Annotated in this window: 171 protein-coding genes and 2 tRNA genes; 97 read left to right on the forward strand and 76 right to left on the reverse strand. The window is 67.5% G+C overall.

Going from position 1 to position 182,353, the window contains the following annotated elements:
- Positions 1-229 precede the first annotated feature (229 nt).
- From NA12_RS24780 to NA12_RS24830, 11 genes are all read right to left on the reverse strand, one after another.
- Positions 230-724 (reverse strand): P-loop NTPase family protein, encoded by a 495-nt coding sequence (locus NA12_RS24780; protein ID WP_067456099.1) that lies wholly within the window; start codon positions 722-724, stop codon positions 230-232.
- 348 nt (positions 725-1,072) lie between these two features.
- Positions 1,073-2,623, reverse strand: a complete 1,551-nt coding sequence (locus NA12_RS24785; protein ID WP_067456102.1) for a hypothetical protein — start codon at positions 2,621-2,623, stop codon at positions 1,073-1,075.
- Complete coding sequence (locus NA12_RS24790) at positions 2,620-2,994, reverse strand: hypothetical protein (RefSeq protein ID WP_067456104.1); 375 nt, start codon at positions 2,992-2,994, stop codon at positions 2,620-2,622. Before NA12_RS24790 ends, NA12_RS24785 begins: the two co-directional genes overlap by 4 nt.
- A gap of 36 nt (positions 2,995-3,030) precedes the next feature.
- On the reverse strand, positions 3,031-3,762 hold the full coding sequence (locus tag NA12_RS24795) for an ESX secretion-associated protein EspG (protein ID WP_067456107.1): 732 nt from the start codon (positions 3,760-3,762) through the stop codon (positions 3,031-3,033).
- A gap of 167 nt (positions 3,763-3,929) precedes the next feature.
- The gene (locus tag NA12_RS24800) at positions 3,930-4,880 is read right to left on the reverse strand and encodes a D-isomer specific 2-hydroxyacid dehydrogenase family protein (protein WP_371856021.1); all 951 of its coding nucleotides are present in this window, start codon (positions 4,878-4,880) and stop codon (positions 3,930-3,932) included.
- Between the two features lie 201 nt (positions 4,881-5,081).
- Positions 5,082-6,038: a non-homologous end-joining DNA ligase gene (ligD, locus tag NA12_RS24805; protein WP_067456113.1), complete on the reverse strand. Its 957-nt coding sequence runs from the start codon at positions 6,036-6,038 to the stop codon at positions 5,082-5,084.
- Positions 6,039-6,174: 136 nt separating this feature from the next.
- Positions 6,175-6,564 (reverse strand): hypothetical protein, encoded by a 390-nt coding sequence (locus NA12_RS24810; RefSeq protein WP_243655082.1) that lies wholly within the window; start codon positions 6,562-6,564, stop codon positions 6,175-6,177.
- 61 nt (positions 6,565-6,625) lie between these two features.
- Entirely contained in the window at positions 6,626-7,726 is a 1,101-nt protein-coding gene (locus NA12_RS24815; protein ID WP_067456119.1) for a methyltransferase, read from the reverse strand.
- Positions 7,727-7,889: 163 nt separating this feature from the next.
- Positions 7,890-10,013, reverse strand: coding sequence for a RecQ family ATP-dependent DNA helicase (locus NA12_RS24820; protein ID WP_067456122.1), 2,124 nt, complete (start codon positions 10,011-10,013; stop codon positions 7,890-7,892).
- Positions 10,014-10,075: 62 nt separating this feature from the next.
- Positions 10,076-11,299: an RtcB family protein gene (locus NA12_RS24825; RefSeq protein ID WP_067456124.1), complete on the reverse strand. Its 1,224-nt coding sequence runs from the start codon at positions 11,297-11,299 to the stop codon at positions 10,076-10,078.
- A gap of 81 nt (positions 11,300-11,380) precedes the next feature.
- Positions 11,381-12,256 carry a ribokinase gene (locus NA12_RS24830; RefSeq protein WP_067456127.1) on the reverse strand — a complete coding sequence of 292 codons (876 nt, stop codon included), beginning with the start codon at positions 12,254-12,256 and terminating at the stop codon, positions 11,381-11,383.
- A 226-nt stretch (positions 12,257-12,482) separates the two neighbouring features.
- On the opposite strand from NA12_RS24830, the gene NA12_RS24835 reads away from it, so the two are divergent.
- The 12 genes from NA12_RS24835 to lexA all read left to right on the forward strand — a co-directional run bounded on the left by NA12_RS24835 (position 12,483) and on the right by lexA (position 23,073).
- Positions 12,483-13,748: a glutamate-5-semialdehyde dehydrogenase gene (locus NA12_RS24835; RefSeq protein ID WP_067456130.1), complete on the forward strand. Its 1,266-nt coding sequence runs from the start codon at positions 12,483-12,485 to the stop codon at positions 13,746-13,748.
- A 2-nt stretch (positions 13,749-13,750) separates the two neighbouring features.
- Positions 13,751-14,623, forward strand: coding sequence for an AAA family ATPase (locus NA12_RS24840; protein WP_067456479.1), 873 nt, complete (start codon positions 13,751-13,753; stop codon positions 14,621-14,623).
- A 2-nt stretch (positions 14,624-14,625) separates the two neighbouring features.
- Positions 14,626-16,017: a vWA domain-containing protein gene (locus NA12_RS24845; RefSeq protein WP_067456133.1), complete on the forward strand. Its 1,392-nt coding sequence runs from the start codon at positions 14,626-14,628 to the stop codon at positions 16,015-16,017.
- Positions 16,018-16,027: 10 nt separating this feature from the next.
- On the forward strand, positions 16,028-16,369 hold the full coding sequence (locus NA12_RS24850; RefSeq protein ID WP_067456136.1) for an MmcQ/YjbR family DNA-binding protein: 342 nt from the start codon (positions 16,028-16,030) through the stop codon (positions 16,367-16,369).
- A 161-nt stretch (positions 16,370-16,530) separates the two neighbouring features.
- Complete coding sequence (locus NA12_RS24855; RefSeq protein ID WP_067456139.1) at positions 16,531-17,529, forward strand: hypothetical protein; 999 nt, start codon at positions 16,531-16,533, stop codon at positions 17,527-17,529.
- Positions 17,530-17,573: 44 nt separating this feature from the next.
- A complete protein-coding gene (gene nadD, locus NA12_RS24860) occupies positions 17,574-18,215 on the forward strand; it encodes a nicotinate-nucleotide adenylyltransferase (protein WP_084473077.1) in 642 nt (213 codons plus the stop codon).
- 46 nt (positions 18,216-18,261) lie between these two features.
- Positions 18,262-18,678 (forward strand): ribosome silencing factor, encoded by a 417-nt coding sequence (rsfS, locus tag NA12_RS24865; protein WP_067456144.1) that lies wholly within the window; start codon positions 18,262-18,264, stop codon positions 18,676-18,678.
- On the forward strand, positions 18,675-19,334 hold the full coding sequence (locus NA12_RS24870) for a histidine phosphatase family protein (protein ID WP_067456147.1): 660 nt from the start codon (positions 18,675-18,677) through the stop codon (positions 19,332-19,334). The genes rsfS and NA12_RS24870 overlap by 4 nt, the downstream gene beginning before the upstream one ends.
- Positions 19,324-20,976: a diglucosylglycerate octanoyltransferase gene (gene octT / locus NA12_RS34730; RefSeq protein ID WP_243655081.1), complete on the forward strand. Its 1,653-nt coding sequence runs from the start codon at positions 19,324-19,326 to the stop codon at positions 20,974-20,976. The genes NA12_RS24870 and octT overlap by 11 nt, the downstream gene beginning before the upstream one ends.
- 3 nt (positions 20,977-20,979) lie before the next feature.
- Entirely contained in the window at positions 20,980-21,822 is an 843-nt protein-coding gene (locus NA12_RS24880; RefSeq protein WP_067456149.1) for a DegV family protein, read from the forward strand.
- A 72-nt stretch (positions 21,823-21,894) separates the two neighbouring features.
- Positions 21,895-22,389 (forward strand): GNAT family N-acetyltransferase, encoded by a 495-nt coding sequence (locus tag NA12_RS24885; RefSeq protein WP_067456485.1) that lies wholly within the window; start codon positions 21,895-21,897, stop codon positions 22,387-22,389.
- A 33-nt stretch (positions 22,390-22,422) separates the two neighbouring features.
- Complete coding sequence (gene lexA, locus NA12_RS24890; RefSeq protein WP_067456152.1) at positions 22,423-23,073, forward strand: transcriptional repressor LexA; 651 nt, start codon at positions 22,423-22,425, stop codon at positions 23,071-23,073.
- Between the two features lie 5 nt (positions 23,074-23,078).
- Here the strand turns inward: lexA and NA12_RS24895 are convergent, their stop codons facing one another.
- Positions 23,079-24,041, reverse strand: coding sequence for a DUF2332 domain-containing protein (locus NA12_RS24895; protein WP_067456154.1), 963 nt, complete (start codon positions 24,039-24,041; stop codon positions 23,079-23,081).
- Between the two features lie 179 nt (positions 24,042-24,220).
- On the opposite strand from NA12_RS24895, the gene NA12_RS24900 reads away from it, so the two are divergent.
- The 4 genes from NA12_RS24900 (at position 24,221) to NA12_RS24915 (ending at position 30,944) form a co-directional block, all read left to right on the forward strand.
- Positions 24,221-25,246, forward strand: coding sequence for a ComEA family DNA-binding protein (locus NA12_RS24900; protein ID WP_084473078.1), 1,026 nt, complete (start codon positions 24,221-24,223; stop codon positions 25,244-25,246).
- Positions 25,247-25,747: 501 nt separating this feature from the next.
- Positions 25,748-28,399, forward strand: coding sequence for a ComEC/Rec2 family competence protein (locus NA12_RS24905; protein ID WP_067456157.1), 2,652 nt, complete (start codon positions 25,748-25,750; stop codon positions 28,397-28,399).
- Positions 28,400-28,443: 44 nt separating this feature from the next.
- Entirely contained in the window at positions 28,444-29,415 is a 972-nt protein-coding gene (holA, locus tag NA12_RS24910; protein WP_067456160.1) for a DNA polymerase III subunit delta, read from the forward strand.
- Between the two features lie 320 nt (positions 29,416-29,735).
- Complete coding sequence (locus NA12_RS24915; RefSeq protein ID WP_243655080.1) at positions 29,736-30,944, forward strand: LCP family protein; 1,209 nt, start codon at positions 29,736-29,738, stop codon at positions 30,942-30,944.
- Here NA12_RS24915 and NA12_RS24920 read toward each other — a convergent pair whose 3' ends face one another.
- A complete protein-coding gene (locus tag NA12_RS24920) occupies positions 30,945-31,205 on the reverse strand; it encodes a hypothetical protein (RefSeq protein ID WP_067456163.1) in 261 nt (86 codons plus the stop codon).
- A 110-nt stretch (positions 31,206-31,315) separates the two neighbouring features.
- Entirely contained in the window at positions 31,316-31,576 is a 261-nt protein-coding gene (gene rpsT / locus NA12_RS24925; protein WP_056821462.1) for a 30S ribosomal protein S20, read from the reverse strand.
- A 311-nt stretch (positions 31,577-31,887) separates the two neighbouring features.
- Here rpsT and NA12_RS24930 point away from each other — a divergent pair, with 311 nt between their 5' ends.
- The 4 genes from NA12_RS24930 to NA12_RS24945 all read left to right on the forward strand — a co-directional run bounded on the left by NA12_RS24930 (position 31,888) and on the right by NA12_RS24945 (position 36,178).
- Positions 31,888-33,513: a circularly permuted type 2 ATP-grasp protein gene (locus NA12_RS24930; RefSeq protein WP_067456166.1), complete on the forward strand. Its 1,626-nt coding sequence runs from the start codon at positions 31,888-31,890 to the stop codon at positions 33,511-33,513.
- 4 nt (positions 33,514-33,517) lie between these two features.
- Positions 33,518-34,495, forward strand: coding sequence for an alpha-E domain-containing protein (locus NA12_RS24935; protein ID WP_067456169.1), 978 nt, complete (start codon positions 33,518-33,520; stop codon positions 34,493-34,495).
- Positions 34,492-35,334 carry a transglutaminase family protein gene (locus NA12_RS24940; protein WP_067456172.1) on the forward strand — a complete coding sequence of 281 codons (843 nt, stop codon included), beginning with the start codon at positions 34,492-34,494 and terminating at the stop codon, positions 35,332-35,334. Before NA12_RS24935 ends, NA12_RS24940 begins: the two co-directional genes overlap by 4 nt.
- A 67-nt stretch (positions 35,335-35,401) precedes the next feature.
- Positions 35,402-36,178, forward strand: coding sequence for an aquaporin (locus NA12_RS24945; RefSeq protein WP_067456174.1), 777 nt, complete (start codon positions 35,402-35,404; stop codon positions 36,176-36,178).
- Between the two features lie 13 nt (positions 36,179-36,191).
- On the opposite strand, the gene NA12_RS24950 is transcribed toward NA12_RS24945, so the two are convergent.
- The gene (locus NA12_RS24950; protein ID WP_067456177.1) at positions 36,192-36,743 is read right to left on the reverse strand and encodes a type II toxin-antitoxin system PemK/MazF family toxin; all 552 of its coding nucleotides are present in this window, start codon (positions 36,741-36,743) and stop codon (positions 36,192-36,194) included.
- Positions 36,744-36,867: 124 nt separating this feature from the next.
- Between NA12_RS24950 and lepA the strand changes: the two genes are divergently transcribed.
- Positions 36,868-38,742, forward strand: a complete 1,875-nt coding sequence (gene lepA, locus NA12_RS24955) for a translation elongation factor 4 (protein WP_067456180.1) — start codon at positions 36,868-36,870, stop codon at positions 38,740-38,742.
- 21 nt (positions 38,743-38,763) lie between these two features.
- Here lepA and NA12_RS24960 read toward each other — a convergent pair whose 3' ends face one another.
- Genes NA12_RS24960 through NA12_RS24970 form a run of 3 tightly spaced genes read right to left on the reverse strand, consistent with a single transcriptional unit; the run spans position 38,764 to position 41,200 of the window.
- Positions 38,764-40,050, reverse strand: a complete 1,287-nt coding sequence (locus NA12_RS24960; protein ID WP_067456183.1) for a HAMP domain-containing sensor histidine kinase — start codon at positions 40,048-40,050, stop codon at positions 38,764-38,766.
- On the reverse strand, positions 40,047-40,739 hold the full coding sequence (locus NA12_RS24965) for a response regulator transcription factor (protein ID WP_067456185.1): 693 nt from the start codon (positions 40,737-40,739) through the stop codon (positions 40,047-40,049). Before NA12_RS24965 ends, NA12_RS24960 begins: the two co-directional genes overlap by 4 nt.
- A gap of 35 nt (positions 40,740-40,774) precedes the next feature.
- A complete protein-coding gene (locus NA12_RS24970) occupies positions 40,775-41,200 on the reverse strand; it encodes a hypothetical protein (RefSeq protein ID WP_067456188.1) in 426 nt (141 codons plus the stop codon).
- Between the two features lie 283 nt (positions 41,201-41,483).
- Between NA12_RS24970 and NA12_RS24975 the strand changes: the two genes are divergently transcribed.
- Positions 41,484-43,475 (forward strand): hypothetical protein, encoded by a 1,992-nt coding sequence (locus NA12_RS24975; protein WP_067456191.1) that lies wholly within the window; start codon positions 41,484-41,486, stop codon positions 43,473-43,475.
- A gap of 44 nt (positions 43,476-43,519) precedes the next feature.
- A complete protein-coding gene (locus tag NA12_RS24980; protein ID WP_165914863.1) occupies positions 43,520-45,322 on the forward strand; it encodes a P-loop NTPase family protein in 1,803 nt (600 codons plus the stop codon).
- Positions 45,323-45,346: 24 nt separating this feature from the next.
- Here NA12_RS24980 and NA12_RS24985 read toward each other — a convergent pair whose 3' ends face one another.
- Complete coding sequence (locus tag NA12_RS24985; protein ID WP_084473080.1) at positions 45,347-47,314, reverse strand: glycoside hydrolase family 15 protein; 1,968 nt, start codon at positions 47,312-47,314, stop codon at positions 45,347-45,349.
- A gap of 139 nt (positions 47,315-47,453) precedes the next feature.
- On the opposite strand from NA12_RS24985, the gene NA12_RS24990 reads away from it, so the two are divergent.
- A complete protein-coding gene (locus NA12_RS24990; protein WP_084473081.1) occupies positions 47,454-47,690 on the forward strand; it encodes a hypothetical protein in 237 nt (78 codons plus the stop codon).
- A gap of 111 nt (positions 47,691-47,801) precedes the next feature.
- Here the strand turns inward: NA12_RS24990 and NA12_RS24995 are convergent, their stop codons facing one another.
- Entirely contained in the window at positions 47,802-48,851 is a 1,050-nt protein-coding gene (locus tag NA12_RS24995; RefSeq protein WP_067456194.1) for a M48 family metallopeptidase, read from the reverse strand.
- 75 nt (positions 48,852-48,926) lie between these two features.
- Here NA12_RS24995 and NA12_RS35070 point away from each other — a divergent pair, with 75 nt between their 5' ends.
- From NA12_RS35070 to NA12_RS25035, 9 genes are all read left to right on the forward strand, one after another.
- Positions 48,927-49,016, forward strand: a complete 90-nt coding sequence (locus NA12_RS35070; protein ID WP_019045829.1) for an Ms4533A family Cys-rich leader peptide — start codon at positions 48,927-48,929, stop codon at positions 49,014-49,016.
- 211 nt (positions 49,017-49,227) lie between these two features.
- Positions 49,228-50,280, forward strand: a complete 1,053-nt coding sequence (locus NA12_RS25000) for a sulfate ABC transporter substrate-binding protein (protein WP_067456197.1) — start codon at positions 49,228-49,230, stop codon at positions 50,278-50,280.
- Between the two features lie 98 nt (positions 50,281-50,378).
- Positions 50,379-51,224, forward strand: coding sequence for a sulfate ABC transporter permease subunit CysT (gene cysT, locus NA12_RS25005; protein ID WP_067456500.1), 846 nt, complete (start codon positions 50,379-50,381; stop codon positions 51,222-51,224).
- Positions 51,221-52,027 carry a sulfate ABC transporter permease subunit CysW gene (gene cysW, locus NA12_RS25010; protein WP_067456200.1) on the forward strand — a complete coding sequence of 269 codons (807 nt, stop codon included), beginning with the start codon at positions 51,221-51,223 and terminating at the stop codon, positions 52,025-52,027. Before cysT ends, cysW begins: the two co-directional genes overlap by 4 nt.
- The gene (locus NA12_RS25015; protein WP_067456203.1) at positions 52,024-53,019 is read left to right on the forward strand and encodes a sulfate/molybdate ABC transporter ATP-binding protein; all 996 of its coding nucleotides are present in this window, start codon (positions 52,024-52,026) and stop codon (positions 53,017-53,019) included. The genes cysW and NA12_RS25015 overlap by 4 nt, the downstream gene beginning before the upstream one ends.
- Positions 53,020-53,377: 358 nt before the next feature.
- A complete protein-coding gene (locus tag NA12_RS25020; protein ID WP_067456503.1) occupies positions 53,378-54,382 on the forward strand; it encodes an AurF N-oxygenase family protein in 1,005 nt (334 codons plus the stop codon).
- A gap of 14 nt (positions 54,383-54,396) precedes the next feature.
- The gene (locus NA12_RS25025) at positions 54,397-55,986 is read left to right on the forward strand and encodes an FAD-dependent oxidoreductase (protein WP_067456206.1); all 1,590 of its coding nucleotides are present in this window, start codon (positions 54,397-54,399) and stop codon (positions 55,984-55,986) included.
- A gap of 452 nt (positions 55,987-56,438) precedes the next feature.
- Positions 56,439-58,685, forward strand: a complete 2,247-nt coding sequence (locus NA12_RS25030) for an Hsp70 family protein (RefSeq protein WP_067456210.1) — start codon at positions 56,439-56,441, stop codon at positions 58,683-58,685.
- 298 nt (positions 58,686-58,983) lie between these two features.
- Positions 58,984-59,781, forward strand: coding sequence for an HAD family hydrolase (locus tag NA12_RS25035; RefSeq protein WP_067456213.1), 798 nt, complete (start codon positions 58,984-58,986; stop codon positions 59,779-59,781).
- Positions 59,782-59,832: 51 nt separating this feature from the next.
- Here NA12_RS25035 and NA12_RS25040 read toward each other — a convergent pair whose 3' ends face one another.
- Positions 59,833-60,243: a VOC family protein gene (locus NA12_RS25040; RefSeq protein WP_067456216.1), complete on the reverse strand. Its 411-nt coding sequence runs from the start codon at positions 60,241-60,243 to the stop codon at positions 59,833-59,835.
- 93 nt (positions 60,244-60,336) lie between these two features.
- Between NA12_RS25040 and NA12_RS25045 the strand changes: the two genes are divergently transcribed.
- Positions 60,337-61,275, forward strand: coding sequence for a helix-turn-helix transcriptional regulator (locus NA12_RS25045; RefSeq protein WP_067456219.1), 939 nt, complete (start codon positions 60,337-60,339; stop codon positions 61,273-61,275).
- A gap of 71 nt (positions 61,276-61,346) precedes the next feature.
- On the opposite strand, the gene NA12_RS25050 is transcribed toward NA12_RS25045, so the two are convergent.
- Entirely contained in the window at positions 61,347-62,042 is a 696-nt protein-coding gene (locus tag NA12_RS25050) for an SGNH/GDSL hydrolase family protein (protein WP_067456222.1), read from the reverse strand.
- A 16-nt stretch (positions 62,043-62,058) separates the two neighbouring features.
- Positions 62,059-63,477: an MFS transporter gene (locus tag NA12_RS25055; protein ID WP_067456225.1), complete on the reverse strand. Its 1,419-nt coding sequence runs from the start codon at positions 63,475-63,477 to the stop codon at positions 62,059-62,061.
- 102 nt (positions 63,478-63,579) lie between these two features.
- Here NA12_RS25055 and NA12_RS25060 point away from each other — a divergent pair, with 102 nt between their 5' ends.
- Positions 63,580-64,203 carry a TetR/AcrR family transcriptional regulator gene (locus NA12_RS25060; RefSeq protein WP_067456505.1) on the forward strand — a complete coding sequence of 208 codons (624 nt, stop codon included), beginning with the start codon at positions 63,580-63,582 and terminating at the stop codon, positions 64,201-64,203.
- Between the two features lie 125 nt (positions 64,204-64,328).
- On the opposite strand, the gene NA12_RS25065 is transcribed toward NA12_RS25060, so the two are convergent.
- The 5 genes from NA12_RS25065 to NA12_RS25085 are packed head-to-tail and all read right to left on the reverse strand — an operon-like array spanning position 64,329 to position 69,958.
- On the reverse strand, positions 64,329-65,183 hold the full coding sequence (locus tag NA12_RS25065) for a sirohydrochlorin chelatase (protein WP_084473083.1): 855 nt from the start codon (positions 65,181-65,183) through the stop codon (positions 64,329-64,331).
- A complete protein-coding gene (locus NA12_RS25070; protein ID WP_067456226.1) occupies positions 65,183-66,478 on the reverse strand; it encodes a sulfate adenylyltransferase subunit 1 in 1,296 nt (431 codons plus the stop codon). The genes NA12_RS25065 and NA12_RS25070 overlap by 1 nt, the downstream gene beginning before the upstream one ends.
- Positions 66,478-67,455 (reverse strand): sulfate adenylyltransferase subunit CysD, encoded by a 978-nt coding sequence (cysD, locus tag NA12_RS25075; RefSeq protein ID WP_243655079.1) that lies wholly within the window; start codon positions 67,453-67,455, stop codon positions 66,478-66,480. The genes NA12_RS25070 and cysD overlap by 1 nt, the downstream gene beginning before the upstream one ends.
- The gene (locus NA12_RS25080) at positions 67,434-68,153 is read right to left on the reverse strand and encodes a phosphoadenylyl-sulfate reductase (protein WP_067456231.1); all 720 of its coding nucleotides are present in this window, start codon (positions 68,151-68,153) and stop codon (positions 67,434-67,436) included. Before NA12_RS25080 ends, cysD begins: the two co-directional genes overlap by 22 nt.
- 20 nt (positions 68,154-68,173) lie before the next feature.
- On the reverse strand, positions 68,174-69,958 hold the full coding sequence (locus NA12_RS25085; protein ID WP_067456234.1) for a nitrite/sulfite reductase: 1,785 nt from the start codon (positions 69,956-69,958) through the stop codon (positions 68,174-68,176).
- 435 nt (positions 69,959-70,393) lie between these two features.
- Here NA12_RS25085 and NA12_RS25090 point away from each other — a divergent pair, with 435 nt between their 5' ends.
- The 3 genes from NA12_RS25090 (at position 70,394) to NA12_RS25100 (ending at position 72,653) form a co-directional block, all read left to right on the forward strand.
- Entirely contained in the window at positions 70,394-70,822 is a 429-nt protein-coding gene (locus NA12_RS25090) for an SgcJ/EcaC family oxidoreductase (RefSeq protein ID WP_067456237.1), read from the forward strand.
- Positions 70,823-70,906: 84 nt separating this feature from the next.
- Positions 70,907-72,094 (forward strand): radical SAM family heme chaperone HemW, encoded by a 1,188-nt coding sequence (gene hemW / locus NA12_RS25095; RefSeq protein ID WP_067456239.1) that lies wholly within the window; start codon positions 70,907-70,909, stop codon positions 72,092-72,094.
- Positions 72,095-72,410: 316 nt separating this feature from the next.
- Positions 72,411-72,653 (forward strand): hypothetical protein, encoded by a 243-nt coding sequence (locus tag NA12_RS25100; RefSeq protein WP_067456243.1) that lies wholly within the window; start codon positions 72,411-72,413, stop codon positions 72,651-72,653.
- A gap of 67 nt (positions 72,654-72,720) precedes the next feature.
- Here NA12_RS25100 and NA12_RS25105 read toward each other — a convergent pair whose 3' ends face one another.
- Both NA12_RS25105 and NA12_RS33860 read right to left on the reverse strand, forming a co-directional pair.
- Positions 72,721-74,010 carry a hypothetical protein gene (locus tag NA12_RS25105; protein ID WP_132370212.1) on the reverse strand — a complete coding sequence of 430 codons (1,290 nt, stop codon included), beginning with the start codon at positions 74,008-74,010 and terminating at the stop codon, positions 72,721-72,723.
- 146 nt (positions 74,011-74,156) lie between these two features.
- The gene (locus NA12_RS33860) at positions 74,157-74,570 is read right to left on the reverse strand and encodes a hypothetical protein (RefSeq protein WP_132370210.1); all 414 of its coding nucleotides are present in this window, start codon (positions 74,568-74,570) and stop codon (positions 74,157-74,159) included.
- A 348-nt stretch (positions 74,571-74,918) separates the two neighbouring features.
- Between NA12_RS33860 and hrcA the strand changes: the two genes are divergently transcribed.
- From hrcA to NA12_RS25155, 9 genes are all read left to right on the forward strand, one after another.
- The gene (gene hrcA / locus NA12_RS25115) at positions 74,919-75,953 is read left to right on the forward strand and encodes a heat-inducible transcriptional repressor HrcA (protein ID WP_067456511.1); all 1,035 of its coding nucleotides are present in this window, start codon (positions 74,919-74,921) and stop codon (positions 75,951-75,953) included.
- A 129-nt stretch (positions 75,954-76,082) separates the two neighbouring features.
- Complete coding sequence (gene dnaJ, locus NA12_RS25120) at positions 76,083-77,237, forward strand: molecular chaperone DnaJ (protein ID WP_067456252.1); 1,155 nt, start codon at positions 76,083-76,085, stop codon at positions 77,235-77,237.
- A gap of 4 nt (positions 77,238-77,241) precedes the next feature.
- Positions 77,242-77,982: a 16S rRNA (uracil(1498)-N(3))-methyltransferase gene (locus NA12_RS25125; protein ID WP_067456255.1), complete on the forward strand. Its 741-nt coding sequence runs from the start codon at positions 77,242-77,244 to the stop codon at positions 77,980-77,982.
- A 153-nt stretch (positions 77,983-78,135) separates the two neighbouring features.
- A complete protein-coding gene (locus NA12_RS25130) occupies positions 78,136-79,200 on the forward strand; it encodes a PhoH family protein (RefSeq protein WP_067456514.1) in 1,065 nt (354 codons plus the stop codon).
- Between the two features lie 80 nt (positions 79,201-79,280).
- The gene (gene ybeY / locus NA12_RS25135; protein WP_067456258.1) at positions 79,281-79,829 is read left to right on the forward strand and encodes an rRNA maturation RNase YbeY; all 549 of its coding nucleotides are present in this window, start codon (positions 79,281-79,283) and stop codon (positions 79,827-79,829) included.
- A complete protein-coding gene (locus NA12_RS25140; protein WP_067456261.1) occupies positions 79,826-81,187 on the forward strand; it encodes a hemolysin family protein in 1,362 nt (453 codons plus the stop codon). Before ybeY ends, NA12_RS25140 begins: the two co-directional genes overlap by 4 nt.
- A complete protein-coding gene (locus NA12_RS25145; protein ID WP_067456264.1) occupies positions 81,180-81,515 on the forward strand; it encodes a cytidine deaminase-like protein in 336 nt (111 codons plus the stop codon). Before NA12_RS25140 ends, NA12_RS25145 begins: the two co-directional genes overlap by 8 nt.
- Positions 81,508-82,419 (forward strand): GTPase Era, encoded by a 912-nt coding sequence (era, locus tag NA12_RS25150; RefSeq protein ID WP_067456267.1) that lies wholly within the window; start codon positions 81,508-81,510, stop codon positions 82,417-82,419. The genes NA12_RS25145 and era overlap by 8 nt, the downstream gene beginning before the upstream one ends.
- A gap of 91 nt (positions 82,420-82,510) precedes the next feature.
- Positions 82,511-85,351 carry an ABC transporter substrate-binding protein gene (locus NA12_RS25155; RefSeq protein WP_067456270.1) on the forward strand — a complete coding sequence of 947 codons (2,841 nt, stop codon included), beginning with the start codon at positions 82,511-82,513 and terminating at the stop codon, positions 85,349-85,351.
- A 7-nt stretch (positions 85,352-85,358) separates the two neighbouring features.
- On the opposite strand, the gene NA12_RS25160 is transcribed toward NA12_RS25155, so the two are convergent.
- Positions 85,359-86,786, reverse strand: a complete 1,428-nt coding sequence (locus tag NA12_RS25160) for an amidase (protein ID WP_067456273.1) — start codon at positions 86,784-86,786, stop codon at positions 85,359-85,361.
- Between the two features lie 140 nt (positions 86,787-86,926).
- Between NA12_RS25160 and NA12_RS25165 the strand changes: the two genes are divergently transcribed.
- The 9 genes from NA12_RS25165 to NA12_RS25205 all read left to right on the forward strand — a co-directional run bounded on the left by NA12_RS25165 (position 86,927) and on the right by NA12_RS25205 (position 94,136).
- Positions 86,927-87,793, forward strand: coding sequence for an alpha/beta fold hydrolase (locus NA12_RS25165; RefSeq protein ID WP_067456276.1), 867 nt, complete (start codon positions 86,927-86,929; stop codon positions 87,791-87,793).
- The gene (locus NA12_RS25170) at positions 87,780-88,379 is read left to right on the forward strand and encodes a TetR/AcrR family transcriptional regulator (protein ID WP_067456279.1); all 600 of its coding nucleotides are present in this window, start codon (positions 87,780-87,782) and stop codon (positions 88,377-88,379) included. Before NA12_RS25165 ends, NA12_RS25170 begins: the two co-directional genes overlap by 14 nt.
- A 47-nt stretch (positions 88,380-88,426) precedes the next feature.
- Positions 88,427-89,209 carry a DNA repair protein RecO gene (gene recO, locus NA12_RS25175; RefSeq protein ID WP_067456281.1) on the forward strand — a complete coding sequence of 261 codons (783 nt, stop codon included), beginning with the start codon at positions 88,427-88,429 and terminating at the stop codon, positions 89,207-89,209.
- Positions 89,210-89,253: 44 nt separating this feature from the next.
- Entirely contained in the window at positions 89,254-90,069 is an 816-nt protein-coding gene (locus NA12_RS25180; RefSeq protein WP_067456284.1) for an isoprenyl transferase, read from the forward strand.
- 80 nt (positions 90,070-90,149) lie between these two features.
- Positions 90,150-90,503: a YbjN domain-containing protein gene (locus NA12_RS25185; RefSeq protein ID WP_243655106.1), complete on the forward strand. Its 354-nt coding sequence runs from the start codon at positions 90,150-90,152 to the stop codon at positions 90,501-90,503.
- A 75-nt stretch (positions 90,504-90,578) separates the two neighbouring features.
- Positions 90,579-91,502: an ABC transporter ATP-binding protein gene (locus tag NA12_RS25190; RefSeq protein ID WP_084473084.1), complete on the forward strand. Its 924-nt coding sequence runs from the start codon at positions 90,579-90,581 to the stop codon at positions 91,500-91,502.
- A 1-nt stretch (position 91,503) separates the two neighbouring features.
- Entirely contained in the window at positions 91,504-92,289 is a 786-nt protein-coding gene (locus NA12_RS25195; protein WP_132370208.1) for an ABC transporter permease, read from the forward strand.
- Between the two features lie 24 nt (positions 92,290-92,313).
- Positions 92,314-93,534 (forward strand): sensor histidine kinase, encoded by a 1,221-nt coding sequence (locus tag NA12_RS25200; protein ID WP_243655078.1) that lies wholly within the window; start codon positions 92,314-92,316, stop codon positions 93,532-93,534.
- Entirely contained in the window at positions 93,531-94,136 is a 606-nt protein-coding gene (locus tag NA12_RS25205; RefSeq protein WP_067456287.1) for a response regulator transcription factor, read from the forward strand. The genes NA12_RS25200 and NA12_RS25205 overlap by 4 nt, the downstream gene beginning before the upstream one ends.
- 1 nt (position 94,137) lies before the next feature.
- Here NA12_RS25205 and NA12_RS25210 read toward each other — a convergent pair whose 3' ends face one another.
- Together NA12_RS25210 and NA12_RS25215 are read right to left on the reverse strand one after the other, a co-directional pair.
- On the reverse strand, positions 94,138-94,890 hold the full coding sequence (locus tag NA12_RS25210) for an LGFP repeat-containing protein (protein WP_243655077.1): 753 nt from the start codon (positions 94,888-94,890) through the stop codon (positions 94,138-94,140).
- 109 nt (positions 94,891-94,999) lie between these two features.
- Positions 95,000-95,608, reverse strand: a complete 609-nt coding sequence (locus NA12_RS25215) for a TetR/AcrR family transcriptional regulator (protein WP_067456291.1) — start codon at positions 95,606-95,608, stop codon at positions 95,000-95,002.
- A 102-nt stretch (positions 95,609-95,710) separates the two neighbouring features.
- On the opposite strand from NA12_RS25215, the gene NA12_RS25220 reads away from it, so the two are divergent.
- Complete coding sequence (locus NA12_RS25220; RefSeq protein WP_067456294.1) at positions 95,711-96,685, forward strand: hypothetical protein; 975 nt, start codon at positions 95,711-95,713, stop codon at positions 96,683-96,685.
- Positions 96,686-96,798: 113 nt separating this feature from the next.
- Here NA12_RS25220 and NA12_RS25225 read toward each other — a convergent pair whose 3' ends face one another.
- The 9 genes from NA12_RS25225 to NA12_RS25260 form a co-directional block, all read right to left on the reverse strand.
- Positions 96,799-97,569 (reverse strand): ESX secretion-associated protein EspG, encoded by a 771-nt coding sequence (locus tag NA12_RS25225; RefSeq protein ID WP_067456298.1) that lies wholly within the window; start codon positions 97,567-97,569, stop codon positions 96,799-96,801.
- Positions 97,556-98,887 (reverse strand): hypothetical protein, encoded by a 1,332-nt coding sequence (locus tag NA12_RS25230; protein WP_067456301.1) that lies wholly within the window; start codon positions 98,885-98,887, stop codon positions 97,556-97,558. Before NA12_RS25230 ends, NA12_RS25225 begins: the two co-directional genes overlap by 14 nt.
- On the reverse strand, positions 98,884-99,264 hold the full coding sequence (locus tag NA12_RS25235; RefSeq protein ID WP_067456304.1) for a hypothetical protein: 381 nt from the start codon (positions 99,262-99,264) through the stop codon (positions 98,884-98,886). The genes NA12_RS25230 and NA12_RS25235 overlap by 4 nt, the downstream gene beginning before the upstream one ends.
- A gap of 10 nt (positions 99,265-99,274) precedes the next feature.
- On the reverse strand, positions 99,275-99,889 hold the full coding sequence (locus NA12_RS33280; RefSeq protein WP_084473085.1) for a DUF3558 domain-containing protein: 615 nt from the start codon (positions 99,887-99,889) through the stop codon (positions 99,275-99,277).
- A 57-nt stretch (positions 99,890-99,946) separates the two neighbouring features.
- Positions 99,947-100,456, reverse strand: coding sequence for a hypothetical protein (locus NA12_RS25240; protein ID WP_067456307.1), 510 nt, complete (start codon positions 100,454-100,456; stop codon positions 99,947-99,949).
- Complete coding sequence (locus NA12_RS25245; RefSeq protein ID WP_067456310.1) at positions 100,453-102,303, reverse strand: hypothetical protein; 1,851 nt, start codon at positions 102,301-102,303, stop codon at positions 100,453-100,455. Before NA12_RS25245 ends, NA12_RS25240 begins: the two co-directional genes overlap by 4 nt.
- On the reverse strand, positions 102,303-102,596 hold the full coding sequence (locus NA12_RS25250; protein WP_243655076.1) for a type VII secretion target: 294 nt from the start codon (positions 102,594-102,596) through the stop codon (positions 102,303-102,305). Before NA12_RS25250 ends, NA12_RS25245 begins: the two co-directional genes overlap by 1 nt.
- A gap of 106 nt (positions 102,597-102,702) precedes the next feature.
- Complete coding sequence (locus tag NA12_RS25255) at positions 102,703-103,152, reverse strand: Fur family transcriptional regulator (RefSeq protein ID WP_067456313.1); 450 nt, start codon at positions 103,150-103,152, stop codon at positions 102,703-102,705.
- A gap of 3 nt (positions 103,153-103,155) precedes the next feature.
- Positions 103,156-103,506, reverse strand: coding sequence for an ArsR/SmtB family transcription factor (locus NA12_RS25260; protein ID WP_067456316.1), 351 nt, complete (start codon positions 103,504-103,506; stop codon positions 103,156-103,158).
- Positions 103,507-103,694: 188 nt separating this feature from the next.
- Between NA12_RS25260 and NA12_RS25265 the strand changes: the two genes are divergently transcribed.
- Together NA12_RS25265 and NA12_RS25270 are read left to right on the forward strand one after the other, a co-directional pair.
- Positions 103,695-105,095 (forward strand): glycine--tRNA ligase, encoded by a 1,401-nt coding sequence (locus tag NA12_RS25265; protein WP_174551130.1) that lies wholly within the window; start codon positions 103,695-103,697, stop codon positions 105,093-105,095.
- Positions 105,096-105,223: 128 nt separating this feature from the next.
- Complete coding sequence (locus NA12_RS25270) at positions 105,224-106,537, forward strand: phthiocerol/phthiodiolone dimycocerosyl transferase family protein (RefSeq protein WP_084473086.1); 1,314 nt, start codon at positions 105,224-105,226, stop codon at positions 106,535-106,537.
- 30 nt (positions 106,538-106,567) lie between these two features.
- Here NA12_RS25270 and NA12_RS25275 read toward each other — a convergent pair whose 3' ends face one another.
- Positions 106,568-107,386, reverse strand: a complete 819-nt coding sequence (locus NA12_RS25275) for a MerR family transcriptional regulator (RefSeq protein WP_067456322.1) — start codon at positions 107,384-107,386, stop codon at positions 106,568-106,570.
- Positions 107,387-107,470: 84 nt separating this feature from the next.
- Positions 107,471-109,507 (reverse strand): TPM domain-containing protein, encoded by a 2,037-nt coding sequence (locus NA12_RS25280; RefSeq protein ID WP_084473087.1) that lies wholly within the window; start codon positions 109,505-109,507, stop codon positions 107,471-107,473.
- 69 nt (positions 109,508-109,576) lie between these two features.
- On the opposite strand from NA12_RS25280, the gene NA12_RS25285 reads away from it, so the two are divergent.
- The gene (locus tag NA12_RS25285) at positions 109,577-110,254 is read left to right on the forward strand and encodes an MBL fold metallo-hydrolase (protein ID WP_067456541.1); all 678 of its coding nucleotides are present in this window, start codon (positions 109,577-109,579) and stop codon (positions 110,252-110,254) included.
- 18 nt (positions 110,255-110,272) lie between these two features.
- Here the strand turns inward: NA12_RS25285 and NA12_RS25290 are convergent, their stop codons facing one another.
- Positions 110,273-110,689, reverse strand: a complete 417-nt coding sequence (locus NA12_RS25290; RefSeq protein ID WP_067456543.1) for a DoxX family protein — start codon at positions 110,687-110,689, stop codon at positions 110,273-110,275.
- 84 nt (positions 110,690-110,773) lie between these two features.
- On the opposite strand from NA12_RS25290, the gene NA12_RS25295 reads away from it, so the two are divergent.
- From NA12_RS25295 to dnaG, 4 genes are all read left to right on the forward strand, one after another.
- Positions 110,774-111,706 (forward strand): LysR family transcriptional regulator, encoded by a 933-nt coding sequence (locus NA12_RS25295; RefSeq protein WP_067456325.1) that lies wholly within the window; start codon positions 110,774-110,776, stop codon positions 111,704-111,706.
- A gap of 119 nt (positions 111,707-111,825) precedes the next feature.
- Positions 111,826-112,404 (forward strand): YdcF family protein, encoded by a 579-nt coding sequence (locus tag NA12_RS25300; RefSeq protein WP_243655105.1) that lies wholly within the window; start codon positions 111,826-111,828, stop codon positions 112,402-112,404.
- 1 nt (position 112,405) lies between these two features.
- Positions 112,406-113,659, forward strand: a complete 1,254-nt coding sequence (locus NA12_RS25305) for a deoxyguanosinetriphosphate triphosphohydrolase (RefSeq protein ID WP_067456328.1) — start codon at positions 112,406-112,408, stop codon at positions 113,657-113,659.
- A 25-nt stretch (positions 113,660-113,684) separates the two neighbouring features.
- Positions 113,685-115,607 (forward strand): DNA primase, encoded by a 1,923-nt coding sequence (dnaG, locus tag NA12_RS25310; RefSeq protein WP_067456330.1) that lies wholly within the window; start codon positions 113,685-113,687, stop codon positions 115,605-115,607.
- Positions 115,608-115,633: 26 nt separating this feature from the next.
- Here the strand turns inward: dnaG and NA12_RS25315 are convergent, their stop codons facing one another.
- Complete coding sequence (locus tag NA12_RS25315) at positions 115,634-116,782, reverse strand: zinc-binding dehydrogenase (RefSeq protein WP_243655075.1); 1,149 nt, start codon at positions 116,780-116,782, stop codon at positions 115,634-115,636.
- 98 nt (positions 116,783-116,880) lie between these two features.
- Complete coding sequence (locus tag NA12_RS25320; protein ID WP_067456333.1) at positions 116,881-117,924, reverse strand: AraC family transcriptional regulator; 1,044 nt, start codon at positions 117,922-117,924, stop codon at positions 116,881-116,883.
- A gap of 97 nt (positions 117,925-118,021) precedes the next feature.
- Between NA12_RS25320 and NA12_RS25325 the strand changes: the two genes are divergently transcribed.
- Both NA12_RS25325 and NA12_RS25330 read left to right on the forward strand, forming a co-directional pair.
- On the forward strand, positions 118,022-118,585 hold the full coding sequence (locus tag NA12_RS25325; protein ID WP_067456336.1) for a 2,4'-dihydroxyacetophenone dioxygenase family protein: 564 nt from the start codon (positions 118,022-118,024) through the stop codon (positions 118,583-118,585).
- Entirely contained in the window at positions 118,582-119,586 is a 1,005-nt protein-coding gene (locus NA12_RS25330) for an NAD-dependent epimerase/dehydratase family protein (protein WP_067456339.1), read from the forward strand. Before NA12_RS25325 ends, NA12_RS25330 begins: the two co-directional genes overlap by 4 nt.
- Positions 119,587-119,591: 5 nt before the next feature.
- On the opposite strand, the gene NA12_RS25335 is transcribed toward NA12_RS25330, so the two are convergent.
- The 3 genes from NA12_RS25335 to NA12_RS25345 all read right to left on the reverse strand — a co-directional run bounded on the left by NA12_RS25335 (position 119,592) and on the right by NA12_RS25345 (position 122,186).
- Entirely contained in the window at positions 119,592-120,830 is a 1,239-nt protein-coding gene (locus NA12_RS25335; protein ID WP_207905656.1) for a DUF1254 domain-containing protein, read from the reverse strand.
- 293 nt (positions 120,831-121,123) lie between these two features.
- The gene (locus tag NA12_RS25340) at positions 121,124-121,522 is read right to left on the reverse strand and encodes a DUF4870 domain-containing protein (protein ID WP_067456342.1); all 399 of its coding nucleotides are present in this window, start codon (positions 121,520-121,522) and stop codon (positions 121,124-121,126) included.
- Between the two features lie 226 nt (positions 121,523-121,748).
- Entirely contained in the window at positions 121,749-122,186 is a 438-nt protein-coding gene (locus tag NA12_RS25345) for a hypothetical protein (RefSeq protein ID WP_067456345.1), read from the reverse strand.
- A 249-nt stretch (positions 122,187-122,435) separates the two neighbouring features.
- On the opposite strand from NA12_RS25345, the gene NA12_RS25350 reads away from it, so the two are divergent.
- A complete protein-coding gene (locus NA12_RS25350) occupies positions 122,436-122,837 on the forward strand; it encodes a helix-turn-helix domain-containing protein (protein WP_084473090.1) in 402 nt (133 codons plus the stop codon).
- Positions 122,838-123,526: 689 nt separating this feature from the next.
- Positions 123,527-123,937 (forward strand): hypothetical protein, encoded by a 411-nt coding sequence (locus NA12_RS25355; RefSeq protein WP_067456348.1) that lies wholly within the window; start codon positions 123,527-123,529, stop codon positions 123,935-123,937.
- A 16-nt stretch (positions 123,938-123,953) separates the two neighbouring features.
- On the opposite strand, the gene NA12_RS25360 is transcribed toward NA12_RS25355, so the two are convergent.
- From NA12_RS25360 to NA12_RS33865, 6 genes are all read right to left on the reverse strand, one after another.
- On the reverse strand, positions 123,954-124,577 hold the full coding sequence (locus tag NA12_RS25360) for a HEAT repeat domain-containing protein (protein ID WP_067456351.1): 624 nt from the start codon (positions 124,575-124,577) through the stop codon (positions 123,954-123,956).
- Complete coding sequence (locus tag NA12_RS25365; RefSeq protein ID WP_067456354.1) at positions 124,574-125,872, reverse strand: putative toxin; 1,299 nt, start codon at positions 125,870-125,872, stop codon at positions 124,574-124,576. The genes NA12_RS25360 and NA12_RS25365 overlap by 4 nt, the downstream gene beginning before the upstream one ends.
- A 6-nt stretch (positions 125,873-125,878) precedes the next feature.
- Positions 125,879-126,166, reverse strand: a complete 288-nt coding sequence (locus NA12_RS25370; protein ID WP_067456357.1) for a WXG100 family type VII secretion target — start codon at positions 126,164-126,166, stop codon at positions 125,879-125,881.
- Positions 126,156-126,488, reverse strand: a complete 333-nt coding sequence (locus NA12_RS25375) for a WXG100 family type VII secretion target (RefSeq protein ID WP_067456552.1) — start codon at positions 126,486-126,488, stop codon at positions 126,156-126,158. The genes NA12_RS25370 and NA12_RS25375 overlap by 11 nt, the downstream gene beginning before the upstream one ends.
- Positions 126,489-126,906: 418 nt before the next feature.
- Complete coding sequence (locus NA12_RS25380) at positions 126,907-129,654, reverse strand: AAA domain-containing protein (RefSeq protein WP_132370206.1); 2,748 nt, start codon at positions 129,652-129,654, stop codon at positions 126,907-126,909.
- Positions 129,655-130,188: 534 nt separating this feature from the next.
- Positions 130,189-130,758, reverse strand: coding sequence for a hypothetical protein (locus NA12_RS33865; protein WP_132370204.1), 570 nt, complete (start codon positions 130,756-130,758; stop codon positions 130,189-130,191).
- Between the two features lie 124 nt (positions 130,759-130,882).
- Here NA12_RS33865 and NA12_RS25390 point away from each other — a divergent pair, with 124 nt between their 5' ends.
- From NA12_RS25390 to NA12_RS33285, 3 genes are read left to right on the forward strand one after another with little or no spacing between them, the layout of a single operon-like run.
- Positions 130,883-131,200 (forward strand): hypothetical protein, encoded by a 318-nt coding sequence (locus tag NA12_RS25390; RefSeq protein WP_132370202.1) that lies wholly within the window; start codon positions 130,883-130,885, stop codon positions 131,198-131,200.
- Positions 131,197-132,966 (forward strand): alpha/beta hydrolase, encoded by a 1,770-nt coding sequence (locus NA12_RS25395; protein ID WP_067456369.1) that lies wholly within the window; start codon positions 131,197-131,199, stop codon positions 132,964-132,966. Before NA12_RS25390 ends, NA12_RS25395 begins: the two co-directional genes overlap by 4 nt.
- The gene (locus NA12_RS33285) at positions 132,963-133,616 is read left to right on the forward strand and encodes an LppA family lipoprotein (RefSeq protein WP_084473091.1); all 654 of its coding nucleotides are present in this window, start codon (positions 132,963-132,965) and stop codon (positions 133,614-133,616) included. The genes NA12_RS25395 and NA12_RS33285 overlap by 4 nt, the downstream gene beginning before the upstream one ends.
- A 725-nt stretch (positions 133,617-134,341) precedes the next feature.
- On the opposite strand, the gene NA12_RS25400 is transcribed toward NA12_RS33285, so the two are convergent.
- Positions 134,342-134,414, reverse strand: a tRNA-Asn gene (locus tag NA12_RS25400).
- 211 nt (positions 134,415-134,625) lie between these two features.
- Between NA12_RS25400 and NA12_RS25405 the strand changes: the two genes are divergently transcribed.
- From NA12_RS25405 to NA12_RS25445, 9 genes are all read left to right on the forward strand, one after another.
- A complete protein-coding gene (locus NA12_RS25405; protein ID WP_067456555.1) occupies positions 134,626-134,871 on the forward strand; it encodes a hypothetical protein in 246 nt (81 codons plus the stop codon).
- Between the two features lie 132 nt (positions 134,872-135,003).
- Positions 135,004-135,159 (forward strand): hypothetical protein, encoded by a 156-nt coding sequence (locus NA12_RS25410; RefSeq protein WP_157106414.1) that lies wholly within the window; start codon positions 135,004-135,006, stop codon positions 135,157-135,159.
- Between the two features lie 178 nt (positions 135,160-135,337).
- Positions 135,338-136,357 carry a trypsin-like serine peptidase gene (locus tag NA12_RS25415; protein ID WP_067456376.1) on the forward strand — a complete coding sequence of 340 codons (1,020 nt, stop codon included), beginning with the start codon at positions 135,338-135,340 and terminating at the stop codon, positions 136,355-136,357.
- 13 nt (positions 136,358-136,370) lie between these two features.
- Positions 136,371-137,525, forward strand: coding sequence for a S8 family peptidase (locus tag NA12_RS25420; protein WP_084473099.1), 1,155 nt, complete (start codon positions 136,371-136,373; stop codon positions 137,523-137,525).
- Between the two features lie 5 nt (positions 137,526-137,530).
- The gene (locus tag NA12_RS25425) at positions 137,531-141,805 is read left to right on the forward strand and encodes an nSTAND1 domain-containing NTPase (protein ID WP_084473092.1); all 4,275 of its coding nucleotides are present in this window, start codon (positions 137,531-137,533) and stop codon (positions 141,803-141,805) included.
- 3 nt (positions 141,806-141,808) lie between these two features.
- A complete protein-coding gene (locus NA12_RS25430) occupies positions 141,809-142,699 on the forward strand; it encodes a DUF4231 domain-containing protein (RefSeq protein WP_067456381.1) in 891 nt (296 codons plus the stop codon).
- 148 nt (positions 142,700-142,847) lie between these two features.
- Positions 142,848-144,476, forward strand: a complete 1,629-nt coding sequence (locus NA12_RS25435) for a serine/threonine-protein kinase (protein WP_067456385.1) — start codon at positions 142,848-142,850, stop codon at positions 144,474-144,476.
- Between the two features lie 118 nt (positions 144,477-144,594).
- Positions 144,595-144,930 (forward strand): amphi-Trp domain-containing protein, encoded by a 336-nt coding sequence (locus tag NA12_RS25440; protein ID WP_067456388.1) that lies wholly within the window; start codon positions 144,595-144,597, stop codon positions 144,928-144,930.
- 9 nt (positions 144,931-144,939) lie between these two features.
- Complete coding sequence (locus NA12_RS25445) at positions 144,940-146,256, forward strand: diacylglycerol/lipid kinase family protein (RefSeq protein ID WP_067456391.1); 1,317 nt, start codon at positions 144,940-144,942, stop codon at positions 146,254-146,256.
- On the opposite strand, the gene NA12_RS25450 is transcribed toward NA12_RS25445, so the two are convergent.
- Entirely contained in the window at positions 146,251-147,396 is a 1,146-nt protein-coding gene (locus tag NA12_RS25450; protein ID WP_067456394.1) for a DUF2254 family protein, read from the reverse strand. The two genes, NA12_RS25445 and NA12_RS25450, sit on opposite strands and share 6 nt — an antisense overlap.
- 44 nt (positions 147,397-147,440) lie before the next feature.
- Here NA12_RS25450 and NA12_RS33290 point away from each other — a divergent pair, with 44 nt between their 5' ends.
- Positions 147,441-147,596, forward strand: a complete 156-nt coding sequence (locus tag NA12_RS33290; protein WP_157106415.1) for a hypothetical protein — start codon at positions 147,441-147,443, stop codon at positions 147,594-147,596.
- 9 nt (positions 147,597-147,605) lie between these two features.
- On the opposite strand, the gene NA12_RS25455 is transcribed toward NA12_RS33290, so the two are convergent.
- From NA12_RS25455 to NA12_RS25500, 10 genes are all read right to left on the reverse strand, one after another.
- A complete protein-coding gene (locus NA12_RS25455; protein WP_067456397.1) occupies positions 147,606-151,913 on the reverse strand; it encodes a type I polyketide synthase in 4,308 nt (1,435 codons plus the stop codon).
- Positions 151,910-152,176, reverse strand: coding sequence for an acyl carrier protein (locus NA12_RS25460; protein ID WP_067456400.1), 267 nt, complete (start codon positions 152,174-152,176; stop codon positions 151,910-151,912). The genes NA12_RS25455 and NA12_RS25460 overlap by 4 nt, the downstream gene beginning before the upstream one ends.
- Before the next feature lie 11 nt (positions 152,177-152,187).
- Complete coding sequence (locus NA12_RS25465) at positions 152,188-153,855, reverse strand: fatty acyl-AMP ligase (RefSeq protein WP_067456403.1); 1,668 nt, start codon at positions 153,853-153,855, stop codon at positions 152,188-152,190.
- Positions 153,856-154,086: 231 nt separating this feature from the next.
- A complete protein-coding gene (locus NA12_RS25470) occupies positions 154,087-155,469 on the reverse strand; it encodes a styrene monooxygenase/indole monooxygenase family protein (protein ID WP_067456407.1) in 1,383 nt (460 codons plus the stop codon).
- A gap of 146 nt (positions 155,470-155,615) precedes the next feature.
- Positions 155,616-156,857: an acyl-CoA dehydrogenase family protein gene (locus NA12_RS25475; RefSeq protein WP_067456561.1), complete on the reverse strand. Its 1,242-nt coding sequence runs from the start codon at positions 156,855-156,857 to the stop codon at positions 155,616-155,618.
- Positions 156,858-156,965: 108 nt separating this feature from the next.
- Positions 156,966-157,589: an MBL fold metallo-hydrolase gene (locus tag NA12_RS25480; RefSeq protein ID WP_067456409.1), complete on the reverse strand. Its 624-nt coding sequence runs from the start codon at positions 157,587-157,589 to the stop codon at positions 156,966-156,968.
- Entirely contained in the window at positions 157,586-158,671 is a 1,086-nt protein-coding gene (locus NA12_RS25485) for an S-(hydroxymethyl)mycothiol dehydrogenase (protein WP_067456412.1), read from the reverse strand. Before NA12_RS25485 ends, NA12_RS25480 begins: the two co-directional genes overlap by 4 nt.
- A 51-nt stretch (positions 158,672-158,722) precedes the next feature.
- Positions 158,723-158,941: a three-helix bundle dimerization domain-containing protein gene (locus NA12_RS25490; RefSeq protein WP_067456415.1), complete on the reverse strand. Its 219-nt coding sequence runs from the start codon at positions 158,939-158,941 to the stop codon at positions 158,723-158,725.
- Between the two features lie 44 nt (positions 158,942-158,985).
- The gene (locus NA12_RS25495) at positions 158,986-159,855 is read right to left on the reverse strand and encodes a nuclease (RefSeq protein ID WP_067456564.1); all 870 of its coding nucleotides are present in this window, start codon (positions 159,853-159,855) and stop codon (positions 158,986-158,988) included.
- 164 nt (positions 159,856-160,019) lie between these two features.
- Positions 160,020-160,673 carry a TetR/AcrR family transcriptional regulator gene (locus tag NA12_RS25500; protein WP_067456418.1) on the reverse strand — a complete coding sequence of 218 codons (654 nt, stop codon included), beginning with the start codon at positions 160,671-160,673 and terminating at the stop codon, positions 160,020-160,022.
- A gap of 155 nt (positions 160,674-160,828) precedes the next feature.
- Between NA12_RS25500 and NA12_RS25505 the strand changes: the two genes are divergently transcribed.
- Positions 160,829-162,862: a CocE/NonD family hydrolase gene (locus tag NA12_RS25505; protein WP_067456422.1), complete on the forward strand. Its 2,034-nt coding sequence runs from the start codon at positions 160,829-160,831 to the stop codon at positions 162,860-162,862.
- A 122-nt stretch (positions 162,863-162,984) separates the two neighbouring features.
- Here NA12_RS25505 and NA12_RS25510 read toward each other — a convergent pair whose 3' ends face one another.
- Positions 162,985-163,257, reverse strand: coding sequence for a plasmid stabilization protein (locus NA12_RS25510; protein WP_067456425.1), 273 nt, complete (start codon positions 163,255-163,257; stop codon positions 162,985-162,987).
- A 20-nt stretch (positions 163,258-163,277) separates the two neighbouring features.
- Between NA12_RS25510 and NA12_RS25515 the strand changes: the two genes are divergently transcribed.
- The 4 genes from NA12_RS25515 (at position 163,278) to NA12_RS25530 (ending at position 167,999) form a co-directional block, all read left to right on the forward strand.
- Positions 163,278-164,036: a rhomboid-like protein gene (locus tag NA12_RS25515; protein WP_243655073.1), complete on the forward strand. Its 759-nt coding sequence runs from the start codon at positions 163,278-163,280 to the stop codon at positions 164,034-164,036.
- Between the two features lie 165 nt (positions 164,037-164,201).
- Complete coding sequence (locus NA12_RS25520; RefSeq protein WP_067456428.1) at positions 164,202-165,104, forward strand: metal-dependent hydrolase; 903 nt, start codon at positions 164,202-164,204, stop codon at positions 165,102-165,104.
- The gene (locus NA12_RS25525) at positions 165,101-166,195 is read left to right on the forward strand and encodes a PDR/VanB family oxidoreductase (RefSeq protein WP_067456431.1); all 1,095 of its coding nucleotides are present in this window, start codon (positions 165,101-165,103) and stop codon (positions 166,193-166,195) included. Before NA12_RS25520 ends, NA12_RS25525 begins: the two co-directional genes overlap by 4 nt.
- Positions 166,196-166,226: 31 nt before the next feature.
- Positions 166,227-167,999 (forward strand): SDR family oxidoreductase, encoded by a 1,773-nt coding sequence (locus NA12_RS25530; RefSeq protein WP_067456434.1) that lies wholly within the window; start codon positions 166,227-166,229, stop codon positions 167,997-167,999.
- A 9-nt stretch (positions 168,000-168,008) separates the two neighbouring features.
- Here NA12_RS25530 and NA12_RS25535 read toward each other — a convergent pair whose 3' ends face one another.
- Entirely contained in the window at positions 168,009-168,521 is a 513-nt protein-coding gene (locus NA12_RS25535) for a UCP032817 domain-containing protein (RefSeq protein ID WP_084473093.1), read from the reverse strand.
- A 64-nt stretch (positions 168,522-168,585) separates the two neighbouring features.
- On the opposite strand from NA12_RS25535, the gene NA12_RS34380 reads away from it, so the two are divergent.
- The 3 genes from NA12_RS34380 (at position 168,586) to NA12_RS25550 (ending at position 170,467) form a co-directional block, all read left to right on the forward strand.
- Positions 168,586-168,921, forward strand: coding sequence for a hypothetical protein (locus NA12_RS34380; RefSeq protein ID WP_084473094.1), 336 nt, complete (start codon positions 168,586-168,588; stop codon positions 168,919-168,921).
- Positions 168,922-169,010: 89 nt separating this feature from the next.
- Entirely contained in the window at positions 169,011-170,015 is a 1,005-nt protein-coding gene (locus NA12_RS25545; RefSeq protein ID WP_067456440.1) for a zinc-binding dehydrogenase, read from the forward strand.
- 378 nt (positions 170,016-170,393) lie between these two features.
- Positions 170,394-170,467 (forward strand) — tRNA-Ile (locus NA12_RS25550).
- Between the two features lie 53 nt (positions 170,468-170,520).
- On the opposite strand, the gene NA12_RS25555 is transcribed toward NA12_RS25550, so the two are convergent.
- From NA12_RS25555 to NA12_RS25570, 4 genes are all read right to left on the reverse strand, one after another.
- Positions 170,521-171,177 (reverse strand): class I SAM-dependent methyltransferase, encoded by a 657-nt coding sequence (locus tag NA12_RS25555; protein WP_067456443.1) that lies wholly within the window; start codon positions 171,175-171,177, stop codon positions 170,521-170,523.
- 14 nt (positions 171,178-171,191) lie between these two features.
- Positions 171,192-171,971 carry an ATP-grasp domain-containing protein gene (locus tag NA12_RS25560; RefSeq protein WP_067456446.1) on the reverse strand — a complete coding sequence of 260 codons (780 nt, stop codon included), beginning with the start codon at positions 171,969-171,971 and terminating at the stop codon, positions 171,192-171,194.
- 118 nt (positions 171,972-172,089) lie between these two features.
- Positions 172,090-172,611 carry a nitroreductase/quinone reductase family protein gene (locus NA12_RS25565; RefSeq protein ID WP_243655072.1) on the reverse strand — a complete coding sequence of 174 codons (522 nt, stop codon included), beginning with the start codon at positions 172,609-172,611 and terminating at the stop codon, positions 172,090-172,092.
- 68 nt (positions 172,612-172,679) lie between these two features.
- Positions 172,680-173,300 (reverse strand): TetR/AcrR family transcriptional regulator, encoded by a 621-nt coding sequence (locus tag NA12_RS25570; RefSeq protein WP_067456449.1) that lies wholly within the window; start codon positions 173,298-173,300, stop codon positions 172,680-172,682.
- A gap of 38 nt (positions 173,301-173,338) precedes the next feature.
- Between NA12_RS25570 and NA12_RS25575 the strand changes: the two genes are divergently transcribed.
- From NA12_RS25575 to NA12_RS25605, 7 genes are all read left to right on the forward strand, one after another.
- Complete coding sequence (locus NA12_RS25575; protein WP_067456452.1) at positions 173,339-174,016, forward strand: hypothetical protein; 678 nt, start codon at positions 173,339-173,341, stop codon at positions 174,014-174,016.
- Positions 174,017-174,107: 91 nt separating this feature from the next.
- Positions 174,108-175,034 carry an ABC transporter ATP-binding protein gene (locus tag NA12_RS25580; RefSeq protein WP_067456455.1) on the forward strand — a complete coding sequence of 309 codons (927 nt, stop codon included), beginning with the start codon at positions 174,108-174,110 and terminating at the stop codon, positions 175,032-175,034.
- Positions 175,031-175,843, forward strand: coding sequence for an ABC transporter permease (locus NA12_RS25585; protein WP_067456458.1), 813 nt, complete (start codon positions 175,031-175,033; stop codon positions 175,841-175,843). Before NA12_RS25580 ends, NA12_RS25585 begins: the two co-directional genes overlap by 4 nt.
- The gene (locus NA12_RS25590) at positions 175,843-177,093 is read left to right on the forward strand and encodes a sensor histidine kinase (protein ID WP_243655071.1); all 1,251 of its coding nucleotides are present in this window, start codon (positions 175,843-175,845) and stop codon (positions 177,091-177,093) included. Before NA12_RS25585 ends, NA12_RS25590 begins: the two co-directional genes overlap by 1 nt.
- Positions 176,981-177,601, forward strand: coding sequence for a response regulator transcription factor (locus tag NA12_RS25595; protein WP_067456461.1), 621 nt, complete (start codon positions 176,981-176,983; stop codon positions 177,599-177,601). Before NA12_RS25590 ends, NA12_RS25595 begins: the two co-directional genes overlap by 113 nt.
- Positions 177,602-177,652: 51 nt before the next feature.
- Positions 177,653-178,876: a vWA domain-containing protein gene (locus NA12_RS25600; protein ID WP_084473102.1), complete on the forward strand. Its 1,224-nt coding sequence runs from the start codon at positions 177,653-177,655 to the stop codon at positions 178,874-178,876.
- Positions 178,877-178,993: 117 nt separating this feature from the next.
- Positions 178,994-179,482, forward strand: a complete 489-nt coding sequence (locus NA12_RS25605; RefSeq protein WP_067456467.1) for an FBP domain-containing protein — start codon at positions 178,994-178,996, stop codon at positions 179,480-179,482.
- Between the two features lie 166 nt (positions 179,483-179,648).
- On the opposite strand, the gene NA12_RS25610 is transcribed toward NA12_RS25605, so the two are convergent.
- Positions 179,649-179,921 (reverse strand): hypothetical protein, encoded by a 273-nt coding sequence (locus NA12_RS25610; protein ID WP_067456470.1) that lies wholly within the window; start codon positions 179,919-179,921, stop codon positions 179,649-179,651.
- A gap of 212 nt (positions 179,922-180,133) precedes the next feature.
- On the opposite strand from NA12_RS25610, the gene NA12_RS25615 reads away from it, so the two are divergent.
- A complete protein-coding gene (locus NA12_RS25615; protein WP_067456473.1) occupies positions 180,134-180,424 on the forward strand; it encodes a hypothetical protein in 291 nt (96 codons plus the stop codon).
- On the opposite strand, the gene NA12_RS25620 is transcribed toward NA12_RS25615, so the two are convergent.
- Positions 180,421-182,271 (reverse strand): TerD family protein, encoded by a 1,851-nt coding sequence (locus NA12_RS25620; protein ID WP_067456476.1) that lies wholly within the window; start codon positions 182,269-182,271, stop codon positions 180,421-180,423. The two genes, NA12_RS25615 and NA12_RS25620, sit on opposite strands and share 4 nt — an antisense overlap.
- Positions 182,272-182,353: the final 82 nt, after the last annotated feature.

A 182,353-nucleotide genomic window follows, 5' to 3' on the forward strand; every position in this document is an offset into this window, starting at 1 on the left:
GGGGGCGGGGTTGGGAGTGCGGTCATGGCGGATTCGTGGTGTTGGGTGGGGTGGGGGGCCCGAGGTGTGGGCGAGTAGTTGGTTGGTTGGTGGGGTGGGCGCTGGTGGGTCGAGGTGTGGGTGTTGGAGATGTCGTGCCCGAGGCTTGTTCGGGGGTGTGGGGTGCTGGGCCTTTGATGTGAGGGCGTGGTTGGTGGTGTAGGTAGGCGTGGTGAGGGCGGGGGTACTGCTATGGGTTTCGTCGGGGGTCTTCGGGTGGGTGGTTGCGGGCTTCGGTGAGGAAGTGCTCGATGTCGCGGGGGTGGCGGAGCAGGTGGACGGTTGCGGTGGGGGCGTGGTCGGCGATGGCGGTGGTGATCAGGGGGAGGCTGTGGCGGCGGTAGCCGATCAGCCAGCGCCAGAAGGTCAGGTTCTCGCGGGAGCGGCGTAGTGCTCGCCATGCGCAGATCCAGAGGGAGAGGTCGAGTACGACGATGGTGTCGGCGGCTCTCAACCGCACCTCTAGCGCGTCGAAGGGGCCGAGGTCGCCGTCGAGGATCCAGCCTTCTCCGTTGATGAGCCGGTGTTGGGTCGCTCTCCATTGATCTGGGGGTAGCGGTGTCAGGTCCGGTGGCCAGAAGTGTTTGTCGAGTTCGGTGACGGGCAGTCCGGTGGCGGTGCCGAGTTGGTGGGCCAGGGTGGATTTGCCTGCGCCGCCGCGGCCGAGGATGACGATTCGTTTCATGCTGCCTCCGTGCCGGGTCTGGTGGCATCGAGTGACATGGCGCCGATCGAAGCGTCAACGTCCGGATGCCCACGTTGAGGAAGGAGATCTCTGTCGCGGCCCTGTCCCCATCAGCGGTCCGTCAACGCGACTGGTGCCCGGCAGTGACACCCCGGGTCATGCCTCCGACCAGGGGAAGGAGGCAGACCGAGTCCGGCGACCGTGGGCCTGCGCTGCCGGGCACAGCGTGGGCGGATGCCGATCGCGGCGATCGGTTTTCAGGCCACGAACCGATTGACGGCGCTGGTGCGGGGCTGGGCGGTCGGCACATTCCGGAGGAGGGCCGGCGGACGTGGCGGTGTTGGTGATCTACCGCTGCGGAACTACTCCTGGCTGATCGGTCTGGGGTGGCGGAGCCTTGGGGGTGGCGGGGTGGGACGGTGAGACGTCGGCCCCGGGAACGGGGCCGGTGACGCCGGGTTGTCCGCCTGGGTCGGACATGTCGGGCATGCCTGGCAGCGGAATCGGTTGTGGCGCTTGGCGGCCGGGTGGTGCCGGGGAGGCCGGTTGTTCCGACGTCGGTGCGGGGGCTTCGGTCGGCCGCGGGGTTTCCACCGGCGGTTTCGGTGCGGGTGGATTCGAATCTTGCTGTGTCGGATAGTGGTTCGGTTGCGTGGGCGGGGGAGTGGGCGAATCGCCGGGCGAACTCGTCGGCGGAACGATGGGGCCCTGGCCCTGCGGCACGGGCCTATCGGTAGTCGGCGCGGGCGCTTCGGTGGTGGGAGCGGGTGCTTCGGTAGTCGCTGCGGGTGGCGCGGTGGTGGGCGCGGGCACTTCGGTTGTGGGCGCAGGCGCCTGGACAGACGGTGCTGGTCGCTCGGTAGGCGGTGCGGGCGCCTCGGTGGGCGGCGCGAGTACTTCGGTGGTGGGTGCGGGTGGCACGGTAGGCGGCGGTGCGGGTGCCTCAGAAGATGGTGCGGGTGGCGCGGTAGTTGGCGCGGGTACTTCAGTAGTCGGCGCGGGCGCATCGGTGGCCGGCGCGGGTGCTTCGGTAGTTGGCGCGGGTGGCGCGGTGGTCGGCGCGGGTACTTCAGTGGTCGGCGCGGGCGCCTGGGTAGTCGGCGCCGGTGCTTCGGTGGTGGTGGCGGGGGGTCTGGAGGTCGGAGACTCCGGCGTCGAGCTTTGGCCCTGGGGCGCAGGGCTTTCCGCTGGTGTGGGGTCCTCGCGGGGAGGCGCGGTCGCGCTGGGCGACGGTGTTTCATCGGGTGCGGCGCCGGACTCGGGGTCCTGCGCAGATTCCGGCGAATTACCCTGTGGCGCTGAGGGGCTCGGAGTCGACCTGTTGCCGGGCGAGGCGGAACCACCTCGGGCCGAGGGTGATTCGGTCTCCGCTGGTGCCGTGGGCAGCGCTGGGACGCCGGTTCCGGCCAGCGAATACGCCGGTTTGTAGATCATGTTCATCGCCAGCACGGCTTCCTGGCGCAGTGCCTCGGCCGCCATCTGCGCGTCGATCACTCGCGCACTCTCCAGCAGGCGGGCGATCGCCCCGATCGGGCCGGAACCGCCCGGTGCGACGACGGCCAGCTTCACGGCCTCGGCGGCCGCGGCGACACCACCGAGGCGGGCGCCGACTTCGGCCATCACCACGGCCAGCTCGTCGATGGAGGCGGCGAAACTGCGGGTGCTCGCGGCGGCTGCATCGGCGGCGGCGCCGGACCAGCCGGTGTCGTCGATCACCCGGTCGGCGCCGGATTTGGTCAGCGGCATCGAGGTGGTGAGGGTGGCGGCGGTCTCCAGCCAGGTCATCGACGCACCGAGAATGGCGCCGGCGTCGATCTGCTGGGCGCGCGTGTAGATCTGCTCGTGCGGCATGGATTCGAAATGCTCCATCGCACTGATGTAGGTGGGGTCGGTGCTCATCCGCGCACCCTCGTATCGACGGCGCGCAGGGCGGCGGCCGCGGCGGCGTCGGCTTCCTCGTAGAGGCCCGCGCTGAGCAGGAACGCCTCTTTCATCCGGTAAGCCGCCTCGATGTAGCGGTCGAGCAGTTCGGCGGCGTCGCGTGCTTTGTGCGCGAAACCGGCCTGTAGCTGCTGGGCGGAGACGAAGCCACCGAATCCCGTTGTCTCGGAAGCGCTCTCGAGTGCCTGCCGTAACTGGGCGAGATGCTCGGCCTGCTGTTCGTAGAGCTCGGCGCACCGACGCGCGGCGTCGGGGTCGAATGTCAGTGTCCCCGCTACGGCGGCGCTGCGGAACCGGGAGATCTCGGCTCTGCTGCTCTCGATCGTCATCGCGTCTCCCCTCCAGATGATGCGGTGGAGTCCAGGTTAGCCGGACCTTCTACTGTGCGAACTGTGCGCTGGCACCAATCTGCGCTGTAATTGCGCCGCTAGTTGCCCAGTGGACGCGGGCACCACGTGTACGGTCTCGCCCGCTCTCAGCAGGTAGCGACCGTCGTTGGCCACGTCGATCCAGCTGTAATGCACCGGCGCGCTCGGCACCGGTCGGTCGAGCCCGGTTTCGATGCGGATGTGGCCCTCAGCCGTGTGCGGCCTGCGCAATAATCGCTGGATGCGGGGCACGGCGGGATGGGTCGCGAGCACGGTTTCCTCGTCGCGCACCGCATCGGTCGTGGCCTCGCGGGCCGGTTCGCGACCGGGCGGAGCATCGGGCAGGCAGGCCGCGACGCGGGCGCCGATCCCCGCGGTGTGCCCGATCGAAACACGCACGCTGCCACCGTAATCGGGTCGGGTGCTCGGATCTTGCACGATCAGCACCGCGTGGTCGTAGACCGCGCACGCCAGGAGCCGGATTTCGCTGCCGGGAGTGTGGGCGCCACCGACCAGTACGACCCTGGCGTGCGGTTCGGCGATGATCCGCAGGCAGGCGGCGAGGTCGGGGTCGCCCCCGGGTAGTCGGTCCCGTATACCGGCGCGCAATCGGTCCGCGTCGTTCTCGGTGCGCGGTGACTCGAGCATGCGCAGCGGGAACGGCATGCGGTCCTGACCCGATTCCCGCCAGACGTGCGCGAATTCGTCAGCGGTGAAGGTCCATGCCATTGCCGATCCCATCCTTACCGAACCAGGACGGGGACAGCGTAACCCGCGCTGTCCGATTCCGGCGTGCCGATCAAGCCTCATACCTCCGAACGGAATCTTTTCCCGCGCTGAGTACCTCGGAGAAGTACTTCGTTCGGCGAACTTTCATGCGACCCTCGCCGGACCCGTCAGTAACCGCGCGCGGTGTCGATGATCGCCTCCAGCGGTTCACCCGCGACGAACCGCGCCACATTCGCGCCGACATGATCGGCGAACGCCGCCAACCGCAGCTGCGGTGGGTTCGAATCGTGCGGGGTGATGATCGCGTTCGGCAATGTCCACAGCGGGTGTCCGTCCGGCAGCGGCTCGGGGTCGGTGACGTCGAGTCCGGCGCCCCCGATCGAATTGCCGGTCAGCGCGTCCACCAGCGCGTCGGTGTCGATCAGGCTGCCACGGGCCACATTGATCACCCACGACGACGGCTTGAGCCGGGACAGTTCGTCGGCGCCGATGAGGTGGCGGGTCTGCGCGGTGGCCGGTGCCGCGACCACCACGTGATCGGTGTGCGACCACACGCGCGCGAGCTGGTCGGTCGGCACCGTCTCGACGCCGGCGGGAATGTTGTCACCGGATACCGGGCGTCCCGAGCGGTTCACCGCGATCACATGCGCGCCGAGCGGCGTCAGCATCGGGATCAACGCGCGGCCGATCCCGCCCGCGCCGACGATCGTGACGGTTTTGCCGCGCAACGACCCGACGTGCGGAAAGAACTCCCGCTGCTGCCACGATGTCGCCCGCAGCTGTTCGGGCAGGTATCGCACACCGGCCAGCAACAGCATCAGCGCGTGTTCGGCGACACTGTGCGAGAACGCACCGGCCGCGGAGGTGAACTGCACAGCCGGGTGGGCGGTGAACACGCCCGCGTCGAAGAAGTCCTCGATGCCCGCGGCGGGCAACTGCGCCCAGCGCACCGACGCGGGCAGGGTGGACGGGAAATCGCGGGGTTTGCCGGTCCAGATCAGCGCGTCGGCCTCCGCCAGCTCACCCACCCGAGCGCCCGCTCCCACCACCGCTTTCTCGAGCAAGCGCGGCGCCGGCTGGTCCGGGGCGATCGCGATCGTGGTCGCGGATTCCTGCACAGAGACCTCCTGGGTCGTGTGCCGCATAGCGGCTCGAGCGCTGTCTCGGGCACCGCACGCGGTCCCCGGACTGTGATTCTTCCTCGTTGCTGTCGACGGCGCCGCCGCACCCTCCCCGTCTTGTCCCGGTGACCGCGTTTTCGCGATTCGGCGCCCGCGTCGGTCGGTAGTCTGCCGTGTCGCCGTTGTCCGGATGGCGCGTCAGTCGTCGAGGTCGACGGGGTCCTGCACGCCGTGCCGGTCGGCCAGTTCCAGCAGGGGCGCGATGTCGAACACGGCGTTGTCCATGTCGGCCTGCGGGTCGCCGAGCTCGGCGTAGCGGGTGGGCACGGTCTGGATGGTGAAGTCGCGCGGCACGATGTCGTCGATCTCGGTCCAGCGCACCGGAGTCGACACGGTGGCCTCCGGCACGCCACGCACGGAATAGGCGGCGGCGATGGTGTGGTCGCGCGCGTTCTGGTTGTAGTCGACGAACAGCTGCGCGGGATCGCGGTCCTTGCGCCACCAGGCCGTCGTGACATCCTCGGGCGCGCGCCGTTCGACCTCCTGCGCGAACGCGAGTGCGGCCCGTCGGACCTGCCCGAACCCGTACTCCGGCGCGATTCGCACGTAGACGTGCAGCCCGGAACCACCGGAGGTCTTCGGCCACCCGACCGCCCCGAGCTCGTCGAGTACCTCGTGCACGACCCCGGCCACCCGTTGTACTCGCGACCACGGGCAGTCCGGCATCGGATCGAGGTCGATGCGCCATTCATCGGGTGACTCGGTATCGGACGCCCGTGAATTCCAGGGGTGGAACTCCACCGTGGACATCTGCACCGCCCAGATCACGTCGGCGAGTTCGTGCACGCAGAGCTCGTCGGCATGCCTGCCGTAGCGCGGAAAGTGCACGCGCACCGTCGAGATCCAGTCCGGCGCGCCCGCGGGCACCCGCTTCTGGTGCACCTTTCCGCCCGGCAGACCCTTGGGGAAACGGTGCAGCATGCAGGGCCGATCCCGCAGCGCGTTGACGATCCCGTCCCCGACGCTCAGGTAGTACTGCGCCAGGTCGAGCTTGGTGACGCCGAGCGCGGGGAAATACACCCGGTCGGGATTGCTGATCCGCACCGTGTGCTCACCCACCGGTAGTTCGACCGCAGGCGCCGCAGACTTGGCCACCCGCCCAACGATAGACGAGCCGGCCGGCCCCCGCGGGCGAGCGAGCCTGCGTCGGAGTGGTTGCTGTCGGATAACGCAAGAGGCAAAAAAGTCCGCACGGATCGACTCCGTGCGGACCGCTGCGTCCGGGTCTTGTCTACAGCTCGTACACGCCGAACGCGCGATTCTGGATGCACATCGGCATCACATGAACACGGTCGGTCCATTCGAATTTCGCTGCCGCCTCGACGGTTCCGCGTTCATCGACACACACGCTCGCGGTACCCGGCATGGTCAGCGGGTTCAGCACGGCCAGCGGGATCCCCGCGTGGATGGGGCTGTAGAGACCGCCGCTGAAGCACAGTGGGGTGATCGCGAGACCGCGGGCCGCGCTCTCGCGGTCGGCGGCGGCCTGGGCGCCCGCCACGCCCGCGCAGTCGAGGGGGTTCTCGTTCGACGCCTGGGCGGGAACGGTCAACAGGGTGAATCCGGCCGCACAGCCCGCGGCGACGGCCATCAGGGTTCGAGCAAATGAGGTCCTGGTCATAGCCGCATTGAAGCACCGGTCACACGGTGCGCGCGCAATCGGCGGCGGCGTGTCGAGCGAGTCAGCGCGCAACCGCCTCGAGGATTCGATCCGGCGCCGCCGTCTGTACTGTGCGCACCAGAGTGAAGCCGCTGCGTGCCAGCAGATCGCGGAACTGAACCTCGGTGCGTTCATGGCCGCCCTCGGTGTTCACCAGCATCTCCAGGTCGATGAACTTCGCCGGGTGCGGTCGACCGTGCTCGGGCAGCACCAGTTCGACTACCAGCAGCGTCGCCGTCGGGCTCATCGCCGCGCGAACAGTGCGCAGGATCTGCTCGGCCGAGGCATCGGACCAGTCGTGCAGGATGTGTTTGAGCAGATAGACATCCCCACCCTGGGGTACCGATTCGAAGAACGAGCCGGCTTGCGCCGCACAGCGGTGTGCGAGCCCGGCCGCGGCGAGGTCGGCCGTGAGATCATCGACCACACTCGGTAGGTCGAACACGACGCCGGTAGCCGTCGGATAGCGGCCGAGGACCTCGATGAGCAGGCTGCCGCGCCCACCGCCCACATCGACGAGCGTGCCGAACTGCCCGAAATCGTAAGCCGCGAGCAGTGGTTCGATCGCGAGCGTGCTGATACTGGTCATCGCGTTGTCGAACAGTTCGCCGATCTCGCGGTGCTCGGCCGCGTACTCGAAGAAGCTCGCGCCGTCCAGGTCTCGGCCCACGGCCTCACCGGTGCGGACCGCGTCGCTGAGGTGGGTCCAGTGGTTGCGATGGAAAGGGGACCCGAAGAACCGGCACAGATCGCGCAGTGTCACCTCGGCGTCGCTGCGTAGCGAATCTCCGATGCGGGTGAGGGCGTAGCGGCCGTCGCGGCGCTGGTCGAAGATGCCGTAGCTCACCAGCAGGACCAGCAGCCTGCGCAGTCCCTCCTCATCGACCTCGAGTGCCGCGGCGAGCTGTTTCGCCGTGCGCGGGCCGTCCGCCAGCGCGTCGGCCACCCCGAGTTCGGCGGCGGCGCTGATGGCCTGGGAGAGGAAACCCGCGACCTGTAGTTCCAGCAGCGCGATGTGGCCGGGGACGAGTACGCGGTGTAGTCCGGCGAGCGTGTCACGCACCCACTCGATCGCGCGGAGCACGGGCAGTGGGGGAAGTTTCTTCGGAGCGGTGGACGTCATGACGACTCCCTATCGGCCGGTTGACCTGCGCGTACGTGGTGAGCGTACGGGATTGTCGATCCGCTGGGGCGGCTGTGAGCCCCGCTGTGAACGCGCGCCGTGCCATCGCCGAACGAAGGATGACACGGCGATCGATGGCAGTCGAACGCCGCCGCTGTCCGGATCAGGTCGGCGTCGCCAGCGCGAACGGCAGCACCGCGTCGGCGCCGCTGGTGCGGAGGGCGTGCGCGGCGACGGTCATGGTCCAGCCGGTGTCGGTGAGGGTGTCGACCAGCAGAATCGGGCCATCGACCCCGGAGAGGTCGGGAACCTCCCAGGAATCGAACAATCCCGCGACTCGATGGGCCGAGTTCGCCGCCGAGACCGGGGGACGGTCCGGTCTGGTGTGCAGGGTGCCGAGATTGTCGAGTCGGCCGATCCCGGCCAGACGGTCGGCGAGACTGGCGGTGAGGTGCGGATAGCGGGGGGATTGCAGAGCCAGCACGGCGGTCGGTCGGGTAGTCCAGGTCCAGTCGCGCAGTACCGCGACGCAGGCGTCGAAGACCGCGTCCGGTACCGGTGCGTCGGGGGCGTCGAGCAGGGTGCGTAAACGCATGCCCCAGCCGAGGTCGGTGAGCCGACCGAGCACGCGTCCGGTCTCGGCGCCACCGGAGATCTTGCCCGACAACGGTATTCCCAACTTGGCCATCCCGCTCGGCCACTGTTTGCGGGGGGCGAGGTCGAGGCCGGGGCGGTCGAGGCGGGCTCGGGTGGCGGCGATCGCGGCGTCGTCGACAGTGGTGTCGGGGCGGGTGCCGGTGCAGTTGTCGCAGCGGCCGCAATCGAGGTCGGCGGTCGCGAGCCCGTCCAGACCGGGGTCGTCGAGTTGGCGGCGCAGGAAGGTCATCCGACACGTGGCCGTCGCCTGGTAGTCGATCATCGCCTGTTGTTCGGCGTCGCGAGCTGCGGCCAAGCCCTCGTAGCGTGCGGTGTCGTAGGTCCAGTCCTGGCCGGTCGCGAGCCACCCGCCGCGCACCCGTCGCACGGCGCCGTCGACATCGAGCACCTTCAGCACCATCTCGAGGCGCGAGCGGTTCAGCTCGACGAGCGGTTCGAGCGCCACGGTCGACATCGCCCGGTCGGTGTCCAGCGCGGCGAGCACCGAGCGCACGATGTGTTCCCGGGGGAAGGCGACCGACGCGAAGTAACTCCAGATCCGCGCGTCCTCGGGGCCGGGCAGCAAGACGACCTCGGCGCGTTCGGTGCCGCGACCCGCCCGACCGACCTGCTGGTAGTACGCGATCGGCGAGGACGGGGCCCCGACGTGCACGACGAATCCGAGATCCGGCTTGTCGAAACCCATCCCGAGCGCCGACGTCGCGATCAGCGCCTTGACCTCGTTGTTCAGCAGCGCGGCCTCGAGCACCTCACGCTCGGCGGGATCGGTTTGGCCGGTGTAGGCGGCGACGGTGTGGCCGTGTGAATTCAGCAGGTCGGACAGATCGTTGGCCGCCGCGACGGTGAGGCAGTAGATGATGCCCGAGCCCGGCAGCCGGTGCAGTTGCTCACCCAGCCAGGCCGTGCGCTGGACCGCGTCGTCGAATCGCACCACCGACAGGTGCAGCGACTCGCGATCCAGCGTGCCGCGCAAGACCAGGGTGTCGGTGCCGATCTGTCCGGCCACATCGGTGACCACCCGATCGTTGGCCGTCGCGGTGGTCGCCAGCACCGGCACCTGCGACCCCAGATCGGCGATCAGTGTTCGGATGCGACGGTAGTCGGGCCGGAAATCATGGCCCCAGTCCGATACGCAGTGCGCTTCATCGATGACGACGAGCCCGGCATCGGCGGCCAGACGCGGCAGCACCTGATCGCGAAAGTCGGGGTTGTTCAACCGTTCCGGGCTCACCAGCAGAACGTCGACCTCGCCGTCGGCCACCCGTTGATGGATCTCGTCCCACTCGGTGACATTGCCCGAGTTGATCGTGGCCGCCACCACCCCGGCCCGTTCCGCGGCCGCCACCTGGTTGCGCATCAACGCCAACAGCGGCGACACGATCACCGTCGGTCCACGTCCCGCCCCGCGCAGCAACTTGGCCGCGATGAAGTACACCGCCGACTTACCCCAGCCGGTCCGCTGCACCACCAGCGCCCGCCTGCGCTGCACCACCAGCGCTTCGATCGCGGTCCACTGGTCCTCCCGCAACCGCGCGTCGGGCCCGGCGAGCTCACCGAGTAGCTGTTCGGCTCGTTCGCGCAGGTCAGGGTCCGTCAGGTCGAGCACATCGTTGCCTGCGGGTGAGGTCATGAGGCCATAGTGCCCTGTACCACCGACAAGGTCGATCGGCGGTACAGAGCGGCCCGGTTCGCTCAGCCCTTCACACACAGCACCTGACGCAGCGTCGCCACCACGTCGACCAGATCGGCTTGCGCCGCGATCACCTGATCGATGTCCTTGTACGCGGCCGGGATCTCATCGACCACGCCCGCGTCCTTGCGCGATTCCACGCCCTCGGTCTGGGCGACCAGGTCCGCGACCGTGTACTGCTTCTTGGCCGCCGACCGGCTCAGCCGCCGCCCCGCACCGTGCGAAGCGGACTGGAAGGAATCCGGATTCCCCTTGCCCCGCACCACATACGACCGCGTGCCCATCGACCCCGGAATCAACGCGAGTTCACCAGCACCCGCGCGCACCGCGCCCTTGCGGGTCACCAGCATCGGCATACCGTCGATGGTCTCCTCGGCGACATAGTTGTGGTGGCAGCTGATCGGCTCGTCGAAGCGCACCGTTCGCCCGGCGAACTCCTCGCGCACCGCCCGGCACACCAGCGAGAGCATCACCGCGCGATTGCGCGCGGCGTACTCCTGAGCCCAGGTGAGGTCGCGCCGGTAGGCGTCCATTTCCGTAGTCCCGGACAGGAACACGGCCAGGTCTCGATCGGGCAGCGACTGGTTGTGCGGCAGCGCGCGTGCGACCGCCATGTGCCGTTCGGCCAGTTCCTTACCGATATTGCGCGAACCGGAGTGCAGCAGAATCCAGACAGCGTCGTCGGTGTCGAGGCAGATCTCGATGAAGTGGTTGCCCGATCCGAGTGATCCGATCTGCTTGTGCGCCTTCGATTCCAGCCCCGACACACCGGGATGCAGCTGCCCGAACGCGCGCCAGAAGCGCTCCCAGCCGTTGGCCTGCCGCGCGGCCCGCCCGTGTGAACCCGCGAATTCGGCGCCGAGCTGTGCGACATTCACAGCGTCCTTGTGCGACTGGTACCCCACCGGGACGGCCGCCTCGATCCGCGACCGCAACGAGCGCAGGTCATCGGGCAGGTCGGCGGCGGTGAGATCAGTCTTCACACTCTCCATTCCGCAGCCGATATCGACACCGACCGCGGCAGGCGCGACCGCGTCACGCATCGCGATGACCGACCCCACCGTCGCCCCTTTGCCCAGGTGCACATCGGGCATCACGCGCAGTCCGTACACCCACTCCAGGTCCGCGATATTGCGGAGCTGGCGCAGCGCTGACTGCTCGATCTCGTGCTCGGTGGCCCACATGAGCGTCTGCGCTCGCGTACCGCGCAGCTCGACGGGAAACATGGTCGGTCCTTTCCTCGGTGAAGGACCAACGGTATGGGCGCGGCGGTGGCGGCGCACTCGAATTTCCTCGGGTACGGCGGGTCAGCCGGTGGTGAGCGCCGCCGCGATCCGCGCGCTCCCGGGGATGGACGAGCTCGCGCCGAGGCTGGTGGTCGCCAGCGCACCGGCGGCGTTCGCCCAGTTCAGCGCGGCCCGCGCACCCTGATTCCAGGTGGCGGCCAAGGCGCCGGTGAACGCGTCGCCCGCGCCGGTCGTATCGAGGACTTCGACGTCGCGGCCGGCGGCGGATATCTCGTTTCCGTCGGTGCCGCGGTACACCGCCCCGTCCCCGCCCAGTGTGGTCACCAGGTGCGCCACCTGTGTCAGCTCGGCGCGATACTGCTCGGCCTCCAGGGAATTCACGACCGCGACGTCGACGGCGGCCCACAACGCGTCGGGCAGCGGCCGCACCGGTGAGGGATTCAGCGCGACGACGGTACCCGAGGCGCGCGCGTGCTGTGCCGCGGCGAGCACCGTCTCGACCGGAATCTCCAACTGGCACAGCAGAATATCGGCGGCCGCGATCGCCGCGAGCTCGGCATCCGTCAGCTCGGTCACCTGTCCGTTGGCTCCCGCCACCACGATGATGCTGTTCTCGCCGGTGGCGTCGACGACGATCGAGGCCACCCCGCTGGCGCCACCGACCCGCCGCAGCAGGGTGATATCGACGCCCGCCGCCGAGAGCGTGTTCGCCAGCACCGTCGCGAACGTGTCGTCGCCGATCGCGCCGAGAAACCGCACCTGCGCCCCGGACCGCGCCGCCGCGATCGCCTGGTTCGCCCCTTTGCCGCCGGGCACGGTCGTGAACTCGGTCCCGAGCACCGTCTCGCCCGGTGCGGGCCTGCGTGCGGTGGTCGTGACCAGATCCATGTTGACGCTGCCGAGCACGACAACGGTCGGCGAGCCAGGGCGATCCATGGTGCTGAATCTAACGGTGATGTCGCCGCTCTACCGGGTTCGCTCGGTTCGCGGTTCTCGGCAGGACTTCGAGCGTGGACGGAAACACCGTGCTCACCGCCTGTGGACAACTGTGTCTACGGCGTCGCCGAGCCTGTGGACAACTCGGTCCCGGTGCCGGTCGGAGGGCTATTCCGGGTCCCGGGCGGCGTCGAGCGCGCGACGTGGACTGCGTAGGCTGATACCCATGACGGTAGAAGTGACCCCCGAGCTGGACATCCGCGCAGCGGTGCACGACGCCGCCCGCAGCGCTCGCGTCGCGTCCCGTGTGCTGGCTCAGCTGACCACGGCGCAGAAGAACGATGCCCTGCACGCGGCGGCCGATGCCCTGCTCGCCGCCGCCGATCGCGTGCTCGCGGCCAACGCCGCCGACATCGCGACCGCGCAGGCCGCCGGTACCGAGGAGAACCTGCTCGACCGGCTGCGACTCACCGAGGCACGCATCGACGGCATCGCCTCGGGTCTGCGGCAGGTCGCCACGCTCCCCGATCCGGTGGGTGTCATCGTGCGCGGTTCCACGCTGCCCAACGGCCTCGAGATCCGCCAGACCCGCGTCCCGCTGGGTGTGGTCGGCATGGTCTACGAGGCGCGACCCAATGTCACCGTCGACGCGTTCGGTCTCGCGCTCAAATCGGGCAACGCGGCGCTGCTGCGCGGGTCGTCCTCGGCCGCGAAGTCCAACGCCGCCCTGGTCGAGGTTCTGCGGGAAGCCCTTGTCGCGCAGGATATTCCGGCCGATGCGGTGCAGCTGCTGCCCAGCAATGATCGGTCCAGCGTCACCCACCTGATCCAGGCCCGCGGCCTCGTCGATGTGGTGATCCCGCGCGGCGGCGCGGGCCTGATCAACGCCGTCGTCCGCGACGCGCAGGTGCCCACCATCGAGACCGGCACCGGCAACTGCCACGTCTACGTGCACTCGGCCGCCGACCTGGCGATGGCCGAGGCCATCGTGCTCAATGCCAAGACCCGCCGCCCCAGCGTCTGCAACGCCGCCGAGACGGTCCTCATAGACGCCGCCGTCGCCGAGACCGCGCTGCCCCGCCTCAGTAAGGCGCTCGAGGACGCGGGCGTCACCATCCACGGCGACCTGCCCGGTCAGGTCCCGGCCACCGACGCCGACTGGGGCGAGGAGTACCTCACCCTGGATATCGCGCTGAAGGTGGTCGACGATCTCGATGCCGCCGTCGACCACATCAACACCTGGGGAACCGGCCACACCGAGGCCATCGTCACCGCCGACCTGGCCGCCGCTCGCGAGTTCACCGCCCGCGTGGACGCCGCCGCGGTGATGGTGAACGCGTCCACCGCGTTCACCGACGGTGAGCAGTTCGGCTTCGGCGCCGAGATCGGCATCTCCACCCAGAAGCTGCACGCTCGCGGCCCGATGGCACTGCCCGAACTCACCTCCACGAAGTGGATCGTGTGGGGCGACGGCCAGACTCGGCCGGTGTGATCATGAACCTCGTACAGGAACCGATCTTCACGTCGGTAGACGATGTCATCGCTCGGCTCGCCACCACCGGCTACCTGGCCGACAAGGCGACAGCCACCTCGGTCTTCCTGGCCGATCGGCTGGGTAAACCGCTGCTCATCGAGGGCCCGGCCGGTGTCGGCAAGACCGAGCTCTCGCGTGCGGTGGCCCAGGTCGCCGACGCCGAACTGGTCCGCCTGCAGTGCTACGAAGGCGTCGACGAGGCGCGTGCGCTCTACGAGTGGAACCACGCCAAGCAGATCCTGCGGATCCAGGCGTCGAGTGAAAACGATTGGGCCGAAACCAAAGCCGACGTCTTCACCGAGGAATTCCTGCTCTCGCGCCCGTTGCTCACCGCGATCCGCCGCACCGAGCCGACGGTGCTGCTGATCGACGAGACCGACAAGGCCGATGTCGAGATCGAGGGTCTGCTACTCGAAGTGCTCAGCGATTTCGCGGTGACCGTGCCCGAGCTGGGCACCATCACCGCCACCCGCAAGCCGTTCGTGGTCCTCACCTCGAACGCCACCAGGGAACTGTCGGAGGCGCTCAAACGTCGCTGCCTGTACCTGCACCTGGACTTCCCCGACGAAGACCTCGAACGCCGCATCCTGGACAGCCGCGTGCCGGAACTCCCCAGCACGGTGGCCGAGCAGCTGGTGCGGGTCGTGCACGTGCTGCGCGGTATGCAGCTCAAGAAGCTGCCTTCGGTCGCCGAGACTATCGACTGGGGCAATACCTTGCTCGCGTTGGGCGCCGCGGACCTCGACGACGCGACGGTGCGCGCCACACTCGGGGTGGTGCTCAAGCACCGCAGCGATCACCAGCGTGCGCTGGCCGAACTGAAACTGGCCTGATCATGACCGCGCCGACACCCCACGGAATCGGCGGCCATGTCGCCGGTTTCGTCGGTGCGCTCCGGGCCCGCGGGGTGCCGGTCGGCCCCTCGGAAACCGTCGACGCGGGCCGAGTGCTGACCGTATTGGATCTGCTCGATCGCGAAGCGGTGCGTGAGGGTCTGGCCTGCGCGCTGCTGCGCAGACCCACCCATCGCGCCACTTTCGACGGCCTGTTCGATCTGTGGTTTCCCGCCGCGGTGGGGGATCGCACCGCCGAGGCCGCGGACCTGCCACGCACTCCGGACGGCCAGATCGACCTCGCCGCCCTGCGTGAGCAGCTCGCCGAGATGCTCGCCGCCGACGACAGCGGCGATCAGCTGCAGGCGTTGGCCGGACAGGTGGTCGAGCAACTCGGGCAGTTCCAGTCCGCTCGTGGACCCTCGTTCTCCACGTATCAGGCACTCAAAGACCTTGCGCCGCAGTCCTTGCTGGCCAAGGTGCTCGCGGGTCTGGCGCTGCCGCCGGATGCGAGCGCGCGCGACACCGAGGTCGCTCGCCGCGTCGCCAGGGAACGCATCGCGGGCTTTCGGGCGCGTGTGGAGGCCGAGACCAATCGGCGCGTGGCCGAACAGATCGGGCGTGAACGCGTCGCGACCTACGGTGTCGCGCGCCAGGCCGAGGATGCCGACTTCCTGCGCGCCTCCGAGCGCGAGCTCACCGAACTGCGCCGCGGTACCCAGCGATTGGCCCGGATCCTGGCCTCTCGCCTGGCGGTGCGGCGCAAACGAGCCAGGCGCGGCGAAATCGATCTGCGCAAAACCCTGCGTGCCTCGATGTCCACCGGCGGGGTGCCGATCGATCTGGTGAGCCGCAAGCCGCGCCCCGGTCGGCCGGAACTGGTTCTGCTGTGCGATATCTCGGGCTCGGTAGCCGGGTTCAGTAACTTCACCCTGTTGCTGGTGAGCGCGCTGCGTGAGCAGTTCTCGCGGGTGCGGATCTTCGCCTTCGTCGACCGCACCGACGAGGTCACCAGCTTCTTCGCGCCGTACGCGGGCCTCGACGACGTGATGACCCGGATCTTCACCGAGTCGCGCATCATCGACGCCGACGGGCACTCCGACTACGGCTACGCGCTCACCAGCTTCGCCGAGAACTTCGGCGAAGCCGTCACCAGTCGCAGTTCCCTGCTGGTTCTGGGCGACGGCCGCACCAACTACCGCAACCCGCAACTGAATACTCTGCGCGAACTGGTCGGCATCGCCCGGCACGCGCACTGGCTGAACCCCGAGCCCAAGAACCTGTGGGGGACCGGCGATTCCGCGGCTCGTGACTACGCCGCGGTGATCGAGATGCACGAATGCCGTTCAGCACGACAGCTGACCGAGGTGGTATCCCGACTGTTGCCTGTCTGAAGGAGCCGAGATGAGTGTCGACGTTGTGGCCTACTGCCGGGCCAAACCGGGTGCCTGGGAAGACGAGCCGTGGGAGGGCGACACCGTTGCCAAGGTCGGCGACAAGGTTTTCGCGTTCCTCGGCGCGGGCACGTCGATCGGTCTCAAGTGTGGGCGCGACCGCACCGAGGCCGATGAACTGATCGACATCTACCCTGACGATGTCACCGCATCGGCCTACATCGGCCGTTACGGCTGGAACAGCATCCGTGTGGGCGGCGCGGTGCCGGACGACGACCTGCGCGAACTGATCGACGCCTCCTACGACGCGGTCGTCGCCAAGCTCCCGAAGTCGAAGCGCCCCACCGCCTGAGCACTTCAGCCGACGTTAAGCGCCTCACATGGCACAGCCACGAAGATCACGCCCATGCTGGCAGGGGCGTCGCGCGACGACGAGCGATCCGATCGACGGATATCGCAGGTAGGGCCCGTTCTATCGGGGTACGCGGTCTTGCGGTCGGCGAGCTCCGGCCGGTGAACGATGCGTTCGCGAACGAGCACGATTCGCCCAGAGAAGAACCGCACCGCCCGCTCGTCGGTGCCCCCGAGACCGGTTCGGCCTATCCGGGCCATGCCACGGCGCTGGCGGCGGATTCCCCCGGCGTCGACGCCCGCCCGCTCGCGCCGGGTGCGGGGGCGCGGGCGGCGCGGCGATTGGCCGAGATCGCCGCCGCTCGACTGGCGGACGCTCCGGCGGCAGCGGAGCAACAATTGCGTCGGGCCTTGGTGGTCGGAGCGGGTGAACTGGCCGGGTCCGAACTCGCGGCTCTGCGCACTCGCCTGGTCACCGCCGTCGCCGCGCAACCGGGCCGCGACCGCGACATGGCTCGCGCCGCCGCCGCAGCCGCCGCGTGCTGGCAGCCGATCTCGTGGGCGGATTCGGTCCACCTCTGGCTGGTCGCTGGTCGCGCCTGGCATCGTGCGGGTCGCCACGGCGAAGCCGTGGTCGCCTTCGACCGCCCCCTGCTGACCGGTCCCGTCGCCTACCCACCCGCCGAGCTCGCGCTGGTGCGCGCCCAGTTCGCCGAGTCGCTGAACCACGTCGGCCGCTATCGTCAGGCCGCCTGGCAGTTCGCCGAAGCGGCACGGCTGATCGCCGGTACGCCCGCGTTGCGCCGCCGCCACGCCGATCTGGTCTGGTCGGCCGCGGTCGCTCGCGAGTGCTGTGGGCAGGAGTCCGAGGCGCTCGGCGGCTATCTGCGCGCCGCGGGCCTCTGGGGCGAGCAGGACAAGATCGTGCCGAGGGCCCGCTGCCTGCGCGCGGCCGCCTGGCTACAACTGCGCGGACCACGGGGGCGCGTACGCGGGCCCTGGTGGGTGACGATCACGGTGTTGTTGACCGAGCTCGATCGCCGCGTGGCCGCCGAGCCTGCCGCACACCTCGTCGAAGAGCTGAAACGCACCCGCGCCCAGTTCGCCCAGATGTGCGCGCAGGCGTCGGGACCGCGCGAGCGCCGCGATGGCGGGGAGTAGTCCGGTCCGCCCCGGTCCGGTAGGCCGGATTAAGCTCAGACCTCATGCACGAAACAGCTCGACCGCGCCGCAAGCTCGGGGTCATGGGCGGCACCTTCGACCCGATCCACCACGGCCACCTGGTCGCGGCGAGCGAGGTCGCGAACCGGTTCGAGCTCGACGAAGTGATCTTCGTGCCGACCGGGCAGCCGTGGCAGAAGGTCAACAAGCAGGTCAGTCCCGCCGAGGACCGCTATCTGATGACCGTGATCGCCACCGCGTCCAATCCGAGGTTCTCCGTCAGCAGGGCCGATATCGAACGCAACAAAGTCACCTACACCGTGGACACGCTGCGCGAGATGCAGAACACCCATCCCGACGCGGAGCTGTACTTCATCACCGGTGCGGACGCGCTGGCCAACATCCTGACATGGCAGGATTGGACCGAACTGTTCGAACTGGCGAAGTTCGTCGGGGTGAGCCGACCGGGTTACGAACTGAACACCGATCATCTCGAGGAGCATCTGCGGGACCTTCCCGCCGACGCCGTGACGATGGTCGAGATCCCCGCGCTGGCCATCTCGTCGAGCGAATGCCGCCGCCGCGCCGCGGAGGGTCGGCCGGTCTGGTACCTCGTCCCCGACGGCGTGGTGCAGTACATATCGAAGCGGCACCTCTACGTGCCCGCAGGAACGGAAGGTAGCTGACGTTGAGCCACATGAGTGAGGGTCCGACCCCGCAGGAGGAGACCGTATGAGTGCCTCTACCGAAGCGATCGAGATGGCCACGGTCGCCGCACTCGCCGCCGACGACAAGCTCGCCACCGATGTCGTTGTCCTCGACGTCTCCGAGCAGCTGGTGATCACCGACTGTTTCGTCATCGCCTCGGCGCCCAACGAGCGCCAGGTCAACGCGATCGTCGACAATATCGAGGACAAGCTGCGCGAAGCCGGCCACAAGCCGGTCCGTCGCGAAGGCACCCGTGAGGGTCGCTGGGCACTGCTCGACTACGTCGATATCGTCGTGCACGTCCAGCACAACGACGAGCGCAACTTCTACGCCCTCGAGCGCCTGTGGCGTGACTGCCCGGCGGTTCCCGTCGAAGGCATCGCCGCACTCCCGACTCCGGCCGCGGACGACGACGCGCAGGTAGAGGGAATAGACGAGTGAGCAAGTACGCCCATGTGCGCAACCTGATCCTGTTGCGGCACGGGCAGACCGAATGGAACGCGGCCGACCGGATGCAAGGTCAGATCGACACCGATCTCACCGAACTCGGTCGCCAGCAGGCGAAAGAGGCCGCGCGAGAACTGGGTTCACGCAACGCTATCGCGATCCACGCCTCCGATCTGCGTCGCGCCAAGGACACCGCGCAGGCGCTCGGTGACATCAGCGATCTGCCCGTCATCACCGATCCACGGCTGCGCGAGACCAACCTGGGCGACTGGGAAGGCCTGACCCATCTCGAAGTCGACGCCGATTACCCCGGCGCGCGGGTGCAATGGCGTCTGGATGCTACCTACACACCGCCCAGCGGCGAGAGCAAGCTCGAGGTCGGTGCCCGCTCCTTGCCCGTGGTGCGCGAACTGTACAACGAGCGGCAGGATTGGCCCGGTCGGACTATCATCCTGGTTGCGCACGGCGGGCTGATCGCTGCTCTGACGGCCGCGTTGCTGGAACTGCCACCGGAGAACTGGCCCGCCCTCGGCGGGCTGGCCAATACCAGCTGGGTGCAGCTCTCCAGTCACGGCCCGGACATCGACCGACCCGGTTGGCGCCTCGATGTGTGGAACGCAGCGGCGAAGGTAGCTCCCGATGTCCAATGAAGAGCCCGATCGATCAGTACCTGATGAGATGTTCCAGCAGGTGACGGCCAAAGCCGGACGGCAATTGCCGGACGCGCTGTTCGGCCCGCCACCCGCTCGGCCCGCGCGCGCGGAGCGCGAGGAGCCGATCCGTTCGGTACCGGACGAACTCTTCAAGCAGGTCACTGCCCGCAGCGCACGGTCGCTGCCCGATGCCCTCTTCGGCCCGGTGCCCCCGCCGGTCGTCGCTGCCCCCGAGCCGGTCGACTCGGCGGCGGACGCCGTCGAATCCGGCTCGGAAACAGCGGATTCCGGGTCTTCGGCCGATGTCTCCCCAGGTGTCGACGTGCCGAGCGCGGAGACTTCGATCGGTGACGATGCCGATGGTGCGCCCAGCGCTGTCGACGTCGCCTCCAGTGCTGCTGCGGGAGAAGCGGATAGCGAGACTTCCGGTGTCACGGCAGCGGTGGAGGGTGTCGCAGCGGCCGAGTCGGGCGACGGAGGCTCTGTCGCCGTACAGACCGGGGCCGGCGAGGACCTCACTGCGACTGATGCGGATGCGGTCTCGGCTGCCGGCGGCGAAAGCTCGGTAGCGCGGTCCGTCGACGACCCGGCCGTCACTGACTCGATCGTTGATGCCGGTGGATCGACCGATCAGGCTGTGCCGCAACCATTGAGGTCTGCACCGGAATCGGCCGAGTCCGACGCCACCAGTTCGTCCGCACCTCCTTCGGCGGAGATAGCGGCCGCGGTGGAGATCGGCGCCTCCGCGGGCTCGGATGTCGACCTCGATATCGCGGACAGCTCGCTGACCTCGGTGACTGCCGCTGAGGCGGGTATCGCCGTCGACGAATCCGCTGAATCCGGTGTTTCGCACGGTGAATCGGTCGCGGCGGCAACGGCCGGTACGCCGCTAGTCGAGCAAGCCGTGTCGCCGAGGCCGGTGGAGTCGGCCGCCCCGCGCCCTGTGCTGCTCGTGATCGCCGACTCGCTCGCCTACTACGGCCCGAAGGGCGGTCTGCCCGCCGACGACCCACGCATTTGGCCGAATATGGTCGCCGCGGAACTGGATTGGGATGTCGAGCTGATCGCTCGGATCGGGTGGACCTGTCGCGATGCCTATTGGGCGCTGATCGGAGATCCCCGGGTGTGGGCGTCCGTGCCGCGCGCCGGTGCGGTCGTGTTCGCCGTCGGCGGCATGGACACGCTGCCCTCTCCGCTGCCGACCGCGCTGCGGGAGATGATTCGCTACATCCGTCCGCCGCGCCTGCGCCGTGGTGTGCGCGCGACCTACAACTGGTTGCAGCCGAAGCTGTCGAAACTCGGTCGCCCGGTTGCCCTTCCGCCGAGGGTGAGCGTCGACTACCTGGAGCAGTCGCGGGTCGCGCTGAACCATCTGCGTCCGGAGTTGCCTGTCGTGGCGGTACTGCCGTCGGTCCACAAGTGCGATGCCTACGGGCGGGTCCACCGGGGTCGGCCGCGGGCGGTGAAGGCATTGCAGGCCTGGTCGGGTCGCACGTCGGTCCCGCTCGTCGACCTCGGTGAGGCGGTGCGCGACGACATCGAGTCGGGCTCGGCGAACCCGGACGGCATCCACTGGGGCTGGGCCGGGCACGCGGCGGTGGCGACGGCGATGACGAAGGCGCTGCAGGAGGTTCGGTAGTCCGTGGCCGTTGTCGTGGTCACCGATTCGGCGGCGGGATTGTCCGCCGATCTCGTCGCCGGGCTCGGTATCGAAGTGGTGCCGTTGCACGTGCTCGTCGGTGAACGAGAGATCCGGGAGGGCGTCGACCCGATCGAGATCGACTACACCGCCGATTCGGTCACCACGTCGGCCGCCTCGCCCGGCGAACTGCGCGAAGCCTACGAACGCGCGCTGAGCCACAGCGACGGCGACGGGGTGGTGGCTGTTCATCTGTCGCGCCGGTTGTCGGCGACCTGGGAGTCGGGCCGCCAAGCGGTGCGCGACATGGGTGCCGAAGATCGTGTGCGCGTTGTCGATTCGCTCGGGGCCGGCCTGGCGACCGGTCTGCCCGTGCTGGCTGCCGCGCGGAGAGCGAGGGCTGGTGAGGCGCTCGACGATGTCTACGAGCGCGCGGTGTCGGCCGCCACGCGTTCGCGCACGTTCATCCTGGTCAACCGCACCGAGCAACTTCGCAAGGGCGGCAGACTGAGTAGTGCCGCCGCGTTCTTCGGCAGCGAACTGGTGACGAAGCCACTGCTGCAGCTGGTGGAGGGCAAGCTCGAAATGCGCGAGAAGGTGCGAACCCGATCGCGTGCCTACGCCAAACTGGTGGCCGCCGCGGTGGACGCGGCGGCGTCCGACGGTGCGGCCCTGGGTATTCAGCATCTCGGCGCCGAGGAGGCCGCCGAGAACATCGCGGCGCAACTGCGTGAGCAGCTGCCGCAGGTGCACGAGCTCTACGTCGCCGAGTTCGGTCCCGCGCTCGGTGTGCACCTCGGTGTCGGCGCACTCGGCGTCGCGGTGTTGCCCGGTGGATGTGTCTGACCGATGCCGGTTCAGAATCTCGCTGAGGGTAAACAGCCCGGTGGCGACGATCCGGTGCCTACCGTAGCCGGCATGGCAGGCAACGCTTCTCCACAGACAGACCTTTCGCCACGCGTACTCGTGGTCGAGTGGGACGACCCCGATGCCGAGACGTTGCGGGCGGAGATGTCGGCGGAGGTCGGTCCCCGTTACGCGCACCTCGAACTCCCCTCGAGCGGACCCTCGCCGCTCGCGGTCGACCACGCGACCGTGCACGAGACGTTCGTCGCGTACGCGGGTGCCGAGCCCGTCGGGCACGCCGCGGTGCGCTGGAATGCCGGTGACCTCGAACTCAAGCGGATGTTCGTGCGCCCCGCCCACCGTGGCACCGGAACCGCGACCGCGCTGTTGCACGCCGCCGAAGCATCCGTGCGCGCGGCCGGTCGGCCCCGAATCATCCTGCAGACCGGACATCTGCAGCCCGAGGCGGTGCGTTTCTACGAGCGCAGTGGCTATCACCGGATACCGCTGTTCGCGCCGTATCACGTCCTGCCGCTGTCGAACTGTTTCGCGAGGAACCTGGACTGAAGCGGTGATCAGCGCGGGATCTACGATTTCCCGATGACCGGATACGACGACTTCGACCAGCTCGACGCCGCGAACCTGCCGCCGCGCAGGCAACACATCCTGGCCGTGATCAGGGACTCGGTGCTCGCTCACGGCTACGCTCCGAGCACTCGGGAGATCGCCGACGCGGTGGGCCTGCGCTCCACATCCACGGTCTCCCACCATCTGAAGGCGTTGGAGGAGGACGGATTCCTGCGCCGAGCCGCCACCATGACCCGACCCATCGACGTGCGGTTGTTCCTGCGTGGCGCGCCCGCGGCCGACGCCGATGCCTCGGTGTCGGTGCCCGTCGTCGGTGATATCGCGGCGGGGACGCCGATCCTGGCCGAGCACAACCCCGACGACGTCATGACCTTGCCGCGTGAACTGGTCGGCCGTGGTGAGGTTTTCGGCTTGCGGGTGCGTGGCGACTCGATGATCGACGCCGCGATCTGTGATGGCGACCTCGTGGTGATCCGTAGTCAGCGCGAGGCCGTCTCCGGCGATATCGTCGCCGCGATGATCGGCGAGGAGGCCACGGTCAAGGTCTACCGCCGCCGTAACGGTCACGTCTATCTCGAGCCGCGCAATCCCGCCTACGCCGTGATCGACGGCGACGAAGCGGTCATCCTAGGCCGCGTCGTCTCGGTGATGCGGCGACTCTGACGGCGCTACGCCGGGCCGAACCAGTCCAGCGATTGGCCGTGCGGCCCGGCGAAAGCCAACGGCTCGTCGTCGAGGGCGAGCACCAGCCGGGCCGGTGAATTCGGGCGTGGCGGCAGCCGGTCGACCAGTGCGCTGAGCACCCCCGTGCCCTCCTGCGAAACCCAGTGGCAGGGTAGTTCCCGAACCGTTGCCCGGAAGTCCGCCCGCGCCTGCGGCGAGAGGTAATTGAGTACAGCACTGTGGAACACCACCACGGTGCTGTCGCGTGGCGCCGCGTGAACCAGCTCGGTGATCTGCTCGTTCAGATCGCCGGTGACGATGGTCGGTGGATCCGCAGCGGCGATCGCGCAGGCCGAACGCAGGCGTGCCAGCCGTTCGCCTTGCCCCGGCCAGACGAGGGCCGACAACCACTGTCGGTCGTCGCTGTCGCCGGCATCGAGCGGGTTCAGATCCACGCCCGCTCGATGGACGACCAGGGGCAGCCGATCCGGGATCGGCACTGCCCCGGTCGTCGCGCAGGTCAACACCACCGATGACGGACCGTCGACCGGGTCCAACGCGGCGGTGTCGTAGCGATAGCTGAAACGGTCCGGGTACAGACACAGTCCGGCCGAGGCCCCGACCTCGATGAGCGCCAAGGGTCCGGGCAGGCGGGCCAGCACCGGCAGCAGGGTGGCCGCCCGGCCCGCCTCGTTCGTCTGTGTACGCCTGCGCAGCGCCGTCGCGGAGATCGCCGACCAGTTCGCGCGCAGCTGCTCGCGGAACTCGCGGTAGGGCACCGCGGTCGCGCCGTTGACTCGCGCGGCAGCCAGGATCAGGTTGGGTTGCTGTTTGTCCGTGGGCAATTGGGCGATCAGTGCCAGCACCGCGGCGTCTGTGCTGATGTCGAGCGCTCGTCGGTGATAGAGCGCGGAATTGTCCCGCGCTTCGAGGAGCGCGAAGTCGCGGAATCGTTGTGCGGGTTCCATGGGTTCCTGAGTACTTCGAATCGGCCATGGGCGCACGGTATCTATTCGGGCAGAGCCGATTCTGGTTGCGCAGGCCGTTGGCGGGCGAGTTGTCCACAGGCTCGGAGTTATCCACAGGTTTCTTCGAAGGCCAGGTCGGCAGCGGCTTGCCAGGTCGGCGACTGCCTAGCGTCGCTGCCATGTCACGACACGAAGAGCACGAGCGAGTACGGCAGCGGCTGGGCGGACTGGCGGTCCGCGAGGGACCACGTCCGGGCAGTCAGGCGCGGCGCGCGTCCGGGATGGAGGCCGACGACAGCGCTGCGCGCCTGGGCCACGGCGAAGGGCATTGGGACGATGACGAACTCGCGCCCGCGGCCGGCCGGGTAGACGCGGTGCAGACGCCCGAGTGGCTCGACGACGGCGGATCGGGCAGGCGGAATCGCATGGTGCCAGAGCGCTTTCGGGGCGCGCGGCTGGATCCGGGTCGTCGCGGCGCGCTGGTGCTCGGGCTGGTCGGGGTCATCGCTGTGGTGCTCACCGGTGTGATGGTGCTGCGAGATCAGCCGGTGGCACGGGCGGTACCGCCCGTGCCGGTCCTACGGGCGGAGAATGTCGCGGTACAGCCCGGCCCGACCGCCGTGGTCGCGGCCGTGTCCGGTCAAGGTCCGTCCCCGAGCGCCGACATCGTCGTCAGTGTGGTCGGCCTGGTCGAACGAGCCGGGCTGCACCGATTGCCGGAGGGATCTCGGATCGCCGATGCCGTGGACAGGGCCGGAGGTATTCGTGCGGGCGCCGACCTGGCAGGCCTGAACCTGGCTCAACGACTCGCGGACGGCGACCAGGTCATCGTCGGAACAACAGATCCGCAATCCGGACAACCACGCCTCGGCAGCATCATGATCGGCGCCGGCCGCGCACCCGCGCCCCTGCCCGGCGCCGCGGGCTCGAACACCGCGGGCTCGAACACCGTGAGTTCGAAGCAATCAGGTGCGAGCGTCGCCAGCGCGGGTGCCGTTGGCTCGCCCGGAAATTCGCCCCTCGATCTGAACACCGCGACCGAAGCAGAGCTGGACGCACTGCCCGGCGTCGGCCCCATCACCGCGAAGGCGATACTCGCGTGGCGCACCACCAATGGACGTTTCACCGATGTGGCCCAACTCGGCGAGGTAGACGGCATCGGTCCGGCCAGGCTGGCTCGGCTGCGCGATCTGGTGACGACGTGATCGAACCGAAGATCTCCTGCGTGGAGGTGAGCGCGTGAGTTGCCCGGTGTGGCCGTGCGCACGACTCGGACCCGTGACAGATCAGCCCACCGGAACACCGGCGAGACGGGAACCGGAATCAGCCGATCCTGTCCGGCTCGCCTGCCCACTCGGACAGGGCGAGAACCCCTGTGCCGTGGGTGGTCTGGTCGACCGGGGTCGTGGCACGTCCAGATATGACGACACGGCAGGCGGATGAGGCACGCGCAGGCAGAGGGAGCGGTTCGGGCGCGGCGTCGTCGGCGAACGAGCGCCGAGCAGCACGTCCAGGCGATGCCGGGAGGTTCGGATCGGCCCGGTCGGTCGGCAGCGGCTGAACGTGATTCGGAGCGGTCGGGTTGGCGCCGATGGACGCGGGCGGCCGTGCGCTGGGAAGCGGAAGGGCAGGAGCCGGGACCAACGGTGGGCGCGGGGCAGCACACAGATGCGGGGGAGGGCGAACCTGAGCAGCAGGTACTGGATATGCGGTTGGTTCCTGCGGCGCTCGGATGCTGGACTGCGACGATCGTGGCGGTGACCGTGGGGTGGGTCGCGGGGTTGGTGCTCGCGGTCGCGTCGGTCATCGTGGCGATCGGGTTGTGGGCGGTGCTGCTGTGGGCGATAGCGCATCGACGGGAGCGGTGGCGGGTCGTCGCGGTGACCGGACTGGCGACGATGCTGCTCGGTGCGGGATTCGGGGTGGCAGGTGCCTGGCAGGAGCACCACGTCCGGTCACACCCGCTGCGCGAGTCGTTCGGCCGGTCGGTGAACGTGCTCGCGGTGATCACCGATGACGCGAAACCCCTGCGCGCCGGTGGTTTCGGTGGCGAGCGGCGATGGATTGTCCGCGCCGGTCTGCGGGAGTTCGGCCATGGCACGGAGTGGACGCTGGCCGGCGGATCGATGGTGGTGCTCGCGCAGGGAAGTGAGTGGGCTGCGCTGTCGCCTGGGCAGTTGGTGCGGTTCCGGGCCGAGGTCAGCGAGCCGAACCGTGCGGACCTGACCATCGCCACCCTGCATGCCACCGACGCGCCGAATCGGGTCGGTGAGCCGCCGTGGTGGCAGCGGCTCGCGGCGAGCGTTCGAACGGATCTGGTCACCGCGTCCGCCGAGGCACTGCCACCTGCCGCGGCGGGGTTGCTGCCCGCGCTCGTTGTCGGCGACACCGTCGCGCTGCTCGACGATGTGCGTGACGCGTTCGAGATCGCTGGTTTGCAACACCTCTGTGTGGTCAGTGGCGCTAATTTCACGATTCTGTTGACGGCTCTGTTGGCGCTCACTCGATTGCTCACGGTCGGCCCGCGGATCAGCGCTGCCGCGGCGGCGGGGGTAATCGTGCTGTTCGTCGTCCTCGCCCGTCCCGACCCGAGTGTGCTGCGCGCGGCAGCGATGGGCTCGGTGACCGTACTCGCCCTGCTCACCGGCAGACGCAAGCAGGCGCTACCGGCGCTGTGTGCGGCGGTGATCGGATTGCTGGCCGTCGCACCACAATTGGCGGTCAGCGCCGGATTCGCGCTGTCGGTGCTCGCCACGGCGGGGCTGATCTTGCTCGCACCCAGCTGGGCGGACTGGCTGCGGGCGCGTGGTTGGTGGCGCGCACCCGCGGAGGTCGTCGCGGTGGCGGCGGCGTTCGTTGTCACGGTGCCGCTGATGGTCGCGCTGTCAGGGCGGGTGAGTCTGGTGGCGATCGTCGCGAACGCGCTCGTCGCACCGGTGGTCGGGCTGATCACGGTGATCGGCGCGGTGGGCACGGTCGCGGCCTGCGTGTGGGGTGAGGCCGCGGTGTGGGTGCTGTGGTGCGCGCGGCCACCGATGTGGTGGTTGCTCGGTGTCGCCGATCATGCGGCCGCGGTGCCGGGTGCGATGATCACGGTGCCGGGTGGCGCGGTCGGAGGAGCGGTCGCGACCGTGATCGTCATCGTGGTCGTGGCGGCACTGCGCTGGTCGCACACCCGCAGACTCCTGGCGGTGGTGGTGCTGAGTGTGGCGATGGTGGTGCTCCCGGTGCGCTTCTTACAGCCGGGGTGGCCACCATCGGGTTGGGCGCTCACCATGTGTGACGTGGGACAGGGTGACGGCCTGGCCCTCTCGGTTGCCCCCGGAGCCGCGATCGTCATCGACGTCGGCCCCGACCCACGCCCGATCCGGGCCTGCCTGGACCGACTGAGAATCACCCATATCCCCTTGCTGGTACTCACGCACCCCCATGCCGATCACATCAACGGTCTCGCCGGCGCTCTGCGCGGCCGCACTGTCGACGCCATAGCCACCGCACCGGGCGAACTCCGCTCAGCTATCGCCACACCGTGTGCCGCTGTCGACCGAACCGCCGGCCTGGCGCCGGTCACAGTGCCGCCATCCTCACATTCACCGGAGCGAGTGTCGACGGTGGGCGCTGATGCTCGGCAGGCCGGAGACGGCCGTGTCGAGTGTCCGAGCGGGACACCAGGGGAGCGGAAGACTAAGGGCGATAGCCGGTCAGCGGCCCACACTGATTCCGCACGAGATGGCCACAGTCACGACAACGGTGGAGGAGTCGAGCAAGTGGCGGAACTGGCTGGTGCGGCCGGTATTCCGTTGATGGAGCTTCACGCGGGCCACGAAATGACGTTCGGCGTAGTCGAATTGCAGGTCCTCGCGCCGGGCCGGGACGTGCCTACATCATTGGCGGTCGATGAGGCCAATGATCGGTCACTGGTGCTGCGCGCCCGCACGCCGGCCGCGACGATCCTGTTCACCGGTGACATCGAGGCGCAGGCGCAGGACCGACTCCTACGCGGCGAGGATATCCGGGCGGACATCCTCAAAGTGCCCCATCACGGATCACGCACCACCACAACAGAGTTCCTCCATGCCGTCCGCCCACGCCTGGCATTGGTCAGTGCCGGGGCGGGCAACACCTTCGGTCATCCGCACCCCACGGTGCTCACGACCCTCGCCGCGCTCGGCGCCTCTGTCGCACGGACCGACCTCGACGGCGACGTGGTGATCGTGGGTACCGCCGCCGATCTGCGGACCGTGACGTCTCGTCGACGCGCACCGCGTGTGCGGCAGTGCCCGCGTCCCGCAGGTACGCGACGAGGTACTCACCGCGATGAACGAAATATCGGTGGGCGGAGGTGTCGGTACCGGTGATGTCGGTGGGCGGTGCTGTCGGTGGGCCTACGTAGGATCGCCTCGTGAGCGAACGCCCTGCCTCGGTACATCTGGTTCTCGGAGATGAGGAACTGCTGGTCGAACGTGCGGTTGCGATGGTGACCGCGCAGGTGCGGGCCGGTGCGCCCGATCCGGATTCGGTGCCGGTCGATCGATTGCGCGCCGGTGACGCGAGCACCGCCGAACTGGCCGAGTTGCTCAGTCCCTCGCTGTTCGCCGAAGACCGGGTGATCGTGCTCGAGTCGGCCGCGGAAGCGGGCAAGGACGCGGTCGCGGTGATCACCGAGGCCGCGGCCGACCCGCCCGACGGTGTGGTGCTCATGGTGCTGCACTCCGGTGGCGGCCGGGCCAAGGCACTGGCACCTGCGCTACAGAAGAAGGGTGCGACCGTCCACGAGTGCGCGAAACTCACCAAGGGTGCCGAGCGGGTGGAGTTCGTGCGGGGCGAGTTCCGGGCGCTCGGAGTGAAGGTTGCGACCGAGGTCGTTCAGGTCCTGCTCGAATCCGTCGGTTCGGAACTGCGCGAATTAGCCGCCGCCTGTTCGCAATTGGTGTCCGATACCGGTGGCAAGGTCGACGCGAACGCGGTCCGTCGGTACTACTCCGGCCGAGCCGAGGTCACCGGCTTCGATGTCGCCGATCTCGCCGTCGCGGGCGATCGCCCCGGCGCGATGGAGGCCTTGCGCTGGGCCACCGACCGCGGTGTCCCGCACGTTCTGCTGGCCGACGCCCTCGCCGACTCGGTCCACACCATCGCCAAAGTCGGCTCGGCAGGCCGCGGCGACCCGTTCGCCCTCGCCCAGAAACTCGGGATGCCCCCCTGGAAGATCAAGAAAGCCCAGGCCCAAGCGCGTGGCTGGAACCCCACCACCATCGGAACCGCCCTCCAGGTAGTCGCCACCCTCAACGCCGACGTCAAGGGCGGCGCTGCCGACGCCACCTACGCCGTGGAACACGCCCTCGCCCGCATCCTCGACCTGCGCGCCACCGGCTGAACCGGTTGCCCCGGCTGATTCCCGAACTCCTCCGCTCGGACCTACACCGCCGGTACCGGCGGGCCACCGACGCGGTCGGGGTGCGCCAGTTCGCGGCACAGGATCCGGACGGCTATCCGCCGCGGATTTCGCAGGGCCTGGGCACCCGGTCCTGAACGAGCGCGCCGCACCTCCATCCAATCGGGATCGAATCGCGATGTCCGGTCGCTGTCGCGGCTGGCACAGTTGATCATGAGATGGTTGAGCCGAGTGGTGGCCGGGATGGACGAGGCGGGCGCGGTCGACGCGGTCGGGGCTCGGCGGGGCGAACAGCACGGCAGGTGGTGAAGGTCCTCGCGGCGGTGTTGTCGGCCGCGGTGGTGGTTGTCACGGCCTATGGATGGTCGACGGCGGGCAGCTTCGACGCGGGATTCCTGCGGTCGCGCGCGCTCGGTGACAACGCACCGCATTCACTCGGGGGTGATCTCAATATCCTGCTGATCGGCTTGGATACCCGACGCGACCAGAACGGTGACGAGCTACCGGCCGAGGTCCTCGAGCAACTGCACGCGGGCGACGGTGACGAAGGCGGATACAACGCCAATACCCTGATCCTGGTACATATTCCGGCCGAACTGGACAAGATCGTCGCGGTCTCGATACCCCGGGACGACTATGTGCCGGTCACCGGCATCCCCGGCTACACCCACGCCAAGATCAAGGAGGCGTACGGGTTGAAGAAGGCGGCCGCGCAGGACCAGTTGATCGCGCGGGGCGTCACCGATCGGCGGAAGTTGGAGCAGGCGGGCCGGGAAGCGGGACGAGCCTCGATCGTGGCAGCGGTCCGGGATCTGACGGGGGTGCCGATCGACAGGTTCGCCGAGGTGACCCTGGCGGGCTTCTACGATCTGGCCGACGCCCTCGGCGGCGTGGAAGTGTGTTTGAACAATCCGGTGCGCGACTCCGAATTCTCCGGCGCCGATTTCCCCGCGGGGCGCCAGCAACTGGATCCGGCGCAGGCGCTGGCCTTCGTCCGGCAGCGGCATGGGCTCGAGAACGGCGACCTGGACCGCACCCACCGTCAGCAGGCGTTCCTGACCTCGGTGGCCCGCCAGCTTCGCAGCGGCGGCACCCTCACCGACCCGGGCAAGCTTTCGGCGCTGATGGATGTGGCGCATCGCAATATCGTGTTGTCGGACGACTGGAACATGACCGAATTCGTGCGCACCCTGGGCGCCGCCGACGATCCGGAGGTCGAATTCCGGACCCTGCCCGTGCTGCGCTACGACGTGATCAACGGCCAGGACGTGAACATCGTCGACCGGCCCGCGATCCGCCGGGAGATCGCCGCGGCCTTCGGGATGCCGGCACCACCTGCCACCACCGCCGAGCGCACCGGGCAACGCACGGAACCGCCTGCCGCCTGGTCGTCGGAGTCGACCGCGGGCGCTCGGCGGACCGGCACGCCCTCATCGAAGACGGAGACTCCCGACGCGGGCGCGCCGGTCCGCGGCGATATCACCTCAGGGCAGGTGCCTTGCGTGAATTGACTAGTCGCCGGCGATGACGAGCGAGACGTCCACATCCTCGTCGTCGGCATCGTCGAGGTCGTCGTAGCGGCCCTCCCACTCGTCGTAGAGCGGAACCTCGTCCTCGCGCGTGACGATCCAGGCGGCGCCGTAGCCGCCGTCCTCATCGGGCACCATCACGTTCTCGACCTTGAGACCGATGCCGAGGATCTCCGCCGCGCGGATCACCTCGGCCAGGTCGTCGCCTCGTACCACCGTCTGATTCGCGTAGACCGTCAACATGGCGCGAATGGTAGCCGGTGGAAGAGAACGACAAAAGCCGCCGTGGTCATCGAGGCCACGGCGGCTGCGTCTTGCGAAGTATTGTCAGCGAGCACCGGGCTCGCCGTCGATCAGATCTTGTTCAGAGCCAGCGCGAGCGCGGACTTCTTGTTGGCCGCCTGGTTGGCGTGGATAACGCCCTTGGACGCGGCCTTGTCGAGCTTGCGGCTCGCGAACTGCAGCTGCTCGGCAGCCTTTTCCTTGTCACCGCTGGAGGCAGCTTCACGGAAGTTGCGGATCGCGGTGCGCAGCGCGGACTTGACCGACTGGTTACGCTTGCGCGCTTCCTCGTTGGTACGGATCCGCTTCATCTGGGACTTGATGTTGGCCACGCCTGTATCCTCTGGTTTCCTGTCGCTGGGTGGTATTCCTTGAAAGCTCGTCGGGCGCGCGCCCACGATGCAGCAGATGGTGCTGAACTACGGGTAACACCGCGCCGAAGGTCGAGGTTACCAGCTCGCCATCCCCCGACGAAATCGGGCCCTCATCCGGTCGACAGGGGAGTCGACGGCGGATTTCCGCGCGGTTGAGGTGATGCAAAGAATTTACCTGTGTCACACACGACCCAGCCGCCGCGTGATGCACAGTTTTTGTCATGACCTCCACCACTGCGCCGAGTACGGCTCGATCTGCATCACCGGCGATGGTGAGAACGAATGGGCACCCGGTATCCACCCACACCGGTTTATTCGAGGGGTACGGCCCCGGCCGCTTCGCTGACGCGTTCGACGAGATGTTCGACGCGTCGGGAAAAGTACGAGCGCCCTACAAGGGCATCCACGCCGCGATGGCCGCCAATGACGTCGACGACCTGGCCAAACGATCGGACGCGCTGGACCGTGCGTTCATCGACCAGGGCATCACCTTCTCCCTGTCGGGCCAGGAACGCCCGTTCCCGCTGGACCTGGTGCCGCGTGTGATCGCCGCCGCGGAGTGGACCAAGCTCGAGCGCGGCATCAAACAGCGGGTCACCGCGATGGAGCTGTTCCTGGCCGACGTCTACGGCGAGCAGAACATCCTGCGTGATCAGGTGATCCCCAAACGCCTGGTCACCTCGTGTGAACATTTCCACCGCGAGGCCGCCGGGCTGGTTCCGCCCAACGGCGTGCGCATCCACGTCTCCGGTATCGACCTGGTCCGCGATGAAAAGGGCGACTTCCGGGTATTGGAGGACAATCTGCGCTCCCCGTCGGGGGTGTCCTACGTGATGGAGAACCGGCGCACGATGGCCCGGGTCTTCCCCGACCTGTTCTCCTCGCACCGGGTGCGCGCCGTGGGTGACTATCCGGGGCATCTGCTGCGCGCGCTGCGGGCCTCGGCGGCGCCCAACGAGGTCGACCCGACCGTGGTGGTGCTCACACCGGGCGTGCACAATGCCGCCTACTTCGAGCATTCGCTGCTGGCCAGGCAGATGGGTGTCGAGCTGGTGGAGGGTCGCGACCTGTTCTGCCGCGACAACGTCGTCTACATGCGCACGACCGCGGGGGAGCGTCAGGTCGACGTGATCTACCGGCGCATCGACGACACCTTCCTCGACCCGATGCACTTCCGCCCCGATTCCGTCCTCGGCGTCGCCGGCGTGCTCAACGCCGCCCGCGCGGGCAATGTGGTGATCTCGAGCGCGGTGGGCAACGGTGTCGGCGACGACAAGCTCATCTACACCTACGTGCCCAAGGTCATCGAGTACTACCTCGGCGAGAAGCCGATCCTGCCCAATGTCGACACCTTCCGCTGCTGGCTCGACGACGAACGCGAGGAGGTGCTCGACCGGGTCGGGGAGCTGGTGGTCAAACCGGTCGAGGGTTCCGGTGGCTACGGCATCGTGATCGGGCCCGACGCGTCCCCGCGCGAGCTCGAGGCGATCAAGCGCAAGATCAAGGCCGACCCGCGTGGCTGGATCGCCCAGCCGGTGGTGCAGCTCTCGACGGTGCCGACCAAGATCGGTGACGATCTCGCGCCCCGCCACGTGGACCTGCGCCCGTTCGCGGTCAACGACGGGGACGACATCTGGGTGCTGCCCGGCGGTCTCACCCGGGTCGCGCTGCCGGAGGGCTCCCTGGTGGTGAACTCGAGTCAGGGTGGCGGCAGCAAGGACACCTGGGTGCTGGCCGGGCGCGCGGGGTCGGTCGACCGGGAGCTGGCCGGACCCGAACTGGTCAGTGAACCGCCGCAGGCGGATTCGTTCGAGCTCGGTCGCGAACTCAGCACGCCGCAGGCCAACCAGCAGCAACAGCAGCAACAGCAGACACAGCGGTTGATCGGGGAATAGGGACATGCTTGCTCGAAATGCCGAATCTCTCTATTGGATCGGCAGATACGTCGAGCGCGCCGACGATACAGCGCGCATCCTGGACGTGGCGGTGCATCAACTGCTGGAGGACGCCACCGTCGACGCGGACCGCACCTCGCGCGTGCTCCTGAAGGTGCTCGGGATCGAGCCGCCCGAAGGTCTTCGCCTCGACGTGTGGTCGGTGACCGATCTCGTCGCCTACAGCCACGACCACGGCGTCTCGATCAGTGACTCCATCACCAAAGCCCGCGAGAACGCCCGCGGCGCACGCGAAGTCACGTCGAGTGAGATGTGGGAGTGCCTCAATGCCACCTACAACGGCATGGCCGCGGCGGAGCGGGCGGCGCGCGGTCTCGGCCCGCACGAGTTCTTCTCCTACATCAAGGGCCGGGCGGCGATGTTCACCGGACTGACCGACTCGACGCTGAGTCGCGACGACGGCTATCGCTTCCTGCTGCTCGGCCGGTCCATCGAACGGGTGGACATGATGGTGCGCCTGCTGCTCTCGCGTGCCGGCGACAAGACCTCCTCGCCCGCCTGGGTGACGGTGCTGCGCTCGGCGGGCGCGCACGACACCTACCTGCGCACCCATCGCGGCGCTCTCGACGCCGCCAGGGTCGCCGAGTTCATCCTGATCGACCGCCTGTTCCCGCGTTCGGTGTTCCACACGCTGCGCGTCGCCGAGGACTGCCTGACCGAGCTCGATCAGCGGCCGGGCAGTCGCGTCGGCGCGCGGCACGAGGCGCAACGAGTGCTCGGACGTGCGCGCAGCGAACTCGAGTTCCTGCCGCCGGGCGTGTTGTTGGAAGATCTGCAGAGTCGCTTGCTCGCGCTGCAGAAATCGTGCCGTGAGCTCAGTGAAGCCGTGTCACGACAGTATTTCCATGCCGCCCCGTGGGTGGCGTGGACCGATGTGCGCAGCAAGCAGGACGGCCGCGTGCAGGTTGAGGGAGAGCTATGAGTTGGCGGATCAGAGTGGTGCACACCACCGGTTATGTCTACGACGCGCCGGTGACGCGCTCGTTCAACGAGGCCAGGCTCACCCCGCGCGCCGACAGCAGACAGAACGTGATCCTCAATCGCGTCGAAACCGTGCCCGCCACAAGGGCCTATCGCTACACCGACTACTGGGGCACCGCGGTCACCGCTTTCGACCTGCACGCACCACACACCGAGCTCGAGGTGACCGGGTCATCGGTGGTCGAGACCGAACCGTTCGCCGAGCCCACCGAGGAACTGAGCTGGGACGAACTGCAGGGCGGGCGCGTCATCGATCGGTTCGACGAAATGCTCAGTCCCACCGCGTATGTGCCGCGTGATCGCAAACTGTCGACGGTGGCGCGCCAGCTCTCACGCGGCGAGGAGCCCGCCAAGGCGGTGGTGCGCGCGGCCGAGTGGGTGCACAAGGAGATGGACTACATCGCGGGCACGACCTCGGTACACACCTCGGCGCTGGAGGCCTTTGCCGAGCGCCGTGGCGTGTGCCAGGACTATGCCCACTTGACGCTGGTGTTGTTGCGCAGCATGGGAATTCCCAGTCGCTACGTGTCCGGCTACCTGCATCCCAAGCCCGGCGCGGCGATCGGTGAGACGGTGGCCGGCCAGTCGCACGCGTGGATCGAGGCGTGGACCGGGCAGTGGTGGGGCTATGACCCGACCAACAATCTCGCCGTCAACGAGCAGCACGTATCGGTCGGCGTCGGTCGTGACTACGCCGATGTGCCGCCGTTGAAAGGCGTGTTCTCCGGCGGCGGCTCGACGGATCTCGAGGTCGTTGTGGAGGTCACCCGGCTCGCGTAGTGTCCGAGAGGCTCGTGCGGACCCCGCTCGCCGCGGGGGTCGATTCCTCCCGGAGAGGTGGCACCGAATGTCTCCCACTGCACAGGAACTCGTCGAAATCGACGTCGTCCCCCGATCGAAGAAGTGGGCGGCCGAGGGACTCGGCACCTTCATCCTCGTGATCTGTGGCGTCGGCACGATGGTGCTGGCGGGCGATCGGGTCGGCCCGCTCGGTGTCGCCTTCGCCTTCGGGCTTTCGCTGATGTTCCTGGTCTACGCGATCGGGCCGATCTCGGGTTGTCATGTCAATCCGGCTGTCACGCTCGGGCACATGCTGCTCGGGCGGATCAGCGCGGTCGGCGCGGTCGGCTATGTGATCGCCCAACTGGTCGGCGCGTTCCTCGCCGGACTCGTGCTGTTCGCGCTGGCGAACAACCTGCCCGCCTACGACCGCCAGGTGGACGGTCTCGGCGCCAACGGCTGGGGCGCGCACAGCCCGTCGGCGGTGACCGGGCCGCTCGGTGAGGTGGTGGTGCAGAACGGGTACGGCTTGGCGGCCACCATCATCATCGAGGTGATGCTCACCGCGCTGCTGGTGTTCGTGGTGTTGGCCTCGACCGATCAGATCTCCGACGTGCCACTGGCCGGACTCTCGATCGGCGTCACGCTCACGGTGATCTACCTGGTCTCGCTGCCGGTGGACAACACCTCGGTGAACCCGGCGCGCAGCCTCGGCGTCGCGCCGTATCAGGACGGGGCGATGGGACAGATCTGGGCGTTCATCGTGTTCCCGCTGATCGGCGGGGCGCTGGGCGCACTGCTCTACAGCCTGATCTTCGGCCGCTCGAAGGACGTGCACTCCTAGCCACGATTCCCGTTCAGCTCCAGCTGTATTCGGCCACCAGCCGGTGCGCGACCAGGTCGAAGGTCTTGCGCTCGACGATCGCGCCCTCGCGCCGGATGCCGTCCTCCGGCACGTCGAGTACCCGGTCCAGCCGCACCCAGCTCGGCCTGCCGTCGTGATCCCACGGACCGGAGCCGATGCCCACCCAGTTGCGGTCGTGCGCACGGTCGGCCTTCGACGACAGCATCAGTCCGAGCAACGTCTTGCGGTCGCGTCCGACGACCAGCACCGGTCGGTCCTTGCCGTTGGTCGGGTCTTCCTCGAACGGGACCCAGGTCCACACGATCTCACCGGGATCGGCGCGCCCGTCCAATTGAGGGCAGTAGACGATCTGGCGGGCGCGATGCGCCGTCGGCACGGGTGTCGAGGCCGTCGGGCGCACCGCGACGGCGGGCCCCGGCTTGTTCGCCAGTGCGTCCGCCAGTTTCCCGAGCAGTCGCGGGCCCTGCTTGCGCACGATTTTGGGCCCCTGCTCCTTGGCGATGACGCCGAGCTGCTTGCCGAGACTGTTCCAACTGCTGGCCATCTGTGAAATATAACGCCGACTCGCACTCCGGTGTACTGGTGCGAGTGGTGTAGCTGGGCGGAATGTGTGGTCTGTGCACTGTCGGGTGCACCGGTGGATGGGGTATGGCTGGGGGCATGGGACGATGGGCGCAGTTCGCCTATACCCCGCGAGGAGTGGAGTGGCTTCCAGTTTTGCCGATACGACGTTCACCGATCCGTCCCGGATCCGGAACTTCTGCATCATCGCCCACATCGACCATGGCAAGTCGACCCTGGCCGATCGGATGTTGCAGCTGACCGGTGTGGTCGAGGAGCGGGCCATGCGCGCCCAGTACCTGGACAGGATGGACATCGAGCGCGAGCGCGGCATCACGATCAAGGCGCAGAACGTGCGGTTGCCCTGGCAGGTCGACGGCACCGATTACGTCCTGCACCTGATCGACACCCCGGGCCACGTCGACTTCACCTACGAGGTCTCGCGCGCGCTCGAGGCCTGTGAGGGCGCGATCCTGCTGGTCGACGCAGCTCAGGGCATCGAGGCGCAGACGCTGGCGAACCTGTATCTGGCGCTGGAGAAGGATCTCACGATCATTCCCGTGCTGAACAAGATCGACCTGCCCGCCGCGGACCCCGATCGCTACGCCGCCGAGCTGGCCCACATCGTCGGCTGCGAGCCGGGCGACGTGCTGCGGGTCTCGGGCAAGACCGGCGTCGGCGTGACCGAACTGCTGGACAAGGTGATCGAGGCCGTCCCCGCTCCGGTGGGCGACGCCGACGCACCGGCCCGCGCGATGATCTTCGACTCGGTCTACGACACCTACCGGGGCGTGGTCACCTACATCCGCGTGGTCGACGGCAAGATCTCCCCGCGCGAGAAGATCAAGATGATGTCGACCGGCGCGACCCACGAACTGCTGGAAGTCGGCATCGTCTCACCCGAGCCGAAGGCCACCCAGGGGCTCGGCGTCGGCGAGGTCGGCTACCTGATCACCGGCGTGAAGGACGTGCGCCAGTCGAAGGTCGGCGATACCGTCACCAGCGCCCGCAACGGCGCCACCGAAGCGCTCACCGGCTACCGCGAGCCGCGCCCGATGGTCTACTCCGGCCTGTACCCGGTGGACGGCTCGGACTACCCGGATCTGCGTGACGCGCTGGACAAACTGCAGCTCAACGATGCCGCGCTCACCTACGAGCCGGAGACCTCGGTGGCACTGGGCTTCGGTTTCCGCTGTGGCTTCCTCGGTCTGCTGCACATGGAGATCACCCGCGAGCGGTTGCAGCGCGAGTTCGGACTCGAGCTCATCTCCACCGCGCCCAACGTGGTGTACCGGGTCGAGATGGAGGACGGCACCGAACACGTCGTCACCAACCCGTCGTACTGGCCGGAGGGCAAGTCGCGACACGTGTACGAACCGATCGTGAAGTGCACCGTCATCTCGCCGAGTGAGTTCATCGGCTCGATCATGGAGCTGTGCCAGCAGCGTCGCGGCGAGCTGGGCGGCATGGACTACCTGTCCGAGACCCGTGTCGAGTTGCGCTACACCATGCCGATGGCCGAGATCATCTTCGACTTCTTCGACCTGCTGAAGTCACGTACTCGCGGCTACGCCAGCCTCGATTACGAGGAGGCGGGCGAGCAGGAAGCAGACCTGGTGAAGGTCGACATCCTGCTGCAGGGCGAGGCGGTCGACGCGTTCAGCGCGATCGTGCACCGCGAGGCCGCGCAGGGCTACGGCCACAAGATGACCACCAAGCTGCGCGAACTGATCCCGCGTCAGCAGTTCGAGGTGCCGATCCAGGCTGCGATCGGCGCGAAGATCATCGCGCGCGAGAACATTCGGGCGATCCGCAAGGACGTGCTGGCCAAGTGCTACGGCGGCGATATCAGCCGTAAGCGCAAGCTCCTCGAGAAGCAGAAGGAGGGCAAGAAGCGCATGAAGACCATCGGTCGCGTCGAGGTCCCTCAGGAAGCTTTCGTGGCGGCGCTGTCCTCGGATTCGGACAAGCCGAAGAAGTAGGCGAGCCGAAACAACGACCGCTCAGGCGCCGGTACTCACCGGCGCCTGAGCTATTTCCACCCGCAGCCGGACGCCGCCGAGCGCGCTGCGGCCGAGTTCGGCAGTGCCGGAATGCAATGCGGCCTGCTGGCGAACCAGCGCGAGGCCGAGACCGGATCCGGGAGAGCCGGGGCGTTTGGCGAAACGGTCGAAAGCGGTGGGGGACAGGTGTTCCGGTATGCCGGCGCCGTTGTCGTCGATGGTGATCTCGGCGCCGTCGCCGGTGGCCCGTGCGGCGACCGTGACCTTGCCTGCCCGGCCGTGCAGCACCGCGTTGGCGACCGCGTTGGTCACGATCAGCATGATCCCGCCGGGCAACCCGTGGATCGGAACCGGGTCGCAGGCGGTGAGGGTGATCTCGACGCCGGGATTTCCCCGGCGTGCGTTCTGCACCGCGCGATCGAGGGTCTCGCACAGCTCGAACGGTTCGAACGTGGCGTGATCGGTGAGCTCGCCGACGGCGAGCCGTTCCAGGTCGGTGAGGGTGCGCGCGATCTGGGCTTGCGCGGCCAGCACATCGGTGAGGACGGCGCCGCGCTGGTCGGCGGGTAACTCGGTGCCCGCGAGCACCTGCAGATCGGTGCGCATGGCGGTGAGCGGCGTGCGGAGTTCGTGGGCGCAGACGGCCGCGAAGTCGCGGGCACCGGCCAGGGCCTGCCTGGTCTCGCTGTGCGCGGTCTCGAGGCGCGCCAACATTCTGTTGATGGCGTCGGAGAGTTCTTCGGCTTCCCTGGCGCCGCGGCCGGACAGCGGCGGCAACTCGTCGAGGGTGTCGATCTCGTGGGTCGCGGTGGCGAGCCTGCGCAACGGGCGAGCGGCGAATCCGGCCAGCACCCAACCCAATACGGCGGCGACGAGCACTCCGGCCACCCCGATACCGAGGCCGATCAGCTGGCTGCGGGTGATGGCGGCGTCCACGAGTTCGCGATCGGGATCGAGCCGGACCAGCATCCCGGGCGCGCCCTGGACCTGGGCGAGCGCGTCATCGGGTGGGGCGCTGGCGATCACGATGCCACGTTCGCGCGGTATCGCGGTGGCGGGCGGCGGGAACGGGGCACCGGGTTCGGGAGGTGCGGGTGGCTGCCCTGGGGTGCCGTCGTATCGTTGCGCGATCTGCACGCGCATGCTGGATACGGTCTGATCGAGCTGGCTGGTGCCTGTCACCTTCAGCAGCGCGCCGTAGGTGAGTCCGAGGGTGACCGCGACCAGCGCGGCCACCGCCGCCGACACCAACGCGACCCGGACCCGCAACGACCACGAGGCCTTCACGGCTGATCCCGCAGCACGAACCCGACGCCGCGCACGGTGTGCACCACCCGCGCGACCCCGTCGGCCTCGAGTTTGCGTCGCAGGTACGAGACGAACACATCGACCACGTTGGTGTCGGTGCTGAAGTCGTAACCCCAGACGCTCGACAGGATCTGCTCGCGCCCGAGCACGATTCCGGCATTGCGCGCCAGCATCGCGAGCAATTCGAATTCCCGCTTGGTGAGGTCGACCGGTGCCGAGCCCGCGTGGACCCGGTGCCCGGTCAGCTCGATCACGACCTCGCCGACCTGGATCGTGTCGGCCGACGGGGCAGCGGTGACCGGTCTGCGTCGCAACAGCGCGCGCAGCCGCGCGACCAGTTCGCCCAGATCGAACGGCTTGGTCAGATAGTCGTCGGCTCCACGCTCTAGTGCGGCGATCCGGTCGGTGACCGCGCTGCGCGCGCTGAGGACACAGATGGGGATGTCGTTGCCCATCGCGCGCAGGGCGGTGACCACCCCGACGCCGTCGAGTTCGGGCATGTTCACGTCGAGCACCATGGCGTCGGGAGCGGCGGATCCCACCAGGGAGAGTGCGCGAGCGCCGTCGGGCGCGGTGATCACCTCGAAGCCGGAGAGCTCGAGGCCGCGCCGCAGTGACGCGAGCACGCGGACCTCGTCGTCGACGACCAAGATCTGCTGTCCCGTCATGCACTCACCCTAGTGTTTTCCGTTGTTCGCGCTGGTCAGAACGGTTGTGCGGGCTGGGTATCGGCGGAGCCGGTCGCCGGTGCCGGGACCACATCGGCGAAGCCGCCGGGCGCGGGGACGACGGTGCGCTCGCCGTCGGAGTGGATCCGCTGGCATTGCGCGGGACCGTCCAGCGGCGGCGCGGGGTTGCCCGGGGCCGCGCGCTCGATGTGGATTCTGCCGGATTCCTGGCCACCGGGAGCGGTGCGTTCGATCCGAACACCGGGCACGGCGGGCAGCGGGGGCAGTTCGGGGAGATTCTCGCCGCCCGGCGCGGTGCAGATGATGGTGGTCGCCCGGCCGTCGTCGGGGCGCTCGCCCGGGTCGGCGGACGCGACGCCCGTCGCCGTGGCGGTGATCACCGCGGCGCCGCCGAGCAGTGCGGCGGCCTTGACACGGTGACGAGTGGAGAGTGCGGTCATGATCTGGCTCCTGACTGTGCGTTTCGCCGACCCTTTCGGTCGACCGCACCGACGCTAGGGCGCCGATCTTCACGCTCCGTTGAGCAATCGTTAGAGTTCTCTGGGGATCGACGGCCCCTGATTCCTCGGGCTCGCCGAAAGGTGTTGCTCGCCATAAGGTGAGCGGGTACCAACCGGCCTGCACGAAATGACAGGCCTACGTCCGGGAAATAGTGTTGGATGGGCCTCACTTCGCCGCTGGTCTGTGGTGGGGAACCACAGCGATGCGAGTGTTGGAGCTTTGATGACGCGTGATCTGCCTTTCGATGACGGTGCCGCGCGCGCAGAGGGGTCGGAGGGGTCGGACACTGCCTACCGGATCGCCAACGGCGTAGCCCGGGTGGCCAGGGCGGGCGCCTACGTCACCGGTGGCGCGTTGGTCGCGGCCAACGGAACCCAGCGCGAACCGGGCACCAGCAACGCCGACAGCCGGTATGCGGGCTGGTCGCAGCAGACTGTCCCCAGCGATCCGAGTCCGGACGCACCGAGTCCGATCGTGACGTTCCCCGACCTGGCCGCTGAGCTTCCGCCGCTCCCGGTAGTACCGCACGCACCCGTTTTCGCGCCGCCGAATCCCGTTGCCTCGATGGTCGCGGCGCCCGATGAATCCGTCGGGCGCCCAGAGACTCCCGACTCCGACGGTGACGAGTCGTCGAGCGGCCTCGGCATTCCCGGCTACGGGTACACGCAGGCCGGATCCGACTACCACGACACTCAGAACCCGCTACCCGGTGCCACCCCGGACCCTGGCTTCGACCTGCCCGGTTTCGACGGTCTGCCCGGCGACGGCGGTTTTCCCGGGTTCGACCTCCCCGGCACTGGCAACGGTCTGCCCGGTTTCGACGGTCTGCCGGGCGGCGGCATCGGCATTCCGGGCTTCGACGGTCTGCCCGGCCACGGCTTCGGCATCCCCGGCTACGACAGTGTCGGTCTGCCCAACGGCAATCTCCCCGGTGCGCACGCCCCCGGCGGCATGTTCGACGGGATCGGCAACCTCGACGGCGCGTTCGACGGTTTCGCCGGCATGTTCGACGGCGTCGGCGCGATGGTGACCACCGACTGGCAGGTCGACGTCCACGTCGGGCTCGACGGGGTGTGGGCCACCTCGCAGATGAAGCTCGATGTGCAGGTCGGCCAGGTCGGCGACCAGCTCGACGACTACGGCCAGTGGCTCGGTGGCGGCCTGAAGGTGCCCGGCGACACACCGTCCGGGTCCGGTCTCGGCACCTCCTCGTCCGCCGGCACCGGCACCTCCTCGTCGGGCGCTCCCGGGCTGCCCGGCTCGTCGTCCTCCGGCCTCGCGCTGCCGGGCACGCCCGCGCCCGCTCCGGCACTCGCTGCCCCCGCCGCTCCCGTGGCGGCGACACCGTTCGCCGCGGCTCCCGCGCAGGCTCCGGCCCCGGTTGCCCCCGTGCCCGCGCCGATCGCCCCGGCGGCGCCCGCGCCGGCCGCGTTCAACCCCGTGGTCAGCACGCCGTTGCAGACCACCATCCAGCCCGATGCGGCCTCCACTCCGATCGCGAATGTGTTCGGAAACCACGCCCCTTCGCCGCTGACCGCGCCCGCGGCCTCGCTGTTCACCCCGCCCGCGCCGACGAAACCCGTTGTGCTGCCCGAGGTCTCCGGTGGCGGTCACACTCCGACGACCGTGCCGGTGCCGGTGCCGTCCAAGATCCCGACGGTCGACCTCGACACCCCGACGACGGTGAAGGTGCCCACGGTCACGGTCCCGACCGTGCCCGAGATCACCAAGGTCCCGATCACCGTGCCGACGACCGGTCAGACCGTGCCGCCGAAGCCGACCACTCCCGACGACGACATCACCACCAAGCCGGGTACCAGCACCGGCGTCACGACCCCCTCGACCGGCGGGAGCACACCGACCGTCGACGTGCCGAGCCCGACCACCCCCCACCCGACCCCTTCGGTGCCGACCCAGCAGCCGACGGCGCCGACGAAGCAGCCGACGGTCGACATCGATCCGCCGACCAAGCAGCCGACCGTCGACATCGATCCGCCGACGGTCCACGTCCCACCGCCGGTCACCGTGGCGCCGACCGTCGTGCCGGTGAAACCCCCGGTCATCGAGACCAAGCCGATCGCCGCCGAGTTCGACCACCACGACAGCGGCTACCATGGCGTTTCGGCTGGATTGTTCGATCCGGGCATGGGTGGCGGCGATGTGCTCGCCGCCGCGTTTCCCATCGAGCACCACGGGTATGACTTCGTGGTCTGACACGACGATTTCGGCCGTGTCGATGTGACGAGAGTGAGGGACAGGTGTCTGCCGCAGCCGGACTGCAGACCGCGACGGTGAAGCATCCGGATGTGATGGCTCCCGTTGTCGCGCTGGTCGACGAACTGCGGGAACTGGTCCGCTCGGGCGGGCGCAACGACCTCGACGCCCGTCTCGGCATGGTGCGGGCCAGGCTCAGCGATCCGCGGGTCAGGATCGTCGTCGTCGGTGAACCGCAGGCGGGGATGAGCACGCTGGTCAACAGCATGGTCGGGTCCCCGGTCAGCGCCACCGAGGGCAAGCCGAGCGTGCCGGTGATCGTCGAATACGGCCAGGCGCCGAAGGCGACACTGGTGAAATCGGCGCCGGGTGGCCGGGTCGAACGGGTGCAGGTCGACCCGCTGAATCCGCTGCCCGCGCTGACCGCGCTCGGGGTGTTGCGTGCGGAGTTCGCCGAGCCGAGTGGGCTGCTGGCCGACGGGCTCGTCGTCATGGACGCGCCCGGCGCGACCGCGCACGAGGCGGCCGCCTGGTCGATGATCGCCGCCGCCGATGTGGTCCTCTACGCCACTGATTGCGCCGCCGAACTCACCGAGGCGCAGCTGGATTACCTGCGCCGGGTCGAGCGGGTGTGTCCGTCGGTGGTCTGTGTGCTCACCAAGATCGACCGCAATCCGCACTGGTCGCTCACCCAGCGACGCAATCGCGCGCTGCTCGACGGTGCCGGGCTGAACTTCGCGGTGGCTCCCGTCTCCGGCCTGCTGCATCGCGAGGCCGCCGAGCGCGGTGATCAGCAGCGCGATGCCGAGTCGGGCGTGCCCCAGCTCATCGATCATCTACGGGAATATGTTGTCGCCCAGGCTGATTCGGTGGCGGTGACGGCCGCGGCGCGCGATATCGCGCTGATCACCGACCAGCTCACCGTGACGCTGCGGGCCGAGGCGGACACGCTGCGCGACCCACGCAGGCGCGCCGAGATCACCCAGCGCCTCGCCGCCGCCCGCACCGCCGCCGACCAACTGCGCCAGCGCACCGCCACCTGGCAGGTCACCCTGGTCGACGGCGGTTCCGAGCTCAGCGCCGACATCGAACACGATCTTCGGCACCGCTTGCGCACGCTGGTTCGCGAGGCGGAGGCCGAGATCACCCGCACCGATCCGGCCCACAAGTGGTCCGATTTCGCCTCTGAACTGGACGCGCGGATCTGTGAGGCGGTCGAGGAGAACTTCGTGATGGCGCACTACCGTGCCGTCGAGCTCACCGAGCAGGTGGCCTCGAAGTTCCCGCCCGACAACCGAACCCCGCCGCTACCCGAACTGCGGCTGACCAATCCCGGTGAGGTGCTCGAGCCGGTGCAGCCGCTGGAGCCACTCGAAAGCGCCAAGGCCGGTGTGGGACAGCAGTTGCTCACCGCGCTGCGCGGTTCCTACGGCGGCATCCTGATGGTCGGTCTGGCCACCAGCCTGCTCGGGATGTCGCTGGTGAACTGGTATTCCGCCGGCGCGGGCGTGCTGCTGGGTGTGAACGCGCTGTGGGACGACCGCAAGAACCGCAAGCATCGCAGGCAGGCCGAGGCCAAGGTGGCCGTCGCGCGGCTGGCCGACGACGTGATCTTCCAGGTGGGCAAGGAATCGCGCAACCGTCTGCGCTCCCTGCAACGGGTGCTGCGCGATCACTACACCGAGATCGCCGCCGAGGTGGGCCGCACCGCCGACGAAGCCCTGCGGGCCGCCGAGGAGACCGGCCTGCGCTACGGCGACCACCGGGAACTGCGCATCACCGAGATCGACGCGGGCCTGCGCACGGTGGCCGAGCTGCGTGAACGCGCCGAACGCCTCGCCCGCTGACCAGGCGAGGCGGCCGCTGGTTCGTCACGGTCGATGCGACGGCGTGTGCGCGGGCTGGAACTGACCCACCTCGCGTTGGTCCTCGGCTCGGATCACGTGGGTCACCGCGTTGATCAGTGCCAGGTGGGTGAAGGCCTGTGGGAAGTTGCCCAGGTGGCGCCCGCTGTGCGAGTCGATCTCCTCGGCGTAGAGGCGCAGCGGGCTGGCCAGTGCCAGCAGTCGCTCGCACAGGTTGGTGGCCCGATCGAGTTCGCCGATCTCCACGAGCGCCGAGACCAGCCAGAACGAACAGATCGTGAACGTTCCCTCTTCGCCCGCCAGTCCGTCGTCGGTGGTATCGGTGCGATAGCGCAGTACCAGTCCGTTGACGGTGAGGTGGTCGGCGATGGCGAGCACCGTCGCGCGAATACGCGGATCATCGGACGGCAGGAAACGGGTCAGCACCACCAGCAGCAGTGAGGCGTCGAGGGTGTCGCCACCATAGGTCTGGGTGAAGACGCCCTGCGCGTTCACACCGAACTCGAGGACATCGGCGCGGATCTCCTCGGCGATCTCGAACCACTCGGCCGCGCGCTCGTGTTGGCCGTGCAACTGCGCCAGCCGGGCGCCGCGGTCCAGTGCCACCCAGCACATCACCTTCGACGAGGTGAAGTTCTGCGGTTCGCCGCGGACCTCCCAGATCCCGCGGTCGGGTTTGCGCCAGTTGGCGATGGCCGCGTGCACGGTGCGTTCGAGTAGCGGCCACAGCGATTCCGGTACCTGTCCGCGCGACTTCACGTGCAGGTACACCGCGTCGAGCATGGTGCCCCAGATGTCGTGCTGGTCCTGGTCGTAGGCGGCGTTGCCGATGCGGACCGGGCGCGCGCCGTCGTAGCCGAACAGGTTCGGCAGCTCGTACTCGGTGATGCGTCGTTCGCCGCCGATTCCGTAGAGCACCTGCAGGGGGACCGCGTCCCCGTTCTCACCGGTGGTCACATCGTTGAGGAAGGCGAAGAAGTCGTTGGCCTCGCGGTCGAGTCCGAGGGTGTACAGGCCCCACAGCGCGAAACTCGCGTCCCGCACCCAGGTGTAGCGGTAGTCCCAATTACGTTCTCCGCCAGGGGTTTCCGGCAGCGAGGTGGTCGAGGCGGCGAGCAGCGCACCGGTCGGCGCGTAGGTGAGACCCTTCAGTGTGAGCGCGCTGCGCTGCAGATAGCTGCGCCACGGATGGTCGGGGAAGTCGCCCTGGGTGATCCAGCGTCGCCAGCATTCGGCGGTCGCCCACATCTTCTGGGCCGCGTCGTCGAAGGTGGCGGGCGCGGGCAGTTCCGACCAGGTCAGCGCGACGAATACCTGGTCGCCCTCCGACATCCTGGTGCGGGCCCGCGCCTCCCTGCCTTCCAGGCCGAGTCGCAGATCGGTGGTGAGGACCAGCGACGGCCCGGCATCGGGATCGTTGGTTGCCCGCGCGGTCGCCTGCTCGTAGACCTTGCCGGTGTACTCCCATTTCGCCCCGCTCTGGTGATAGTCGAACGAGGGCTGGCAACTCATTTCCAGCTCGACAGTGCCGCTCACGCATTTGACCGTGCGCAACAGCATGTGCTCGGCATCCCAGTCCATCGGGGTCCGCCGGTGGGTCTTGGACCGGGCGATGTTGTTGTGCCACGGGCCGAGAACCAGCGCGTCGCGCACGATCAGCCACCCGGTCTCGGTCTGCCAGGTGGTTTCCAGGATCATTCCGCCCGGTAGATACCGCCGCGCCGCCGGCACGTTCTTGCCGTAGGGACCGATCCGGAAATGCCCGGCGCTGCGATCGAGGACCGCGCCGAAAACACTGGGGGAGTCGGGGCGGGGCACGCACATCCACTCCACCGAACCGCTGCTGGCGATCAGGCAGCTGGTTTCACAGTCGGACAGGAACGCGTAGTCGTCGATCGGCGGAAACGCGCCGCGACGACCACTGGAGGAGACCGGACTCAGAATCGGCGGGCTGTCGGCGCTGGAAGACTCCATACCCCATCATCACGGCGTCGCGGGCACGCGTCCACCGCCGTGGGCGGCGATCTCGGCGGATCGGCTGGTCGCGGCCGGGAATTCGCCCGCGCCCAGTGGACGGCGAGGACGTTCACAGCGACCGACTAGGCTGGACGGCGTGCAACGCATCGCAGGTTGGTGGGACGGCTTCGAACTCTGGGTAGCCGGGCTGCCCTTCATTCCGCAGTTTCTCGTGGTGCTGGTCGGCATGGTCCCGATCAGTTTCGCCATCGCCTTCCTGCTCGATCGGAGCCTGCGCGCGGTCTTCCGCGTGCTGCGCCGTGACGATCGCACCGAACCGCCGATGCCGGTCACCCTCGCCGAAACCCCGATCCTCGGCAGCGGTGCCCGCTGATGCCACGTTCTCGCGTCCAGCTCGCCCTCATCGCCCTGCTAGTCCTGGTCGTCATCGCATGGTTCTTCACGCGGTAGCCGACGCGAGCGTGGGCCCGCGCCGGCACAGCGCCTAGTTCTTGCGCCAGTCGTCGAAGCGTTTGCCCAGGTCGGATACGGTACGGCCGACTTCGTGGCCGACGGTGTTCACCGCCGAGCCCACATCGCGACCCAGATCACGCACCGTGCGGACCAGCAGGTCCTCGGACTGGTCGAACGACTCGCGGTAATGGCGGGTCGCGTCCTTGACCTCCTCGCTGATGCGCGCGTTCTTGTCCTGATCGCGGCGCGGATAGCTGCCACCGAGCACTCGCTCGTACTCCCCGGACTGGATCCAGCGGCGCAGCTCGGCCGCGCGCAGCACCGAGAACGGGTGCGACTGCAGTTCCAGGTTGAGCAGTTTGAGCACGCCGTCGCGCAGGTCGCCCGAGCGCAGGTAGTCGTCGGCCTGGTCGAGGAACGCGCCGTGGTTCATCTCGTGCAGCCACGCGCCGCCCGCGGTCTTCATGTGCACGCGCACCGAGGCCTCCACGTCCTGGCAGCACAGCAGCCCCGCCCGGTCGCCGGACAGCTCCGACTTGCGGCTCCACTCCATCAGCGCCGCCACGATGGCGCGCAGCGCCCAGCCGCCCACCGGCATCCAGCCGACCGAGGCCGACAACCGCATCAGGTGCATGAGCATCGTGCGATACACCGCGTGCCCAGATAGTGCGTGGCCGAGTTCATGGCCGACCACGAACCGCAGCTCCTCGGCGTCCATCAGTTCCAGCAGGCCGGTGGTGAGCACGATGAACGGCTTGTCCATCCCGATGGTGAACGCGTTCACCGACGGGTCCTGGAGTACGAACATCTCCGGCGTCGTCTGCGCGTCGAGTACGCCGACGCAGTCGGCGCGCAACTGGTGCAGCGTGCGGAACTGCCGGTCGTCGACCCGCACGGCGGTCGCCAGATACATCAGCCGGTGCTGACGCTCCCGCAGCAATCCCGACAGCGCCCGCAACACCGTGTCGAAGCCGCTCAACGAGCGCAGCGCCACGAGCGCGGTGCGGTCGGCCGGGTGTTCCCAAGCGCGCGTGCTGATCTCTGGCAAACGCGTGCGAACCCGGTCTGGAGCCATGGTCATAGGATGAAATCCCCCCTGGTTAGAGAACTCTCGTTGATTGCGATCATCATGGCGCAATCTGCTAGAGTCTGCCCTGTGTCGTCGAGTGTCGCCCCGCAGATCCGCCATGAGTTGGCGTTGATCGCTGTCGGCAACCTCGCGGTCGCGGACATCCTCTGTCGATGATCGGCCACCGGACACGTCTGCGCGTTCTTGCCCAGTAGACTGGCGCGCGCTTTCCCTTCGCAGTCGTAGTCCGTAACTCCGGGGGCCATCGGGCCCGAGTCGCGCCAACTGCCGTATATCCATGTACGGCAGGTCTACCGATCGACATGAGCGATCCCTGCCCGCACGAAAGCCGTTGCGCCGCAGGTCCTTTCCTGAAAGGTTCACCCCGATGTCTCGCAACACCTGGATCGGCTCCCGCCGCCGCGCCGCCGCCATCGCTCTCACTGCTGTCGCCGCGGTCGCCCTGACCGCCTGCGGTGGTGGCGCCAGCGACTCGACCGACAGCGGCGCGACCGTGGCCGACGGCAGCGGGGGCACCCTCAATCTGTACGCCTACGCGGTCCCGAAGCCGGGCTTCGACAAGGTCGTGCCCGAGTTCAACAAGACCGACGCGGGCAAGGGCGTCCAGGTCCAGGCCTCTTACGGCGCCTCGGGCGACCAGTCGCGCAAGGTCAAGGACGGCGCCGAGGCCGACGTCGTGAACTTCTCCGTCGAACCCGATATCACCCGTCTGGTCGACGCCGGTCTGGTCGAGTCGAGCTGGAACGCCGACGCCACCAAGGGCATCCCCTTCGGCTCGGTCGTCACCCTGGTGGTGCGCAAGGGCAACCCCAAGGGCATCAAGGACTGGGACGACCTGCTGAAGCCGGGTGTCGAGGTCGTCACCCCGAACCCGTTCAGCTCGGGCTCGGCCAAGTGGAACCTGCTCGCGCCCTACGCGGCCAAGAGCGACGGCGGCAAGAACCAGCAGGCCGGTCTGGACTACCTGTCGCAGCTGATCTCGCCCGAGCACGTGAAGGTGCAGCCCAAGTCAGGCCGCGAAGCCACCGAGACCTTCCTGCAGGGCACCGGCGACGTGCTGCTGAGCTACGAGAACGAGGCCCTGTTCTCCGAGCGCAACGGCGACCCGATCGAGCACATCAACCCGCCGACCACCTTCAAGATCGAGAACCCGGTCGCGGTGCTGAAGAACTCCAAGAACCTGGCCAAGGCCACCGCGTTCCGTGACTTCCTGTTCACCCCCGCGGGCCAGAAGGCGTGGGCGCAGGCCGGCTTCCGTCCGGTCGATCCGAAGGTCGCCGCCGAGTTCGCCAAGGACTTCCCGACCCCGGCCAAGCTGTGGACCATCGATGACCTCGGTGGCTGGAAGGCCGTCGACAAGGATCTGTTCGCGCAGGGCACCGGCAAGGTCGCTGTCATCTACGACAAGGCCACCAAGTAGGCCGTGACCCGGATCACACGCGATACTGGACAACTGTGACTGACAGCAGTGGGCTCGCCGGGACCGGGGATACCTCCGGTCCCGGCGGTGCCGTAAAACTGGACAAAAAGCCGCCGACCTCGCGCGGACCTCGCTGGGCCTGGCTGCGCGTCACCGGGTCGGTGGGCCCGTTCGGCATCGGCGTCGCCGTGCTGTGGCTCAGCATCATCGTGCTGCTGCCGCTGGCGGCGCTCACCGTCAGCGCCTTCGAAGACGGCTGGGCGGGCTTCTGGGACGCGGTCACCGCGCCCACGGCGCTCGACTCGCTGCGCATCACGGTCGGCGTCTCGGTGATCGTGGCCGTGATCAATGTCGTGATGGGCACCCTGATCGCCTGGGTGCTGGTGCGCGACGAGTTCCCCGGCAAGAGCATCGTCAACGCGCTGATCGATCTGCCGTTCGCCCTGCCGACGATCGTGGCCTCGATCGTGCTGCTCTCGCTCTACGGCCCGAACAGTCCGATCGACATCCACCTCAATGCCAGTCAGCCCGGCCTGATCGTCGCGCTGGCCTTCGTCACCCTGCCGTTCGTGGTGCGCTCGGTGCAGCCGGTGCTGATCGAGGTCGACCGCGAGGTCGAGCAGGCCTCGCTGTCGCTCGGCGCGAGCAACTGGATCACCTTTCGCCGCATCGTGCTGCCCACCCTGGCTCCGGCGATCATCTCCGGCGGTGGCCTGGCCTTCGCCAGAGCGATCGGCGAATACGGCTCGGTGGTGCTGATCGGTGGCAATATCCCGCGCGAGACCCAGATGACCTCGCAGTACATCCAGCAGCAGATCGAGGTCGACCGGCCGATCAACGCCGCCGCGGTGTCGGTGGTGTTGCTGGTGATCTCGTTCGTCAGCCTGCTCGTGCTGCGGATCCTCGCCGAACGCACGTCTCGCAAGGAAGAGGCGGCTCGATGAAACTGTCCGCGTTCACCAGGATCTCGCTGCGCACGGTCGCGCTGGGCTACCTGCTGATCCTGCTGGTGCTGCCGCTGGTGATCATCCTGCTGCGCACGTTCGAGCGGGGGATCGGCGCGTTCATCGACTCGATCACCACCCCCGCGGCCATCTCGGCGTTCCAGCTGTCGATGATCATCGTGATCATCGTGGTGCCGTTGAACGTGGTCTTCGGTGTGGTGACGGCGCTGGCGCTGGTCCGCAGCAAGTTCCCCGGCCGCAGCCTGATGCAGGGCATCGTCGACCTGCCGTTCGCGGTGTCGCCGGTGGTCGTCGGTGTGTCACTGATCCTGCTGTGGGGTGCCGGTGGCTGGTTCGGTGGGCTGGAATCACTCGGTTTCAAGGTGATCTTCAGCCTGCCCGGCATGGTGATCGCGACCATCTTCGTCACGCTGCCGTTCGTGGTGCGCGAGGTGGAGCCGGTGCTGCACGAGATCGGTGACGATCAGGAGCAGGCCGCGGCCACCCTCGGCGCCTCGCGCTGGCAGACCTTCTGGCGGATCACCCTGCCCGCGATCCGGTGGGGCCTCACCTACGGCGTCGTGCTCACCGTGGCGCGCGCGCTCGGCGAGTTCGGTGCGGTGATCATGGTCTCCACCGCGATGCCGGGCCGGTCGCAGACGCTGACGCTGCTGGTGCACGGCCGCTATATCGACGACCACAACACCTTCGGCGCCTACAGCGCGGCCACGCTGCTGATGGGCATGGCCTTGGTCGTACTCCTCCTGATGACTCTCCTCGAACGCAAGCGGGGTACCGAATGATCACCGTGACCAACGGCCGCAAGAACTACGGTTCCTTCGCCGCCCTCGACGATGTCAGCATCGACATCCCCGCAGGCCAGCTCACCGCCCTGCTCGGCCCGTCGGGCTCGGGCAAGTCGACGCTGCTGCGCTCGATCGCCGGCCTCGAGTCCCTCGACTCGGGCGTGGTGGTGATCGCGGGCAACGACGTCACCCACGTGGCGCCGCAGAAGCGCGATATCGGCTTCGTGTTCCAGCACTACGCCGCGTTCAAGCACATGACCGTGCGCGACAACGTGGCCTTCGGCCTGACCATCCGCAAGCGGCCGAAGAAGGAGATCGACAAGCGCGTCGACGAGTTGCTGGGCATCGTCGGCCTCGACGGTTTCCAGCATCGCTACCCGGCGCAGCTGTCCGGCGGTCAGCGTCAGCGCATGGCGCTGGCTCGCGCGCTGGCTGTCGACCCGCAGGTGCTGCTCCTGGACGAGCCGTTCGGCGCGCTCGACGCCAAGGTGCGCACCGACCTGCGGCAGTGGCTGCGCCGGCTGCACGACGAGGTCCACGTGACCACCGTGCTGGTCACCCACGACCAGGAGGAAGCCCTGGATGTTGCCGACCGGATCGCGGTGATGAACAAGGGCCGCATCGAGCAGGTCGGTTCGCCCGAGGAGGTCTACGACCGGCCTGCCAACGAGTTCGTGATGTCGTTCCTCGGCGCGGTCGCCCGGCTCAACGGCCATCTGGTCCGCCCGCACGACATCCGCGTCGGGCGCGATCCGAGCATGGCGCTGGCCGAACACGAGGGCACCGCGGAATCGGCGGGCGTCACCAGGGCCACGGTCGAGCGGATCGTGCGCCTCGGTTTCGAGGTGCGTGTGGAGCTGCGCAACGCCGCGACCGGCGACCAGTTCGCCGCCCAGGTCACCCGCGGTGACGCCGCGGCGCTGCACCTGACCGAGGGCGAGACGGTATATGCCCGCGCGACCCGGATTCCGGATCTCCCGCTGGCCTGATCCATCCGGTCACGATCGGGGCCCCGCGACACCTGTCGCGGGGCCCCGATGCGTTGTCAGGGTGTTCGCCGACGGCGGTGGGACGCGAATCGGCGCAGGTTAACCGGTACCGGCGGTTCGGAGGCCGGAGTGCCGGGCGCGCCGGATAACTATTTTTCGTGTCTCATCACGCACCGTCGAAGATTGTGCATGACGCAGTGTCACAGGTAGAGACGCTTTTACTGGCGAGTAGCTTCCTCAACAGGGATTTCGCCACGCCGAACACGCGAAATTCGACAGGGGGTGGAGTTGACGTGACCCGGTGTAGGTGTAACCATTGGAAACAGTAAACGTCCCTAGAGGAGAGGCAGTGACGACGATGTCTGCGCCCACCACCCCTGACGTCGATCCTGTAGTCGCCCAGGCTCAGGCGTACGCCGAGAAGTTGCTGATGCTGTCCGAGGCATCGGTCGATCGCCACTTCGACCCGTTCGAGGACATCGACTGGGACGCCCCCGACTTCGATCCGAACTGCAAGCCCGAGCGCTGGGTCCTGGTGACCTCGGCCGACCCCATCGGTCGCCACCCCTGGTACCAGGCGCTGCCGCTGGATCGCAAGATCGAGATCGGCAAGGTCCGTCAGGCCAATGTGGCCAAGGTCGGCCTGCAGTTCGAGGCGATCCTGATCATCGGCATGATGCAGCACATCTTCAATCTGAAGAACAACGACCCGGAATTCCGGTACTGCTCGCACGAGATGATCGAAGAGCACAACCACACCCTGATGTTCCAGGAGATGGTGAACCGCGTCGCCGATGTGCCGGGCATGAACCCGCTGGTGCGTCAGCTGCGCCACCTGGCCGCCCCTGCCGGTGCGCTGTTCCCGAACTTCTTCTTCATGGCCGTGCTCGCCGGCGAAGAGCCGATCGACCACATCCAGAAGGACATCCTGCGCTCGGGTGACGACATCCACCCGATCATGCGCGGCGTGATGGCGATCCACGTGGCCGAGGAAGCTCGCCACATCTCCTTCGCCCACGAGTTCCTGAAGAAGAACGTCCCGGCTCAGCCGACGTTCAACAAGGCCGTGCTCTCGATCGCGATGCCGATCATCATGTTCGTGCTCGGCCGCGCCATCGCGACCCCGCCGAAGTCCTTCTTCAAGCAGTTCGACATGCCCGCCGATGTGCGCAAGGAACTGTTCTACGGCTCCAAGGAGTCCAAGCGGACCTTCGCCGACTACTACGTCGACGTGCGCGCGCTGGCCGAGGAGATCGGCCTGATGAACCCGGTCGCCCGCAAGGTGTGGCAGCTGCTCGGCATCGACGGCCCGTCGAGCCGGTACCGCTCGGAGCCCAAGCGCTCCGCCAAGCACGCCGCCTGAGAGACGACAGCCAGATGCCATACGTCGTCACCCAGTCGTGCTGTAGCGACGCCTCCTGCGTCTACGCGTGCCCGGTCAACTGCATTCATCCCACCCCGGATGAGCCGGATTTCCGTACCGCGGAGATGCTCTACGTCGACCCGGCGGCCTGCGTGGACTGTGGTGCCTGTGCCACCGCGTGCCCGGTCGACGCCATCACCTCGTCGAAGAAGCTCACCGCCGAGCAGAAGCCGTTCATCGAGATCAACGCCGACTTCTACCGCGTGCAGCGGGATCGGCCCACGTTGGCCGCGCCGGTGATGCCGCCCGCGATCGACACGCAGCGCTCGCCGCTGCGGGTCGCGATCGTGGGATCGGGGCCGTCGGCGATGTACGCCGCCGACGAGCTGCTCACCCAGCCGGGCGTCGCGGTCACGATGTTCGACCGGCTGCCGCAGGCCTACGGTCTGGCTCGCCTCGGCGTGGCACCCGATCACCAGCGCACGCGCAAGGTCGCCGAGCTGTTCGACATCATGTCCAAGCAGGACGACTTCGGTACCTACCTCGATGTCGAGATCGGCAAGCACATCAGCCACGCCGAGCTGCTCGAGCACTTCCACGGGGTGATCTACGCCGTCGGCGCGTCCTCGGATCGCAAGCTGGGCATCGCAGGTGAGGGCCTGGCGGGCAATGTGTCGGCCACCGACTTCGTCGCCTGGTACAACGGCCATCCCGACCACGCCGACGACCGGTTCGATCTGAACCAGAAGCGGGTCGTCATCGTGGGCAACGGCAATGTCGCCCTCGACGTCGCCCGCATCCTGACCGTGGATCCGGCGTCGCTCGCCGAGACCGATATCGCGCCGTACGCGCTGAAGGCACTGCGCGAGAGCAAGATCGAAGAGGTCGTGATCCTGGGCCGTCGTGGTCCGGCCGAGTCGGCGTTCACGGTGCCCGAGTTCGTCGGGCTGCTGGCCGCCGACATCGACATCGCGATCGAGGGCGAGTTGCCCGCGGTGACATCGGATCTGCCCTACAAGGTCGAGCAGAAGCTGCGCCTGCTGCACAGTGTCGCGAGCCGCCCGTTCGGTGAGCGCAAGCGCATCGTGTTCCGCTACCTGTCCTCGCCGGTGGAGATCGTCGGCATCGACACGGTGACCGGGGTCCGGGTGGAGCGCAACGAGCTCGTCACCGACGGCGAAGGCCGCGTGGCCGCCGTGCCGACCGGTGATACGACGCTGCTCGAGGCAGGTGTCGTGCTCACCTCGGTCGGCTACCGGGGGATACCGACAGTGGATCTGCCCTTCGACGACGCTCGAGCGGTGATCCCGAACGACGCGGGCCGGGTGCTCACCGCGCCCGGTGGCGAGGTCGTGCGCGGCACGTATGTGACCGGCTGGATCAAGCGCGGCCCGACCGGTTTCATCGGAACCAACAAGTCGTGCGCGCAGGAGACCGTGCAGCAGCTCGCCGAGGATTTCAACGGCGGCGCCCTGCGTGAGCCCACGCGTGACGCGTCCGAATTCGACCGCCTCGTCCGTGCCCGTCGCCCACAGGCGCTGGCCCGTGGTGCCGTGGCGCCGAAGAAGGAGCGTTCGGTGAAGCGGCTGTTCGCGCGCAGCTGATCGACAAGCGAAGGCCCGCAACGTCACTGGGAGACGTTGCGGGCCTTTCGTCGTCTCCGCTGTGCGGTGAAGCCGCAAATGTAATTCGTCATCCGTGAAATCATATCGGCAGTAAAAGAATTGGTTACCGGTCGGTAAGTGTGCCGAATGCCGGATATAACAAACTTGAAGAATGTATTTGCGATGGCATTTGTCCGATTACTCACAGGTAGCTGCTACTTGTGGTCTGTGAGTTATCGAAGTGTGTTCAGGGGGATTGATATTTAACATTCATCTGCCCCACCTGCATCAATGACCTTGTTGCGGAGCATGGTTGCGGATTACGCATCAATCCGGCAGCAATTCGCGGACACGCCAGTTAATCTGGGCGAGCTGTTTGGAAGACGACCGCGGCCACATGGTGCGCTCGCGTGCTGGACGTGGTCACGGTGCGTTGACGGGATAGCAAAAACATGACCAGAGGTCTGGGCTTGAGTATCGGTGCGGTCAATGCGATTTCGGCGGTAGTCGCCGACGATCCGGCCAAACCGAAGGTGCGCACACGCCGCACCGCACTGACATTCGACGACGCGGGCAGGCCTCGCATCGGGGCGATCAACGAATTCGCTTCGGCGATCACGGATTTCGCGGATCTCACCCGCGAGTCCGAGCCGATGGTGATGGGTGGGCGGTTCTACTCGGCGACCAATCTGATCGCCGCGGTGGTCACCGGCCTGATCGAGCTGGCCGAACCGCCGGCCGGGATCGTCCTGACCTACCCGGCGGTCTACACCGACAAACAGGTCTCGTTACTCGGCCAGGCGTTACATCTCGCGGGCGCCGGTGAGGTCCTGCTGGTGCCCGAACCGGTCGCCGCCGCGGAATGGCTGGAGATCGATCACGGCCCGCTGGAATCAGGGTTCGTGCTCGTCTACGACCTGGGTGCCACCAGCCTCGACCTCACTGTGCTGCGCGTCGGGCCCGACTGGTCACATCATCCGATGGTCGGAACCCCCACGCGATCCGCCGATTTCGGAGGCAGGCCGCTCGGCGAGATGGTCGCTCGCTACGCGGGCGCTCCCGGCATCGGCCGCGCGACCCAGACGCTCACCTCCATGGTGAACATCGACGCGCTGCGCGCCGAGCACATCCGCGATACCTTCCCGCTGGTCAGCAACAGTGTGTCCGCGGCGGGCCTGCGGCTGGCGGATCTGTCGCGCATCCTCGTGGTCGGCGGCGCCGCGCGTCCCCCCGAAGTCGCCCGCACGCTGGCTGAACTCGGCGTTCCGCTCGTCACCGTCGCCGACCCCGGCCAGGTGATCGCGTCGGGCGCTGCCGGTTTGGCGGCGCGCACCTTCGCGCCGGAGCAGCAGACCGGTGGCCCGGCGCCGCACGTCGCGGTGTTCTCCAGCGCGGCAGTCGTTTCCGCGCTCGCCATGTCGGCGATGACCGTCTTCGGAAGCCCCTTCGATCCCGGCCTGATGCCGGTCCTCGATCGGTTCCCGGTCTTGGGCTCACCCGTCGACGCGCTGCTCTACGACATGAGCGCCGACCTTCTCGCCGACCGCACCTCGGGCCTGCTCAGTGAGGTCGACCCGGCCACCGGCCGCATCCGGGTAGCGGGCGTGGCCGCGGCCCGCAGCGCCTACGAGAACTTCATCGCTCCCGCGACGGTGCTCGGCGGCGAATCGCGTCCCGGCGCAGGCGCCGACCGCGGCGCCCCCGGTCGCCGGGATGCCCGCGCCGACTGCAAGTCGCCGATCCTCGCCCGCGCCACCTACGGCAACCCCGCCCGTTTCACCAACCCCCTGCCCTTCGGTCGACAGGTTGCGCAAACCAGAAACTCGTCGACCGAACCCGGCGCTCCGGAACTTCCCCACGGCGGCGGAGCGATCCCGGCCGCCGGCACTCCAGAAGCGCCCGGCACTCCGACCTCGCCCGGCACCCTCCCCGCGGTAGATTCCGCCACGACGCACGGCACATCCACACCCGCAAGCGGCACATCCATGCCGAGCAAGGGTGGCGCCACGACCGAAGTCGGGGGATCGGCACCGGCGGGCGGAACCGACTCCGGCACAACACCTTCCAGCCACGGCACTCCGACCGGCGGCGCTACCTCGGGCGGAACGCCGGCTGGCGGCCCGGCTCACGGTGGCACCACAGGTGGTGGAACTTCGGGCGGCACAGACACTTCCGGTGGTGGCGCCTCCGACAACGGTGCATCGAACGGTGGTGGCACCGGCGGTGGTGGTGCGTCCGGTGGTGGTGCGTCGGAGGGTGGCGGTTCGGGTGATGCGTCCGGTGGTGGTGCATCGAACGGCGGCGGTACCGGCGGCGGTGGTGCGTCCGGTGGTGGTGCGCCTGGTGGTGGCGCCTCCGACAACGGTGCATCGAACGGCGGCGGTACCGGCGGTGGTGGTGCGTCGGGTGGTGGTGCGTCGGGTGGCGGCGCCTCGACTGGCGCGCCGAGTGGTGGTGCGTCCGGTGGCGGTGCGTCCGGTGGTGGTGCGTCCGGTGGTGGCGCCTCGGGCGGTGGGGCCTCGAATGGTGGTGCATCAGGAGGTGGTGCGCCGGGCGGTACCTCCTCGCGCGGTAAGTCCTCCAGCGGAGCGTCTTCTGGTGGCACATCCTCCGGTGGCGGGCTCTCGGGCGGCTCCAAAGGCGGTGCATCGTCAGGCGGTTCCGGTGGTGGTGGCGGCGGTGGTGGTTCCCGACGCTGATCATCGACCTCGCCGAGGTTTTGGTGGATAGTGCCGCTGTCGCGTCGACCGGGCCCGGGCGGCGACGACTCGGCGGTGGTTGTTCGGTGGTGCAGCTACTTGCCGATCGCCGGTGAAGTTTCCGCGGGCCCCAATCTCAGAGCAGGCACCGAGCGGAGCCGATGTGCGCGAAGCCCTCGAGGACGGGAAGGTCTGGCCGGTGGTCCGCGGGTACGGCGGTGTTCTCGCGGCGACCGCTCGCTGACAGCGCTGGTGTCGAAACGCGGTAGGTGTCGGTGGGTGCGGGCACAATGGAGCGGTGGGAGTAGCTGGGGGAGCGCCGAAGCTGATCGCGCTCGATGTGGACGGGACCCTGCTGGCGAAGGGGGTCGATATCAGCGCGCGGGTGGGGGCGTCGGTGCGAGCGGCGGTCTCGGCAGGGGCGCATGTGGTGGTGACCACCGGGCGAACGTTGCTCACCACGCGGCCGGTGCTGAGCGAGCTCGGCCTCGCGGAAGGACATGCGTTGTGTTCCAACGGCGCTGTGCACATCGATGTGGCACGCGGCGAGCCCGTCGCGGTGCAAACATTCGATCCGGGCCCGGCCGTGCTGGCGCTACGCGCGCTGTTCCCGGAGATGGTCTTCGCCGCGGAACAGGTGGGCATCGGTACCTGGGCGACCGGGCACGGGCCGGGGGAGTTCTCGATCGGCGACTTCCAACTCGTCGACTACCGCGAGCTGAGCAGCGTGCCGACTCCGCGCCTCAACGGCTGGTGGCCCGACGGCAGCCCTGACGAAATGCTGCGCCTACTGGAAACATTCGATGTACCCGACGCCTCCTGGGTGCACGGCGAGTACGGCCCGTGGCTCACCGTTTCCCGCCGTGGGGTGTCCAAAGGCTGGGCACTGGAACAACTTCGACTCATCCTCGGCGTCGAGGCCGACGCGACCCTGGCTATCGGCGACGGCTTCAACGACCGTGAGATGTTGCGCTGGGCAGCGCATTCGGTAGCGATGGCAGGTTCACCCGCCGAGGTGCTGGCCCTGGCCGACGAGGTGACCGGTGACGTCAGCGAGGACGGTGTGGCCACGGTCCTCGAGCGCTGGTTCGCCTGAGTACCGCTGGTTGGCGCCACCGGTGCTCAGACCCCGATCGTGAGCTCGGCGCTAGCTCGACGCCGCCGCGGTCATCGCCACATAGTGTGGGTTCGCCATGATCCCGAGTACATTGCCGAACGGATCCAGCACCGCCGCGGTCGCGAACCCGGTGCCTTCCCCGCGTTCGGTGATCGGCTCGTACTCGGTGGCGCCGAGCTCGAGCAACCGGTCGAAGGTGGCCGCCAGGTCATCGACCTGCCAGAACACCACTCCGCCCCCGCCCGGTGCGTTGCGCGCGCCCGCCGGGGCATACGCGCGGTTGATGATTCCCAGCTCGGCTTGCAACGGGCCGAGCCGGAACTCGTAGTACCCGCCGGGAACCTCGTAATACGGCGCGATGCCGAGGAACTCGCTGTACCAGTCCTTGGCGGCGCTGAGGTCGTCGGCGTAGTAGGTGGTGGTGGCCATTCCGCGCAGCATGTCTGCTCCATTCGATGTCGCTTCGGTGTGACACCTACATTGCCAGTCAAAGTGCTCACCAAATGAGCACTTTGTTCGGCAGAATCATCGAGTATGCGAGCGGACAGATTGGTAGCGACCCTGTTGTTGATGCAGGCGCGCGGGCGAGTGACGGCCGCCGAGGTCGCGGCCGAACTCGAAGTCTCGGTGGCGACGGCGCGGCGTGATCTGGAGGCCTTGTCGGCCGCGGGCATCCCGGTCTATCCCCAATCGGGTCGTGGGGGCGGTTGGTCGCTGATCGGCGGCGCCCGCACCGACCTGTCCGGATTGACGGCGGGGGAGACCAGAGCGCTGTTCTTGCTCGCGGGACCCGCGGCCAAGGCCGCCCCCGAGGTGAAGTCGGCGCTTCGCAAACTGGTTCGGGCCCTCCCGCACACCTTCCGCGCCGAGGCGGCCGCCGCTGCCGATGCCGTGGTCGTCGATCCGGCCCGGTGGGGTCGGCCTGATCCGCACGCGCCCGCTGTCCTGGACACGGTGCGGCGCGCGGTGGTGGATCGCCGTCGCATGCGCATCGAATATCTGCGCAAGGGCGAGCGCACGGTCCGCACGATCGATCCATGGGGCCTGGTGGAGAAGGAAACGGTCTGGTATTTGGTCGCGGGGACCGACCGTGGGCAGCGAACCTTCCGCTTGGACCGCATCACCGAGGCCGTCACCCTCGATGAAACAGCCGACCGCCCCGCCGATTTCGATCTCCACGCGCAGTGGTCTCAGATCGTCGAGAACATGGAGGGTCGTCGCGCCGCCGTGTCCGCGACGGTTCTCGTCGCTACCGAGCTCGCCCCGATTTTGGCCGACCAGCAGGGCCGCAACTGCACCCTGCTCGGCCCGGCCCCGGACGGTCGGGTGCGAGCGCGGATCACCGCCGACACCACGAAGATGGTCGCGCGGCAGCTGGCGGGCTGGGCCGGCGACCTGGAGGTGGTCGGCCCAGCCGAGGTGCGGGCGGAACTGGCAGCACTGGGCACTCGATTGGTGAGCGACAACGGGTGAGCACCGCCGAGGGACGTGCTGTGGCCCACCGGCCCGCACGGGGCGGTCCCCCTTCGACCGCCCCGCCCGCACTACTCCCTGTCGATGAGCGCGGCCAGCGACGTGACCATCTCACTGGCCACCACCGCGTGCCCACTCGTGGTGAAGTGGATGAGATCCGCGCTCATCAACTCGGGGCGGTTTCGCAGTGGATGGTCCCAGAACTCGGTGAGTACCGCATCGAATTCGGCGGCGACGGCCCGCACCACCTCGTTGAGCGCGATCATCTGCGGCCGCATGGGCCGCATCGGGGCCATGCGCTCGACCGACCACACGTCGGCCACGGTGAAAATCGACAACTGAGCGTCGGTGGCGGCCAGCGCGGTGAGAATCGTCGTCAGATTCTCGTGCAGTCGGTCGATGTCGACGCCCGCGGTGAACAGGTCGTTGCCGCCGCAGCTGAGATGTACGAGATCCGGCGCGAATTCCAGGATGTCGGCGAGCTGGCGATCGATGACCTGCTCGCTGGTCGCTCCGATTCGGCCGGTATTGCGGTAGGCCAGTGCGGGATTCACCGAAGTGAGGTGCGCCGCGACCCGATCTGCCCAGCCGGTGGGAGCGTATCCGGGGCTCGGGTCACCGGTGCCCGCGGCGATCGAATCGCCGAGTACCGCGAAACGCCGCCACGGCGCACCGGCGAGCAGCGCGGTGGCCCGCTCGGGCGCCAGCACCAGTGGATCATCGGCCTCGGCGGTGAACTGTACGGATAGTGGTGTGCTGGAAGACATCTCGAACCTCCTCGGTTCAGTGGGTGGACCGAGCCCGCACCGGCACGGCCAGTAGCAGGGCGACGGCGAGGTTGATGGCCGCGCACACCGCGAACAGCAGGTGGAAGCCGTGCAGCGGGTCCTCGGCTGTCGCGGAGAAGATGGCCGCCAGTACGGCGATGCCGAGTGCTCCGCCCACCTGCCGAGCGGTGACGTTCATCCCGATTCCCGCCGCGAACTGTTGCGGTGGAACAGAACTCGCCGCCGCGGTGCCGAACACGGTGACGACGATGCCGATCCCGCCGCCGCCGAGCAGGCCCGCGGGAATCCACGCGGTCCACAGCGCGGGTTCGAGGCCGAAGGCATCGGTGCTCATCCAGACCAGCGCGGCGGTCGACATCAGCGCGCCGAGCACGCCCACCCACCGCTGGCCTGCCGGTGTCGTGATCCGCCCGGCGACAACGGCGGTCACCATCGACGCCACCGCACCGACGGTGAGCGCCGCCGCCGACTCGAGGACGGAGTAGCCCCAGATCGCATCGAGGAAGAGCGGACCGGCCAGCAACCACGCGAACATCGAGGCGCCGAACAGCATCGATCCCGCGTTGGCCACGGCGAATTGCCGATCACGCCACAGCGCCACGGCGACCGCGGGGTTGGCGTGGCGGCGGGAGCGAACCAGCGCGAATCCTGTCAGCGCGAGACCGCCGAGCAACGCGACGAGCGTGCCGGGTGCGGTCCAGCCCCAGCTCTGACCTTCGGTGACGGCCGCCACGATCGCACCGAGTCCGATCGCGATGGCGAGCGTGCCGAGCGGGTCGGGCAGGGTCGTCTCGCGCGAGTCCCGGTCGCCGCCGGGCAGCCGCAGTCCCGGCACGATCAGCGCCAACGCGATCGGCACATTGATCAGAAAGACCGCACGCCAGCCGAATGACTCGACCAACGCGCCACCCAGTGCCGGACCGACCACCGCCGCGAATCCGCCGGCGGCCGACCAGGCGCCGATGGCGGCGCCGATCTTGGCCCGCGGCGTGGCCTGCAGAACCAGCCCGAGCGCCGCGGGGACCATGAACGCCGCCGCGATGCCCTGCAGGACACGGCCCGCGATGAGCCAGTTCGCACCGGGCGCGAGCCCGCACAGCAGCGAGGTGAGGGCGAATCCGGCCAGTGCCAGGGCGAACAGGCGGCGGCGTCCCCAGGCGTCGGCGATGCTCCCGGCCGGGGTGAGCAGCGCCGCGAACGCGATCGCATAGCCGCTCACGATCCAGGTCAGCGTGCCGGTGGGGGTGCCGGGATAGCTCAGGGCGATCGTCGGGAACGCGATATTGACGACGGAGAGATCGAGGAAGGCGATGAATGCCGCGCCCGAGGCGACCGCGAGGGTGCGGCCCGCGGCGCTGGTGTCGGGAGTGGCTGTGCTGAGCGGATCTTCGGGCCGAGCTGACACGTCGGTCATGCGGAGTCCTTCGCGGAGAGAAATAAGAACGTACGATCGTTCGTAAATAAAAGTACGACCGATCGTTCGCCTTTGCAACCCCGCGGTGGAACAATGGCATCCATGACCCAGTCGATGGAACCGAGCGATCAGCGGTTGGCCAAGGGCGCCCGTGCGCGCGCCACCATCGCCCGTCGCGCCGCCGAACTCGCCTCCGTAGAGGGCCTGGACGGCCTCAGTATCGGCCGACTCGCCACCGACCTCGGCATCAGCAAGAGCGGCATCGCCACCCTCTTCGGCACCAAAGAAGCGCTCCAGCTCGCCGCCGTCCAGGCCGGTCGCGACATCTTCATCGAACGGGTCATCGCGCCCGGCCTGCGCGTGCCACGCGGCGGAACTCGGGTTCGCGCGATGATCGAGGGCTGGTTCGCCCACATCGAGAATCCCCCCTTCCCCGGCGGCTGCTTCCGGGTGGCCACGCTCACCGAATTCAGCAGCAAGCCCGGCCCCGTGCGCGACGCCGTCGTCGCCGACCATGACAACTGGCTGTCCTTCCTCAGCGACGAGGTCCGTAAGGCTCAGGCCGAGGGGGAACTCGCCGACGCCGACCCCGATCTGCTGGTTTTCGAACTGGACGCGATCGTGAGCGCCGCCAATATCGCCTGCCAGACGGGAGATTCGGCCCGCGTCGAAGCCGCGCGCACCATCGCGAACCGCTTGCTGTCGGATGCGGCGAGCGTGGGATAGTGGTGCAGCCGGACCGGCAGCCGGTACGCCTGGGCCCTGCGGGAACCTAGCTCCCGCGCTCCGCTACGATGTCGACCGAAAATGCGGCACGCCGCACCGGAGGTGTCGACCCGCTCCTTGCTGGATCAGGCGGAGAGTACGAGTTCGGTGGCGACGCAGGTGTCGTATCGCGCCCAGATCACGTCGACCAGCGCTGAGTGCGCGCCGATGACATCGGCGTGCACGACCTCGGGCGCGGCGGCGACCAGCCGGTCGGTGAGCAGCCCCGGCGCCAGGAACCACGGTGCTACGACGATGCGTTCGGCACCGCGCCCTCGCAGCTGATCCACCGCCTGCCCGATGCTGGGTTCGACTGTCGCGAAACACATTTCAGCGGGGCAGCCGGTCACGGCAGCCAGCCGTCGAGCCACCACGGCGGTTCGCCGGTTGGCCGCGGCATCACGCGAACCGACAGCGGCGACGGCGATCCCCACCGGAGCATCACGCAACGGACCGGGCGCGGCGGTCGGCGTACCGAGGGACGCCGGGACCACAGGCGTCGCCCGATCGGCGAGCAGCGGAATGCGGCACGAGCGCGCGACGCGGTCGGCGACCGCGGCGATGAGCAGCGGATCGGGGCCGAGTACCGCTGCCTGGGTGAGTCGAAGCCGGGGATGACGGCGGCCCGCCTCGACCAGCAGGGCCGGAAGGTCGACCCGTGCGTGAAAAGCGTTGCCGAGCAGGAGGGGAACGACGATCACGTCGGTGTGGCCCGCAATGGCGAGGTCATCGACAACCTCATCCACCGAGGGCGTGCTGAGATCGAGGAAAGCCAGCCGGACCGGGATGTCGGGTCGGGCCGTGGCAACTTCGGCGACCACGGCGGCCATGGTCGCCGCCGAACGCGGATCACGGCTGCCGTGGGCAACCGCGATCAGCGCGGGCCCGCCGCCGCGCGGTGCCGAAATGGCACCGCGCGCCGGAGCCGGCAGGCGATACATCAGACCGCGGTACCGACCTCGACCGAGGTCAGCACGTCGCCGACCAGGCCTGCCGCGAGCGTGTTGCCGCCCGCGGGATCGATCAGCAGGAACGATCCTGTGTGCCGGTTGGTGCGGTAGTCGTCGGCCGGGATCGGTTCGGCCAAGCGCAGCGAGACACGCCCGATATCGTTGAGCTCCAACGACTCCGGGCTGGGCTGGGCGGTGAGCGTCTGCTCGTCGAACCGCTCCACGAGTGCGCCGACGATGGCCTGGGTGGTCTTGGCGCCGTGCTTGAGCAGCAGCCGGGCACCGGGACGCAGACCCTTGTCGCCGAGCCAGCACACGGTCGCGTCGAAGGCATCGACCGGTTCCGGGGCATCGTGCGCCGAGGCGATGATGTCGCCGCGCGAGATGTCGACCTCGTCGGCCAGGATCAGCGTCACGCTGCGCCCGACCTGGGCGACGGCCAGTTCGCCGTCCGGGGTGTCGATGCGCTCGACGGTGGTCTTCTTGCCCGAGGGCAGCACCACGATCTCGTCACCGGGCGACACCGAACCGGCCGCGATCTGACCCGCGTAACCCCGGTAGTCGGGGTGTTCGGCGGTACGCGGACGGATCACGTACTGCACCGGGAAACGCAGACCCAGCGCGTGCGCTCCGGTCGAATCAGCGTCCACCGGAACGGATTCCAGGTGCTCGATCAGCGAGGGACCGTTGTAGTACGGGGTGTTCTCGGAGCGGCTGGCGATATTGTCGCCGTGCAGCGCCGAGACCGGGATCTCGATGACATCCTCGGTGGCCCAGCCCAGCTTCGAGGTGAGCTCGTTGAACTCGGCGGAGATCTCGGCGAACACCTCGGCGGGATTGTCGACGAGGTCGATCTTGTTCACCGCCAGCACCAGACGCGGCACGCCGAGCAGCGCGAGCACCGCGGCGTGCCGACGGGTCTGCTCGATGACGCCCTTGCGCGCGTCGGTCAGCAGGATCACCAGCTGCGCGGTGGACGCGCCCGACACGGTATTGCGCGTGTACTGGACGTGCCCCGGCGTATCGGCCAGCACGAAAGACCGCTTGGGCGTGGCGAAATAACGGTAGGCCACGTCGATGGTGATGCCCTGCTCACGCTCGGCGCGCAGGCCGTCGACGAGCAGCGACAGGTCCGGGGTGGACAGTCCGCGGTCGACCGAGGCGCGAGTGACCGCGTCGATCTGATCGGCCAGCACGGACTTCGTGTCGTAGAGCAGTCGTCCGACCAGGGTTGACTTACCGTCGTCGACAGAACCGGCGGTAGCCAGCCTCAATAGGTCGGACATCAGAAATAACCCTCTCGCTTGCGGTCTTCCATGGCGGCTTCCGACACACGGTCGTCGCCACGAGTAGCACCGCGTTCGGTCAGTCGGGACGCCGCGACCTCGGCCAGGATGGCCTGGTTGTCGGCGGCGTCGGAGATGATGGCGCCGGTGGTGGAACCGTCGCCGACGGTGCGATAGCGCACCGAACGGGTCTCCAGAACCTCGTTCTCGTTCGGGCCGCCCCACACGCCGGGCGTCATCCACATGCCGTCGCGGGAGTACACCGGACGCTCGTGGGCGTAGTAGATCGACGCCAGGTCGATGTTCTCGCGGGCGATGTAGCGCCAGATGTCCAGTTCGGTCCAGTTGCTCAGCGGGAACACGCGCACATGCTCACCCGGCGCGTGCTTGCCGTTGTAGAGGTTCCACAGCTCGGGGCGCTGACGCTTCGGATCCCACTGGCCGAAGGCGTTGCGCAGCGAGAAGATCCGCTCCTTGGCGCGCGAGCGCTCCTCGTCGCGACGTCCGCCGCCGAAGACCGCGTCGAAGCGGTGCTCGGTGATGGCGTCGAGCAACGGCACGGTCTGCAACGGGTTGCGGATACCGTCGGGGCGCTCGGTCAGCCGGCCGTCGGCCAGGTACTCCTCGACCGAGGCGACGTGCAGGCGAAGGCCGTAGCGCTCGACCACCCGGTCGCGGAATTCGAGCACCTCGTCGAGATTGTGCCCGGTGTCCACGTGCAGCAGCGTGAACGGCAGCGGCGCGGGCCAGAAGGCCTTGAGTGCCAGGTGCAGCAGGACGGTGGAGTCCTTGCCGCCGGAGAACAGGATCACGGGGCGCTCGAATTCGCCCGCGACCTCACGGAAGATGTGGATCGCCTCGGATTCCAGCGCCGCGAGGGTGTCGAACTCGGTCAGGCCGAGTTCGCGTTCGGTGGTGTTGGTACTCACAGGCTCACTCCCAGTGGTGGTGATGGTCATGATTGGTGCAATCCGCATTCGGTCTTGGCGATACCGGCCCAGCGGCCGCTGCGCGGATCGGACCCCGGCTCCGGCTTGCGCGTGCACGGTGCGCAGCCGATGGACGGGTAACCCTCCTCCACCAGGGGATTGACGAGAATGCCGTTGGCCGCGATGTAGGCCTGCATCTCGTCGTCGGACCACGGTGCGATCGGGTTGATCTTCACCAGGCCGAAGGCGTCGTCGAACGAGATCAGCGGCGCGTTGGCGCGGGTGGGCGCCTCGACGCGGCGGATGCCGGTGATCCACGCGTTGTAGCCGCTCAGCGACTGCTTCAGCGGGACCACCTTGCGCAGCCGGCAGCATTCGGCGGCGTCACGGGCGAACAGGTCCTTGCCGAGCAGTTCGTCCTGTTCGGCGACGCTCGCCTCGGGGCGCACGTTCACCACGTTCACCCCGTACACGGCCTCGACCGCGTCGCGGGTGCCGATGGTCTCGGCGAAGTGGTAGCCGGTGTCGAGGAAGAGAACATCCACACCGGGACGGGTCTGCGCGGCCAAGTGGACCAGCGCGCCGTCCTGCATGTTCGACGCGACGATGTAACCGCTGCCGAACACCTTGTCGGTCCACGCGATCAGCTCGGCGGGCGAGGCATCGGGGCCCAGCTCGGCCGCGCCCTGCTCGGCGAGCGCGCGCAGTTCGTCTTCGGACAGCTTTGCCGCGAGATTCGTTGTCACAGTGGGGATCTCCTCATCAACTATCGGAGGTCGGCCTCGTCGGCGCGCACAGCCCACACCGCGAAGCGTTCCCCGGATTCCCGGTTCTTGACGAAGTTGCGGACGACGCGATCGATGTAGTCACCGAGTTCGACGCTGGTCACCTTGTGCTGGCGCAACTTGCGGCCGAACGCGCTGTCCAGACCGAGGCTGCCACCCAGATGAACCTGGAAACCCTCCACCTGATTCCCGGTGCCGTCGTCGACGAGCTGGCCCTTGAACCCGATATCGGCGATCTGGGACCGGCCGCACGAGTTCGGGCAGCCATTGATGTTGATGGTGATCGGCACGTCGAGTTCGGCGTTGATATCGGCCAAGCGCCGCTCTAGTTCGGGTGCCAGCACCTGCGAACGCTTGCGGGTCTCGACGAAGGAGAGCTTGCAGAACTCGATGCCACTGCACGCCAGCAGATTTCGACGCCAGACCGAGGGCCGGGCCTGCAGGCCGAGCGGTTCGAGTTCGTCGATCAGCGCGTCGACCTGGTCGTCGGCGATGTCGAGGATGATCAGCTTCTGGTACGGGGTGAAGCGAATGCGATCCGAGCCGTACTTCTCGGCGGCGTCGGCGACCTTGCTCAGGATGGTGCCCGAGACGCGACCGGCGATGGGGGAGAAGCCGACGGAATTCAGGCCGTTGCGCAGCTTCTGCACACCGACGTGGTCGATCGGCTTGGCCGGCCGCTCCGGCGCGGGACCGTCGACGAGCTTGCGCTTCAGGTACTCGTCCTCGAGTACCTGCCGGAACTTCTCGATGCCCCAGTCCTTGATCAGGAACTTCAGGCGGGCCTTGGTGCGCAGGCGACGGTAGCCGTAGTCGCGGTAGAGCGAGACGACCGCTTCCCACACGTCGGGGACCTCTTCGAGGGGCACGAACGCGCCGACGCGCTGAGCCAGCATCGGGTTGGTGGACAGACCGCCGCCGACCCAGAGATCGAGGCCGGGACCGTGCTCGGGGTGGTTCACCCCGACGAAGGCGATGTCGTTGATCTCGTGCACCACGTCCTGCTGGCCCGAGATCGCGGTCTTGAACTTGCGGGGAAGGTTCGAGTACTCCTTCTTCCCGATGTAGCGCTTGACGATCTCGTCGACCGCCCAGGTGGGGTCGATGATCTCGTCGAGCGACTCACCCGCGAGCGGCGAACCGAGCACCACACGCGGGCAGTCGCCGCACGCCTCGGTGGTGTGCAGGCCCACCGACTCGAGCCGACGCCAGATCTCCGGGACGTTCTCGACCTCGATCCAGTGGTACTGGACGTTCTCGCGGTCCGACAGATCGGCGGTGTCGCGGCCGAACTCGGTGGAGATCTGGCCGACCGTGCGCAGCTGGGCGGCGGAGAGTGCGCCACCATCGCAGCGCACCCGCATCATGAAGTATTTGGCTTCGAGCAGATCGATGTTGTCATCGTCGGTGAAGGTGCCGTCGTAGCCCTCTTCACGCTGGGTGTAGAGACCCCACCAACGGAAACGGCCACGCAGGTCGGCCTTGTCGATCGAGTCGAAGCCGCCCTTGGCGTAGATGTTCTCGATACGCGAACGCACGTTGAGCGGATTGTCGTCCTTCTTGGACTGCTCGTTCGGGTTCAGTGGCTCGCGGTAGCCGAGGGCCCACTGACCTTCGGAGCGGCGGCGGACCGGCTTGCCGGTGCGGGCGCGGGGCGCGACCGGGGCATCGGTGCTCGGGCGGGCCGGGCGCTGGGCAGCTGATCGCTCAGTGCGGGCCTGCGCTGTCGACTGTCCGGTCGAACCGGCGTCGGTGCTCGACGTCATGGTGGGGTCGCTCCTGCGGGGTGGTGGGACATCCGTGCTGAAGGCGCGAGGGGCTGGCTCGCGTCAGGGAGTCAGCGGGCCGATGAAAGTCGAAGGCACCGGGGGATACCCGGGCGTGGACGCCGCTGCGCTACCGGTGGAAACCGGGCCGACAACAGGCGCTACACACACGCTGGAAGTCGACGTGGCGACGGGCCACGAGTCGTACTCCAGTTGCGTGCATGTGCCTATTGTGCCACGTCAGCCCGGTCGTTCCGACAGCAAGGAGATATTTCCCGCACTTTTGGGGGAAATTCCCTGGACGACCGTCCTGTTCTGTGACGGGGGTCATAGCCCACCGTGCGGAACCGGCCCGTGATGCTCCCGTGTCGGCAAGTGTGCGGTACCGCACAGGGCGATTGACCTCGATCGCGCTCGAGGTTGCAGAGTAGTGCGATGAGCAATGACGCCACCGCCGCAGGTCGGATTCCCGCCGATCTCGACGCCGAACTCACGGCGATCCACGCCGTCGTCGACACCATCGCCCACGCCCAGGCCAACGAGCTGGCCGAGGAGTTCATCGCGGTCTTCCGGGAAGACGCGATCTGGACCACCGGCCACGGCAAGCGCCTGTTCGGGCGCCCGGCCATCGCCGAGTTCACGGCACAGGTGCTGCCCGGCGCCACGACGCACGGCCACGCGACCTACGAGGTCGAGCATGTGCTGTTCCTGCGACCCGATGTCGCCGCCGTCAAGATCCGCCAGAGCTACTTCACCCTCGACGGCGAGCCGTCGGGTCAGGGCACGCCGATGTATGTGATGACGAAGGAGGACGGCGCCTGGGTGCTCACCGCGAACCAGAACACGCCCGTGGTGACGGACTGACGTGCGAGGGGCCGGGTGGGGCACGCTCCAACGGCCCGGCAGACTGGAGGGGTGACTACCAGCGCTGCTTCCGGGGCTTCCGGCGTGATACCGGCCGATGCCGATCGGCCGGTGCTGCGCGATTTCGGGAGCGGCGCGTTCGGGGTATACGTGCACGTGCCCTTCTGCGCCACGCGCTGCGGATACTGCGACTTCAACACCTACACGGCGGGGGAACTGGGTACTTCGGCGTCGCCGCAGTCGTGGCTGGAGGCATTGCGCGGCGAACTCGCGACCGCGGCGGCCGAGTTCGGTGCGCTGCCGAGCGCGACCCCCGCGGTGTCGACGATCTTCGTCGGCGGCGGGACGCCGTCGCTGCTCGGCGGAGACGGGCTGGCGTCGGTTCTGGACGCGGTGCGGGCGAACTTCACCCTGGCCGCCGACGCCGAGGTGACGACCGAATCCAATCCGGAATCCACCTCGCCCGAATTCTTCGAGCGGCTTCGCGCGGCCGGCTACACCCGGATCTCGCTGGGCATGCAGTCGGCTGCTCAGCACGTGCTGAAGGTGCTCGACCGCACGCACACTCCGGGCCGCGCGGTCGCCGCGGCGAAAGAAGCGCGCGCGGCCGGGTTCGATCACGTGAATCTGGACCTGATCTATGGCACCCCCGGCGAGACCGATGCCGATCTCGACCTGAGTCTGGACGCGGTGCTGGCCGCCGGTGTCGATCACGTGTCCGCCTACTCCCTGATCGTCGAGGACGGAACCGCGCTGGCACGCAAGGTCCGCCGTGGTGAACTGCCCGCACCCGACGACGATGTCCTCGCCGCCCGCTACGAACGCATCGATGCTCGCCTCGCCGCCGCCGGGCTGACGTGGTACGAGGTGTCCAACTGGGCCGCGAACGATGCCGCTCGCTGCCGACACAACCTGGGCTATTGGGACGGTGGCGACTGGCTCGGCGCCGGCCCCGGCGCGCACAGCCACGTCGGCGGTGTTCGCTGGTGGAACGTCAAACACCCCGCGCGCTACGCCGACCGCGTCGCCCTCGGCGGTCTCCCCGCCGCGGGCTGGGAGGCACTCACCGACGACGAGCGCTATACCGAACACCTCATGCTCACCGTCCGTCTCCGGACCGGACTGCCACTCGCTGATCTAGCCCCCTCGGCACACTCGGCCCTCGACCGCGTGCTGGCCGACGACCTCGCCCGCGTCAGCGGAAGCAACCTGGTCCTCACCGACCGTGGCCGTCTCCTCGCCGACGGCATCGTCCGCGACCTGCTCACCTGACCGCTCGCCGGCGGGTTTTCCCGGTCGATCCGCGGCGGTGTCGTCCGGGCCCGCGTGGACTCGCTGATAGTGGTTGACGCGCTGCCGAACAGGTCGGGGGAATCGCGCGAGCGGTGATGTCATCGTGATCTGAATTTCGAGATTTTCCAGGCTGGGTATAGTCACCGAAGAATGCCCGGTCATCGTGCTGAATTACACCGATGCACACCTGATGAGGGTTCGGAGACAGTGGGGTGCTCTTAGGCTGTGTTCGGTGGGTTCGGGGTGGAAGATAACGATTAGGGGCGTAGGCTTCGGCTCGATCCTAGGGAGTTATATGTCCACCGAACGGCACATCACCCTCGTCCACGAGCAGAGCGAATTCGCTGAAGCGCGCTCCGCTGAGAAGGCGGAGAACGCTCGTCAGTGCGCGGTCGCCGCGCGGACGGTCGCTTCGCACTCGAACGACGCCGAAGATTGCACGTCGCTGCTGGCGATGCTCGGTCTCGACGCCCTCGCGGGCAAGCAGGTCGGCGCCCCCGACTCCGCCGCTCGTTGCGGCGCTGCTGCCCGAGTCTGACCCGGCACCGGCCGCCCGACTCGGGCGGCCACTGCCGGTGCCCGGCGTTGTTTCGCTGACATCGTCGTCAGCCCCCTGTCACCGTTGAGCGCTGCTCGACCGGCGAGATGTCGTCGCCACCACCGATCACCCCGCCTGCTATCGCCGGTCGTGGCACACCGAGTAGTTCCGCGGTGTTCGCGAGCGTGATCAAGTAGTCCGGCACCGCGCGCACGGCATCCACGCCGGGCGTGGGTGCTGTCGGCGGTGGCGCTCCGCAAGCAAAGTAGCGGTCGCCCGATCTGGTAACGGCATGCGCCGATGGTGGGTTGCCGCCGATGGCCGGTCCTGTCGACCCGGGCACGCTGTGCCCGACACCTGGTCGCCACACGTCGTGCTGGGCAGGTGGTCGCTGCCACGCAGCCGCACCCGGTGACCGATCACCGCCTCCGCTCGTGATGGCGCTCGGCCCCATCCGCCCAGCCGATGGGCTGGTATCGGGACTGCGTATCGCCGAAACGACCGTGGGGTCGACGGCAGCTGGGGAAGTTCCCGTTGACGATGTGGACAACCCCGCACCGACAGACGTCGTCATCGCAGTCGGGCGGCTCGACGACGCCGCGCCGGTGACATCCCCCGACGGCGCAGCTGTCACCGTCGGAGCGCTCCGCGAACGCGCCGACAGGTCATCGTCATCGGATTCCGCCGACCGGTTGTCGAGCGGATCCGGTTCCTCGATCTGAACTTCTGATGCGTCACTGTCGGGGCCCGGTTCGTTGGGGTCGTCGATCGCAGCCGGGCGCTCCCCAAACGCGCCCTGCCCGCCATCCTCGAAAACCTCGCCCGGCGACAGCGCGCGTCGCTCGCCTCGCGATTTCCCCGCTGCGCCGATCAGCAACTGTCGGTCGTCCGCCTCGCCGGTGTCGAACGACCGAAGCGGCATGGGCAGCACCGGAATGCGAGCGACCAACTCCGCGAACGGCAACACATATCGCTGTCGCATCGCCGCTCGCGCGTCCTCCTGCGCGGACGACGCCGCACCGTGCGTCGATGCCGAGCCCATGGCGTGTGCCGCCCCGCTCACCGACCACGTCGCGGCACCGGTTCTCTCGACGACCGGTGACCCGACCGCGTACTTGGTCGCCACGATCGCCTCGGCAGCCGCTCGAACCACGCCGGGCAATTCCTCCAGCGCGACAGTCAGGTCGTGCGCTCGCGCGACATAGTCGTCGACCGCGAAACCGGCCGCGGTAGCGGCCGTTCCCGACCACGCCGACGCCAGCGAACCTTTCACCGCGTGCCGGAAAGCGCGCAGACCCTGGTCCCACCACCGTGCGATCTGCTCGAACCTGTCCGCTTGCGCCAATGCGCCGGTCACTTCGAGTGCCTCGAACGCCGCGACGATCTCGCGGTGCCGCCAAGAATGCGTGTTCTCCCCACCGTCGGGGAGACGCGAAGCAATGGTGTCTTTCGAATAGTCCGGGAATATGTTCCCGCCGCGAATACCGCTCGGCTCGCGGCCGGTCACGCTGACACCGGGTAAATATGTTGTCCCGCAGAGGTTTCCGACATTCGAAGTCGATCGGCCCACTGGTCGTCGACAACCGTCATCAGATCGCGCGCAGCACGGAAAGATTGCTGAATGTCGCCCACGATCTCCGCGTGGGTATCCAATACCGCAGCGACGCTGTTCTCGTTCGCCGCTGCCACCGAACGCAATCGCGCGACCAATGTGCAACCGGATATCAATCTTGCGTGTCTCTCGCCCAGCCCCCAATGCTCCTGATCGCCGATTTCTCGCGCGAGTGCCCGGATCCGAGCGATCACCCGCAGGAATTCCGCACACGCACTGTCGATGCGGGCGAACTCCGTCGGCCGCACCACAACCGCGCCCGACCCGACCGGTACCGCTTCGTCGACCCCAACCGTATACACCACAGTTCCCTCCCCGCGTACGCTATCGCTACCTGAAAATTGCTGGTAGACCCCCTGATTCGGTGTCGAACCTACGCCTGCCGCGTGAGCGAAGACAACCCCCCGAACCGCAACTGTGGATAACTCGGGCCTGGGGATAACTCGCAGCCGAGCCGACACCGCCGATCGCCGCCCTCGAAGCCGGATATTCCCCACATGACAGTTCGGCGCCGGACCACCGTGCGATCCAGGGACCGGTGACAAGACAATTAGACTGGACCACAAGACGCCGCGAGCGTCGGCGTGCGAGGCTGTCCGAACGCAGCACCGATACACGTGCGGTATCAGGCACGAGCGAGGAAGGTGGGGTCGATGCCGTCGAGCACCGAGGATCGACGTTTCGAGGTTCTGCGAGCGATCGTCGCGGACTACGTCGCCACCAAGGAACCGATCGGCTCCAAGTCCCTCGTGGAACGGCACAACCTCGGTGTTTCCAGTGCCACCATCCGCAATGACATGGCGGTGCTGGAGGCCGAGGGCTACATCACCCAGCCGCACACGAGCTCGGGCCGCATCCCCACCGACAAGGGCTACCGCGAGTTCGTCGACCGGATCGCCGAGGTGAAGCCGCTCTCGGGCGCCGAACGCCGGGCGATCATGGAGTTCCTCGAATCCGGTGTCGATCTCGACGATGTCCTGCGCCGCGGTGTGCGACTGCTGGCCCAGCTCACCCGCCAGGTCGCCGTCGTGCAGTACCCCACGGTCTCGGCGTCGATCGTGCGTCACATCGAGGTCGTCGCGCTCAACCCGGCCCGGCTGCTACTCGTCGTGATCACCGACACCGGCCGCGTCGACCAGCGCATCGTCGACCTGGGCGCGGTGATCTCCGACGAAGACCTGGCCGCCGTGCGCGGTCTGCTGGGCGGGGCCATGGACGGCAAACTGCTGTCGGTGGCCAGTGCCTCCGTGGCCGGCGTGCCCGAACGCGCACCGGCCAAGATCCGCGATGTGTTGGTCCGGGTCTCGACCGTTCTGGTGGAGACGCTGGTCGAGCATCCCGAAGAGCGACTGGTCCTCGGCGGCACCGCCAATCTCACCCGCAATGTCGCCGATTTCGGCTTCCCCGGCTCGCTGCGCACCGTGCTGGAAGCGTTGGAAGAACAGGTGATCGTGCTCAAGCTGCTCGCCGCCGCGCAGCAGCCGGGCCAGGTGATGGTGCAGATAGGCGAGGAGACCCAGGTGGAGCAGATGCGCGGCACTTCTGTCGTCTCCACCGGCTACGGGGCGGCGGGCGCCGTGCTGGGCGGTATGGGTGTGCTCGGCCCGACCCGCATGGACTATCCCGGCACCATGGCGTCGGTCGCGACGGTCGCCCGCTACATCGGCGAGGTGCTCGCCGAAAGGTGAAGCCAGCTCGGGAACCGCGACAACCGGACTGTTAAGGTCGATGCTTCGGCCGGTAAAGTTGAGTGGATTCGACTGAGGATGCGCCAGGCGCTCGGCCGGCCCACACCGACCAAGGACTAGAGAACTCACGTGGCACGGGATTACTACGGACTGCTCGGCGTCGGCAAGAATGCCACCGACCAGGAGCTCAAGCGCGCTTACCGCAAGCTGGCCCGCGAACTGCACCCCGATGTGAACCCGGACGAGGTCGCACAGGCCCGCTTCAAGGAAGTCTCCACCGCCTACGAGGTGCTGACCGACCCCGAGAAGCGCCGGATCGTCGACCTCGGTGGTGACCCGCTCGAAAACGGCGGCGGCGGAGCGGGATTCAACGGTGCGGGCTTCGGCGGTCTCGGCGACGTCTTCGAGGCGTTCTTCGGCGGGATGAGCGGCCAGGGCGGTGGCCAGCGCAAACCGCGTGGCCGCGTGCAGCCGGGCGCCGACTCGCTGATCCGCACCCGGCTGAGCCTGGCCGAGTGCGCGGTCGGCGTCACCAAGCATCTGACTGTCGACACCGCGATCCTCTGCGATGTCTGTGTCGGCTCCGGCACCAACGGCAACTCCAAGCCGATCCGCTGCGAGACCTGTGACGGTGCGGGCGAGGTGCAGTCGGTGCAGCGCTCGTTCCTCGGCCAAGTGCTCACCTCGCGACCCTGCCCCACCTGCCGTGGCGCGGGCGAGACCATCCCCGACCCCTGCAACAAGTGCGGTGGCGACGGCCGCGTGCGTGCTCGTCGCGAGATCGCCGCCCCCATCCCGGCCGGCGTCGCCAGTGGCATGCGGGTTCGCTTGGCGGCGCAGGGCGAGGTCGGCCCCGGTGGCGGCCATGCCGGTGACCTCTACGTCGAGGTCGTCGAACAGCCCCACGACACCTTCGTACGCGATGGCGATGACCTGCACTGCACCGTTCGGGTGCCGATGGTCGACGCGATCCTCGGAACCACCGTGGTGGTCGACACCATCCTCGACGGCCCCACCGAGCTCAACATCGCGGCGGGTACCCAGCCCGGCGAGGTCATCCAGCTGCGGGCGCACGGCATGCCGCGACTGCGTTCGGGTGCGCGCGGCGACCTGCTCGCCCACCTCGACATCGTGGTGCCGAACAAGCTCGACGGCAGGCAGACCGATCTCCTGCGCAAGTTCAAGGGCATGCGTGACAAGGATCGTGCCGAGGTGATGTCGACCCAGTCCGAGCACAACAGCGGTCTGTTCGCCCGGCTGCGCGCGTCGTTCAGCGGGCGCTGAGGCCGTGGCCGCGACGGTCTTCTATCTCGACGAGGTCCCCGAGCCGGGTGCTGTCGCGGTGCTGGACGGTCCGGAGGGTCGCCATGCCGCGACCGTGCGCCGGATCAAGGTCGGCGAGCCGATCACCCTGTCCGATGGGCACGGTGTGCTGGCCGACTCGGAAGTCGTCGCGGTCCAGAAGGACCGGCTCGAGCTGGCGGTCCGCGACCGGCGGATCGCCGCGTTGCCCACCCCGGCGGTGACCGTGGTGCAGGCGCTGCCCAAGTCGGATCGCTCCGAGCTGGCCGTCGAATTGATGACCGAGGCCGGCGCGGATCTGATCGTCGCGTGGCAGGCCGCGCGCTGTGTCGCGAACTGGGAAGCCAAGGCGGCCAAGGGCATCGAGAAGTGGCGTGCGGCGGCCAAGTCGGCGGCCCGCCAATCCCGGCGCGCCTACATCCCCGAGATCGCCGGCTTGCACCGCACCCGTGACCTGGTGGAACTGGTGCGAACAGCCAAGGCGAACGGCGCGATCGTCGCGGCCCTGCACGAATCCGGCGCGGGCAAGTTCACCGAACTGCCGCTGGCGCGGGCGAGCGAAGTGGTGCTGATCGTGGGCCCCGAGGGCGGTCTCGACGACACCGAACTGGCCGCGCTGGCCGAGGCCGGTGCCGATATCGTGCTCCTCGGTCCGACGGTCCTGCGCACCTCGACCGCCGCGGCCGTCGCGCTCGGCGCGCTGGGGGCGCTGACCCCGCGCTGGTGAGCACCACCATCGGCACATTTTTAACCACTGTGCGGTGTCAGTGCTCGGCGGTAAACTGATCTCATCGAACACCAGGTCGAAACCGGAAGCAGGCTGTAGCCACTTTTGAAGAACTCAGGCGAGATCGGCAACCCCAACAACCCCGTATCAGGCATCGGCGCCGGCGGTAACAATGCTGGTCCCGCGGCGCGAACCGTGCGTTCCAGCATCGAGCTCGCCCCGGAGTCGGTATTCGGTTTCCTCGGCTCGGCCGACCAGAATCTTCGTCAGCTGGAGAAACTCCTCCCGGCCGACATCCATGTTCGCGGCAATACCGTCACCATCACCGGTAAAGCGGGCGATGTGGCGCTGGCCGAGCGAGTGATCGAGCAGCTCGTGGCGCTGACCGGCCGCAATCGGGTGATCACCCCCGAGGCGGTCCGCCACACCATCTCGATGCTCACCGACGAGGGCGTGTCCGAGTCGCCCGCCGAGGTGCTGAGCCTGGATATCCTGTCGCGGCGCGGCAAGATCATCCGCCCCAAGACGCTGAACCAGAAGCGCTATGTCGACGCGATCGACGCCAACACCATCGTGTTCGGCATCGGTCCCGCAGGCACCGGCAAGACCTACCTGGCCATGGCCAAGGCGGTGCAGGCCCTGCAGTCCAAGCAGGTCACCCGCATCATCCTGACCAGGCCCGCGGTCGAGGCGGGCGAGCGGCTCGGCTTCCTGCCCGGCACTCTCAACGACAAGATCGACCCGTACCTGCGTCCGCTCTACGACGCCCTGCACGACATGATGGACCCCGAAGCCATCCCCAAGCTGCTGGCCTCGGGTGTCATCGAGGTCGCGCCGCTGGCGTACATGCGTGGTCGCAGCCTCAACGATTCGTTCATCATTCTCGACGAGGCGCAGAACACCACGGCCGAGCAGATGAAGATGTTCCTCACCCGCCTCGGATTCGGTTCGCGGATGGTGGTCACCGGTGACATCTCGCAGGTCGACCTGCCCAACGGGCAGCGCTCGGGCTTGCGCGCGGCCGCCGAGATCCTCACCGATATCGACGACATCCACTTCTCGGAGCTCACCAGTGCCGACGTGGTCCGGCATCGGCTGGTCTCCGACATCGTCGACGCCTACGACCGCTTCGAATCCGAAACCCGCGCGGTGCCGGGCCCGCACTACCCGGGCAATCGGGCTCAGCGTCGCGCCGCGGACCGAGCGGATCGGCGGTAGAACTCGCGGTTCGGTTACCCGCGCCACGCTGGACCGATGGCGGTTTCGTCGGTGCATCGCCAGTTCCGTACCCTGAACAGGTGAGCATCGAGATCGCCAACGAATCGGGTATGGACGTTCCCGAAGAAGACCTGGTCAACGTCGCACGCTTCGTGATCGGCCGGATGGACGTCCATCCGGCCGCCGAGCTGTCGATGGTGCTCGTCGATCTCGACACCATGGCCGACCTGCATGTGCGCTGGATGGATCTGCCCGGTCCCACCGACGTGATGTCGTTCCCGATGGACGAGCTCGAGCCCGGCGGTCGTCCCGACAGCCCGGAGCCCGGCCCGTCCATGCTCGGTGACATCGTGCTGTGCCCGGAGTTCGCGATGGGTCAGGCACAGAAGGCCGACCATTCGCTCGATCACGAACTGGCGCTGCTCACTGTGCACGGTGTGCTCCACCTGCTCGGCTACGACCACGCCGAGCCGGAGGAGGAGAAGGAGATGTTCGCGCTGCAGGCGCAGCTGCTCGAGGAGTGGTACGTGAGCCTGCGCGAGGAACAGCGCCGCGCCGAACTGGCCGAGCGTGACGACCGGCTACTCGGCAAGGCGGGTTTCACCGCGCCCGGTGAAGGCCCCGCGTGACAGCACTGACCCTGATCACGCTGGCGATCGTGCTGATCGGCATCGGCGGGGTGTTCGCGGGCGTGGATTCGGCGCTGAACACGGTGTCGCGCGCCAGGCTCGACGATATGGTTCGCGAGGAGCGCTCCGGCGCCGCACGGCTGCGCAAGATCGTCGACGATCGGCCACGCTATGTGAATCTTGTTGTCCTGCTGCGTATTCTGTGCGAGATCACCGCCACTGTCCTGCTGGCGGCGGCGACGCTGGACCTGTGGAACGAGAGCACCGCGCTGCTGGTCACCGCCGCGCTGATGGTCGTCGTCTCCTACGTCGTGATCGGCGTCGGCCCCCGTACGCTCGGTCGTCAGCACGCCTACTCGATCGCGTTGGCCGCCGCGGTGCCATTGCAGATCATCGGCGCGGTACTCAGCCCGGTCAGCCGCCTGTTGATTCTGCTCGGCAACGCCATTACTCCCGGTAAGGGATTTCGCAACGGCCCCTTCGCTTCCGAGATCGAACTGCGCGAGGTGGTCGACATGGCCCGCGAGCGCGGCGTGGTGGCCGACGACGAACGCCGGATGATCCAGTCGGTCTTCGAACTCGGCGACACCGCGGCTCGCGCGGTGATGGTGCCGCGCACCGAGATGGTGTGGATCGAGGACGACAAGACCGCCGCCCAGGCGATGTCGCTGGCGGTGCGATCCGGCCATTCCCGGATTCCGGTGATCGGCGAGAACGTCGACGACATCCGCGGCGTGGTCTACCTGAAAGACCTTGTGCCCTATGCCGATCGCGCTCGCAAGGTGTCGGTGGGCGAGGTCATGCGGCCCGCGATCTTCGTCCCCGATTCCAAGCCGCTCGACGAACTGCTCGACGAGATGCAGCGGCGCCGCAATCACATGGCGCTGCTGGTCGACGAGTACGGCGGTATCGCGGGCCTGGTGACCATCGAGGACGTGCTGGAGGAAATCGTCGGTGAGATCGCCGACGAATACGACACCGACGAGACCCCGCCCGTGGAGGACCTCACCGACGGGCGCTACCGCGTCTCGGCGCGGCTGTCGGTGGAGGACCTGGGGGAGCTGTACGGCCTCGATATCGAGGACGACGACGTGGACACGGTGGGCGGGTTGCTCGCGCACGAGCTGGGCCGCGTCCCGCTGCCCGGCTCCAAGGTGACCGTCTACGGGCTGGTGCTGCGCGGCGAGGGCGGCGCCGACGCGCGCGGGCGGATGCGAGTCAACACCGTGCTGGTGCGCCGTGCCGCCGACAAGGCGGAGAAGAAGACCGACAAGCCCCGCAAGGGCGCGACCGACGAGGCAGGCGCCGACACCGATCCGGTGCGCGTGCCCGACGACAACGGAGAACACCATGAGTGAACTGAATGCCGAGGACAACAAACTGCTGGTGCTGGCGCGTGGCGCGCTGGGTCGTACCGGGGGTGCGAGCGGCGCCGCGGTGCGCGACACCGACGGCCGTACCTACGCGGCGGGCGAGGTCACGCTCTCCGCGCTGCGTCTGACCGCGTTGCAGGCCGCCGTGGCCGCCGCGATCTCCAGCGGCGCCGAGGGTTTCGAGGCAGCGGTCGTCGTCGGCGGTGCCGCCGAGGACGCGGGCATCGACGCCGTGCGCGAGGTGTCGCCGTCGGCGTCGGTCATCCGCACCGACCGCACCGGCGCCGTGCTGAGCGAGGTGCGCGGTGGCTGATTCCGGCAAGGAATTCCGTTCCGGCTTCGTCTGTTTCGTCGGCCGCCCCAACACCGGCAAGTCCACGCTCACCAACGCGCTGGTCGGCACTAAGATCGCGATCACCTCCTCGCGGCCGCAGACCACCCGGCACACCATCCGCGGCATCGTGCACCGCGAGGACGCCCAGCTGATCCTGGTCGACACCCCCGGTCTGCACCGTCCGCGCACTCTGCTCGGCCAGCGCCTCAACGACCTGGTCCGTGACACCTATTCCGAGGTCGATCTGATCGCGTTGTGCATCCCGGCCGACGAGAAGATCGGTCCCGGCGATCGCTGGATCGTCGAGCAGATCAAGATGATGGCGCCCAAGACCAAGATCCTCGGCGTGGTCACCAAGATCGACAAGGTGGGCCGCGACGAGATCGCCCACCAGTTGATGGCACTGTCGAAGCTGCTCGGCCCCGAGTCCGAGGTGGTGCCGGTGTCGGCCGTGAAGGGCGAGCAGGTCGAGGTACTCGTCGACGTGATCGCCTCGCAGATGCAGGAGGGTCCGGCGTTCTATCCCGACGGCGAGATCACCGACGAGCCGGAGGAAACCCTCATGGCCGAGCTGATCCGCGAGGCCGCCCTCGAAGGGGTACGCGACGAACTGCCGCACTCGCTGGCCGTGGTCATCGAGGACATCGAGCCCTACGAGGCGAACGAGGACATGCTCGAGGTGCACGCCCTGCTCTACGTCGAACGGCCGAGCCAGAAAGCGATCATCATCGGCAAGAACGGCGCCCGCCTCAAGGAGGTCGGCACCAATGCCCGCAAACAGATCGAGCATATTCTCGGCACCCGCATCTACCTGAACCTGCACGTGAAGGTGGCCAAGGATTGGCAGCGCGACCCGAAACAGCTGGGGAAGCTGGGCTTTTGACCGTTTGACTGTCGGCGGTACGGGGTATCGTTCGGCGAACACGTCGGTTGGTTCGGCGTGTTTCGCTGATCGTCCGGGGGAGGCCGTCGAAGTGCCCGATGCCAATGATGTCGGCAAGCTGCTGGAGCTGCTGCGGGCGCTCGAGATTCCCGATGCCCGCCCGCGCGTGCTGCGCGCCTTGGTCCACGGGCGGCGCACGCTGCCCCGGCCGATCGTCGAAGTCGTCGGCGTCACCGGGTATCCGGGGCTGGTCGGCGAGCTCTACAGCTGGCTCAGCGAATCCGGGGGCAGGCGGGCGACGCCGCGCGCCAAGGTCGACCTGCGCGCGCCCGACCTGCCGCGCATGCTGCTCACCCCCGACCTCAACGCGATCGACGCGGGCCCGCACGCGAATGATCCGGAGATCCCCGGCCACTGCCTGCCGATCGTCCAGCAACTGGTGGCGGGTTTCGCCGCCGACGACACCGCGATGGGCGCGATCAAGTTCCCGCACTACCGCACCGCCGACTGGCTGACCCGCCAGCGGGTGACCGCCGACGAATCCGAGGCGCCCGACGAGTTGCGCCGCAGACTGCCCAAACTGTTGCGCAGCGGTTCCCCGACAAGCCGCTCCGACACCGCCGAAGGCGTTGCGGGCGACACGATTTCGCGAGTGGTCTTCGGTGTCCTCGCGCTGTGGCCGGTGCTGCGGTTGTGGCTGTGGGTGTCGGGGCGCATTCCCGGCATGTCGAAGGTGACGCGATGGTTCCTGCACCAGCGCTACCTGGCGCCCGAATTATCGGGCAGCTTCCTGGGTTTCGCGTCCCGGCTCACCGCGTCGCACCGGGTCGACGAGAACGAGGAGCAGGTCGCCAAGCTGCTCGTGCACGCGTTTCTCGAGGACCTGCGCGACGCCTACCGGCGCCGGATCTGGCGCCCGTCGAGCTGGCGGCGCACCGCGTATCCGGTGGCGTTGCTCGGTGGCCTCACCGAAGGCAGCGACGGCGCGCGCATCCTCACTTGGATCAACGAAATCCGTAATGAGACGGGTCTTTTCGATCCGTTGGTCGTGGTGGCGCTGCGTACCGAGGGGCCGAGCCGCGAGGTCGGCGAGCTCTCCCACATCAGTGATCTGCGCCCGCTGCGCACCCTGGAAAGCATCGTCGATCTTCCCGCTCCGCAACCGCCCGATCCGCTACAGGAGTGGGTGCGCGAGATCGACAACCGGCGTACCCATCGGCAGGCCGATGCCTGGTTCCTGGCCTTGCGCGCGATTCTGCCGCCCGACACCGCACCGCGTGTCGGCGATGCCCGATTCCGTGGTCTCGCGCTGCCGCCCGCGCCGCCGCTGGCCGCGCGCAGCTGGTTCGTCGGTCTGTGTGTGCTGATCCCGATCCTGCTGGCCGTGGCCGCGACACTGGTCTACTTCCCGCCGCTGCGTGGCGCCGAATGTTCGCACTGGCCGTGGACCGATGGCGTCTCGGTGAGTCTGCGCGACGGTGAGTGTGTCGGCTACAGCGACAACCCCCGCCAGATCTTCGCCGACGACCCCGAGCTGTCAGCGACGCAGCGAGAAGTGTTTCGGCTCAACGTCGCCGCGGCCGACGCGCGCGAGAAGAACCCGAATCGGCCCCTGATCTCGCTGGTGTACTTCGCCGGCCTCAGCTATGTCGACACCAATGTGCGCTACCCGCACGCCCAGGTCGAGGAACTGGCCGGTCTGGCGGTGCAGCAGCAGCGCGCGTTGCTGGCGTCGGATGAATCGGAACCGTTGCTGCGCATCATCATCGCCAACGGCGGTTCCGACATGCGCCAGGCCGGGTGGGTGGTCGACAATCCGCTACGCGAGCTCGTAGCCGGCGATCCCAGCGTGCTCGGCGTGGTGGGGATCGATCGCAGCAACGACGAAACCCGCAGGGCCATCACGCGGCTGGGCGAACTCGGGGTTCCCGCGGTGGCCACGACCCTGTCCGCCGACGGTCTCGATCAGGCTTCGCCACTGTATTTCCAAGCGGCGCCGAGCAATGCCGTGCAGGCTCGGCTCGTCGCCGACTATGTCCAGGGCGCCCGTGACCGCAATGGCGCGCCCCGCTACGACAAGGTGGCGATCTATCACCCCGAGGCCGTCGGTGACCTGTATGTGACGACCCTGGTCGAGGATCTGCGTAAGGAACTCACCACCCGTGGGGTGGCGCAGGAGAGCATGAGCTGGCGCGAACAGCAGCAGCTCTACCGTTTCCCCGCGCCGTGCGAGACCGCCGGATTCGACCGTCGCACCCTGCTGTTCTTCGCGGGCCGCAACGACGACTTCCCGACCTTCGCCAAATCGGTGAGCCGCGGCTGCCTCAGCGGCCAGGGCCCGGCGATCCTCGGCAACGACGCGGTGACCAGGCTGATCACCGATCCGAAGGCCACCGCGGCACTGCCCGCCAATCTCACTGTGCGCTATGTGTCGAAGGCGTCGCCGGTGATGCTCGGGGGCGCCGATTGTGTCAGCGGCGTCGGCAAGCTCGGTGACCAGCCGGTGCCGTTCGAACACGAGCAGCTGTGTACCGAACTGGCGAAGTTGATCGAAGCCCTGCGTGGCTATCCTGACCTCGCCGACTACCGGCCCACCTGGGCGGGCGATCGCACCGGTCTGGCCTTCGACGTGAGTGGCCTGTTCATCCAAGCCGTGCGCAACAGCCGCGGCGTGCTGGCCGATCTCCCGCCCAATCGCACCGCCATCGCGGTCCAACTGCGCGAGGGCGACTATCGCGGTGTCACCGGCACGCTCGGCTTCTCGACCAGCCGCGTCGCCGACGGATCGTCGATCGCGGTCCTGGTCACCACCGCGGTCGGCGGGGCGGGCCCGCAACGGTGTCTGATGATGTTTCCCCGGCAGTCCGGCCAGGACGGGTGCCCCTCCGGTACGAAGAGCGACCTCGAGGGATGGGCGGAACCGGGGCGCTAGGGACTTGTCACCACCACTGCGCGGGACGGTGACGTTCCCAGCGCAGTTCCGATTCCAGCTGGGCCGCGAGCGAGATCAGTCGCGGTTCGCTGTCGGCGGTGCCCATCAGTTGCGCACCGATCGGCAGCCCGGAGTCGGTGAATCCGGCCGGCACGTTCACGCTGGGCCAGCCGAGTACGTTCCACGGCCACGTGTACGGGCACGCTGCGGTGATCAGGTTGTTCGTGGCACCGAAGCCGATCCCGTCGATCTCCTCGACCTGCGGCGCCGGGGTCGCGGTGGTGGGTGCCAGCACCACGTCGAAGTCGTCGAAGAACGAGCCGATGCGCTTGCGCAACAAGGGTTCCGCGAGCCGGGCGGCGGTGAGCACAGGCCCGCCGAGCACGCGGCCGATGCGCGAATTGGCGGTGGTTCTCGGGTCGACGACCGCGCCCGGCATGTCCCGGTGTACCCGGCTGATCCCCGCCAGCGAGCGCGGCAGGAAGGACGCGCCGATCATCAGCCCGTAGTGCAGGTCTGTCACGGTGACGGTATGGCCGAGCGTGCGCAGGGTGGCTGCCAGCGCGTGCACGGCCGCCGCGATGCGTGGATCGAGCACGGTCTTGGTCGCGGTGTACGGAATGCTCAGGGAGAGCGCGATTCTGAGCCTACCGGGATCGCGTCCGACGGCCGCGCTCGCCTCGATCGGCGCGGGCGTGTGCCGGTCGCCGTCGTGTGGTCCGGCGGCGATGTCGAGCAGCAGCGCCGCGTCGCGCACCGTGCGCGCGAGGGGCCCGTTGACGGTGAGTCCGTTGAACGCCTCCGCCAGCGGCCAGGTGGAGATGCGCCCGCGCTGCGGCTTGATTCCGACCAGGTTGGTCCACGAGGCCGGGATGCGCACCGATCCCGCGCCATCGGAACCCAGTGCGGCGGGGACCAATCCGGCCGCGACCGCCGCCGCGGACCCACCCGATGACCCGCCCGGCGTGCGCGTGTGATCCCACGGATTGCGGGTGTAACCGAACGCGTCACCGCTGGTGAACGGCAACTGTCCCAGTTCGCAGGTATTGGACTTGCCGACGATCACCGCACCCGCCGCACGCAATCGGCGCACGGATTCGGCGTCCGCGGACTTCGGCGTGAAGTCCCCGCCACAGCCGAACGCGGTGATCTCGCCGCTGATGTCGGTGTCGTCCTTGACCGCGATCGGCACACCGAGCAGCGGCAGCCGCACTCCCGCCGCCCGCCGCGCGTCCGCCTCTGCCGCTTCCCGCAGCGCGGCCTCGCGACGCACGACCCGGAACGCGTTGAGCGTCGGCTGCGACGCCTCGATCCGGTCGAGTGCGTCGGTGACGGCGGCGACCGAGGAAACGCTGCCGTCGGCCAAGGCCGAGGACAGTCCGGTGAGGTCGAGATCGGCCGAGGAATTCGGCGCGATGTGGTCGGGCGCGGACATGTGAACTCCGTCTCTGCGGGTACGTGGCTCGACCGTAACGCGAAGCTGGTCACCCGTCCACATCCCCTAGGGTGGGTATAGACATACATACCGAATGTATGTAACAGTGGAGCGGTCACCATCCGACCAGGGGAGGACCCATGGGAATCAGCTCAGCACTCGGCCCGGCACACGAGATCGCCCTGTCATCCGGCCGCATCCGCTACCACGACACCGGCGCCGGCTCGCCGGTCGTGTTCGTCCACGGACTACTTGTCAACGCCGACATCTGGCGCGACGTCGTGCCCGGTCTCGCCGCCGCGGGCCACCGCTGCCTCACGCCCGACTGGCCGCTCGGATCCCACACCATCCCGATGCCCGACGCGGATCTCAGCCCCACCGGCATCGCGGACCTGATAGCCGAGTTCCTCGACGCGCTCGACCTCACCGACGTCACGATCGTCGCCAACGACACCGGCGGCGCCCTCACCCAGATCCTGATGACCCGGCGACCGGAGCGGATCGGGCGCGTCGTGCTGGCCGCCGTCGACTGCTACGACGTGTTCCCGCCGCAGCCTTTCGCGAGCTTGCTGAAGGTGGCGAGGATTCCCGGCGTGATCCGCCCGCTGCTGGCGCCCATGCGCTTCGGATTCATGCAGCGCCTGCCGCTCGGATTCGGGATGGTCACCAAACACGCGCTGCCGCGCGAGATCGCGCAGTCCTATCTGGGACCCGCTCGCAGCAATGCCGCCATCCGCGACGACCTGCGTCGTTTCGCCACCGGCGTGGACAACCGGTGCACCATCGCCGCGGCCGAGCGCTTCTCTACGGTCGACGTACCGGTGCTGGTCGTCTGGTCCACCGAGGACAAGCTGTTCCCGATGGCGCTGGCGCAACGGCTGGTCGCCGATCTCCCGAAGGCGAGCCTGCGCACCCTCGACAATTCCTACACCTTCATCCCCGAGGACCGGCCGGAGTTGCTCACCGAACTGATCGTGGAGTTCACTCGGCTGCATGCAGCGCCGTAGTCAGGAGGATCGCTCCCGCGTCACCCGAGCCGCACTCGAGCAGGCAGGCCGTCGCCTGTTCGCCGAGTGCGGCTTCGCCGGTACGTCCGCCGAGCAGTTGGTGGCTGCCGCCGGTGTCACCCGCGGCGCCCTGCACCATCATTACGGCGACAAGCGTGGATTGTTCCTCGCCGTGCTCGAACAGGTCGAGACCGAGGCCACCGAGGAGATCGCGAGTGCTATCGCCGCGGTCGATCGCGCCGACATCATCGGTGGGATGACCGCGGGTCTGGCGCGCTTCCTCGACATCTGCGCTCGCCCGGAAATGCTGCGCATCGTGTTGATGGACGCGCCGACCGTCCTCGGCTGGCCCGCTTTCCGCGAATTCGAAGCACGCCACGGACTCGGCCTCATCACCGCCGAACTGCAACGTGCCACCGACGCGGGCCTTATCCCGGTCGCCCCCGTCGCGGTACTCGCGCAGCTGCTGCTCAGCGCCATCACCGAAGCCTCACTCATCGTCGCCCACGCCGCCGACCCGGACCGGGCCCGCCTCGAAACCCAGCAGTCGCTGCTGTTACTCATCGCGGGTCTGCTCCAGTCCTGACCCGTGTCCGTGGTCGCGGTGTCGGGCGCGCGTGAAAGACTGGGCTCGTGCGGTTGTATCGGGATGAGGCGGTGGTGGTTCGCCAGCACAAGCTGGGCGAGGCCGATCGCATTGTCACGCTCCTGACCAGGCAACACGGGCTCGTCCGGGCGGTGGCGAAGGGGGTGCGGCGCACCAAGTCGAAGTTCGGGGCGCGGCTGGAGCCGTTCTCCTACATCGATGTGCAGTTGCACCCGGGGCGCACCCTCGACATCGTCACCCAGGTCATCACCGTGGAGGCGTTCGCCGCCGACATCATCGACGACTACGGCCGCTACACCACCGCATGCGCGATCCTCGAAACCGCCGAACGGCTCGCGGGTGAAGAACGCGCACCCGCCCCGAAACTGCACGTACTCACCGCGGGCGCCCTGCGCGCGATCGCCGCCAAACAGCGCCCCCACGAACTGATCCTCGACGCATTCCTGTTGCGCGCCATGGGTTTCGCCGGCTGGGCGCCCGCGCTCGACGAATGCGCCCGCTGTGCGACTCCCGGCCCGCACCGTGCCTTCCACGTGGCAGCGGGCGGCGCGGTCTGCGTGCACTGTCGTCCGCCGGGCGCGAGCACCCCCATCACCGGCGTACTCGATCTGCTCGTCGCGCTGTTGAAGGGGGAGTGGGCCTACATCGACGGCGTGCCCGACAACGTCCGCCGCCAGGCCAGCGGTCTCGTCGCCGCCCACCTGCAGTGGCACCTGGAACGCCAGCTGCGCACGCTGCCGCTGATCGAGCGATCCCGCATCGATCCCACGGACCGGCCCGACGCCGCGGTCGTGGGCCGGGTCGGCTGAGCAAACCCGGAGCCCGTGCAGCCCGCACCCGGCGATCAGGCAGGATGGACGCCGTGATCCTGCGTCGTGACTCTTCTCCCGCGAGCAAGGACGGCACCCGCACCGTGCGTCCGCCGTCCCAGCATCCCTCCGGCGCGCGTCCGCCCGCGATCCCGCCCGAGCTCGTTCCCAACCACGTCGCGCTGGTGATGGACGGCAACGGCCGCTGGGCCCAGGAGCGTGGCCTGCCGCGCACCGCCGGACACGAACGCGGCGAAGCCGTGCTCATGGACTCCGTCGAAGGCTGTATCGAGATCGGCGTCAAGTGGCTCTCGGCCTACGCCTTCTCCACCGAGAACTGGCGACGCAGCCCCGACGAAGTGCGCTTCCTGATGGGCTTCAACCGCGACGTGATCCGTCGCCGCCGCGACGAGATGCACGACATGGGGGTGCGGGTGCGCTGGGCCGGGCGTCGGCCTCGCCTGTGGCGCAGCGTGATCAAGGAACTCGAGGTGGCCGAAGAGCTCACCAAGGACAACGACGTGATGACGTTGACCATGTGCGTCAATTACGGTGGTCGTGCCGAAATCGCCGATGCGGCAAGGGAAATCGCGCGCCGGGTGGCCGCGGGTGAGATCGACCCGGAGAAGGTCGACGAGGCCACCGTCGCGAAGTATCTCGACGAACCCGATATGCCCGATGTCGATCTGTTCCTGCGGCCCTCCGGCGAGTTCCGCAGCTCCAACTTCCTGATCTGGCAGGCGGCCTACGCCGAATTCGTCTACCAGGACACGCTTTTCCCCGACTTCGACCGGCGTAACCTGTGGGACGCGTGCCTGGAATACGCCAAGCGCGATCGCCGCTTCGGTGGCGCCAAATGAGTGACGACGGAGCCGAGATGGACGCCACCACGGTCTCACCCGAGATCGACCTGCAGGCCCGCACCGGCGCCTGCCTGCAGATGCAGGACGTCGATGTCCGGGTGGACGCGGACGGTTCGCTCGGCTTCGAGTACGACGGCGCCCTGTGCTCGATCCGGGCCGTCACCCTCGCGCCCGGACTCACCGTGCTGTCGCTGACCAGCGTGCTGGCGTGGGATCGCCCGCTCAAGGCGGCATTGCACAAGCGTGTCGCCGAACGTAACAACGAGATCCAGTTCGGGTCGGTCACGCTGATCGCGCGCGGTCAGCTGGGCGATGTCATCCTGCGCTACACCTTCCCCGCCGAAGGCCTGGACGACGGGGCCCTCACCACCATGCTGCTGCTGGCGCTGTCCGGCGCGAGCCGAGCCAGGCAGGGTCTGCTCGCGCCGTAGCCCGTGACATCTGTCATGGGCCGATCGTGACACTCGGCTCAGGTTTCGCGGCTTCGTCCGCGCGAATCTTGAACCATGCCTTCACCACGAACAACCCGCGCGGCCATCGAGCTGCGCGACCTGCGCAAAACCTTTCCCGGCGGCACGGATCCGGTCCGCGCCGTCGACGGTCTCGACCTGACCGTGGAGCCGGGGGAGATCGTCGCCTTTCTCGGCCCCAACGGCGCGGGCAAGTCGACCACGATCGACCTGCTCCTCGGTCTGACCATTCCCGATTCCGGCACGGTCACGGTTTTCGGCGAAGCACCGCAGGATGCCGTGCGGACCGGCCGGGTGGCCGCGGTACTGCAGTCGGGTGGGCTGCTGCCCGACCTCACCGTCGGTGAGACCGTCCGCTTGGTCGCCGCCCTGCACGCCAGGCCGCGGCCGGTGCTCGAAGTCCTCGAGCGGGCAGGCATCGTCGATATCGCCGACCGCCTCGTCGGCAAGTGCTCGGGCGGCCAGCAGCAGCGGCTGCGGTTCGCACTGGCACTGCTGCCCGACCCGGACCTGATCGTGCTGGACGAACCCACCACCGGCATGGACGTGTCGGGCAGGCGGGATTTCTGGGCGGCCATGCGCGAGGATGCGGGCAGCGGCCGCACCGTGCTGTTCGCGACCCACTATCTCGACGAAGCCGACGCCTATGCCGACCGGATCGTGCTGGTGCGCGCCGGTCGCGTCGTCGCCGACGGCAGCGCCGCCCAGATCAGGAACCTGGCCGTCGGCCGGACAGTGGCGGCCACCCTGCCCGGTGCCGACTCGGCGTCTCTGTCGGCGCTGCCCGGTGTCGAACAGGTGGAGTTGCGCGGCGATCGGATTCTGGTGCAGGCCAGAGACTCCGATGACGTCGCTCGTTTCCTGCTCACTCACACCGCCGCTCATGACATCGAAATCACCACCCACAACCTGGAATCGGCGTTCCTCGCGCTGACCTCCGTTCCCGAAGGCGAGCGCTGACATGATCGAGACAATCCAGACCGCGACGAAACCGGTGCGCACACCTCGCCGCGGCGGCTTCAGCACGGCGTTTCTCGCACTCGAACTTCGCCGCATGCTCCGCAACCGGCGCACCATGATCTTCACCCTGATCATGCCGCCGGTGTTCTTCGTGATCTTCGGTCTGCAGGGCGGAAACCGAGACCAGTCCTTCGGGTCGGGCAACATCACCGGCTACATCATGGTGTCGATGGCGCTCTACGGCGCCCTGCTCGCGACCACCAGCGGCGGCGCGATGGTGGCGGTCGAACGTTCGCACGGCTGGACCCGTCAGTTGCGGCTGACGCCGCTGCGGCCGGTGGCCTACGTGGCGACGAAGGTCGCGGTCGCGATGTCGCTGGGATTGGTGGCGGTGACGACGGTGTTCGTCGTCGGCGCGTGCTGCGGTGCGAGCCTGACGCCGGTGGCCTGGGTGGCTTGCTTCCTGCTCGCGTGGGTCTGCTCGCTGGTGTTCGCGGCCTTCGGTCTGCTCATGGGTTACCTGTTGCCCTCGGAGAATGTGATGCAGCTGCTCGGCCCCGGACTGGCGATGCTGTCGTTCGCCGGCGGGTTGTTCTTCCCGATCCACGGGTGGTTCGCCACGGTGTCGAAGGTGCTGCCGACCTACGGGGTCGCCACCCTGGTGCGCACCCCGTTCGGTGATACCGGTGCGGGCACCATCGCGCTGGCCGTGGTGAACGTCGTCGCGTGGACCGTGGTTTTCGTGGTGGGCGCGGCCGCGCTGTTCCGCCGGGACACCGACCGTTGAGGCAACGATCACGCGGGCCGATTCGTGAGTACCGTCAGTACTCGCGGGTCGGCCCGCGAGGGCTGGGAGAAGGGACTGTTCGTGAGTTCGGGTGACTTCGTCGACCGGGTGTTCGGTGCGGGGGCGGCCGATGCCGACGGCACGCGCCGCGGGTGGTTCGGTGCCGCGCTCGCGACAGGATGGTTGCTGTATCTGGTGCCGCAGATCTATGACAGCTGGGTCGAGCACGGCACAGGGCGGGCGGCCGGTGCGGCGGTAGCTGTGCTGGCGTTCGGCGGGCTGATCGTGACGGCGTTCGTTGTCTTCCGCCGACTCGACTGGGACGAACAGGCCGATCCACGGTCGGTCGATCCGCGGATCTGGCCGCTGCTGGCCGGCATGGCCGCGTTGTCGGCGGTGCTGATGGTGCTGCTCGGCGCGGCCGCGCTGCCGACCGTCCTCTACATCGCCGTGGTCGCGATATTCTCGCTGCCCACCCGGCGCTCGGCGGTGGTGGTGGCGGCGGTATCGGCGACGATGGTGGTGATGCCCGTGTTCGCGCCCGGTCGGTGGCTCGGCGGCACGGCGCTGGTGCTCGCGGTGATTCCGCCGGTGATCTGGCTGGCCAGGGAGATCGGCCTGCGCGGCAGGCGGCTACAGGCGATCACCCGCAGTCAGCGTGCCGACCTGGCGATCGAGGCCGAGCGCAACCGGGTCGCCCGCGATGTGCACGACATCCTCGGCCATTCCCTCACGGTCATCACCATCAAAACCGAACTCGCGCAACGCCTTATCGATGTCGACGTGGACCGCGCCAAGACCGAACTCGCCGATGTGGAACGGCTGGCCCGTGAGGCGCTGGCCGGGGTACGCGACACCGTCGGTGGTCTGCGCGAGGTGAGTTTGCGCCGAGAACTCGCCACCGCGCACACCGCGCTGACCGCGGCCGAAATCGTTGCTGTACTGCCTGATTCGACGATGGTGGACACTCGGCACAGTGAGTTGTTCGGCTGGGTACTGCGCGAAGCGGTCACCAACGTCGTGCGCCACAGCGCGGCCGGACACTGCACCGTGGTCGTCACCGAGAACAGCATCGAGATCACCGACGACGGCCACGGCTTCGATGTCACCGCACCGTCCGGCTCGGGTTTGCGTGGGTTGGCCGAGCGACTGCGCGCGGCCGGTGGCACGCTGACCATATCCACGCCATCGGGCGGCGGCGTCGGCCTGCTGGCGACGGTGCCCGCGGAAGGGAGTGTCCGATGATCCGGTTGCTGCTCGCCGACGATCAGGCACTGGTGCGTGGCGCACTCGTCGCCCTGCTCGGCCTGGAATCCGACCTGGAGGTGGTCGCCGAGGTCGGCCGTGGCGACGAAGTGCTGGCCGCGGTGACCCGCACCAGCCCCGACGTGGCACTCCTCGACATCGACATGCCAGGCCTGGACGGCATCGAAGTCGCCGCCCGCCTGCACGCCGCGCACCCGCGCGTGCGAATCCTCATGGTCACCACGTTCGGCCGCCCCGGCTACCTCCGCCGCGCCATCGACGCCGGAGCGAGCGGGTTCGTCGTGAAGGACACTCCCGCACGGGAATTGGCCGACGCGGTGCGCCGGGTGCACTTGGGACTACGCGTCGTGGACCCGGCACTGGCGACCGAGACGCTCACCGCCGGAACATCTCCGCTCACGGCGAGGGAACGTCAGGTGCTGGCCGCGGCCGCCGACGGATCGGCGGCCGGGGTCATCGCCGAGCGTTTGCATCTCTCGGAAGGGACTGTGCGCAACCATCTCTCGGCCGCCATCGGCAAGACCGGCACCCGCAACCGCGCGGAGGCGATCCTGGCCGCGCGGCGTCAGGGCTGGTTGTAGCTCAGCGCTCGGGCTTCCAGGTGATCTTGCCGCCCGTGAAGTCCTGGGCCTTGCCGCCCTGGTAGTCGTATTCGTCGCTGGTGGGGTAGCCGTAGCGACCGTTTTCCCCGCCCGCACGGATCCAGTCGGCCTGGATGTTGCCCCACACCGCGTGCGCGCCGGTCTTCGACGTCCAGTAGATGGCGCCGGTCGGGAACATGGTGAACTGTCCGTCACCCTTGCCGGTCGCGGAGACGTCGGTGAGCGGGAAGCCGAGCGGGCTCGATTCCCAGCCCAACGCCGCCCACTTGTCGCGGATCGGGCCGCTGATCTGGTGCGCGCCGGTGCCGACGGACCAGTAGATCGAGCCCTTCTGGAAGTGGTTGTAGCGACCGCCCCCCGACGGGGTGTTCTGCTCGCGGGTGGTCGGGTAGCCGAGCTTGCCCGACTCATTGCCCGTCTCGGCGAACTTGTCACGGATCTGGCCCGAGACGGTGTTGGCATTGGTATCGGGATGCCAGTAGATGGCCGCGTTGTTGGCGAAGGTCTGGTATTTGCCACCGGCCGCCGCGTCGGATTCCGGGGACGTGGGCTCACCCAGCGCCGCGCCGCCCGCCGAGTCGTATTCGGTCTCGATCGCGCCGCCCACCTCGAATCCGCCGATCATCCTGGCCTGTGCGGTACCTGCCACCGCCGCGGGCAGCGCGGCTGCGACGGTCAGGGCCGCCAGCGCGGTCAGGGCGCGTGAACGGACGGTTCTACGGTGCAAAGTCACAGCAAACTCCCGGGTCGGATCGGTATTCAACGATGTCCGGCGCGCGGGACCCCCTCCGGTGCCGCACCCGAACCTACCCGTTCGGCCGCGTCGGCAACAGTGGGATTACTCACCTGGGGTGATGCGGTGGTCCGGGCAGCATCACCGCGAGGCCGCGGGCGAAATCGTCCGGCTCGACGTCCTCGAGTAGCAGATGCTGCAGGATGAACCCGGGCAGCAACCCGATGATCGTCTTGGCGATCACGTCGGAATCGGTGCCGGGCGGCAGCCAACCGGTTTCGCGCAGCCGGTCCGCGTACTCGAACCACAGCTCGCGCATCGCCGCGATGGCCGTGCGGACCGGGACGGCGGCCTCGGGCGAGACCAAAGCCAGCGCCCATGCCTGCGGGGCGAGCCGCAGTGGCCCGTCCGGTCCACTCCGCTTGACGATCTCGGTGGTCAACAACCTGATGACCTCCGCCGGGGGAGGCAGGTCGTCGCCGCGAATGATCTCGGCGAGCCGCTCGCGCAACGGCCCCATGGTGCGGCTCACGAGCGCGCCGATGATCTCGTTCTTGCTGGTGAAGTACCGATACACCGCACCCGCCGACATCTGCGATTCCGCGAACACGTCCTGCATGGAGGTCTCGTGGAACCCCTTTCTGGCGAAGCACAGCTGCGCGGCGTCGAGGATCTGCTGCCTGCGGCGTTCCAGGTGTTCTTCGCTGACTCGGGGCATGGGTCAAAACTAAAACGAATGTCCGTTCTTGACAAGCGAGGTGAATGGGTGTCACGGTAGGCCCATTAAAAAGAACGAACATTCGCTTTAGGGAGAAATTGCATGACGATCACCCGCCGAGCAGTAGCTCTCGGCCTCGCGGCCACGGCGATGCAGGCCCTGATGCTGATCGCCTTCGCTTGGCCCGCCGTCAATGTCGGCCCGCGTGATCTGCCGATCGCCGTCGCGGGTCCCGCCGCCACGCAGGTCGCCGAGCAGCTGCGACAGCGCGATCCCGATGCCTTCGAGATCACCGCCGTCGCCGACGCGGCGCAGGCGCGAAGCGCGATGGCCGACAATGAGATCTACGGGGCCGTCATCACTGGCAACGGCGCACCCCAGGTCCTGGTCGCCTCAGCCGCCTCGCCCGCCGTCGCCCAGCAGCTCACCGCCCTCGCGCAACAGCTCAGCGGTATCCCCGCTGTTCCCGTCGAGGACGTGATCGCCATCGACCCCGACGACCAGCGCGGCGCGGGCTTCGGCTCGATGGTCCTGCCCCTCGTCATGTCCGGTATGGCCGCCGGAGTCCTGCTCACCCTGCTGATCCCGGCCTTCGGCGCCCGCTTCGCCGGCCTGGCCGCCTTCGGTATCGCGGGTGGACTCCTGAGCACCCTGATCTTCCACACCTGGCTCTCGATCCTGCCCGGCTCCTACCTCGAACTGGCCGCCATCGCGGGCCTGGCGTCCTTCACCGTCGCCGCCGTCATCGTCGGCCTGGCCGCCGCCATCGGCCGCCCCGGCCTCGGCCTCGGCGCCCTCACCATGCTGCTGGTCGGCAATCCCTTCTCCGCCGCCACCTCGGCCCCCGAACTCCTGCCCCAGCCCTGGGGCACCCTCGGCCAGTTGCTTCCCCCCGGCGCCGCGGCCTCGCTCCTGCGCTCGGTCGCCTACTTCGACGGCGCGGGCGCCCTCGCGCCCCTCACCGTCCTACTCGCCTGGGCCGCGGCCGGAGTCGCTCTCCTCGGCCTCGCCGCCCTCCGCTCCCGTCAGGAGGCCATGCTCACCGCAGCGCCCGAACCGGTGGCCGTACCCGCCTGACCATCCCGCCGAAAGCTCCGCACGAAACAACACTCGTGCGGAGCCTTTCCGGCTTCGATGCCGAGCGAGGTTGCCGAGATTCGGCGGGTATTCGCTGCATCGGAAGCTGCCCGCTACCCGGTGCGGTAGTCGTCGGCGCCGAATTCCTGGTGGTAGCGCTGGGCTCGGGTCAGCATGCGGTAGATGCCGGCGATCATGCGGTCGGTGGGGAGGGGTTCGGCGACGATGGGGTCGCCGGTTTTCACGTAGTAGCGGCCGTCGGGGTAGTCCATCCACCAGAAAGTGCGGGCCGGGGTGGGGCGGGAATCGAGGGCGGGGCCGGACAGGGCCGAGATCTCGCCGAAGGCTCGGCGGGGGCGGTGGAACATGCTGTTGAGCTGGTCGGCCGAGCTGAGGCGGCCCGCGCGGTATTCGAAATGGTCTTCTTCGGCGGCCAGTTGGTCTCGGCGGACTTCTACCGGCGGCTTCTTGCCCGGTTTCGTGCGGGGCAGTGCCGCGACGGTCAGCGCGGCGACCTGGCTGGGAGTGCAGTAGGTGAGGGTCACGTCGGCGCCGGTGTCCTCCGCGCTGCCCGGCTCCTGTCGCAGGGTGGCGCCGACCGCGCCGCGGATCGCACCGTGGAAGCGGATGATGTTCGCATTGTCCTGGCCCACATAGCCTTTGGATTCGACCCTGGCTTCTGGGTCGAGCAGCACGGCGAGCGCACGTTCTACCGCCGGGTCGTACTTGCGAAGGAGAGCTTGCACCGCGGCTTCCCGGTGCTGTTCGAGTTCATCGAAATCGACTATGTCGGTGCGATATTGGAGTGGGTAGGGCAGGCGGTCGCGACCGTAGCCGGACCACAGGATCTCGAATTCGGTACCCGTGAATTCAGCGCGCTGCACTGTCGTCGTCTCCGCCGATGACTGGGGGCACGGTCCTGATCTGGTCCGCACCGAGCAGGAGGACACCGTTCTCCTGGGTGATCAGGTAGTCGGGGATGGCCTTGGTTCGTTCGTCGTCGGAAGTGCCGCGACCTGCGCCGGGTGCGCCCATGGCGCCCATGCCCGCCGCGCCGCGAGCGGCTGCGGAGGTGACGCCCGCGCGGCTTTCGGGAGCCGTCGCAGCGGGGGAGGGGGCGCCAGGGGTGCCCCGGCTGGAAGTGCCGGCCGGAGTGCCACTGCCACGCGGGGAGCCCGAACTGCCGACCCCGCTGCCAGTGGGTCGGCCGGAGCCGGGGGCGCCGGCGCCCGGGGTGCCGACACCGGGCGTGGTTGTGGCAGGACTGGTCGGCGCGGTGGTGCTCGCGGCGGCAGTGTTCTGCGCTGTGGTGGTAGGCGTGGTGGATTGCGTTGTGGTGGTGCTGCTCTGGGGCGTCGTCGAGTCGGGGTCGGTCGACGAGGTAGTGGTTTCGGTCGGCTCGGTGCCGGAAACCTCGGGCACCGCGTCGTCGGCGGGCGTTTCCGCGCCCAGGTCTTCGGGTTCGGTGCCGCCGATGGTCGAATCACCCCGGGTGTCAACGGTGTTGGTGGCGCCATCGCTGCTGGGTCCGCCGCTATCGCCGGTGATGGTCGGCGCGGTCGGCAAGAAGGGCACGCCGTTGTCGGTTTGGCCGGCGACCTGGCTGTACACGGTGCGCAGGATCCGCCTGCCCTCCTGGGTGGCCTCGTCGCGGTTGTGATCGTCGACCTTCATCACACCGTCGGCGGGCAGCGCCTTGCCGGTGACGATGGTGCGCTCGGTTAGGCCGGGCATCAGGGCTTGGGTCTGCTCGATCCCGGTGCGCATCTCGGTGAGTTTGAGGCTGATCGCGGTCGCGGCCTGGGACAGTGGAATCGACTGTTGCGCATAGTTGTTCACGGCGGCGACGGCGGCCGAAGCCGCCGCGCCCGTCCATCCGCTGTGGCCGTCGGCACCGGCGATGGTGCGCGCGAACTGCTGGTTGAAGCCGGTGAAGGTGCCCATCAGCGCACCGCCGATATTCGCCCACGCGGTGACCGCGTCATCGACGAGCCGCGGTTTCATGGCCGTGACCGCCGCCTGCATCTGTTCGAGCGTCATGCTGTCGTAGTTGTCGGGGGTGGTGATGTGCGGGGGCTGGAGGTCGCCGCCGAAGATCGTGGCGTAGTCGCCCGCCCGCTGTCGGTCATAGATCCTGGCGCGCTCGCTGTTCCACTGCTCCTGCGCGGCGATCACCTTGCTCTTGTAGTCCTCGTAGGTCACAGGTGTTCTCCCGTCGCGGAGATCGCGGCACCGGTCGCTTCGTCCTGAGCGACGAAGTTCGCAATTGCCTTGGCCACAACCTCTTTCGCGGTCTGCACGGCCTCGATGTGCTTCTTGATGACTTCGTCCAGCGGGCGGTCACCTCCGGACGCGGTCAAGGAGAATTTCCGCTCCAGCGTCTGGCTCGAGTTGAACGAGCCGAAGCCGGAGATATTGCGGATCTGGTCGACCTGGGCGTAGACCTCTTCCAGGCGATCCAGGTGGTCGTCACAGACTTTGTCCAGATCCTTGCCAACTTCGGGGTCGAGTGAGAGTTCACCGGCTTCTGCCTGGATCAAGAGTTGGTTCCACTCGCCGGGGTCGATGCTCAGAAGCATTGGTCACCCACTAGCTCTCAGGAAGGTATCGAGCGAGGCTGTCGGTGAGTCGGCGCACCTCCGGGCATGGCGCGGGCGGCGCGGATGCGCTGACGCGGTTCAGGAGCCTGAAAAGGACTGATCCGTTCGGAACCTCAACGGCAACAGTACAACCCAGGTCATGTGTTGATCCGGTCGTTCGAAGTTGAAGTGCTTTGTGTGACGCCACTGTTGTCTCGGTGAAGTCGGTGAAGTCGGTCCGTGCTCGGGATTCGGCGAGTGTGTGTTCCGAGGACAGAACAGAGAACGTGAACTGCTTCGCGGAGTCCTGCCAACTGCACGTCTTCCATCCTGTGAAGTCGACCCCAGCGACCTCGTTCTTTCGACTGCCGACGTTCAGGCCAGCCCCGCTGACAGCCGAATCCGGCAGCGAACACGGATCCCACACCTTCGCCTCGGCATCCACCGAAGTAGGACTCGCCGCCACACTCACACCGCTCGTCGTCTGCGGAGTGGCCGTCCCCTGCTCCCCGTCCCCGCATCCGACGACAGTCACCCCCGCAACCACGGCAACGCCGAACACCTTCACCACCGCACTTCGAACTGCCATGCCTTCGTCCCTCCCACAGAACCAGCGCTCGTTCATGACGCCCCCGCCCCGATGATCGTAGTCACTGTGGTGCGCTTCGCGACAGCTCACGTTCTACGCCGCCGCGCACGGTGCGGACGCGGTCATCGTGAACCGCACTTGCCGGCTGGTCGCGTAGCGATCCACGCCGACGGTGAATCCGCGCTCGTCCTCGTAGGACCGGTTCACCGGGTCGTCGCCAGGGACGGGGTCGGGCCGGAGGGTGAAACCGTGCGCGGTCATGGCGTCGAGATTGGCCAGTGCGTGGTCAATGAACTCCTGTGAGGGATCGATCTCGGTTCTCGAATGGTGCGGTGTCCACGGTGGACCGACCGCGCGCAACGTATTCGGGTCGGTTCGACAGCCCGCCCCGAGCGCGACGTCGCGCACCGCGGCATCGGTCGGTTCGGGCCAGATCCGATGGAAATTGGCTGTGACGATCGGGGCCGCTTCGGCCACGGTCAGGCCGCTACCCTTCTTGATCTGCTGATCGGTCGGTCCCTCATGGATGAAGCCGGAACACCCAGTGAGGGTGGACGTTCCGACAACTGCCGCGAGGACGAACTTCATCGGGGTCGTGTTCATCCGACGTCGATCATTCGACCCGGTCCGGGGTTGTCGGTGATGCGAGGGTCGCCGTAGGCGTCGATCTCGATTCCCAGTGCGGCCGCGGCCTGCTCGGCAGCGGCAGCCTTCGCGGCGTCGAATCCTTCCTTGGCGCCGTTGCCGTTGTCGCCCAATCCGATATCCACGTAGCGGGTTTCGATCCCACGTTCGACGTAGGCGGTGGCTTGCGACCCCGCGATCACACCGGCGATGTTGCGAAATGCCGTCGAATTCGGGTCATCCCAGTATTTTCCGTGGCCGTCGGTGCCGAAGACGACTTCGCCGCTGCGGTGACCGTCGATGTCAGTGCCGTAGAAGCCGGTATCGAGGCGAGTGACTCCCGGCACCTCGTCGGGATCTCCGCCGAGGATCTCGGAGGCGTGCGGATTGCCGGGTATCGCGACTCCACCCGGAATTCGCAGTCCCGCTTCGGGATAGGACTGCACCACCCCGATCAGATCACCGGGCGCGGTCATCGAATACCGCTCGACATTCGGATCGGGATTGTTCCACCCGGTGTCGAAAACCCCTGTACCGGCGGACGAGGCGTGCAGGATCCGATCGGCGCGCAAACCGAGCTGTTCGGCCGAACCCACGATCGAACCGCCGTACGAATGCCCGACGTAGGAGACCGGTGTCCCCGGTGCGCTCGCCCCGACTTCCCGGTCGATTTCGCGGCCGAAATCGACCAGCCGAGGTGCCATGTCGGCAGCGAACCTCGGACTCGGCGCACCATCGGAAAGACTTGTCAGGCTTTGCGGGAAGTCACCCTCCATGTACAGCAGGATCGGGCCGCCGGTTCGGTCCGCCAGGTTCCAGGCGGCCACCTGGTTCGAACCGGAACCGTTCAGGTTGGTGCCGGTACCGGGCACATAGACCCCCACCCCGGGCACACCCGCCTTCATCTCGCCGACCATCTCGATCATCCGGCCGTTGCCCTCGGTGCTGAACATGACGAACTTGCGGTCGACCATGCCCAGTTGCGGTGTCGCTGTCGCGGCAGCGGTGGTGTCGAGGGTGCCCGCACCGTCGGGATTCGGGATCGGCGCGAGCATCGCCTCCAACTGCGCGATCCGGGACCTGTCCGGATTCGGTGCGGCCTTCGCCGACGTCAGCGCGTTGCGAACATTGATCTCGTTGGCCTCGATCCGCATCACGAACGGCACCCCGTTCAGATTGCCCAGTTTCTCCGGCGCCGCGATCACCAGCTGACGTCGCGCGTCGGGACTCAACCCGGCCAGTAAGCTCGCCCGCTCATCCGGCGACATCGACGCCAACTGGATCGCGACCGCGTCCGGATCCCGCATCGAACCATCGGCGAGGGTGATGTCGGGCTGACCCTCGCGCATCGCGCCGAGGTCGCCCACCGATTCCCGCAGCTTGGCGCCGAACAGGTTGTCGAGGCGTTCGAGCTCGTCCAATCCGCTGAGCAGATTGAGCTGGAAGACTCCCGCTGCGCCTTCCCGCTCCGGATCGGCATGGGTCACCCGGCCGTCGGACGCGACCATGAAACCTTGCGCGACGGCGAGGTTCTTCTGTTCCAGCACATAGGTTTTGGCGTGCTTCAAGCCCTGGTAGGCGTCTTCGGCATCGTCGGCCACGCGCAGCAGTACGGTGCGGACCTCGTAGCCGTGATCGACTTCCTCATCGATTCGTCGCGAGGCCGCATCCCTGGTCTGCCCGTACCAGCCGCCCGCCGCCGAGACCGCGCGCGAGCAGTCGTCGACGGCGCAAGAGAGGAGGTCCGCGTTGGTGCGGGCGGCTTGCGCGGCGCGGTGCAGGCCCTCGAGGTCCCAGGTGTCGAGTTGAGGGATCGCCGGGCGCATCAGCGGGTGCCGAGCTTTCCGATTTCGCCGGCGATCTCGGTGTCTCTGGCCTGGATATCGGCGGAGAACTTGTCGACGAGGTCGGCCAGCGTCGTGTACCGGGCCGCGATCGAGTCCATCGCCTGCGTGGCCGGGTCGGTCAGCCCGCGCACGGCGGCGAGTACGTCGCTGCCGTCGCCGCTCGCCTCGTTCGCGGCCGTCCAGCTCAGCGCGTCGACTTCGGCGGCTTCGCGGCGCCAGGTCGTCGCCATGGTCGTCAACTGATCGGGCTCGACGCCCAGGGTCCCGCTCACGATGCCCCCTCCTTCGCTGCCGAAGGACTACGCGTCCGTGCGGACCGGTCCCTTCGTGAAGGTTGGACGGGGCAGACGAAAAGAAGGTTCCATCATGTGAGGTGAGTCACACCGATGCGGATTCGTCCCTGTCCGCGTCGGTTCGGCTGTGCACGCACTCGCGGCAGGTGCCGAAGATCTCGAGCGTGTGGCTCACCTCGGTGAACCCGTGCTCGCTGGCGATGGTCTCGGCCCATGCCTCGACCGTCGGGCCCTCGACTTCGACGGTGCGCCCGCAGTGGCGACACACCAGATGGTGATGGTGGCCGCTCGAGCACTGGCGATAGACGGATTCGCCGGTGTCGGTGCGCAGCACGTCGACCATGCCGGCGTCGGCCAGGGACTGGAGGGTTCGGTAGACGGTGGTGAGGCCGATGCCCTCGCCGCGTTTGCGAAGCTCATCGTGCAATTCCTGCGCCGAACGGAACTCGTCGATATTGCCGAGCAGGGCCGAGATGGCACTGCGCTGACGGGTGCTGCGCACCCCGACCTGCTTCGCGGAGGTGTTGTCTGCCACGGCTTACCCTTCCTCGGCATGGGCGACGGCATCGACCACGATATGCGCCAGATGGTCGTCGACGAGTTCGTAGAGCACCTCGCGGCCCGAGCGTTCGCCGTGCACGACGCCCGCCGATTTGAGAATGCGCAAATGCTGGCTGACCAGCGGTTGGGTAACGCCGAGGGCGTCGACCAGCTCGTGCACGCAGCGCGGCGACTCACGCAGCTGCAGCACGATGGCGATGCGGACCGGCGCGGCCAGTGCCCGCAGCAGCTCGCCCGCGTCCTCGAGTACCGTGCGCGACGGCACGGCGGCGGGCGCGGGGGAGTGGTACGGGTTGTGCGGATGCGCGGGCGCGGCCTCGGTGGTCATGAACCAACTCCTTAATGGAAACAGATTCCATTTTGATATGCACAATTGCGCATGTCAAATGACGCGCCGCGCGGACACCTCGGGTGCTGCAAACTCACTGGACGGGTGCCGATACGCTCTATCGCAATACGAACGCTACGTCGTAAAGCGCAGTCTGCCGACGTGGCGAATATTCCGACTCGCAGTGGATGGAGAAATCTCGCGTGGCACCCAAGTCGAAGGTGGACACCGTTGCCAACCTCGCCAAGCGCCGGGGTCTGGTCTACCCGTGCGGTGAGATCTACGGAGGCACCAAGTCGGCGTGGGACTACGGTCCGCTCGGCGTCGAGCTGAAGGACAACATCAAGCGGCAGTGGTGGCGGACCATGGTCACCAGCCGCGACGACGTCGTCGGCCTCGACTCCTCGGTGATCCTGCCGCGCCAGGTCTGGGAAGCCTCTGGCCACGTGGCCACCTTCTCCGATCCGCTGGTCGAGTCGTTGCACACGCACAAGCGCTACCGCGCCGACCATCTCATCGAGGCCTACGAGGCCAAGCACGGGCACCCGCCCGCCAACGGCCTGGCCGACATCAACGATCCCGACACCGGCCAGCCCGGCAAGTGGACCGAACCGCGCAACTTCTCCGGTCTGCTCAAGACCTTCCTCGGCCCGGTCGACGACGAAGAGGGCATGCACTACCTGCGTCCCGAAACGGCCCAGGGCATCTTCGTCAACTTCAAGAACGTCCAGGAGACCGCGCGCAAGAAGCCGCCGTTCGGCATCGCCCAGATCGGCAAGAGTTTCCGCAACGAGATCACGCCGGGCAACTTCATCTTCCGCACGCGCGAGTTCGAGCAGATGGAGATGGAGTTCTTCGTCAAGCCCGGCGAGGACGTGGAGTGGCACAAGTACTGGATCGATACCCGCCTGTCCTGGTACACCGACCTCGGCATCGACCCGGAGAACCTGCGCCTGTTCGAGCACCCGAAGGAAAAGCTGTCGCACTACTCGGCGGGCACCACCGACATCGAGTACCGCTTCCGCTTCCAGGGCAGCGAATGGGGCGAGCTCGAGGGCATCGCCAACCGCACCGACTACGACCTCAAGACGCACTCGGAGCACTCGAACGTCGACCTGAGCTACCGCGATCAGGCCTCCGGTGAGCGCTACACGCCCTACGTCATCGAGCCGGCCGCCGGTCTGACCCGTTCGCTGATGGCATTCCTGGTCGACGCCTACACCGTCGACCAGGTGCCCACCGCGAAGGGCACGACCGAAGAGCGGATCAGCCTGCGTCTGGATCCGCGCCTCGCGCCGGTCAAGGCCGCGGTGCTGCCGCTCTCGCGCAACGCCGACCTGACCCCGAAGGCCAAGGATCTCGCCACCCAGCTGCGCCGCAACTGGAATGTCGACTTCGACGACGCGGGCGCCATCGGCCGTCGGTACCGTCGTCAGGACGAGATCGGTACGCCGTTCTGCATCACGGTCGACTTCGACACCATCGACGACCACGCGGTGACGATCCGCGAGCGTGACTCGATGGCCCAGGAGCGCATCGCCCTGGACAAGGTCGAGGCCTACCTGGCGGCACGGCTGATCGGCGCCTGATACCGCAGGTCGAAGGGCCCGCACCGGCACGTCGGTGCGGGCCCTTTCCCGTCCGCGCGATGGGCGGTTGATCACACCGCGTAGCTGACGGTTTGCGTTGGCTGGGCGCTTGCCTCACCATCTTCGTTGTGCTGTGGGAACCGGAAGACGTGGTGCGGGTGCTCGACCCGTCGGAACAACGATTCGTGCGGCACGCGACCTTCACCGGACGGTCGGTCACGGTGCTCGGGGAACTGGACGCGGCCGGGCTCGGCGCGGCTTTCGCGGCGTTGCAGCGACGGTTCCCGATTCTGGTGTGCCGGATCGTCGAGGATGCCGACGAGAACGGAATCCTGTTGCGTCCCGGGCATATCGAGGCCGTCGGCGCGTGGGTGAGCTTCGGTGATCCCGACGAGGTGCGGATTCCGGCCGAGTCCGTGGATCCCGGGGCGCAACTGGCCTATCTGGATGTGGTTCTGGCCGAAGAGGATCGGGCCAGGGTCACGTTGTTCGTGCACCACAGCGTGGCCGACGCGGGGCATTGCGTCGAACTGTTCGCTCGGCTGTGGGGCTACTACGCCGACTATGTGGAGACCGGAAAGATCGCGGTCGGCCCGGATGCGTCGGCCACTGCCGGTGAGGCAGAGCCCGGTGCGGCGCGGGAGTACCCGTCCTCGCTCGAGGCGATGCTGGCGCAGCGGGGAATCCGGCGCGGGCAGCGGTCGGGGCTCGAGGCGGTGGCTCGTTCGCTCGCCGTCGCCGACTCGGCGAGTGGGGTGGAGCGGTCCGAAGCCGCACCCGCCACCTTGGCCCGCCCCGCGCGAATTCAACTCGATACCGTCGCGACCGCGCGGGTGCTCGCTACGGCTCGCGAGCAGGCGGTCAGCGTCAACGGGTTGGTCACCGCCGCGGTGTTGCGGGCCTACAGCGATGTCTCGGGTGCCGACCGCGTCTCCTGCCTGTACCCGGTCGACCTGCGCAGACGCCTCGATCCGCCGGTCGCCGCCGCCGCGGGCACCAACATCTCCGGCCTCGCCGCGTTCGCCACCGATGCCGCGGGCACCGTCGACATCGTCGAGCTGGCTCGCCGAATCGGCACCAGCCTGCACGACGACCTGGCCGACGGGGTGATCGAGCAGTCCGTTCTGCACTTCCCCGATTTGTTCGGTCCCGAGCGAATCCATTCCACCGCAGGGCATATCGCGCTCACCAACACCGGGACGGTGCCCGCGTTCCGCGCACCCGCGGGGCTGATCCTCGACGACTACGAGATCGTCTACCTCTCCGCACACCCCCGCCCGTCGACGGGGGCGTCCGCGGCTGTCACCTTTCTCGTCTACACCTACCTGGGCAGGCTGACCATCGGCCGGTTGGGCGGCGGCGCGCTCGCCGCCCAACTACTCGACGCCGTGGCAGCACAGCTGTCCTGGTCGACCGCTGATCAGCGAGCCGCGACCGCCTGATATCGGCGAACCGGCGCCCACCGCGCGAGATCACCGCGCGGCGAGCGGCTCCTGCAATTCGGTGACCCAGCCATCGGGATCGGGCGTCCACTCCAGGGTGACTTCGCGCACGGGCGCCCCGGTGCGATGCCCGTTGTCCTCCACCCAGCGACCGAGCGACTGCCACGCCGCGCCGATCCCGCTCACATTCCCGCGATAGACGGTGGTCGCGGCGTGTTCGAGCGCGGGCAGGTCGACGATCGAGAAGTCCGGTGCCGCAGTGGGTTCCACGTTCACCGGCACGCACGCGTGCACACCCACGGTCCCGTCGTCGCGCGCCTCGTAATAGGCGATCGCCGGGCCCGCGATCGCGATCCCGGCCTTCGCCAGCCGGTCCGACAGTTCGCGAAACAGCGGTCCGACCACCGGGCTGATCGCCTGGGGTTCGAATCCCGAAGCCCAGCTGGACGATTCGGCCACCCTGACCGCGGGCACCGACTTGATCACCACATCTTGATCGGGCATGACGCCCTCCTTCTCGATGATTCGGAGTCTCGCTTCGACTTCGGTCAGCCGCGAACGGTCGGCCGCGATCCGCTGTTCCAACTCGGCCCGGCGCAGGGTGAGCATGCCGCGCAGTTGCGCCGCGTCGGGCCCTGGTTCGAGCATTCTGCCCACCTGCTCCAGCGTGAAGCCGAGCTCTTTCAGCGCGATGAGCCGGTTGAGCCGAGCCAGCTGCGCTGCCGTATAGAACCGGTACCCGGTGGCCGCATCGACCCTGGCGGGCGGCAACAAGCCCACCGCGTCGTAGTGACGCAGCATGCGGACCGACACCTGACCGTGTCTGGCGAAATCTCCGATACTGAACATGACGCCTTCCGGTGTACGGCCTCACACAGTGAGAGAGTCAAGCGCGACCTGTCGGCTCGGCGCCGCCAGCTCCCGCGGTCGGCATCAGAACCTGCCGCCCCGGCTGACCCGCCGCGATCCCGACGAACCGCCGTACGAGCCGGGCCGGTAGCCGCTCCCTCCGCCGCCGCCTCGTGCACTGCCGCTCATCGCGCCGCGCAGGAGCTCGTTCAGCAGGATTCCCCCCAGCACCGCACCGGTCTGGGAACCGCCGCCCGACATCGGCTGACGCGACTCCCACGCCTGCACGCTGGCCTGCGCCTGCTGCATGGCCCGGCCGCCGAGGTCGGCGGCGGTCTGTGCGCTGACCAGTGCGCCATCGGGGTCGGTGGCCGCGAGTCGGCGCGCGTCGTCGAGATGACGTTGCGCCTCCGAGAGCCTGGTGCGCGCCTCGGCATCGACGCCGCCCCGGCGAGTGCTGATGAACGAGGACGCGGCATCGATGCGCGCGGACGCGTCGGTGAGCGTCCGTTCGAGGCGGCGGCGCAGATCCTCCACGGCCAGTTTGCGATCCGAGGCGCCCGCGATGGCGCGGTCCAGCTCGGCATCGGCGGTGACCGCGCGGTGGAACGCGCCGAGCGGATCGCTGTCGGCGTTCGCGAGATTCAGCGCGGCGGTGGCGGACGAGACCGCTGTCGCCATTTCGGCGCCGCCGAATTCGGTGAGACTCGCGGCCGAGGCGAGATCGGTCCGCAGCTCCTCGAGAGCGGCCGGAAGACCATCGCGCGCCTGCTGGATATTCGTCGCGGCCTGGTCGACGGCATCGAACAGCGTCCTGGCCTGCCCGATCGCGCCCTCGGCGGCACGGATCGCCGCGACCGCACCACCCTGCTGCCCAACGGGCTGGGTGAGCGCGGTGCGGGCGGTGTCGATGTTGTGCTCGGCGAAAGTGATGCGCTCGCGCCCCATCCGCACGTTGTCGTGGATCGGCGCGATGACCGAGGGCGGATAGCTCGCACCCAGGCGGGCGAGTTCGGCTTCGGAGCCCGGCACGCGCGCGGTGAGCTCGACGATGTCGCGGGTGAGGGTGTCCAGCCGGGCGGGCGCGTCGATGAGCAGATCGCGCATGGCGTCGAAATCGGTGACCTGCGCGTCGAGTTCGCGATCGGCCTTGCCCGCCGTGGCGATCAGCTCGATGAGCAGGGCGCGCTGCTGGTCCGGCGTCTCCGGAATCGCGTCGTCGAGTTGCTGACGAATCGTGAACGCCCTCTCGGTGGCGGCGCGGGCGGCATCGAGCGCGGCGCGGAACGGCGTCACCGCGGTGTCGCCGAATTCGCTGGTGGCCAAGGCCAATTCCTCGTCGCTGGTCCGCACCGCGTCATCGATCTCGACCAGTCGCTCGCGCGAGAGCGCGTGCAGGGTCGGCAAGGACAGCTTCGCCAGGGCCGCCGAGTCGGTCGGGTCGACCGTGCGCGCCGTGGTGAGCTCGGCACGATCCCTGTCGCCACGACGCTTGCGCGAGAACAGCATCAGACCGCCGGCCACCACGATCACGGCCACCGCGAGGAGAACCAGCACTCCCCACGGCACACCACCGCCCCGCATCGCCGAACCGATCCCCTCCGCGGTGTCGACCGCGGCCTTCGCCCACTTCTGTTCGCGCAGATCAGGTTCCACCGAACCCGCGAGCAGCGAGTCCAGTTCGGCGTCGCTCACCCCGTCGGGCAGGGTGCCGTCGAGCCAGTAGCCACGGTCCTCGACGGCCACCGCGAGCAGCAGGTCGCGATCGCTGAAACCGGAGAGGGTGGCGGTGCGGGCGGCCCAATCCTGCGGCGCCATCGACGCGAAGTCGCGCACGTAGATGACCCACAGTTTCACCTGGTGATCGCGGTACAACGTGTCGACCGCCTCGAGCACCTGGCTCTCTTCGCCCGAGCTCAGCACCCCGGCGGAGTCGACCACCTGCGGACCCATCCGTGACGGCGGCTCCGCCACAGCGCTGGGCGAGCACAACACGACGAGTACGGCGACCACGGTCCCGATCAGCGCACGCCACCCGGTTCGCCGGTTATCGCCGACCGGCGCGTGGCCGTGTCGCGGGTGGCGCGAGAGCAGGGCCGAACTCTTCCTCGACAGCGGCATGTGTCGAATCTAACGGTCGACACCGACACCGGCACGACAGCGCGGCATATGGCTTCTACGATCGGGTGCATGGTCACAGTCGCTCGCCAGTACACCGGTCACGTCAGCGCGGGCGGGGACGCCCAACAGCGCGATGTCCCCGGCGCCCGCATCGTGAAGATGTCCGTCGGTCCGATGGACAACAACACCTACCTGGTCCAGAGCGCCACCACCGGCACCGCCGTACTGATCGACGCCGCCAACGACGCCGAGCGCATCATCGAACTGACCACGATCGAGACCCCCGGCCAGATCGAACAGCTGGTCACCACCCACCGTCACCCCGATCACTGGCAGGCCCTGACCGAGGTCACCAAGTCCCTCGACGTCCCCACCGCCGCCCACACCCTCGACGCCGACCACCTCCCGGTCCGCCCAGACCGCCTGCTCGAAGACGGCGACACCATCGAAGTCGGCGACCTGGTCCTGCACGTCATCCACCTGCGCGGCCACACCCCCGGCTCGATCGCCCTCGCCCTCACCGACAACGCGGGCCACACCCACCTCTTCACCGGTGACTCCCTTTTTCCTGGTGGAGTAGGAAAAACCCACAGTCCCGCCGACTTCGACACGCTTCTCACCGATGTCAGCACCAAACTCTTCGACCGCTACCCCGACGACACCGTCGTCTACCCGGGCCACGGTGACGACACCACCCTCGGCGCCGACCGCGCGAATCTGCCCGAATGGCGAGCGCGGGGTTGGTGACCGCCGGTCCGGTCGGTATCAGCGCAGCGTGAAGGCCGGTTCGGTGAGGGTCAGGCCCAGGTCGGCGGTGTAGGCGAAGACCGCGAAGAAGACCAGCGCGGCGCCGGCCAGGGCGAGGTCCTTGTTGAAGTGGATCATCTCGTGTTGCTTGGTCTCGGCGTCGGTCTCCTTCCAGAAGGCGTGCATCAGGAAGGCCGTCGGCACCAGGAACACCACCAGCACAAGCGATCCCAGATCGCCCCAGGCTCCGAGTAGCACGCTGGCACCCGCGGCGAGCATCGCGACCCCCGAGGCGTAGACCGCGAGCAGCGGTGACGGCACGGCCCGGCTCGCGGCATAGCGGGCCGTGTCCTTCGCGGCGCTCAGGTGGCCGATGGCGGCGCCGATGAACAACGCGGAGAACAGGATTCGTCCGATCAGGACAAGCAGGCTCATGGGGTCCACCTGATCATCGCGAGACCGGTCGCGTCCAAGACCGATCTTCGCGGACCCGATACCGAGCAGGTATCGTCGCAGCTCATGGACCTCCGTCTGCTGCGATACTTCACGGCGGTGGCCGAGGAACTCCACTTCGGTCGCGCGGCCGCCCGGCTGTACATGACCCAGCCGCCCCTGAGCAGGGCGATCAAACAACTCGAAGACGACCTCGGCTGCGAACTGCTGAGCCGTTCACCGACCGGCGTGACCCTCACACCCGCCGGGTCCGTGCTCTACGCCGAGGCGCGCGACCTGCTGGCAACGGCTGATCGGGTGCGTACCAGGGTCGCGGTCGCCGCCGGGGCGTCCGACCTGACGATCGGCACCTTCGCCGAAGAGGCAGGTAGTCGGCTGGTCGCGGCATACCGAGCCGCGCATCCCGGCGTGCGGGTGCACATCCGCGAGGGTGACTTCGCCGACCCGACGGCCGGGCTGCGCGCCGGGCGCGTCGACCTCGCGCTCACCCGCACGCCCTTCGACGACACCGGCATCTCCACCCGGATCTTGCGCACCGACCCGGTGGGTGTCGTCCTGCGCGTCGACGACCCGCTGGCCGACAGCGCACGGCTGCACCTGCGTGATCTGGCCGATCGACAGTGGTTCCAGTTGCCCGCCGACACCGATCCGACGTGGCGCAACTACTGGTCGCACCCGACCGATCCGAACACCGGCCCGGTGGTGCGCACCGTCCATGAATGTCAGCAAACCGTCCTGTGGAACGGCACCGTCGGGCTCACGCCGCTCGGCCACCCGGTGCCGGACGGTCTCGTGGTGGTCCCGCTCGTCGACAAACCGCCGAGCAGCCTCGTGCTGGCCTGGAACACCACGGCACACAGCCCGCTGGTCCGCTCGTTCATCGACATCGCCGCGACGATCGGCTGGGCTTGTGAAGGATCGGCAGTCGGCCGTTCACCGGAACGGAATCCGGTGGTGACCGCTGACCCCACGGTGCGCCGGACCGACCTGGCAGACTGACGAGGATGAAATCGGGTTTCTCGCGAACGGTCGCGCCCGCCCCGGATGTCAGGCATCCGCGCGGGCTGGTGTCGACGGTCTCGGTGTGGTTCGTCCGGTTGATCGCCGGTGCGGTGCTCATGGGGTTGGTGTTGGTCGCCGGAACGGCGTTCCGGGTCTGGCAGGTCGCGCGGATCGACGATTACACCCCCGCGAACGCGATCGTGGTGCTCGGCGCGGCGCAGTATTCGGGGACGCCGTCCTCGGTCTTCGAGGCGCGGTTGTATCAGGCCTGGCGACTCTACGAAGCCGGCGTCGCGCCGACGGTGATCACGGTCGGCGGTAAGCAGGAAGGCGACCTCTATACCGAAGCGGCCTCGGGCAAAAGGTATCTGGAGGACAAGGGCGTCCCGAGCGAGAACATCCTGGCCGTGGAAACCGGTTCCGACACGCTGCGCAGCATCGAGGCCGTCGCGACAGCGATGGGGAAGCGCGACATGTCATCGGCCGTACTCGTGAGCGATCCGTGGCATTCACTGCGAACCAGGACGATGGCTCGCGACGCGGGTTTGGCGGCGTGGACCGCGCCGACCCGCACCGGACCGGCCGTCTACACGAGGGAGTCGCAATTCCACGGCATCGCCCGCGAAACCGGCGCGCTGCTCTGGTATCAGCTCACTCATTTCTCGGCGGATTTCCCTTACGAGGCGGGACAGTGAGATGACAGGGACCTATATCCCGCACGACCAGGAACGCATGGTCCACGAGCCCGGCAAGACCGCCTGGCCCGGCGCCGCGCGCAAGGGCCATCGCAGTGAGTTCTCCCGCGATCGCGCCCGCGTGCTGCACTCCGCCGCGCTGCGCCGCCTCGCCGACAAGACCCAGGTCATGGGCCCGAGGGAGGGCGACACCCCGCGCACCCGGCTGACTCACTCGCTCGAAGTAGCTCAGATCGGGCGCAGCATCGCCGACGGTGTCGGCGCCGACCCCGACCTCGTCGACCTGGCGGGTCTGGCCCACGACATCGGCCACCCGCCCTACGGTCACAACGGCGAACGCGCGCTCGACGAATTCGCCGACGAGTACGGCGGTTTCGAGGGCAACGCGCAGAACCTGCGCATCCTGACCCGGCTCGAACCCAAGATCCTCGACGCCGACGGCGAGAGCTTCGGGCTCAACCTCACCCGGGCAGCGCTGGACGCGACCCTCAAATACCCGTGGGGCAGAAGCGGTTCCGGCACCAAGTTCGGCGCCTACGACGACGACCTCGAGCGCCTGGCCTGGGTGCGCAAAGACGCGCCCGACCGCAAACAGAGCCTGGAATGCCAGATCATGGACTGGTCCGACGACGTCGCCTACTCGGTGCACGATGTGGAGGACGGCGTGATCGTCGGCCGCATCGACCTGCGCGCCCTCGCCGACCCGGCCGAGCAGGCGGCGCTGGCCGAACAGGGTCACGGCCAGCATCCCGACCAGTCGATCGAAGCGCTCGCCGCCGCCGCGCAACGGCTCTCCGAACTCGACGTCGTGGCCGACGCGGTGCACTACGACGGCAGCTTCGGCGCCTCCGTGGCGCTGAAGCGACTCACCAGCGAACTGGTCGGCCGCTTCGCCACCGCCGCGATCGCGGCCACCCACGAACGCTACGGTCAAGGCCCGCTCATCCGGTACGAGGCCGATCTGATCGTGCCGCCGATCGTGGCCGCCGAGGTCGCCGTCCTCAAGACCATGGCGTTGCGCTACGTGCGCTCCGACCCCGGTCACCTCGCCCGTCAGCAGACCCAGCGCGACCGCGTGCAGGCCGTCGCCGACCGCCTGCTCACCACCGCGCCCGCCCACCTCGACGATCAGATGCTGCCCTGGTTCAACGCCGCCACCACCGAGGCCGCCCGGGTGCGGGTGGTGATCGACCAGATCGCCTCCTACACCGAGAGCCGCTTCGAACGCGTCGCCGCCTCGCTGGACTGCCGCTGAGCGGACCCGACTAGACTCGCTCACCGTGGCCGGACGAATCCCAGATCGCGATATCGCGGCGATCCGTGAACGTGTCCGGATCGAAGATGTAGTCGGTGAGTACGTGGCGCTCAAGCGCGCGGGCGCCGACTCGATCAAAGGTCTGTGCCCGTTCCACGACGAGAAGTCGCCCTCGTTCCATGTGCGTCCCAACCACGGGCTGTTCCACTGCTTCGGCTGTGGTGAGGGCGGCGACGTCTACAAGTTCCTGCAGCAGATGGAACACATCGGGTTCGTCGAGGCCGTCGAGCAGATGGCCGATCGCATCGGCTACCAGATCAACTACGAGGGTGGCGGCACCTCGGTGCAGCGCGATCGCGGCACCCGCTCGCGGCTGGTCGCCGCCAATGCCGCCGCGCACGAGTACTACATGGGCCTGCTGCACGAACCCGAGGCCGAGGCCGCCCGCAAATACCTGACCGACCGCAACTTCGACGCCGCGTCCTGGCAGCAGTTCGGTTGCGGTTACGCCCCCGCGGGGTGGGACGGACTGACCAAGCACCTGCAGCGCCTGGGTTTCGAGTTCAAGGAGCTGGAGGCCGCCGGACTGTCCAAGCAGGGCAAACGCGGTCCGATCGACCGGTTCCATCGGCGCCTGCTGTGGCCGATCCGCAATCTCGGCGGCGAGGTGATCGGTTTCGGCGCGCGCAAGCTGTTCGACGACGACACCATGCCCGGCAAATACGTGAACACACCGGAAACGCTGCTGTACAAGAAGTCTCAGGTGCTGTTCGGTCTCGACCACGCCAAGCGCGACATCTCCAAGGGCCATCAGGCCGTGGTCGTGGAGGGCTACACCGACGTCATGGCGATGCACCTGGCCGGGGTGAAGACCGCGGTCGCGTCCTGCGGCACCGCGTTCGGCGAAGAACACCTGCAGGTGCTGCGCAGGCTGCTGATGGACGACAACTTCTGGCGCGGCGAGATCATCTACACGTTCGACGGTGACGCGGCAGGGCAGGCCGCGGCCTTGAAGGCGTTCAGTGGCGATCAGCGGCTGGCGGGACAGACCTACATCGCCGTCGCGCCCGATGGCCAGGACCCGTGCGACCTACGTCAGCGCTCCGGTGACAGCGCCGTGCGGGATCTGGTAGCACGACGAACCCCGCTGTACGAGTTCGTGATTCGTGGCCTGCTCGCCGAACACAATCTCGACGATGTCGAGGGCCGGGTCGAGGCGTTGCGCCGCACGGTGCCCGTGGTGGCCCAGATCAAGGACAACGCCACCCGCAAGGGGTATGCCACCAAACTGGCAGGCTGGGTGGGCTGGGACGACATCCAGCTCGTCGTGCGCCGGGTCGGTGAAGAGGCGAAGAAGAACCGGATGGGCGCCACCACACCGGATCCGAAGTCCGGCGCCGCGGCGATCCCCGCGCCTCGCGTCGAGGAGAGCTCCTCGGTGCGGCCCGCCCCGAACGACCCGGTGCTGTACGCCCAGCGCCAAACCCTCAGCGCCGCACTGCAATACCCCGGCATCGCGGGCGTGTCCTTCGACGCCATCGACGCCGCCGCCTTCACCCACCCCGCCTACGTGGCCCTGCGCATCATGATCGCCAAAGCGGGCGGCACGGCTGCCGGCCTCAGCGGCGCGGAGTGGGTCGCCGCCGTCGCCGACCACACCGATGACCTGATGATCCGCGCCCTGGTCTCCGAACTGGCCAACGAGCAGCTCCCGGTCCGCACCCAGAACGACACCCCCCGCTTCATCACCGGCATCCTCGCCCGCGTCCAGGAAGCCTGGGTGGGCCGCCAGATCGCCGAGCTCAAATCGAGGCTGCAACGACTGTCGGCCAGCGAAGAGCCCGACACCTACATGACGCTGTTCGGCGACCTGGTGGCGCTGGAGCAATACCGCAAAAGCCTCGCGGCCCAGGCGATGGGCAACGAAGGTTACGCGGCCGGGGCCTGATCACGAGGATCGATGATTCGGCCTGGTCACAGTGTGGGGTCGAGCAGGATCTTGGCTTCGTGGGGATTGGTGCGGAGGCGTTCGAACGCATCGGCTACTTCGTCGAGCGCGACGGTGCTGGTGAGTAGTGGCCGCACGTCGAGGTCGCCTGCGATCAGATGGGCGAAGGTCTGGGCGAAATCCTGTGGTGAGTAGTAGAGCGAGAAACGGATGTCGAGTTCCTTCAGGATCCCCTGTGCCGGCTCGAATTGGTCTGGTGCGAGGTTGATTCCGGCGACGACGATGCGTGATCCCGCGGGCAGACCGTTGATGAGCTGTTGGATCAGCCCGGGTGCGCCGACGCATTCGAATCCGGCGGTGGGGCGCAACGGCAGTTGTCCCAGCACAGCGGTCGGTGGTGCCATCCGGGCGGGATCATCGGTTGCCGCGGCCGCTATCAACGCGTCGAACGGCGATGTCCGCTCGGGATCGACGACGACATCGGCTCCCATGCGCTCGGCGAGTGCGCGCCGCTCGGGTGAGAAGTCGGACGCGACGATGGGCCCGATTCCGCGCATGCGCAGGATCGCGATAACCGCCAAACCGATAGGGCCACAACCGATGACGAGTGGCACGGTATCAGGCAGCAGCTGGGCTCGTTCCACGCTGCGGTAGGCCACCGCGAGGGGTTCGGTCAACGCCGCGACGCCGGTGTCGAGGTGATCGGGCAACTCGATCAGCAGCGGCTCCGACAGCACCATGCGTTCGGCGTATCCGCCGGGGGTCTCGATGCCACCGAAGCCGAGCATGACCGGTCGCGGCCGCAGCAGCATCGGCATCGAGACGACGCGACGGCCGATCGGGATGCGCTGTTCGGTATCGGGGCCGTAGGCGGCGACCCGTCCGACGAACTCGTGCCCGAAGACGACGGGCCGTGCCAGGTCGAGTAGATCGATGCCGGCCGCGCCTCGGGTCGCGGCATTGAATTGCGGGCCGTGCTGAGCGCAGTGCAGGTCGGACCCGCAGATTCCGCAAGCGAGGACATCGACGAGGACCTCGCCAGGACCCGGAACCGGCTCGGCCACTTCGGCGACACTCAATGAACTGTTCTGCATCAGCACCGCTCGCATCCGGCCGGTGCCGGGAGGGGGCGATTGCTGTCCGATGGCGGTGGTGGGGCCGGGAGAAACCGACATGTGCGGATCCTTTCGATCGACGATGCGCTCAGCGTTCCCGAAGGACCTCGTCGATGTCTTGACCTGAAAGGACAATCCTTTGACTCTGCGGGACAGTGTTATGACCCGGACCACGTCTGCATCGGCATCGCGCTCGCGGGTTCGGACTGCCATCTGTTCCTGAGCGCGGCGGGGCTCGCGCCGAACCACCGTCGACACGATCGGGTCAGCACGCTCTGTTCGGCGTATCCGAGCTCGCGGGCGAGATGGGCCAGAGTGACCTCGGTGTCGCGGAGGTAGCGCTCGGTCATTTCTCGGCGGACGTCATCGACCAGCGCCGCGAACGAGGTCCCCTCGGCGGCGAGGCGGCGTTGCAGGCTTTTCGGATGCAGTCGAAATTGCGCCGCGATCACCGGTAGGGTCGCGGCGCCCGTGGGTAGCAGCTGTCGCACGAGTTTCCTGATCGAGGTGCGCAGCGTGCGATCGGTACGGTCGATGACGGTGTCGAGGTAGGTGAGCACTGCCCGGTGGGCCTGATCGTCTTGGATCAGGGGGCGTTCTAGATCGGCTGCCGGAAGGGTGAAACCCGCGCGCGGTTCGTCGAAACGGGTGGTGCAGGAGAAATACCGCAGATATTCAGCTCTGCTGATCAGCGGTCCGTGGGGAAGGTGTACGACGGTGGGTGCGTAGTGCGAGCCGAGCATGAACCTGAACACCTGTAGTGCGACCCCGAGGGACAGATCGATCGTCTGCGGATGAGCCGGAGGGTGAGCGATCAACACCGCGAACTCGAAGAACGCCAGTTGGTCACCCGGCAGCGGCTCGACATGGACACCGATGGCAGGGCTGTAGGCGGCCAGGTAGTGCTCGAAGGTGCGCAACGCATCGGCGACGGTCGGGGCGGTTCGTGCCGCGACGCCGACCGGGCCGAGGATGTCGATGCCCTGCCGAGTACCCAGCCGAAGCCCGAAGTCGGGGGTGGCGGTGGCCGCGGCCGCCGATTCCATCGCGTACATCATCGCCGGATAGGTGAAGAACGCGTCGAACCGGCCGACATCCTCCGGCCGGATTCCGGCGCCGCGCAGCAGAGCGTCGGGGTCGCCACCACACTCGGTGACGAGCTCACGAAATCCGGTCAAGGACGTGCCACGGATCACAGACATGTCCCTTACTGTCAAATATTTGTCTTCTGCAGTCAAGACCTGGGTGGGCCTGGCCGGGCAGGGTGGAGTTCCGAGTGATCCACGGAAGGAAACCCCTATGACGAGCCCGACCGTCCCAGCCCCCGCGACCACCAGTACCGGGGCACTGCTGCCTCTGGTCGCACTCCCGCAGGGCGAGCTGCTGACAGTGAACGAGAAGGACATCCCCCTGGTGCGTGACGCTCTCGGACCGGGAGTTCATTTCAAGCCGCTGCGAGTGGACATCGAGAACGGTGAATGGGTGGTACTCGCGACGTTCGCGCCCGGCGCGCGGATCCCCCTGCACTACCACACGGGAGTCGTCGACTCCTGGACCATCAGCGGCTGCTGGTACTACGAGGAATACCGCGATCAGCCGCAGACCGCCGGTTCCTACCTGTTCGAGCCGGGGGCTTCGGTGCACACGCTGACCTGTCCGGAATCCAACACCGAGGACACCACTGTGCTGTTCCGGATCAGCGGAGCCAACGTCAATTTCACCGACGACGGCGCTTTCCACTCGATCCTCGATGCTGCCCTGGTCGCACACCTGACCCGGACCCTGTCCGAGGAGCGGGATCTGGGCCCGGTCGCCTACATCACCGGCGGCACGGCCGCAGTCGCCGGGATGGACGCCCTATGACCGGCGGCACCGCCCGGCCGACGCCGGACATGGTGGGAACCACCGTGTTCATCACGGGGGCGAACGGATTCATCGGCCGTGCCGTCGCACGGCGATTCCGGGAGCTCGGTGCCCGGGTCCGCGGCGTCGACTTGATCGCGAACCCCACCGATGATGTCGTCGCGGGGGACATCACCGAACCCCACGCGTGGGCTACCGCGCTGGCGGGCAGCGATCTCGTCGTCCACACCGCGGCGCTGCTGGGAGCGGCGTATCCGTTGCGGGATTCCTGGCGGGTGAACGTGCTCGGCACCAGCCGCGTCCTCGACGCGGCCGTGGCGGCGGGCGTGCCTCGGTTCGTGCACTTCTCCTCGGTCGCCGCCTATGGCTTCGCCTTCCCCGACAACGTCGACGAAACCTATCCGGTCCGGGTCAACGGCGACGTCTACACCGACACCAAGGTCAACTCCGAGGCTGTCGTGCTGGCCGCGCACGCCGCGGGCCGAATCGAGGCGCGGATCGTCCGCCCCGGCGATGTGTGGGGACCGGGTTCGGTGTGGGTCCGCTCGCCCATCGCCGAGATGCGCAAGCCGACCGGATTCCCACTGCCCGACGGTGGGACCGGAATCTTCTCACCGGTATACATCGACAACTTCGTCGACGGTCTCACCCTGGTCGCCACTTCCGACCGCTCCGCCGGCCAGATCTACAACATCACCGACGGAATCGCGGTTCCCTGCTCCGAATTCTTCGGCCATCTCGCGCGGATGAGCAACGGCCGTGTGCGTACCCTGCCGATGCGACTGGCCGCGCCGCTGGCCGATCTCGTCGGCGCGGTACTGCGCCGCACCGGCAACCCCACCGACCTCAGTGCCGGCACGATGGGTCTGCTCAATCGCAACGCCGGTTACTCCATCGACAAGATCAGGACCGAACTGGGCTATCAGCCACAGGTTTCGATAGACGAAGGCATGGCATCGGTCGAGACCTGGGCACGCGGCGAAGGTCTGATCCCGAGCTGATCGGCCTAGGTCTCGAAGGCAGGCATCGTGTACTGGCCATCCTGGACTGCCTGGCTGGGTCCGTACATCCGCAGAATCAGGTAGGCGTCCTTGTCCGGGATGGGCAGGAAGTTCGGGTCGTCCGCGTGTGCGTCGACATCGGCGCTGAGCAGGAGTGTGTAGTAGCCGTCGGCGTCGGGCGTGAGGGTGCGGTCGCCGCGGCTGTGGCGGTTGATCGCGTTGTGGGCCATCAGGCGGTCATCGCTGCCGTACACCGTGAACGACCAGAACTCGCTCGCCGCGGGAGGCTGAAAACGGGCGTGGTACGTCTGGCCGGCGGATCCGTTGATCGGGCGGCCGTCCGCGCCGGTCTCGACCTTCATATACACCGACTCGACCGGCGGCAGGCCCCATTGCCCGAGGAAGGTGCCGATGGCGAACAGGTCGCGCGGCCCGTCCTGGAGGTCGGCACGGGTGCCGAGCAGCCGTGCGGCGCTGGTCTGTTGCGGTGCGAGCGCACGGATGTGGGCCATACCCAGACGCTGTCCTCGTTCGGCGGCGTCGAGCTGTTCTGGGGTGAAATCGGTTCTGCCGGGCGCCAATCCGACCTCGGCGTAGTCGGCGAGCCATGTCGCGTCGGCCTGTGCCATCGAACCCGCGGCCAGGGCGAAGTTCACCCGTCGCAGCCAGTTCGTCGATGCCGGGTCGGGATAGTCGCGCGTCGGCGCCGCCGGGCTCGGGGCGCCCAGGAATGCCGATAGTGGCTCGATCCGCCACTCATCCTGCAAGTGGCGGGCGATCTCGAGGTCGTCACCGCCGATCGTCATGATGCGGCCCATGACCTTGACCAGGTCCGACTCCGAGCGCACCACCGCGTCCATGCCGTCAGGGACGGTCCCCTGCCACGACCGTGCGGCGAAAAGGAAACGACCTCCGCGGGTTCCGCGGGTACGCGACCCGATCATGGCGTTGGTGTAATGCCCGAGGTCCATGGTGTGCAGGATCCAGTACCGGCCCTCGTCGAAATCCGGGATCGTCACCACCACGGGCTCGGCCCCGACATCGAACCAGCCCTGCAGATGCAGCGTGTCGTTGTTGATCGTGGGGTGCGCGGTGTAGCTGTCATCGGCCAGGTCTCGCAGCAACTGGAATTCGTTGAGTGCGATGCCCGGTTCGATCGTCGTCTCGTACAGGAACTTGTACGCCTCGTCGATCGAGTACCCGTACAGGTACGCGTCCCGGGCAAGTCCGTCGGAAATCGCCACACGATCACCTTCCGATTCATCGAGCGCTGCCACAGTCCGGGGCTCGTCGGCCCGGGTATCGGCCACGCTACGTAGGCGGACGCCGAAAAAACTCACCCGAACAAGGTGAAACGGGCCGATCATCGACCGAGCTCCAAGGCATAAGAGCCTCGCGGCCCAGGCGGTGGGCAACGAGGGCTACGCGGCCGGCGCCTGACACGGTGCCCCCGCAGCACGAAAGTCAACGGCCCGAGATAGCCTCGGGCCGTTGACATCCGGATATTCGAGTGTGGTGCCGATCTTCGAGCCTGCTGCTACTTGACCGAATCGGCCAGTTGATCGGCGAACGGGGCGACGAACTTCCCGACAAGGGGAAGCTCCGTGCGGACACCACCGCTGTTGTTCGCCCCGACCATGGCCATGATGCAGACGACGAGTGCGAAGACGCCGAGCACCAGTCCCGCGAGGCTGAAGATGATCCCCAGTGCTCCGAGGAGCGAGCCGACGATGCTCAACACGACATTGAGCACCGAGACGGCCGCGAAGAAGATGATCGATTGCGCGGCGTGGAATTTCACATCCGGATCGTTCTTCGCCGCGAAGAGGAAGATGATGCCGGTGAGCCAGCCCAGCGCATACGACAGGATCGCGCCGGTCTTCTTGTTCAGGCCTGCGGGCAGTGAGTTGTTCGAGGGAACTTGAGAAGATGTCATGGCGTAAGTAGACGCCGCGCCCGCCACCTACCGATCCCAACTTTCCGAACGAAACCAGCGTCGGGACTACCGATCCGGACTCGCGGCGCCCGTCGTTGTTCCAGCGGCGGGCGAAATCTTCCGCCACCGGCAGCGGTGGCGGAAGTCGGTCGACAGGCATCTGCTGCGGGAGGGGACTGCCTACACGAGGTGACGGTCGCGAACATTGCCCGCTTCGCCATGCGGATCAGTCCACGTGGAACTCGATCGAGCCCGGCTCTGGCAGGTGCGCGGTGCCCACGGTCAGTGTCGCGGTGAAATTGCCGACGCCGCCCGGACGGAACAGCGCAGAGCGGCCGACACCCCAGGAGCCAGGGCCCGGCACGGCGACGGTTCGCGTTCCGGTTTCACCGGTATCGAGATTGCGCCAGCTGAGCGTGATCGGCACCGAGCAGGCGCCGACCCCATAAGTGTTCGACCGAACCAGGAAACTGGCCAGGCCCTGGCTTTCCGGACCGACACCCGCGTCGATCTGGGCGAGGCAGAGACCGCCCTCGGCGACGGCGTAGACAGTCGGGAAGTTGCGCACGTCGTAGACCGCGGAGGCGGGTGCGGCAGTCGCGCAGAGACCCGCCGTGGCGGCGGAGGCGATTCCGACCATCACTGTCGACCTTGCTGAATTCATCGAGTGTCCTTTCGGAACGACTGGATCGGGGTATCGATGACTGGACTACCCGTGTATCGCCCTGGAGAACAATGCGGTACACCAATGGAATTGGGGTCATGCGGGCGAGGATGCGGCGTGGTAACTGTCCATCGAGAACTCGCTGGCCGAGGGGTCCCTCCCTGTGGATGGCGCCGCGATCCGCAGTCGAACACGAACCCGCCCATCAAGAATTTGTGCGCACGATCGAGAGAGAGGAGAACTGGACCGATGAGCCACACCAGCTGGAAGACCCACCGAGAATGCCAACTCACCGAGGGCTACACCGAACCCTCCGAGGTCACCGAGGCTCGCCGCGGGATCCGACTTTCCATGGCCCTTGCCCAAACTGTCTACGATCGCCGCACCGAACTCGGCCTTACCCAAGCCGAACTCGGCGAACGGGCAGGTCTGACCCAAGCCGAAATCTCCCGCATCGAAGGCTCCGACACCGTCCCCGCCGTGCCCTTGCTCGCGAAACTCGCCGCAGCTCTCGACGCCACCCTCAACATCGCCCTCGATGCCGATGACATCCAGGTGAGCTTCACCAGTCGCCACACCGACGCCGCCTGGGTTAGACACGGCTGCAGCGATCTATCGCGCCTCGCCCAAAACCGTCCCTACAGCCCTTGAAGGAACACCCTGGCTCGTGGACCCTGCGGTCAGTCAACCTGCTCGACCGAGGCAAGGGCCTGGTCCGCGTGGTTCGCGACAGGGACCCAAGGGACCCCAAGTGCCCCCCAGGACACCATTGCCCTTCCCGGCTACGCGGTGGATATGCTCGACCGGCGTCGCGAGCGGATGGAGCAGCGCAAGCGAGATTGCCCTCCGCCGATCGGCTACGACGTGGATCTGATCGGTGCACTGTCGGCCCCGACGCAAGAAAGGCTCTCGACCAGTTCGTGGAGGGGAAAGTAGTTCCGCGTTTGTAGTCGGAAAGTAGTCGATCCGGGCGAAATTGCCCGGACAACCAAAAAGCCCTCCACCTGCTTGCGCTGGTAGCGGGCTTTTTATGCTCCCCCATCTGGACTCGAACCAGAACCTGCCGCTCTAAATGCTTTGCTTCCCGACGGTTTTCAACTTTCTCAAAGCAGCCCCTCACCTGTAGATTTGGTGTTCGAGGTGTTCCCGCTGGATCCCGCTCGGTCTCATTGATTCCCGATGATTCCGTGTTGTTTCGTGTTGCGATTCGAGTCCTGACAGGCCAGGGCAATCGCATACGGCTACACGTTCAACAGTCCCTCCGTCGGCTTTGCGTACGATCGTGACTGACTTCGTCGCCAGCTCGGCGTCGCGACCGACCAACCGAGGAGAGATTGCCGATGTCCTGGCGGGAGACCACACCCCAACCGGTCCAAGACGACATGGACGACCTGCTCGACGCCGTGCTGACCCTGGCCGAAGAGCAGCTGACCCAGCGTGGCGAGTTCTACCCCTTCAGCATGGCGATCGATGCCTCCGGCGATAGGAAACTCTTCGGGGCGGGGACCGGGGACGCTCGGCGTGCCAAGGAGATGAGTTTCGGCGCGCTCAAAGCGATGCGAACCGACATCCGAGCCGCTGCGGTCGTGGTCGACGTCTCCTTGCCGGAAACCGGCACGAGCGGGATCGAGGTGCACATCGAACATTCCAACGGGCCGGCGATCGGCGTGCTCAAGCCCTACACGATCTCCAGCGGTACGGTCACCGCCGAGCCGTTGGAAGGCTTCGCTGCCCAACACCTGATCTGGTGAACGGTGAAGGGGAAGCTCAGCCCTGGTCGTAGCGGATGATCCGCTCCGCATTGCGCCGATACCAAGGAAACTTCGAGGTCAGGAACGGCTCAACCAGGTTACGCACGCCTTGAGCTCGCAGCTTCGACAGCGCATCGAGAGCGTGCCCCTGCACGGTCTCATCGTCGAGTTGGGCGGCAGCGACCGCGGCAGCATCGGGATGCTTCGATTTGCCGAGCCAGTCAACCACCATCTGCCGATCAGCCCCGAATCGGTGGTCCGCAGCGATGTCGGCGAGTTGCTCGAAGTACTCCTTGCCGGCCGGAATCTTGTAGAGGGCGTTGCCCGCCGCCCACCGCACGCGCGCGCTTGCCGCCTTGGCATGGTCGAACTGGCTGATCAGCGCCGGGATCGCCGTGGTCTTGCGCGATTCCTTGCGGTTCAGGGCATTCGTCAAGCTCAGCCGCGCCAGGTCGCGGCCTTCAGTTTCAAGACCCGGCCACCGGTCTTCGAGTTCGGTGAGCCATTGAGCGATCACCACGATGACCGCTGGTGAGTTCTGCAGGCGGCTGCCGATTTCCGGGATCGTGTCGGCATACCCGCCTGCCCGGTGATACTCGTCGAGCAAGCGGGTCGCAGCGTCGTCGTCCGTGGGGGTCAACTTCGGAAGTCCATCGTGGTGTGTTTGATCTTGCCCTGGTTCACGAGATCTTGTAACTCCTGGGTGAGGCGGGTGTTGTGGTCGGTGATCAGGACGAACTGATACCCATTGGCCTGGCAATACGCCATGTCATCTTTGAGCTGGTTATCGTAGCTCTGGTACTGAACATTCTTGACCTCGGTGAGGCGTTTGGTGGTGTGATCGAGGTCGTCCGGTACGGCATTGCGCCTGCCGGTCACCGAAGGGATCGATTCCTTCGTCTTGTTGGTGTCGATGCCGGCCCGCGCTTCGGCTTTCGCCCCTTCGAGCTTGTTCCGGCGCGCGGTCGCTGGTTTCGTCGGAGGTGGGGGGTTCTTCAACTGCTTGTTGAGAATAGGTGTGAAATTGGTGTTCACCGCGCTGACTACCGTCGCAGACACCGCGGTGAACGTTCCGCACGACACGCGTTGTGCATCGGCGAGGCCATCGAGCATTCGCTGAATCTTGTTGCGAGAGTGCTCAATCTCAGCCTCGGCCGCATCCAGGATCAGTTTCTTGATAGGTCGTCCGATAGTGGCGGCGTTGACTGTATTGATTGCCTGAGTCACAGTTTGCAGTTGCATCTCCCACTCCGCGCCCTCCTGTGCGGCCCGTAGAACGACGGCGTACCCATCGACTGCACCGGCCTGCTGACGGAGCGCATCGCCGAGGATCTCCAACCCGCCAACCACGGACTTGTGGGCTTCGTCGATGTCGGGAATTTCCTCACTGGTCGAGCAGGCGAGGGTCTTCATCTTGGGGTTCAGATCGGTGTCGAGCGTGCTATAGACCGAGGCAACGGTCTGCCAACTGGTCGCTACCGATTGCATCCGATCGGCGTTGCCATCGATCCACTTCGTGGTGAGGCCCATGACGATTTCCCATCCGACCGGTTTCGGCCGGGTGCCGCCCGACGGGGACTTCAGTGGGCGATGCACAAAGGTCTTCGCCCCTGGATCGGAGGAGGGTAGCTGCTTTCCGGTGTTGTAGTCCTCCGCGTTTTCGGATTGGTCGTGGTTGACACCGCTCTGGCGGATCAGCGCTGCCATCTTCGCGAGGACGTCGGTAGCCTTGCCCGCGGTGACGACGGCTTCGATGCCTGAGGTCCAGTAGCCTTGCGCCCACAACGCACCGCTGTTGTCGTTTCCACTGATATGCGTCGCGTCACGGAGTTCCTGGTCCATGTTCGTCAACGCGGTTGTCGCCGACCGGCTCGCGAGACTGTATGCGCCGGACAGTTCGTAGAACGCCTCCGGATTGACGTCGAGTTCCGCCACAACCGGTCAGCTCCGCCACATCGCCACATTGGCAGCGATCGCCTCGGTGTAGTTGCTATGCGCGGCCTGCACTGACTGCCGCATGTCCTCGATTCCGTCACGAATTTCCTTCGCAGCGGCCATGAGTCGACTATGCGCGGCCTGTTGGGCGGAGGCGGCGTCGCCTTCCCACCCGGTCTGCAGTTTGCTGATCGCGGTATCGAAGGCTGTGATCTGCTCGTCGAAGAACCCCCCGAAGCCCGTCATCCTCGCCACGATGGAGTCCAGTAGTTCGAGGTTGACGCTATGAGACATCCGGCAGATCCAATGACGAGGCTACCGATTCGATCGCTGCGGCGTTGACGCCATCCTGGCCGAGGTAGGCCTCTGAACTGGCATCTAACGCAACGGTAGTGTCGCGGATGGCATCGAGCAGCTCCGACAGCCCCTCCCGTACGTCAGAGAATCCGGCAGCGAAAAGTTCGCCTTGGCTGCCCTTCCATGTATCTGTCAGCTGAGTGACGTCTCGGTCCAGTGACCCGAACCCACCAGAAAGGCCGTCGAGCAAATCTCGTATCGCCTTGGCTGCAGCGACGAGCTCGGCAGGCGCAGCTACGAACGTCTCGGGTGTTGTCATTCGATCCCCCTCGATGATACCGGCCAAACATAGCGCATCCTTCGAAGCGGGGTGACAATGGCAATCGACTTCCAATGGGCATGTGGACCTCTGAACTGGCCCTTCACCTGGTCAAATGCGATTCGTCGCTCCCGTGTTGACGGAGCGCGGCGACTGAATCAATCACAACATCGCTGGCTCATGCCATCCCGGTAGACAGGCGGCAGCCGAGGTGAGATTTCCGACTCACAGCAGTGAACCGCCATGGGTTCGGTTGTCACCGCCCTTCTCGAGGAAGACGAGCAGACCATGCCAGCGAAGTACGACGAATCGACCAAGGCTAAGGCTGTCCGGCATCGTGACGATTACGACAGCGAGTAGAAACGCAAGATCGCCGAGTCGGAGCAGGCGATCGAAATCCACAATGCTCCAACAACTTTCATCGCGCGGGAGGGCGATAGTTTGTAAGTTCGTCGTCGAGCATCGGGCTCGGTTCTGGGGTGCTCCGATCTGCCGCGTGTCGAGCGCGCACGGCGCCCAGATGTCGCACACCGAAAGGCCTGAAGAATATGACATCCGACACGAATCTGTGCGCGAGGGGAACGCAACCTGAACTACCCCTTATTGGGCAGCGCCAAGGCAGCAGGCCGAGGAACCGCCGGACTTTCGTTTTCTCTTGGCTTCCGGTAGTCGACAGGCGCAGCAGCTGGAAATTGTAGCGGCGGCAGATCTCGTCTTTCAATGCGTCGCGGGCTAGTTGGTCAGGGTTCGCCTCATGAGTGCTGAAGCCGTCCACTTCGATGGCACCCACGTTCTGGTTGGTGATCCGGTTGTAGAGAACGAAGTCGAAAGACGCTCGGCGGCGGATGAATTTGCGATGTTCGATGTCCAGGCGCTCCCACCCATGCGAGAACACGTTTCCGAGGAAGACCTGTGGGTGGACGGCGAGGTGATCGTGTCCGGGTTCGGCGAGAACGCCGTTGAGCATCGTGAGTGTGATGTCCTCGGAATCCCACTGGGTCCGCCCCCACCCGATCTGTGGATTGCGGCGCCGCCGTTGGTTGTATTCGGTGTAGAGCAGATCGAAGATCGACACCACGTCGCTGTCGATGACCGCGTTGGCGGGGTCCCGGTATCGGATATATCCGATCAGATCGCGCAGATGCCTGCTCGCGGGCAGTTCGGAAGGGTGCGTGACCAGGACGAACAAGCGCTTCGCGCGGGACACGGCGACGTTGATCAGGTTCGGGTCGTCGGCGAATTGCAGAGCCTTCTCGCCGCTGTGCGTGTCGTCGAGGACCGTCGTCATCACGATCGCGTCCTTCTCCCTGCCTTGGAATTTGTGCACGGTGTCGGATTCGATGGACTCGATCAACGCGTCGGCCACCTTGTTGGCCTGACGGCGGTATGGCGTGGTGACCCCAACGCGATGTGGCGGGAAATCGGCGGACACCCAGGACAGGACTTCGTGTCGGATCACATCGATCTCACGTTGGTTGCTGAGCCCTCGCGACATCGGGTCGTCATCGCGGTAGCTGCGGCGCATGTGGTTGCCGGGTTCGGTACGGACGATGCGCATCGGAGCCACGCCCGGTGTACTGCTGGTATAGGGAATCAGCCTGTTGCGGTAGAACTTTCGGTTGCAGTACCCGATGATGTCGGGATCGCACCGGTAGTGCTCCCGCAGCATCTCCCGGGGCACATGCTCGGGATACAGGTCGAGAATCGTGGCCAGAATGCTGCGCCGATAGTCGAAGACCGGCTCGGGTGGTTGGGGTAGGTCGGTGCGGTTGGTCGTCACCGGGGGCAGTTGCGCCAGATCACCGACCACGACGACATTGCGCGCGCAGGCCAAGGCCGGAACGACAGTCACCAAGTCGACTTGTGACGCTTCGTCGATGATCAGATAATCCAGCAGTGTGCCACGCCCGATGCTGTTCTGCAGCGAATGGCAGGTGCTCAGGATCAGCGGATAGTCCTGTGCGAAGCGCCCGAACTGTTGTCGATAGCGGTTGGTGTGGATAGTCCGCGACTGTGCACCGTAGCGGGCACGCAACGCGTCCTCGAGCAATTGCTGGGACAGTCGCGTCTGGTCGGCCTGCAGCTCAGCGAAGTTCCTACCCGCCAGCGCCGTGGTCAACTTCTCGACCTGCCGTTCGAGTTCGGCGATCTTCTTCTCGTAATACAGTCGCTGAATACGCAAAACGACCTCGGTGTCGTCCGCGTCGACCTTACGTAGCGCCCGGTATTTGAAGTACCGGTTCATCGTGTCGACCAATCGCGCCCATCCACTGTCGCCGACCCAGTTCGGATCGGTGTCCGCGATGAAGTCGAGTAGCTTGTTAGCGCTGTAGCGACGCAACAGGGGCAGAGCATCGGCATCCGGGACAGCGTTGCGGTCGAAGAACGACTGGAAGTGCCGTTGCTCGAGCTGGTAGGCGTGCAGTTGCTGGCGCAGCCGGGCGCGCTCACGGTCCTGCTCCTGCAATGCCACCAGACGTCGGTTCACCGCGCCGAGTTCAGCGGCGGCATCGGTGGCACCGCCCGCGACCGCGTTTACCAGCGCGTCGACGGCAACATTGCGGGTGACCTGACTCTGGAAGAACTCCTCGCGCTTCTCCTTCTTCCCGAGATTCGCCGCCACCAGTCCGAAGCCCTCCTTGGTCAGCTTCTCGAAGACGTTGTCGACCGCGGAGTTGCTGAACGCCACCACTCCCGCTGTCGCGCCCGGTCGGCAGATGACCGAGGCGATGATGTTGAGGATGGTTTGCGTTTTTCCTGTGCCTGGTGGGCCGTCGATCACCGAGATCGGGGCGCGCAACGCATTGCGCACGGCCGTGCTTTGGCTGATGTTGGTGTGGAACGGATATACCGGCAGTGTCATCTGGTCATCGGGCAGCCCGTCGATTGGTGCCCGCGCGAGAATCCTGGCCAACGCGCTGTCCGGATGGATGAACTCCAGGCTCTGGTGGTTCCGAAGTAGAACCCCGGAATCGTCCTTCAGCTGCTCCGCCACCGCGCACCAGTAGGCGAGCACATCGCGTGCGCGGGGGAGACTCGCGGCATTCGGCACCACCTGCACCCGAGTGACGGGGTAAGCATCCCAGCCTCCGTTGCTGTGTGCCACGTGCCACCACGAGCCGAACTCGGACGGACCGGCGAACAGGTAGGCGTCGACGGCATCCACCGGCGAACCATCGACGAGAACCCGCACATCAGTCCCCAGTGAGAGGTGTGTAGGTCGTTCGAGAATCGCTACTCGATCCCATCCATACGAGTAGTCCGTCGAACCGCCGAAACGCACCCGGATTCGTTGTGGCCCAGGTTCATACCCTTGGATCTCCAAAGTCTTGTCCTCGGGGACCCAGTTATCCTTCCGTCGAACGACCACCGCGACAACCCGTGGATCGACCACCGAACCCCCTCGCCCGAACTCCCCAGCGGACCGTACTAGTTCTACGCGCCCGCAGCCACAGTGGCAGCTCGATGCCCGCGCGGTTCAAAGGCTACCGCCCGCTGCCGAAAGTGTCGGCTCAGCAATAGAATTCGACAATCTCGCATGGATCACCGGTCAGCCGGCGCTGCGAGCTGGCTGTGCTTTCTGCCGAACTCGTCGACGATCTCCCCGCGCCGCGCAGGAACTCGAATGATGCATCGGGCGCTTGCCCGAGCGGCCACGCCATCGAACCACTTCATCGGAACCGCTGGCGGCATTCCTGGTTCAGTACTCGAGCCATGTCTTGCGGCCGTAGTACCTATCCATCTCTTCTTCCTCCTCTGGAGTCGGCTGGCGGCTTTGAGGCCGAGGCTGTTCCGCCGCACGTGGAGGGGGCGGGGGAGCGCTGTCGAAATCGGCGGCTGGTGCGGACGGCCTCGCAGTAGCGGGGCGGGAGTATGGCGATGGTGGCTGCGACGCAGCCGGACGTGGTGGTGCCGGGGCGCGCTGCGGTGCGGTCGGCACTGACCGGACTTCGGGAAGCGGTTGGTTGAGAGCGTCGGCCCTGCGTTCGGTGAGCGCGGCGAGACGTGGGTCGGCCTCCAGGGCCGCGATGGCGGCCGATATCGCCTTGTGGGATTCGGCGATGGCCACAGTGTGAACCCGGACGAGCTCGGTGACGAGAGCGTCGGGCGTCAGGGCCCTGGCGGCGGCCGACAGTTGGACATCGAGGATGGTCCCGTCCTGGCCCACCTCGAGTCGGACGAGGTCGCTGTCGGGCCGGGCGGCGGATAGCGCGACGAGCGAATTCTGCAGGTGGTTGACGTTTTTGGACAGTGGGTCGATGTCTTCCACGATGTGTCTCCCCTCGACGTCGCGTTGACCCAGAGTATAAGGTGACCGCGGAATGATCACGTTTGAGTGACGGCACCCCGGGGGGCGCTTTCCAGGGGTTTTGCCAACAAGGCGGGGGAGTGCAGTGGGCGCTTACGATGATCTTGATCTCGATCCGGCTGCCGCGCGGGTGCTGGCTGACGGTTTGGGGACTGCTGGCCAGGACGTTCAGGTGATCGGCAAGGGCGGCTCCCTCCCGGACGGGATGCTCGACGCGTTCCCTGGCGGCGACATCTCCGAGGAGTGCAAGAACGCGGCCCGCGCTGCCGATAAGTCGATGCAGTCCGCCGGAACCGCGTTGGCGGAGTTGGGTGGTTTGACGGTCGCCGCGATCATCGCCTTTCAGCAACGCGATCAAGCCAACGCCGACGGCATCACCAAGGTGGGCGGCGGGATCAAATGAGCAAGGCATTGACCGTTGCGCAGGTGTTGAGCTGGCGGCCTGAGTCGCTGACGGCGCTGGCGAACGAGTGGAACCGGCAAGCCACCGAGCTCCGCACCGAGATGGACGAACAGTGGCGAACGGTCGACAGTTCGCGCGAGTCCTGGAAGGGCGCTGCCAGCGAAGCGATGCGCACCCGATTCGAGACCGTGCGCACTCAGTCGATGGTCGTGCTGACCTCGCTGGACAAAGGTAAGACGACTGCCACGTTCAGCGCTTCGAACTATCAGGTCGCCAAGACGCTGGTAGCGAATGCGAAGACCAATGCCGAGGCGGTGCCCAAAAACTTTGAGGTCAAGCCTGACGGCACCTGCGAGATCACCGAGATCACCAAGCGTGCGGTCTACTCCGCCGTTGGTGGTGACGCGGACCGGTACAGCACTGCGATTGCGGCGCTGACGACGGATGCGGATGCGTGTACTGCGGTATTGAAGCGGGCATTGGCGAACGCCGCGGATGTGGACACAGTGGCGACTAGCGCGATCAAGGCCGCGTTCACCGGTCTGCCCGATGATGCCGGGTTCGAGAACAGCAGCGCGCCGAAGGCTCCAGTCTCTGTTCCGCAACCGCCGAAAGGTGGAACGGCCGAGGAGAATCGAAAGTACTGGAACTCGCTGACACCCGAGCAGCAGACGGAGGCGGTCAAGACGATGCCCTCGACGATCGGGAGCATGGATGGGCTACCTGCCGATGTGCGGCACCAAGCCAATCTGACCTATCTGGCGTCTGAGAAGGACCGGTTGGATCAGGAGGTCACCCGCCTTGCCTCCGTCGTTCGAAGCAACCCCAAGAACATCGGCGCAGCGCAGGAATTGCAGGACAAGCAAGCACGACTTGCTGATCTGAAGGCAATCGACCAGACATTGGCGGAAGCCCAAACCGGACAGCCGCGGAAACTTCTGATGCTCGACACCACTAACGGCGAGCAGGTTCGTGCTGCGATTGCCGTCGGCGATCCCGACACTGCCGACCACATCTCGGTGACAACGCCGGGGCTGACGTCCAACGTGCGCGAGTCGTTACCGTCGATGGTCAACGAAGCCGGAGCACTGCAGAATCAGGCGCAGTCGCAACTGATCGGTGCGGGTGCTCCTGATAGCAAGGTCTCGACGATCGCGTGGATGGGGTATGACCCGCCGCAGAAGGGCATGACCTATCCGGAAGTTGGACTGCAAAACCGTGCGCAAGAGGCCGCGGTACCGCTGTCGAACTTCTACCAGGGTCTCGAAGTAGCCAACCAGAACACCGATCCGCACATTACCGCCCTCGGACACTCGTACGGGTCATTGGCAACAAGCCTCGCCCTCCAGGAAAAGGGCGGTGCGGTCGACGACGTCGTGTTCTACGGGTCGCCAGGAATCGGCGGTGATCTCCAGATCAACAACGGCCCCAACCCCTTCAACCTGGCGGGATTCAACGATGCCGTGGAGTCCGCGGAGGACCTCGGGGTGAAGCCTGGTCACGTGTACGAGATGACCGAGAAGAAAGAGTGGGTCGGGAACTTCAATTCCTTTGGCCGAAGCCCTAATCAGATGCCCTGGGTGACACATCTCAGCACCGATGAGGTCACGATCGGCGATACCACCTACACCGGCGCTGAAGGGCATTCCGAGTACGGCAGGGTCGACAACTCAACAGGCCAGTTGCATCGCAGCGGCTACAACTTGGCTGCGGTGGTCGCCGGCCTGCCTCAGAACGCAATAGATCCGGGTGGTGGTGGGCGATGACCTCGGAAGGGCAGGTCAAGAGAAACCGGCAGATTCTACTGGCGGTATCGGCTGTCATCGGGTCTTGTGTGCTTGTCGTCGTGTTCGTGGTTGGCATGTGGGCGTGGGCGACCTGGGGTGAAGATCCGTATCGCGACGACCAGACCAGTCCGGAGGAGACCGCTGAAGCTGCCGAAGTTCTGCAGCAGCGCGTCAGTGCGGAGGAAAGATCGGAACAAGTAGTCGAAATTTCGAAGGCGCTCCAAGAGGCGGCGTCCGCAGTATCTCCGGCGACGCAGTGGACCGTTCGCGACATCCATGAACCGCCGCGTCAGTGCGTGGCTCCGTTCGACCGAACTTATGGACATCTCGGTCGGTTGACGTACTCGACTAGTCAATCGCCTATCCCGGAACAGTTGTGGCCCCAGTATTACGATCGCATTCGTGCCTTGATCGCACCGCTCGGTCTCGAAACTGAGTTCAAAGATCACACGGTCCGATCGGCGAAGTATCCAGAAGTTCCGGCAATCACCGTGATCGACCGGGCCGATGGAACCAGAATTTCTGTTTACAATTCCGCCGCAACCGCGTACAAAGCCGCAGGAACCACAATTTCGGCCAACATCGGATGCCACCTGCCTGCCAACAAGTACAGCTCCCCAATTCGGTGAAACCTCGGCGATTGGATGTCGCGGCCTTCAGTTACAAGACCAGGCCACCGGTCTTCGATTTCGGTGAGCCATTAGCGATGACCACGGCGACTGCTGTCTAGTTCTGCGGGCGGCAGCCGATCTCCGGGATCGTGTCGGCGTAGCCGCCTGCCCGGGGATACGCGTCGAGCAACCGGGTCGCGGCGTCGTCGTTAGTGGGGGTCAACTTCGGAAGCCCAGTCAGCTTTACCCAGCCACTACGCCGACGCAGCCTAAGTGGGCAGGCTCGTCTCGTCTGACAGCGTTGTAGGAGGGACGTCCGATCGACCTCTAACCTCGGTTGCCGGGTACCCGAACATCGTTACAAGGCCTACTGCGTCGCACTCATCCGACACAACGATGTCGCACTCGAGCCCGATCGGGCCGTTGCCGAGAACCCACACGCCGCTGACCTAGCACGCAGAATCGTCCCGCCGTATCGAGTACGCCTGGTACGCCGACAAGCGACCTCACACACTGCCGAACCGGCCCAGACCGAGGTTTCTGTGACCAGCTCGCGATGACATCGACGGTCCACCCCGCAAACGCGAGGGCGGATGTACCGTCAGCTAGCGGGTCGTTTCGGCGGTCGGCTTCGACCATATCGGCGCTGATACAGGTAGGCCACCAACAGTCGGTCTGGGCGAATTTGCATGGGCACACGAAAAGCCCTCCACCTGCTTGCGCTGGTAGAGGGCTTTTATATGCTCCCCCATCTGGACTCGAACCAGAAACCTGCCGATTAACAGTCGGCTGCTCTGCCAATTGAGCTATAGGGGATTGCCCTGGGTGGTTAGACTCAGGCGGTCGGCCTTGGCGGGCTGACCGAGATGAAACTTTAGCGCATCGTGTCGTGGGAACCCAAATCGGGGCGCTACCTGCGGACATGCGGCGTATGACGATGTGCTGCCGAATGGTGGCCGGATCGACACGGGTGGGGCGGCTGGGGCAGGATGGAGCCTGCACACAGACGTGGGAGGAGCTCCAGGAGATGCTGCGGTTGATCATCGGCGTGGCGGCCGGTTATGTGCTGGGTACGAAGGCCGGTCGGGCCCGCTACGAACAGATCACCGCGGCCTCGCGGGCGGTCGCGGGTAGTCCGGTGACGAGGAAGCTGGTGTCGGTGGGTCGGCAGAAGCTGTCGGACAAGTTGAGCACGCAGCCGAAGCTGGAGCCGATGAAGCCGATCGATGAGCGCACCACGGTGTTGGTTCCACAAAACCAGTTGCGTCGCTGAACTGGGCCGGTCTCGGGGTAGGGTCCGCTCGTGCCGTCGAGCGCGTGCGGACGAATATCCAACTGTCGAATCATACTGATGCGCAGACTCGGCGAAACTCACCTCAGTCACACCGATTTACGGGGGACCACCATGACCGATCCGCAACTGAATGTTGCCGGCGCCGAACCGGTGTCGTTGTTCAGCGCCCAGCATTTCGGCGATGGGAGCGCGGAGCCCGCCGCGCCGGTCCCCGGAAACCATCTGCCGACCTTTCTGGCCGCTGTCGAAGATCCCGACCAGAGCTAGCAGTGCTCGGCCGCGCCGCTTCCCGGCAGTTCGGCGCGCGTAGTACTCCCCCCAAAGTGGGGTAGCCGGGTACTCGTGTGGGTTCGGACACATCCTCGTACGTTCAGATCAGCCTGAAAATCTGCGGCTGACGTCGGCGTTTGGGACATCGAAGCCGCTCGAGTGTCGAGGAGTACAGATGTCTATCGCCATCACCACGCTGACATCGCCCAAGGGCCAACCACTGACTCTGATCGGCGACGCGAAACTTTCACCGAACGCGGTCTACCCCCGCGTCGAACCGCCGTACGGCGATGAACTCGGGCCTGTGCTCGAGATGCCGGACTATGAACTCGCCGAGGCATTGCGCCCGGTGATCTTCAACGAGGGCAAGGAATACACGGTCGACACCCCGAACACCTCGTTCATCGAGCTGCTGCGGGCGGACGGCGAACGGCGCACCTCGTCCTACACCGCGCTGCCGCGCTCGCAGTCCGAACAGGTCGATTCCTCTTCGCTGCACGCGTTTTCGGGAATCATCGGCGCGGACAACCGGGTCGTGCGTCGCGACAACACGGTGTATCCGATGAGCACGGTCGCCTACCTCGCCCTCGCGAGCGGGGGATATTCCGGGTCGGGGACGATGATCGGGCCGTCTACCGCCCTGACCGCGGCGCACGTCGTGCACAACGGGACGAGCTGGCTTCGGCTGCCCTCCATCGCGCCCGGCACCGACCGCGAAGACCCGACACCGATGCCCTTCGGCAGCCACGGCGGTTACAACGTGACTGTCCCCAACGGCTGGATCAACAACGCCGGCGGCGACGCGCGGTTCGACTACGCCGTCATCGAATTCTCCGGATACGGCGACTTCCCTGGCCGTGCGTCGGGGTGGAAGGGCCTGTGGGTCGCGCCCGACAACGTCGTGAGCGGCAACCGGATGTATCTCTACGGCCATCCGAGCGACAAGGCCCAACCCCAGATCTGGGGCAACGAGGGCAACGGCGTTCTCAATGGTCAGTACATCAACTTCTTCATGGACGCGTGGTACGGCGACAGCGGTTCGGGCCTCTACGTGTACGACACCGACGGATGGCCCTACGTCGTCGGCGTGCTCCGCGGTGCCGCCGGTGCGATCGGCGACAATACCAAACCCAATTTCGGACGGCGGATGACGCGCGACGTCTTCGATTTCGTCATCGCGTACTCGGCGCTCTAGGGAGGTGGTCATCATGTCCGACACCATTTCCGCCGAGCCGGTAACCGGCCTCGCCTACGAATCCGTTGTCCCCGTGGAGAAGCCGTTGCAGAGCGACCTGACGGTGATGCCCGAACTGCTCGAGGTCGATCTGCTGGTGCGCGCGGCGCAGGCGCGCGCCGAGTTCCATGTCGACGGGTCCGGTATGACGGTCGCCGTGCTCGATACCGGGCTGCGCACCACGCACGTCGATTTCGCGGGCCGGGTGCGGGCGAGCCGGAACTTCACCGCCGATAACAATGGGTCGCCCACCGATGCCGGCGACGGCCAGGGGCATGGAACCAACGTCGCGGGGATCATCTGCGCGGGCGGGGTGCACACCGGGATGGCGCCGCGCGCGAATATCGTGCCCGTGAAGGTCCTCGGCAACTCCGGCGGCGGGAGCTTCGCCGCGATCCGGGACGCGTTGCTCTGGGTGCTGGCCAATCGGGCGGCGTTGGGCATCTCCGCGGTGTGTATGTCGCTCGGCGCATCGGACAACAACATCTCGGACGCGGATTTCGCCGGTGACGGCATCGGCGACGCGATCCGGAAACTCACCGACGTCGGTGTCGCCTGTTGTGTCGCGGCAGGCAACGACTACTTCGGCCACAACAGTGGCCAAGGCATGAGTTATCCGGCGATCTTCCGGCAGACGATCAGCGTGGGCGCGGTCTACGACGCCGATGAGGGCGCATTCAGCTACGGCTCCGGCGCGACCGCCCTCTCGACGGCTCCGGACCGGATCACCCCGTTCTCACAGCGTCTGCACTCGAGCGTGGGCGGTGACTGCGCGACCGATATCTTCGCGCCCGGCGCCCCGACGACCTCGTCGGGGATTCGCAACGACAGCGGCGAGTCGATCCAGCACGGCACCAGTCAGGCCACACCCGTGGTGGCCGGCATCGTGCTGCTGGTTCAGCAATTCCATCTGCGGGTGACCGGGACGTTGCCGTCGGTCGCCGAGGTGCGTAGATGGCTGCTGGCGGGTGCGGTGCCGATCGTGGACGGCGACGATGAGAACGACAATGTCGTGCACACCGGACAGACGTTCAGCCGGATCAGCGCGTTCGGCGCGCTCACCGCCTGTGCGAAGGACGTGGCGAGGTCGGCGCTGGTCGAGGCGGGCATCGACCGGTCGCCGATGTAGTCGCCATGGACGCCGATCGTTCGGCCGGGCGCGGGGACGACCCGCGTTCGGCCCGAGCGTGTTTCGGCACGACCGCCCGGCTGTTCCTCAGCCATTCGAGCCGTGACAGCCGCGAAGCGGTCGCGCTACGGGCCTGGCTGATCGAGGCCGAACCCGGTCTGGCCGGCGAGATCTTCCTCGATCTCGACCCGGACACCGGGATACCGGCCGGCGTCCGCTGGAAGGACGCGTTGCGGTGGGCGGGCGATCGCTGCGAGGCGGTCATCTGTCTGCTGTCGGACAACTGGGACAGCTCGCACGAGTGCAAGGTCGAATACCGCCACGCCGAGTCGATGAACAAGCCGATCTTCACGGTCCGCCTCGAACCGCTGACCGGTCGCGATATGACCAGCGAATGGCAGCGGTGCGACCTGTTCGGGGACGGACCGAAGACCGCGATCTCGGTGGACGGGGAAACGGTCGAGTTCCTGACCGAGGGGTTGCGGCGGTTACGTCACGGCCTGCTGGCCGCCGGCATCGGCGCCGATACCTTCGGTTGGCCACCGCCCGGCGACCCGGGACGCGCACCTTATCGAGGATGGGAGCCGCTCGAATCTGTCGATGCCGCAGTGTATTTCGGCCGCGACGCGCAGATCGGGCGAGCGATGGACACGGTGCGCGGGCTGCGCGGTCTCGGCGGCGGCCACCTGTTCGTCGTCCTCGGTCCCTCCGGCGTCGGCAAGTCGTCGTTCGTGCGGGCCGGGTTGCTGCCGCGGCTGGCGCGCGACGACCGCCACTTCCGCACCATGGACATCGTGCGGCCGCACCGCAGAGCGCTCACCGGCGACGCCGGACTCGCGCGGTCGATCCACGCGTTGCGGGTCGGCGTCGGGCTGCGCCGACCCTGTCTCACCGAAATCGAGGACGGCGTGCGCGACATCGAGCGGGTGCGGGACTGGTTGGTCGAAGCCCAGCACGCCGCGCGCGAGCTCGTCCCGGACGCCGGCGCCGACCCGGCACCGACGCTGATCCTGCCGATCGACCAGGCCGAGGAGCTGTTCGGCCCCGAAGCGGGCGAGCAGGCCGGCGAGTTGCTCACCCTCCTCGGCGGACTGCTCGACCGCGAGCGCGGGATCGCGATGATCGCGGTCGCCACCATCCGCTCCGACCGCTACGAACCGCTACAGACCGCACCCATGCTGGCGTCGGTCGCGGTGCGGCCGTTCGACGATCTGAAACCGATGCCGCAGGCCCAGTTCAAGGAGGTCATCGAGGGGCCCGCGCGGCGAGCGGGGGAAGCGGGCACGGAGGTGTCGTTCGCCCCGGACCTGGTGGAACGCCTGCTCGATGACTGGTCGCGCGGCGCCGACACGTTACCGCTGCTCTCCCTCACCCTCGCTCGGCTGTATCGGGACTACGGGGACAACGAGATCAGCCTCGCGCACTATGAAGCCCTCGGCGGATTGCGGCGGGTGGTGCAGCGCGAGATCGACGAACTGCTCGACGACGATCCCGAGATCCGGACCGGGCAGTTGGCGATCCTGCGACGGGCTTTCGTGCCATGGCTGGCGACGATCGACTCCGGCAGCGACCAGCCGATGCGCCGCCCGGCCCGCTGGTTCGATCTGCCGCCGGAGAGTCATCCGCTGCTCGAGGCGTTCATCGCCCGCAGGCTCCTGGTCAAGGATGAACGCGACGGCGCCGTTGTGGTCGAGGTCGCGTTGGAAAGTCTGCTGCGCCAATGGGATACGCTCGCCGGCTGGCTGCGGGCGGAAGCCGTCGAGCTCGAAGCCGCCGACAATATCGAGCGAGCCGCGCAGGCGTGGGAGGAGAACGGGCGGTGCGAGGACTGGTTGCTGTCGGGTTCGCGGCTCACCGATGCCGAATCACTCGCCACCGCACCAGGATTCCGTGAGCGGCTCAATCCCGTCCGGGGGCTGCTGCTGGCCTCGCGACAGGCCGAGGACGAGCGCATCGCCGAGGAGCGCGGGCATCGGGAGGATGAGCTGCGGGCGGCCAGGGAACGTCAACTGGCGGCGGAAACGCTGGCGGCCACCGAGAGCCGGGCGAAGGAAGACGCGCAGCGCGGCGCGCGAGTCTTGCGTCGGCGGACGCGGATTCTGCGGGCGGCGCTCATGGTGACCATGGCCGCCGCGCTGGTGGCGGGTCTGCTCTGGGTGCGCGCCGATCGGGCGCAGGAACGAGCCCTCGCCGAGAGCCGTCGCGCCGCGGTGCTGGCGTTGTCGGCGAATTCCCAGCTGATGCTCTCGGGCCGGTGGCCGGGCAAGAGCGACGACATCCTCGGTATGCAGATGGCCATGGCCGCGTATCGAATCTCCGCTGACAACAAGCGGGAGTTCGCCTTGCTCAACGCTGTTCATCAGCAAGGGAAACTCCGCAAGATCGTCTACATGGACGGGGTGGAGGTCAGCAGTGTCGCCTATAGCCCGGACGGGAAACGGGTCGCGGCTGCTGGGGGTGACGAGATCCAACTCCGCGACGCGGGGACTTGGGAGCCGATCGGTGCGCTGATGGCAGGCCACAAGTCCGAGGTGACACGTATCGCGTTCAGTCCGGACGGCACCCGCCTCGCGTCGGCGGGACTGGATGGAACTGTGCGGGTGTGGGACACCGGGTCACAGCAGCAGATCGGTACCGAAATGCGTGGCCACACCGAGGCAGTGGTGGCTGTGGCATTCGACCCCGACGGCCGCCAGATCGTGACGGCGAGCGCGGACAGAACCGTCCGGCTCTGGGATGCCGACACACATCAGCAGATCCACGAGATGACCGGGCACACCATGCCGGTGACATCGGTGGCCTTCGGCAAAGGTGGGCTGATCGCGTCGGGAGACTTCGGCGGTTCCGTCCGATTCTGGGACGCTCGGTCCGGACTGCCCTCGGGCGAGCCCATGCCGGTGTACACCGGCAGCGCGGTGAACAATCTCGCCTTCAACGGGGACGGTGATCGGCTCGTGGTCGCGGGATTCGATGTCCAGCAGTGGGATACAAGGGCTCGCCGACCTATCGGGGAGCCGCTACGTGGACACACTGCTGCCATCGAATCCGTGACTTACAGCCGTGACGGCACCAAAATCGCCTCGGCAAGCGATGACAAGACGATCCGGCTATGGGACGCCTCGACAGGTATGCCACTCGGGGAGCCGCTGGAAGGACATGAACTCATCGTATCCAGCATCGCATTCCACCCCGAAGCAGATCGAGTACTGTCCGGCAGCCTGGATTCCACTGTCCGTGAGTGGATGGTCGCGGGAGAACGAACAATGCACCACGGCGCCAAGGTGGTGGGCGCGGATGTGAGCCCGGACGGCAGGCATATCGTTTCTGGTGGTACCGACGGCAGCATTCGGCAGTGGGACGCCGCCACCGGTGCACAGATCGGTCCCGTGATTCGCGGTGAGCCCGGCAAGTTCCAGATCGCGGAATATGCGGCCGACGGCGCGCAGGTGGCGTCCGCCGAGTTCAGCACCGAGTCGCTCAGTCTGACCGACCTGCGGTTCTGGGATGCCGCGACGGGCGCGGAGACCGGGCCGCCGATCTCGCTGCCGACCGGAACGAGCGCCTACGCCTACGATCCCGGTCGGCGCAGGATAGTGCTCGAGGTTGGTGGTGTCGTCCAGATCCACGACATGGCGAGTATGCGTGTAATCGGACCGGAACTGCGCCATGACGATGCCACCGTGCGGGCCATATCGATCGACAAGAACGGGCGGCTGGTCGCCACCGGCGCCTTCGACTACTCGGTGCGGTTGTGGGACGCGGACACCGGCGAGCAGGTCGGTGAGTCGATGGCCGGGTTCGCGTGGGTCAAGAGCATCAGTTTCAGTCCGGACGGCCACCTGCTCGCCGTCGGCTATGAAGACAAATCGGCGCGTATCTGGGATACCGATTCCGGGCGGCAGATCGACGAGTCCATGTGGCAGGACGGACCGGTGATCCTGGTCCAATTCTCGCCGGACGGCAACACACTCGTCACCGTCGGCACCGACAACGTGTTGCGGTTGTGGGATGTGGCGACGCACAACCAGATCGGCCCTGCCTTGGTCGGTCACGGTGCCCCCATCACCGCTGTCGACTTCACGCCCGACGGTGCTCGGATCATGTCGGCAAGCGTGGACGAGACCGTCCGGATGTGGCCGGTGCCGACGGCCTCGCCCGAGCAACTCTGCGCCAAGATGACGTACAACATGAGCCGGGAGACGTGGCGGAACTGGGTCTCCCCGGAGATCGACTACATCCCGTTGTGCGAGGGACTGCCGATCGCCGGTGAACAGGAGTAGCCGATGCCTGTCGACGAAGACCTGCTGAACACCCTCTGGCAGAGGCGAACTCGCTGGTCGAACACCGCGACCCGGATGAAGCGCCACCTGGATCGAGTACGCCTCGCCGTCCTGTTCCTCGGCAGCTGGGGTGCGATCGCCACGGCGGCGACCACGACCGTCCTGCGCTCGGCGGGCGCCGCGACCCGCGTCGTGGCGCTGTCGGGCGCGGTGGCGCTGGCGGTGGCGACGTTTCTCACCGCCCAATATCTCACTCCGGAATCGACTCGCCGCTGGACCATCGCGCGGGCGGTCTCCGAAGGAATCAAACACCGGATCGTCACCTATCGCGCCATCGGCGACGCGCGACGAGCCGGGCGATTGCGGGCCGATGTCGAGGGCATCGAGCAGACGGCCGAGGATTTGCTCCCGCTGCTCGCGCCCGGCGACAACACCGTCGAGGCGCCACGATCGATGCGGCCCGACGAGTATGTTCGCGGCCGGGTTCGAGCCCAGATCGACGACTACTACCTGCCGGCGGCCCGCCGCTACCGCGCCCGCGCGTCCAGGATGCGCCGCGCCGCCATCGGACTCGGTCTCGCGGCCACGATCGTCGCCGCGATCAACACCGGCGTCGGCGCGCAAATGTCGGGTCGGATCGCTCCGTGGGTCGCGGTCATGACCACGCTGAGCGGGTCGTTGCTGGCCTACCTCGCGGGCAAGCGATACGACTTCCTGGTGATGACCTATCTCGCCACCGCCGATCGTCTGCGGCGGCGGCTCGAGCGGTGGCGCGCCGACGGATCACCCACCGACCCTCTCCGGTGGGCGGAATTCGTCGCGGACTGCGAGAACACCATCTCGTTGGAGAACGCGAGCTGGATGGCGAAATGGGGTGAGCGCACCGAGATCTGACCTCGGATGGCACTCGCCTACCCCGAATCGCGTGAGTCCGGGCACCGATGGCGCACCCGCGCAGGCGAATCCGACTTCGCGCGGGCGTGGGTCGCGGCGGATAGCCTGATCGCAGTCACGTGGGTGGTCGTGACGCGAAGGAGCGGTGATGGAGTTCGGGCCGGGGGCGATCCTCGCGGGGTACCGCATCGAGCGCAGGGTCGGCGGTGGCGGCATGGGTGCGGTCTATCTCGCCCAGCATCCGCGACTGCCGCGCCGGGACGCGGTGAAGGTGCTCGACGCGCGGCTGGCGGTGGAACCGACGTTCCGGGCGCGGTTCGAGCGTGAGGCCGATCTGGCCGCGCGGCTGCGGCATCCGAATGTCGTGCAGATCTTCGATCGGGGCGTCGACGGTGACCGATTGTGGATCGCGATGCAGTTCGTGGACGGGCTCGACGCGGCGCAATTGTTGCGTCAGGGTCTGTCGGTGCTCACGCCGGAGCGGGCGGTACGCATCGTCGCCGAGGCGGCGAAAGGGCTGGACTACGCGCATCGGCAGGGGCTGCTGCACCGCGATATCAAACCGGCCAATCTGCTGATCGCGCGGGCCGAGGACGGCACCGACGAGGTGTTGGTGACCGATTTCGGGATCGCCAGGAGTATGGGGGAGACGACCAGTCTCACCTCCGCGGGATCGGTGCTCGGCACCCTCGCGTACGCGGCTCCCGAACAGCTGGAAGGTCAGCCGCTCGACGTGCGCACCGATGTGTACGCGCTCGGTGGCACCCTCTACGAGCTGGTCACCGGGTTCGTGCCGTTCCAGCGGGAGAGTCCAGCCGCGTTGATCAGCGCGCACCTGATCGAGCCGCCGCCGCGACCGTCGGCCGCGAATCCGGCGCTGCCGCCCGCGCTGGACCGGGTGATCGCGCGGGCGATGGCGAAGAACCCGGACGACCGGTACGCGAGCTGCGGTGAGCTCGCCGACGCGGCGATCGCCGCCCTCACCGGCGGGCCGGAGGTGGGCGAAACCGCTGTGCTGCGACCATCGCGCTCACGGGCTCCCCGCCTGTCACCGGCGAGGAAGGTCCTGCTCGGGGTTGGTGGGGTGGCAGCCGTGGCCGCGGTGACCGTGCTCGCGGTGTTCACCACGGGGGATCGGGGCGCCTCGGAGGTGCCCGCCACGCCGCAGGCAGCGCGGATCGGCGCGGTCCCCGGCAGTTCGAAGGCGGCGGCGGTCCTGCGGCCCTGGCTCGACGATGTCCTCGCCGGTGATATGAGCGTGCTGATCCGCAAGTGCTGGACCCAGTCGCCCGCCGAGATCCCCCAGATGTATGGCGACGTCTCGCGAATCATCGACGTGGTGCAACGCCCCGGCGTGCTCGGCCAATTCGGTCCCTACTGGAACAACGAGGACATTCTGGTCAGCCTGCGCCCCAGCGAATTGCGATCCGAGTACGGCTGCCCGACCGTGAGCGAGCGATGGACGACCGGCCGCACCGACGAGCAGGCGCGGTACACCGTCGAGCGCTATCTGAGCCGGGTGGTCGGTGACCCGGTGAACCCCGCCGATGTGGAACCGGACTACCCGTTGCTGTGCAACGGCGCGCAGCCGGGCACCGCCCTGTCCGGGGTGCGGCGATTCGAGGACAAGGCACTCACGGTCCACGGCTCGACCGACTCGGTCGTGACCGTCGACGCGCCGGTGAGCACCGCGGACGGCGCGACGTCCACGGTCGAACTCACCCTCGACCACGCCGCGAACGGGTACTGCATCTCCCACATCGACCGGGCGGGCTGAGCTGTCGTTTCGGCATCGCCGGTGACCGGCGCGGCTCATCCGAAAAGGGTGATCCGCCCGGCTCGGCACCGTGGCTACGGTGGACGAACGTCCACGCCGAATCCAGTCAGGAGTTGCCGTGCCGAAGTTGGAGATCAAGCGGAAAACCGAGCTCTCCCGCAAAGAAGCAGGCGAGCGGCTCATCATGATCGGACGGGCTCTCGTCGCCGGCTCCGAAGTGGAATTGAAAACCGGTGACGACTCGATCGAGGTCGTCGTCGCCGACCGCCTCCGCTGGGAACTCGAGATCGAGGTCGACGGCGACGAGACCGAAATCGAAATCGAAATCAGTTGGCACGACGATCCGGTCGCCGAGACGAGTTCCGTCGCGACGCCGAAACCGAAATCGGCGCCCAAACCGGCGCCGGCCAAGACCGCGCGCCGTCCCCGGGCGCGCAAGACCACCGCCAAGTAGACGGCCTCCATGAATTCCGCGGACACCACAGATAGCCGCGCTCGACCCTGGTGGGCGCGGCTGGCATTCGTCTGCGCCACCGCCGCGGTGGTCGTACCCGTGCTCGCCGCCGGGTTGTTCGGCGCCGTGGCGTTGCTGATCATCGGCACCGGTGGTGTCGTGGTCGCCGTGGCGGCGCTCTACACGTTCGTCACCCGATTCGGCATCCTGCGGTGGATCGCGTTGGGCGTGGCGGTGCTCGCGCCGATCGTGGTGGTGGTCTCGTTCGTGCGGGCGAATCTGCTGTGGGCCGTTCTGGTTTCGGGTGCGCTCGCGCTGGTGACCGTCGGCGCCGCCCGCATCGCCCTGCGTGGCAGCGGCGTGGACTCGGCGATGCCCGAATTCTCCGTCGCGCCACCGCAGCGCCCGTTTCTCATCATGAATCCGCGCTCCGGCGGCGGGAAGGTCGCGAAGTTCGACCTCGTGCGCAAAGCCGAGGAACTGGGCGCTCAGGTCGCGCTCCTCGACGGGCCGGAGGAAATCGACGTCACGGCATTGGCCCAGCGGGCGGTCGCGGACGGGGCGGATCTGCTCGGAGTCGCGGGCGGCGACGGGACGCAGGCGCTGGTCGCGGCGGTGGCTGTCGAACACGATCTGCCGTTCCTGGTGATCAGCGCCGGAACACGCAATCACTTCGCGATGGACCTCGGGCTCGATCGCGCCGATCCCACCCGGTCGCTCGACGCACTGCGCGACGGTGTGGAGTTGCGCGTCGACCTCGGCACGGTGAACGGACGGCCCTTCGTCAACAACGCCTCGTTCGGGGTCTACGCGGAGATCGTCCGCAGTCCGGAATACCGCGATGACAAAACCGCGACGGTGTTGGCGTTGCTTCCCGATCTGCTCAACGGAGACAGCGGTCCGAAACTGGTCGCCCGAATCGACGACATCACGGTGGCGGGACCACAGGCGATCCTGGTGAGCAACAACCCGTACGGCAGCAACGACCTCGCGGGTCTGAGCCGTCGGCTTCGCCTCGACCGTGGTGTCCTCGGCGCGGTCACGCTGTCTGTCACCAGCACGAGGGAAGCGGTCGGTCTCCTTCGCCGGACGCGTCTGCGCGGCCTGTCACAGGGAACGGCGATCGAGTTGATCGTGGACGCCGACGCTCCCGAGATCCCGGCGGGTGTCGACGGCGAATCGCTGCTGCTCGACACACCGGTTCGGTGCGCTATCCAACCGGCGGCGCTGCGCGTGCGCGTACCCAGAACCAGACCGGGGGTTCGTCCGGCCCCGGCGGCATTCGACTGGGCACGGCTGTGGCAGACGGCCGGCTCCGGGTCATAGCCGGGTCACCTGGTGGTCGAGCCGAGCCAACCACCTGTCGAGCAGTTCGACATGCTCGGGGGTCGCCCGGTCGCGTACTCGACGCAAGGAATCCCGGAGACCGATGACGACCATCGGTGAGCGGGCGACGAACGCGATGTCGTCGACGCTGGTGCGCAGGAATTCCTCCCACCCCGGCAGGTGGACGACGAGCCTGTCGACACCGGCGTCGTCGGTGACCCGAAGCGGCCCGAGCGGCGCCTCGGCCACCCACCCGAGCAGGTCCGCCAGCTCGTCGAAGGCCTGCACCGCTGTCGCCGGATCGTTCACCGCGGGTGACAACGCGCGCAGCGCGATATCGGCCAGCAATCGAAACGCGAGCAGCGGATCCTGTTCGAAGGTGCGTTCGGCGCCGACGACGAGACTGCCGAGCACCCTCGCCTCGGCCAGTTCGCCGCCGTGGACATCGGCCACGTGACTGCCGTGATGCAGGGTGGCGCCGGGATTCTGACGCAAGACGATGGTCACGTTCGCGGCCGTCGCGGCAACGATCAGCTCGGCCGTTTCGACCCGTTGCAACACCACGGGCGGCTGCCTCCAGACAACTGTCGACCGTACGGGCGGCAGCGGTGGCGAGTCGTGGCGATGTTCGGTGTAGAGGGTGGTGAGCACCGTCCGCCCGTGGTCGGCGATGGTGCCGAGCGCCGGCGCCAGCTGAATGGCGGCGAAGGCGCGCAACTGCAATGCCCGCAGCAGCGCGACCAGCACGAGCAGCTCCAGCATCGCGAGGACCGGCACGGCTGCCGATACCTCGGGACTCCGGCCGACGGCGAAGGCGGCGGCCATACAGAACACGACCAATCCGAGGGCGAACCCGAAGGTCCGCCAGACGAAGGGGTCGTCGCGGAACAGCATCAACCGTGGTGTGAACGTGGACATCACCCACTGCACCACCAGGAAGAGCAGCGAGAAGATCAGGGTCACCGCGCCGAGCAGGCCGATCCCGATCGTGACCAGCGCGTGGGTCACCGGGGCGCTCGGTAGGCGAGGTCCCCAGGAGATCATCGGTACCGCCAGGCCCGCGCAGAGCCCGACGAGCATGAAGACGAGCTGTGCCAGACCTGCTCGCAGGCGGCGTGGGCGGGCTGTCCGGGCGGGCATTCGCCGATGGTCACATATCGACCACGGTGTCCGGCTCACCCGAAATGGATGACTCCTGGCTACAGCGGCCGGGTGCGATCGACGAGCACAACGACTTCCGCGGCCACGTCTACGGCTTGATCTCGTGGGTCGGTGAGACCAGCCCGCACCGCCGCGACAAGCTCCTCGCCATGGCCCAGCGAGTCGACTGGCTGAGCTGACGGGCCGGGCTACTGGTCGGCGCAAACCCGGGAGAGCTCTTCGGCGAGGGCGGCGACCGTGTCACGGATCTGGTCGTCGGTGTGGCAGGCGGTGACAAAGAAGCGCAGGCGGGCCAGGTCTTCCGGGACGGCCGGGTAGATGATCGGGTTGACGTTGATCGCGCGACGCAGCAGTGCGGTGGACAGTTTCAGCGTCTTCATCGAGTCCCCGACGATGCACGGAATGATCGGGGTGTCGTGGCTGTCGCCGGTATCGATGCCCGCCTCGCGGGCGAGGCGCAGGAACAGTTCGGAGTTATGTCGAAGACGCTCGAGCGGCGCGCGGTCGGCTCGTAGCAGCCGCATCGCGGCCAAGGACGCGGCGGCGTTCATCGGTGTCATGCCGACGCTGTAGACGAAGCCGGGGGTGGTGTACTTCAGGAACTGAACCAGCTCCGCGCTGCCGGCCACGTAGCCACCGCAGCCCGCGAGCGCCTTCGACATCGTGCCCGACCACAGTTCGACGTCACGGCGGTCGACGTCGAAGTATTCGCCGATGCCACCGCCGTTCTCGCCGAGCACGCCGATGCTGTGCGCCTCGTCGATCATGAGCAGGGCCTGATGCTTATTCTTGACCGCGATGATCGCGGGCAGGTCCGGGATATCGCCGTCCTGGCTGTAGACGCCTTCGATGAGAATCAGGACCCGGCGGTACCGGTGCCGGATCTCGGTCAGCAACGCGTCGAGGGCGGCGTGGTCGTTGTGCGGGAACGGCCTGCGGGTCGCGCCGGACAGCCTGCAGCCCTGCAGGATGCTGTCGTGCGCCAGGCTGTCGTGGATCACCAGGTCCTCGGGGCCGACCAGGTGGCCGATGATCGTCACGTTCGTCGAGTGGCCGCCCACCAGCGCGATCGCGTCCTCGGTACCGAGCAGGGCGGCCAGTTCGGCCTCGAGCTCACGATGGATCGGCTTCTCGCCGGAGAGCAGGCGGCTGGCCGAGACCGAGCTGCCGTAGCGGGCGACCGCGTCCTGGACGGCGGCGACGACGGCGGGGTGGCCCGACATCCCCAGATAGTTGTAGCTGGAGAAGTTGACCACCTGCCCGCCGCCGATGAACGACGTATCGCGCGTGACGCCATCGTTGATCAGGAAGTAGGGGTTGGCCAGGCCGAGCGCTTCGCCGCCCGCGAGCCGATCGGCGATGGCCCGTACTTCGGCGAAGTCGGAGATCCGGTACTCGGGGGCGACGGTGTTCGGTCCGGTTGCCGCGGAGGCGGTTTCGGGATTCTCGACCGGCGTGGTGGTCTCGGCGGGCGGATCGGCGCGTCGACCGGTGAAGTGGGCGATGACCTCGCCGAGTGTCGTTGTCCCCGTGATCAGCGTCGGGTCGACGGTCACGCCGGGGATCTTGCGGGCCAGGCCGGTGAACAGGTCTGTCAGCATGAGCGAGTCGAATCCCAGACTGTCGCCCAGGGTTCGGCTGTCCGCCAGCCGGTCGGCGGGAAATCCGCTCACCCTGGCCACTTCCGCGCGAACGATCTCGGCGGCGAGGTCGGGGTCGTGATCGCGAGGCCCGGCGCTGGTGTCGGGGAGTGTTTCCCGTACCTCGCCAGGTGTCGCCAGCAGGCTTGCCAGTACCGCGTTCTGTTCGCGGAAGAGCGCGATCAGTGCGTCCATCGTCGTGTCCTCGGTAGTTGCGGAGTGGGATCTGGGTGCTGGTGTATCGACCTCGCCGACCGTCGGTGTCTCCACCCAAAAGCGTTGTGCCACCGCGAATTCGTACACCGGCAGCCGCCGGCGGACGCGCTGTGCCGGTTCGTAGAGCTCGTTCCAGACGGGGTCGAGACCGTCGCGGTAGAGCGCGGCGACGGTGGCGGCGAGTTCGTCGCCGGTCGCGCCGGGTCCGTGGCCCGGCGACAGGCACTGTGCGCCGAGCGCGGGATCGATCCGGCGCACCGCCGTGGCGAGGACGCGGCGGGGCCCGACCTCGATGAGATGCGTGGGGTCGGTGCCGAGGGCGGCGTGCACGGCATCGCCGAAAAGGACTGTGGCACGGACGTGTTCGGTCCAGTATTCGGCGTCCATCACCTCCGCGGGATCGAGCAGTCTGCCGCGCACGGTCGAGTAGATCGGCAGGTCGGCGGCGCGGTAGGCACAGGTCGCGGCGATGGTTTCGAACTCGGCCAGCATCGGCGCCATCAGCGGACTGTGGAACGCGTGCGACACGGTGAGTGGCTTCGTGATCACCGACCGGGTGCGCAGCACCGAGGCGATGCGGTGCAGCGCCTCGGCGTCGCCGGAGAGAACGAGGTCGTCGGGCCCGTTGACGGCGGCCACCACGACAGCGGGCTCGTCGCCGAGCGGATCGGCGATCTGCTCGGCGGTGGCGCGTACGGCCAGCATTGCCCCACCGGTGGGAAGCCGCTGCATGAGCCGCCCCCGCGCGGTGACCAGCTTGCAGGCGTCGTCGAGATCGAAGACGCCTGCCACCGCCGCGGCCGCGAATTCGCCGATGCTGTGCCCGATCAGCCAGGCCGGTCGGATGCCGAGGTCGGCGAGGGTCTTGGCGATGGCGTATTCCATCGCGAAGATCGCCGGTTGCGCGAGGGCGGTGGCGTCGAGATCGGCGTGCGCGTCGAGCAGCAGGTCGCGGATGGATCGGCCGAGGTGGGCGGACATGGCGGCGTCGACCAGTTCGAGTGCGTGCCGGAAACCGGAGCTCGTCGTGTGCAGAGTCCGTCCCATCCCGGAGAATTGCGACCCCTGGCCGGTGAAGATCCAGCCGACGCGGACCGGCTTCGCGAGACCGTGCAGCCGGTCCCCGTCTTCGGATATGCCGTCCTCGCGGCGCAAGTGCGTGATTGCCTCGTCGCGGTGGTGGGCGACGACGGCGAGCCGGTGCCGACCCGACGACTTGACCTGATTACTCGTCCAGCACAACTGGGCGAAGTGGTCTTCGGTGACCGTTCTCAACACCTCGGCCAGTCGAAGTGCATTGCGCCGCAACCCGTTCTCGCTGTCGGAGGACACAGTGAGCACCCCCGCTCCGGGCGCTCCGGGCGTTGCGGATGTTGCGGTAGCACCGGCCAACACCATGTGCACGTTCGTACCGCCGAGCCCGAAGCTGCTGACACCGCAGTGCGCGGGTCGGTCGAGAAGCAGCGGGGCATCGAGCAGGCGTAGGCCGCGTCGCGCCAACTGCAGGCGGGGATTCTCCTGGTCGGCGAACCGCGAGGGCGGGACGACGCCGTGGTGCAGACTGAGGACGGCTTTGATGAGTCCGGCCACACCCGCCGCGCCCTCGGTATGGCCGAGGTTGCCCTTGATCGATCCGATTCCGCAGGGCCGCGCCCGGGTGCCGCTGTGTAGTCCGCCGAGCGCCTTGACCTCGATCATGTCGCCGAGAACAGTTCCGGTGCCGTGCGCCTCGATGAAATCGATATCGTCGGGCCGCACGCCCGCGCGCCGATAGGCCTCGTCGATCACCTGCTGTTGCGCCCACCGGTTCGGCGCGGTGATGCCGTTGCTTCGCCCGTCGGAATTGACCGCGCTGCCTTTGATCACCGCGTAGATCGGCAGCCCCTCGGCCTCGGCATCCGCGAAGCGCCGCAGTACCAGCACCGCCACGCCTTCACCGCGCACGATGCCGTCGGCGTTGCCGCTGAACGGTTTACACCGCGCGTCCGGCGCCGACAGGCCCGCCTGGGTATAGAACACACCGACGGCCGGAGTCAGCACGAGATTGACGCCCCCGGCGACCGCCTGGTCACAGTCGCCCGCCGACAGCGCGGCGCACGCGAGATGGACCGCGACCAGCGACGACGAGCACGCCGTGTCGACCGCGATGCTCGGCCCCGCCAGATCGAATTGGTAGGACAGCCGGTTCGCGGTCATGAAGTACCCGTTGCCCGATCCGTGCTGCGGTGTGATCGCGGCGTAGTCGCTCATCTGCAGATTGGCCCATTCGTTGGCCATCACGCCGATGTACACCCCGGTCCGCGAGCCGGCTTGCGCACGGGGATCGAGCGTGGCGTCCTCGAAGGCTCGCCAGGTGGCCTGCAACAGCATTCGTTGTTGCGGGTCCATCGACTCCGCCTCGTGCGCGGTGATGCCGAAGAACTCGGCGTCGAAGGCGTCGGCGTCATCGATGAAGCCGCCGCTGCGGGTGTTGATGGTGCCCGGCGCGCCTGCCGGATCGTGGAAGTCGTCGGCGTTCCAGCGGCTCGACGGGACTTCGGAGATCGCGTCGCGGCCCTCGATCAGCAACTGCCACAACCGCGCCGGGTCGGGGGCGTGGGGAAACCGGCAGTCGAGGCCGACGACAGCGATATCGGTCATGCCGCGACGGCGATTTCCGCGGTGAGATAGGTGGCGATGGCCGCGATGGTGGGGTATTCGAAGACGAGGGTCGGGTCGATGTCGAGCAGCCAGCGGTCTTCGATCTCGCCGCACAGGGCCACCGCCGACACCGAGTCCATGCCGAGTTCGGCGAGCGGGATAGTCGGGTCCACCTGGTGCGGTGCGCGGTCGGTGTAGTCGGCGACGCGCTCGATGAGCCAGTCCTCGGTGGTCGCGGAATGAGTGGTGATGGTGGCGAACATGTTTCGGCTCCTCAGTGGGTCGCGGTCGCTGTTCGGCTCAGGGCCGGTTCGAGATCTTCGTGCAGGACGGTCGAGAGGTTGTCGGTCAGGAAGGCCTCGCGCATCGAGGCTCGTTGGACCTTGCCGCTGGTGGTGCGGTGCACGGAGCGGCTCTCGACGAGGACGACGCTCGGTGCGGGGACATCGAAACCACGGGCGACCGCGATCTTGATCGTCGAGGTCAGCTCGGCGAGGGTGGTGCCGCGCAGCAGCGCTGTCTTGATGCCCTGCACGACGACGAGTCGTTCCCGGCCACCCGCTTCGACCGAGACGGCCACGCCGGTGGTGAGCGCGGGATGCGATTGCTCCACCAGTTCCTCGACGTCCTGCGGGTAGAGGTTTCGGCCGTTGACGATCAGCAGGTCCTTGAGCCGTCCGGTCACGAACAGCTCGCCGTCGCGCAGCATCCCGAGGTCGCCGGTGCGCAGGAACGGCCCTTCGTCGCCGAGGTAGGCGTCGAAGGTGTGCCTGGTCGCCTCGGGCCGGTTCCAGTAGCCGGCCGCGACGCTGTCGCCGCGAACCCAGATCTCGCCGACGGTGTCGTCGACGGACTGCTGTCCGGTGTGCGGGTCGACGATACGGACGGTGAGACCGCGCGCCGGTTGTCCGCAACCGACCAGCACGCTGTCGGGCCCGTCGGTGACGGCAGGTTGCGCATCGATACGCCCCGCGGTGACGAGCAGTGTCGCCTCGGCCAGACCGTAGGCGGGTAGCAGCGCGCTCGGGCGCCACCCCGCGGGGGCGAGCCGGTCGCGCACCGCGGCGATGGTGCGTGCGCGGACCGGCTCGGCGCCGCACAACGCCACCTCGAGGGTGGACAGATCGAGGGTGGCCACTTGTTCGTCGGTGGCGCGCGCCGCGATCAGCTCGTAGGCGAAGTTCGGGGCGGCGGTGCAGGTCGCGCGGTACTTGTCGATCGCCTGTAGCCAGCGCACCGGCCGCTTGAGGAAGGTGGTGGGCGACATGAACACCAGGTTCGCGCCCGCGTAGATCGAGGCGAGCAGCGATCCGATCAAGCCCATGTCGTGAAATTGTGGAATCCAGGTGACGCCGGTCGAGGTGTCATCGATCCCGATCGACGTGGCGATCGCGGCCTCGTTGTGCAGGAGATTGCCGTGGGTGACGACGACGCCCTTCGGTGTGCCCGTCGAGCCGGACGTGTACTGCAGGAACGCGATGGTGCCGGTGTCGATGTCCGGCAGGCGCCATGCGTCGGGGTCACCGAGTCGCTCGTCGGTGGACACCACGGTCGTGGTCGTCGCCGCGGCGATCATCGGCTGGAAATTGGCGGTGGTGAGAACCAGTCGAGCGCCGGAATCGGCGATGACGCCCGCCACCCGTCGGGTGCTGCGTTCGTCGTGCGGCACGGGCGCGGGCACCGCGATGACGCCCGCGTAGAGGCAGCCGAGAAAGGCTCGCAGGAATGCCAGGCCGTCGTGGTAGAGCAGGACGACGGGCTCTGCCGATTCCGGCCGTTGCGCCAGCCACGCGGCGAGCGCCCTGGCATCGCGATCGAGCTCAGGGTAGGTGACGACCTCCTCGACGAGCTCGCGCCCCGCCTCGCGCAGATAGGTGTAGGAGCGGGTTTCGCCGTAGGCGCGAACCTGCTGCCTGACGTGGTGCACGTAGCTGGGCTGCATGTAGCCGTTCCTTCGCGGGGAGAAAGTCATAGGGGTCGACTATGACTATCCGCTCTCCGCGGCGGTCCGGATAGTGCCCGCGGGTATCGCCCAGCTAACCCGGGGGTGATCGCTGTCCACCCTTGGTGTGGGGACGACCCGCTCGAAGACGGCCCGGCGGCCCATGAGGTCTGTGCACCGGCTCCGACCAGCCGACCGCGCGGGTTGTCGCGGTCGGCCGGTTCGTGGCCGTTACCCGACGGTGGCCGGGGCGAAGGTCGAGCGTTCGAAGCGGCCTGCCGGGGCGAACTTCGCCAGCAACTCGCCCGCGTCCACCCCGGTGACCTCGGTGATATAGGCGGCGGCGTCGGCGGGGGAGTCGATCGGCAGGAACGGCTGTGGGCGGTGCAGCAGCCCGACCAACGCCGAGGCGAACTTCGGGTCGACGGCGGCGGTGGCGAAGAACTGGCCGCCGATGTCGGCGAACGCGGGATCGCTCAGGAACAGGCGGGTCACCTTGGCGGCGGCGTCGCTGCGGGCGGACAGAAACGCGGCGTATTGCTCGGTGATCCACTGCTCGTCGAACGCCCCCTCGTGCACGGCGGCGGCCGCGACAAGGCGCTGGGCCTGGATCAGCCCGCTCTGCGCGCCCTGGCCCGCGACCGGGTCGTAGGCGACCGCGGTGTCACCGAGTGCGGCGACCGGATGACCGCCGGCGGTATGCCCCACCCCGGCCCGCACGACCGGCCGGACCGCGCCCTTGAGCCAGGAGTGCGGGTCCTCGGGGATCACCCGGGTGGCCTGCACTTCCGGCAGGTCCCAGTCGATGTAGTCGCGGTAGAGGTCCTTCACGATGCGCAATGCCGACTCCGCCGAATCGGCTGCGGCGAAACGGGTTTCCCAGTCACTGCCGGGTCGGGCCCAGCCCAGGAACGCCCAGCTCGGGCCCGCGTCCTTGTGCAGGTACGGACCCCACCAGGCCTCACCCTGTTCGGCCAGAATGGAGAACAGGCTGTGCGCGCCGCCCGCCGGGCTCCGGTGCGCGAAGACGCCGGGGTCGAAGTCGAGGCCGGTCACGGTGACCGTGAGCAGCGAGCGCTGCGGCTTGTCGTAGACAGTGCGTTGCTCGTCGATCGGGAACAGGTCGGCCAGCCCGCCGCGGCCGGTGGCGACCAGGGTGAGGTCGTTGGCGGCGGCGATGGCGTCGAGGGATTCGACGGTGACCGGTTCGACGATGAAATCGCCGCCGCGTTCGAGGAAGGCCGTGAGGCGCTCATCGGCTTTGAGCCGGGTGTCGACGGCGACGCCGACATAGCCGTCGAAGGTGCCGTCGAAGGCGATCAGCTCGGCGTTGTCCGGTCCGGCGATGCGCACGCTGAGCCCGGTGTGGCGGGGCGCGCGCCCGGTGTAGCTGTCGAGCCCGAGGGCGGCCTCGGCCTGCTGGGTCTCGCCGAATTCGAGGGCGGTGCCGGTGGCGGGGACGTCGTCGCGCAGTGAACGTTGATCTCGGTCGCTGTAGAGGGTCACGGTGAAACCGGCGTCGAGCAGACCTAGCGCCGCAGTGACGCCGGTCTGGCCGGCGCCGATTACCGCGGCCGAACGAGGGGAACGGGAAACGGGATTCTGCGATGTCATATGGGTATGGTGCGCTCACCCGCACCCGATGATGAGTGTTGCGATCAGCGGGAATCGATCTGAATGCCTTGCGCTACAACGGATATGGACACGCACGCCGATGGCGCCAGGGCGAGTTCGTCCTGGCGCTGAGCGGCGTCGACCCGCTACGGCCGGGCGAGTGCCTCCGCGGACGCTGTGGTGCCGGTGTTCCGCTCGCCCGCGCTCCACCCGAAGGGCAGATCGGTGCCGTTGAGCAGGTAGTCACCTACAGCGCGAGCCTTGAAGAGGGCCGGATTGTGCACGGAGATCGTGCGGGCGTTGCGCCAATGCCGATCCAGCCGCAGCTGTTCGGACACGATCGAGGCGCCGCCGAGTTCGAACAATCGCGTGGTGGCGTCGAGCACGATGTCGATCACCCCGAGTTGTGCTTGCGCAGCGGCCAATTCGGCCGCCACGAGCGCTTCCTCGTCCTTCGCCCCGGCATCGAGTACCTCGTCGAGCACATCCGCTACGGCGAGCACCGCCGCTCGTGCGGTGAACGCCGCCGCCGACAATTTGCCGATCACCTGCTGGACGAGGGGGTCTTCGCGCGGGAGATCGGCGGCGGCGTGGGTGTAGGTGCGGGTGCGCGCGCTCACCCAGTCCCTGGCATCGCGTTCGGCGCGGGCGGCGATTCCCGCGAGCACCGCCAGCTGGACCAGTTGCAGGTAGGCGGTGGCATAGGTGGGGCCCGCGACACCGTAACCGGGGCCGAGGACGCGATCCTCGGCGACGACGACATCGGTGAATTCGGTGGTGCCGCTCGCGGTGAGCCGCTGCCCGAAACCGTCCCAGTCATCGTGTTGCACCACACCGGCGGCGTCCGCGTCGACCAGCACGCCGAGCCGCGCACCGTCGCTATCGGCCGCGACGAGGATGTGATCGGCGAACAGCGATCCGGTGCTGTAGTACTTCACGCCGTTGAGCAGCAGTCGGTCACCGTCGCGGGTCAGCCGAGTGCGGTACCGGTCGACCGCGCCGACCCCCGGTTCGGTGATCGCGTTGCCGACCAGGGTGCCCGCAGCCACCGCCCGCAGCCACCGCTCCCGCTCCGGTCCCACCGGAGCCAGCAGCTGATCCTCGACGAACGACCAGTGCACCCGCAGTGCCTGCGGCAAATTGGACTCCGCCGCCGCCAGGTCGATGAGCAGCCGGAACAGCTGCCGCACACTCACCCCGTAGCCACCGAACTCGATCGGCACCCGCAACGCCCCGAATTTTGCTTCCTTCAGCCAGCCCACCTCGTCGAACGGCAGCCGCCGATCGACTTCTCGCTCGACCGCGCCCACGGCGATCCGGTCGAATATCGGGGCGAAGATGGCGTCCAGCTCGGAATCGGTGGTCGATGGCGCGGCGGTGGAAGTCATCGCTCCACGATCGCGCAGGGGGTTGCCGGATTCACGGGTTGCGCGCACCGCGATCACAACAGCGCGCCCGGCGGTGCGCCCACCGCGGATCAGCGGTGGGCACACGGGTCAGTGTCCGCGGGCGATCCAGTCCGCGAGCGCGGGGCGCTCGGCGCCGATGGTGGTGGTGTCGCCGTGACCGGTGTGGACCGTTGTCTGCTCGGGAAGGGTGAGCAAGCGGTCGCGGATCGAGTCGATGATCGTGTCGAAATCGGAGAACGAGCGGCCGGTGGCGCCGGGGCCGCCCGCGAACAGGGTGTCACCGGTGAACAGGGCCGCGAGCTCGGGCAGGTACAGCGAGACCGAGCCGGGGGAGTGACCGGGGGTGTGCAGGATGTCGATATCGGTGCCCGCCACCGTGATTCGGGTGGTGTCGGCCAGCGAGTGATAGTCCGTGGTCGGGTGGGTCATCCGCCACAGCGGCTCGTCGCCGGGATGCAGCAGGACGGGGGCGTCGAGGCGCTGCGCGAGTTCCGGGGCGACGGTCACGTGGTCGTTGTGGCCGTGGGTGCACAGGATCGCGGTGACGTGCCGGTCGCCGACCGCGGCGGCGATGGTATCGGCATCGTGGGCGGCGTCGATGACGAGCACCTCGGTGTCGTCACCGATGAGCCACACATTGTTGTCGACGTCCCAGGTGCCCCCGTCGAGCGCGAAAGTGCCCGAGGTGACGACTCTTTCGACGCGGGTCATGACACCACCACCGAACGCAGCACCCGGCCGTCGGCCATCGCGGCGAATGCCTGCTCGACCTCGTCGATGCCGATCCGCTCGGTGACGAACCGGTCCAGCGGCAGTCGGCCCTGGCGGTACAGATCGATGAGCATCGGGAAGTCGCGCTCGGGCAGGCAATCGCCGTACCAGGAGGATTTCAGCGAGCCGCCGTGCGAGAAGAAGTCGATGAGCGGCATCTCCAACGTCATGTCGGGGGTCGGGACCCCGACGAGCACGACCGTGCCCGCCAGGTCACGACCGTAGAACGCCTGCTGCCAGGTCTCCGGGCGGCCGACCGCGTCGATCACGACATCGGCGCCGAAACCGTCGGTGAGTTCCTTGATCCGCTCGACCACGTCCTCGCTGGTCGCGTCGATGGTGTGGGTGGCGCCGAAGTCCTTGGCCCAGTCGAGCTTTCGCTGGTCGCGGTCGATCGCGATGATCGTGCCCGCGCCGGCCAGGCGCGCACCGGCGATGGCGGCGTCACCGACGCCGCCGCACCCGATCACCGCGACGCTGTCACCGCGCGAGACGTTGCCGGTGTTCACGGCCGCGCCGATCCCGGCCATCACGCCACAGCCGAGCAGACCGGCGACGGCCGGGTCGGTCTCGGGATCGACCTTGGTGCACTGCTTTTCGTGCACGAGGGTCTTGTCGGCGAATGCGCCGACGCCCAGCGCCGGGGTGAGCGGGGTGCCGTCGGTGAGCGTCATCGCGACGCTGGCGTTGTGGGTGTCGAAGCAGTACCAGGGACGTCCGTGCCGACACGCTCGGCATTCGCCGCAGACCGCCCGCCAGTTGAGGACGACGTAATCGCCCTCGGCCACGTGGGTCACGGCGGCGCCGACGGACTCGACCACACCGGCGGCCTCGTGGCCGAGCAGGAACGGGAACTCGTCGTTGATCCCGCCGTCGCGATAGTGCAGGTCGGTGTGGCACACCCCGCAGGCCTGGACGCGGACGACCACATCGTGCGGTCCCGGATCGGGAATCACGATGTCGACCGTTTCGACCGGCGCGTCCTTCGCGCGGGCGATGACTCCGCGGACAGTGTCTGGCATGCGGACCTCCTCATGGTTGGCGTGGATCTACGCCAACGCTAGCGGGACCGGTCAGTTCGGGATGGGCGGGATCTCACCTGTCGGACTGCCGAGTTCTTCCTTCACGTGGTGCTCTACGAGCAACGGCACGTAATCGCGGATGTGCACCTGCCCGAACGCGTCGTAGACGTTGTGCACGATGTCGGTGAGCTCGGCGGGCGCGATGGTCGGGTACCGGATGATCAATCGCTCGATGACCTCGTCGAGTTGGCGGTTCTCCTGAGTAGTCATAGTCAGGGGGTACCCGCCGATCCCGTCGATCAACGAGTCCTCGCCTACTTCTCGTCGAAAACCAGGTCTGTCGGCGGGTGGGTGAGGCGGACCGTCGTCCCGTCGATCACGGTGATCGCGTCCAGACCGGTGGTGGAGTGACCGGTCGACAGGATGAAGTACTTGTCAGCCGCCTGGGCGAGGAAGGCGGGAAAGCCGGCCAGCGACAGATCGCCGTCGCCGAGTTCGAGATAGTCGGCGAGGCGGCGGAACAGTTTCGGGAGCAGCACGACGTCGTCGGTGAGCGAGGTCGGCGCGTTCAGCGCGGCGCCGGTGGTCGTCGCGTCGTCGGGCCACACGCCGAGTCCGCCCGCGGCGGCGGCGATCGAGACGGCGGCGAACTCCTCGCGCAAGGCGGGGAACAGGCTGCGATAGAACGTGGGGTAGGCGAGGCCGGTCGCGAGCTGATGGTGGTTGAGCGTGAGGCGCAACAGCGCGATGTCGACGAATGTCTCACTGCCCGAGGCCCCGGGTGCCTGTCCACGCCCGGCGAATGCCACGCACCGCCCGTGCAGGTCGGCGCCGCGGGTCAGGATGAAACCGGGAACATCGGCCTGGTCGGTGCTGGTCACCGTCTCGCTCGCGTTGCGGACCACGCCGGTGAAGCCGAGCCACGCCAGCAATTCCTCGGCTGCGCCACGGGCCAGGGCCAGCGGCTGGTGCACGCGGGTGCCGTGGCGTGGCGTGTAGTGGGTTTCGAGCGAATCGATACCGTCGAGGCGCAACTGCGCGGACCCCGAGGCGTTGCGTTTGACCCGATGCGGACCGCCCACCCGGTCCCACAGCGCGGGGTCGTCGGGCCGGAAGCGCACCGAATCACCATCGGGCTGTGCGCCTTTGGCGACGAAGACTCCGGAGATCAGCAGAAACGGCATCGCGCGCCCTTCGGCTCGTCGGTATTCGCCGACCCGCAGCGCGCGGGAAACCGCGTGGGGCGGCGTGGATCTCGACCACACTGTCGATCAGACACCCAGTCTGGGCACAGGTCGCGCGCGGGGCAAGACGCGTCGGGGATGGTTCGGTGCTGTTCACCTCCCCGTCATCGTCGGTCGGTGTCCGGTCCGATCCGCGCCAGTACCGCGCTGACCACCAGGCACGCGCTGTCCACCACATCGGCCGTCGGCTGGCGGTAGGCATCGAGCACCCATTTCTGGGCGATGACCACGATGGCGCCGACCAGCCCGAACAGCACCGTGCGGACACTGACGGCCGGGTGGGTTTCGAGGTCGACATGCGGGGTGATCAGGGCCAGGCAGATATCGACCAACGCGTCCAGCACGTCGTAATAGGCCCGGTCGACGGCGGGGCTCACGCCGAGGATCTCGAAGAACGCGATCCGGGGAATCCTGGGGTCGTCACGGATGAGCTGGAAGTATGCTGTGAGGCCGACGCGCACCTGAGTATCGACCGTGTCGCCCTCGCGCAGACCGGTATGGATCGCCTCGATCATCTTCGCGGCGATCTCGCGGTACACCTCGAGCAGCAGATCCTCGCTGTCGGTGAAGGATTCGTAGAAGTAGCGTTTGCCGACACCGGCCGCCGCGCAGATCGTGGTGACGGTGGTGTTGCGGTAGCCGTCGACGCCGAAGGCCTCCGTCGCGGCTTCGAGCAGGCGGATGCGGCGCTCGTGCTGACGTTGCCCCGGAGCGGCGCCGCGGTACCGGCGGCCATCGTCGAGTTCGGACGCTGTCACAGCCTCGATTCTGTCAGGTGGCCGCTGGGGGATGCGCGGGGGCGCTGACCATGGATCGCGCCGAGTGGGTTCTTGCGATCGGACGTGACCCACGCTACGTTACTTCCCGGTACGGGAACGTCATGGTTCCCGATGGTGGAGGGCTGAACCGAAGCATGAGCACACATCGTGGGCGGCTGGCTGCGCTGGTCGCATCCGTCGTCGTAATGGCAGGGGCTGTCGCATCCGCGCCGGTCGGACAGGCAGCGCCGAATGCCGAAGGGCTCGACGCGCAGTTCCTCGCCACCCATAACGGTCCGCAGCAGTATCCCAACGTCTTCATCGAATGGGACGTGCCGATCACCATGAGTGATGGCACCGTATTGAAAGCCAACGTCTATCACCCGGCCGGCGCGGACGGTCAGCCCGTCGCCGAGCCGACACCCACCATCGTCAACATGACGCCGTACACCAAGCTGGTCACCAACGTCGCCGACTCGGCGCTCGCGGTCCCCGGCCTGTCGGACCTGCTGCTGCCGGTGCTGCAGAACCTGGACTTCACGCCGTTCGGTTACAGCAGTCTCAGCGACATGATGAACGCGCTGCCGGGCGGCGCCGCCCGCACCTTCGGCGTGGACCGGAATCTGATCCGCGGCGGCTACACGCAGGTGGTCGTCGACGTGCGCGGCACCGGCTTCTCGCAGGGCACCTGGCAGGTGTTCGGTGAACGTGAGCAACTCGACGGTGTGGAAATCGTCGACTGGGCCGCGAAACAGGGTTGGTCCGACGGCAAGATCGGGATGAGCGGCATCTCCTATTCGGCGATCAACCAGCTGCATACCGCGCAGCGCCATCCCGCGGCGCTCAAGGCGATCTTCCCGATCGTGCCGGGTAGCGACCTGATCCGCGATGTCGCGGCCCCCGGTGGCGCGCTCGGGATCGGGTTCATCCCGGCCTGGCTGCTCGCCGTCGACGGCGCGAAGCTGCTGCCCGACCTGATGTCGATGCTGAACGGCAAATTCGACTGGGTGTGGCTGCGCGACCGGGTGCGCGACCCGTTCACCTTCTTCAACGTGCTCATCGCCGCGCTCACCACGCCCAACGTGGAGCAGATCCCGCCGGAGATGGCGGCGATTCTCGACGACGAGAGCGCGCTGCGGACCGCCTGGGTGGGCTCGCCGGATCAGGTGCGGGTGCCGACCTTCCTGTACGGCGGCTGGCACGACATCTTCACCTACTCCACTCCGCGTATCTACAACGCGGTGAACGTGCCCGCCGAGCAGAAGAAGCTCGTCATGGACGACATCTACCACGTCACGGTGACCTCGGGCCTCGGTCAGCCGGGTGCTCCGGCGCCCGCGGATTCGTTGCAGCGCGCGTGGTTCGACAAGTGGCTCAAGGGAATCGACAACGGTATCGACCGGTACGACCCGGTGACGTTGTGGCAGCAGGGCAGTGGGCAGTGGACCGCCGACGTCGCCTTCCCCCGCCCGGGCATGCAATACCGGCGGATGTACCTCGACGCCGCCGCCTCCGGCACCGCCCCGGGTGCTCGCCACGACGGCAGCCTGCGCACTGCTCCCGGTGCCGCGCACCGTGTTTCGGTAGATCCGAGCCTGACCACCATCTGCTCGCGCGACGCGTCGCAGGGCACCGCCGGACTGGTTCCGCTGCCCGATGTCTGCGCCAAGGACGCCCGGATCAGCGAGGGCGCCGCGCTCACCTTCACCACGACGCCGGTGAACGTGCCGACGCGGATCTCCGGCCCGATCGCCGCCCACCTGAACACCGTGCTCGACGCCACCGACGGCTACTGGACGGTGACGGTGAATGATGTCGCCCCCGACGGCACCTCGACGGTCTGGTCGCAGGGCCAGCTGACCGCGTCGCTGCGCGCGATCGACGAGGGCAAGGCCACCCGCTCGCCCAACGGTGACTACACGGACCCGTATCCGTACCTCACCCTGGATACCCGTGCGCCGATCGTGCCCGGCGAGCCGACGACGATCGACATCGGCGTCCGCGCCACCGACGGTGTCCTGCTGCCGGGCCACCGCCTGCGCGTCGACGTCTTCGCGGGCAACTTCCCCAGCGGAATCCCGCTGCGGCCGTTGCTGAACGAAAGCGGCCTGCGCACCCAGCACCTCGAGCTGGACCCCGCGCGCCCGAGCTGGATCAACGTCCCCCTGGACACCGATCCCGGCTGGTGAGCACTGGCTGACCCCCCCTCCGAAGTCGCACCGGATCGCTGATCGCGCGACAGCGGAGGCGGGGTTTGCCACTATCGCGACCGAGTGCGACCCGAACCGCCTGTGTCGACCTCGCGCGCAGGTCAGCCGCGGCCGAGGGCGTCGGCCAGTTCCTGCTTGTTCATCTTGGAGCGGCCGTCGATATTGCGGCGGCGGGCCTCGTCGTAGAGCTGATCGCGGGTCTTGCCGCCGCCGGATCGCGATCCCTTGGTCTCACCGTGTTCGGCGCGGGTCTTGTTGACCGTGGCCGCGGCGATCTGCTCGGCACGCTTCTCGCTGCGGCCACGGTCGCGCTCGGATTTCTTGATGTCTTCGTACTGTCGTTCGCGCTTGTCGCTCCATGCTTGCTGAGGCATAGCCGGATCCCTTCTGCTCGGTGAGCGGTCTGGTAGCCGCCTACCCGGCGCTCGACTCGGGAAACACCGTCGGTGGCCGCGATCCGGCGCTCGGTTCCTGGCACACTGTTCTGGTGGGCGCATCGGCCGAAGCTGTGAAACGGGTCTGGCGGTGGGTCCGCAGTGCGCCGGGCACCTACCTCTGGCTGACGGCCCTGGCCGTCACGACCGTGATCATCGAACTGCTTCCGCCCGACGAAGCCGAAGAGTGGCTCGGTAGCCGCTCGACCAACCTGTACCACCTGGGTGAGGACCCGCTGCGGGTGCTGATCACCAGCGCGTTCTGGACCGATGGCAGCGGATGGTTCGCCTACGCGGTGCTCTTCACGATCTTCCACGCCAACGCCGAACGCTGGCTGGGGACGCTGCGCTGGCTGGTGGTGGTGATACTCGCGCATGTGGGCGCCACCTATCTCAGTCAGGGCGTGCTGCTGTGGGCGATTCACAGCGACGATGCGCCCGAGCGGGCGATCTTCGCCCTCGATGTCGGTGTCAGCTACGGACTCGCCGGTGTCGCCGCGGTCCTGGCCTACCGATTCACAACGCCGTGGCGCTGGATCTACGTCCTCGGGGTCCTCGCGGTCGTGGTTCCGCCGGTCGTCATGAACCGCACATTCACCGATATCGGACACGCCAGCGCCGCCGCCCTCGGTTTCGCGTGCTACCCGCTCACCCGAGGGAGCGGACGTCCGTGGGATATCGGAGTCCTGCTGAAGTGGCGGCCCTCGATGCGACGCTGATTGCCGATTATTAGCCGGGGTGGTCGTAGTCGTGGTAAGTAGTGGGGAGACACATTTAGGTGTTACGTACAGTTATGGTTAGTTGTATCATCGGAGCTACCGAGCAGGGCGCAATGTCGCGACCTGGCGCATGGAGGTTCGTGCGCGGTTGATCGAGGAGTACCGATGAAGCTATTTCCTTGGAGAAGCGAAAACCCGGAGATCGATCCGGGCGTCGTGGCGTTGCACGCGCGCAACGTCCGCTTCGACTGGTCCGATGTCGACCTCCAGTGGATGTCGGCCGAACCGATCGCCGGTCACCTGATCAGCGCGCTGAACATGCTGCTGCCCGAGGGCGAGCGCATGTTCATCGAGACCTATCGCGAGGCATTGCCCTACGTCAAGGACGCGAAGCTGCGCGAGGACATGCTCGGTTTCATCGGGCAGGAGGCGATGCACGCGCAGACCCACGGCAAGGTGCTCGACGAGGTCTTCACCGCCCACGGCGTCGATGTGAGCCCGTATCTGGCGCAGATGGAGTACCTGTTCCGCAGCTCGCTCGGCCCGCGCGGCGGTGACGATCGCGCCGGTCGCCAGATGCTGATCGAGCGGCTGGCCTTCATCGCCTGCCTCGAACACTTCTTCGCCTGGCTCGGTGACTGGGTGCTCAACGCCGACCTCGAGAAGTTCGGCGCCGATCCGCGCATGGCCGACCTGTTCCGCTGGCACGGCGCCGAAGAGGTCGAACATCGCAATGTCGCCCACGAGGTCGCGGAATATTTCGGGGTCGGCTACGTCCGGCGCTGCGCGTCGATGACGCTGGTGTTCCCGATCTTCCTCGTCGTGCTGGTGCGTGGTGCGCGGTTCCTCGTCCAGCAGGATCCGCAACTGCCCGATCAGGGCTACGCGCGCGTGCTCGCCGGGGTGTTCGGCGCGATGTGGCGCGGTGCGCTGCCCGGGGTCCCGTCGCTGCTGGCGAGCGCGCTGTCGACCTTCCAGCCCGGCTACCACCCGCAGTCGGTCGGCTCGACGGCGCAGGCGATCGCGTATCTGGCCGCCTCGCCCGGCGCCCGCGCGGCGGCGTCGTGACCACGCGCGAGTTGCCCGCCGATCTCTACGGCAGACACCGCCACGATCCGGCGATGAAGGTCATCGACGCCATCGCGGCCGCTCGGTTGCGCTGGAGCGCGCTGGTCAACCGCGGTGATCTGCGACCGCGCGTCGACGGGCGCCGCCTGTCGGTGGTGGTGACCGAGCGCCGGATCGAAGCCCACGATCAGGACGTGGTGAGTCTTCGCCTCGAAGCCTCCGACGGTCGCGTGGTGCCGCGGTGGCGGCCGGGGGCGCATCTGGACCTGGAACTGCCGTCGGGTCGGCTGCGTCAGTATTCGCTGTGTGGCGATCCCGCCGACGAGCGCGCCTACCGCATCGCCGTGCGCCGCATCCCCGGTGGCGGTGGCGGCTCGGTCGAAGTCCACGACGAACTGCCCGTCGGTAGCCGTTTCGTGGTGCGCGGGCCGCGCAATGCCTTCCCCTTCGCCGTGCCCGGCCACGGATCACCGTCGCGGCGACTGCATTTCGTGGCGGGCGGGATCGGCATCACCCCGATTCTGCCGATGGCCCGGCTCGCGCACCGGCTCGGTGTGCCGTGGACGCTGGTCTACAGCGGACGCAGTCGCGACACCATCCCGTTCCTGGACGAGATCGAGAGCTTCGGCGCGAACGTCATCGTGCGCACCGATGACGAGCACGGCCTGCCCACCGCGGCGGACCTGCTGCCCGATGTCGGACCGGGCACCGCTGTCTACGCGTGTGGCCCGACCCCGATGACCTCCTCGATCGTCGCCGCGGTTCGCGAGATGGCCGAGGTGGAACTGCATTTCGAGCGATTCTCGCCGCCGCCGATCGTGAACGGCACCCCGTTCGAGATCGAATTCGCGTCCAGCGGTGCGGTGGTGACCGTCGATGCCGACCGCACCGTGCTGGACACGATCCTCGATTCCCGACCCGACCAGCCCTACTCGTGCAGGCAGGGTTTCTGTGGCACCTGCGTGGTGCGGGTTCGCTCGGGCGAACCGGACCATCGCGAGACCACGCTGTCCGATGCCGACCATGCCGACGGCGCCCTGCTGGCCTGCGTATCGCGTTCCCGTGGTGCGCGTTTGGTGCTCGACCTGTGATGTCCCCGCTGGACAAGGAGTCCGAAAGATCATGACGAACGACAGCCCGAGACCGGCGAACCAGCGCACCGTCCGCAGCGGTGATTTCGACATCGCCGTCTTCGAATACGGCGACCCGGCTGCCGACACCGTGGTGCTCGTGCACGGCTGGCCCGACACTCATCACCTGTGGGACCGGGTGATTCCGCTGCTCAGCGAACGCTTCCACGTGGTCGCCTACGACACCCGTGGGCACGGCGAATCCACCCGCACCCAGCGCACCGACGACTTCCGCCTCGACGAACTCGCGCGCGACTTCTACGCCGTGATCGACACGGTGAGCCCCGACCGCCCGGTGCATGTGCTCGCCCACGACTGGGGTTCGGTGCAGGTGTGGGAGGCGGTGTGCGAACCGCGGGCCACCGAGCGCGTCGCCTCGTTCACCTCGGTCTCGGGCCCCAACCTCGACCACCTGTCCGCCTGGGTGCGCGACCGGCTCTCCCGCCCCACCTTGCGCAATGTGTGGCAGCCGGTGACCCAGCTGGCCTCCTCGGCCTACACCTTCTTCTTCATGACGCCCGGACTGCCGCGTGCCACATTCAACGCCATCGGCACTGAAAAGCTGTGGCAGCGCGCGGTGTCGATCATGAACGACACCCCCGCCGCCAATGTGAAGCTCGGCTCGACCTTCCGTCGCGACATGGTCGACGGGCTGCTGATCTATCGCGCGAATATCGTGGCGCGCATGCTCTCCCCGCGTGAGCGTCGCACCGAGGTACCGGTGCAGCTGATCGTGGCGGGACGCGATGTCGCCGTGCGGCCCGCCGGCTACGACGATTCGGGCAAGTGGACCGATCGGCTGTGGCGTCGTGACGTGCCCGCCGGGCACTGGATGCCGTTCTCCCATCCGGAGCTGCTCGCGACCGCGACCACCGAGCTGATCGACGCGCTCGACGGCGCCGGTGTCGCTCGTGGGCTGGCCAGGGCCGAAGTAGGCTCCACGCGAAGAGAATTCGAACACAAGCTGGTGGTCATCACGGGTGGCGGCAGCGGTATCGGCCGCGAGACCGCGCTGGCCTTCGCCCGACTCGGCGCCGACGTGGTGGTCTCCGATGTCAACGAAATCGCCGCCAAGGCCACCGCGGAGCTCATCGCGGCCGAAGGTGGTGTGGCGCACTCCTACCCGCTCGATGTGTCGAACGAGGACGCGGTGCGCGCGCACGCCGACACCGTGATCGCCGCACACGGCGTGCCCGACGTCCTCGTCAACAATGCCGGTGTCGGCCAGGCGGGCGGATTCCTCGACACGCCCTCGGAGGAATTCGACCGCGTACTGCGGATCAACCTCGGCGGTGTCGTCAACGGCTGCCGGGCCTTCGGTGCGGCGATGGCCGATCGCGGCCTCGGCGGACACATCGTGAACCTGTCCAGCATGGCCGCCTACAGCCCGCAGCGCGACATGGCGGCTTACGCCACCAGCAAGTCGGCGGTTTTCATGTTCTCCGACTGCCTGCGTGCCGAACTGGCCGACCGCGGCATCTCGGTGTCGACCGTGTGCCCGGGCATCGTGCACACCAACATCGTCGCCACCACCCGCATCTCGGGTGTCTCCGCCGACGAGGAAGCCGCCGCGCAGCAGAAGTTCGACAAGCTGTACGAGCGGCGCGGCTACACCCCCGACCGGGTGGCGGCGCAGATCGTGAAGGCCGTGCGGACCGGGCGCGACATCGTGCCGGTGACGCCGGAGTCGTGGGTGCAGTACCGGCTCAACCGGCTCGCACCCGGCGCGGTGCGGTTCGCCGCGCGCCGGATGAAGCTGGTCTAGCTCGGCTGGTCAGATCGATGACGTCCGGCGCAGTTGCTCCTCCACAGCGGCGACGTGCCGGGCGTCCACGCCCCACGCATTCTCGACACCGACCTTTCGGTCCAGATCCCAGAGCACGCATTCCTCGTCCGGTCGCGCCACCAACGTCCAGGCGACCACGGTGCGGCCCAGCTGTTCGACCATGGTGCCGTGATCTTGCGTGCTCTCCCCGACGCCCTCGGGGAAATGGTGCAGGAAACGTCCGTACGCCTGTGCGCAGAAGGTCGCGTAGAGCTGGGTGCACAGGATGAAACCGTGCCACGCCTCGTCGACCGCGTGCGAGGGCATGCCGATCACCTGGTCATCGCGAATCGCGGCGCCGCAACACCGTAACCATTGGCGCAGACCGGTTTCCACGAGTTCGCGAGGCTGCCACGGCGAGGTCTTGAAGATCGCTTCGGGCAGGACCAGGGCGGCGACGGTGCGGTCGACGGTGCGAAGGTCGACTCGCTGTTTGCCCGGCCGGGTGAAGGAGAACGCCACAATTCACTGTAAGGCCACTGACGATGGGGGTGCCTCGGCCGGGTTATGGCGTTAGCCTGCGGACATGGTGTTGATGATCGTGCTCGGTGTCGTAGCGGTGACGATCGGCGTGGTGGTGACCGTCGTCGTGCTGCTGATCCAGAAGTTGACCCAGTCGCAGGAACAGCGTCCGCCGGTGGATCGCCGCTGGATGGCCGGAGCCGCCGGGGTGACCGGCTACGTCGACGGGACCTCGGGCGAGCCCTGGGATCCGGGCGGTCCGGCCGGCGGTTGCGGCGGCGGAAGCAACAGTAACTGTGGTGGCGGCAGCAGTTGTAGCGGTGGGAGTAGCAGCAGTTGCTCCGGTGGGAGTAGCAGCAGCTGTGGCGGTGGCGGCAGCAGCTGTGGCGGCGGTTCGTGATCGTGTGACCTACGCCCCACCGCCCTTGACCTGAACTCGACTTCAGGTTTCATCCTTGACTCGTTCGGTCAACACACGAAGGAGTCGCTATGCGTGCGGTGCAGGTCAAGGAATTCGGTGGGCCAGAGGTCCTGGAGGTAGTGGAAGTTCCCACGCCGCAGCCGGATTCGGTCGAGGTGGTTGTCGACGTCGAGGTCGCCGACGTGATGTTCCTCGATACCCGGCTGCGCAGTGGCTGGGGTCAGGACTTCTTCCCGCTGAGCCCGCCCTACGTCCCCGGTGGTGCGATCGGTGGCGTGGTGAGCGCGGTCGGCGCCGAGGTCGATCCCCGCTGGTTGGGCAAGCGCGTCGTCACCCAGACCGCCGCCAGCGGCATCGGCGGTGGCCTGCCCATCGGCGGCTACGCCGAGCAGTCGCTCGCCAAGGCCGCCACCCTGACCGAGATCCCCGACGGCCTCACCACCGAGCAGGCCGTCGGCCTCGCGCACGATGGTCGCACCGCGCTCGCTGTCTTCGACAGGGCCGGCGTGCGACCGGATTCATGGGTGTTGATCACCGCTGCCGCGGGCGGTCTCGGCACGTTGCTCATCCAGCTGTCGATCGCGGCGGGCGCGCGGGTTGTCGCCGCGGCCCGTGGGCCGGAAAAACTTTCCCTCGCAACACGATTGGGCGCCACTGCGGTTGTCGATTACTCCGTCGACGGCTGGGAGATTCGCGCCAGGGAGATCACCGGCGGGGGAGCGGCGGTCGTGTTCGACGGGGCGGGCGGCGAGATCGGGGGCGCGGCGTCGACCGTGGCCGCCGACACCGGAACATTTCTCGGATATGGCTCCGCCGCAGGCGATTTCGCGACAGGTGGCACCGATGTCGCTGCCGCCCGTGGTGTCACGGTGCTCGGTCTGTTCGATATCGTCGGCAAGGATGTGGACTGGGTCGGCATCACCGCCCGCGCTCAGGCAGCCGTCGCCGACGGCGGGCTGGAGGTGGTGATCGGACAAACCTTCCCGATCGATCAGGTGCGGCGGGCGCACTCCGCGATCGAAAGCCGCTCCGCCCTCGGTCGTACCTTGTTGACGATCGGCGCGTCATTGTAACTTGTTGTGCGCTGCAACGGAATACACGTTAAGTTATGTTCCGTGCAGGGACTGATAATCATCGTGGCTATCGCCGCGGTTCTGTTGTTGGTAGTTGGAGTCATCAAATTGGCCAGCAACCCAGGGGGCACCCTCGAGCGTCGTGAACACGACGTCCGAGTGCGGGGTGGCCAGCGAGTCGAAAGCTCGTAACCCTTATTCCTGGGTGTAGCACACCACGGCGATCGGTCGCCGCGACTCAGTCCGAGTCGCGCCCCGGTCGCCGTTGCTGTTCCCGCGACCACACCGCCCACTCGCCCGACATGACAGCCGCGTCGAGTGGTCAACCCCGCACTCCGCCGGGTACCATGCGACTCGCCCGCGCAGACCTCGCGGCGCGGGGCGGTAGCTCAGTCGGTTAGAGCCGCGGACTCATAATCCGCTGGTCGTGGGTTCGAGCCCCACCCGCCCCACTTACCCCCTCTGAACTGCGTATTTCTCGATCGACGTCCCTGAGAGGGGGCGATCAGCGTATCCGGCGCGCGATGGTGATTCCGCCGAGTTTGCTCTCGGCTGAGGTGAGCGTGCTGGATGTTTCGACAGCGAAGCCCGCGTTCTCGAGCCAGGCGTTCATTCGGGTGTGCTGACGGCGATGGACGGTGAGGTTCATCGGGTGTCCGCCATAGCCTTGGGTCAACAACTGTGATGTCTCGCCTAGGTGGAAGCCGAGCAGCAGCATTCCGTCGGGTCGGATCACTCGCCGGAAATGGGCTAGGACCGAACCGATTTCGTGGTCGGGGATGTGGATCAGCGAGTACCAGGCGACCAGGCCCGCCATCGAGGCATCCGCTAGCGCGAGGTCGGTCATGGAGCCGAGATCGAACCGGAGCTCGGGGTGGTCGCGACGAGCGATCTCGAGCATTCGCGACGACAGGTCGATGCCGAACACATCCATGCCGAGTCCGGACAGATGGGCGGTGATCCGGCCGGTCCCGCAGCCCACGTCCGCGACCGGCCCACCGCCCTGAGCGGACACCAGTTCGGCGAACAATGCCAGGGCGTCGCGCTCATTCGGGGTCTCGTCCAGCAGATGGCGCGTCAGGTCCGCATAGTCGGCAGCGACCGTGTCGTACGACCTGCGCGTATCTTCTAGCCAGCCAACAGTATTCGGTTCGACGTCCACGAACGCAGGCTATGTCAGAAACTCAGGGGACGTGTCGGCCGTGCCTCGGCGGTGAGTAGTTCTCGCCATCGATTCACCAGGAGGGCGGTGTACTGGTCGGCGGCGATGTTGTACGCGCCGAGGGCATAGCCGTCGTTGGCCTCGACAAGGGTGGTCGCGCCGTTGGCCAGTACGCCGAAATCCATGGCGTAGGCGATGGGGGCGGTTCCGGAACGGTGGTAGGCGGTGACCGCCGACTCGACCGTGGCCATGTTCAAGGGTATGGATTTGTCGCCCTCGTAGTGGTCGACAGCGACGATCTGCTGACCTATGACGTAGACGCGGTATTCCGAAACCCAGCTGACGACCTCGGAACACCAGACGCGCTGGCGTCGACTCGCGTTGCCCCAGGCGGCGAAGTCGTGTTCGGAGTAGCAGACCGAGCCCGTGAAGGCCTTGCGGCGGTCCGCGGGTTTGACGAAAACCGGTGGCGAGGAGCCGCTGTCCATCGAGCGCTCGATCTCACCCAGTGTCGACGCCCATACCTTCCGGCCCAGGAAGCCGCGGAGCACTTCGGGATAGTCGTCGGGCTGCGGTAGCGGGATGCCCAATCGGCGCATCGCGCCGTGCATAGCGGCCATGTCCCCGGCGATGAACATGCCGAGTCCCAAAGCCAACTGCCTGCGTTGAATCCGCTTGAGGCTGTAGTGGCGGACGGGGACGCCGAGTCTGGCGAAGCCCTGCGTGAGGAGCTTCTCCTCGTGACGCATCGGGCCGGATCCGGCGTACTGCAGGTAAGCCACCGTGAAACTCATGTCTTGATTTTGCACGCAGACAGCGTTGCGACTTCGGCAAATCGCTAGGAAATTACTTGTGCGCCAGCCGAAGTCCTCGAAATTCGGCCGTAGGTCGGCGAACCGGCGGTGGGTGAGATCAGGTGCGTGGGGTGAGGATGATGATCGGGATCGTGCGGGTTCCCGCGTTGCGCTGGTAGAAGGCGTAGCTCGGGAAGAGCTCGACGAACTTCGGCCACAGTAGGTTTCGCTCCGTGTCGGTGGCGACGCGGGCCCGGACGGGGTAGGACTCGGCGCCGATTCGGATCGTGGTGTCCGGGTTGGCTTTCAGGTTGTGGAACCAGGCGGGGTGGGTTGGCTGACCGGCTTTCGACGCGGCGAGGGCGAGGATGTCGCCGTCGGCGTGGTACATCAGGGGCGAGGTTCGGCGGGTGCCGGTTTTCGCGCCGACGTGGTCGAGGAGCAGGATTCGGGCGTCGGGCCAGGCGGGCATACGGCCGCCCACACGCCCACCGGTCCGGCGGTACAGGGCCACATGGAGTTTCGTCGATCGGCGGCCAAGGTAGATGCCGCGCTTGTTCAAGAATTGAGAACTCGACGCCACCAGTCGTGCCGTCAACGACCTCGTGGTGTCGGGATCGGCCTTGTTCGGATCGCTCACTGCCCCTCCAGTGTTCGGTCTACTACGAAAAATAGTAGATGAGTTGTCGGTCGGTGGGTGGGAAACCGTCAAGCGAGAAGTTCGCGGGCGAGGGTGGCGGTCCACCAGGATTCGACTCGGTCGGGGGACCAGCCGCGCTCGATGGTGAGGGTGGTGTAGACGTCGATGGTGCACAGGGCGGCGTAGATGTCGACCGAGGTGGGGAGATCTTCACGAAGGGTGCCCGGGGGCCAGGAGGTGAAGACCTCGATGCGGGTCAGGTCGGCGCGGTGGCGGGCGTCGAGGTAGGTGGTGGCCAGGGCCGGTTCGGTGCGGCCGGCCTCGCGGATCAGGGCGATCACATCGGCGGCACGCTCGTAGAGGCGCCGGTCGTAGCCGGCCATGGCGGCCAGTTGGGCCCGGGGGTCGCCTTCGGCGGCTTCCAGGGTGCCGAGCATTCGGGGTGCGTCGGCGGAGAGATCGGCGGCATCGACTATCGCCTGGATCAGGCCGGTTTTGTTGCCGTAGGCGGAGTACACGGTGGGAACGGAGACGCCTGCTTCGCGGGCAACGTCGCGGACCGTCGTGGCGGCCCAGCCCCGCTCCACGAACAGCCGACGGGCGGCCTGGGCGATCTCGGTACTGGTCGCCTGGGCCTGGAGCGTGCGGCGAAGTGAGTCGTAGCGACGCCGGGGCGGGTCGGTGGTCACGGGTTCCCCTTTCGTTTTACGGTACCTATATTAACAATATGAGTGAAAAATTTAATATGCGGGACGGTGTGCGGTTTCAACGGGTCGCGGGGATCGCCGGTATCGGTTTCGCGCTTGTCATCCTGGGAGCCAATCTGATCCTGGCACCCGCCGGGTTGCCGAAACCCGGTACCGACGCGGACACAGCCATCGCGTTCTTCGTTGACCATCGCGACCTGGTGGCGCTGGCGATGGCACCGGTACCGCTGGGTTGGTTGTGCGCTGTCCTGTTCGGGGCGGGTGTGCTCGTGGCACTGCGTCAGGCCGAGCGCACCGCGGGCACGGGGTGGTCGCTGGTCGGCTTCGCCGGATTGCTGTTGCAGAACGCGACTTTCATCGTGATCGTCGGAATCCGTTATGCCCTCGGCACGTCAGGTGGGGATGGTGGCGCGCTGTGGGCGCTGCACGACGCGCTGCTCGCGCTGAACGGCACCTTTCTCGCGACGGCACTGGTCGGCTTGACGATCGCGGGCAGGCTCGGCGGGCTGGTCGCACCATGGCATGCCGCCATCGGATTCCTCGCCGCCGCTCTGCAATTCACCGCGGCGACCCTCGCACCCCTGATCATCGACCACGCCGGACCGCTCGGTCTCCTCGGCCTGTCCGGCTGGCTGCTGTGGTCGGTCTGGTTCATCACCTACGGCGTCGCGCTCGTGCGTACCGCCGAGCGGCGATGACTTCTGTCATGGCCGACCCATGCGAATCCCATCGGCGATCGGTGACTGCGCCTACTACTGGCGCCGCCGCCCGTCGACCACCGTAGAAGGTATGAGAAACACAGATGTCATCAGCGCGCGTGGGCTGCGCCGCACCTACGGTCGCGGCGAGGACGCGTTCGAAGCTGTCACAGGCGTAGACCTCGAAGTGCGCGAGGGCGAGGTGTTCGCCCTGCTCGGAACCAACGGCGCCGGAAAGACTTCCACCCTCGACATGCTGGAGGGGCTCATCGCTCCCTCGGCGGGCGAGGTCGAAGTCTTCGGCCTCGACCCGCTCCGCCACCGTGACCAGGTTCGCCCGAGGGTCGGCATCATGTTGCAGTCGGGTGGGCTACCCGCCGAGCTGACGGTCGCCGAGACGCTGGAAATGTGGCGTGGGACGTGCACCGACCCGACCACCGCCGACGCTGTCCTGGCGCAGGTGGGCCTGACCGACCGTGCCGATGTGCGGGTCGGCTCACTGTCCGGGGGCGAGCAGCGCCGCGTCGATTTGGCCTGCGCCCTACTCGGACAGCCTCGCCTGCTGTTCCTGGACGAACCGACCACCGGCTTGGATCCGGAAAGTCGGCGTGGCACCTGGCAATTGCTCGCCGATCTCAAAGCGGCGGGGGTGACGATGGTTCTCACCACGCATTATCTGGACGAGGCCGAAGCGCTGGCGGATCAGATCGCGATCATGCACAAGGGCGCGATCGCCCGCAGGGGCACACTGCGCGACATCGTCGACGACCATCCGGCGCGGATCGCCTTCGACCACCCCGGCCTGCCCGTGCCGCAGTTCCGCGGCGCGCGCGTCGAATCGCACACTCGAGTCACCATCACCACCAACGATTTACCAGGTCACCTGTTCGAGCTGCTCGGCTGGGCGCGCGAAGCGGGCGTTCGCCTGACCGGGCTCGAAGCGCGCGCCGCGTCGCTGGAATCGGTCTTTCTCGATATCGCCGAGGCAACCACTCCCACCCTGATCGGAGCACGATGACCACCACCCTGCCCGCAAACCGATTTCGCCGCCGACCGCTCGCCGCGCTCGCCAAGGCGGAATGGCTGCAGTTCCGGCGCAACAAGACCCTCGTCTACATGGCGACGATGTTCCCAATCGGAATCCCGTTGGCCACCTTCCTCATCGCCCGTAGAGACGCCGAGCCGACAGCGGCGATGGCGGCGGTGACCTTCGAATTGCTCGCGCTGCTCGCCCTGCTGTTCGTGCAGTACTACTCGGTGCTGTCGATGGTGACCACCCGCCGCAGCGAAGGCGTTCTGAAACGGTTGCGCACCGGCGAGGCCGCCGACTGGCAGATCCAGCTCGCTCCGGCCGTACCGGGCGCCGTCATGACGTCGGCGTGCACCGCTGTCATCGCCGCGGTGGTCTACGGCACCGGCACCCCCGCGCCGGTCAATCCACTGGCGATCGTGGTCGCGCTCGTCGGCGGGACGGTGCTGTTCTCCCTGCTCGCCCTGGCGACCAGCGCGTACACCAAGAACGCCGAGGCCGCGCAGATCACCTCGCTGCCGGTGATGATCATCGCGATGCTCGGTATGTCCTCCATTCGTGGCGTGCTGCCCGACCGGCTGGCGCAGGTGGCCGACTGGACTCCTTTCGCCGCCGTCTCCGACCTGATCTCCCTCGGCACGTCGGGCACGCTGCCGGCGTTCGCCGAATCCGACGCCGCCCTCGGCTTCGCGGACACCGTCACCGAATCCGGCCGCCCGTTTGCGACACTGGCGCTATGGACCGTGCTGGCGCTCGTGCTCACCCGCAAGAGCTTCCGCTGGGACGATCGCGGGTGATGCGCGCGACCGCCTGGTGGCATGAACTGTCGGGGGCCGCCAAGTTCCGGCTCTATTCGCGGGTCACGTTCCAGGCGGCCGTCGCGGTACTGGTGGTCGCGCTGGCGATCGCCGCCGACTCGGTGTGGTCGGTGCTCGCGATCGTCATCGGGGGGATCGCGGCGATGGGCGCGGTGGAGGCCCAACCCGATCTCGGTACCGTCCCCGGCGTGGTCGCGCGGCCGTGGGCGTTGCCGGTCGCCGCCGCCACACTGGTCGCACTGTGGATGACCAGCGGGATCGTCGTCCGCCTGGCGAACGAGGCGGCGACCGTCGACGGCGCGCGGGTGGTGGGCATCTCGGCGGCGTTCTTGGCCCTGTTCTCCGTCATCCCGTTCGCGCGGCGTAAGTGGTGGATTCTGTTCGGCCTCAGCGCCGCCACCCCGCTGGTGGTCGGCGCGGAGTCGCTGGGCGCGGGCCTCCAGGCCGCGGTCAGGCTCCTGCTGGCCGGGGTGTTCGCGATCGTGCTGACGTGGCTCACGGTGTGGGGTCTGGGGGTTGTCGACGAGTTGGAGCGAGCCAAAGGAGTCGAGGCGCGACTACAGGTCGCCGAGGAGCGACTGCGCTTCTCGCGCGACCTGCACGATGTCGTCGGCCGTGGCTTCTCCGCCATCGCGGTGAAAAGCGAACTGGCGGTGGCACTGTCGCGGGCAGGTGACGCCGATCGCGCGGTGGCCGAGATGAACGAGGTCAGAACGCTCGCGGTCGAATCGATGGCACAGATGCGCACCCTGGTGCGCGCCTATCGCAATATCGATCTGCGCGCAGAGGTGGCCGGAGCGCGTTCGTTGCTGTCGGCGGCGGGGTGCGAACTCGTCGTCGAGGGTGACGCGGCCAAGGTGCCGACCGCGTTTCACGAGGTCGCGGCCTGGGTGGTGCGGGAAGGCACCACCAATATCGTCGAACACTCGGCCGCGACGATGGCCACACTCACGCTCGGCGGGGCGGGTATGTCGCTGCGCAACGACCGTCCGCAGGGCGCGATCGGTGAACGATCCGGGCTGCGCGGCCTCGGTGAACGACTCGCCGCCGTCGGCGCGACCTCGACATCGCCACCTCCGGCGACGAGTTCATCCTCGAAATCCATTGGGAGAATCAGTGATTCCCGTATTCCTCGCCGACGACGAAACCCTCATCCGCGCCGCCGTGGCGACGATGCTCGGCCTGGAGCCCGATCTCGAGGTCGTCGCCCACGTCGGCTCCGGCGCTGAACTCGTCGCCGCGTGGCGTCGCAGGGCCGAGGACGGTGAGCCGGCCGCGGTCGCCGTCATCGATCTGCAGATGCCGGGTATCGACGGCATCGACACCGCCGTCGAGCTGTTGCGAATCACCCCTGGCGCAGGCACGTTGATCGTCACCAGCCACGGCAGGCCCGGCTATCTCAAGCGCGCTCTCGCGGCGGGCGTGCGCGGGTTCCTGCCCAAGACGACGTCGGCGGCGACGCTGGCCGAAGTGATCCGGTCGGTGCACAATGGTGGCCGCTACGTCGATCCCGAGCTCGCGGCAGAGGCCATCAGCGCGGGCGACACCGTCCTCACCGCCCGCGAGGCCGATGTGCTCGAATTCGCCGCCGACGGCGCCTCCGTGGAGGACATCGCCAAACGCGCGCACCTGTCCCCGGGCACCACCCGCAACTACCTGTCCTCGGCGATGACCAAACTCGGGGTGTCCAATCGCTACGAAGCCGCCCTCAAAGCACGTGAGAAGGGCTGGATCTAGCCCGTATTCGCCTAGGGTGTGGGGCATTACGGTGCGAGGAGAGGGATGACGATGGCTGCTGCGCTGGTCAAGGGGCAGAACGCGGGCTTGGTCGCGGGGGAGGTCGTGCTGTCGGTTCGGGGTGGGGTGGCCGCGGACCTCTCGGCGCTGTTGGTGACCGAGACCGGGAAGGTTCGTTCGGACGCGGACTTCGTCTTCTTCAATCAGCCGCAGGCGCCGGGGGTTCGGCTCGACGGTGCGGGGCTCGAGGTGTCGTTCGGTGCGGTACCCACAGAGATCGCGCAGATCCGTGCCGTGATCACTGTCGCGGCAGCGGGGGATACGTTCGGCGGTGCCACGTCGCCGGTGGCCTCGGTCGCTGACGGTGCGGGGAATGTGCTGCACGAGTATGTGATCGATGGACTCGATCGCGAGTCGGTGGTGATCGCGCTCGAGCTGTATCGCCGGGGTGAGCAGTGGAAGGTCCGCGCTGTCGGGCAGGGCTACGCGGGTGGCTTCGCCGACCTGGTCACCGACCACGGGGTGAGTGTCGACGACGAGCCGGACGCGGTCGCGGAAGTTCGCACGGTGGCCGGCGAGGCGGCGCTGTCGTTCGAGAAGCGGCAGAAGCTGGACATGCGCAAGCGTGAGGTCGCGAAAGTCCTGATCGACAAGAGCGCTTTCGGCGCCAAGGCGCGGGTGGTGCTGGTGATCGACAAGACCGGCAGCATGGAGAAGATGTATCGCGCCGGGACGGTGCATCGGGTGGTCGAGCGAATGATCCCGGTCGCCACGCAACTCGATGACGACGGCGTGCTCGAGGCCTACCTCTACGCGCTCACCTACGTGAAACTGCCCGACATCACCGTCGCGGGTGGGGAGCAATGGGCGCACACCTATCTCCATCTCAAGGGCACGCACCAGGGCGTCGACTACAACGCCATCGGCGGCCGCAACGACGAACTGCCGATCATGCGCGCGGTGATCGACACCCTGACCGAGCCCACCCTGGTGCTGTTCTTCACCGACGGCGGGTTCGCGAAGAAGCGCGAGATCGCGGCCCTGATGCGCGAGGCCGCCCACCTGCCCGCCTTCTGGCAGTTCATCGGCCTCGGTACAGCCAACTTCGGCGTTCTGCGCACGCTCGACGAACTCGACGGCAGGGTTGTCGACAACGCGGGCTTCTTCGCTCTCGACGACATCGACCAGATCAGCGACGCCGAGCTGTACGGCAGGCTGCTCGGTGAATTCCCGGACTGGCTGCGTGCCGCGCGCAGCGCGGGGATTCTGCGCTGACAGCGCCTGCGTCGGCCGCGGCGTTCGTCACCGGTCGTCGGAAAACAGGTTGTCTTCGCAGGTGGGGGTCGTTAGCGTGGCTACCGTTTGTGATTGACAGACTGGAAGGATCAACGCATGGAACCCATCACCGAACGCGATATCAGGTCGTCGTTCGTCAACTGTTCCAAGGGTGACGCCAAGCGCTTGAATGTGCCGCGTGACCTCGGTGAACGCCCGTGGGAGGATCTCGACTTCCTCGGCTGGACCGACCCCTCGTACGCGGGGCGGTGTTATATCTCGGTGCCGCGGGCGGACGGGCTGGTCAGCGTCGCGCTGCGGCACGAGACCGGCGGATCGGGCAAAACGCAGATGTGCACCATCTGCCTCACCACGCATTCCGGCGGCGGTGTTTCGCTGATGACCGCCAGCAAGACGGGTGAGTCGGGGCGCAAGGGGAACACGGTCGGTAGCTACATGTGCACCGATCTGGCCTGCTCGCTGTACGCGCGCAACAAGAAGCGCCCGTCGATGGGCAGCCGGTATCGCGAGGATCTGACACCGCAGGAGAAAGCCCAGCGCGTGGTGGAAAACCTGAACGCCTTCGTGGACCGGCTCTACACGTAGCCGAACCGACCCACCCGACGACAAAGGAGGTAGATGCTGTGCGCCGACACTCGACAGTCCAGCGGGCCCGAGTTCTGTTGAACCTCAACAGAACTCGGGTGGATGTGTTCCCGACTGGTCGAGTCGGCCCGGGCTGTTCCCGGGCCGTCCCGAGCGGAGCGGGAACCTAGAGCATCGCGTTCATGATGGTGCCCGCGCTGGTGGCGACCACGCCGCCGATCATCGCGCCCGCGACCATCTTCGGTGACTCCATCGAACTGCCGGTCCACTTCTCCCAGGCGAACTTTCCGCCCGCGACAGTGATGGCGATGATGCCGGACAACAGGATGAACCAGGTCAGGTAGCTGACCAGCTGCAAGATCTTGTTCGACAGTGGTGGTGCTTCGGGGGTCGGATTGCCGATCTGCGCCAAGGTATCGGTGACGGCGGCCAGGAACATGGGGTCTCACTCGGTAGCTCGGAGGGACGGAACGACGAAGAACGAACAACTCTGCACTGATGGTATCCGGTCAGGTGCCACGATGTCGGTGCCCATCCGATCGAACCGATCGGTTTTGTTGGTGTGCAGGGGGTTCGCGCCCGTATCCTGGACCACGATCGAATACGGCAGGGCTGGAACGCAGTTCGCGTCACGCGATAGGGGAGCAGGCTATGAGCATCATTCTGACGTCGATGGCCGACACCATCACCACGTACGCGCAGATCGGCAATCCGACCCCGGAAGCGCCTCCGCTGTCGGACAAGATCATGAAAATGGTTCAGTACCTGACCTGGTTCATGATCCTGTCGGGCGTGCTCGCCATCACGGTCGCCGGCGGAAAGTTCGCCTGGGAGAAGTGGACCGGCAGTTCGATGGAATCACCGAAGATGATCGCGGGTGCCATGATCGGCGGCGTCATCGCCACCAGTGGCGGCACCATCATGAACGCGATCCTCGGTTAGATCCGCGCGCCCTTGGCGCGATTGCAGGCCCGGCACAGGATTTGCAGGTTCGTCACGCTCGTCGCGCCACCGCGACTGAGCGGGATGATGTGGTCGAACTCCAGGTAGTGGCCGTCGCCGCATTCGACGCACGCGCCGCCGTCGCGCTGCCACACCTGGGCCTTCACATCCTGGGAGATACTGCGGCTGTCCCGCTGTCCCGGTGTCAGGACCAGGCGTTTCGACACGCGCAGTGCGCCTTCCAGCGCTGCCGCCACATAATCGGGGTCGGCGACGCCGAAGGTCGCGCCGCCGCGCGCCGAGGTCGCCGCGAGCACAACGGTGCCGTGCTCGGGGTGAACCGAGACAACCCGGTTCCACGGCAACTCGATGCCGGTACCGTCGCCGACGAAACGTAGCTTCTTGGAACTGCCGATCAAGCGACCCTCGGTATTTCGCGGGCCGCGCGCGAGCATGCGGAGGTGAACGGCGGGTAGATCGAGGTGCACGCGTTCGTCGGGGTCCAGGTGCAGACCAGGTGTGTTGACAGTGGGCAGTTCGCCGGCGCGCAAGCGAGACAGGGTGCGGCCGCGATGCATTCGGCGGCGCAGATCGTCGACGATGCCGCCGGACAGCGCCAGCTCGCTGACGACATGTTCGAAGGCATCCAACTCCTCGGCGAACACCTCACCGTCGGCGAACGCGAACGCCACCATCCGCTCCACCTGGGTCACACCCGCCTCGCGCAGCAGTGTCCGGCCGCGCTCCTCGTCGATGCGCTGGAAGCGCAGTGCCGCCCACACCTCGGTCCACTCCACCGACATCGTCCCGGGGCCCGCGAGCACGCGCCTGGCGCGGTTGCGCCAGTGCGTGAGGAACTCCTCGACCTCGGCGGCGCAGTTCTTACACGGTCCGTGACCACCGAACAGTTTGCGCCGCAGGGGGTTACCACAGCGGGTGCATCGGGTTCGGTGATCGTGAATGTGGGGGTGGACGCTCGAGGTCCACTCCTGCCCGTCCCACCAGCGCAGTTGATCGGGCGCTTCCGGATCCGGGTGCCAGTCGGCGATCTCCGGGTCGACCGGCGGCGGGGGCGGCACGTCGATGACGCGGCGCGACAGGGCGGGCGGGCGGGGCGACACCGGTCCGTCGGGTCGGGGTGCGGCCGGATTCGGAGATCCGGAAGCGGGCGACCCGTTCGCCCTGCGGTCGGCCTCGGACACATCGGCGGCAGCGGCCGACCCGTCGAGTCGCGACGGCACACTCGCGCAGTGCGCGCGGTCGGTGGTGCGCGCGGTGTCGGCGGTGGCCGCTCGATTCGATCGCGCGGGTACACGCGCGCTGTCGTCGGGTCGCGCGGTGGTGGGATCGTCGACGGTGACCCCGAATTCGCCGGCCAGACCGGCCAGACCGCCCGACCATCCCTGGCCGATCGCGCGGAACCGCCACTGGCCGTCGCGGCGGTAGAACTCGCCGAACATCATCGCCTGGACATCCTCGATGCCGTCGATGGTGAACTGGGCGATCGGGCCGTCGGCGGCGTGCACGGTCAGGGTGAGGTCGGGAAGCTGGTCGAAGGTGGCGTCGTCCAGGGACGCGCTGACGACGATGCGGGCGACATCGGGTTCGGTGCGGGGGAGCGAGATGCTCAGGCGCGCGGTGCCTGGAGCGGGCTCCTGGTCGAGGGTTACCGACTGGGAAGCATGGCGGGGTGCGTTGAAGAAGACGAAATCTCGGTCGGTGCGGACCAGGCCCGACTCGGTGACCAGCAGGGCGTGCGCGTCTACGGTGTGTGCCGACCGCCATGAAACGACCACGGCGAGAAGCGATGTCGGGACCGGCGCGTGCGCACCCTTGCTGAGGTTCATGGTGCTCGCATGATGTCATGTGGGTCTGACAGGGTTTTGGTGCTGGGGTGGTTGGGGGATGACAGGGGTTTAGTAGTCCCAG

The organism is Nocardia alba NBRC 108234 (assembly GCF_001612665.1).
Taxonomy (GTDB): Bacteria; Actinomycetota; Actinomycetes; order Mycobacteriales; family Mycobacteriaceae; genus Nocardia; species Nocardia alba.

Bases quoted from the DNA above. Each gene is read 5' to 3' on its own strand.
- NA12_RS34380 (WP_084473094.1), top strand. From the start codon at position 168,586: ATGGTGTTGATGATCGTGCTCGGTGTCGTAGCGGTGACGATCGGCGTG.
- NA12_RS25605 (WP_067456467.1), top strand. From the start codon at position 178,994: ATGGAACCCATCACCGAACGCGATATCAGGTCGTCGTTCGTCAACTGT.
- NA12_RS25050 (WP_067456222.1), bottom strand. From the start codon at position 62,042: ATGTCTTCCAGCACACCACTATCCGTACAGTTCACCGCCGAGGCCGAT.
- NA12_RS24905 (WP_067456157.1), top strand. From the start codon at position 25,748: ATGCGGTTGGTTCCTGCGGCGCTCGGATGCTGGACTGCGACGATCGTG.
- NA12_RS24995 (WP_067456194.1), bottom strand. From the start codon at position 48,851: ATGACCATGGCTCCAGACCGGGTTCGCACGCGTTTGCCAGAGATCAGC.
- NA12_RS24895 (WP_067456154.1), bottom strand. From the start codon at position 24,041: ATGGAACCCGCACAACGATTCCGCGACTTCGCGCTCCTCGAAGCGCGG.
- NA12_RS25240 (WP_067456307.1), bottom strand. From the start codon at position 100,456: ATGAACACGACCCCGATGAAGTTCGTCCTCGCGGCAGTTGTCGGAACG.
- NA12_RS25340 (WP_067456342.1), bottom strand. From the start codon at position 121,522: ATGACATCTTCTCAAGTTCCCTCGAACAACTCACTGCCCGCAGGCCTG.
- NA12_RS24780 (WP_067456099.1), bottom strand. From the start codon at position 724: ATGAAACGAATCGTCATCCTCGGCCGCGGCGGCGCAGGCAAATCCACC.
- NA12_RS25320 (WP_067456333.1), bottom strand. From the start codon at position 117,924: ATGTCTGTGATCCGTGGCACGTCCTTGACCGGATTTCGTGAGCTCGTC.
- NA12_RS25325 (WP_067456336.1), top strand. From the start codon at position 118,022: ATGACGAGCCCGACCGTCCCAGCCCCCGCGACCACCAGTACCGGGGCA.
- NA12_RS25040 (WP_067456216.1), bottom strand. From the start codon at position 60,243: ATGCTGCGCGGAATGGCCACCACCACCTACTACGCCGACGACCTCAGC.
- NA12_RS25425 (WP_084473092.1), top strand. From the start codon at position 137,531: ATGGACGCCGATCGTTCGGCCGGGCGCGGGGACGACCCGCGTTCGGCC.
- NA12_RS25375 (WP_067456552.1), bottom strand. From the start codon at position 126,488: ATGACAACACCCGAGACGTTCGTAGCTGCGCCTGCCGAGCTCGTCGCT.
- NA12_RS25220 (WP_067456294.1), top strand. From the start codon at position 95,711: ATGACGATCACCCGCCGAGCAGTAGCTCTCGGCCTCGCGGCCACGGCG.
- NA12_RS25395 (WP_067456369.1), top strand. From the start codon at position 131,197: ATGAGCAAGGCATTGACCGTTGCGCAGGTGTTGAGCTGGCGGCCTGAG.
- NA12_RS25030 (WP_067456210.1), top strand. From the start codon at position 56,439: ATGACCAGAGGTCTGGGCTTGAGTATCGGTGCGGTCAATGCGATTTCG.
- NA12_RS25290 (WP_067456543.1), bottom strand. From the start codon at position 110,689: ATGAGCCTGCTTGTCCTGATCGGACGAATCCTGTTCTCCGCGTTGTTC.
- hrcA (WP_067456511.1), top strand. From the start codon at position 74,919: ATGCCGTCGAGCACCGAGGATCGACGTTTCGAGGTTCTGCGAGCGATC.
- NA12_RS25490 (WP_067456415.1), bottom strand. From the start codon at position 158,941: ATGACTACTCAGGAGAACCGCCAACTCGACGAGGTCATCGAGCGATTG.
- NA12_RS24950 (WP_067456177.1), bottom strand. From the start codon at position 36,743: ATGGCCAGCAGTTGGAACAGTCTCGGCAAGCAGCTCGGCGTCATCGCC.
- NA12_RS25370 (WP_067456357.1), bottom strand. From the start codon at position 126,166: ATGTCTCATAGCGTCAACCTCGAACTACTGGACTCCATCGTGGCGAGG.
- NA12_RS25070 (WP_067456226.1), bottom strand. From the start codon at position 66,478: ATGTCCGACCTATTGAGGCTGGCTACCGCCGGTTCTGTCGACGACGGT.
- NA12_RS25330 (WP_067456339.1), top strand. From the start codon at position 118,582: ATGACCGGCGGCACCGCCCGGCCGACGCCGGACATGGTGGGAACCACC.
- NA12_RS25055 (WP_067456225.1), bottom strand. From the start codon at position 63,477: ATGACCGACGTGTCAGCTCGGCCCGAAGATCCGCTCAGCACAGCCACT.
- NA12_RS24920 (WP_067456163.1), bottom strand. From the start codon at position 31,205: ATGTTGACGGTCTACGCGAATCAGACGGTGGTACGAGGCGACGACCTG.
- NA12_RS25590 (WP_243655071.1), top strand. From the start codon at position 175,843: ATGCGCGCGACCGCCTGGTGGCATGAACTGTCGGGGGCCGCCAAGTTC.
- NA12_RS33280 (WP_084473085.1), bottom strand. From the start codon at position 99,889: ATGAACGAGCGCTGGTTCTGTGGGAGGGACGAAGGCATGGCAGTTCGA.
- NA12_RS25445 (WP_067456391.1), top strand. From the start codon at position 144,940: ATGAATTCCGCGGACACCACAGATAGCCGCGCTCGACCCTGGTGGGCG.
- NA12_RS33285 (WP_084473091.1), top strand. From the start codon at position 132,963: ATGACCTCGGAAGGGCAGGTCAAGAGAAACCGGCAGATTCTACTGGCG.
- NA12_RS25355 (WP_067456348.1), top strand. From the start codon at position 123,527: ATGTCCTGGCGGGAGACCACACCCCAACCGGTCCAAGACGACATGGAC.
- NA12_RS25160 (WP_067456273.1), bottom strand. From the start codon at position 86,786: ATGTCCGCGCCCGACCACATCGCGCCGAATTCCTCGGCCGATCTCGAC.
- NA12_RS25020 (WP_067456503.1), top strand. From the start codon at position 53,378: ATGTCTGCGCCCACCACCCCTGACGTCGATCCTGTAGTCGCCCAGGCT.
- NA12_RS25505 (WP_067456422.1), top strand. From the start codon at position 160,829: ATGAGCACACATCGTGGGCGGCTGGCTGCGCTGGTCGCATCCGTCGTC.
- NA12_RS24790 (WP_067456104.1), bottom strand. From the start codon at position 2,994: ATGACGATCGAGAGCAGCAGAGCCGAGATCTCCCGGTTCCGCAGCGCC.
- NA12_RS25475 (WP_067456561.1), bottom strand. From the start codon at position 156,857: ATGACTTCCACCGCCGCGCCATCGACCACCGATTCCGAGCTGGACGCC.
- NA12_RS25580 (WP_067456455.1), top strand. From the start codon at position 174,108: ATGAGAAACACAGATGTCATCAGCGCGCGTGGGCTGCGCCGCACCTAC.
- rsfS (WP_067456144.1), top strand. From the start codon at position 18,262: ATGAGTGCCTCTACCGAAGCGATCGAGATGGCCACGGTCGCCGCACTC.
- NA12_RS25275 (WP_067456322.1), bottom strand. From the start codon at position 107,386: ATGTTCAGTATCGGAGATTTCGCCAGACACGGTCAGGTGTCGGTCCGC.
- NA12_RS24815 (WP_067456119.1), bottom strand. From the start codon at position 7,726: ATGACGTCCACCGCTCCGAAGAAACTTCCCCCACTGCCCGTGCTCCGC.
- NA12_RS25015 (WP_067456203.1), top strand. From the start codon at position 52,024: ATGATCACCGTGACCAACGGCCGCAAGAACTACGGTTCCTTCGCCGCC.
- NA12_RS24795 (WP_067456107.1), bottom strand. From the start codon at position 3,762: ATGGCATGGACCTTCACCGCTGACGAATTCGCGCACGTCTGGCGGGAA.
- NA12_RS25420 (WP_084473099.1), top strand. From the start codon at position 136,371: ATGTCCGACACCATTTCCGCCGAGCCGGTAACCGGCCTCGCCTACGAA.
- NA12_RS24965 (WP_067456185.1), bottom strand. From the start codon at position 40,739: ATGACGGGACAGCAGATCTTGGTCGTCGACGACGAGGTCCGCGTGCTC.
- NA12_RS25470 (WP_067456407.1), bottom strand. From the start codon at position 155,469: ATGACATCGCAGAATCCCGTTTCCCGTTCCCCTCGTTCGGCCGCGGTA.
- NA12_RS24825 (WP_067456124.1), bottom strand. From the start codon at position 11,299: ATGTTTCCCGTCGAGCTGCGCGGTACGCGAGCGCAGACGCTCATGTGG.
- NA12_RS24830 (WP_067456127.1), bottom strand. From the start codon at position 12,256: ATGGATCGCCCTGGCTCGCCGACCGTTGTCGTGCTCGGCAGCGTCAAC.
- NA12_RS25185 (WP_243655106.1), top strand. From the start codon at position 90,150: ATGCAGGACGTCGATGTCCGGGTGGACGCGGACGGTTCGCTCGGCTTC.
- NA12_RS24885 (WP_067456485.1), top strand. From the start codon at position 21,895: ATGGCAGGCAACGCTTCTCCACAGACAGACCTTTCGCCACGCGTACTC.
- NA12_RS24810 (WP_243655082.1), bottom strand. From the start codon at position 6,564: ATGACCAGGACCTCATTTGCTCGAACCCTGATGGCCGTCGCCGCGGGC.
- NA12_RS25215 (WP_067456291.1), bottom strand. From the start codon at position 95,608: ATGCCCCGAGTCAGCGAAGAACACCTGGAACGCCGCAGGCAGCAGATC.
- nadD (WP_084473077.1), top strand. From the start codon at position 17,574: ATGCACGAAACAGCTCGACCGCGCCGCAAGCTCGGGGTCATGGGCGGC.
- NA12_RS25450 (WP_067456394.1), bottom strand. From the start codon at position 147,396: ATGCCCGCCCGGACAGCCCGCCCACGCCGCCTGCGAGCAGGTCTGGCA.
- lexA (WP_067456152.1), top strand. From the start codon at position 22,423: ATGACCGGATACGACGACTTCGACCAGCTCGACGCCGCGAACCTGCCG.
- NA12_RS25520 (WP_067456428.1), top strand. From the start codon at position 164,202: ATGAAGCTATTTCCTTGGAGAAGCGAAAACCCGGAGATCGATCCGGGC.
- NA12_RS25560 (WP_067456446.1), bottom strand. From the start codon at position 171,971: ATGAGTTTCACGGTGGCTTACCTGCAGTACGCCGGATCCGGCCCGATG.
- NA12_RS25180 (WP_067456284.1), top strand. From the start codon at position 89,254: ATGGACGCCGTGATCCTGCGTCGTGACTCTTCTCCCGCGAGCAAGGAC.
- NA12_RS24940 (WP_067456172.1), top strand. From the start codon at position 34,492: ATGAGTTGGCGGATCAGAGTGGTGCACACCACCGGTTATGTCTACGAC.
- cysW (WP_067456200.1), top strand. From the start codon at position 51,221: ATGAAACTGTCCGCGTTCACCAGGATCTCGCTGCGCACGGTCGCGCTG.
- NA12_RS24975 (WP_067456191.1), top strand. From the start codon at position 41,484: ATGACGCGTGATCTGCCTTTCGATGACGGTGCCGCGCGCGCAGAGGGG.
- NA12_RS24985 (WP_084473080.1), bottom strand. From the start codon at position 47,314: ATGGAGTCTTCCAGCGCCGACAGCCCGCCGATTCTGAGTCCGGTCTCC.
- NA12_RS25315 (WP_243655075.1), bottom strand. From the start codon at position 116,782: ATGTCGGTTTCTCCCGGCCCCACCACCGCCATCGGACAGCAATCGCCC.
- NA12_RS24835 (WP_067456130.1), top strand. From the start codon at position 12,483: ATGACGGTAGAAGTGACCCCCGAGCTGGACATCCGCGCAGCGGTGCAC.
- NA12_RS25350 (WP_084473090.1), top strand. From the start codon at position 122,436: ATGAGCCACACCAGCTGGAAGACCCACCGAGAATGCCAACTCACCGAG.
- NA12_RS24785 (WP_067456102.1), bottom strand. From the start codon at position 2,623: ATGAGCACCGACCCCACCTACATCAGTGCGATGGAGCATTTCGAATCC.
- NA12_RS25545 (WP_067456440.1), top strand. From the start codon at position 169,011: ATGCGTGCGGTGCAGGTCAAGGAATTCGGTGGGCCAGAGGTCCTGGAG.
- NA12_RS25435 (WP_067456385.1), top strand. From the start codon at position 142,848: ATGGAGTTCGGGCCGGGGGCGATCCTCGCGGGGTACCGCATCGAGCGC.
- NA12_RS25060 (WP_067456505.1), top strand. From the start codon at position 63,580: ATGACCCAGTCGATGGAACCGAGCGATCAGCGGTTGGCCAAGGGCGCC.
- NA12_RS25405 (WP_067456555.1), top strand. From the start codon at position 134,626: ATGCTGCGGTTGATCATCGGCGTGGCGGCCGGTTATGTGCTGGGTACG.
- NA12_RS24970 (WP_067456188.1), bottom strand. From the start codon at position 41,200: ATGACCGCACTCTCCACTCGTCACCGTGTCAAGGCCGCCGCACTGCTC.
- NA12_RS25285 (WP_067456541.1), top strand. From the start codon at position 109,577: ATGGTCACAGTCGCTCGCCAGTACACCGGTCACGTCAGCGCGGGCGGG.
- NA12_RS25510 (WP_067456425.1), bottom strand. From the start codon at position 163,257: ATGCCTCAGCAAGCATGGAGCGACAAGCGCGAACGACAGTACGAAGAC.
- NA12_RS25575 (WP_067456452.1), top strand. From the start codon at position 173,339: ATGAGTGAAAAATTTAATATGCGGGACGGTGTGCGGTTTCAACGGGTC.
- NA12_RS25065 (WP_084473083.1), bottom strand. From the start codon at position 65,183: ATGTATCGCCTGCCGGCTCCGGCGCGCGGTGCCATTTCGGCACCGCGC.
- NA12_RS25170 (WP_067456279.1), top strand. From the start codon at position 87,780: ATGCAGCGCCGTAGTCAGGAGGATCGCTCCCGCGTCACCCGAGCCGCA.
- NA12_RS24845 (WP_067456133.1), top strand. From the start codon at position 14,626: ATGACCGCGCCGACACCCCACGGAATCGGCGGCCATGTCGCCGGTTTC.
- NA12_RS25260 (WP_067456316.1), bottom strand. From the start codon at position 103,506: ATGACCACCGAGGCCGCGCCCGCGCATCCGCACAACCCGTACCACTCC.
- NA12_RS25620 (WP_067456476.1), bottom strand. From the start codon at position 182,271: ATGAACCTCAGCAAGGGTGCGCACGCGCCGGTCCCGACATCGCTTCTC.
- NA12_RS24820 (WP_067456122.1), bottom strand. From the start codon at position 10,013: ATGACCTCACCCGCAGGCAACGATGTGCTCGACCTGACGGACCCTGAC.
- NA12_RS25300 (WP_243655105.1), top strand. From the start codon at position 111,826: ATGGGGTTGGTGTTGGTCGCCGGAACGGCGTTCCGGGTCTGGCAGGTC.
- NA12_RS25305 (WP_067456328.1), top strand. From the start codon at position 112,406: ATGACAGGGACCTATATCCCGCACGACCAGGAACGCATGGTCCACGAG.
- NA12_RS24945 (WP_067456174.1), top strand. From the start codon at position 35,402: ATGTCTCCCACTGCACAGGAACTCGTCGAAATCGACGTCGTCCCCCGA.
- NA12_RS25495 (WP_067456564.1), bottom strand. From the start codon at position 159,855: ATGCCGTTTCTGCTGATCTCCGGAGTCTTCGTCGCCAAAGGCGCACAG.
- NA12_RS25265 (WP_174551130.1), top strand. From the start codon at position 103,695: ATGGAGAAATCTCGCGTGGCACCCAAGTCGAAGGTGGACACCGTTGCC.
- NA12_RS24930 (WP_067456166.1), top strand. From the start codon at position 31,888: ATGGTGAGAACGAATGGGCACCCGGTATCCACCCACACCGGTTTATTC.
- NA12_RS24840 (WP_067456479.1), top strand. From the start codon at position 13,751: ATGAACCTCGTACAGGAACCGATCTTCACGTCGGTAGACGATGTCATC.
- NA12_RS24935 (WP_067456169.1), top strand. From the start codon at position 33,518: ATGCTTGCTCGAAATGCCGAATCTCTCTATTGGATCGGCAGATACGTC.
- NA12_RS25090 (WP_067456237.1), top strand. From the start codon at position 70,394: ATGAGCAATGACGCCACCGCCGCAGGTCGGATTCCCGCCGATCTCGAC.
- NA12_RS25085 (WP_067456234.1), bottom strand. From the start codon at position 69,958: ATGACGTCGAGCACCGACGCCGGTTCGACCGGACAGTCGACAGCGCAG.
- NA12_RS25485 (WP_067456412.1), bottom strand. From the start codon at position 158,671: ATGCCAGACACTGTCCGCGGAGTCATCGCCCGCGCGAAGGACGCGCCG.
- NA12_RS25610 (WP_067456470.1), bottom strand. From the start codon at position 179,921: ATGTTCCTGGCCGCCGTCACCGATACCTTGGCGCAGATCGGCAATCCG.
- NA12_RS25430 (WP_067456381.1), top strand. From the start codon at position 141,809: ATGCCTGTCGACGAAGACCTGCTGAACACCCTCTGGCAGAGGCGAACT.
- NA12_RS25415 (WP_067456376.1), top strand. From the start codon at position 135,338: ATGTCTATCGCCATCACCACGCTGACATCGCCCAAGGGCCAACCACTG.
- NA12_RS25000 (WP_067456197.1), top strand. From the start codon at position 49,228: ATGTCTCGCAACACCTGGATCGGCTCCCGCCGCCGCGCCGCCGCCATC.
- NA12_RS24850 (WP_067456136.1), top strand. From the start codon at position 16,028: ATGAGTGTCGACGTTGTGGCCTACTGCCGGGCCAAACCGGGTGCCTGG.
- NA12_RS25585 (WP_067456458.1), top strand. From the start codon at position 175,031: ATGACCACCACCCTGCCCGCAAACCGATTTCGCCGCCGACCGCTCGCC.
- NA12_RS25195 (WP_132370208.1), top strand. From the start codon at position 91,504: ATGATCGAGACAATCCAGACCGCGACGAAACCGGTGCGCACACCTCGC.
- NA12_RS25410 (WP_157106414.1), top strand. From the start codon at position 135,004: ATGACCGATCCGCAACTGAATGTTGCCGGCGCCGAACCGGTGTCGTTG.
- NA12_RS25100 (WP_067456243.1), top strand. From the start codon at position 72,411: ATGTCCACCGAACGGCACATCACCCTCGTCCACGAGCAGAGCGAATTC.
- NA12_RS24900 (WP_084473078.1), top strand. From the start codon at position 24,221: ATGTCACGACACGAAGAGCACGAGCGAGTACGGCAGCGGCTGGGCGGA.
- NA12_RS25165 (WP_067456276.1), top strand. From the start codon at position 86,927: ATGGGAATCAGCTCAGCACTCGGCCCGGCACACGAGATCGCCCTGTCA.
- NA12_RS25480 (WP_067456409.1), bottom strand. From the start codon at position 157,589: ATGACCCGCGTCGAAAGAGTCGTCACCTCGGGCACTTTCGCGCTCGAC.
- NA12_RS25280 (WP_084473087.1), bottom strand. From the start codon at position 109,507: ATGCCGCTGTCGAGGAAGAGTTCGGCCCTGCTCTCGCGCCACCCGCGA.
- NA12_RS25615 (WP_067456473.1), top strand. From the start codon at position 180,134: ATGAGCATCATTCTGACGTCGATGGCCGACACCATCACCACGTACGCG.
- NA12_RS25600 (WP_084473102.1), top strand. From the start codon at position 177,653: ATGGCTGCTGCGCTGGTCAAGGGGCAGAACGCGGGCTTGGTCGCGGGG.
- cysD (WP_243655079.1), bottom strand. From the start codon at position 67,455: ATGCGGATTGCACCAATCATGACCATCACCACCACTGGGAGTGAGCCT.
- NA12_RS25245 (WP_067456310.1), bottom strand. From the start codon at position 102,303: ATGCGCCCGGCGATCCCTCAACTCGACACCTGGGACCTCGAGGGCCTG.
- NA12_RS25465 (WP_067456403.1), bottom strand. From the start codon at position 153,855: ATGCAGCCCAGCTACGTGCACCACGTCAGGCAGCAGGTTCGCGCCTAC.
- NA12_RS25295 (WP_067456325.1), top strand. From the start codon at position 110,774: ATGGACCTCCGTCTGCTGCGATACTTCACGGCGGTGGCCGAGGAACTC.
- NA12_RS25025 (WP_067456206.1), top strand. From the start codon at position 54,397: ATGCCATACGTCGTCACCCAGTCGTGCTGTAGCGACGCCTCCTGCGTC.
- NA12_RS25345 (WP_067456345.1), bottom strand. From the start codon at position 122,186: ATGAATTCAGCAAGGTCGACAGTGATGGTCGGAATCGCCTCCGCCGCC.
- NA12_RS25460 (WP_067456400.1), bottom strand. From the start codon at position 152,176: ATGTTCGCCACCATCACCACTCATTCCGCGACCACCGAGGACTGGCTC.
- octT (WP_243655081.1), top strand. From the start codon at position 19,324: ATGTCCAATGAAGAGCCCGATCGATCAGTACCTGATGAGATGTTCCAG.
- NA12_RS25205 (WP_067456287.1), top strand. From the start codon at position 93,531: ATGATCCGGTTGCTGCTCGCCGACGATCAGGCACTGGTGCGTGGCGCA.
- NA12_RS25235 (WP_067456304.1), bottom strand. From the start codon at position 99,264: ATGCTTCTGAGCATCGACCCCGGCGAGTGGAACCAACTCTTGATCCAG.
- NA12_RS25530 (WP_067456434.1), top strand. From the start codon at position 166,227: ATGACGAACGACAGCCCGAGACCGGCGAACCAGCGCACCGTCCGCAGC.
- NA12_RS25190 (WP_084473084.1), top strand. From the start codon at position 90,579: ATGCCTTCACCACGAACAACCCGCGCGGCCATCGAGCTGCGCGACCTG.
- NA12_RS25455 (WP_067456397.1), bottom strand. From the start codon at position 151,913: ATGACCGATATCGCTGTCGTCGGCCTCGACTGCCGGTTTCCCCACGCC.
- lepA (WP_067456180.1), top strand. From the start codon at position 36,868: ATGGGCGCAGTTCGCCTATACCCCGCGAGGAGTGGAGTGGCTTCCAGT.
- NA12_RS33290 (WP_157106415.1), top strand. From the start codon at position 147,441: ATGGATGACTCCTGGCTACAGCGGCCGGGTGCGATCGACGAGCACAAC.
- NA12_RS25045 (WP_067456219.1), top strand. From the start codon at position 60,337: ATGCGAGCGGACAGATTGGTAGCGACCCTGTTGTTGATGCAGGCGCGC.
- NA12_RS25145 (WP_067456264.1), top strand. From the start codon at position 81,180: ATGAGTGAACTGAATGCCGAGGACAACAAACTGCTGGTGCTGGCGCGT.